Origin of the sequence: Caulobacter sp. CCUG 60055 (assembly GCF_022750545.1) — a bacterium.
Lineage (GTDB): Bacteria > Pseudomonadota > Alphaproteobacteria > Caulobacterales > Caulobacteraceae > PUIC01.
In genome coordinates this window covers 115,344-332,061 of the sequence record NZ_PUIC01000002.1, presented here as the reverse complement: position 1 = coordinate 332,061, position 216,718 = coordinate 115,344, and the positions used below count along the sequence as shown (strand labels likewise).

138 protein-coding genes and 3 pseudogenes (1 of these 141 running past the window's edge) are annotated in these 216,718 nt (G+C 69.7%); 51 read left to right on the top strand and 90 right to left on the bottom strand.

Annotated features, from left to right (window positions below):
- Positions 1-111 precede the first annotated feature (111 nt).
- The 3 genes from C5708_RS05045 to C5708_RS05035 all read right to left on the bottom strand — a co-directional run bounded on the left by C5708_RS05045 (position 112) and on the right by C5708_RS05035 (position 2,421).
- Positions 112-663 (bottom strand): GNAT family N-acetyltransferase, encoded by a 552-nt coding sequence (locus C5708_RS05045; protein WP_242918510.1) that lies wholly within the window; start codon positions 661-663, stop codon positions 112-114.
- Between the two features lie 69 nt (positions 664-732).
- Positions 733-1,533, bottom strand: a complete 801-nt coding sequence (locus C5708_RS05040; protein ID WP_242918508.1) for an AraC family transcriptional regulator — start codon at positions 1,531-1,533, stop codon at positions 733-735.
- A 90-nt stretch (positions 1,534-1,623) separates the two neighbouring features.
- A complete protein-coding gene (locus C5708_RS05035; protein ID WP_242918506.1) occupies positions 1,624-2,421 on the bottom strand; it encodes an alpha/beta fold hydrolase in 798 nt (265 codons plus the stop codon).
- A gap of 77 nt (positions 2,422-2,498) precedes the next feature.
- Between C5708_RS05035 and C5708_RS05030 the strand changes: the two genes are divergently transcribed.
- Together C5708_RS05030 and C5708_RS05025 are read left to right on the top strand one after the other, a co-directional pair.
- Positions 2,499-3,446, top strand: coding sequence for a LysR family transcriptional regulator (locus tag C5708_RS05030; RefSeq protein ID WP_242918504.1), 948 nt, complete (start codon positions 2,499-2,501; stop codon positions 3,444-3,446).
- Between the two features lie 231 nt (positions 3,447-3,677).
- Positions 3,678-4,172: a hypothetical protein gene (locus C5708_RS05025; protein WP_242918502.1), complete on the top strand. Its 495-nt coding sequence runs from the start codon at positions 3,678-3,680 to the stop codon at positions 4,170-4,172.
- On the opposite strand, the gene C5708_RS05020 is transcribed toward C5708_RS05025, so the two are convergent.
- The 4 genes from C5708_RS05020 to C5708_RS05005 all read right to left on the bottom strand — a co-directional run bounded on the left by C5708_RS05020 (position 4,158) and on the right by C5708_RS05005 (position 6,964).
- Positions 4,158-5,162 (bottom strand): helix-turn-helix domain-containing protein, encoded by a 1,005-nt coding sequence (locus C5708_RS05020; RefSeq protein WP_242918500.1) that lies wholly within the window; start codon positions 5,160-5,162, stop codon positions 4,158-4,160. The genes C5708_RS05025 and C5708_RS05020 overlap by 15 nt on opposite strands.
- A gap of 213 nt (positions 5,163-5,375) precedes the next feature.
- Positions 5,376-5,822 carry a DUF4442 domain-containing protein gene (locus C5708_RS05015; protein WP_242918498.1) on the bottom strand — a complete coding sequence of 149 codons (447 nt, stop codon included), beginning with the start codon at positions 5,820-5,822 and terminating at the stop codon, positions 5,376-5,378.
- 2 nt (positions 5,823-5,824) lie between these two features.
- The gene (locus C5708_RS05010) at positions 5,825-6,202 is read right to left on the bottom strand and encodes a nuclear transport factor 2 family protein (RefSeq protein ID WP_242918496.1); all 378 of its coding nucleotides are present in this window, start codon (positions 6,200-6,202) and stop codon (positions 5,825-5,827) included.
- A gap of 183 nt (positions 6,203-6,385) precedes the next feature.
- Positions 6,386-6,964 (bottom strand): LysE family transporter, encoded by a 579-nt coding sequence (locus C5708_RS05005; RefSeq protein WP_242918530.1) that lies wholly within the window; start codon positions 6,962-6,964, stop codon positions 6,386-6,388.
- 296 nt (positions 6,965-7,260) lie between these two features.
- On the opposite strand from C5708_RS05005, the gene C5708_RS05000 reads away from it, so the two are divergent.
- From C5708_RS05000 to C5708_RS04980, 5 genes are all read left to right on the top strand, one after another.
- A complete protein-coding gene (locus C5708_RS05000) occupies positions 7,261-10,839 on the top strand; it encodes a hypothetical protein (RefSeq protein ID WP_242918494.1) in 3,579 nt (1,192 codons plus the stop codon).
- Positions 10,840-11,018: 179 nt separating this feature from the next.
- Positions 11,019-11,582, top strand: coding sequence for an RNA polymerase sigma factor (locus tag C5708_RS04995; RefSeq protein WP_242918492.1), 564 nt, complete (start codon positions 11,019-11,021; stop codon positions 11,580-11,582).
- The gene (locus C5708_RS04990) at positions 11,488-12,516 is read left to right on the top strand and encodes a FecR domain-containing protein (RefSeq protein ID WP_347566995.1); all 1,029 of its coding nucleotides are present in this window, start codon (positions 11,488-11,490) and stop codon (positions 12,514-12,516) included. The genes C5708_RS04995 and C5708_RS04990 overlap by 95 nt, the downstream gene beginning before the upstream one ends.
- Positions 12,517-12,628: 112 nt before the next feature.
- Positions 12,629-15,013 (top strand): TonB-dependent receptor, encoded by a 2,385-nt coding sequence (locus C5708_RS04985; RefSeq protein WP_242918528.1) that lies wholly within the window; start codon positions 12,629-12,631, stop codon positions 15,011-15,013.
- Positions 15,013-16,269, top strand: a complete 1,257-nt coding sequence (locus tag C5708_RS04980) for an MBL fold metallo-hydrolase (RefSeq protein WP_242918488.1) — start codon at positions 15,013-15,015, stop codon at positions 16,267-16,269. Before C5708_RS04985 ends, C5708_RS04980 begins: the two co-directional genes overlap by 1 nt.
- A 329-nt stretch (positions 16,270-16,598) precedes the next feature.
- On the opposite strand, the gene C5708_RS04975 is transcribed toward C5708_RS04980, so the two are convergent.
- Positions 16,599-17,990, bottom strand: a complete 1,392-nt coding sequence (locus C5708_RS04975) for an amidase family protein (RefSeq protein WP_242918486.1) — start codon at positions 17,988-17,990, stop codon at positions 16,599-16,601.
- Positions 17,991-18,074: 84 nt separating this feature from the next.
- Between C5708_RS04975 and C5708_RS04970 the strand changes: the two genes are divergently transcribed.
- Positions 18,075-18,620 carry an amino acid synthesis family protein gene (locus C5708_RS04970; protein ID WP_242918484.1) on the top strand — a complete coding sequence of 182 codons (546 nt, stop codon included), beginning with the start codon at positions 18,075-18,077 and terminating at the stop codon, positions 18,618-18,620.
- 32 nt (positions 18,621-18,652) lie between these two features.
- On the opposite strand, the gene C5708_RS04965 is transcribed toward C5708_RS04970, so the two are convergent.
- Together C5708_RS04965 and C5708_RS04960 are read right to left on the bottom strand one after the other, a co-directional pair.
- A complete protein-coding gene (locus C5708_RS04965; protein WP_242918482.1) occupies positions 18,653-20,695 on the bottom strand; it encodes a prolyl oligopeptidase family serine peptidase in 2,043 nt (680 codons plus the stop codon).
- An 83-nt stretch (positions 20,696-20,778) separates the two neighbouring features.
- Positions 20,779-22,986 (bottom strand): TonB-dependent receptor, encoded by a 2,208-nt coding sequence (locus C5708_RS04960; RefSeq protein ID WP_242918480.1) that lies wholly within the window; start codon positions 22,984-22,986, stop codon positions 20,779-20,781.
- Between the two features lie 256 nt (positions 22,987-23,242).
- On the opposite strand from C5708_RS04960, the gene C5708_RS04955 reads away from it, so the two are divergent.
- The gene (locus C5708_RS04955) at positions 23,243-24,109 is read left to right on the top strand and encodes an FCD domain-containing protein (RefSeq protein ID WP_242918478.1); all 867 of its coding nucleotides are present in this window, start codon (positions 23,243-23,245) and stop codon (positions 24,107-24,109) included.
- Positions 24,110-24,307: 198 nt separating this feature from the next.
- Complete coding sequence (locus tag C5708_RS04950) at positions 24,308-25,816, top strand: nitrilase-related carbon-nitrogen hydrolase (protein ID WP_242918476.1); 1,509 nt, start codon at positions 24,308-24,310, stop codon at positions 25,814-25,816.
- A 146-nt stretch (positions 25,817-25,962) separates the two neighbouring features.
- Here the strand turns inward: C5708_RS04950 and C5708_RS04945 are convergent.
- Positions 25,963-26,274 (bottom strand): annotated as a pseudogene (locus C5708_RS04945) (DDE-type integrase/transposase/recombinase); the annotation flags it as partial.
- Between the two features lie 822 nt (positions 26,275-27,096).
- On the opposite strand from C5708_RS04945, the gene C5708_RS04940 reads away from it, so the two are divergent.
- Entirely contained in the window at positions 27,097-27,660 is a 564-nt protein-coding gene (locus C5708_RS04940) for a GNAT family N-acetyltransferase (protein WP_242918526.1), read from the top strand.
- A gap of 160 nt (positions 27,661-27,820) precedes the next feature.
- On the top strand, positions 27,821-29,206 hold the full coding sequence (locus tag C5708_RS04935; protein WP_242918474.1) for an amidohydrolase family protein: 1,386 nt from the start codon (positions 27,821-27,823) through the stop codon (positions 29,204-29,206).
- Positions 29,207-29,340: 134 nt separating this feature from the next.
- Here the strand turns inward: C5708_RS04935 and C5708_RS04930 are convergent, their stop codons facing one another.
- The 9 genes from C5708_RS04930 to C5708_RS04890 form a co-directional block, all read right to left on the bottom strand.
- Positions 29,341-30,984 carry a CehA/McbA family metallohydrolase gene (locus C5708_RS04930; protein WP_242918472.1) on the bottom strand — a complete coding sequence of 548 codons (1,644 nt, stop codon included), beginning with the start codon at positions 30,982-30,984 and terminating at the stop codon, positions 29,341-29,343.
- A 180-nt stretch (positions 30,985-31,164) separates the two neighbouring features.
- Complete coding sequence (locus C5708_RS04925) at positions 31,165-34,068, bottom strand: TonB-dependent receptor (RefSeq protein WP_242918471.1); 2,904 nt, start codon at positions 34,066-34,068, stop codon at positions 31,165-31,167.
- 138 nt (positions 34,069-34,206) lie between these two features.
- Positions 34,207-35,157, bottom strand: coding sequence for a FecR domain-containing protein (locus tag C5708_RS04920; protein WP_242918468.1), 951 nt, complete (start codon positions 35,155-35,157; stop codon positions 34,207-34,209).
- Positions 35,147-35,716, bottom strand: a complete 570-nt coding sequence (locus C5708_RS04915) for a sigma-70 family RNA polymerase sigma factor (RefSeq protein ID WP_242918467.1) — start codon at positions 35,714-35,716, stop codon at positions 35,147-35,149. Before C5708_RS04915 ends, C5708_RS04920 begins: the two co-directional genes overlap by 11 nt.
- Positions 35,713-38,610: a TonB-dependent receptor gene (locus C5708_RS04910; RefSeq protein WP_242918465.1), complete on the bottom strand. Its 2,898-nt coding sequence runs from the start codon at positions 38,608-38,610 to the stop codon at positions 35,713-35,715. The genes C5708_RS04915 and C5708_RS04910 overlap by 4 nt, the downstream gene beginning before the upstream one ends.
- A 150-nt stretch (positions 38,611-38,760) precedes the next feature.
- Positions 38,761-39,255 carry a hypothetical protein gene (locus C5708_RS04905; RefSeq protein ID WP_242918463.1) on the bottom strand — a complete coding sequence of 165 codons (495 nt, stop codon included), beginning with the start codon at positions 39,253-39,255 and terminating at the stop codon, positions 38,761-38,763.
- 14 nt (positions 39,256-39,269) lie between these two features.
- On the bottom strand, positions 39,270-39,881 hold the full coding sequence (locus tag C5708_RS04900) for a hydrolase (protein ID WP_242918461.1): 612 nt from the start codon (positions 39,879-39,881) through the stop codon (positions 39,270-39,272).
- Between the two features lie 40 nt (positions 39,882-39,921).
- Positions 39,922-40,422: a cupin domain-containing protein gene (locus tag C5708_RS04895; RefSeq protein WP_242918459.1), complete on the bottom strand. Its 501-nt coding sequence runs from the start codon at positions 40,420-40,422 to the stop codon at positions 39,922-39,924.
- Positions 40,419-41,333 carry an alpha/beta hydrolase gene (locus C5708_RS04890; RefSeq protein ID WP_242918457.1) on the bottom strand — a complete coding sequence of 305 codons (915 nt, stop codon included), beginning with the start codon at positions 41,331-41,333 and terminating at the stop codon, positions 40,419-40,421. Before C5708_RS04890 ends, C5708_RS04895 begins: the two co-directional genes overlap by 4 nt.
- Before the next feature lie 306 nt (positions 41,334-41,639).
- Between C5708_RS04890 and C5708_RS04885 the strand changes: the two genes are divergently transcribed.
- From C5708_RS04885 to C5708_RS04875, 3 genes are all read left to right on the top strand, one after another.
- Positions 41,640-43,268: a histidine kinase gene (locus C5708_RS04885; protein ID WP_347566996.1), complete on the top strand. Its 1,629-nt coding sequence runs from the start codon at positions 41,640-41,642 to the stop codon at positions 43,266-43,268.
- Positions 43,268-43,924, top strand: a complete 657-nt coding sequence (locus tag C5708_RS04880; protein WP_242918455.1) for a response regulator transcription factor — start codon at positions 43,268-43,270, stop codon at positions 43,922-43,924. Before C5708_RS04885 ends, C5708_RS04880 begins: the two co-directional genes overlap by 1 nt.
- 142 nt (positions 43,925-44,066) lie before the next feature.
- Positions 44,067-44,669 (top strand): AraC family transcriptional regulator, encoded by a 603-nt coding sequence (locus C5708_RS04875; protein WP_242918453.1) that lies wholly within the window; start codon positions 44,067-44,069, stop codon positions 44,667-44,669.
- Between the two features lie 224 nt (positions 44,670-44,893).
- On the opposite strand, the gene C5708_RS04870 is transcribed toward C5708_RS04875, so the two are convergent.
- Positions 44,894-47,200, bottom strand: coding sequence for a TonB-dependent receptor (locus C5708_RS04870; protein WP_242918451.1), 2,307 nt, complete (start codon positions 47,198-47,200; stop codon positions 44,894-44,896).
- A gap of 790 nt (positions 47,201-47,990) precedes the next feature.
- Positions 47,991-49,646 (bottom strand): winged helix-turn-helix domain-containing protein, encoded by a 1,656-nt coding sequence (locus C5708_RS04865; protein ID WP_242918449.1) that lies wholly within the window; start codon positions 49,644-49,646, stop codon positions 47,991-47,993.
- 334 nt (positions 49,647-49,980) lie between these two features.
- Between C5708_RS04865 and C5708_RS04860 the strand changes: the two genes are divergently transcribed.
- Both C5708_RS04860 and C5708_RS04855 read left to right on the top strand, forming a co-directional pair.
- Complete coding sequence (locus C5708_RS04860; RefSeq protein ID WP_242918447.1) at positions 49,981-58,188, top strand: autotransporter-associated beta strand repeat-containing protein; 8,208 nt, start codon at positions 49,981-49,983, stop codon at positions 58,186-58,188.
- Positions 58,189-58,502: 314 nt separating this feature from the next.
- A complete protein-coding gene (locus C5708_RS04855) occupies positions 58,503-60,947 on the top strand; it encodes a M20/M25/M40 family metallo-hydrolase (protein ID WP_242918445.1) in 2,445 nt (814 codons plus the stop codon).
- Positions 60,948-61,017: 70 nt separating this feature from the next.
- On the opposite strand, the gene C5708_RS04850 is transcribed toward C5708_RS04855, so the two are convergent.
- The 3 genes from C5708_RS04850 to C5708_RS04840 are packed head-to-tail and all read right to left on the bottom strand — an operon-like array spanning position 61,018 to position 65,147.
- Positions 61,018-62,361, bottom strand: a complete 1,344-nt coding sequence (locus C5708_RS04850; RefSeq protein ID WP_242918443.1) for a peptide MFS transporter — start codon at positions 62,359-62,361, stop codon at positions 61,018-61,020.
- Positions 62,328-63,332: a dipeptide epimerase gene (locus C5708_RS04845; RefSeq protein ID WP_242918441.1), complete on the bottom strand. Its 1,005-nt coding sequence runs from the start codon at positions 63,330-63,332 to the stop codon at positions 62,328-62,330. The genes C5708_RS04850 and C5708_RS04845 overlap by 34 nt, the downstream gene beginning before the upstream one ends.
- A gap of 33 nt (positions 63,333-63,365) precedes the next feature.
- The gene (locus tag C5708_RS04840) at positions 63,366-65,147 is read right to left on the bottom strand and encodes a serine hydrolase domain-containing protein (protein ID WP_278253789.1); all 1,782 of its coding nucleotides are present in this window, start codon (positions 65,145-65,147) and stop codon (positions 63,366-63,368) included.
- Between the two features lie 293 nt (positions 65,148-65,440).
- On the opposite strand from C5708_RS04840, the gene C5708_RS04835 reads away from it, so the two are divergent.
- The 3 genes from C5708_RS04835 to C5708_RS04825 are packed head-to-tail and all read left to right on the top strand — an operon-like array spanning position 65,441 to position 68,357.
- Entirely contained in the window at positions 65,441-66,082 is a 642-nt protein-coding gene (locus tag C5708_RS04835) for a hypothetical protein (RefSeq protein ID WP_242918437.1), read from the top strand.
- Positions 66,072-67,214 (top strand): MFS transporter, encoded by a 1,143-nt coding sequence (locus tag C5708_RS04830; RefSeq protein WP_242918435.1) that lies wholly within the window; start codon positions 66,072-66,074, stop codon positions 67,212-67,214. Before C5708_RS04835 ends, C5708_RS04830 begins: the two co-directional genes overlap by 11 nt.
- Positions 67,215-67,217: 3 nt before the next feature.
- Positions 67,218-68,357, top strand: a complete 1,140-nt coding sequence (locus C5708_RS04825; RefSeq protein WP_242918433.1) for an aromatic ring-hydroxylating dioxygenase subunit alpha — start codon at positions 67,218-67,220, stop codon at positions 68,355-68,357.
- 6 nt (positions 68,358-68,363) lie between these two features.
- Here the strand turns inward: C5708_RS04825 and C5708_RS04820 are convergent, their stop codons facing one another.
- The 4 genes from C5708_RS04820 to C5708_RS04805 all read right to left on the bottom strand — a co-directional run bounded on the left by C5708_RS04820 (position 68,364) and on the right by C5708_RS04805 (position 73,250).
- On the bottom strand, positions 68,364-69,011 hold the full coding sequence (locus tag C5708_RS04820; RefSeq protein ID WP_242918431.1) for a TetR/AcrR family transcriptional regulator: 648 nt from the start codon (positions 69,009-69,011) through the stop codon (positions 68,364-68,366).
- Between the two features lie 58 nt (positions 69,012-69,069).
- Entirely contained in the window at positions 69,070-70,029 is a 960-nt protein-coding gene (locus C5708_RS04815) for an alpha/beta hydrolase-fold protein (protein WP_242918429.1), read from the bottom strand.
- A gap of 17 nt (positions 70,030-70,046) precedes the next feature.
- Positions 70,047-72,236, bottom strand: a complete 2,190-nt coding sequence (locus C5708_RS04810; protein WP_242918427.1) for a TonB-dependent receptor — start codon at positions 72,234-72,236, stop codon at positions 70,047-70,049.
- Positions 72,237-72,761: 525 nt separating this feature from the next.
- Positions 72,762-73,250: a hypothetical protein gene (locus tag C5708_RS04805; protein WP_242918425.1), complete on the bottom strand. Its 489-nt coding sequence runs from the start codon at positions 73,248-73,250 to the stop codon at positions 72,762-72,764.
- Positions 73,251-73,424: 174 nt separating this feature from the next.
- Here C5708_RS04805 and C5708_RS04800 point away from each other — a divergent pair, with 174 nt between their 5' ends.
- From C5708_RS04800 to C5708_RS04785, 4 genes are all read left to right on the top strand, one after another.
- Complete coding sequence (locus tag C5708_RS04800; RefSeq protein ID WP_242918423.1) at positions 73,425-73,973, top strand: sigma-70 family RNA polymerase sigma factor; 549 nt, start codon at positions 73,425-73,427, stop codon at positions 73,971-73,973.
- The gene (locus C5708_RS04795) at positions 73,970-75,013 is read left to right on the top strand and encodes a FecR domain-containing protein (protein WP_242918421.1); all 1,044 of its coding nucleotides are present in this window, start codon (positions 73,970-73,972) and stop codon (positions 75,011-75,013) included. The genes C5708_RS04800 and C5708_RS04795 overlap by 4 nt, the downstream gene beginning before the upstream one ends.
- Positions 75,014-75,206: 193 nt before the next feature.
- On the top strand, positions 75,207-78,428 hold the full coding sequence (locus tag C5708_RS04790) for a TonB-dependent receptor (protein WP_242918419.1): 3,222 nt from the start codon (positions 75,207-75,209) through the stop codon (positions 78,426-78,428).
- 410 nt (positions 78,429-78,838) lie between these two features.
- The gene (locus tag C5708_RS04785; protein WP_242918417.1) at positions 78,839-81,823 is read left to right on the top strand and encodes an autotransporter domain-containing protein; all 2,985 of its coding nucleotides are present in this window, start codon (positions 78,839-78,841) and stop codon (positions 81,821-81,823) included.
- Positions 81,824-81,912: 89 nt separating this feature from the next.
- Here the strand turns inward: C5708_RS04785 and C5708_RS04780 are convergent, their stop codons facing one another.
- The 4 genes from C5708_RS04780 to C5708_RS04765 form a co-directional block, all read right to left on the bottom strand.
- Positions 81,913-83,112 carry a phosphatidylinositol-specific phospholipase C1-like protein gene (locus C5708_RS04780; protein ID WP_242918415.1) on the bottom strand — a complete coding sequence of 400 codons (1,200 nt, stop codon included), beginning with the start codon at positions 83,110-83,112 and terminating at the stop codon, positions 81,913-81,915.
- Positions 83,113-83,181: 69 nt separating this feature from the next.
- Positions 83,182-85,326, bottom strand: coding sequence for a TonB-dependent receptor (locus tag C5708_RS04775; protein WP_242918414.1), 2,145 nt, complete (start codon positions 85,324-85,326; stop codon positions 83,182-83,184).
- Between the two features lie 312 nt (positions 85,327-85,638).
- Positions 85,639-86,829 (bottom strand): TetR family transcriptional regulator, encoded by a 1,191-nt coding sequence (locus C5708_RS04770; RefSeq protein WP_242918412.1) that lies wholly within the window; start codon positions 86,827-86,829, stop codon positions 85,639-85,641.
- Positions 86,830-86,920: 91 nt separating this feature from the next.
- Entirely contained in the window at positions 86,921-87,094 is a 174-nt protein-coding gene (locus C5708_RS04765) for a hypothetical protein (protein WP_242918410.1), read from the bottom strand.
- 337 nt (positions 87,095-87,431) lie between these two features.
- Between C5708_RS04765 and C5708_RS04760 the strand changes: the two genes are divergently transcribed.
- Positions 87,432-89,753 carry a TonB-dependent receptor gene (locus C5708_RS04760; RefSeq protein ID WP_242918408.1) on the top strand — a complete coding sequence of 774 codons (2,322 nt, stop codon included), beginning with the start codon at positions 87,432-87,434 and terminating at the stop codon, positions 89,751-89,753.
- A gap of 99 nt (positions 89,754-89,852) precedes the next feature.
- Here C5708_RS04760 and C5708_RS04755 read toward each other — a convergent pair whose 3' ends face one another.
- From C5708_RS04755 to C5708_RS04730, 6 genes are all read right to left on the bottom strand, one after another.
- Positions 89,853-91,193, bottom strand: a complete 1,341-nt coding sequence (locus C5708_RS04755) for a HAMP domain-containing sensor histidine kinase (protein ID WP_242918406.1) — start codon at positions 91,191-91,193, stop codon at positions 89,853-89,855.
- Positions 91,194-91,197: 4 nt separating this feature from the next.
- Positions 91,198-91,872 (bottom strand): response regulator transcription factor, encoded by a 675-nt coding sequence (locus C5708_RS04750; protein WP_242918404.1) that lies wholly within the window; start codon positions 91,870-91,872, stop codon positions 91,198-91,200.
- 123 nt (positions 91,873-91,995) lie between these two features.
- Positions 91,996-93,342, bottom strand: a complete 1,347-nt coding sequence (locus C5708_RS04745; RefSeq protein ID WP_242918396.1) for a 2-hydroxycarboxylate transporter family protein — start codon at positions 93,340-93,342, stop codon at positions 91,996-91,998.
- Positions 93,343-93,373: 31 nt separating this feature from the next.
- Positions 93,374-95,332, bottom strand: coding sequence for a CocE/NonD family hydrolase (locus tag C5708_RS04740; protein WP_242918394.1), 1,959 nt, complete (start codon positions 95,330-95,332; stop codon positions 93,374-93,376).
- Positions 95,333-95,350: 18 nt separating this feature from the next.
- Positions 95,351-98,215, bottom strand: coding sequence for a TonB-dependent receptor (locus C5708_RS04735; protein ID WP_242918392.1), 2,865 nt, complete (start codon positions 98,213-98,215; stop codon positions 95,351-95,353).
- A 73-nt stretch (positions 98,216-98,288) separates the two neighbouring features.
- Positions 98,289-99,401, bottom strand: coding sequence for an ABC transporter substrate-binding protein (locus C5708_RS04730; RefSeq protein WP_242918390.1), 1,113 nt, complete (start codon positions 99,399-99,401; stop codon positions 98,289-98,291).
- An 82-nt stretch (positions 99,402-99,483) separates the two neighbouring features.
- On the opposite strand from C5708_RS04730, the gene C5708_RS04725 reads away from it, so the two are divergent.
- A complete protein-coding gene (locus C5708_RS04725) occupies positions 99,484-100,146 on the top strand; it encodes a response regulator transcription factor (RefSeq protein WP_242918388.1) in 663 nt (220 codons plus the stop codon).
- Complete coding sequence (locus C5708_RS04720) at positions 100,143-101,540, top strand: sensor histidine kinase (protein WP_242918386.1); 1,398 nt, start codon at positions 100,143-100,145, stop codon at positions 101,538-101,540. Before C5708_RS04725 ends, C5708_RS04720 begins: the two co-directional genes overlap by 4 nt.
- Here C5708_RS04720 and C5708_RS04715 read toward each other — a convergent pair.
- A complete protein-coding gene (locus tag C5708_RS04715) occupies positions 101,506-102,327 on the bottom strand; it encodes a TetR/AcrR family transcriptional regulator (RefSeq protein WP_242918384.1) in 822 nt (273 codons plus the stop codon). The two genes, C5708_RS04720 and C5708_RS04715, sit on opposite strands and share 35 nt — an antisense overlap.
- A 248-nt stretch (positions 102,328-102,575) precedes the next feature.
- Between C5708_RS04715 and C5708_RS04710 the strand changes: the two genes are divergently transcribed.
- The gene (locus C5708_RS04710; protein ID WP_242918382.1) at positions 102,576-103,331 is read left to right on the top strand and encodes an enoyl-CoA hydratase/isomerase family protein; all 756 of its coding nucleotides are present in this window, start codon (positions 102,576-102,578) and stop codon (positions 103,329-103,331) included.
- A 42-nt stretch (positions 103,332-103,373) separates the two neighbouring features.
- Here C5708_RS04710 and C5708_RS04705 read toward each other — a convergent pair whose 3' ends face one another.
- Both C5708_RS04705 and C5708_RS04700 read right to left on the bottom strand, forming a co-directional pair.
- Positions 103,374-105,758, bottom strand: a complete 2,385-nt coding sequence (locus C5708_RS04705; protein ID WP_242918380.1) for a DPP IV N-terminal domain-containing protein — start codon at positions 105,756-105,758, stop codon at positions 103,374-103,376.
- Positions 105,759-105,782: 24 nt separating this feature from the next.
- On the bottom strand, positions 105,783-107,960 hold the full coding sequence (locus C5708_RS04700; protein ID WP_242918378.1) for a TonB-dependent receptor: 2,178 nt from the start codon (positions 107,958-107,960) through the stop codon (positions 105,783-105,785).
- 222 nt (positions 107,961-108,182) lie between these two features.
- On the opposite strand from C5708_RS04700, the gene C5708_RS04695 reads away from it, so the two are divergent.
- Positions 108,183-109,304, top strand: coding sequence for a DUF2817 domain-containing protein (locus C5708_RS04695; RefSeq protein WP_242918377.1), 1,122 nt, complete (start codon positions 108,183-108,185; stop codon positions 109,302-109,304).
- A 23-nt stretch (positions 109,305-109,327) separates the two neighbouring features.
- On the opposite strand, the gene C5708_RS04690 is transcribed toward C5708_RS04695, so the two are convergent.
- The 5 genes from C5708_RS04690 to C5708_RS04670 all read right to left on the bottom strand — a co-directional run bounded on the left by C5708_RS04690 (position 109,328) and on the right by C5708_RS04670 (position 119,597).
- Positions 109,328-112,732, bottom strand: coding sequence for a glycosyl hydrolase (locus C5708_RS04690; protein WP_242918375.1), 3,405 nt, complete (start codon positions 112,730-112,732; stop codon positions 109,328-109,330).
- Between the two features lie 34 nt (positions 112,733-112,766).
- On the bottom strand, positions 112,767-114,041 hold the full coding sequence (locus C5708_RS04685; RefSeq protein ID WP_242918373.1) for a sugar MFS transporter: 1,275 nt from the start codon (positions 114,039-114,041) through the stop codon (positions 112,767-112,769).
- A 184-nt stretch (positions 114,042-114,225) separates the two neighbouring features.
- Positions 114,226-116,856 (bottom strand): TonB-dependent receptor, encoded by a 2,631-nt coding sequence (locus tag C5708_RS04680; RefSeq protein WP_242918371.1) that lies wholly within the window; start codon positions 116,854-116,856, stop codon positions 114,226-114,228.
- 187 nt (positions 116,857-117,043) lie between these two features.
- Positions 117,044-118,189 carry an FMN-dependent L-lactate dehydrogenase LldD gene (gene lldD, locus C5708_RS04675; RefSeq protein WP_242918369.1) on the bottom strand — a complete coding sequence of 382 codons (1,146 nt, stop codon included), beginning with the start codon at positions 118,187-118,189 and terminating at the stop codon, positions 117,044-117,046.
- Positions 118,190-118,193: 4 nt separating this feature from the next.
- Positions 118,194-119,597: a carbohydrate kinase gene (locus C5708_RS04670; RefSeq protein ID WP_242918367.1), complete on the bottom strand. Its 1,404-nt coding sequence runs from the start codon at positions 119,595-119,597 to the stop codon at positions 118,194-118,196.
- A 113-nt stretch (positions 119,598-119,710) separates the two neighbouring features.
- Between C5708_RS04670 and C5708_RS04665 the strand changes: the two genes are divergently transcribed.
- From C5708_RS04665 to aac(3), 4 genes and pseudogenes are all read left to right on the top strand, one after another.
- Complete coding sequence (locus C5708_RS04665) at positions 119,711-121,801, top strand: bifunctional rhamnulose-1-phosphate aldolase/short-chain dehydrogenase (RefSeq protein WP_242918365.1); 2,091 nt, start codon at positions 119,711-119,713, stop codon at positions 121,799-121,801.
- Between the two features lie 26 nt (positions 121,802-121,827).
- A complete protein-coding gene (locus C5708_RS04660) occupies positions 121,828-123,120 on the top strand; it encodes a TIM barrel protein (protein ID WP_242918363.1) in 1,293 nt (430 codons plus the stop codon).
- A gap of 98 nt (positions 123,121-123,218) precedes the next feature.
- Positions 123,219-124,001: a DeoR/GlpR family DNA-binding transcription regulator gene (locus tag C5708_RS04655; RefSeq protein ID WP_242918361.1), complete on the top strand. Its 783-nt coding sequence runs from the start codon at positions 123,219-123,221 to the stop codon at positions 123,999-124,001.
- A 77-nt stretch (positions 124,002-124,078) separates the two neighbouring features.
- A pseudogene (gene aac(3) / locus C5708_RS04650) lies at positions 124,079-124,915 on the top strand (aminoglycoside 3-N-acetyltransferase).
- Positions 124,916-124,953: 38 nt separating this feature from the next.
- Here aac(3) and C5708_RS04645 read toward each other — a convergent pair.
- The 10 genes and pseudogenes from C5708_RS04645 to C5708_RS04600 all read right to left on the bottom strand — a co-directional run bounded on the left by C5708_RS04645 (position 124,954) and on the right by C5708_RS04600 (position 147,623).
- A pseudogene (locus tag C5708_RS04645) lies at positions 124,954-126,406 on the bottom strand (FAD-dependent monooxygenase).
- A 336-nt stretch (positions 126,407-126,742) separates the two neighbouring features.
- On the bottom strand, positions 126,743-127,522 hold the full coding sequence (locus tag C5708_RS04640; RefSeq protein ID WP_242918359.1) for a SapC family protein: 780 nt from the start codon (positions 127,520-127,522) through the stop codon (positions 126,743-126,745).
- Positions 127,523-127,550: 28 nt separating this feature from the next.
- Positions 127,551-139,613, bottom strand: a complete 12,063-nt coding sequence (locus tag C5708_RS04635) for a filamentous haemagglutinin family protein (protein ID WP_242918357.1) — start codon at positions 139,611-139,613, stop codon at positions 127,551-127,553.
- An 88-nt stretch (positions 139,614-139,701) separates the two neighbouring features.
- Entirely contained in the window at positions 139,702-140,121 is a 420-nt protein-coding gene (locus C5708_RS04630) for a hypothetical protein (protein WP_242918355.1), read from the bottom strand.
- Positions 140,122-140,123: 2 nt separating this feature from the next.
- Complete coding sequence (locus C5708_RS04625) at positions 140,124-141,863, bottom strand: putative porin (protein ID WP_242918353.1); 1,740 nt, start codon at positions 141,861-141,863, stop codon at positions 140,124-140,126.
- Positions 141,864-141,895: 32 nt separating this feature from the next.
- Positions 141,896-142,576 carry a TonB C-terminal domain-containing protein gene (locus tag C5708_RS04620; protein ID WP_242918351.1) on the bottom strand — a complete coding sequence of 227 codons (681 nt, stop codon included), beginning with the start codon at positions 142,574-142,576 and terminating at the stop codon, positions 141,896-141,898.
- A 9-nt stretch (positions 142,577-142,585) separates the two neighbouring features.
- Positions 142,586-142,996, bottom strand: a complete 411-nt coding sequence (locus C5708_RS04615) for a biopolymer transporter ExbD (RefSeq protein ID WP_242918349.1) — start codon at positions 142,994-142,996, stop codon at positions 142,586-142,588.
- Between the two features lie 12 nt (positions 142,997-143,008).
- Positions 143,009-144,787 (bottom strand): DUF2341 domain-containing protein, encoded by a 1,779-nt coding sequence (locus C5708_RS04610; protein WP_242918347.1) that lies wholly within the window; start codon positions 144,785-144,787, stop codon positions 143,009-143,011.
- A gap of 3 nt (positions 144,788-144,790) precedes the next feature.
- Positions 144,791-146,401, bottom strand: a complete 1,611-nt coding sequence (locus tag C5708_RS04605) for a ShlB/FhaC/HecB family hemolysin secretion/activation protein (RefSeq protein ID WP_242918344.1) — start codon at positions 146,399-146,401, stop codon at positions 144,791-144,793.
- A 334-nt stretch (positions 146,402-146,735) separates the two neighbouring features.
- Positions 146,736-147,623 (bottom strand): AraC family transcriptional regulator, encoded by an 888-nt coding sequence (locus C5708_RS04600; protein ID WP_242918342.1) that lies wholly within the window; start codon positions 147,621-147,623, stop codon positions 146,736-146,738.
- Between the two features lie 158 nt (positions 147,624-147,781).
- Between C5708_RS04600 and C5708_RS04595 the strand changes: the two genes are divergently transcribed.
- From C5708_RS04595 to C5708_RS04580, 4 genes are read left to right on the top strand one after another with little or no spacing between them, the layout of a single operon-like run.
- Entirely contained in the window at positions 147,782-148,438 is a 657-nt protein-coding gene (locus C5708_RS04595) for an energy transducer TonB (protein WP_242918340.1), read from the top strand.
- Positions 148,438-149,178, top strand: coding sequence for a TonB C-terminal domain-containing protein (locus tag C5708_RS04590; protein ID WP_242918338.1), 741 nt, complete (start codon positions 148,438-148,440; stop codon positions 149,176-149,178). Before C5708_RS04595 ends, C5708_RS04590 begins: the two co-directional genes overlap by 1 nt.
- A gap of 3 nt (positions 149,179-149,181) precedes the next feature.
- Positions 149,182-149,724 carry a sigma-70 family RNA polymerase sigma factor gene (locus C5708_RS04585; protein ID WP_242918336.1) on the top strand — a complete coding sequence of 181 codons (543 nt, stop codon included), beginning with the start codon at positions 149,182-149,184 and terminating at the stop codon, positions 149,722-149,724.
- Positions 149,725-149,773: 49 nt separating this feature from the next.
- The gene (locus C5708_RS04580) at positions 149,774-150,721 is read left to right on the top strand and encodes a DUF4880 domain-containing protein (RefSeq protein WP_242918334.1); all 948 of its coding nucleotides are present in this window, start codon (positions 149,774-149,776) and stop codon (positions 150,719-150,721) included.
- A 6-nt stretch (positions 150,722-150,727) separates the two neighbouring features.
- On the opposite strand, the gene C5708_RS04575 is transcribed toward C5708_RS04580, so the two are convergent.
- The 8 genes from C5708_RS04575 to C5708_RS04540 all read right to left on the bottom strand — a co-directional run bounded on the left by C5708_RS04575 (position 150,728) and on the right by C5708_RS04540 (position 165,979).
- Positions 150,728-152,086, bottom strand: coding sequence for a peptide MFS transporter (locus C5708_RS04575; protein ID WP_242918333.1), 1,359 nt, complete (start codon positions 152,084-152,086; stop codon positions 150,728-150,730).
- Between the two features lie 106 nt (positions 152,087-152,192).
- Positions 152,193-153,710, bottom strand: coding sequence for an alpha/beta fold hydrolase (locus C5708_RS04570; protein WP_242918331.1), 1,518 nt, complete (start codon positions 153,708-153,710; stop codon positions 152,193-152,195).
- Positions 153,711-153,756: 46 nt separating this feature from the next.
- Positions 153,757-156,198, bottom strand: coding sequence for a M20/M25/M40 family metallo-hydrolase (locus C5708_RS04565; RefSeq protein ID WP_242918330.1), 2,442 nt, complete (start codon positions 156,196-156,198; stop codon positions 153,757-153,759).
- A 224-nt stretch (positions 156,199-156,422) separates the two neighbouring features.
- Positions 156,423-158,021 (bottom strand): serine hydrolase, encoded by a 1,599-nt coding sequence (locus C5708_RS04560; RefSeq protein ID WP_242918328.1) that lies wholly within the window; start codon positions 158,019-158,021, stop codon positions 156,423-156,425.
- Between the two features lie 34 nt (positions 158,022-158,055).
- Positions 158,056-159,483, bottom strand: a complete 1,428-nt coding sequence (locus C5708_RS04555) for a serine hydrolase domain-containing protein (RefSeq protein ID WP_242918326.1) — start codon at positions 159,481-159,483, stop codon at positions 158,056-158,058.
- Positions 159,484-159,535: 52 nt separating this feature from the next.
- The gene (locus C5708_RS04550) at positions 159,536-161,188 is read right to left on the bottom strand and encodes a S41 family peptidase (protein ID WP_278253780.1); all 1,653 of its coding nucleotides are present in this window, start codon (positions 161,186-161,188) and stop codon (positions 159,536-159,538) included.
- Positions 161,189-161,555: 367 nt separating this feature from the next.
- A complete protein-coding gene (locus tag C5708_RS04545; RefSeq protein ID WP_242918520.1) occupies positions 161,556-162,869 on the bottom strand; it encodes a serine hydrolase domain-containing protein in 1,314 nt (437 codons plus the stop codon).
- A gap of 5 nt (positions 162,870-162,874) precedes the next feature.
- Positions 162,875-165,979: a TonB-dependent receptor gene (locus C5708_RS04540; RefSeq protein WP_242918324.1), complete on the bottom strand. Its 3,105-nt coding sequence runs from the start codon at positions 165,977-165,979 to the stop codon at positions 162,875-162,877.
- A gap of 239 nt (positions 165,980-166,218) precedes the next feature.
- On the opposite strand from C5708_RS04540, the gene C5708_RS04535 reads away from it, so the two are divergent.
- Positions 166,219-167,112 carry an alpha/beta hydrolase gene (locus C5708_RS04535; RefSeq protein ID WP_242918322.1) on the top strand — a complete coding sequence of 298 codons (894 nt, stop codon included), beginning with the start codon at positions 166,219-166,221 and terminating at the stop codon, positions 167,110-167,112.
- Here the strand turns inward: C5708_RS04535 and C5708_RS04530 are convergent.
- Positions 167,109-167,978, bottom strand: coding sequence for a DMT family transporter (locus tag C5708_RS04530; RefSeq protein WP_242918320.1), 870 nt, complete (start codon positions 167,976-167,978; stop codon positions 167,109-167,111). The genes C5708_RS04535 and C5708_RS04530 overlap by 4 nt on opposite strands.
- A gap of 105 nt (positions 167,979-168,083) precedes the next feature.
- Between C5708_RS04530 and C5708_RS04525 the strand changes: the two genes are divergently transcribed.
- Entirely contained in the window at positions 168,084-169,511 is a 1,428-nt protein-coding gene (locus tag C5708_RS04525) for a PLP-dependent aminotransferase family protein (RefSeq protein ID WP_242918318.1), read from the top strand.
- Positions 169,512-169,532: 21 nt separating this feature from the next.
- Here C5708_RS04525 and C5708_RS04520 read toward each other — a convergent pair whose 3' ends face one another.
- The 9 genes from C5708_RS04520 to C5708_RS04480 form a co-directional block, all read right to left on the bottom strand.
- Positions 169,533-170,984 carry a serine hydrolase domain-containing protein gene (locus C5708_RS04520; protein ID WP_242918316.1) on the bottom strand — a complete coding sequence of 484 codons (1,452 nt, stop codon included), beginning with the start codon at positions 170,982-170,984 and terminating at the stop codon, positions 169,533-169,535.
- A 57-nt stretch (positions 170,985-171,041) separates the two neighbouring features.
- Positions 171,042-172,376 carry an amidohydrolase family protein gene (locus C5708_RS04515; RefSeq protein ID WP_242918314.1) on the bottom strand — a complete coding sequence of 445 codons (1,335 nt, stop codon included), beginning with the start codon at positions 172,374-172,376 and terminating at the stop codon, positions 171,042-171,044.
- Positions 172,376-175,570 carry a PDZ domain-containing protein gene (locus C5708_RS04510; protein ID WP_242918312.1) on the bottom strand — a complete coding sequence of 1,065 codons (3,195 nt, stop codon included), beginning with the start codon at positions 175,568-175,570 and terminating at the stop codon, positions 172,376-172,378. Before C5708_RS04510 ends, C5708_RS04515 begins: the two co-directional genes overlap by 1 nt.
- 41 nt (positions 175,571-175,611) lie before the next feature.
- Positions 175,612-176,940 carry a peptide MFS transporter gene (locus tag C5708_RS04505; RefSeq protein ID WP_242918310.1) on the bottom strand — a complete coding sequence of 443 codons (1,329 nt, stop codon included), beginning with the start codon at positions 176,938-176,940 and terminating at the stop codon, positions 175,612-175,614.
- Between the two features lie 30 nt (positions 176,941-176,970).
- Positions 176,971-178,500: an alpha/beta hydrolase gene (locus tag C5708_RS04500; RefSeq protein WP_242918308.1), complete on the bottom strand. Its 1,530-nt coding sequence runs from the start codon at positions 178,498-178,500 to the stop codon at positions 176,971-176,973.
- 3 nt (positions 178,501-178,503) lie between these two features.
- Positions 178,504-181,437 carry a TonB-dependent receptor gene (locus C5708_RS04495; RefSeq protein ID WP_242918306.1) on the bottom strand — a complete coding sequence of 978 codons (2,934 nt, stop codon included), beginning with the start codon at positions 181,435-181,437 and terminating at the stop codon, positions 178,504-178,506.
- A 69-nt stretch (positions 181,438-181,506) separates the two neighbouring features.
- Complete coding sequence (locus C5708_RS04490; RefSeq protein ID WP_242918304.1) at positions 181,507-183,750, bottom strand: TonB-dependent receptor plug domain-containing protein; 2,244 nt, start codon at positions 183,748-183,750, stop codon at positions 181,507-181,509.
- 231 nt (positions 183,751-183,981) lie between these two features.
- Complete coding sequence (locus tag C5708_RS04485) at positions 183,982-184,545, bottom strand: phosphonate degradation HD-domain oxygenase (RefSeq protein WP_242918302.1); 564 nt, start codon at positions 184,543-184,545, stop codon at positions 183,982-183,984.
- A gap of 41 nt (positions 184,546-184,586) precedes the next feature.
- A complete protein-coding gene (locus tag C5708_RS04480; RefSeq protein ID WP_242918300.1) occupies positions 184,587-186,722 on the bottom strand; it encodes a phospholipase C, phosphocholine-specific in 2,136 nt (711 codons plus the stop codon).
- 186 nt (positions 186,723-186,908) lie between these two features.
- Here C5708_RS04480 and C5708_RS04475 point away from each other — a divergent pair, with 186 nt between their 5' ends.
- Positions 186,909-187,649: a UTRA domain-containing protein gene (locus tag C5708_RS04475; protein ID WP_242918298.1), complete on the top strand. Its 741-nt coding sequence runs from the start codon at positions 186,909-186,911 to the stop codon at positions 187,647-187,649.
- 82 nt (positions 187,650-187,731) lie between these two features.
- Here the strand turns inward: C5708_RS04475 and C5708_RS04470 are convergent, their stop codons facing one another.
- From C5708_RS04470 to C5708_RS04450, 5 genes are all read right to left on the bottom strand, one after another.
- On the bottom strand, positions 187,732-188,076 hold the full coding sequence (locus C5708_RS04470; protein ID WP_242918296.1) for a RidA family protein: 345 nt from the start codon (positions 188,074-188,076) through the stop codon (positions 187,732-187,734).
- Between the two features lie 79 nt (positions 188,077-188,155).
- Positions 188,156-188,755 carry a hypothetical protein gene (locus C5708_RS04465; protein WP_242918295.1) on the bottom strand — a complete coding sequence of 200 codons (600 nt, stop codon included), beginning with the start codon at positions 188,753-188,755 and terminating at the stop codon, positions 188,156-188,158.
- Between the two features lie 12 nt (positions 188,756-188,767).
- Positions 188,768-189,760 carry a dipeptide epimerase gene (locus C5708_RS04460; RefSeq protein ID WP_242918293.1) on the bottom strand — a complete coding sequence of 331 codons (993 nt, stop codon included), beginning with the start codon at positions 189,758-189,760 and terminating at the stop codon, positions 188,768-188,770.
- On the bottom strand, positions 189,760-190,761 hold the full coding sequence (locus C5708_RS04455; RefSeq protein WP_242918291.1) for a DUF1611 domain-containing protein: 1,002 nt from the start codon (positions 190,759-190,761) through the stop codon (positions 189,760-189,762). The genes C5708_RS04460 and C5708_RS04455 overlap by 1 nt, the downstream gene beginning before the upstream one ends.
- Before the next feature lie 71 nt (positions 190,762-190,832).
- Entirely contained in the window at positions 190,833-191,567 is a 735-nt protein-coding gene (locus tag C5708_RS04450; RefSeq protein ID WP_242918289.1) for an XRE family transcriptional regulator, read from the bottom strand.
- A 334-nt stretch (positions 191,568-191,901) separates the two neighbouring features.
- Between C5708_RS04450 and C5708_RS04445 the strand changes: the two genes are divergently transcribed.
- The 3 genes from C5708_RS04445 (at position 191,902) to C5708_RS04435 (ending at position 195,942) form a co-directional block, all read left to right on the top strand.
- The gene (locus C5708_RS04445; protein WP_242918287.1) at positions 191,902-193,053 is read left to right on the top strand and encodes an FAD-binding oxidoreductase; all 1,152 of its coding nucleotides are present in this window, start codon (positions 191,902-191,904) and stop codon (positions 193,051-193,053) included.
- A gap of 172 nt (positions 193,054-193,225) precedes the next feature.
- Positions 193,226-194,365 carry a purine nucleoside permease gene (locus tag C5708_RS04440; protein ID WP_242918286.1) on the top strand — a complete coding sequence of 380 codons (1,140 nt, stop codon included), beginning with the start codon at positions 193,226-193,228 and terminating at the stop codon, positions 194,363-194,365.
- Positions 194,362-195,942, top strand: a complete 1,581-nt coding sequence (locus tag C5708_RS04435) for an adenosine deaminase (protein ID WP_242918284.1) — start codon at positions 194,362-194,364, stop codon at positions 195,940-195,942. Before C5708_RS04440 ends, C5708_RS04435 begins: the two co-directional genes overlap by 4 nt.
- 86 nt (positions 195,943-196,028) lie before the next feature.
- Here the strand turns inward: C5708_RS04435 and C5708_RS04430 are convergent, their stop codons facing one another.
- Positions 196,029-198,113 carry a prolyl oligopeptidase family serine peptidase gene (locus C5708_RS04430; protein WP_242918282.1) on the bottom strand — a complete coding sequence of 695 codons (2,085 nt, stop codon included), beginning with the start codon at positions 198,111-198,113 and terminating at the stop codon, positions 196,029-196,031.
- A 430-nt stretch (positions 198,114-198,543) separates the two neighbouring features.
- On the opposite strand from C5708_RS04430, the gene C5708_RS04425 reads away from it, so the two are divergent.
- Complete coding sequence (locus tag C5708_RS04425) at positions 198,544-201,348, top strand: TonB-dependent receptor (RefSeq protein WP_242918280.1); 2,805 nt, start codon at positions 198,544-198,546, stop codon at positions 201,346-201,348.
- An 84-nt stretch (positions 201,349-201,432) separates the two neighbouring features.
- Here C5708_RS04425 and C5708_RS04420 read toward each other — a convergent pair whose 3' ends face one another.
- From C5708_RS04420 to C5708_RS04395, 6 genes are all read right to left on the bottom strand, one after another.
- Positions 201,433-202,011 (bottom strand): hypothetical protein, encoded by a 579-nt coding sequence (locus C5708_RS04420; RefSeq protein WP_242918278.1) that lies wholly within the window; start codon positions 202,009-202,011, stop codon positions 201,433-201,435.
- 14 nt (positions 202,012-202,025) lie between these two features.
- Positions 202,026-203,219, bottom strand: coding sequence for a lysozyme inhibitor LprI family protein (locus tag C5708_RS04415; protein WP_242918276.1), 1,194 nt, complete (start codon positions 203,217-203,219; stop codon positions 202,026-202,028).
- The gene (locus C5708_RS04410) at positions 203,216-203,764 is read right to left on the bottom strand and encodes a hypothetical protein (protein ID WP_242918274.1); all 549 of its coding nucleotides are present in this window, start codon (positions 203,762-203,764) and stop codon (positions 203,216-203,218) included. The genes C5708_RS04415 and C5708_RS04410 overlap by 4 nt, the downstream gene beginning before the upstream one ends.
- 31 nt (positions 203,765-203,795) lie before the next feature.
- Entirely contained in the window at positions 203,796-204,113 is a 318-nt protein-coding gene (locus C5708_RS04405) for a hypothetical protein (protein ID WP_242918272.1), read from the bottom strand.
- Positions 204,114-204,154: 41 nt separating this feature from the next.
- The gene (locus C5708_RS04400) at positions 204,155-205,924 is read right to left on the bottom strand and encodes a YadA-like family protein (protein WP_242918270.1); all 1,770 of its coding nucleotides are present in this window, start codon (positions 205,922-205,924) and stop codon (positions 204,155-204,157) included.
- A 95-nt stretch (positions 205,925-206,019) separates the two neighbouring features.
- The gene (locus C5708_RS04395; RefSeq protein WP_242918268.1) at positions 206,020-207,138 is read right to left on the bottom strand and encodes a hypothetical protein; all 1,119 of its coding nucleotides are present in this window, start codon (positions 207,136-207,138) and stop codon (positions 206,020-206,022) included.
- A gap of 264 nt (positions 207,139-207,402) precedes the next feature.
- Between C5708_RS04395 and C5708_RS04390 the strand changes: the two genes are divergently transcribed.
- The 4 genes from C5708_RS04390 (at position 207,403) to C5708_RS04375 (ending at position 210,294) form a co-directional block, all read left to right on the top strand.
- Positions 207,403-207,873 carry a DcrB-related protein gene (locus C5708_RS04390; protein WP_242918267.1) on the top strand — a complete coding sequence of 157 codons (471 nt, stop codon included), beginning with the start codon at positions 207,403-207,405 and terminating at the stop codon, positions 207,871-207,873.
- Positions 207,874-207,900: 27 nt separating this feature from the next.
- Entirely contained in the window at positions 207,901-209,100 is a 1,200-nt protein-coding gene (locus C5708_RS04385; RefSeq protein WP_242918265.1) for a hypothetical protein, read from the top strand.
- Between the two features lie 2 nt (positions 209,101-209,102).
- Entirely contained in the window at positions 209,103-209,528 is a 426-nt protein-coding gene (locus C5708_RS04380) for a hypothetical protein (RefSeq protein ID WP_242918263.1), read from the top strand.
- A 91-nt stretch (positions 209,529-209,619) separates the two neighbouring features.
- Positions 209,620-210,294, top strand: coding sequence for a hypothetical protein (locus tag C5708_RS04375; RefSeq protein ID WP_242918261.1), 675 nt, complete (start codon positions 209,620-209,622; stop codon positions 210,292-210,294).
- Between the two features lie 45 nt (positions 210,295-210,339).
- Here C5708_RS04375 and C5708_RS04370 read toward each other — a convergent pair whose 3' ends face one another.
- The 3 genes from C5708_RS04370 to C5708_RS04360 form a co-directional block, all read right to left on the bottom strand.
- Positions 210,340-210,852, bottom strand: coding sequence for a hypothetical protein (locus C5708_RS04370; RefSeq protein WP_242918259.1), 513 nt, complete (start codon positions 210,850-210,852; stop codon positions 210,340-210,342).
- Between the two features lie 56 nt (positions 210,853-210,908).
- A complete protein-coding gene (locus C5708_RS04365) occupies positions 210,909-211,529 on the bottom strand; it encodes a thioesterase domain-containing protein (RefSeq protein WP_242918257.1) in 621 nt (206 codons plus the stop codon).
- 198 nt (positions 211,530-211,727) lie between these two features.
- Positions 211,728-213,059: a peptidoglycan DD-metalloendopeptidase family protein gene (locus C5708_RS04360; RefSeq protein WP_242918255.1), complete on the bottom strand. Its 1,332-nt coding sequence runs from the start codon at positions 213,057-213,059 to the stop codon at positions 211,728-211,730.
- Positions 213,060-213,198: 139 nt separating this feature from the next.
- Between C5708_RS04360 and tssK the strand changes: the two genes are divergently transcribed.
- The 3 genes in view from tssK to tssM are tightly spaced (at most 7 nt apart) and all read left to right on the top strand, a layout consistent with a single transcriptional unit that may run on beyond the window.
- Positions 213,199-214,542 (top strand): type VI secretion system baseplate subunit TssK, encoded by a 1,344-nt coding sequence (tssK, locus tag C5708_RS04355; RefSeq protein ID WP_242918253.1) that lies wholly within the window; start codon positions 213,199-213,201, stop codon positions 214,540-214,542.
- The gene (gene icmH / locus C5708_RS04350; RefSeq protein WP_242918246.1) at positions 214,539-215,951 is read left to right on the top strand and encodes a type IVB secretion system protein IcmH/DotU; all 1,413 of its coding nucleotides are present in this window, start codon (positions 214,539-214,541) and stop codon (positions 215,949-215,951) included. Before tssK ends, icmH begins: the two co-directional genes overlap by 4 nt.
- 7 nt (positions 215,952-215,958) lie before the next feature.
- Positions 215,959-216,718, top strand: partial view of a type VI secretion system membrane subunit TssM gene (gene tssM / locus C5708_RS04345; RefSeq protein ID WP_242918244.1) — the 5' portion only. Its footprint extends 2,681 nt past the window's final position; only the first 760 of its 3,441 coding nucleotides appear in the window; the start codon lies at positions 215,959-215,961; its stop codon lies beyond the right edge, outside the window.

The following is a 216,718-nucleotide window of genomic DNA, read 5'->3' as shown; positions in this document are numbered from 1 at the left end:
TTTTCCACGCCGATTCACACTTCACCCGCCCCAATCCCCGTCCTCACAGCTCAGACTGGGACAAGTCAGCGTTAGACCGCCGGCACGCCCTCCAGGACCCCATGGCGAGCCTCAGGCTGAGACAACGTCGGCCGCCGTCTCCGGCCGACCCGAGCCTTCGATGGGCGGCAGGTCCCGTGTCAGCACGACCGAAGTCTCGATCTGGCGCTCGGACACCGTCCAGTAGCGCCGCAGCAGCGCCTGCGCCTCCGCGGGCGAAGCCAGCGCGAAACCGTGCTTGCGGTAGAAGCCGATCGCCCAGGCCGCCGCCGCCCAGGTTCCCACCAAGATCGGTTCCTCGCTCTTGGCGACCAAGTGGCGGATCAGCGCTCCGCCCACGCCGCGTCCCTGAGCCGGGGTCGATACATAGGCATGGCGGATCAAGTGAACGTCGTCGACTCGCTGCAGGCCCATGACGCCAATAAGCGCGCCGCGCTCATCTTCGCACGCCCAGAACCGCACGCCCGCGTCGACCTCATGCTCCAGCTCATGGTCGGGCATGTACGGCTCGCCCAGACAGTCGTCCGGAACCGCGCCGCGATATCGGCGCGCCGCGTCGTTGATGATGTCCAGCATCGCGGGAAAATCTTCGTCGCGGCAGATGCGGATCGACAGGTCGCTCATGGGTGTTCCTCGGGTTGCGGCCAATGACATGCCGCCTCGCCCCAGGCGCGGATTGAACGATGTTGCGCCTCAGGCCGCGCGGGCCAGGGCCCCGGGCGTGTAGCCATAGCGACGGACGAAGAGCCGATGCATATGACTCTGGTCGGCGAACCCCGCCTCCAGCGCCGCGCTGGCCAGGGGCTCGCCCGAGACGATCAATCGGCGGGCGTTCAGCAGGCGGCGCTCGACGACATAGGCATAGGGCGTCACGCCGAAGACCTTGGCGAAGGCCCTCACGGTCTCGAAGCGCGAGAGGCCCGCCTCGGTCGCCAGCTCAGCCAGGCTGATCGGCTGGGCGGGATCGGCGTCGATCAGGGCCTTAGAGCGGCTTATTCTGGAAGCGGTCGCGCGGGCCGAAACACTCCGGGCCACGCCAAGGCGCGCCAGAAGGCCTGGAATCAGTTCCTCAATGGCCAGCGGATCCTCTCCATCGGCGATCGTGCGGGCCAAGAGGCGTCTCACGCTGCGCACGCTCCCCGGATCTGCGCAAACGGGGCGAAGGAATTCGAACGACGCGGCGGCCGGGCTGATCTCACTCCAGGCTCGCGCCAGAAGGTCCGTGTCGAGATAGACCATGGACCAACGCCTGAGCGTCTCGCCTAGGGGTCTTCCGTCGTGCACCTCGCCGGGGTTGACGGTGATGACCTGCCCGGCGCTGGCCTCCACCTCGCCGCGACCGCTCGCCGACAGGTGCGCGCCCGCTTCCATCAAGCCCAGGCCATGCTCTGCGTGATAGTGGCGCGCCAGGGTGCGAGCCGTCGACAGACGCACCAGCAACACACCCTGTCTGGGCCTGGACAGCAAAACCGCCGCGCCGCGGGTCTCGGTCATGGGATAGGAGGCTCGATGAAGATCCCTGATGCGTCCAACATAGGCGCTGGGACGCAGATCGCGAGGCCTACGGCGCGGCGCGCCCCCTTCTCAGGGCTGCGTCAGGAAGCCTGTCACCGCCGCCAGGAAGGCGTCCTGTTGTTCGACATTCAGAATGTGGACGCCGGGCATCAGCAAAAGCTCCGAACCAGGAATGGCCTCGGCGATCTCGCGGCTGTGGCTGGCCAGGGTGACGGTGTCGTCCTCGCCGCCGATCACCAAGGTCGGGACGTTGATCACGGGCAGCGAACGGCGGAAGTCGAGATCGCGGACCGCCGCGAAGCTGCCCGCCAGACCCGTCCGAGACGTCGCCAGCACCATCTCGCGGAAGGAGACGACGGTTTCGCCGCCCCCGGCGACCATCGCGGCCGGGAACCAGTTGCCGATGAACATGTCGGCGAACGCCTCCATGTTCGGGCTCGTCAGGGCCTGGGTGATCATTCGGTCGAAATAGTCGGCCGGCCCCAGGTGGGCGGCCGTGTTCGACAGCACCAGCCGCCTCAGGCGCTCGGGCGCGCGGATCCCCAGCCATTGGCCCACCATCCCGCCCAGCGACAGACCGCAGAAGTCGACGGCCCCTATGCCCAAACCGTCCAAGAGTTCCAGGACGTCGCGGCCCAGTCGATCCGCCGAATAGGCGCCGACGGGCGCATCCGAGCCGCCGTGGCCGCGCGTATCATAGCGCAGGACCCGGAACGAGCGGCTAAGGGCCTCGATCTGGCCGTCCCACATCCGGTGGTCGGTGGCGATGGAATTGGAAAGCACCAGGACCGGCAGATGCTCCGCGCCATCCACGCGGTAGGCGATCTTGACGCCGTCTCCGGTGATGAAGTGTTGGATCGACGTCATCTTGCATCCTCGCTTGAGCGGGCGACCTCGCCCGACACCCCTTGTCCTAAAGGGCGCGACACCGCATAAAAATTACTATGATCGAGCAATCTCTGTCGAAAATTCCGACAATCAGCGATCTCAAGCTGCACGACCTGCAATGCTTCGACGCGGTGGCCACAGCCGGCAGCTTCCAGGCCGCCGGCTTGGCGTTGAACCGGACACACCCCTCCGTATTCGCCGCGGTCGCCCGGCTAGAGGCGCGGCTTGGCCTAGCGCTGCTGGATCGCGGCGGATATCGCGTGAGCCTTACCGAGGCGGGCCGCCTGTTCCACGCTCGCGTCCGACTGACCCTGCGGGAGGTTGACAACCTCGCGACCTATGCGCGGCAACTGGCCAACGGCGAGGAAACCGTCCTGCGCGTGGTGCTCGGCGATCTCTGTCCACGGCCGCGGATGCTGGCCCTGTTGGGCGCCTTCTTCGCGGAGCGCCGAGCCACGCGGCTGCACCTGGACTACGACGCGATTGGCGGCCCGGTCGAGCGGCTGCTGGAGGGCGAGGCCGACCTGATCTTCCATCGCACCTCAGCGTCGGATCCTCGGCTGGAGGTCTTGCCCCTGGACGAGATCACCCTCGTGCCTGTCGCCGCGCCCGGCTTCCTGCCCTTCACGGTGTCACCGGAACTGACGCCCGATCAGCTGCGTGGTTTCACCCAATGCGTGATCCGCGATACGGCCCGGCGAACTCCGCCCGAGGAGTTCTTCCTCGTCGAGGGGGCGCAGCAATGCTCGGTCCCCGACCATGGCATGAAAAAGGAGCTGATCCTCCACGCCATGGCTTGGGGCCACCTGCCGCTCTTCCTGATCGAGGACGAACTCCGCAGCGGGGCGCTGATGGCTCTGACCGGCCCGCACATGCCGGGTCGTCGGGAGCTCCTGTCGGCCGCGCGTCGCCGCGACAGGCCCCACGGCCCCGTCGCCAACGCCCTCTGGGCCTGGCTGCGAGACGGCCCGGCGGACCCGATCGTCTCAACGCGTCCCCGCTGACCGCCCGTCGCCGCCAAGCCTGCCGTCATCGTTCCGCGATCACATCGTTGGGCGTGCGGGGCTACGAAGAGGTCCTGGCGCCTCGGATTCCAGGCACGACGCGGTCGCCTGGGCCGATTTGTCGGGACTGGCGAGGTATTTGTCGGTTTTGCCCAGTCTCCTCCGCACCTTTTGCGGCTCCCATGGAGAGGTTGAAGGCCATCCGGCCGAGCCTCTTTCGGGGAGAAGCACGTGAAGCCAGCCGCCCAATCGATCGAGGCCCGCCTGAAAGCCGCGCTGACCGCCGGCGTCGTGGCGGGCCTGGTCGACATCGTCGCCGCATCGATGATCAACCACGCTCCGCCCGCGCGAATCCTGCAGTCGATCGCCAGCGGCGTGCTGGGCATGGCGGCCTATTCGGGGGGCGGCGGCGCCATCGCGCTGGGTCTATTGCTGCAGATCCTCATGTCGATCGTGATCGCAAGCGTCTACGCCCTGCCGACCCGGCGTTTGCCATGGCTGGTGTCACGGCCCCTGGCGGCGGGTCTGGCGTTCGGCGTCGGGGTGTTCGTGGTGATGAACCTGGTTGTCGTGCCCCTGTCGGCGTTCGCCCCCAAGCCCAAGCATGTCACGCTGGCCTTCTTGAGCCTGAACCTTGCCGCCATGCTGGTGTTTGGCGTGCTGGTGGCCACTCTGGCGCGCTGGAGCTTGCGGCGAGCTGGCGACGCCGACCTAGTCGGCGGTTGATCCTGCCCCCAGGCGCCATGCCCGGCCTGGCGCGAAATCGCGCCGATAGGCCGCTGGCGTGATCGAGACTTGGCGCACGAACAGGCGATGGAAGCTGGGAGCATCGCCATAGCCGACCCGTGCGGCGATTTCCGCCACACTGAGGCTGGTCGTCTCCAAGAGGCGCTTGGCCTGTTCCAGCCGAATGGCCTGGAGCATTTCCAGCGGGCTCTTGTCGGTGTCCTGTTTGACCCGACGCAGGAAGGTGCGGGTGGAGAAACCAAACGCGGCCGCGGCGGCTTCGAGGCTATAGCGCTCGGCGACATGCTCGCTGAGCCAACGTTCGACATCGCGCGCAAATCCGCGAGGTCGACCGCGCGCGGCCCGCAAGTCGGCATAGGGCGCCTGGCTGGCGCGCGTCTTACCGATCAAGCTGAACCGGGCCACGGCGCGGGCGATCGACGGGCCGGCCTGCTCGGCGACGATCCATAGCGCCAAGTCCGCATAAGCGGTGAAGGCGCCGGAGGTGGTGATCTGTTCATCGCTTACGAGCATGGCTTCGGGCTCGAGGCGCGTATTGGGATAGCGGCGCATGAAGGTCTCCGCCATGGCCCAGGCGGTCGTGGCCCGCCGCCCGGCCAGGACGCCCGCCTCGGCCAGAAGAAAGGCCCCGCCGCAGATCGATGCGACCCGCCGTCTGCCCGCCAGGCGCCGGATCAGGGCAAGCTCCGGATCCAGCCGTGAGACGATCCGGTCGATATCGCCCGCGCGGGAGAAATCGAAGGCTGGCACGACCAGAAGATCAGGATCCTGCGCCAGGCTAGGCTGCAGGGTCGCCCCGCCCGCCAGAGTGACATGCGCGCGACCCGCGCTGATGATCGAACAGCTGAAGGGCGCCGGCTCGGCTGGCCGCCGCAGCGACCAGATCCGATTGGCGACCAGCATGATGTCGGCGAAGCCGAAGACCTCGGCCCCCATGCATCCGTCATAGGCCAGGATGGAGATGCGCAAAGAAGGCGGTCTTCCTTTAAGGGGCGGGCGCTGATCCCGACGCCTCGCAGGATCACCGGTCGCGCCGGAGCGCCTGTCAAGACCCGAGACGCGGCCGGCTGATGCGCTGGGTCATAAGGTCCGCCTCAGGGTTGCGATGGCCCATGTCGCAAGAAATCTCGACATTGCGTTACTGGATCGCGCTTGCAGTCGCCAAGGTCGACATGCGGCTCTTCAGTTCTGGGCGCGATCGGCGGTCCGCGCCTGAGCGTTCCAGGTGACGACCATGGTCGCGACAGTCTGTTCCGCCCCATCCCGCAGCGTCACGTCCAGGTCGAACTGAACCCGCCCGTCGCGGGCGAGCGCGGTTCGAATGTCCACCGCCGGCATGCGAAATACGGCCTCGGCTTCAAGGTCGCCGTGGGCGATTCTTTCATAGGCGATCGACGCCGAGCGCGTCACCACGCGGCTCCCGCCCAGCAGGTCGCCCAAATGCCCGACCAGCGCGGCGCCGCTAGCGGTCTCCCCGAGGGTGAAGAGGGCGCCGGCATGGATCGAGCCCAGGTGATTTCGCAGGTGCTCGGCGTCCGCCAGATGCGCGCTCGCGCCCCCGGTCGTCGCACGCGAGGCGATGTGGAGGTGGCCCACGAACGGAACGAACTGACCAAGGTCGATGTCCATCCTTACGCCTCCAGGCCGCGCGGGCGCATTTGCGCCGGGTCATAATAGAAGCGTTCGGCCACGATCTTTTCGCCAGACCAGGTCTGCAGGGCCATCTCCTCGAGGGTCATGACGATCCCGGCGCCCATATCGAATTCGAAGACCCAGTTGATGGCCACCTGGTCGTGGGCCGCCAGCACGGCCTCGGCGCGACCCCGCACAGCCTTGAACCTGGCCAGCACGCCTCGCTCGTGGGCGATGAGCGTCTCCAGGCCCACGCGGGGCGGCTCCAGATTTTCGCGCACCGTGGCGGAGGGCGCGTAGAAGCACTCGTAGGCTTCGACAAACTGGCCGGCGTGAACCAGGTCGACGAAGGCGGCGAGGACCGATGGGCTAGGCAATGTTCATCTCCGATGGGCGTGGCCGCCAGACGCGGCTTTTCACGCCGCCACGTGCGATCCGCCGTGGAGATCGAAGCTAGGACGCCAGTCCCCTCTCCGCGCTTGGCGCGAGCGACAAAAGCTTGCGCGATTTCGCCAAGCGACTTCAGACGCGCGCGACCTGTCCGCCGCGAAACCCCGCGCCTATCGGGCTAGCGATAGGCCCGCCGCCAGCAGGATCGCAGCGCCCATGGCGAGGTTCATCGCACGCTCTCCCCGAGCGCCCAGTCGCACCCGGCCCAGGAGGACTCCGAGAGCCAGCCAGGCCAGGTCGACCACGACCATCACCAGCACGCACAGCCCCCATTTGGCGAACGCGTCCGTCCGCGCGCCCGCCGAGGTCACCGTGAAGGCGCCATAAAGCGAGACGAAGGCCAGATAGGCCTTGGGATTGGCCGCTCCCAGCAGAAAGCCTCCGGCGAAGGTCAGGCGCGCGCCACTCTCGCCGCCAATCGTCCCCTCGCCCACCGGCGCGCTGGATACGCGCCAGGCCAGCCAAACCAGATAGATCACCGCCGCCGCGGTGAGCAGCGAGCCCAGCGCTGGTCGGGCGGCCAGAAGCGACGCTAGGCCCGCCGCGCTCAGCCCGGCCGCCAGGGCCAGCCCCGCCTGCAAGCCGACGTATAGCCGCAAGCCCTGGGCTAGCCCGAGGCTTCGCCCGGCCACGAGCAAGGCCGCAATCCCAGGCCCCGGCGATCCCAGCAACGCCGTCGCCGCCAACACGAACAGCACAACGCTCACGACCGTCCCACTATATAAAGATATGTTTATATATTTATATGGCGGAGCTCGTGCTGCCGAGCAAGGGGCCGGACCCACGGTGCGGTGTTGACAACTTAAGTCGCGGCGAGCGCAGAGCGCCCCTTCCCGCCCCTTGGCTCAAGCGGCGATCGTTGCCTCCGCCAGCCGGACCGCATAGCGGATGATGTCCGCCGGAAAGTGTTGGCGCTTGAAGGACGGCTGCTGGTCTTGTCAGCCCAAACGGCTTGCCCGTTGATCGGGCGCGTTAGCTTTGTCGTATGGCCAAATCCAACGACCCGCTCCGGTGGTTTGACAGTTCGCCGCCCGAAGCCGCATCGGCGGGCCGCTCCGCGCTCACTGGAGCAAGTTCTCGTTGGACTGACGGCGCCGAGACGAGTCCTCCTTGGTCTGACCACGCCCTTTCAGATGGCGGAACCGCCCGTGCCGCGCCTCCAGGGAATGGGGTCGATACACGGCCTCCTGGTTCGACCCATCAGAAAGGCGCCGCCATGAAGGCTGGAACGTCCGATCATCTAACGTCTTGCGCATCCGCGGAGACTGCGCATTCACCATTGGGAGCCGGCGAGGCCTCGGAAAGCGGCCTCTATACCGCGCTTTGCACCGACCTTAGCGAAACCCAGAAACTCAAGCTCGAATTGAACGAGCAGCTCGAAATCGAGCTGGGCGTCAATCTCGAGCACCACTGCCTCGACATCGCCCGGCGGATGGCGGAGGTGATCGGCGGCTTCCAGGACTATGCCGGCGCGATGGACTACATCCGGCATAATCTGGAGACCAAGATCGTCGACTGGGACCAATACCAGCGCGACTGCAAGGAGCGAATCCAGCTGGGCCTCGAGGGCCCGCCGGCGATGGAGGTCGTCGGCGACGAACGCGACCTGCTGTTGATGCTCCAGGCCGCCTACGGCGACCGCTACAAGACCCTCTACGACTACGTCTACGGCGTGCCCGCGAGCGTCGAGGCCTGCCGCGCCAAGCTGAGCGTCCTGAAGACGCTCAAACCGCTTTTCGACGGCCACAATCCGGTGCGGAACGGCCCGGGCGCGCCGGAGGCGACGGCGCGCGAGCACAAGAAAAACCGAAAACTCTTCCGGAAGGTGTACTACTCCCTGAAGCTCTGGGAGATGCTTGAGAGCCAGATGGGCTACTTCGACGGCTCGCTGGCCTTCAAGGGCGGCGTCAAGACCGACCTGGAGTACTGGGTCTACCTGATCTCGACCAAGACCCGGTCCCCCAAGCACCAGCTGTTGACCAACGCGCCCAAGTCGATGAAGCGCTATCGGACCAGCGAGAAGACGCTGCTGCCGATCTACAACCAGCCGAGCCTGTCGAAAGGCCACGCCGAGTTCATCTCGGCGCGCGATTTCCCTCTGCTGGTGAAGGCCGAGATTCAGGGCCGCCTGACCCAGGCGGTCGCAACCGCGGGCGGCAAGGACCAGATCAAGGCGCTAGCGCCGGGGCTGACGGACGAGCAGGTCGGCGACCTCGACCTCGTGGTCGGCAAGATCGTCGACGAGAACAAGCGCAAGACCTTCTACACCGACATCCTCAAGCTCTCATGGTCGGACGTGAAGTACGACGCCGGCGAAAACCCCTTCAAGATGAGCGACTATCTCGCCGCCCACCTGAAGCCCACCGACATCAAGGACGAGCGGCTCTTCCTGGAAGCCGCTCAGAGCAACCTCGACGTGCTCGAACGCCTGCGCGACACCGAAACCCGCGTCAACGTCGTCGGCCGAAAGGCCAACATCATGATCACGCCGCTGTCGGCGATCATGGAGTTCGCCGCCAAGCTCAACAGTCTGACGGTCGATGAACTCGAAGTGCTGTACGCAACCTCGCTGGGCGAGCGCAGCGACAAGGCCGCGCTTATCGACAGCGCGCTGCAGGATGGTTTCGAGGCGATGCAGCGCTGGTATCTCTCAGCCATGCGTTGGGCCAAGCCGATCTATTCCGGCCCCAGCGGCCATGCCTTGGGCTATCTCAATCTCTACGCCAAGGCCTATGACCGCGACGAGGCGATCAAGGCGGCGGTCGCCATGGACCTCGGCGACGCCAGCGGTCGTATCGGCCCCCGGGAAAAGCCCTCGCTCGAGCAGGCCCGGCTGGTGATGCTGTGCGCGTTGATCGGCAAGAAGCAGCACCACAGCTATGACGAGGTGATGATCGCGTCTCACGGTCTGACGACCCAGAGCGATCAGCGCCATGAGAACACGCTCAGCTATCGCCACCCCTACAGCTACGCCGACATCGCCCAGTCGGGCGATCCGGCGGCGATCGAAGCCCTCAACCAGGCGATCGCCACCGTCCTCGATCGGGCGGCCAAGACGCCGAAATACGCCGCCGTCCTGCCGGAATGGCTTGACGAGGTCGTCGCCGACAACTGCTTTCCGGTCATCAAGGACGTTCCGGCCCTCCAGGGCGACATCCGGATCGGCGCGCCCGTCGATCTCAATCGGGCCCGCGCCAACCTGACCTGGAAGGCGGTCGAGGTCCTGCCCAGGACCGACCGGCTTCTCGCCGAGGACGAGGATCAGGGCCAGCCGATCACCACCCGCGGACGACTGCGTGTCCGATGCATCGATTCCGATCAGGCGCTGCATGACCAACTGGTCGAGGAGATGCGCGATCCTCTGGCCCGCGGCGACGGCGGGCATCTGGAGGTCGGCAGCTATCTCGACCACATCAGCTGCAACAAGGACCTCGCCTCGGTGATCTTTCTCTATGATCGCCACCAGATCACCGCGACGGCCGTCAACGATTTCGCGCTGACCACCGAGGCCAAGGCGATGCTCTCGACCAGCCCGGCGCGGTTTCGCGAGCAGTATGGCGACTACTTCGTCGCCGGGACGCGAAACGCCGGCCGCCTGGCCATCGTCGTCAACATCCGCCGCAGCGACCTTGGCCGCTACCGCGCGAGCGACTGGACGGCGCCCTCCTCGACCTTCGCCGACTACGCCAAGCGTATTCGCGCCTTTGTCGAGGCCTGCGGCGATGCGACGATCAACGTCCGGGAGTGGGGCTTCGTGGCCAAGGGCCACCGCTGGTACACGGTCACCAAGCCTGATTTCTACACCGCGCTGCAGAAGTTCGCCGAAATGCATGATCGGGGCGAGGTCGAGCTCGACGAATGCGCGTTCGTCGACCTGGTTCACTACTCGCAAATCGCGCCAGGCTTCCCAGCTCCGGAAGCGGTCGATCTTCCTCTGGCGCTCGGTGTCCGTCGCATTTCGATGTGGGCGCCGCTGGTCCAGGGGATGATCAATCCAGCCCAATCAACCTGGCAACCGACCTTCACCGACAAGGACCACTTCCTCCGCGACGCCTATGAGATGCTGGACGGCCACCTCAAGTTCATGAACGGACATGCTCTAGTTCAAGAGAATGTCGACTTCATCGAACAGTATCTGCTCGAGATCATGCCGGAACTCATGCGCCGCCGCTCCCTGCGACGTATCGGAAAATGGACGCTGGATCGTTCCTCCGCGACCGGAGGCCCAAACGACAGGGCCAATCAGAACGGCTTCTGCGCCGCCGTGGACAGCGGGATCCTCATCGAGGTCGCCGAACATCAGCGCGCCATTTCGCTGGACGGCCCGCAAGCCTCGCGCATGTTGGTCACCGATACGGTCACGGTTGCGCCAGGCGAGACCATTATCGGCTGCAAGGCCGCGCCTGACATGCCCGGCCAAGCCTACTTCACTCCCGATCCCGACATGATCGGACGCTCGACCGGAAACCTGCGGCTGGATGGAAAGGCGGGCGTGCCTCCGCAGAATACGCGGTGGCTCATTCGTTACTGGTCCATCGTCGCCGAGAACTTCAAGCGCCTCTAGGTCGACCGACGCGCCGGCCGACCTGCATTGTCGGTCGGCGCACTTCCTTCAGCATGAGATGGCGACCCGCCATCCCAGCGCGACGCCCGATCAGGTCTCGCAGGATCGTCACAGAGCCGCGGTAAGGCTTCGTCATGCGGGTGGCGTCTCAAGATCGTGCGGCATGGTTGGCTCGGTGCGTGTTGCCGTACGAGCCGGAGCTGCGCGGCTGGCTTGCGCGTCGCGCCCTGCCCGATCTCGACGTTGACGACATCGTGCAGGAGACCTACGCGATCCTGGCCAGCCTCGATCAGGTCGATCACATCCGCAATCCGCGGACCTATGCCTTTGAGATCGCCAAGTCCGTCATTCTTCAGGCCGTGCGTCGGGCCCGCATCGTCACGTTCGAGGCCCTGATCGAGGCGGGCGGCCTCCAGATCCCGCCTGCCGAGGAGGCCTCGCCCGAGACCATCGCCGCCGATCGTCAGGAATTGACCCGCGTCGCCGACCTGATCGCCGGCCTGCCCCACAAGTGCCGCGAGGCCTTCACGCTCCGCAAGGTGCATGGCCTGTCGCAACGCGAGGTCGCCCAGCGCATGGGCGTCTCGGAAAACACCATCGAAAAGCATGTCGGCAAGGGACTGCGCATCCTGACTGCAGCGATTGGCCGTGGCGGAAACCAGCGCGTCGAGGCATCTAGGCGAGGTGACGAGGAAACCCGGACAGACGTCGCCCAGCGGTCGCGAGAGCGCCGCGGCCATTGAGGAGGCTGCGGCGGCCTGGGCTGCGCGCGCCGACCGCGGCCCCCTTACGGATCGGGAACAGGCCGAGTTGGACGCCTGGGCCGCGCAGGACCCGCGTCGCGCCGGCGCCTATGCCCGGGCGCTGGCGGTCAACGCCTATCTCGATCGCGCGCGGGCGCTCGGCCCGGGCTTCCGGCCCAATGCTCTTCCCGTCGCCCGCGCCCTTCAGCGGCGCCGGTTGCTGATCGGCGGCGGGGCGACGGCCGCCGCCACGCTGTTTGGCGCGATCGGCTACGGGGTCGTCGCGCAAAGCGGCCGCATCGCCACTCGAAAGGGCGACATCCGGCGCGCTCCGCTGTCGGACGGCTCGGCGGTGACGTTGAACACCGACACCGTGCTGCGCGCGACCTACGACCGCAGGATCCGCAAGGTCGTCCTGCTTCGCGGCGAGGCGCTGTTCGACGTCGCGAAGGATGCGTCCCGGCCGTTCATCGTGACGGCCGGTGCGATGCGTGTCCGGGCGATCGGCACGAGCTTCCTCGTTCGGACGCTGAGCGCCGGGCAGGTCGAGGTCGTCGTGCGCGAGGGGGTCGTCGAGGTGTGGCGCACCGGCCAGGAGGGGCGGAGCGTGCGCCTTTCGGCCCAGACCAAGGTCGAGGCCGGCGAAGCGGGACGGTTGAGCGTCCGACCGGTCACGCTCGCCAGCCTGGACCGCGCGCTCGCCTGGCGCGAGGGCTTCATCGATCTCGACGGCATGACGCTCGGCGCGGCCGTCGCGGAATTCGCCCGCTACTCCGGTCGTCGCATCGACCTCGACAATCCGGCCCTCGCCGACATGAAGGTCACGGGCCGCTTCTCGGCGACCGACCCGGACGGCTTCGCCAACGCCGCCGCGCTGAGCCTTGGCTTGAAGGCGACCGCCACCGCCGACGGCATGCGTCTTACGCCGCCGTAGGCTTCTTACGAAGCCGGCGCCGCCGGATGGCGGGAACGCCTCGCTCCTGCATCCAAGGCCAAGAACCCGGTCGCCGACCGGAGCGGCCCTGGGGGAGCACGAGCGCGTGAACATGATGCTGAAACTGATGGGCGGTGCGGCCGCTGTGACGATGCTCTCCGCCGCCTCCCCGGCCGGAGCGGCGGAGATCCGGGTTTTCGACATTCCGGCCCAGCCAGCCGCCCAGGCCATTTCGACCTTTGCGCGCCAGGCCGGACTGCAGGTCGTAGCGCCCGCCGAAGGTCTGGAGCCCCTGCGCACCGCGCCTCTGAGGGGGGCCTACGAGACCCGCGCAGCCCTTCGCCTTCTGATTGCGGGCACGGGGCTGGAGATCGCCTCCGACAGCAACGGAATCATCGTGCTGCGTCGAGCCGCGCCCAAGGCCGCCAGCAGCCTCGAAGCCGGCGACGTCGAGCCGAGCATGGTCGAGAAGATCATCGTTACGGCCCAGAAGCGCGAGGAAGCGGCCCAGGATGTGCCGATCACCCTGACCGCCTTCTCCGGACGGGCGGCGGAAACCTATCGCCTGGAGAGTCTTCGCGACATATCGCGACTGACGCCAGGCCTGCTCGTCTCGTCGTTCAGCTACAGCAGCCCGACCATCGCCATTCGCGGCGCGACCAACACCTTCACCCAGATCGGCGCGAACAAGCCGGTGGCGGTCGTCCTCGACGACCTGTTCATCCCGCGCAACAGCGCCGCGACGTTCGATCTCTATGGCCTGAATTCGGTGCAGGTGCTCAAGGGCCCGCAGGGTACGCTGTTCGGGCGCAACGTGACCGGCGGCGCCATCATCCTAGACACCGGCAAGCCCAGCTTCTCCACCCCCGCCGCGATCGTCCGCGCAGGCGTCGGCGACTACGACCTGCGGCAACTGGACGGCCGCGTCGACCTCCCCTTGGAGGAAGCCGCCGTCTTGCGCTTGGCCGGATCGCTCAAGAGCCACAGCGGCTACGGACGCGACCGTCTGACCGGCCGCGAGCAGGACGATCTCGACAGCCGCAGCCTCCGCGGCCAGTTGCGCCTGCGCCCGCATGAGACGCTCGAAGTTTTGCTCGGCGCCGACTATAGCGACGATCAGAACGGCGGGCGCACGCTGTCATCCAAGGGCGCCGGCGCGGACGGCGATCGCCGCACCTCGGAACTGGGCTATGTTCAGGACTTCGCCCGTAATCAATGGGGCGCCTCGGCGCGCGTCTACTGGTCGGCGCCGGTCGGCCAGGTGACCTCGATCACCGGCTATCGGCGCTCGCAGTCCGGCGAGGACTATTCCGGGACCGGCGCCAGCTACGAGTTTCTCACTGGAACGGCGAGCCAGGCCGTCAACCGCGATGTCGATCAGGTCGGCCTGTTGTCCCAGGAGCTGCGCTACGCCAGCCCCAAATGGGAACACGGCGACTTCGTGGCCGGCGCCTATCTCTCCGATGAGGACGCCAAGCGTCAGCTGCGCGCGCGCAGTCTGGCCGCGCGCACTGGCGCCGTCAGCGCCGACGTCCTCACCGATCAGTCGGTGAAGACCCGTAGCTACGCCGTCTTCGTCGATGGCGTCGTTCATCTGCCGGCCGAGTTCGACCTCACCCTGGGCGCCCGCTACACGCACGACGAGAAGATCGCCTCGCTGCTGCGCACCGATTTCATCCGGCCTGCGACCGGCAGCTTCTCGGCGCGGGACCTCAAGGCGAGCTGGAGCGAACTGACGCCGCGAGCGGTCCTGAGCTGGAGCCCGCAACCGGACCTGCGCGTCTACGCCAGCGTCACGCGGGGCTATACAGCCGGCGGTTTCAACACCGACGCCGCCACGCTGGCGGCGCTGACCCTCCCCTTCGCTCCCGAAACGGTCACCAACTACGAGCTCGGGGTGAAATCGCAGTGGCTGGAGAACCGCCTGCAGATCAACGCCGCGGTGTTCCACATGGACTACGAGGACAAGCAGGAGCTGTTCTTCAACAACCTCACCCGGGTGCTCACCATCACCAACGCCGCCCAGGCGACCGCGAAGGGCGGCGAAATCGAGATCCGCTACAAGCCGACGTCCTGGCTCAACCTGATGGCCAACTACGGCTATCTCGACACGCGTTACGACAATTTCGTCATTCCTGGCGGCGTGGTGAACACCGGCAACCCCTTGGGCTCCTCGCCCGTCAACCGCGGCGCCCTGGCCGCCGATGTCGATCTGCCGCTCGGCTCGGCCGGCTATCTGATCGGTTCGGCGAGCTGGGCCTATACCGACGGCTACTACACCGGCGCGACGAAGGACCCCAACCTCTATGTCGGCGCCTACGCCCTGACCAATCTGACGCTCGGCTACGAGGCGCCGAGCCGCGCCTGGCGGATCAGCGCCTGGGTCAAGAACCTCACGGATGTCGAGTATCTGCTGACGCCCTCCACCCAGGGCGTCCTGGCCGAATATCTCGGCGAGCCCCGCACCTGGGGCGTGATGCTTTCGGCGCGGTTCTGATGGGCGGCTGGACACGTCGCGGCCTGATACGGGCGGCCCCCGCCGCCCTCGCCCTGCCCGCCTACGCCGGCGAGCGGGCCGACGCGGCCGGCGCGCCGCTGCGGCCCTGGCGAGCGGGCGGGCTCGACATCCACCACATCGCCACCGGCCGCGGCGACGCCACCCTCGTCATCGGCCCCGACGGTACGAGCCTGATGATCGACGCCGGCGCTTCGGCCACACCGGCGCCGCCAGCGCTCGACATTCGCCCCGGCGCCGAGCGGCGCCCGGGCGAATGGATCGGCCGCTACGCCCTGCGCCGGCTGGCCGAGGCCGGCGCGGGGCGGCTGGACATGCTGCTGGTCACCCACCTGCATCCCGACCATGTCGGTGATGTCCAGGAGATCTCGCCTCCAGCGCCCGACGGCCGCTATCGCCTCACCGGCGTCAGCGACGTGGCCGCCATCGTTCCGATCGGCCTCGTCGTCGACCGCGGCTATCCCGACTACGCTTTTCCGCGGCCCTGGACCGCCCCGTTTGCGCTCAACTATCAGGCCTTCATCGCCGCGCGCGTCGGCCGCGGCGAGGCGGTGGAGCGCTTTCGGGCGGGGGCCGACGATCAGTTGCGCCTGCGGCGAGATCCGACGGCCTTTCCATCTTTCGAGATCCGCAACCTCGCCGCCAACGGCGAGGTCTGGACCGGCGACCGCGACACGACCCGCCGCCTGTTCCCCCCGCTCGAGAGCTTGCCGGCCGACGACCTGCCCGACGAGAACGCCTGTTCGACCGCGATCCGACTTCGCTACGGCGCGTTCGACTATTTTGCGGCCGGCGACCTGACCAGCAGCACCTATGACGGCGCCCTGCCCTGGCGCGACGTGGAAAGCGCCGCGGCGCGCGCAAGCGGGCGCGTCGCGGTCGCCGTGGCGCCGCATCACGGCATGTTCGACGCCACCGGCGCCGAGACGGTTCGCGCCCTGCGGCCGCGAACCTGGATCATTCAGGCCTGGCACGCGGCCCATCCGAGCAGCACAAGCCTGGAAAGAATGTTGAGCCGCCGCCTCTATCCCGGCCCCCGCGAGATCTTCGCGACGGGCCTGTCAGACGCCAACGCCGCGACCCATCCGTGGCTTACCGACAGGCTGGCCAGCCGCGGGGGCCACGTGATCCTGCGTGTGGCGCCGGGCGGCGCCAGCTACCAGGTGATCGTGACCGACAATCGCGACGAGCGCGACCAAGTGCTTACGGTGCATGGCCCCTTCGCCTGCGATCCATAGGCGCGGCGCCGATCGTCGCCGCGCCTATGAATCGTGGAAGGTGTCAGTTCGCGGTATTGACAGGTCAAAGCCGCAACTCGCTTCGCGCGAGAATTGCTCACGTGCGCGACGAGTTTGCGACTCTGACGCCGCATTGATTTTACTAACATTTCCCGCATGGACGGGTTGCTCCACACGGTCACAACCAGCAATCGGGACTTAACCTGTCAGCACCAGCTAGACCGCATAGCGGATCGGTCCGGCGGAAAGCGGTGACGCTTGAATGAAATCGGCCGAACCGCGCGCGTCGACAAGCCAGCCCCTCAGCCCCAAACTGGGGACGCCGCAGCTTAGACCGCCAGCACCGACGGCGGACTCTGCATCGGGCCGCGAGCGTGCTCGTAGGCGAAGGCGGCCTTCAGCACGGCGAGATCGGCGCGCGGGCCGCCGACGATCTGCAGTCCGATCGGCAGACCGTTCCGGGCCAGGCCGCACGGAACGCTGATCGCAGGAAGCCCCACCAGGTTGCACCACGACGTCGTCAGCACCCGGAAGGGCTGGGCCTCATCGAGGTCGGCGATGGCCGGCGCGGTGCATGGGGCCGTCGGGGCCAGGACCAGATCGTAGTCCTCGAAGAACCGCCAGAAAACGGACCCGAGGTCGCCGCGCCGCACGAAGAGGTCCGTCACCTCCGTCGGCCTCAGGCTGGCGCCGAGGGCCGCCGCACGCCGAAGCCCGACATCCAACTCGCTCGCAGCATGCCCGAACCGCTGCGAAAGCAAGGCGCAGAAGGAAACCCACATGTAGCCGTGAAGGTCGACCGCCTCGCGGACCGCTGGAGGATCCATAAGGCGCACGTCGCAACCGAGTTGCTCGAACACCCGCGCCGCCGCTTCCACCGCGGTCCTGATCTCGCTGCCGACGACCTCGACGCCCAGGCCGAGCGTGGGACTCAACGCGATGCGCATTGGTTGCGCCTGCGCCGAAAGCGGGGTCTCAAAATCGTCGCCGCGATCGCCGGACGCGTACCAGTCGCGCGAATCCGGCTTTGCGATGATCGACATCAATCGTGCGACGTCGCGTACGTTCCGGGCCAGGGGCCCCACATGGCTCAGCGGCCCGAACGTCCCACGAGGATGATGCGGGACGCGCGCAAGGCTGGGCTTGAAACCCACGACGCCCGTCCAGGCGGCCGGCACGCGGATGGATCCGCCGCCATCCGTCCCCAGAGCCAGCCCCCCGAAGCCGCCCACCGCCGCCGCCGCGCCGCCGCTGGAGCCTCCTGGCGTATGGGCCGGATTCCACGGATTGCGGGTGACGCCCGTCAGGGGACTTTCAGTCGTGACCTTGAAGGCGTGGTCCGGAAGCGTGGTCTTGCCGATGATCGCCATGCCGGCTTCGCGCATGCGCGCCACGCTGGGGCTGTCAGGGCCCCACCGTTTCTCCTCCGTCGTCGCCAGCGATCCATATGACGTCGGCAGGCCTTCGACGTGAATATTGTCCTTCACGGATACCGGCGCGCCGTCGAGCGGACTGAGCGGCGAGCCCGCCCGCCACCGCATCTCAGATTCGGCCGCGGCGCGAAGCGCGCCTTCCCGATCGATGAAGACGAAGGCGTTGAGGGTGTCCTGGGTCGCTTCCGCCGCGTCCAAGGCGGCTTCTACGGCTTCGACGGGAGAGATTTCCCGCGCGCGGTAGGCGCGCTCCATGCCCGACGTGTCCTGAGGCCCGATGATCGGCATGTCTCCCGCCACAATCGCCGCGACAAATCTAATTTATAATAATAAATATAACTAATAACCTCGATGCAATGCAAGGATGCGGCTGTGACGGAACGTTTGGGAGCAGCGGGCGCGATTCTCCGCATCGCCACCCACTTCGAAGCGGCTTCGCTCGATGCCCGCCCCTCGCTCGGCTGGGCGGCCGCCGTCATCGAGAATCCCGCGTTGGAGGCGATCGGCCATCAGGAGGCGATGGCGCTCGGGGCGTTCCTGGGGAACGAACTGGCTCAGCGAATCCTGGCCGGACTTCCCGATCTCGCCGACCAGAAGCTGGCCTATGGGAAGGGCGCGATCGTCGGCGCCGCCGGCAGGGCGACCGACGCCGGGTGGATACTGCACCCTCGGATGGGCGGCTCGATCCGTCGCACGATAGGGTTCGGCAAGACCATCCTCCCATCCACGGTGAAGGTCGGCGCGCCTGGCGCGAGGCTCGACGTCCCGCTGCATGGCGCCAGCGACGAATGGGATTTCGCAAGGCTCGACGCGATCGAGATCGGGCTTTCGGACGCGCCCCGACCGCATGAGATCGTCGTGGCGCTGGCCCTGTCGACGCGACTGAACCCCTTGATCACGCTGGCTGAGAAGGCCTAGAGGCGCCCGCACGGGCGCCTCTGTGCGCAAGCTCAGCGCGCCGAATTCACGGCGTCCGACAGTCCCGGAACGAGATCGCCCCCTGCCGAGACCTGCAAGCTGGAGCCGACAAGATCCCGCCCGATCTTTTCCACCCTCCCGCCGAGACAGACGCCCAGAAAACTTTCGGCGACCGCCGCCATGGCGAGCATGTTCTCCCGCCGGATGAACCCATGACCTTCGTCGGGGAAGTTCACATAGGTGACCGAACGCCCCCTCGCTCGGAGGGTGTTCACGAGCAGATCCGACTGCGCCATGTGGATTCGGGGATCGTTGCGCCCCTGGGCGACCAGAAGCGGCCGCGTCACGGCGTCGACGTGGGTGATCGGAGAGGCGTCCACGAGATAGGCGCGGCCGTCTGGCGTGCGCGGGTCGCCCCAGCGGCGGACGAGTTGGGCGTAGTTGGGCCGCCAATCGGCCGGAAGGGAGTCGATCTGCATGAGATCGATCAGGTTCGACGGCCCGAAAAGGTCGACGCCGCAAGCATAGCCGTCGGCCGGCCGGGTCAGGCCGGCGAGCACCGCATAGCCGCCATAGGAACCGCCATAGATCGCCACCGCCCCCGGCTTGGCGATCCCGTTCGCCTGCGCCCAATGAACGGCGTCGATCAGGTCGTCGCTCATCGCCCCGCGCCAGGCGAGGTTGCCCGCATTGACGAACGCCTTGCCGAACCCGGTGGAGGCCCGGAAGTTGACGGACAGTACGGCGTAACCCCGGTTGGCCAGCCATTGATGCGTGGGGTTGAAGCCGTAAACATCGCGCTCGTCGGGGCCTCCATGCACATAGAGTACGAGGGGAAGCGGCCGGACAGGCCGGCCGGCGGCGTCGGTCAACGTCCCCGGCGGCAAGGTCAGGTAGGACACCAAGGTGAAACCGTCGCGGCTGCGCAAGGCCAAGGGGCGCATCGGCGCCAGCCGTGCGCCATCCAGTTCGGGCCGGGTCGAGAAGAGCTTGGTCACGGTCCGCGTTTGACGATCGTAGAGGTAGTCGGACGGCGGCTCCGTCACCCGGTCCACCAACACCGTCCAGAACCGATTGTCTGCGGACTGACTTTCCACCGACCAGGTTCCCTTGGCCGCTTCGTCGAGCGTCGCGATGTCGGCGCGGGTCGCCTTGTCCAAGCCCTTCCACGTCAAGGTAAGGTGGTTCACGCCATAGCCGACGACCGCGTCCGTGCGCGGGTCTAGAATGAGCGTTCCGTCGCCGCCGACGCCGCCGTCGGAGTTCGACGCGACGTCCACCCGCTCGTCCGCCCCCAGCACGCGGATCGCGCCGGTGCGGGTGTCGAGCGTTTCCAGCACCGTCGAATTCCGCCCCCGGCTGTCGAGCAGGTAGAGCGTCCGCCCATCCGGCGCCATCGACACCAGAGCCGTGGTCTGGCTGGCTTCGAAGGGAACGTCGAAAAGCTTGACCGCACCGCCGCCGGCCCCGATGCGGTCGACGATGTTCCCCCCGTCGGGCGCGGGGCGCACGCCCATTACGACATTGAACTCGCGATCGACGAGCACGTCGCTATAGCGGTCTGGATTGCGCCAGATCAGCGTCAAGGCGCCGCTCGACAGCGACAGCCGATAGACGTCATGCCAGAGACCGTTGCGATTATTGAGCCCCACGACCACGGCGTCGCCGCCGTTGGTCGAGAGCTTGAGGAGACGGGCGCTGATGTTCTCGAAGGGCGTGTAGTCGACGACCCGCGAGGTCGTGACATCGGCGCCGATAAGGTGGAAGTCCTCGGCGCCGCCCTGGTCGCGCAGAAACAACACCTGGGCGGAATTGGGGGCCCAATAGAGCCGCTGGATCGGCCGCGCTTTCTCGTGCGTCACCGCCCTCGCCTCGCCGAGATCGCCTCGCGGCGCCACCCAGATGTTCGACACGCCGTCGAGCGGGGCCAGGAACGCGATGAGGCGTCCGTCGGGACTGATCTGGGCCCCTGACCGACCCTCGCCGGCGAAGAACGCCTGCCTTGGAATGAGGGGAGACGGCGCGGCGGCGGCCTCGGCGAGGCTGGCCGTCAGGGCGACGACCAGCACCGCCACGCCCCGAGCCAGGTTGGCGACGACATGCGAGTTCATCCTCTTTGATCCTTTGCGGCGATGGGGCGCTGTGTCGACGCGCCGGACTAGAACGCGGCGTCCAGGCTGAGGCCGAACGTCCGTGGCTGAAGGATGCTGACCGCCAGGGCCGCGGCGCCACGAGCGCTGTTGGTGCTGAGCAACGCCCGCTCGTCGGTCAGGTTCTTCAGGAACAGGCGGGCCGTGTACCGCCCGTTGGTCAGTTCGGCGGTCAGGCCGAACACGCCGTAGGAGGGCAGCCGCACGCTGTCGGGGTTGCTCGCGACCAGGGACGTGCGGGCGCCCGCGTACCGATAGTCGGCGCCGATCGCGCCCGTCCAGTCGCCCCGGATCGCGTGGCGGTAGTCGGCGGTAAGGGAGCCGCTCCACTCGGGGGTCAGGGGCAGGCGATCCCCGGAGCGCCCGCCGATCGAGGGCGCGTTGTCGGTGAGCTTGGCGTCTGTGAAGGCGAGAGTTCCGCCGAGGGTGAGGCCCGGCGCGGCCACGAGCGTGGACTGCAACTCGAACCCCTGGCTTTTGGCCTTGCCGCCGTTGGTGATGTAGTTGAAGCCGCCAGCCGTGACGGCGTTGATCTGGATGTCCTTCCAGTCGATGTAGAAGACGGCGGCGTCCACGAGCAGCTTGCGGTCCAGGAACTCCGATTTCAGGCCGGCCTCGTAGTTCACGAGGCGGTCCGCGCCGATCGTGGGCGGAACGCCGGGGAACGGAAGGTTCGGCCCGCCGGGACGGTAGCCGCTGGCGATCCGCAGATACGCCATGGCGTCCTTGGAAAAGTGATAACGGGTGCTGGCCATGTAGGTGACGACCTGCTGCGAGGAGCGCGCGCCCCCGCTGGACGGCGTGACCAGGGGGCCGAAGCTGTCCTGCCGGTTGGTCTGCCAGTTGCGGGCCCATCTCAAGCCGCCCGTGACGTCCCAAGCGTCGTTGAGCCTGTAGGTGGCGTCGCCGAACACCGCGAACTCCCGATACCGGGAATACTCGTTGAACACCGCGAAAGGCTCCAGTCCGGGAATGGCCGCACCCTGCAGGTCGAGACCGTGCAGGGTTTCCAGGTCGCGGCCGACCTCGTCGGTGTAGAAAAGCCCGGCGAGCCACTCGAACGTCCGATGGCTCGGAGAGGTCAGGCGGATCTCCTGGGTCACCTTCTCGATCGACAGCCTCGTGCTCACCGGGGTCTGCCCCGCCGCAACGGCGCCCGCGGTGAAGACGGGGATGAGCGGCCCAAAAATCTGGGTGAGATCGTCGACGAACTTCGAATTCTTCCCCAGATAGCTGGTCGTCGACGACAACGTCGCCCAATCCATCTGGTGCGAGATCGTGGCGTCGTAGAAGTCGAGGGTTTGCCGGAAGGGCTGGGCGGCGATGTGCGAGTTCGTCAAGTCGCCGAAGAGCGGCTTCAGGGTCTGACCGTCGACCGCCTCCGCGGCGACGCCCTTGCTGTTCTGATCCTGAAGCATCGCGGACAACTTGACCGTCGTGCCGTCCGCCGGGGCCCAAAGCAGCGAAACGCGCCCGCCTTTCTGATCAAGGCCGTTCTCGTCCTTCCGCCCCGTAAGGGCGTTGTCGATGTAGCCCGGCGTGGATTCGTCGTAGAGGCTGAACCGGACGGACAACTTGCCCTCGACGAGAGGGATGTTGGCGGCGAGCCGCGCCCCCGCTTCGATCCGGCCCGCGCCCTCGATGCCGGCGACGTCGCCGCCGATCTGCACTTGAAACTGGTCCAGGCTCGGGGATTTCAGGACGTATTTCAACAAGCCGCCCATCGTGCTTGCGCCGTACAGGGTTCCCTGCGGACCGCGCAGGATTTCCACCCTGTCGACGTCGTACGGCATGAGATCGAGGGCGAAACTGTTGCCCTGAACAAACGGGGAGCTCGACCCCACGGGAGCGTCATCGACATAGACGCCGACGGCGGCGCTCCCGCCCGATCCGGTTGAGACGCCCCGCAACGTCAACTGCGTGCGTCCAGGCGCGCCGCCCGAATCGACCTGAAAGCCCGGCGCCAGAGTCGCGTAGTCGGTAAGCTGGATCGCGTGGATCGCTGCGATCCGAGCGCCGCCCAAGACGCTGATCGAAGCCGGCACGTCCTGCACGTTCTCGGCCCGCTTCTGGGCGGTGACCACCAGTTCCTCGATCGTCCCCTGCGGAGCTCCCCCGCCCGCCTTTTCGGCCGCGCTCGCTATTCCAGGCGCGACGATCGCGCAAAGCAAGACGCTTCCGATACCGCCAGCATGACGTCCTCGACGCTGTTTCATTCGCTTCCCCCTCTGCCGCGCGTCTCCCAGGACGGCGCGCATGGGGCTCGAAACGATTTCGCCATCCACGCGTCCATCCGGGCGACCGGACTGTTCTCTCGCCCGGCTGAAATCGAATAATTATCATAATAAATATGATTGTCGAGACAGGCCCGCGACCGCACTCGCCCAGATCGCCCAGCGGCTGCGTGGCCGGTATTTATGATAATAGTATCCGTGAGCGGCCGATTTGCCGGGGACGATGGGACTCAAGGGTATGCGTGAAACGACCTCCAGATCGCGCAAGGTCGGCGACCAGATGGTCGAGCAGATCAAGCGATGGATCATCGCCGGACACGTGAAACCCGGCGACCGGCTGCCGAAGGAGGCAGAGCTCCTCGACATCTTCGGATTGAGCAAGGGCACCGTGCGCGAGGCGTTGAAATCTCTCGAGGTGCAAGGGCTGGTGACGATGCGCACCGGCCCGGACGGCGGCGCGACGATCGCCGCGGTGCCGTTCGACCGCACGTTCCAGCTCCTGCAAAACTTCTTCTTCTTCCGCGAGGTCGATCTGGCGCAGATCTACGAACTGCGGCGGCTGCTCGAACCCGAACTGGTTGCGGGCGCCGTGCCGCATATCACCGAGGAGACCCTGCGGCTGCTGGAGGCGAGCATAGATTTCTGCGCGCCGGCCGCCCAGGGCCCGGCGCATGCGCTAGACCAGCGGGCCGAAGACCTGCACTTCCACGACATTCTGGCGGAGGCCAATCCCAACGAGGTTTTGCGGTTCATGTGCCAGGCGCTGAACGAAATGCTCGTCCGCTCCGTGCGCCTGGCCCGCGGCGTTCAACACGACGCCGCATTTGGGCGGGCCAATGTCGTCGCCCACAGGAAGATTCTGGAGGCCCTGCGCGAACGCGACGCGACGCGCGCGCGCGCCTTGATGCTTGAACACATCATCGAGGCAGAGGACTACGTGAAGCGTCTGCGCGGCGAATATCTGCGCTCGCTCGTGCTGGAGTCCGACGGGCCGCCGACGATCGCCCTGACCCCCGCCGGCCGCCAGAAGGCGAAGACCGCAACCGAAGCCGACGATGCGCCCCCCGCCCCCAGCGGGACGCGTCGCAAACCCAGGCCGACCTAGCCGCCAGCTCCAGAAAACCGCGCCGGCTGAGACGGGCGGCGAGGCCGCTTTGCACGGGTCGCCGTCGCCGGTCGCGACCGGATCCGTCGCGACTGGTATTTATAATGATAAATAGTATAAATGCCCGTGCGAGGTCATGACGACGGCGAACGGCGCGCCGACCTCGCGCGCTCAGCAGCCTATCGGGAGGACCACGACATGAGCAGAACGGCAGACGATGCGGGGCGAGACCGCCTCGCCATTTTGGAACACCGTCGCTGGCGCCTGGCCGCAGCCGTCATCTCGGGCGGGCTCCTCGCCGTCTCGCATAGTCTCCATCCCGTATGGTGGCTCGCCTGGATCGCGCCGCTTTTCCTGCTCGTGGCCGCCGCGCGCGCGCCGATCTGGGAGGCGGCGGCTCTTGGCGCCGTCGCGGGGGGCGTCCTGGGCGCTTCGCTGTTCAGTTACATCGCCAGCGTGGGCGGACCGGCGGCGGCGGCGATCTACGGCGCCTTGTCCGCGATCACCTGGGCCGTGGTGATCCTGGTCACCCGCGTCGTGGCCGCGAGGCTCCCCGCATGGCTGGCGGCCTTCGTCTATCCGACGACGTGGGCGGCCATGGACACCGTGCTCGGCGCGACTTCGCCGCACGGGACGCTGGGCAGCCTCGCCTATAGCCAGATGGACGCGTTGCCGGTGATCCAGGTGGCGGCTTTCGCGGGAATGGCCGGCGTCGTCTTTTTGATCTGCCTTCCGGCGGCCGCCGCGGCCCTGGCCCTGGATCCGCGCCGGAGCGGCAAGCTGGCCTATGCGCCCGCGTTCGTTTTGGCCGTCGCGATCGTCGCCGGCGGCCTGATCCGGCTCTCCATCCCCTTGCAGACCGTCCCGGTGAAGGTTGGCTTGGTCTCGATCGATCAGCCGGACAGCAAGCCCCTGGACGCTACGCATGAGGATCCCATCTGGGACGCCTACTTCGCCGGCGCGGACCGCGCATCGGCTCAGGGCGCGCGCGTGATCGTCTTCACGGAAGCCATCGCTCTGGCGGATTCCACTCGTCAGGGCCTGCTGGCTACGCGCCTGAGCGATGCGGCGCGCCGCCACGCCGCCTACATTCTCGCCGGCGTCGCCACGCAGGAGGGCAAGCTGACCCGCAACCGCGCCTGGGTCTTCGGGCCGGACGGTCAACAGGTCGCCAGCTACGCGAAACACCATCTGGTGCCGGGGTTCGAAGCTTCGCTGGTCACGCCCTGGAACGGCTATTCGACATTTCAGATGGACAACAAGTCCATCGGGGTCGCGATCTGCAAGGATCTCGATTTCCCTCCGCTCGCACGTCGTTATGGCCAGCTGGGAGTGGACGCTCTGCTGATCCCCGCCGGCGATTACGACACGGACGGCTGGAGCCACTCCCGCCCAGCGGTTCTGCGAGGCGTCGAAAACGGCTTCTCGATCATCCGCGCCGCGGCTCACGGCAGGGTCACCGTGGCCGATCCCTACGGCCGCATCCTGGCCGAGGCGGAAAGCCGGCCGGCGCCAGGCACGGTGCTCGTCGCCACCGCGAATATCGGCAAGCCGATTCCGACGCTCTATGTGAAGATTGGGGACCTGTTCGGCCGTCTGTGCATCGGCGCGATCGCCCTGGCCCTGCTTGCGAGCCTGACGGTTCGTCGCCGGCTCCCCGCCGCGCCGGCCGCCGGCCCTTCCAGCAGCGCCCCCGCAAAGGGCTGACGGGTTTCGTCAGCCCAAACGGCTTGCGCCGTCGATCTGGCCGTTGGTTTGACAGCTCGCTGGAGGTGATCCGGGCCGTCGTGATGGTGTGGGTGCTGACAACCTAAGTCCCAGCGAACGCAGAGCGCCCTCCCCCATTATGACCCTCAGGCGGCGAACGTCGCCTCCGCCCACGCCTGATGAGCCGCGGCCCGGAATTGGCGGAGCGTCGATCGACGGATCAGATGGGGCTGCAGGTTGAAGGTGTTGTGGACGACGGCGTAAGTGGCGAGGAAGCGCTGGTCTGAGCCCTGGCTTTTGAACTTCTGCATCTTCCGCTCCCGTCGTCGGATCGGCAGATGCGAGTTTTCAGCCCGATTGTTTTCGCGCATGCCGCCCGGCCGGTGACGCTCCAGCAGGTTCAACGCCTTGGCCGCCGCCCGGTACAGGGCCAGCTTGTCCGTCGTGATGATCTCCGGTCGAACACGTCCAGCGGGATAATTCTCAGTTTGGATTTCAGAGGCCGCCGCTCGGCCCACTCAACAGCCGTGCCATACCCAGCCACAGCCCGAGCAGGATGATCACTCCAATCGGGATCCCGAGAAGCCCTTTCGCTCCCCACGCCCGATAGGCCGACGCGGTCGCACCTATCCAAACGATCACGAGACCACCTAATATCAGATTGAACACTTGCTGGTACCTCGCTTCTTATGGGCCCCGCGCGGTCCGGCTTCGGCCACCGCGCTTTGATCCGCTCCGCAATGTCTTCCATCGTCCAGGATTGTCGCGCCGACGCGGGTGTCGACAACTTAACTCGCGACGGACGCAGCGCGCCCTTCCCCGCGTCCTCGGTTCAAGCGGCGATCGTTGCTTCCATCCACGCCTGATCAGTCGCAGCCCGGAATTGGCGGAGCCTCGATTGGCGGATCAAATGGGGCTGGAGACCGAAGGTGTTGTAGATGGTGGCGCTCGCCGCCGACACAGGCTCACTACGATCACCGGGCCGAACTTGTTTACCTAGCACCGGATCGCCTCGCGGCTGACCTCGATCCCGCGCTGAGCCAGCAGCTCCATCAACATCGCGGATGCTGAGCGTGAACCTGAAATGGAGCCAGACCGCGTAGCGGATGACGCCCGGCGGAAGGCGGTGATGCTCGAATGAAATCGGTCGGACTGCGCGTATCATCAAGCCAAACCAGTCCCTCAGCGCGGCGCGAGATAGCCGGCTTCGGCCGGTCGGTCATTTGGTCGGAAGAGCGATCCTCTGGTCCCTCCCAGGCGGCCCCGGTATCTTGGACGCCATGCAAATCATTCGTGTAGACGCGCTCCCAAGATCGGCTGAGGAAGTCGATTTCTCCTTCGAGATCGATAGCGTCCTCGTAGGGCCCTTCGATGCCGCGCCATCGCGCATCGAGCCACGCGCGCAAAGGCGCAAAGCCTATGAAACGGACGATGCGCTGTTTGAACGGTGCGACGGCCCGGACAGCGTTCTGTTCTTGGCGAGCGAAGGCGGAGACATCGCCGGATACATCGCCGCCAGCCGGGGATGGAACGGCTGCGTCATGGTCGACGATATCGCGGTGGCCCGATCGTTTCGCCGGCGCGGACTGGCGACCGCATTGATGGACAGGGTTGTCGACTGGACGCTTGACCAAGGGCTGGGAGCGATCCGGCTGGAGACCCAATCCAACAACGTCGCAGCCTGCAGATTCTATATGCGCTATGGCTTTGTCCTCGGCGGTTACGATCGCCTTCTTTATCGCGAGCTCGGTCCCGACGTAGCCGACGAGGTGGCGCTCTTCTGGTATTTGAACGCCGCCGCCCGCAAGCGGCCGGCCGGCGCAGACGTCCAAACGGCCTCGTAGAACCCTAAGAAGGCGGGGCGGGGATCGCTAAGACGCCTGTGACCGGCGCCCCCCCACGCGCGGGGCGACGACGCCGCTGCGGTGGATTGTGAGGCGGCCGGAAATCGATCACCCTCGGCTGGCGGAGCGTCGTCGCCCTGTCCTCGAAGATCGTTGAGCCATGAACATCGACACGACGAAACTCTTTGCGGCGGCCGCCATCCTTCTGGCGGCCGGCCTGGTCTGCGGCGGCGTGCGCGCCGCCGAAACGCCCCCCGCCCCGCCCGCCACGCTCTTCCGGCATGTGACGGTCGTGCCGATGGATCGCGAGCGGACCGTCCCGGATCAGTCGGTGCTCGTCGTCGACGGCAAGATCGCGGCGATCGGCGCGCACCTGCCAGCTCCGAACGCCGTCCGGGAGATCGACGGACGCGGCGGCTATCTCGTTCCTGGACTGGCCGACATGCACGTCCATTCCTCGAACAGCCGCGACCTGGCCGTCTTCCTCGCCAATGGCGTGACGACCGTGCTGAACATGGGCGGCGCCTCAGCCGAGTTCGTCGATCAGGTCGCGCCGGCGGTCAATTCCGGCAAGCGCCCCGGCCCGCACGTCTATCTGGCGCTGCGCATCGACGGCACGCCCGAATATGGCCAGCTCGTCGTCGCGAGCCCGGCCGAGGCGGTCGCGGTCGTCGCCCTCGCCAAGTCGAACCGCTACGACTTCATCAAGGTCTACAACAACCTCGCGCCCGACGTCTTCGCCGTGCTCGCGCAGGAAGCCTCGCGCCAGGGCGTCCCGCTTGTCGGCCACGGCGTGACCAGGGTCGGCGTCGAACGCCAGCTGGCGGCGGGGCAAGTGATGGTCGCCCACCTCGAGGAATATCTCTACACCGCCTTCTTCCCGCCCGACGCCAAGGTGGGCGCCGCGGCGCCGCCCGACAGCGCGATCCCGGCGGCGGTCGCCTTCACCAAGCGGTCGGGCGCCTATATCACCGCCGATCTCTTCACCTACGCGACGATCGCCGAGCAGTTCGGGCGGCCTGACGTCGTGGAAGCCTATATGCGCCGCCCCGACTGGGCCTGGCTCGATCCCGAGATGCGCATCGCCTGGCGCGGCGCGGGCTATGACAAGCGGACCGGCAGCCTGAGCAATCGTGCGGCCTTCCTCGGCCGCTTCGCACGCGCATTGAGCGACGCCGGCGTGCCGCTGATCGCCGGCACCGACGCCCCGGCGATCCCTGGCTCCTATCCCGGCGCATCGCTGCGGGCCGACCTTTATGCGCTGCACGCCGCCGGGCTGAGCAACTTCGCGGCGCTCTCCACCGCCACCCGCACCCCCGGCGAGATGATGGCCAGGACGCGCCAGGAACCCTGCTTCGGCGTCATCGCGGTGGGCTGCCGCGCCGATCTGCTGTTGCTGCGCGACAACCCCCTGACCGACCTCCGCGCGCTGGAGGCGCGCGACGGCGTCATGGCCGCCGGCGTCTGGCGCGACCGGCAGGAGACCGACGCGCTGCTCGACAAGGTCGCGAACACCTACCGGTCGATCTTGTCGGAACGGCCCTGAGGGTCTTGTCAGGCCGAGCCGCCCGCCGGAGACGATCCGGATCGTCGTGACGATGTATGCACGGCTTCCGACCTCGTCGCGATGTCGACAGATACCCGGCTCGACGCTCGGTTTTCAGGCGATGATTCCGCTCGTTATTTCCGGGGCTTGCCTGACGCCGGAGACGCGCCCGCGATCTCCGGCGGCCGATTTCCGCCCGTCGTTCGGCCGGCGGCGTCCTGACCGTGGTCCAGGAAGATCGGGTTGCCGACCATGGCCAGGCGGCCGTCCGGATCGCGGACGTTGACGCGGAACCATCTGACGCCGCGCGGGTCGGCCAGGCGGAAGGACGTTGTCCAGTCGTCGAGGTCGATCCGGTCCGAGGCCAGCGCGCGAGGCGCGCCGTCGACGATCAGTTCGACCTTGCCCCCCTTGGCGCCCATGACATGGATGTCGCCCGTCAGCGGACCGCCTCCCCTGGCCGGCGCGGCGAGGGTTCCGCCCATCACCGCCGAGGCCCCTCCGAGGCGGGCCGAAAGGTCGAGGACGCGGCCGCGGCCGGAACGCAGGTCGACGAACACCCGGCCCGAGCGCAGGCCGTCCAGGATCGCGACCTGGGAAAGCTCCCGCGCGTAGACCACCGTCGCCGGATAGCCGAGGGGCGACTGCGGGCCGATCGGCGAGCCCCGGCCGAGCGCCTGACGGGGGTCGTGATTGTCGCTGCCGCCGACGCCGATCAGCCGGTGGCCGGCGTTGAGGCGCTCCTGCCAGAACGGGATATGGAAGCCGGGCGCCGCGTCCTGCGCCCCGGGCGGCGCCTCGGCGATGGTGCCGCCATTGACCGCCTCGACGCCCTGAACCAGGCCGTAGTCGATATCGGCCGTCCAGCCGCAGCCCAGGCAGTCCTCGCCCGACGCCAGGGCGGGGTGGTTGATGGACAGGAAGCCGCCGCTCGCCTTGGCGGCCTTGAGCAGCGCGGTCATGTCCTCGGCGCCCGGCCGGCCCAGACCGATCTCGAGGTCGCCCATCGGTCCGATCAGGTTGGCGTGGCCGAAACGGGTGGTGATCTCGCGGCCCGGCAGAACGAGAAGCGTGTCGAAATAGGCCTGGAGCCCGCCGAGCATGCCGAAGTGCGAGGTGACGTTGTGGTCGGTGACGGCCACGAAATCGAGGCCGCGATCCACCGCCGACTGCAGGGTGAAGAAGGCTGGGCACGGCGCCGGGCGGCCGCCGAGGCTGAGGCAGGCGCCGTCGCTGTCGCCGGTGTGGGCGTGCAGGTCGCCGCGATACCAGCCCGCCTCGGTTCGCAGGGGCGCATTGGCGAAGGCCACGTGCTCCATGTCCGTCGCCCGACTGAAATAGATCTTCACCTGATAGGGCGTGGCCGGGCCCCGCCCGGCGAAAGCGACGCCCATCGCCAGCCGCCAGCCCCCCGGCGGGATGGGACCGAGGTTGAACGACGGCGAGGCGAAGGCCTCGGCCACGGTGAAATCGGTCTTGATGCCGCCGCCCCAGCCCCGGAACCGCTGCGGATCGTAAAGGCCCGTGTAGAGGATCGCGCCGTGGGGAGTATGCGGATAGTCGACCACCACCCGCACCGCGGCCGTGCCGGCGGGCACGGTGAAGGGCAGGTCCAGGTCCGCTCCGCTCTGTCCGCCGCGCACCTCGCCTTCCAGGACGACATCCGGCGTCCGGTCTGCGGCGCGGGCGGGCGTGGTTGCGATCCAGGGCGCGACGACCGCCAGCAAGGCCAGCGACAACCAGGTTCGGACGAATTTGAGGGCGGCGACAGGCGACATGAGACGCTCCAGGGCTGAAGGTTCCGAGACCGGAGAAAACGACCGCCCAGCCGCGCGAGGGGGGAGTTCGCGGCTGGGCGGCCGGCGCGGGACCGAGGGCCCCGCAGGCTCAGAGCGCGTCAGGCTAAGGTTTCGGCGATTTCGCCCGCCAGACGCGCTCTGTCCTTTTGCAGGCGCGGCCTACCAGGCGTAGCTGGCGGTCAGGCTGAACACCCGGCCGGTTTCGACATAAGAGCCGTTGCCGCCGCCGTCCTGAGTGCCGAGGTAGCGCGTGGACTTGCCTAGCGTCTTCCAGAACACCGGCTCGTTGGTGAGGTTCTTGGCGGCGAGGGTGAAGTTCACGCCGTTGAGCACGTAGCCGACGCTGAGATTGAGGAATTTCGTCGGCTGGAGGTAGTTGTCGAGATTGTTGCTCGTCAGGTTGACCAGCTGCAGGCCCGTGTACTGATAGGTCAGGTCCGCGCTGAAATTCCCGTAGTTGTAGAACGCCTCGATATTGAAGATCTGCTCGGGCGCGCGCGGGAGCCAGGTCTTGCGGCCGAAGTGGTCGGCCCGCTTGCTGTCGGCTTCGCTGTGCTGAAACGTGGCGTTGACGCCGACCCCGAGGCCGCTCCACGGGCCCGGCAGGAATTTGAGCTGCTGGCGGGCGTTGAGCTCGACGCCCATCAGCTTGGCCGAGCCGCCGTTCTCCGGCTGGCTGATGGTCACGCCGGCGTTGGCCAGCGAGGCCGTCTGGGAGCTGGGCGCGGCCCCGGTGACGCTGGCCGCGTAGATGAAGTTATTGATGTCCTTGTAGTAGGCCGCCGCCTCGAACAGGCCGCCGCTCTGATTGTAGTACTCCACCGAGGCGTCGTAGTTGATCGACTCGGTCGGCTTCAGGTTCGGATTGCCCTGGCTGATCGCCAGGATGATGTTGGAGTTGGTCGGGTCGCGGCTGATGCTGGCCGGCTGGGCCAGCAGCCCGAACGCCGGTCGCGAGAAGCCGCGCCGGATCGAGCCGCGATAGACCAGGCCGTTGTCGGTCCGATAGACGAGGTTCACGCTCGGCAGCACCTCGCCGTAGTCCGAGCCGAAGCTCTTGAAGCCGCCGCTGGCGCCGTCCACCGCCCAATAGGTGGCCGAGTAGTCGGTGTATTCGTAGCGCAGGCCCGGATAGACCGACAGCGGGCCGAAGTTCAGTTCGGCCGAGACATAGGCGGCCAGGATCTTCTCGTCGCCGCTGACCGACCGGCGGTTATAGTCGTTGATGGAATAGGCGCCGGGATTGCCCCAGGTCGCCAGACCCGTCTTGGGGTCGATGGCGAAGTTGTCCTGATAGGCGTGCGGCGTGATCAGGCCGGGATAATAGCTGCGGTCCAGCGCCCGGAAGACGCCGGGATAGCTGCCCAGCACCGCGCCGCTGAGGTTGGTTCCCGGCAGCGCGCCGATGGTCGGGCCGGCCGGATTGAAATAGGGCGAGGCGTAGCCCTGGGGCGTCAGCAGGGCGAGGTTGTCGCCGTCCGAGCCGGTGAACTCATGCTCGTACTGGCTGCGCTCGGACGCCGAATAGGCCAGGCCCGCGCGGAGCTGGCGCAGCGTCTTGCCGCCCGCGTCATAGGTCACGTTGAACTTGCCGGCCCAGACGCCGTTGTCGGAGGCGCTGTCGGAGCCCTGCGTCTTCCACAGCCGGTTGGAGTCCTGGCTGAAGATCGCGTCGCGCGCGGCGGCGCTGTTGAACACGATGCGCGGGGTGTGCGGATCGCTCCACTGGATGTTGTAGCGGGCGCCCTCGATCGGCAGGCCGTAGAAGCTGGCCTCGACATAGTTCGGCCGGGCCTGCTTGGCGTAGCCGTAGGACAGGTCGTAGTCGAAGGTCAGCCGGTCGCGCTTGGTCGAGCCGCCGATCTTGACGGTGATCAGCTCGCTCTCCTGGTCGCGAAGCTGGAAGTAGTGGCCGGCGAAGCTTCCGGGGATGCTGTAGAAGCCGCTGGCGTCATAGGCGCCGCCGCCGGGATTGCTGTTGACCTGCTGCGGCGCGTAGTTGGCGTCGCCCGGCAGCCCCGGCCCGACCGGGCGGCCCCAGTAGTCGAGCGGGTGGCCGGCCGCGTCCTTGCCGGTGTTGGCCAGGCCGGGCCGGACGTTCATCTGGTTGTCGTCGCCACGGTCCTTGTACTTGCCATAGGTGACCTGGGCGTAGAGCGTTTGCGCGTCGGTGCGGTAGTCGACCGAGACGTTGCCGCCGAAACGTTCGATGCGGTTGGTGTAGAAATCCCACTTGAACGAGTTCGCCGAAAGCGAGTCGACCTTGGTGAAGTCCTTGACGTCGCTTTGGAAGGCTTCGGTGGGGACCCAGCCGGCGACTTCGCCCGCCTCGCCGGTCGAGTTCTTCTGCTCGTAATAGGCGGTGGCGTAGACGCCGAACCGGCCGTCGGCGAACTTGCGGGCGAACTCACCCTGCACCGCCCCGCCCTTGCCGTTCAGGCCGCGCCGCTCGGCCAGGTCGGCCAGGTCGCCGCGGAGGGTGATCCGCGTCAGCGCCCCGCCGAAGTCGTAGGCCGTCGGCGTGCGGATATCGACCACGCCGCCGATGGAGTCGCCGTCATATTCCGCCGTCGGCGACTTGACGACCTTGATCGACTGCAGGCCGAAGGGCGGCACCAGCTTCAGCGACAGGGCGCGGCTGCCGGGATCGGACTGCGGCGCGCGCACGCCGTTCAGCGAATAGGCGTTGTAGCTGGAATCGATGCCCCGGATGGTGACGAACTCCGGTTCGCCGGTCGCCGCCTGGCCCAGGCCCATGTCGGCGTAGGCCGACACCCCGGGCAGGATCGACAGGGCTTCGACGACGTTGCTCACCGGCCGGCGGGTCATCTCTTCGGCCGAGATCACGCTGGAGACGGCGACGTCGTTGCGCTTCTCCAGCAACGAGCCCTTCTCCTTGGCGCCGGTCACCACCAGTTCGTCGACGGCGGAACCGGACGACGAGGCTCCGACATCGGCCGCGTGCGCGACGCCGGCGGCGGACACGGCCATGAGGAAGGGCGCAAGGGCGGCGCCGGCCAGAAACCCATGGCGGCGCGCGCGGGCGAAAATTGCGGTGGTCATGACTATCCCCAGACGCGGCGTCGGGGGCCCTCCCCACGCTTATCGGCGTCGGAAGGCAGAACGGACCGCTTCAGCGGGTCCGTAGGATCTTCAAGAAAAGTTCACGCGCGCCCCGCCCCGCGCCATCGGGACAAGCGTTCAGCGGCGCGCGGAGACCAGGTAGCCGCCCTGGGTCTCGGACAGTTCGACCGGCAGCACCGCCTCGATGGCCGGCTTCCAGGCCGCAAGGTCGTCGAGGCGCAGGACGCCCGAGAAGCGCAGGCCGCTCAGCCTGGAGTCGGCGAAGACCAGCCTGCGGCCGGAATGGCGCGCCATACTGGCGGCGACCTGTCCCAGGCTCTCGTCGTCGAACACCAGCCGTCCCTCGGTCCAGGCCCTGGCCGCGTCGACGTCGGCCGCGACCGCCCGAAGCCCGTCCTCGGCCCGGAAGCGCTCGCCGGCGTTCAGCAGGATCGCCGCGGCCCCGCCCGGCGGCTCGATCCGCAGCCGGCCTTCGACGAGGTCGACGTGCAGGCCGCCCGGCGCCGGGTCGACGTTGAAGGCGGTGCCCAGGGCGGTCAGGCGATAGCCGCCGGCCTCGACCTGGAACGGCCGGGCGGGATCCTTGGCCACCTTGTAGAACGCCTCGCCCGCCAGTTGGCGAATGCTTCGGCGCCCGCCGCCAAAGCGCGCCTCCAGGCGCCCGCCGCGGCTCAGCACCACCTCGGTGCCGTCGGCCAGGGCCGCGGTCAAGGAGCGGTCGGCGGGGGCGGCGTAGGTCCGCGCCCGCTCGCGCAGGCCCAGCCACGCGGCGGCCGGTATCGCCGCCGCCGCCGCGATACCGGCGGCGACGGCCCACCGGCGCGTCGCCGTGGCCCCAAGCTTCTCGTTCACCGCGCCGTCACTGGCCGCGGCCTCGTGCGGGTCGATCAGGCCCGACATCGCCCAGGCGCGCGTCCAGCCGTCGATCATGGCCATCCGCGCCGGCGATTCCGCCGCCCAGGCGTCCAGCCAGGCGGCGTCGGCGGCGTCCAGCGGCGCCCGCAGTCCCTGCAGCACCAGCCGCTCGGCCCTGGCGCCCTCGTGATCGGTGGAAAGGTCAGACATCATCACGACGGTCGACGGCGCCCCTCAACCTCTCCAGAGCCGCCATGACGTACTTCTCGACCGTGCTGACCGAGACGCCAAGCTTGGCGGCCACCTCGGCGTGGCTGAGCTGTTCAAATCTATGCAGGACGAAAGCCCTTCGCAGCTTCGCGTTCAATTGAAAGAGCGCAGTATGCATAACGCGCAGCGCTTCGCGATCCTCCAGGATTTTATCGGCGCCGGGAGAGTTGTCGGCCAGATCCTGGTCCAGTTCGGCGCTCGCCCCCCTGGTCGCGCGCCGGCGATGGTGGTCGATAAGCACGCTGGAGGCGGCCGAGAACACATAGCCGTCGGAGATTTCGACCGCCTCGTCCCGCTGCCTGCGCATCAGGCGCAGGAACACCTCCTGCATGAGGTCCTCGGCGTCCGAATGGACGAGCCCGCGCTTGCGGAAATACTGCACCAGCGGCCCGCGATAGCGCCGCACGAAGTCGGCGAACCGCCGCGCCTGCTCGACGCGGCTGGAGGCGCTCGCGACGCCGGTCGGGGCGTCGGCGGGGGAAGGCGGTTCAGAATCGGTCATCCGCCGCCGCGACGCCACTTGAGGGAAAAGGTGAAGGTCCGCCCGAAGGCGTTGATCTCCTTAGGCTGAATCTCCGAAACGCCGAACACGTACTTGCGCGCGTCGGTCAGGTTGGCGACGCCGATCTCGACCGTCAGGTTCGGCGACAGGTTGACGGCGATCTGGCCGTCCAGCGTGCCCAGGGGCGCCACGTACTCCTCGCCGATCGCCGAGCTGCCGTAGCTGTTGAGGTACCGGTCGCGCCAGAAATAGCCGAGGCTCGCCGAGAGCGGCCCCCGCTCGTAGACGCCCGTGAGGCTGTAGCTGGTCTGCGACAACCCCGTCAGCCGATCGCGGATCGGACGGTCGCCCGCCAGGAAGCGGGACTGGCTGGAGGCGGCGGCGGCCGAGCCGCCCAGGGTGACCCGCCCGCCCACGCCGGGCAGCATGAAGCTGTCGCGGAACACCAGTTCGAGGCCGTCCAGCGTGGCGCGCCCGCCGTTGACGCTGGTGGTCATCAGCAGGACGCCGTGGCCGGGAACCTCGAGCGGCGCGTTCTGCGAGGTGATGTAGTTGTCCATGTCCTTGCGGAACGCCGACAGCGACAGCGTCGCCGATCGGCCCGGATACCATTCCAGAGCCAGGTCGAGATTGGTCGCGCTGAACGCCCTCAGGTCCGGATTGCCGCCCGAGGCGGTCTCGTTGTCGAGCGAGGTGGTGATGCGCGGAGCCACGTCGATGAGGTTGGGGCGGGTCAGGGTCCGGGCGACCGAGGCGCGCAGGACGAGGTCGGGCCGCAGTTCCGCCCTCAGGCTGAGACTGGGAAGCCAGTTCGCATAGGACCGCTCGTAGGAGACCGGCGTCGCGGCGCGCCCGTCGCTGACGTAGCCGCTCGACACCTGTCGGGTCGAGGCGCGGCGCAGACCCGCCTCCCCGCTGATCGGCGCGCCGAAAAGCCGGAACGCGAAGCTGGCCTGGAGGTATCCGGCCAGGACGTCCTCGTCGACGTCGTAGCTGGCCGCCAGATCGTCGGGCGTGAGGGGCAGGGCCGCGACCTGGGGCGTGAACAGCGCCGCGCGGAACGCGCTGGCCGACGGCGCCACCCAGACCCGCGGACTGTCGCCGGGCAGGCCGGACATGAAGTTCCCGAACGGCAAGGCCCCGTAATAGGCTGGCCCCAGGGCGGAGAGCGGCGTTCCCGTCAGGCCGTCCAGGAACCAGTCGCGCCGCCGGTAGGCCCGCGCCCGATGCTGCCGCAGGACGCCCGCCTTGACCGCCGTCAGCACGCCGTCGAAGGCCCGCTCGGCGTCGATCCTGTAGGCCTCGTCGATATCGACCGAGTCCTTGGGCGCGTAGTTGTAGGTCCAGGCCGCGTAGCTGTTCGGGTCCGCGTAGTCGACGTCGGTCTTGAGCGAGGCCAAGCTGCGGTAGCCGCCCGAAAAATCGAAGCTCAACGGGGCGAAGAAGGCGATGCGGTCGCGCGAGGTGCCCTGCCCGTCGGGATGGAAGCTGTGCGCGCGCGAATAGGCGGCGTCGGCCGTGACCTTCCAGCGCGAGAAGGCGAAGGTCTGCCGGAGCCCCGCCGCCAGCAGGTCGTGACGGTTCAGGCTGGTCTCGCGCGAGGCCATCCACCGCACGTTGTCGATGCGCCCCGCCACGATGGTGTCGCCGACGCGCCGCTCGCTTCCGGGGACGAAGACCGGCCGCCGGATGCTGGCGTCGTCGGGATAGATGTCCAGCCCGTACTCGTCGTAGTGCACGTCAAGCCGCTCGGCGAGCACGTCGAGTTCGGCGAGATAGGCGGGCGTCGGCCGCCACTGCACGGCCAGGGCGGCGGCCTGCTGGGTCCGCTCCTCCAGCTCGATGGTCGGGCGGACGCGGCTGGGCGCATAGTCGGTCTCGCGCAGGGTCGGGACGAAGGCGCCCCTCGCCCACTGGAATTCAAAGAACCGGTCGTTGCGGATGAAGCGGTTGCGCGACAGGCCGCTGACCGCGACCCCCAAGGTGCGGTCCCGGTCGACCCAGCTGACCAGGCCCGATACGCCGCCGCCGGGAACGCCGCGCAGGTCGTTGTCGATGACCTGAACGGTCAGGTCCTGCCGCTCGCCGATGTCCAGCGGTTTGCGGGTCTGGATGTCGACCGTGACGCCGACGGCGCCGTCCTGATCGGCCGCGCTCGGCGTCTTGACCACCTCAAGCTGCGAGACCAGCTCGGCGGGCACGACCTCGAACCGAAAGCTGCGCCCGCGCGGGCCGCCGTTTTCGATCAGTTCGTTGAGCGCGATGCTGCGACCGTCGAGCTGCACGAGGTGAAAGTTCGAATCCAGCCCGCGCGCATAGATGTACTCGCCCAGCCCCCGCTGGTTGTCGAACTGCACGCCCGGCGTCAGCCGGACGGCTTCGGCGGACGAGGCGGCCGGCAGGCGGGCGATCTCGTCGGCGGACGTGCGGTCGATCTGCTGGGTGGCGAACCGTTTGATCCAGATGTCCGACACCTGGTCGCCGGGACGGGCGGCCACGACCACCACCTCGTCGACCGAGGGGCTCGCCTCGTCGCGCTCCGCGCCGGGCGCCGCTTGCTGAACTTGAGCGCGCTTCGGACGCGCGGGAACCAACGCGAACAGCCCCGGCTTGAGCGTGACGACCTCGAAGCCGGCGAGGCCGGCCAGCCGTCGCAGGTCGGCCTGGGCGTCGCCCGTGCTGACAAACCCGTCCACCCGGCGCCCGGCCATCCGTCCGGGCTCGAACACGATCTGCATGCCCGACTTGCGCCCCAGGGCGAGCAGGGCCTGACCCAGCGCCAGCCCCTCGGCCGCGGCCGACGAAGACGCGGCCGCAAAGGCCGACACCCCCAGGATGCAGGCCAGGGCGCTCCGCGCTTCACGGCGGGCGAAACGGGTCATCTCGCGGTGCAACAAGCTCTTCGAAACCGGCCCGCCGCCGCCGGCGTCAGGGCTGGCGGGCGGGGCTGGGCAGGTTCGGTAGTGGCTTTGAGTTACATTTTTTTGGCGGTCGGGGATTTCGCCGCCGCGCGGCGGGCGCGGCGGCGGCGGGAAAGCGCCGGCCTAGCCGGGGCTCACGTTCCGAAAACGGCGCAGGGCGTAGGCGCCGAGGACCACGAAGGCGACCAAGGTCAGCAGTTGGGCGGCGAGGAACGGAGGCTCCGAGCCGGCGGGGGCGAGCGCGTGCAGGGGCCCGATCTTCTGAAAGGCCTGGACGACGCCCACGAAGACGTTGAGGTAAAGCGCCAGGATCGCGGAGACGACGTAGACGGGCCGCCACGCTCCGACGAGCCTGCGGCCGTAGAGCGCCCAGACCGCCAGTCCCAGAATGACCAGAGACAGGACGCCGACGATGTGGGGCGGACCGATGGCTTTCGAGTGGAAGAAGAAGCCGGTCGCGCTGGTGGCGATGGTGGTCGCCAGGAAGATCGCGGTCCAAGGGCCTGGCCGTCGGTCGCGCACCAGTCCGGCCGCCGCCGCCAGGCCGCTGACGATCGCCAGCAGGCTGATGGCGACATGGAGCGCTGTGAAGGCGCCGGTTGAAAGTCCCAGGATCATCATTCCCCCCGCGCTCAATGGCCTTCGATGGCGAAAAGTATATCCGCGAAGCCGGGCACGGTAGCCTCGCGATTCCAGTCGCGCTGCAGTTCGCAGATGAGCTGCACCCAGCTCGTCGGCTTGGCGCCGGCCTGCACGAGGCGGTCAAGCGCGGCGTCGTGAGCTTCGAGCGAAGTGCCTGCGCAGGCGTCGACGACGGGATAGACCTCGAAGCCTTCGGCGAGGGCGTCCAATGCGGGATGGACGAGGCACACCTCGGTCCAGAGCGCCGCCATGATCAGCTTCTTCCGGCCCGTCGCCTTCACGGCCGCCACGAAGTCCTGATCCTCCCAGGCGTTGATCGAGGTGCGGTCGATGATGGGCGCGTCGCCCAGCACCTCGATGATCTGGCGGATGGTCGGCTGGTTGCGTCCGGTGGACACGTTCACCGTCGCCAGCACGACCGGGAGGCCGTAGAGCTTCGCGATGCGGGCGAGCGCGGTGATATTAGCGACCAGCTGGCGCTTGTCGCGCGAGGCGATGGAGTTCACCTGCACGGGCTGGAAGTCGATGATCAGGACGGCGGCGTTCTGCGGCGTCAGCAGGTGGTCGGCCATCGGATCTCGGATGGCGGCGTAGGATGTCATGCGAGACCCCTTCGGGCGGAGTTGACGGAACGAGGCTGGGCTAGGGCCGCCTTGGATCGGCGGAGGCCTCGACGTAGCGGGTGTCCGTCGGGCCGACGCCGGTGATGTAGACGACCGCGGCCTGGTCGCCGGTCCTGGCGAAGTGGGCCTGGCCGCCGGGTTCGGTGTAGAAGCTGCCTGGAGCCAGCGGCTTGAGCTTGTCCTGGGTGTTGCTCGGGCCGTAGCCGAACCACCAGGTCCCGGAGACCACGACGGCGGAACGGTCGTCGCGATGCGTATGGGCGGCGATGGTCGTGTGGGGCGGCACCCGGAGCGCGATGGCGTAGGGCCCGGGGGCGGCGGGGTCGCCAAGCAGCACGGTGGTCTGAATGCCGGCCACGCCCGAGGTCCCGGCGCCCGCGCCGCCCTTGGCGAGGGCCGCGATGTCGTTCGGATCGAGGCGAAGCTGGCCCGACGAGGGCGCGGCGGCGGTCGACGTCGCGGCCAGCGCCAGCAGAACGAGGCCGGCTCCGCAGGACCCCGCCCTCCTCAAGGCGTTCACCGGATGAACTCCTGGATGACGGCGACCGTGGCCTTGGGGTTTTCCTCCATCACCCAGTGGCCTGCATTGGGGATCACGGCGCCCTGGACGTTGGTGAAGGCGGCCTTGGCCACCACGGCCATCTCCGGGCCGAAGGATTTTTCGCCGCCGACGGCCAGGACCGGGGTCGACAGCGGTCCGGCGGCGAGGAATTTCCGGTTGTCGACGGCGTCCTGGTCGAAGGCGTGGAACTGCTCGAAGCCGTCGTGCATGGCGCGCGGCAGGGCGTAGAGCTTGGCGTAGTGGACGCGGCTCTCCTCGTCGAAGTTCTTCGGGTCGGCGGAGAACTCGTTCCAGAAGCGATCGAGGTAGATACGCTCGCGCCCCTTCACCAGCCGCTCCATGTCCGGCCCGCCGAAGCGGAAGTGCCAGAGCAGCGGGTTCTTCAGGATCTCTTCCCAGGGGCCGACGCCGGGGATCGGGGCGTCCATCAGCACCAGACGCCCCACCCGCTGGGGCTGTTCGGCCACGAAGGCGTAGGCGACCATGTTGCCGATGTCGTGGGCGACCACGTCGACCTTGCCCACGTGCAGCGCGTCCAGCACGCCGGAGACGTCGCGGCCCTGGGTCTTCTTGTCGTAGCCGCCGTCCGGATGACCGGAAAGGCCCATGCCGCGAAGGTCGGGGACGATCACGGTGTGGGTCTTGGCGAGAGCGACGGCGAGCGGCTGCCACATGTCGCCGCTCTCGCCATAGCCGTGCAGCATGACGACGGCCGGGCCATGACCGCCGACGCGGACATATATCCGCGTTCCGTTGGCGGTGATCGTCTCGGTCTTGAAGCTGGCGGGATAGGGTTTGACCTTCGCCGCGCATGGAAAGGCCGCGAGGATGACGCCGCATGCGATCAACGACGTTAGCGTTCGGATCATGACGAGCCCTTTGACGCTGTCTGACGCCGCAACCCTAAGCGTTGGGCGGGTGCGCGCCTTGATCAGGGGCGCCGGACTTGTCGATCAGTGCCGCGCCGCGCCCCTTGCAACGCATATTGCGTGGCCACGCCCCGACGGTTGGCTTTCACTGGCGGGCGGCCCGCCAGCCGGCGCGGCGCCGCGCCTGGAGCAAGAGGGCCGAATGCGACGGCGATCGAAAACGCGGACCGCTGGACTCGCCGCCGCCGCTCCCGCCAAGATCGCGGCGATCAGACCGTCGACGGACGCGCGCAGCGGAAGGTTCGCATGGTGACGGAAGCCCCTCCCCGACACCGCGCGGAATACGGGACCGCGATGCTCCCCGGCGACCTTCGGGCCTGGGAAAGGAGCTTCCACGCGGCGATCGACATCATACCGGGCCTGGCCTGGTTCTGCCACACGGACGGGGCCGCCGAATTCCTCAACAGCCAGTGGTGCGAGTATACGGGGCTTTCGATGGACGACGCCCTGGGATGGGGCTGGACGAGCACGATCCATCCCGACGACCTGCCCCCGCTCGAGACGCATTGGCGCGATACGCTGGCCCGGGGCGCGCCGGACGAACACGAGGCGCGCATCCGCCGGTTCGACGGCGAGTATCGATGGTTCCTCTTCCGCTGCGCTCCGCTTCTGGACGACGCCGGCCGGGTCGTCAGGTGGTACGGCTCGAACATCGACATCGAGGCGCGCAAGCGGGCGGAGAAGGCGCTGGTGGCGTCCGAGCAACTGGCCCGCGGGCAGCTCGACGCGCTCAAGAGCGCCCTGGACACCCTGGCGATAGAGCCTGACTCCAACCAGATGGTCGCGCACGTCCTGCGGACGCTGACCGAACAGTTCGAGGCGCACAGCGCCAGCGTATGGCGCGGCGGCGGACCGGAGGGAACCGTCGAGTTGGCGTTCGCTTTCGAGGACGGCCGCGTGGTGCCGAAGTCCGACCCCAGGTTCGCCGGGCTCGACCTGTCGCTTCCGATGGAGGACATCTGGCCGTGGCCCGAAGTCTTTCGCTCGGGAGCGCCGAGCGCCATCGAGGACATTCGAACCGTCCCGCCGTTCGCCTTGCGCGACCGGCTGCTGCCGTTGGGCGTCATCACCGTTCTTCTGGTCCCCATGACGGTGGCCGGACGGCTGGAAGGCGCGATCGGACTTCGCTTCAAACAGAAGCGCACCTTCCAGACCGAACAGATTGAACTGGCTCAGGCCCTGGCCAACCAGGCCATGCTGATGATCCGGTTGGCCGAGCTGTCCGAACAGGGTCGCGAAGCCGCTGTCGCCGAAGAGCGCAACCGGATCGCGCGCGACATCCACGACACGCTGGCGCAGGGCTTCACCGGCGTCATCGTGCAGTTGGAAGCGGCCGAGGACGCCAGTCGGCGGGGCCTCGGGCGCGAGGCGGAGCAGCACGTCGTCACCGCCCGAAACCTGGCGCGCGAAAGCCTGAGCGAGGCGCGCCGCTCCGTGCAGGCCCTGCGGCCCCGCCCCCTGGAAGAGGGGGGCCTTGCGGACGCCCTGCGGACGCTGTTCGGGAAGCTGACCGAGGGCGTGGCGCTCCGCGCCGATTTCAAGGTCCTGGGCGCGCCCCGGGCGCTGCCGCCCGAATGGGAGGAGAACCTGTTCCGCATCGCCCAGGAGGTCCTGACCAACGCGCTCCGCCACGCCCAGGCGTCCCGCATCTCCGCCGCCATCGTCTTCGGACCGGACGGCGTTCGGCTCGAGTTCGCCGACGACGGCCGCGGCTTCGATCCGGCCGCGAGAAGCGAAGGCTACGGCCTGTTGGGCATGCGCGAACGGGTCGATGCGATGGGCGGCCGGATGGAGGTGCGCAGCGCGAACGGTCGCGGCGCGCAGGTCTTGATCCAGCTGCCGGCGTCTTCGCCCGAAGCATTGGGGTCAAAGTGATGGAAACGCCGATCTCCAAGACGGATCAGCAATCGCCGCCGCCGATACGGGTGCTGATCGCCGACGACCACGTCACCGTCCGCGAAGGCCTGGCCTCGATCATCGGAAGACAGCCGGACATGGTCGTGGTCGCCGAAGCCGCCAACGGCCGGGACTGCGTCGACCGTTGGCTGGAATGCCGTCCCGACGTGGCCCTGCTCGATCTGCGCATGCCGATCCTCGACGGCGTCGGCGCCATCGAAGCGATCCGTCGCGAGGATTCCTCGGCGCGGCTCATGGTGCTGACGACCTTCGACACCGACCACGACATCTCCAGGGCCATCATGGCCGGCGCGAAGGGATACATGCTCAAGGACGCCCAGCGAGAGGAGCTGCTGGACTGCATCCGCGGCGTCCACGCCGGCGAGACCCGCATTCCGCCGTCCCTGGTGGCGAAGCTCGCCGCCGGCGTCAGCGGCGAAGCGCTCACCACCCGCGAGCTGGAGGTCCTCACCCTGCTGGCGCGAGGACACAGCAACAGGGACATGAGCACGCGGCTGAACATCAGCGAGACCACCGTCAAATCGCATCTGCGCAGCATCTTCAGCAAACTGCGGGTCTTGAGCCGCACCGAAGCCATCACGGTGGCGAGCCGTCGCGGCCTCATCCGTTTGTAGGCGCGGTCTCCCGCGGGCGCATCCTCCGAAGGAACGAACCGCGCATCGTCCCTTCGCCTTGCTAAGACTTCCCCCGGCCGAACGATGGATCGCGGACGCGGCCGGCGCGAAGATTTCCATATGTAAAGGGAGGTGAAATCCGATGTCGGGGACGCTGCGTGACTTCGACATCGTGCGCGAGCCGGCGGAAATCGGAGAGATCGTCCCGATCGTCGCCCTGCTTCTCCGGCGCGCATCGCGGGTCCTCGACCACGACGCTCCCGCGGCGAGGCGCGAGATTCAGAGGGCACTGGACATGCTCTGGAGCGCCGGGGCCGAGACCACCGACGCCCAGCCGAGCGCTCCCCGCCGCCCGCGCAGCGCGCTCGCGCCCTGGCAGGCGCAACGAGTGGTCGATCACATTCACGCGCACCTCGAAACGCCGATGCGGGTCGAGGACATGGCTGGCGTCACGCGGCTGAGCGCGAGCTATTTCTTCCGGGCCTTCAGGCGCAGTTTCGGCAGGTCGCCGCACGCCTACGTCGTCGCGCTGCGGCTCGCACGCGCACGCGCGCTGCTGATGGAAAGCGACGAGCCGCTCAGCCGGATCGCGGCGACCTGCGGGTTCGCCGACCAGGCGCACTTCTCGCGGGTCTTTCGTCGCGAAGTGGGCAGCGCCCCCGGAGTTTGGCGGCGCGAACAATACGGTCTTCGGGTCACGGACCGGGCCGCCGCCAGCGGGAATGGCGCGAATTGCGAAGCCTAACCCAGGCCACCCGATACCGCGCCGCCGACTTGCGCGGATCACGTATAGCGACAGGCGGCGGCTTTGAATGAAAGCGGCCGGGCCGCGCAGTCGCTGTCGGGCGATGCGCGGCCACCAGCGCCGAGGCGATCCTGGACCATGTTCGTGATCCAGGATCGCTCCCGGCGCGCTGCGCCCCGGTTTCCCGTCCAGCCCGGATGTTCCGGCCCGGACGCTGGCGACCGTCAGTACTTCGCGGAGACGGTGAACAGGAACTGCCTGGGCGCCGACCTCATGAACGTCTGATAGTCCCCCGAAACGGAATATCCTCCGATGCCGACCGACCCGATGTTCTTGCGGTCCAGGAGATTGTTCACGTCCAGCCGGAAAACCAGATCGGGCAGGTGTTCGCTCCTCGGCAGGTGATAGGAGATCCGGCCGTTCACCTGCCAGTAGTCCGGCACGTAGAGGTCGTTGGTGTAGGTGAAGGGCTGGTCGAGATAGACCGTGCTGGTCAGCCCCGCCTCGAAGCGGTCGTGCTTGTACGTCGCCTGGGTGATCAGGGAGACGCTGGGATAGCCGGGCTGGTAGTGCCCCTTCAGGGGCACCACCTCGCCGGACACGACGAGATTGTCGCCGTAGCGCAGCTTGCTGACGGAGACCGACTGCGAGATGTCGATCCCGAACGGCAGCTTGGCGCTGGCGATCGCGTCGGCGCCGAAGAGGTCGGACTGCGGCACGATGCCCACGGAGCGCACGGGCGCGTATTGCGGCCCGCTCGTGCCGTTGAGCAACCGGTTGAGAATGATCCCGTAATAGGCGTCGACATTGAGGCTCAGCCAGCCGAAATCGTGATAGCCGCCGACGGTGAAGTTCCAGTCCTTCTCCGGCTTCAGCGTGGGCGCCGTAGCCTCGAAAATGGCCTGGCTGTCCGCGGCCCAGGCGGACGACACCGGGCCGATGTTGCCGCGGGACGAAACCCGGTAGCCGATCATCGTTTCGGCGACGTCGAGATAGAGGAAGTCCCGGTCGGTCGGACGCCATTCGACGGACAGCTTCGGCAGGAACGGGTCCCTGGCCGCCAGCCTGCCGTTCGGCGCCTGGTCGGGACCGACGCCGCCGCCGCTGGTCACGAAGTCGACCGCCTTGAAACCGACGGTCAGGGTCAGGGCTTCGGTAGGCTTGAAGACGTCTTGCAGGTAAAGCTGAAGCGATCGGGTCGTCCAGGCGGACTGGTTCTGAACTTGGAACGCAGGGCCGTAGACGTCGTAGGGCCCGATCGCCCGCAGCGGCGGGCCCTGGCCGGGAAGCGGCTCGTTGAAGGACTCGAACCTGGACGTCGAGGTGACGCGCTCGAGCCACGCCCCCGCCGACAGGGTGTTGCGCCCGACGGCGTAACTGATGTTGGCCGCGCCGCCGAACCGTTCCGGCCGCGTGCGCCAGACCTGCGCCGAGAACGGCGCGCCGGTCTGGGACGGGGTCGAAACGTCCGAGATCTCGACGTCCGAGGCGCTGACGGCCCCATAGGCCATGACCTCGCCCGACAGCTCGTTCGAAAGGCGGAAGCGGTGGGCCAGGCTGCCGATGAAATCGTTCGTCGCCTGACCGGTGTCGTAGGGGACGAGCTTGGCCAGCTCGCCGCAGGTGTAGGCGCCGCAGGAAACGCCCGCATTGGCCGGCGTATTTATGAACACGGCCCGATCATAGTCCTTGTAGAGGATGTCGGTGCCGTTCCAGCCCAGCTTCGAGAGCATGTCGAAGGAGGTGTTGTTATACCCCCAGATTTCGAAGTTGGAGTACGAAAGGAAGGCCGTGACATCGCCCCAGGGGACGTCCTGGACGATTTTCGCGTTCGCGTGCAGGGAATACTGCGTGCCCCTGCCGGTGTACTTGTCTTTTGAAATGCGCTCGACGCCGAAAAGCGCGCGCGGCCCGTTGTCGCCGATCTGGCCCGTCTGAGCGGTCGCGCTGAGGACGAGCGCATTGTTGCTTCCATATCCCACGACCGCGCCGAACTCCGGTTTGGATTTCGGGTTGATCAGCGAATAGCGGATCTCGCCGCCGTCCCCGGAATTGGAGAAGGTGCTCACCTGGGCCGAACCCGGCGAGATCTGCACGGAACCGATGTTCGAAGTCACGCCGACGTTCAGCGGCGCGGTTCCCGTGACGCTGCCATAGCTGCCGTCGTTGAGGGGAACGCCTTCAAAGGTGATCGCCAGCTCATTCTGGCGGAAGCCCCGGACCAGCAGGAAGCCGTCCGAAAGATCGAGCCCGTAGGCGTCGGTCGAGGTGAAGGTGACCCCGGGCAGATTCTTCACGAGCGCCAGGGCGCTCGTCCCGGTCATCACGTCGGCCCAGTTCTCCTTGGTCAGGGCGTATTGGGCCGCCCCGGCCGGCTGATCCACGGCGCCCGCCCGGCGCGCCGCCGTCACCACGATCTCCTGCACCTCAGCGCCCTGGAACGAGCGCGTACCGCCGTCGCCCTCGTTGTTCGCAGCGCCGGTCGTGGCTTGAGCATGGGCCAGGCCGAAGCTCAGCCCGTTCAAGATCATGACGAGAGCCGGCCCCTTCCAACCGATCCCCCGGCGATACGAATGTTTCTGTTGTTGAAGACGTAGATGCGATTTGAGTTTTACAGTCATGACTATTCTACAGTTGAGACGCGAGTGATCAGGCCGCGTCGCAGGAGGCGGCGCGGTTCGGCGGCGTGGATTGAATGAGGGGCGCTGGTTTCCGAGCGACCGTCGGCCCGGCGCCTAGGGGCGCCCGCCAGGGTCCGGCGGCCAGCCGAGAGCCGGAACGCTCAGGACGAGCGCCCGGACTTTAGGCGTATGCGACCGGTTCGCTGCGGAGGCCAAGCTCCACAGCGGCGAAATAAGGGGCAGGTGGCAGGCCAAGACGCCTCTCCTTGCTCAAGGTTCAAACCTGAGCCCGAGAAGCTGTGCGCCCGCGGATCACCGCGGGCGGCGATCCTACAGGTGAACGGCGTTCCGGGCTTCGGAGCGACCGGCGAAGGTGTTCGAAGACGGCGCTATGCGCCGACTGTCGCCCTCGCTGGTTGCGCTGCTAGATCGCGGGTTCATCAGATCCGTTGTTCCGTTGGGTGGGCGCCGGCGCTTGGCGCGCCGACGATCCCCGGCGCGGGAAAGGCCCGCGCCGAAGACTGGGCTGAGGTATACCCCCCTATAGGTTAGGTCAAGCCACACCGCTCGCGATGGCGCACATGTCCCCGCATGCGACGAAACGAGGCGCGGCGCGGAACTGGCGAGGCGTCGATCGGCCGATCGGATGGGGCTGCCTTCCGGGCGGCGGGGGGCGGGTCGGCGGCCGCCGTTCAGGGGGTCAGCTCGCGGGCAGCCCGGCGGCGACCATGAGGCTCATCACCCGCTCGGTAGCCTTGAGATAGACCGGGCTGGTGTTCTTGTCGGGCGGCGGCACGGTGCGCGCCGTCGCGCCCGGTCTCAGCTCCAGCGCCTTGGCCATGGCGGCCCTGGCTTCGGCGCCCCGGCCCAGTTGCTGGTAGGCCGCCGCCAGCAGCAGGTGCGTGCGCCCGCTGGCCGGGGTGATCGCGATCGACCGCTTCAGCCAGGGCAGCGCGTCCTCGGGGCGGCCCATGAGCAGATAGGTCCAGCCCGCCCCGATCGCCCAGGTCCAGCGCGCGACCTGCGGCGTGTCGAACCGGTCCGCCTGCCGGAAGGTGGCGAGGCCCTCGTCGAAGCGGCCGAGGAAAACCTGGGCGAGCCCGATGAGATACAGCGTGATTCCATCCCACGGATCGAGGGCGAGCACCCTCTCGCACGCCACCAGGCATTCGACGAAACGGTTGGTCGTCGACAGGAACCGGCAATAGGTCTGAAGCACCGGGATATAGTCGGGCCGCGCGCGCAACGTGCGCTCCACGATCGCGCCGACGCGCCCTTCGACGGAGGCGCGCTCGGCGACCGGGAACCAGGCCATCTGGATTCCGCGCAATTGGAACGCCGCGAGCGCGACTTGCAGATCGACGTCGTCGGCGTCGTCGGCGAGCGCTTTCTCCAGCATCGCCCGGGCGGCGTGAAAACGCTCGAAGGTCGTCTGGTTGATCGAGGCCGTCGCCTGCTCGATGGCGGCCTTGGCGCCGCCCGTCGGCATGCCGTCGACGGAGCGGTTGCCCGATTTCAGGAGCGCGTTGATGCTCAAAGCCAGCGCGTCGCCCAGGCCGGCGGTCAGGCGCGTCTGCTGGAGCGGCGCATCCGCGCCGTTCCGGTCCACCGACAGCGCCCTCGTCCACTTGACCGTGCCGGTCGACGGTTCGGTCATGCGCGCGCTCAGGTTCCACGCCGCCTCGGTCTGTTCGAGCACGCTGGTCACCACGAAGTCGGCGGCCTGGACGGCGCCGTGCGGCGTCACCACGCGGATCGTCTCGATTTTCGCCAGGCCGTCGATCAGATCGCGGGTCACGCCGGCGGCCATCCGGGCGCTCATCGGCGCATCGCCCCCGGCGGCCATCGGGATTACGGCGACGGTCGCGGGCGAGCTCACGAAGAAACGAGGCAGCACCGCCGCGGCCGCCGCCAGGGCCGTCGCACCGCCCCCCGCCATGACCGCCAGGACCGCGCGGCGCCGCATCTTGAGATCGAGCCAGGCTCCCGCCGGCCTCGCTTCCGTCGCAGATCCCGTCTGCGCATGCGTCATTTCCGGAGGGCCCGCATCCGGCGGCCCCGACACGTCGGCCTCCAGCAGATAGCCCCGACCCGAGACCGCCCGGATCAGCTGGCGCTTGTCGTCGCCAAGGGCGGCGCGAAGCTCGCGGATGCACTGGAAAAGGCTGTCGTCGCTGACATGGACGCCCGGCCAGACGGCGGCCATCAGTTCGTGCTTGCTGAGGATTCGCCTCGGATTGATCGCCAGCAGCCATAGGAGGTCGAAAGTCTTCGGCCGCAGCTTGATCGCTTCGCCGTCGGCCCGCCGCAGTTCGGACCGCCGCTGATCGATTTCAAACCCCGCGAATCTCAGCACCCTCCCCCCTTCCCCCGGACAACGCCGCGGTTCTGCAGCGTGACGTCAGAAGCACCCAGAATCCCCGGAAGTCATTTGAATCTCGCTCAAAAACGGAAAATTTCAGCAAAATTTCAGAAATCCTCCGGCGCCGCTTCAGGACCCTGCGGAGCCTCGCTGACATAAGGCGGGAAGACACGACGCGGGAATGGCGGTCACTAAAAGCGCGAGATTAGGCGGGACGCCTTAATGCGCCGCGGAAACGTAAGCCCCCGCTTTCGAGCTGGGGGGAATTATGTCTTCACGGGTGCTTTCGACTTCGGCGCGCGGCGCCGCGGGCGGCTGGCTGCGCGCCATGTTGCTGGCTTCGACGGCGCTGATCGCCGTGACCGGGCCTGCGCTGGCCGACAGCGTCGGCCAGAACGGCGGAACCGGCGGCAATGCGCCCAACTCCTCGACCCCCGGCGGCGGCGGCGGGGCGGGCGCGGCGGGGGACGGCTCGACGACCGGAACGGGCGGCGGCGGCGGCGCGACCGGCGGCGGCGGCAATGTGGGCGGCGGCGGCGGCGCGTCGGACAGCGGCGGCGGCGGCGGCAGAGGCTATGGCGTGGCCGCCGGCGGCGGCGGCGGCGGCGCGGGCGGCGCGGGTCTCACCCTGACGACGACCGTCACCAACAACGCCACGATCAAGGGCGGCGCCGGCGGCAACGGCGGCTATGGCGCCTCGAGCTATGCCCAGTCGTACTACTACGCGGGCGGCGGCGGCGGCGGCGGCGGCGGATCCGGCGTCATCGTCACGACCGGGACCAGCCTGACCAATACGGGCACGATATCGGGCGGCAATGGCGGCGGCGGCGCGGACGTCATCGGGCCGGGCATCCCTAACTCGTTCGCAAATCCGTCCGGCAACGGCGCCGGCGGCGCCGGCGGCAACGGCGTCACCGCCACCGCCGCCAGCGGCCTGACGATCACCAATTCCGGCACGATCCAGGGCGGCGGCGGCGGAACGGACTACCAGAACCTCCAGCCCTATCGCCCGCAGGCGGGCGGCTACGGCGTCATCGGCCAGAACCTGACCATCATCAACAGCGGAACCATCCAGGGCGGCGCACGCGGCGGCGCCGGCGGCCTGTCGGGAAACCTCTCGACCGCGATCGTCATCACCGGCGGCGTGAACAGCATCGCGGCGCTGACCGGCAGCAACATCGGCGTGATCGAGTTGGCCGGCGGCGCCACCACCATGTCGGGCGCCTACAACAACGCTGTCGTCGTCGATGGCCCCGCCACGCTCAACTTGGGCGCGGCGGGCGACGCCACCGGTTTCACCAGCGTGAACAACGCCGGCGGCACGATCAACATCGGCGGCGGCGACACCCTCTCCGCCGCGGCGATCGCCAACAACAGCGGCGGCAAGATCAATCTGAGCGCCGGGGCCATACTCCTAGGGACTGGCGGCGCGTTCAACAACGACGCCACCATCAATGTCGGCGTCGGCGGCGTCGTCACGAACGGCGGCGACATCAACAACAACGCCAGCGGCGTCATCAACTTCAACGGTCCCGGCGGCATGGCGAAGCTCGTCGCGTACAACGTCAACAACAGCGGTCAGATCAACGTCGGCGGCGGCGACGTCGATGCGCAGATGAGCAACATCAGTAACCAGGGCAGTGGTTCGATATCGCTCACGGGCGGCAATATGCTGAACGTCTCCACCTTCACGAACCAGGCCACTGCGACCCTCAACATCGGCGCGGGCCGCAAGCTCAGCGTGCAGGTCCTGGCCTTCAACGGCGGCGTCGTCAGCGGCGCGGGCTCGATCGAAGCCGCCAACGCCTTCAATCTGTGGGGCCCCGGCACGATCGGCGTGACGCTTACGGGCGCGGCGCTTCTGACCAGAGGCGGCCCCGGCACGACCGTCCTGACCGGCGCCCAGACCTATACCGGCGGCACCACGATCAACGCCGGCGAACTGCAACTCGGCGCGGCAGGCGCCGCCGGCTCGCTCTTGGGTCAGGTCAGAGTGAACGGCGCGGGCGCATTCACCGTCGCCAACGCCAACACCACGGGCGTCACCACCATCACCAACGCCGGAACGACGAAGTTCCAGAACGGAAGCACCGCCGGCGCCACTGTGCTCACCAACAACGGCTATCTGTACTTCTACGGCGCCAGCAATTCCGGCTCCGGCGTCACCACCAACAACAACAGGCTCGAATTCCACGACACCAGCTCGGGCGGCGCCGCGACCATAAACAATGTCGGCACCCTGGAGTTCCACGACAACAGCCAGGCCGGCGCGGCTGCGATCACCAACGCCAGCGGCGCCCTGCTGAACTTCAGCGACGCCAGCTCCGCCAAGAACGCCAACCTCACCAACAACGCCGCCCTGTACTTCAACGACAGCAGCACGGCTGGCGCGGCGACCATAACCAACAATCGCGACCTGACGTTCTTCCAGACCAGCGGGGCTGGCGGCGCGACGATCACGAACAACGGCGCCCTGACATTCCAGGCCGCCGCCACGGCCGGCAGCGCCAGCATCACCAACAGCTCCAGCCTGGTGTTCCTCAACAACAGCAACGCCGGCTCCGCCGCTATCGCCAACACCACCGGCGGCGTGGTCGATTTCTCGAATACGGCCGGGACGAACGGCGACCACAGGATCAGCGCCGGCTCGATCGCCGGCGTCGGCTCCTTCCTCCTGGGCGCCAACCAGCTGACAGTCGGCTCGAACAATCTCTCGACCGAGGTGAGCGGCGTGATCGCGGGCGTCGGCGGCTCGCTGGTCAAGACCGGCGCGGGCACGCTGACGCTGACGGGCGCAAACACCTATACCGGCGGCTCCACGGTCAGCGGCGGCACGTTGCAGCTTGGCAAGTTCGGCGCAGCCGGCGCCATCGGGGGCGCGGTCGACGTCGGCAACGGAGCCAACCTCGACGTGGTCAACGCCGACATCAGCGGCGTCACCCGCATCTCGAACAGCGGCGACATCTTTTTCCGCGACGGCACGAGCGCTGGCGGCCTCACCATCACCAACAACAACTCGGGCGTTCTGAATTTCTACAGCGCCGGCACGGCCGGACACGCCGCCATCACCAACAATAATATCCAAAACTTCTACAACGACAGTACGGCCGGAAGCGCCAACATCATCAACAACTACACCCTGAATTTCTACCAGAACAGCACGGCGGGCGGCGCGAATATCGCCAATAACTCCACCGTGAATTTCTACCAGAGCAGCACGGCGGGCGGCGCGACTATCGCCAATAACTCCACCGTGAACTTCCTTAACGACACCTCCGCCGGCAACACCGCCATCACCAACAACAGCACGGTTTTTTTTAAAGACAGCAGCACCGCGGCGGGCGCCGTCATCACCAACGTCGCCAGCAACAGCGTCGTCTATTTCACAAATTCCAGCACGGCCGGAAGCGCCGCCATCACCAACAACGGCGCCGTCGCCTTCCAGAATTCCAGCACGGCCGGCTCCGCCGCCATCATCAACAATGCGGGCGGTTCGGTTGATTTCAGCGGCACGACCGGGCCCAACGGCGACGGACAGGTCAGCGCCGGCTCGATCGCAGGCGCGGGTTCCTACCTCCTGGGCGCCAACCAGCTGACGGTCGGCTCAAGCAATCTTTCGACCGAGGTGAGCGGCGTCATTTCGGGCGTCGGCGGATCGCTGGTCAAGACCGGCGCCGGGACGCTGACGCTATCGGGCGCCGACACCTATACGGGCGGCACCACGATCGCCGGCGGCGTCCTGCAACTCGGCAATGGCGGCGCGACGGGCTCGATCGTCGGCGATGTCGTCAACAATGGCGTGCTCGCCTTCAATCGCAGCAATACGACAACCCTCTCCGGCGTCATCTCGGGCGGCGGCACGGTGCAGCAGATCGGCGGGGGCACGACGATCCTGACCGGCGCCAACACCTATGGCGGGGGCTCACTGCTGCAAAGCGGCGTGCTGTCGGTGTCGAGCGACGCCAATCTCGGGGCGGCCTCCGGTGCGCTGACCTTCAACGGCGGGGTGCTTCAGGTCACCGGCTCCAGCTTCTCCTCCACCTCGCGGACGATCAACTGGGGCGGCGGCGGCTTCGACATCGCCGACCCGTCGAACGCCTTCACCGTCAACCAGGCCCTCAGCGGCGGCGGCTTGCTCACCAAGCTCGGCGCCGGCACGCTGATCCTGACTGGCGCCAACACCTATAGCGGCGACACCACCGTCGCCGCCGGCCGGTTGCAGTTCGGCGGCGGCGGCGCGGGCGGCGCCAACACGCTCGGCGGCGCGCTGACGGTGGCCGGCGGCGCGGCGCTGGCCATCCAGACGCCGGCGACCCTGAACGTCGCGGGCGCCGTGACGTTAACCGACAACGCCACGCTGTCGATCGGCGCCGGCGGCCCCGCCCTGTCCGCCGATCACGTCGCGATCGGCGCCGGCGTCGCCTTCAATATCGGCGGCATCAACACCGCCAGCCAGCTCGACAAGGTGCTGATCAACACCCGCTCGGGCATCAGCGGCGACTTCGCCGGCGTCACCGTGGGCGGCTTCAGCGGCGCCGTGGACTATCTCACCCTATCCACCAGAAAATCGGCCGACAGCCTGCAATATCTGGCCAGCTACGGCCTGAGCTGGACCGCCGGCAACAACCTCGCCCAAGGCGGCTTCACGCTGGCCAATGCGACCGACACCTTCGCGGTCGGCGCCGCGCTCGCCAACCAGGCGGCCAATTCGGCGACCGGCTGGAACGGCGCCTCCCTGACCAAGGCCGGAGCCGGAACGCTGATCCTGTCGGGGACCAACAGCTATACCGGCGGCTCCACGGTCAGCGGCGGCACGCTCCAGCTCGGCGACGGCGGCGCGACCGGCTCGATCGTCGGCGACGTCGTCGACAACGGCGTGCTCGCCTTCAACCGCAACAACACCATGGTCTTCTCCGGCGTCATCTCGGGCGCCGGCGCGGTGCAGCAGATCGGCGCGGGCACGACCATCCTTTCGAACGCCAACACCTTCAGCGGAGGCGCCCTGTTGCGCAGCGGCGTGCTGGCGGTGGCGAGCGACGCCAATCTCGGGGCGGCCTCCGGTGCGCTGACCTTCAACGGCGGGGTGCTTCAGGTCGCGGGCTCCAGCTTCTCCTCCACCTCGCGGACGATCCACTGGGGCGCGGGCGGCGGCGGCTTCGACATCACCGGCCCGTCGAACGCCTTCACCGTGAACCAAGCCCTCAGCGGCGGCTCGCTCACCAAGCTCGGAGTCGGCGCGCTCATCCTGACCGGAAGCAACAGCTTCTCCGGCGGCGTCACAGTCAGCGGCGGCGTGCTCCAGGTGGGGGCCGGCGGGACGACCGGCTCGATCGCCGGCGACATCGTCAACAACGGCGTGCTCGCCTTCAACCGGGCGGATACGGCGCGGTTCTCAGGCGCCATCTCCGGCGCCGGCGCGGTGCGGCAGAACGGCTCCGGCACGCTGATCCTGACCGGGAGCAACACCTACACCGGCGGGACCACGATCAATGGCGGCGTCCTGCAACTCGGCGACGGGGGCGCGAGCGGCTCGCTCACCGGCAGCATCGTCAACAACGGGACGCTCGCCTTCAACCGCAACGACGTAACGACCTTCTCCGGTTCCATTTCGGGCGGCGGCGCGGTGCGCCAGATCGGCTCCGGAACGCTTATCCTGACCGGGAGCAACAACTATGCGGGCGACACCACCGTCTCCGGCGGCCGCCTGCAGTTCGGCGGCGGCGGCGCAGGCGGCGCCAACAATCTCGGCGGCAGCCTGACGGTGGCCAGCGGCGCGCTGGCGATCCAGACGCCGGGAACCGTGAACGTCGCTCACAATGTGACCTTCGCCGACAACACCGCGTTGTCCATCGTCGCCGGCCTCGACAGCGCGGCGCTGTCGGCCGACCACGTCGCGATCGGCGCCGGCGTCGCCTTCAACATCAGCGGCATCAACACCGCCAGCCAGCTCGACAAGGTGCTGATCAACACCCGCTCGGGCATCAGCGGCGACTTCGCCGGCGTCACCGTGGGCGGCTTCAGCGGCGCCGTGGACTATCTCACCGTCTCCACCCACAAATCGGCGGACAACCTGCAATATCTGGCCAGCTACGGCCTGAGCTGGACGACCGGCAACAACCTCGCCCAAGGCGGCTTCACGCTGGCCAATGCGACCGACACCTTCACGGTCAGCGCCGCGCTGGCCAACCAGGCGGCCAATTCGGCGACCGGCTGGAACGGCGCCTCCCTGACCAAGGCCGGGGCCGGAACGCTGATCCTGTCGGGGACCAACAGCTATACCGGCGGCTCCACGATCAGCGGCGGCGTGCTGTCGGTGTCGCGCGACGCCAACCTCGGCGCGGCTGCGGGCGGCCTGACCTTCACCGGCGGCGCCCTCTCGACCACCGGAAGCTTCGACACCGCCCGTTCAGTCGCGCTGACCCAGGCCGGGCGCTTCGACGTCGCCGCCGGAACCCAGCTCGGCCTGACCGGCGTGGTGTCGGGCGGCGGCGATCTGATCAAGCAGGGTGACGGCGCGCTGCGGCTCGACAACAGCGCCAACGCCTACCGCAACACCCTGGTGGCGGCGGGCGCGCTGATCGGCGCCGCCGGTTCGATCTCGGGCGACATCGGCAACGCCGGCACGGTGATCTTCAACCAGACGACCGACGCCAGCTTCGCCGGCGCCATCGGCGCGCTCAACGGCGCGGGCGGCGCCATGGTCAAGCGCGGCGCGGGGGTGCTGACCCTGACCGGCGCCTCCTCGCTCAACTGGACGGTCCAGACCGGCGGCCTTGTCTCCTCGGCCGAACGCTTCGGCGGGGCCGTCGCCATCGCCGAGAGCGCGTCCTTCGCCCTCAACCAGACCGCCGACGCGGCCTTCGCCGGCGTGATTTCCGGCGCCGGACAGTTCAGAAAATCCGGCGCCGGCAAGCTCGCCCTGACCGGCGACTCCAGCGGCTTCGCCGGGGCGACCACCGTCGAGGCCGGAACGCTGGCGGTGAACGGCGTGCTCGGCGGGACGCTCAACGTGCTCGGCGCCGGCCGCCTCCAGGGCTCCGGCAAGGTCGGCGCCGCCACCATCAACGGCACGATCGCGCCGGGCAATTCGATCGGCACGCTCAACGTCGCCGGCGACATCGCCTTCAACACGGGCTCGATCTACGAGGTCGAGGTCAATGCGGCTGGGCAATCCGACAAGATCCTCGCCTCGGGCGCGGCGACGATCAAGGGCGGCACGGTGAAGGTGCTGGCGGGCGCGGGCGACTACGCGCCGCAGACCCGCTACGCCATCCTCACCGCCGGCGGCGGACTTGCGGCCAACAGCGCGTTCTCCGGCGTAACCTCGAACCTCGCCTTCCTCGACTCTTCGCTCAGCTACGACGCCAACAACGTCTGGCTGACCATGACCCGCAACAACATCGATTTCAAAGCTGTCGGCGTGGCTCCGAACCAGGTCGCCGCCGGCAGCGGGGTCGAAAGCCTCGGCTTCGGCAATCCGATCTATCACGCCGCGCTGAACCTCTCGGCCCCACAGGCGCGCGACGCGTTCGACCAGCTCTCGGGCGATATCCACGCCTCGGCGAAGACGACGATGATCGAGGACGGCCGTTTCGTCCGCAGCGCCGTCAACGACCGCCTCCGCGCCGCCTTCGACGGCGTCGGCGCCTCGCAGGGCGCTGTCGCGACCTATGTCGGCGGCCAGCCGGTCGCGGTCGCCGCGAACACGGAACGCCTCGCGGTCTGGGGCCAAGGCTTCGGCTCCTGGGGCCACGCCGACGGCGACGGCAACGCCGCGCGCCTCGGCCGCTCGACCGCCGGCTTCTTCATCGGCGCGGATGCGTCGGTGTTCGCCGGCTGGCGCCTCGGCGCGACGGCCGGTTACAGCCGCACCGATTTCGACGTGAAGGATCGTCGCGCGTCAGGCTGGAGCGACAACTACCATGTCGGCCTCTACGGCGGCGCGACATGGGGCGACCTCGCCCTCCGCTCCGGCGCGGCCTATGCTTGGCACGACGTCGCGGCCAACCGCAGCGTCGCGTTTCCCGGCCTTGGCGACAGGCTGAGGGGCGATTACGACGCCAGCACGGCGCAGGTCTTCGGCGAACTCGGCTACCGCATCCGCGCGCGCAACCTGGCCTTCGAACCCTTCGCCAACCTCGCCTATGTAAGCCTGCACGCCGACGGCTTCGCCGAGGCGGGAGGCGCTGCGGCGCTGACCAGCGCGGCCTCCACGACGGATACGACCTTCGCCACGGTGGGCTTGCGCAACTCGACCACCTTCGAACTCAACGGAACGACCCTGACGGCGAAGGGCGCGCTAGGCTGGCGACATGCGTTCGGCGACGTGACGCCGCTCTCGACGATGCGCTTCGCCAGCGGCGGCGACGCCTTCGCGGTCGGCGGGGTTCCGCTCGCGCGCAACGCGGCGACGGTCGAGGCCGGCCTCGACTACGCGCTGTCGCCCAACGCGGCGCTCGGCGTCACCTACGGCGGCCAGTTCGGCTCAGGCCTCTCCGACCAATCCGCTCGCTTCAGCTTCAACGTCCAGTTCTGAGCCGGAAAGCGAGTCGACGATGACCGACCTCGTCCGAACGCCGTCGGCACGCCGGCGTCCCGCCGCCGCCGACGTGCTCGTATGATCACTGTCTCGGGACGGGCTCCCCGTCCTGAGACTGGCCAGGGCGACAGCCGACGCCGCTGAAGTTCGCTGCGGTAAAGCGGCCCGGACTTGATCCTCCCTTTCGCCCGCCCCCGCCAGCGTCGCGCCGAGCGCAGTCTTCGGTAGCCACCCTGCGAAACACCCCTATAAGCTAATCTAATTAGCATTTATTCGGAGGGCGATCGCGTCCTCCCGAGAGGGGTGAAAGCGTGGCGTTTACGAAGCGACCGAACATCGCTGGCCAGAGACCGGCCTTCCAATTGGCGGGCTTCGCGCTGGCCTGGATCGCGGGGATCGCGCTGGCGGCGATGAGCGGGTCGCCGCCGCAGCCCTCGCCGGCCTCGGCCCTTGCGCACAGCTTCTCTGCGGAACGGGCCATGGCCGACGTCGAGGCGATCGCGGCACGGCCCCATCCGACCGGCTCGCCGGAGATCGAGCTGGTTCGACGCCGCCTCGTCGCCCGGATGCAGGCCCTGGGCCTGTCGCCGCAACGGCGGGCGTCCGTGGGCGTGACCGAGAACAAACATTTTCCCGACCTGGCGATCGCCGGCCGCGTTCAGAACATCGTCGGCGAACTGCCCGGGACGGACCCGACCCTGCCAGCGGTGCTGGTGATGGCCCACTACGACAGCGCGCCCCATTCGCCCGGAGCGGGCGACGACGCGGCCGGAATCGCCGCGGCCTTGGAGATCGCGCGCGCGCTCAAGGCGGACGAACCGCATCGCCGCACCGTCATCTTCCTGTTTACCGACGGCGAGGAGCCGGGGCTTCTGGGCTCATCGGCCTTCTTCCAGGTCGATCCGTCGCGCAAGCGCGTCGGCGTCGTCGTGAACCTTGAAGCGCGGGGCGACAGCGGCCGAACCGCGATGTTCCAAACCAGCGCCCAGGGCGGCGGCCTCGTCGCCATGCTGCAGAAGCATGCGCGCGCGCCAAGCGCCGACTCCTTCGCATCCTGGCTCTACGAACGGATGCCCAACGACACCGACCTGACCAGCGCGTTCAAAAGCGGCCTTCCGGGAATGAACTTCGCCTTCGCCGGCCACCAGATCGCCTACCACACGCCGATCTCCACACCGGAACGGCTCAACCGCGGCAGCCTCCAGCACATGGGCGACCAAGTCCTCCCCGTGGTGAGGGCCATGGCGGACGCCCCCGCCCTGCCCGTCTCGGCGCCGGATCGCGTCTACTCCGATGTCTTCGGTCTCAAGCTCGTGAGCTACCCGCCGTGGGGCGGATGGATGCTGGCCATCGGCCTGGCCGCCGCCGCATTGATACTGGCGGCGTTGGCGGTGCGGCGCGACCTGGCGACGCCGGGCCAACTCGCAAGCGGCGCCGGCGTCCTGCTGGCGTTGCTGTTCGCCGCGGCCCTGGCCCTGCGTCTGGATGGCCGGCTGCTGACGGCTCTGCTCGGCGCGGGCGCCTCGCCTCACGCCCTGATCGGCCAGTTTGAACTGCTGCTGGGCGGGGGCGTGCTGCTGCTCTCAGGGATCGGCCTCCTGGTGCTCCCGGCCGCGGCCAACGGCTGGTGGCGCGCGGCGGCGTACGCCTTTTTGGCCGTCGGCCTGATCTGCAGTCTGTTGGGCGGGATCGATCCGCCCGGCGCCGGAATGGCGATCTCGGGCGCCCTGCTCTGCGCGGCCGTCCTGCGTCGCCCCAACACGCTCTGGGGCCTATGGACCGGCGGATTGCTGCTGGCTGCGGCTCTGGCTTTGTGTTTACAGTTCGCGGTCCCCAAGGGCGCGCATCTTCTGACCTGGCCCCTTCTGGCGATGGTCGCCGCGTGCGCCATAGCCATGACGAAACCCCCGGCCGGACGCCCCGCGCTCGAGCTTCTGGCGATAGGCGCGCTGGGCGCTCTCGCCTTTGGCCTGCTCGCCAGTCAGGCCTATGGCTTCTTCACGGCGACCGGGCCTGTGGCCCCCCTCGTCCTGACGCCTTTCGCCACGCTCGCCGCTCTCGCCCTGCTGCCGCTTGTCTGGCGTTGGGACGGCGCGCCTGTCGGCGGTTCGATCCTCCTCGTCGCAGGCATGGGATTGCTCGCCGTCGCCGGCGTGCGGGGCTCGCGTCCCTCGCCGCAGGCGCCGCACATGGTCGAAGCGTTCTACGTCGCCGATCTCGACAAGGGGCGCGCCTGGCGCGCCAGCGCATCCCCCGACCTCGGCGCCTGGACGAGCGCCGCCCTGTCTCTCGACGGAGACTTCCCCAGGCGCGGCCGCCTGGAGCCGTTCCTGTCCGAGCCGCTCTGGCTCGCGGCGGCCCGGCCCGTCGCCTTCGCCGCCCCGCCGATCACGCTCGAAACCTCGGGCGAGGCGTTGCTGCTGCGCACGCGCGCGGTCAACCAGGGCCGCTTCATGCGGCTGATGCTGAAGCCCTCGGCCGAAATGAAGGGCTTGAGCATCGGGGGGCTGCCGGTCAGGGCCGCCCTGCCCGCCGGCGTCTGGTCGCAGGTCACCTTCCACGCCCCCGCCGAGGGCGACGTCGTGCTGGAGCTTCCGAAGCCCGCGGGCGCGGGCGTGCTGGAGATCTGGGTGGCGGAGGTGCGCGACGGCTGGCCCAAGGGCCGCGAGCCCGCCCCTCGCCCCAGCGGCGTCGAGCCCTTCAGGCGGGCCGACACCACCTGGATCGTGACGCGCCGCAAGTTCGACTGGAAGTGAGGCGCCCTAGCCGCGACCAGCGTCTCCGCGCGATGAGCGCAAGCCCCCGCCTAGGCGAGGGCCGGACGTTTCAAATCGAGGCCTCGCATCTGTCTTCCGAGGGGCTGGAGCCGGGGGCGGCGAGGCCTTCCAGCCGACGGATCGGTCGGTCCAGGCAGAGCAACGCCATGCCGGCCGCCGCCGCGGTCGCGGCCATGAGCGTGAAGAACAGCGTCGGCCCGATCTGCGCCCAGGCCATCCCGGCGAGACCTGCAAACAGGTTTCCCGCGAAGGCCGCGAAGAACCATGCCGCGATGGTCGTCGCCGCCAGCCCGGCCGGCGCCAGCCGTCCGAAGAGCCCGAGCCCGACAGGCAGGATGAGGAGTTCGCCCGCCGTGAGCAGGACGAAGAAGATCACCAGCCAAATCCAGCTGACTTGCCCGGCGCCAGCGGCGCTGACGGTCGCCAGCAGCGCGAACGCGCAAGCCGCGACCCCGGCCCCCAGCGCCATTTTCACCATCGACGACGGCTCCGCGCCGCGAGCGGCGCGGCGTGTCCAGTAGGCGACCAGCGGCGGCGTCAACAGGAAGACCAGGAGCGGGTTGAGCGACTGGAACCACGTCATCGGGATGCTCCACCCGCCGACCAGGCTCCGGTCGACATTCGCGTCGGCCCAAAGCGCCAGGGTGTTGCCGGTCTGCTCGTAGGCGATCCGGAAGACGACCACCGCCAGGGCCACGCCGCCGAGCAGCAGGAAAGTCTGCGACGACGCCGGCTTTCCGTCGGCTGGCTCCACCGTTTCAAGCAGACGCGGAGGGTCGGGCGGCAGATATCGCCGCCCCGCGACATAGAGGCAAAGCCCCGCCATCATGCCGAGGCCTGCCGCCCCGAAACCCCAGTGCCAGCCGTAGAGCTCGCCGAGCGTCCCGCACGCCAACGGCGCGAGGAAGGCGCCGAGGTTTATCCCGACGTAGTAAACGTTGTAGGCCGAAGTCCGGCGCGGGTCCTCCGGCGCATAGAGGCGGCTGATCTGACTGGGCAGGCTGGGCAAGAAGAGACCGTTGCCGATGGCGATGACGGCCAAGGCCGAGAAGAACAACGTCTCGGAGGCCATCATGAAGTGGCCCAGCGCCATGATCGACCCGCCGGCGATCACCGCCCTGCGCCGCCCCAGCCAACGGTCGGAGACGGCGCCGCCGATGATCGGCGTGAAGTACACGACGGCGGTATAGAGCCCGTAGACCAGCGAGGCGCGCGCCTGATCGAACATCAGCGCCTTGGTCATGTAATAGACAAGCAACGCCCGCATGCCGTAGAAGGAAAACTTCTCCCACATCTCCGTCAGGAAGAGGACGGTCAGCCCTCGGGGCTGCCCAAACCAGGTCTTGTCCGCCACGCCGTTCACGCGCCGCCGCCCCAGATCGCCGGCGGACACGACACCAGCCCGTGCTCATGGACGATCCCTGGCTCCCGGTCGGCGGCCAGCACTATCGGGCCGTCCAGATCGACGACCTCGCAGAGCTGGGCCAGCAGATGGGCCGGGGCCATGGCCAAAGCCGTGCCCATCATGTTGCCGACCATGACCTGCAGGCCCAGCCGATGCGCCTCGCGGGCCATTCGCAGGCCCTCGGTCAGCCCCCCGCATTTGTCGAGCTTGATGTTGATCGCCTGGACTCGACCGGCCAGCGGCGCGATGTCCTCGAAGATCTGGACGCTTTCGTCGGCGGCGATGGGAACGGCGCTGGCGAGCCCGTCCATCAGCGCCTCGGCTCCGCGCGGAAAGGGCTGCTCCAGCAGCCGCACGTCGGCCTGCGCCAGGACCGGCGCCAAGGCCGCATAGCTGTCACGATCAAGCCCCTGGTTGGCGTCCACCCCCATCCAGACATCCGGACGGGCCGCCCGGACGGCCAGGACCCGTTCAAGGTCGACGGGCTCGCCCGTCAGTTTCAGCTTCAGGGCCCTGGCCGCCGGGAAGGCGCGAGCGGCGTCGGCCATGACCTGCGGCGCGTCTGCGCCAAGCGTGTAGGTCGTGACCAGCGGTCGCGGCTCCGACAGGCCCGCCAGCCGCCAGGCCGGCGTTCGGCGTTGTCTGGCCTCCAGGTCCCACAGCGCGCAATCGACCGCGTTGCGAGCGCCGCCGGCCGGAAGAAGGCGTTGCAGTTCCTCCCGGCTGATCCCGGCTTCGATCGCTCCCCGGACGGCCTCGACCTGCGCCTTCATCCCTTGGGGACGGTCGCCCAGATAGTAGACCCCCGCAGCCTCGCCCTGTCCTTGATGCTCGCCGTCCCCTAAGCGCGCGACCAGGACCTCAAGGACGGTGAAGGTGTAGCCGGTGATGCGAAAGGGCGCGCGAAGCGGCCAATGCTCGATGTCCAGGCGCAGGTCGAGGCGCGCAGGTCTGTTCACTTGCGAAAATCCTTACGATAGGTGGAGAAGAGGTCAGTAGTTCGGGCCGGCGCCGACGAGCCGGAATACGAGGACGACCCACGCCGCCGGGACCGCCGCGAGCACCAGCAGCATCGCCCAGGCTCGCCTGCGCCAGCCCGATCGCCAGGTCGCAAACAAGGCCCAGAGCGCGATCAGGGGACCGGCGACCACGACCGCCCCGCCGATCTCGAGCACGGCCAGCCAGGGGTCGAGCGGCGTCGAGAATTCCGCGAGGTCTCTGACCGCGCCGTCGAGCACCAAGGCCCAGCCGATCGCGACCGCCAGGGTCGCGGCCGCCCAGCAGCGAACGGCGAGACGGGCGGCGACCGCGTTTCGCGGCCTCGCCGTCGCCACGCCTCGTCCGCGGCCGAGCACGGCCGCCGTCGGCCAGGCCAGAACCGTCGCAGCCATGACGGCCAGGCCAGCGATCAATGCCGGAACAAGCCAGGCCGCCGACCGCCACCACGGCGCCGGCTGATAAACCATGAACGGTGAGATCGGATCGGTGCTGACCGCGACCACCTTGCGGCCTTCGACCTTGGCGGCTAGCCGCTCCTGTCCGCCGACTTCACGCCAGACGAACGGGGCGACTTCGCGCCAGACCTTCGGTTGATCGTTGGGACCGCGAAATCCGTCGGCGACGAGCGAGCCGTCAGGCGTGACGCTTATCCGCAGCTGGCTGAACAAAGTCCCGATCGAGAGAAGCGTCGTCTCCGCCCGCCGGGAGTTTTCGTAAGTTCCGGCGAGCATCGCCGCATGGGCCCGCGCGGTCGGCAGCACAGGCTCGCGCAGCGGCGGGCCGGGGAAGTATCGATCGGCGAACTGCTCGAACAGCGCATTGCGGATTGTGCGCGCGGCGCCGGGACGGCCGGCGCTGTTCAAGGCGACGTAGAGGCCGACGCCGTCGTCAAGGAAGAGCTTGAGGTCGCTGTGGAACGCCTGGCTGTCGCCGCCATGGCCAATGATGCGCCGGCCGTTGCGCTGGGTTTCATAGAAGCCGAGCAGCATGCCGTTGAGCGGCGCCATCAGACGCCTCGCCTCGCCATGCATCCTCTGAGCGGTCTGCGCCTGCAAGATACGCGCGCCGCCGTACCGTCCGTCCTGAAGATGGGCGATCATGAAATGCGCCATGTCCCGCCCGCTGGCCGACATGCCGCCCGCAGGAGCCGGAGCCAGGCGCTCGAACCTCCACGCCCGGCCGGACGCGAGCATGTAGCCTTGCGAAACGCCCGGCGGCGGCGACTGGACGAAGGTCGCCGTGGTCATCTCAAGCGGCCGGAAGATCTCCGCCCGGACATAGTCTTCGAAGGGGCGTCCAGAGACGCGCTCGACGATGTAGCCGGCCAGGGCGGCGCCATAGTTCGAGTAGGCCGGCGTTTCGCCGGATGGGTAGATCCGCTTTGGAACCCAGACCTTCAGCCAGGCCTCGTTGCTTTGCAGGCCGGCGGCGTCGCGGCTCCACATGTTGCGCACGCCTTCCTCGAACCCCGCCGAGTGGGTCATCAGGTCACGGAGCGTCACGGGCCTTCCGGCTCGCGGCGGGATGCGAAAATCGAGATAGGCGTTGATGTCCCGATCCAGATCGAGCCGCCCGGCTTCGACGAGCTGCATGACAGCCGTCCAGGTGACCAGCTTCGACACCGAGCCTGGCCTGAAGAGGGTCCGCGACGGATCGACGGGCGTCTGCTTGGCCACGTCGGCGTAGCCGTAGCCCTTGGCGAGCAGCACCTCGCCGTCCTTGACCACCACCACGACCGCGCCGGCCACGTCGCCCCGCTTCAGGGCGTAGGGCATGAGGCCGTCCACGAACGCCTCGGCGTCGACGGCGGTCAGTTCGCGCCCACCGGCGGCCGGTGTCGCCCCGGCCTGCGAAGCGGCGGCGATCAACACCGCCACCCCGATCGCGATCCATGCGCCGCACCTCATAACGCCCCTCCGCCCAACCGTTTCCCAACCCAATTACAGAATTGCTAATTGTATTAGCTTATTTTCGCAACACCCCCGCTCGACCGCGACGATACCCATTGACACGTGGTCGATTTGCCTTCATCCGAATGCTACTTAAATTAGTCTAAGTCGATAGAGCCGTGGCCGACACCGCCGAAACGCCTTCAACGCTCGGAACGCTCGCGGGGCTTTGGCGGCGAAAGTCGCTAGCCGTGGGCGGCCGCGCGCCGTTCGAAGACAGCGACGCCCTCTGGATTCAGCTGGGCGCGTTCTTTGTGGACCTGCGCACGCCCCTGGGGGCGGGCGCGCTAAGCCCTCCGGCCGCATTTTCCGGCCGCGCGCAGTGGCGCGCGCCACGCATCACGTTTTGTCGCGACCTGGACCTCGAGCGCCAGAAGGCCAGCGACGAGGCCGAGCTACGCCTGAACGGCGACACCCTGATCGAGCGTGGAATCTATCGAGCCGGCGACCAGCCCCTTCCCTATGCCGAGGTCTGGCTCCGCGAGCGGCGCGGCCCGGCTAAGGGACGCGTCCTTGAAGGCCGCGCCGCGCCACAGTCGCGCGCGAGCGGACGACTGATCGAACTGGGAGCGACCGCCATTGCGATCATCGACGCGGGGCCGGCCGGCTTCAGCGCCGTCGAATTCTGCAGGACGAAGGACGAATGGCGCCCGACGCGCCGCCTGGGACGGCCGCCGCCCGACCTGCCACGGGGCGACGGACTGCGCGACGGGACGAACTGGGCGGGTCTGTACTGGGCCGTGGTCGACCATGCGGCCTAAGCCGGCCAGCAGCCTGGGAGCGGGCGTGTTCGGGGCCAGCCTGCCCGGCATGGCGGTGCTCAACACCTTTCCATTCCTGGCCGGCGCGTTGATCGACGATCGAAAGATGACGGCCGCCGCGGCCGGCGCCCTGCTCAGCCTTGAGCTCCTGGCCAGCGCCGTGGCGGCGCTGACCGCCTCGGCGCTGGCCCGACGCCTGCCGCCACGTCCCTCCGGCCTGTCCGGGTGCCTGCTGTTTGCGATGGGCAATCTGGCGGCCGTCCAGGCCGAAGGCTGGCTGCTGGCCGCGGCGCGGCTGCTGGCCGGCGCCGGCGGGGGCCTGGCCCTGGCGGCGGCGGGCCGGGCGATGGCGATGTCCACGGCCCCGACCAAGCTGGGGGCCGACATCGCCATCCTGCTCGCCGCCCTCGGCGGCGCGGTCGCCCTCGGCGCCGGCCTGACGATCGACCGCTTCGGCTTCGCCGGCGGCTGCCTCTTCCTGGCCGCCGCGGCCCTCAGCGCGACGCCGTTCGTCGCCCGGCTTCCCGACCCGGGCGTCGCCATCCAATCTGGCGCGGCGGGGCGGCTGGATTGGCGCGTGGCCGTCCCGCTGCTCGGCGCCACGGGAATAGCCTTCCTGACCGGTGGAGCGGTCTGGAGCTATTGCGAGCGCATCGGTCTGGCGGCCGGCCTTTCGGCGAAAGCGGTCACGATGGCCGTAGGATCGACCGCCGCCCTGGGCGTCGCCGGCGCCGCCGCCGCCCGCGTGCTGGCGAGCGTGCGCCCCCTGGCCGTCGGCGGCGCCGGCCTGCTCGTCTTTGGCGCCTCGGCCGCGGCCCTGTCCGCCTCACGGGAACCGCTTCACTACATCCTCGCGCTTTCGGCCCTGTCCTTCGCCTTCATCTTCGTTTGGCCCTTCATCCTGGGCGCGGCCGTCGAGGCCGACAAAAGCGGGCGGCTGGCGAGCGCCGCCTACGGCGTCCAGATGCTCGCTGGCGCGCTGGCGCCCCTGGCGGGCGGCGTCCTCATCGGCGCCGGCGCGCTCGACCGCCTCGCCGCGGCGGCGCTCGTCTCAGGCGCCGCCGCGGCGGGAGGGCTCGTAGTCGCCGGGCGCCGAAATCGGCAGGCCCGACTCCGAGATCATTCAAGTTAGAAAGTGAAACAGTCGATGCGCACATCAACCTTGTCGCCGCTCGCCGAAGAGGTGCTGGCGATCGCCGGCGCGCCACTGGAGCGGGCGTTCGCCCTGCCCCCCGCCTGCTACGTCGACCCCGGCTTCCTGGCGCTTGAACACGAGGTCCTGTTCGCCCGCGAGTGGCTGTGCGTCGGCCGCGCCGCCGATATCCCGCAGCCCGGCGACTACGCCGCCTATGACAGCCCTGTGGGCCCGGTCATGGCCGTGCGGCAGAAGGATGGGTCCATCGCCACCCTGAGCCGTGTCTGCCGCCACCGCGGCGCCCTCGTCGGCGAAGACGGGAGCGGGTCCGCCCGGCTCTTCACCTGCCCCTACCACAAATGGGTATATGAGCTGGACGGCCGCCTGCGCGGCGCGCCGGCCATGGGCGGCAACCCGGCCTTCGCGCCAGCAGATCGCGCCCTGCCGCGCTTCGCGACCGAGGTCTGGCAGGGCTTCGTCTTCTTCAACGCCGACGCCGGCGCCGCCCCGCTGGCGGGCAGGCTGGCGAGCATCGCCGAACTCTGCGGCCGCCATGACCTGCTCAACCTCAAGACCGGCTTCCTGATCGAGGAGGATTGGCCCTCGAACTGGAAGGTCGCGTTCGAGAACAGCTGCGAGACCTACCACCACATGGGCGTTCACCGGCAAACCCTGGAGCCGGCCTTCCCGACGCTGGGCGTGCGCTGCGAGGCGGGCGGAGCGCAGCACAACCTGCACATCGTTCCGTCAGCGGACGGATTCAGCTTCGAGCCCGGCGCCAACTCCCGGCTAACCGGCGATGACCTCGCCCAATTGCAGATCGTCGGCGTCTATCCGAACCTGGTCATCGCGCTGTCAGGCGCCACGGCCACCTGGTTCTCCTTCACTCCGACTTCGGCGACGACCACGCGCCTGCGTGTCGGCTGGCTCGTCCCGTCCGATGCGGACCCCGCCGCGCTGCCGCGCGAGCGCGCAACGCTGGAAGCCATCCTGGCCGAGGACCGCGTGTCCTGCACGGGCGTTCAGCGGGGACTGGAGAGCCGCGATGCGCGGTCCGGCCCCCTGTCGCCCATCGAACAGACGATCGCCGAGTTCGCGCGCTACCTTGCCCGCCGCATAGCGACCGCCGGCGGGGCGTAGGCCCGCTCAGGCCGTGACCAGCGCCAGCGCGATGGTCACGGCCTGGGACTGCAGGCGCTCCAGCTCGCTCACCCCTACCGACGCGGCTACGCCCGCATAGGGCCAGGCCAGAGAGACGAGGATGGCGCCGAACATCAGCGAAAAGAAGCTGGGGTGGATGCCAGGCTTGAACACCCCCTCGGCCACGCCACGCATATAGGCGACCCTCAGGTTCTCGTTGATGCGCCCCACCGCGTCGATCTTGGTCGCATCCTCGACGGGGCCAAAGGCCGTGGTCAGGGGACCGAAGCCGCCGGGCGTCGCCAGGTCGCGCAGCAACATCCGCACATAGGCGGGCTTGGCGGCGAAGAACCACACGAGCCCCCTGGCCCAGCTCTCCATCCAGGCGATCGGCGGCAGTTCCGGGTCGGGGCTCAAGAACTGCGCCAGTTCGTCGAGCATGGTCCGCGCCAGGACCGCGATGATCTCCTCGCGGCTCTCGAAATGGCGGTAGATGGACGGCGTCTGGATTCCGACGGCGTCGGCGATGTCCTTCAGCTTCAGCTCCTCGACGCCGTCGCGGGCGATCAGGCGCATGGCCTCCTCGAGGATCAGGTCGCGTGTGCCGATCGGCTCGTTCTGCCGCAGCCGCCGGCGCGAGGCTCGTTCCGCCATGATTCATGTCTCCCGCTAGGTCGATTAGCACAGGCCGGGCGACCTGCGGGAGATGTGCTTAGGGACGGGGCGGAAGCGCAAAGCGCAGCGACCGCGCGATGCTGGCGCTCACCACGCTGACGTGGGTCTCGCCCCCGAAATCGACGAACTCGGCCTTGTATCCGTCCGCGCCCTTGACGGCGGCGAGCCGCCCGCTCAGTTCCCGTGCGTTGTCGATGGTTCGTATGCGCCGGATGTAGTCATCGAATTGCGCCTGGCTCATGCCTGGCGGCGGGGCGACCGCGGTGGCGGACTGTTCGAGGCCGCCCACCGTCACCAATACGCGTGGAGCCGCCCGCCCGGCCGCCACCGCGGACTTGAAGGCCGCTTCGTTGTTCAGGACCACGGCCCCGCCCCACCAGATCGACGGGCTGGCCGAGACGACGCTGCGATAGGCTCCGGGGTGTTTGAACAGCGTGTCGAGCGCGAAGAGCCCTCCGAGCGAATGCCCGACAAGCACCTCCTCGGCGGGATTGATCCGGTACGCGCCGGCGAGCCGCGGCTGCAGATCCTCCTTCAGGAAGCGATAGAAGTCGTCGGCCCCGCCCACCGGCAGGCCGCCCATCTCCGCCACGACCCCCCCCGCGGGCGGCCTGGGCGTATAGTCGAACACCCTGCGCGCCGCGATCTGCCGCATCGAGCCGGTCGGGTCATCCAGCTTGAACGGATAGCCCACGCCCACGATGATCGCTGGCCGCATTTCTCCCGCCAGTTCGAGCATGCGGGCGATCTCCACCGCGGTGCCGAAGTAGCCGTTGCCATCCAGCAGATAGACCACCGGATAGCCGCCCGGCGGGGGCGGGGTCAGCGGCTCGGCCACGAAGATCCGGTAGGCCAGGCCGCCGGCCTTGGAGGTCATGTCCCATTGGTTGGCGTAGAGCACCTGGACTGGCTCGACAGCCGCGGGCGCCTGCGCGGCGACAGGCCCCGCCAGCGCGAAGGCGGCGCAGGCGGCGGCGACAAGGTTCGACGTCTTCATCCAGAATTTCCCACCCATCAGAATCGCGCCCGAACGGTCAGGCCGACGGTCAGCGGCCGCACGCGGATCGCGCCGCGCTCGCCCAGCGGAACGCCAGAAACGAAGGTCGCATCCACCGCGCTGGTCTTGCCGTCGGAGTTGAACAGGTTGTTGGCGAAGGCGATCAGCTCGACGCGCTCGAGATTCACCCCGGCCCGCAGATTGGCGACCATGTAGTCGCCGAACCGGACGCCCTGGCGCCCAAAGTCGGTGAACTGTTCGCCGACATACTGGATGTCGGCCCGCACATAACCGCGGCGCTCCAGGACGTCGAAGCCGGCCTGCGCGTAGGCGGACGCCTTCACCGCCGGACTGGCCGGCAGCTGGTCGCCCGACTTGGCGCCGATCACGCCGCTCACCCGGGAAATCTGGGCGACGTCCTTGGTGAGTTCGCCGTGGCTGAGGGACAGGGCCGAGCCCACTTCGAGCCAACGGGTCGCCAGGGCGGTCAGTTCGGCCTCCAGACCATAGACGCGCGCGTCGCCCGCATTGCCGGTGTAGGCGACGCCTTTGTAGAGCGAGGCCTGAATGTTGGACCAGTCGATGTAGTAGAGCGTGGTGTTGAGCCGCACCGCCCCGCCCGCCAGGCGCGATCGCTGGCCGACCTCGAAGTTCCAGAGGCTGTCGGAATCGTAGGTCGCCGGCGGCGGGGTCGGACTGAGGCCGGCCGTCAGGTTCGGTCCGCCGGTCCGGAAGCCGCGCGAGGCCTGGGCGTAGAGGGTGAGACTGTCGCTCGGACGATAGGTCACCGCAAAGCGCGGGTTGGTGGTCACTTCGCTTTGCTTGCCGGTCGTGTCGATCACGGTCGCCGGCGACAGGTCGCCGGTCATCAGGACGCCGGAAGAATGGGTGGTGAAGGCCACGCTCGAGCGACCGACCCGCACCCCGGCCGTCAGGTCGACCTTCTCGTTGAGGGCGTAGGTCGCCTCGCCGAAGATCGCCTTCTCGCTTTCGTCCGAAGCGGTGCGGACGTCCTGGATGCGCTTGACGCCGACCAGGGCCGCGATGGCCGGGGAGTCGATGGTCTGGCCGCCGGTCCCGTCGATGGTCTGGTAGTAGGCGCCGACCGTCCAGCGCAAGGGCCCCTCCCCGGTCGAGGACAGCCGCAGTTCCTGCGTGAAGGTCTTAGCCTTCGAAGGGGTCAGGCTGGGGGTGGCCGCGACCAGGCCGGGAACGCCAAGCGCATAGCCCAGCAGGGTCACATAGGCGCTGGCGTCGCTGACGGCGAACAGCTGCTTCGTCGAGTAGCTCGTGGACGAAACCAGGTCAAAGCCGTCGAAGGCGTATCGGCCGACCAGATTGTAGATCCTGTTCTCCAGATCGACCGAGGGCTCGACCAGACTGGCCCTGGTGCGGCCGTCGGACCCGTTGAGGTCGTAGGAGCTGTGGCCGGTCGAACCGGACCTGCTCTTCTGATAGAGCGCCGTCGCCAGGAGCGAGAGACGCTCGGTCGGTTCCGCGGCGACCATCAGGCGCCCGCCGGACTGCCTCCCCCAGTTGACGTCGCGTCCTCCGGTCAGGCGATTGTCGATGTCGCCTCCGACATAGCTGGCGTAGCCCACGGCGCGGACGCCCAGCTTTCCTGCGACGATCGGCGCGTTGAGCATGGCGTTGAAGTCGCCCGAACCATCTCCGCCGTCCGTGGCGCTAGCACCGGCCTCGAGGGTGCCCGACATCGCATTCAGGTCGGGCTTGTTGGTGATCACCCGGACCGCGCCGCTCAGCGAGCCGGATCCGAAGAGCGTGCCCTGTGGGCCGCGCAGGACCTCCACGCGCTTGATGTCGAACAAGCGCAGGTCGGTCGTGCTGAGCCCGCCCGCGCCAGGATCGGCGGGCAGGTCGTCGATGAAGAGCCCGACCGTCGATTGCTGCAACCCGGCCGAAACGCCGGTCGTGACGCCCCGCACCACAAGGTTGGCCTGGTTGGCGCCTCCGCCGGCGTTCGACAGGCCCGGGGCGTTGGCGACGATGTCGTCGATCTGGGCAGCGCCGCGCCGGGCGAGCGCGGCTTCCGTTTCCGCCGAGATGCTGACGGGAACGTTGCGAAGGGCCTCCTCGCGCTTGGTCGCCGTGACGATCACTTCCTCGATTTCGAGCGGCTCACGCGCCTGCGCCCCAGCGCCGCCGGCCGCCCCGAAACAGATCAGCGCCGCGCTGGCCGTCAACATTGCGCGCGACTTCGTAACTGTACGCATCTTCCCTCCCAGTCCGGTCCTTATCGTGGCGTTCCGCCTACCGGTTGGGACGCGCTCTAGGCCGCGACGGGATCGGCGTCAAGTTTATGCTAATTTAAATAGCATTTAAGAGAGACGTCGCCGGACGACGGATATCGCCGAAAATTCGCTTTCAAATTGAAATTCTGAGACGCCTCAGCGTCGCACAGACAGGCGTGTCGCGCCGACGGCAAAAAGAAAGGGAGTACAATTAGCCTAATCCAGCGCTCTAGTCGTTTCACGACATCCGACCTGACGGACGCGGACGAGGAGGCGACCGGCGCGTTTTCGCAGACCCGCCCCGCAGCCATCGCAGCGATCGCAGAACGGCTTGGGGCGGGGGTATTTTATCAGCTCAGCCATCTTGGAGCCCGAAGGCTCCGTTTCCGGTTGGCGGTCGCGCCGCGACGGTCGCCTCCCCTACGCCTGATGAGCCTCGGCCCGAAAATGGCGGAACGTCGAACGGCGGATCAGACGGGGCTAGAGCTTCTTTGCGACGGCGCTCGCCAGGGCGCGCAGCGCGTCCTTGCGTTGGGCCGGCTGACCGACGCCGCCTGCGGCCACCGCGACCACCCGCGCGCCCTTCAGGAAGGTGTAGCTGGCGCCCTGCGCCGACAGCGCCCAGAAGGTGCGTTCGCCGACGCCCTTTTCCTCGACGACCTTGGCCCCGTCAGAATGGGCCTCGACAAGATGGACGGTGGCTTGCTTGCGCGCTTCGGCGGCGGACGAGAACTCCACCACCGAGATAATCAGTCCGGCCTTAGCGGCGCGATAGGTGCAATAGGAAAGCCGCCCCGGGGAATCCTCGTCCTGCTGCGGCCCGGCGGGGATCGCCGCGGCGACCGGCTGCCCCACGACGGCGGCGGCCTCGGCGCGGCTGGCCAGCCCGCAGACGTCGATCGCATAAGCGGGACTGGCGGCGAGCAGAACCGCGACAACGCCGCCGAACTTCAAAACCTGCATGGACATGGGCGTTCCTTGAGCGAACCTGGGAGCGGACCTGGGGCCTTCACCGATCCTAGCCGCCGGGCGGGCGGCCGACCTCATTGGAACCTATGAGCGCCGCCGCCGTCCTTCCCGCGCCGGCCTTGACATTCCTGTCAATAAGAAGGGAGCCTGCCGGCGAGATCGGAAGGGAACGTCATGGGGGGAAGAGCCTCGGTCGGCGACGACGAAGACGTCGCGCCGAGCCGCTATGTCAGCCTGCTTGAGGAATGGTCCCGGCGCTACCGGCCGCCCCTGATCCGCTTCTTCCAGCGGCGCATGCCGCCGGCCGACCACGAGGATCTGGTGCAGGAGGTGTTCCTGCGACTGGCCAAGCACGGCGACCTCGACACCATCGGCCACGTCGAGGGGTACCTGTTCCGGGCGGCCGGCAACGTGCTCAAGGACTGGCGCCGGCGCGAGGCGCGCCACGCGGCCGCGGCCCACGACCTCATCGGCGACGACCTGGCCGACGAGGTGGGTTTTTCGCCGGAACGCGTCCTTCTAGGCAGGGACACCGTCAACGCGCTGGTCGCGGCGCTGGAGACGCTGCCGGAGAGGACCCGCGCCGTGTTCGTGCTATATCATTTCGACAATCTGCCCCATGTCGAGATCGCGCGCCGGCTCGGCATCGCCGTGCGCACCGTCGAGAACAACATGGCCAAAGCCCACGCCCACATCGCCGCCGTCATGCTGGATCGTAAATGACCTTTCCCGACCGGCAGCTCGAAGGCCGGCCCTCCACCCTCGCCGAAGACGCGGCCGAATGGGACAGGCGGCTGCGGTCGGCCCAGTGCGCCGAGGACGACCGCAAGGCGTTCGAGGCCTGGTGCGAGGCCGATCCGGCGCGGGCCGCCGCCTTCGACGACCTGCAGTCGGGCATCCGCGGCCTGAAGGAGGCCTACGCCGTCAATCCCCGCCTGCGCGCGATGCGCGACCAGGCGCAGGCGCTCAGGCCGGCCGGCCGGCCATGGCGGATCGCCGCCGGCGTGAGCGCCCTCGCCGTCGCCGGGGCCGCCGCCGGGGCCTGGCTGATCTTCAGGCCCGCGCCCGTCGCGCCGGTCCCGGCAGAGGCTCCGCGCGACGCCATTTCGGTGTTCCAGACGGCGGTGGGCGAGCGGACGACGGTCGTCCTGTCCGACGGCTCCAAGGTGACGCTGAACACCCGCAGCAAGATGGTCGTCGACTACACGCCCGACCGTCGCGACATCGCCCTGACCGCCGGCCAGGCGCTGTTCGAGGTGGCCAAGAACGCCAACCGCCCATTCGTGGTCACCGCCGGCTCGCGCAGGGTCACCGCCGTCGGCACCACCTTCGACATCCGCATCGATCCGCGCCGCGTCGACGTGACCCTGATCGAAGGCCGGGTGCGGGTCGACCCGGTCCGGCCCGGCCTGCTCGCGGTGATCCGCCCGGACGTCCGCCAACTGAAGGCGGGCGAACAGCTGACGGCCACCGACGCCGGAGCCGGGGTGGCCGTCGCGCCCGCCAACATCTCCGCCGTGACCAGCTGGCGCCAGGGCGCGGTCGTCTTCAACGACACGCCGCTGCCCGACGCCGTCGCCGAGATCAACCGCTACGCCGCCGAGCCCATCGTGGTCGGCGACCCGGCCCTAGCCCAGTACCGGGTGAACGGCCGCTTCCGGACCAGCGAACCGGCCACGTTCGTCAACGCCCTGGCCGCCTATTTCCCGCTGGAGGCCCGCAGGGCCCCCGACGGCCAGACGGTGCTGACCGCCAGGCGCTGAGCCGTTCGCCGGGCGCGACGGACGGCGCATAGTCTTGATTTTTCAATAGAAAGCTTCTCAGGCCGTCGCATCGCGTCCCCGGCCCGTAAAAAACTGGCCCGCGGAAAGGTGGGCGGGGACTCCAGCCGGCGTCTTCCTGCATGACAGCCGCTCAAGCGGCGTCGAGACCGGAACGGTCGACGGGGAAACGCCGATGACAGACAAGACCAAGACCTCGCCCAGAACGCTGGCCATGAGCGGATGCGCGCTCGTCGCCCTGCTCGCCGCCGCCGGCGGCGCCCAGGCCCAGACCAAGCCGCCGGCCCATTTCCAGATCGCCGGCCAGGACCTGCGGGCCGCCTTGCAGCAGTTCGCCAAACAGGGAGACCAGCAGGTGCTGTTCTCCTCCGACATCGTGGCCGGCAAGCACAGCCCCGGCGTGGCCGGCGACCTGCCGCCGGAGGGCGCGCTGAAGGTCCTGCTGTCGGGGACCCGGCTCACCTACGCCAAGACGCAGAACGGGGCCCTGCTGATCGTCGCCGACCCCGCGGAGGCCCAGACGCCCCGCCCCCAGCTCGCAAGCGCCGGCGCTAACGCGGCGCCGGCGGTCGAGGAGGTGGTGGTCACCGCCCAGAAGAAGGCCGAGAACATCCAAAATGTGCCGATCGCGATATCGGCCTTCACCGGCGAGGACCTGACCAACCGCCACATCGAGACCGGCGGCGACCTGGTCACGGCGACCCCGAACGCCGCCTTCACCAAGACCAACTTCGCCAGCTACAACTTCCAGATCCGCGGCATCGGCACCCAGGCCCTGTCGGTGACCACCGACCCGGCCGTGGCGGTCAGCTTCAACGCCTCGCCGATGATCCGCAACCGCCTGTTCGAACAGGAATATTTCGACGTCAACAACGTCGAGGTGCTGCGCGGCCCGCAAGGAACCCTCTACGGCCGCAACGCCACCGCCGGCGTGATCAACATGATCCCCAACCTGCCGAAGCTCGGCGGGTTCGAAGCCTGGATCAAGGCCGAGACCGGCAACTATTCGAGCAAGCGCCTGAGCGGCATGGTCAACATCCCGCTCTCCGACACCCTGGCTTTCCGCGCCGCCGGCGCCTGGACGGATCGGTCCGGCTACGTGACGAACAGCGTCACCGACAAGGACGTCGACGGCCGCAACCTGTGGTCCGGCCGCCTGTCGCTGGCCTGGAAGCCGACCAGCCGCTTCAACGCCAACCTGATCTGGGAGCATTTCGACGAAAACGACGACCGGGCGCGCACGGGCAAGCAGTTGTGCCACACCGACCCGGGCCAGCCCGCCGTGAACGGCGTCGCCACACGCCCCGTGGACGCGGCGCACTTGAATCAAGGCTGCCTGGACGGCTCGCTCTACGGTCCCGGAGCGTTTGGCGTGCCGAACGGCAGCGGCATGCCATGGATCATGGCGGCGTCGACCGCGCCTGGCCAGATCGGCGCCACCCCCGGCGGCAACAATGTCGCCGCCATCCCTCCCGCCACCGACCCTTTCCATGGGCTGATCCAGTCAAGAGATCTGCGCACGATCGGGACGACCTACGACCCGCGCTTCCGCGCGCATAACGATGTCTTTCAGTTCAATGTCGACTTCGACGTGACCGATAGTCTGAAGTTTGTTTCCCAGACCCTCTTCACTCGGGATGTATATCGATCCACCCAGGATTATTCCCGATTTCAGTCGAACCCGATATTCAATGCGACGGACAACCTACTGAGAAACCCCACCCTTCCGACCCCCGCCTACAATATCCTGCCGAACGGCTTCTTCTGCGATCCTCAGCTGGGCTGCTCCAACCGCCAGCTCATGGTCGACATGGTCACCTCGAACAGCAAGCAGTGGTCCCAGGAATTCCGCCTGCAATCAGCTTATTCAGGACCGTTCAATTTCAGCGTCGGCGCCAACTACCTCTATTATCAGATCGATGAGAGCTACTACGTCTTCAACAACGTGCTCACCTTTCTCTCAGAGAATTACTACAATACCGAGAACATCGCGGCCGGCCCACTGCCGTGCGCGCCGGGCCAGCCCGCCAACCCATCGACCGGGAAGGGCTGCGTCTATATCGACCCGAACCCTCTCGGCCGGATCAACGGTCAGGGCCACAACTACTTCCGCAGCTGGAACCTGGCCGATACGCGTTCGATGGCGATCTTCGGCGAAGCCTACTGGCAGCTTTCCGACAGCTTGAAGCTGACGGCCGGCCTGCGCTTCACCAACGACCGCAAGATCACCACGCCGATACCCAGCCAGGCTTTGCTGACCACCACGTTCGTCGGGGGCGGCTTCGTCAACAGCGGCTATCCGGCCCAGCCGGACATTCGCCAGACCTGGAGCGAACCGACCGGCCGGCTGGTGCTGAACTGGACGCCGCGCACAGCGTTCACCGACAGCACGATGGTCTACGCCTCGTATTCTCACGGCTACAAGGCCGGAGGCACCAATTCGCCGGGCATCGGAGCCGATCCGCAGTATCTGTACTTCACGCAACGGGACCCGCGATACAAGGCCGAGTACGTCGACGCCTTCGAAATCGGCGCCAAGAACGTGCTCGCCGGGGGCCGGCTGGTCGTCAATGCGGCGGCCTTCTACAACGACTATCAGAACTATCAGATTTCGCAGATCGAAGACCGCGCCACGCTCAACGAGAACTTCGACGCCAAGACCTGGGGCGCGGAACTCGAGACGATCTGGCGGCCGACGCGGGAATTCCAGGTCAGCGCCGCCCTAGGCCTGCTCGACACGCGCATCGGCTCCGGGCAGTCCTCGATCGACCCGATGAACCGCACCCAGGGCGACCCGAACTGGGTGCTCGTGCGCCCCTGGATGCAACAGGCCTCGAACTGCATCGCGCCGGCGGCGATCGTGTCCAAGCTCCTGCAGTTCACCGCGACCCGCCCCAGCCTGCTGTTCGGCCTCTGCGGCAGGAACCCGTTCAGTCCCGGCTACGGCCCAGGCAGCCCGAACCTCCGCTTCATCGGCGGCGTTCCCTACGACCCCCTGGTCAACGCGCCGAACGGCGGCCAGGGCTTCGCCGCCGATGTCGGCGGGCACAACCTGCCGAACGCCCCGCATTTCACCGTCAGCGTCAGCCCGCAGTACACGGTCTATTTCGGCCGCAGCGACCTGACCCTGCGCGCCGACCTCTATTACCAGGGCGACAGCTGGGCGCGCATCTATCAGGACCAGATCGACCGCCTGCGCGGCTGGGGCAACATCAACCTGTCGGCGACGTGGCGCATGCCGGAAACGGACTGGACGGTGCAGGTCTACGTCAAGAACGCCCTCGACGGGAAAGCCATCACCGGCACCTTCCTGAACAGCGACGACACCGGCCTGACCTCGAACGTGTTCGTCCAGGACCCCCGCATCATCGGCCTCAGCGTCCGCAAGGGGTTCTAGGGGCGACGGCGCGTCGAGCGCCCGCCCCACGGCCCGGTCGTCGCCCTGGCGCAGGGCGACGACTTCCCCCGCCTGCCTCCCGCCCCTCCCCTGAAACGCGGCGGCGCCATGCAGCCGCCCCGGCGCGGAAGATCGCAAATCCATCAGCCTCAAGAAGAAAAATGGGGAGCAGGTTGGTTGATTCATGGCCAAAATTAGGTCATGAGCCCCCGACCCTTGATGCATACTCAGGCATAGATTCAGCCTGGGGAGCGTTTTTTGACGCGCGCATAGTTCAGTATGGCCAGGTGACAGTGCACAGTACTCGTTCGAAAACCGTAACCATTCGTCAATCTTTTAACGCGTCCGGAACTCGATCCTTACGCACGCGGCTGCAGATCAATTCGGCCTTGGTCGGGGCGGCCCTGACCTTGGCCGCTCCCAGCCTGGCCCTGGCCTCCAACGAATGCGGGGCCGCGGCCGGCGGCGTCGTCACCTGCGCGGCGACGGGAAGCCCCTATGCGGGGGGCATCAGCTATTCCGCCTCCGGACAGGGCCTGACGGTCAACCTTGAAAGCGGCGCGCTCGTCCATTCGACCGCGAGCGTCAGCGCGGGCGTCGATCTGCAATCGAACGACGAGAACATCACCTTGAATCACGGCGGCGGCGTCATCGCCGACCGCGGTTACGGCGTCTCCCTGCAAACGAGCACCGGGTTCATCACCGCCAACCTGGGCGAGGTGGTCTCGACCACCAGCGCCGGCGTCTACGCCTTCCATGACGACGGCGGAGGGCTCATCAACGTACGCAAGGTCACCTCTGGCGCCGAAGGCGTCGTAGCCAACAGCTACAATGGCGGCTTCACCATCAATGCCGGCTCCATCTTGGCCGTGGGCGTTGGGATCGACGCCTTCAGCGTCGGTTCCGGAAATCTCGTCGTCACCAGCACCGACCGCATCGAGACGACGGGCGTGGGCTCGTCCGGCCTCACGGCCGCCACCAGCGGCGACATCCTCATCGACGTCAACGCGGTGCGGACCGCCGGCCGAAACAGCATCGGAATCCAGTCCTCGACCGATCTCGGCCGCCTCGACGTTTCGGCCAAGTCGATCGTCACGGTCGGCGCGAACAGCTTCGGCCTGCAGGCCATCGGCCAAGGCGGCCTGGTCAAGGTCGACGCGGGATCGATCTCGACCCAGGGGAACGGCAGCGTCGGGCTGCAGGCGCGCAACAACAGCGGCGATGCGTTCGTCCATGCCGGCGCCGTCGACACGCGAGGCGACAACGCCGCCGCGGTCGATGCGCAAAACATCTTTGGCGGCATCGTCGTCAAGATCGACGGCGCCATCTCGACCGCCGGGACCGGCAGCAACGGCGTCAACGGCGTCAACGCCAACGGCGACATCGCGCTGACCAGCGCCGGAACCGTTTCGACCCTCGGCGCCAACAGCATCGGGGTGAACCTGTCCAACGGCCGCGGCGCGGTGACGGCGGATGTCGCCACGGTCTCGACGCGCGGCGCGGCGACCGCCGCCGTCATGGCCGTCGCCGACGCCGGCCGCGTCACGGTCAGGGCGCTGGACGTCGTCGCCTCGGGCGCGCTCAGCGAAGGCGTCCTGGCGCGCAGCAACAGCGGCCCGGTCAGCGTCGCCGTGCGCAACAGCGCTGCGGACGCCGCCGCCATCCACGCGATCGGCGTCGCGGGCCCGGCTGACGTCGCCATTTCGGGAACGGTGCGTTCGGCCAATAGCGACGCCGTCGTGGTCCAGAGCGGCGCGGCCGCCAGCATCACGATCGCCGCCGCCGGCTCGGTGACCGGCGCGGGCGGCGCCATCGTCGTCAACGCCCTCAACGCGACCATCAACAACGCCGGCTCGCTCAGCGGCGGCGCGTCGCCGACGATCGTCGCGACGCAGGGGCCCGTCACCCTGACCAACAGCGGCAAGTTCGTCGGCGGCGTGAGCTTCGGCGCGGGAGCCAATCTGGTCGCGAACAGCGGCGATTTCGCGCTCTCGGGCGTCAGCGATTTCGGCGGCGGCGCGAGCCGCCTCGTCAATACGGGCGTGGTCCGCATGCTGGCGCCCTCCGCCCTGTCGGGCCTCAGGCGGTTCGAGAACGCCGGGCTCGTCACCCTGGCCGACAACCACGCAGGCGACGTCCTGAGGATATCCGGCGACTATGTCGGGGTGAACGGCCGACTGGCCCTCGACGTCAACGCCCTCGCCGGCGGGGGCGCGACCCACGACCAACTGGTCATCGGCGGCGCGGCCTCCGGCGTGACCTCGATCAGCCTCAACCATGTGGGCGGCGTCGCGCTGACGCCCGGCACCACGCTGAAGCTGGTCGATGCGGGCGGCGGCTCGCAGGCGGGCGCCTTCACGCTGGCGCCCGGCTCCAGCGAGGTCGGCTTCGCGCACTACGGCCTGCGCTATGAGGCGGCGGGCGACGACTTCTATCTGGTCGCCACCGAAGGCGCGGCGGTGTTCCAGGCGCTCAAGATCAACGAAGGCGCCCAGACGCTGTGGCGCCAGTCCGCCGACGCCTGGTCGGCGCACGCCGCGTCCCTGCGCGATCCGGCTGCGGGCGGATCGCCCGCCCGACGGGTCTGGGGACAGGTCTACGGCTCGACCGACAAGCGCGACCAGACCTTGGTCCGCGCCGCCGGCGGCATGGCCCAGACCGTCGACCTCTCCTATCGCCAGGAACATGTCGGCGGGCAGATCGGCGTCGACCTGGGCTCGGCGGCCGCCGCCCCCGGGGTGACCTTCGGCCTGACCGGCGGCTATCTCGACTCGGCGCTGAAGTTCGCCGGGACCGCCGACCGCGCCGACTACAAGAGCGTCAACCTGGGCGCCTACGCCCTCGGGCGGCAGGGGCGCTATTTCGTCGACGCCCTGGCCAAGTACGACCTGTTCCAAGTCAAGACGCGCAGCGCCACGGCGGGCTACGCCGAGACCCTCGACGGCTCGACGTTCGGCGTGCAGGCCGAGGCCGGCGCGCGGATCGGATCGGCCGGTTTCTTCGTCGAACCGGTGGCCAGCCTGGCCTACAGCCGCACCGATCTCGACACCCTGCGGGCCCTGGGCGCGACCCTGGACTTCGAGGTCCTGAACGGCCTGCGCGGCAAGCTCGGCGCGCGCGTCGGCGGCAGCCGGCCGCTGGCCGGCGGCGTGGCCGCCTACTATCTCGGGGCCCACGTGGTGAAGGAGTTCGACGGCGAAGGCGGCGTGCGCTTCATCCAGGGCCAGGCCGCCAGCGTCCTCGCCAACGATCCGCTCAAGAGCTACGGCCAGTTCCAGGCCGGCGCCAGCTTCGCCTCGACGGCCGGCCTGACCGGTTTCGTCGAAGGCGCCGCCGGCTCCAGCGACCGCTATGAGAACTACAGCGGCCGCATCGGCCTGCGCATGGTGTTCTAGGCTAAACGAGCCGACCGGCCTTCGCCGCCCATGCGGCGAAGGCCTTCCGCGCCGTCGGGCGCGGATGCGGAAAGACCGCCCGCCGGCCCTCAGCGGCAGGTCTTCGCCGCGACCGGATTGCACCGCGCCGCGCCGCCGCCGGGCAGGCGCACCAGATAGGGCGTGCCGTAGGCGTTGCCGGGAACTTCGAAGTCGGTCGACACCACCTGGGCGCCGCTGGCGAAGGCGGCGTCGGCGCGGGTCGTGTCGTTGACCTTGGCCTCGTAGGTCTCGATGTCCGAGCGCGTGCGCACCAGATAGCCCTGTTTGACATAGGCGCGGATGTCGTCGGCGCGCACCAGGGCGTTGTCGTACATCAGGAAGGCGGCATGGTCCTCGCCCGGCGAGGCGCGCAGGAAGGCCAGACGCCCCTTCAGCGAGGGGTGCCCCTCCAGGTAGCCCTTGGCCCCGGCCTCGCCGTTGGCGGTGATCATCAGGAACACGATCTTGCCGCGCGCGGCCGCCAGCGTCGGCCACGCCCCGGCCCGGACGGCCGCGTTCAAGGTCGCGTGCGAGCCGCGCACGTCGTCGGGCGTGATCAGCCGGTCGCGGCTGAACACCGACGAGATCTCCTGGTCGAGGTCGTCGAACAGCTTGGGCGTGAACGGCGTGGTGTGGGTCGGATCGGGCAGGATCGGCACGTCCGAGACCTTGGCCTCCAGCACGATGAACAACGGCACGTGCCGGGGGTGGGCGTCGGACCACTCCCGGACCTGGGTCAGGCACAGCTTCAGCGTGGCGCAATGGCTGCGGAAGTCGATGTCCGGCATGTGGAACACCTTGTAGCCGGGCGTCTTCAGGGCGGCGGCGTCGAACGGCGCCAGGTCGCTCGCCCCCTGCCCGCGCAACAGCCGATAGCCGGCGGGGTCGGCGAAGCGTCCGCCCTCGGGGTCGGGATTGACGTCGAGCTCCAGGCTGCGCACGCCGATGTCGAGCTGGGTCTTCAGGTCGGGATGGGTGTAGGCCAGCGCCTCGGTGATGGTGACGTTGTTGGGGTGCTCCTCGCGGAACAGCGCCGCCTCGGCCGCCGGCTTCTTGCCCATCGCCCCCTGCAGGCGGCCGATGATCGGCTCGACCACCGCGATGAGCCGCTTGTCCGCCGGCATCGAATAGCTGTTGTGGGTGCCGAGCACCTGGAGCTGGTTGAGCTTGAGGCTGGGATCGAGGCCGGCGGCCTCCTCGGCCAGGGCCGGGACGTACGCCGCCAGAAGGGCGGCCATGGACACGCCGGCGAGAGCGAACCTGGACATGGGCTGGTTTCCTGATGATGCGTCGCCCGCGGGGTCGGGCCCCGCGAGCGCCGAGGGGCTTTTGGGGGATCAGAAGGCGAAGCGGGCGAAGACGCCGACGGTCCGGCGGGCGTTCAGCGAGGTGTAGTGCAGAAGGCCGAGCGCGCCGTACTGCTGGTAGCCGGTGGAGTAATAGGTGTTCAGCAGGTTGCGGCCATAGAGGCCGAACTCGATGTCGCGCCCCGGCGGCGTCAGGCTGAGCCGGCCGTTGAGCAGGCCGTAGCCGGGCACTTCGGAATAGGCCGGCTGGCCGACCACCGTCCAGGTCGTGCTGCGGTAGGCGTAGTCGAGGCTGCCGCGCACGCGCACGCCGCGCCACAGGGTGTCGTCATAGGCCAGGCCCGCCTGGGCCGACCAGCGCGGCGCGTTAGTCAGCCGCGTGCCGGTGTAGTTGGTGGTGGCGTTGTAGACATAGTCGGTGAAATGAGAGTCGGCGTAGGTGACCGCCCCGGTCAGGGTGATCGCGTCGGTCGCCTTCCAGGCCAGGCTGGTCTCCGCCCCGCGCGTCCTGAGGCCGCCGGCGTTGCCGATCACCAGCTGGGCGATGACGCTGCCGGGGATGTAGGTCAGGATCGTCGTCTGGAAGTCGGTGAAGTCGGAATTGAAGACGTCGAAGTTCAAGCGCAGGCGGCGGCCGAACAGCTCGGACTTCACCCCGGCCTCGTAGCTTTCGACGGTTTCGGCCTTGTAGGGGTCGTACTTGTTGCCGACGAAGGCGACCCCGGCCGGCTTGTAGCCGGTGGAATAAGTCGCATAGAGCATGGCGTCCGGCGTCAGCTTGTACTGGGCGGCGATCCGGTAGGAGACGTTGTCGCCCTTGACCTGGCCGTACGACAGGAAGGGCGGCGGGCTGGTGGCGGTGAAGGTGGCGTTCACGCCGGTGATCGGCAGTGGATCGATGGTGATGAAGTCCTGCGACTGCCCGTTGCGGTCGGCGGTGTAGCGGGCGCTGACCGCGAGGCTGAGCTTGGACGTCAGGTTGAACTTCAACTGGCCGAAGGCGGCGGTGGTGGTGTTGCGGGCCCGGAACAGGGTGGCGTTGCCCGGCACGCCGACGGCGCCGGTCAGGGCGTAGAAATTCGTCAGCCGTGCGCCCGTGGGCGAGACCAGCGGCGCGCCGAGCGTGGCCCATTGCAGCTGGGTCTGGTCGGCCGCCAGGCGGTTGTAGAACAGCCCGCCCAGATATTCGAAGGTCCCGCCGCTGGGCGAGGCCCAGCGCAGCTCCTGGCTGAACTTCGAGGTCTCCAGCCGGCCGCTGTTGTAGGGGATGTAGGCGAACTGCGTCGTCGGCACGAGGTCGGCGGGGGTGTCGTTGTCGTACGACGTCTCGCGGTAGGCGGTGATCGAGGTCAGCGTCCCGTAAGGCGCGCTCCACTGCACGCGCAGCGAATGACCCAGGGAGGTGGTCTCAATCATCCCCCTGGAGGAATCGGCGTTGTCGGCGTTTTTCGGTCCGGGGGTGACGCCGTTGGCGATCTGCAGCGCGGTCACCGCCGGCGGCGCGCCGGACACCGCCGTGCGGATGGTGTTGTCCCAATGGTGCTCGCGGTCGAAGGCGTAGACGGCCTCCAGCCCGTCGAACGGCTTGAACAGCAGCTTGGCGCGGTAGCCGTCCTCGCGGAAGGTGCCGAGGTTCTGGCGCAGGGTGGTGTAGCGCCCGTAACCCTCCTGCCCCTGCTGGAAGGCGGAGACGCGCAGCGCCGCCTTGTCGCCCAGCGGGATGTTGGCCAGGGCGTTGAGGTTGTGGTCCTCGCGCTCGCCGTAGCTGACGGCGACCTTGCCCGACCATTCGTCCAGCACCGGCTTGGCGGTGGTGATGGCGATGACCCCCGAGGTGGCGTTCTTGCCGAACAGCGTGCCCTGGGGCCCCATCAGCACGTCGACCTGCTGGATGTCGGAAAGGCCGGTCAGGCCGTTCTCGCGCTGGCCGTCCATGACCACGTCGTCGACGACCAGGCTGACCGACTTGGCGTTGGAGAAGTCGAACGAGGTGCTGCCCACCCCGCGGATCTGGAAGGCCGAGCCGTTGGTCGGGTCGTACTGCACCCCCGGCACGAGATACTGCAGGTCGGTGACCGACTGGAAGTTCGAGCTTTCCAGCGCCTTGCCGCTGACCGAGCTGATCGAGATCGGCACGGCCTGGGCGCTCTCGACCCGGCGCTGGGCGGTGACCACGATCGTCTCCAGCGTGCTGGCGTCAGACGCCGAAGCGGCCGCGCCGTCAGCGGCGTACGCCTGTGCGAACGACGCCAGACAGGCGCCGGCGGAAAGGAGCAGGCTCAGACGGGCTCGCTTGACTGAAAACATGGCCGAATTCCCCCAGTCACAAGTTGACTGGCGGCGCACTAGCACCCAGCCGTGACGGTCAGGTGACACTTGTACGAAATCAGATGGTCATATTTCAGATGAAGCCAGCGCCTCGCGGGACACTTGTACGAATCCCGGAGCAATGCACGGCCAGGAAGAGCGCGCCGGGCCGCCGCCCGTTCAGGCCCTGGCCGCGCGGGCGGCCTGGCCTTGAAGGCGGGCGATCAGCTCTGCCCCGGCCTGGGCGCCGCGGACGCCCAACTCGCCGTCGAGCATGACCTGGCCGATGGCGACGATGGACAGGATCTGGGCCGCCAGCCGGTCCAGCGGCGGCGCGCCGCCGGCCTCGCGGGCCAGGTAGGCGTAGTAGTTCTCGCCCCGCCGCCGCCGCATGTCGGCGGCGAAGCCCCGCAGATTGGCGATGCGCGTCGCCGCCAGGGCGACGGCGAAGGTGCCGCGCGCGATCTCCACCTTGGTCGCGTCCGCCGTCGGCGATCCGCCCGCCGGCAGGTCGTCGACCCGCCCCTGCAGCCGCGAGATGATGTGCTCCAGCCCGGCCTTGAGCAGGTCTTCCTGGCGCGGGAAGCGGTAGGCCAGCGTCGAGGGCGGCGCCCCCGCCGCCTCGGCCACCGCACGATGGGTGACCGCCTCGGCGCCCGCGGAGATGATCAGCGCGGCGGCGTGCGCGGCGACGGCGGCCTGCCATTCGCCCATCGGCGGGGTCTTGTAACGTTCGCGGGCGCCGAGCAGCAGGTCGCCCAGCCCCGCCTGGAGGACGGCGAACATCTCCTCCTCCGCCCCCGGCTCGGCCGGCGCCAGGCCCAGGCACAGGCGGCGCAGGCTCAGGCGGCGCAGCCAGCGATAGGCGGCGTCGTCGCCAAGGACCAGACCGTGCGCGGCCTCGTCGGCGCTGTAGGCGTGCAGCGCCTCGGCCAGTTCGGGCCCGCCCAGGGGCGCCGTCGCCACGCGCCAGAACTCAAGGCGTCGGGCCTTCCAGGTTTGCAGCGGCGCATGGATCTCCGGTCTTGAGGCCGCGCCCTGCAGCAGCTCGCAGAAAAAGAGGCAGAGCGTTCGGCGGCGCCCCGCCCATTCATCGAGCACGGCGTCGGCGAAATCGGCCAGGACGCCGCCGTCGAGCCGGCCCATCGCGGCCAGCCGCGACAGCCACAGCTCCGACCGCCGCGCCTCTTCGTGCGTCGCAGCCGAGACCAGCGCCGCGACGAGGTCGTCCTTGCGGCCGAACCGATAGGACAGCGCCGACACGGTGACGCCCAGGCGCTCGGCTAGCGGCCGCAGCGTCAGCGCCTTGAGGCCGTCCTCCTCGACCAGCGCCAGGGCGGCCTGCAGGACCCGATCGATGCCGTCTTCCAAGTGCGAGTCGCCTCAAGACCAAGTCCGAAGGCCAGGGTTTAGGGTCGAGGCCCGCCCGGTCGCAAGCCCGGGCGGCGGCGGTGGCCGCCGCCTACCTGCCCCGCAGCGCCGCCTGTTGAGCCAGGCGGCCGCTCCACGCGGTCGGCATCTGCTTCAGCATGGCGCTCCCGTCCTGCCCGCCCTCTGCCGCCCGCCAGGCCTCGATCGACTCGGAATTGCGCAGCAGGACCCCCTTGGCGATCGGGACCAACTCCCAGACGTGCACCGCGCCGTTTCAGACCAGCCTTCGGCCAGGCTCGACCGCCGAAGGCGACGCCGCGAGGACGGCGGCGACGTCGACAGTAACGCCGTCGCGCGTCCACCCGGCCGGGCCGCGTAAAGCCGGCGCGCATTCAGTCGATAAAAGAATAGATCAAGAATATTTTCGAAGCGAATGCCAATCATGACGCAATCATATTTCCAAATATTGAGAAATCGGCGAAAATGAACGTCAGATTAAAGCAATATAACGAAACCTATATTTTATTTGTTACCTTATTGTCGCAAGAAATAACTATTGGAGCCCTCGATCAGGCGAACAGCCGATCCAGAGGGGAACCATAATGCTGAACCGTGCAAACTTCCGTTTGCGGATGTTGGCGAGCGCCGCCGCGGCGGCGGGCGCGATCGCCTCGCCGGCCTGGTCGCAGACCCAGGCCGCGGCGTCGAGCGACGCCATGGCCGCCACGGGCCTTTCGGAGATCGTCGTCACCGCGATGAAGCGTGAGACCGACCTCCAGAAGACGCCCATCGCGATCTCGGTGGTGAGCTCCCAGGCGCTGGCCGAACGGCACGTCCAGAGCCTGCTCGACCTCGGCGACGGTTCCGTTCCCGGCCTGCGCATCGCCACCTTCGAGGCCCGGCAGTCGGCGCTGACCATCGGCGTGCGCGGCATCGTGCCCCTCGACGCCAACCAGCCCGCCCGTGAACAGGGCGTCGGCGTCTATATCGACGGCGTCTATCTGGGCCGCCAGCACGGCCTCAACGCCGCCCTGCTCGACATCGATCGCATCGAGGTCCTGAAGGGCCCGCAAGGCACGCTGTTCGGCCGCAACACCGAAGGCGGCGCGCTCAGCATGGTCAGCCGCGCGCCCACGGGCGAGTTCGGCCTGCGCACCACCGTCGGCGTCGGCAACTACGGCGCCTATAACGGCTCCTTCCACCTCGACCTGCCGGCCATCGCCAACTTCAGCGTCAAGCTCGACGGCGCGGTCCAGTACCGCGACCCGACCGTGAAGAACCCGCTGCCGGGCGCGACGGGCTGGAACTATTTCGACCGGCGCGGCCTGCGGGCGGCCGTGCGCTGGCAGCCCCTGCCGAACTTCACGGCTGACTACGCCTACGACACCGGGCAGGATTCCAACTCGCCCTTCTACAGCCAGCTGCTGAACTACAACCCGCAGGGCAAGCCGATCGGCACGGGCTCGGGCAAGATCGCGCCGCTGCCGCCGATCGTGAAGGTCTCGTCCGACCGCATGTCGTCCGCCGACATCGGCGTGCCGCAACAGCCCAGCGTCGACAAGACGAGCGGCCATTCGCTGCACCTGAAGTGGAAGGTCTCGCCGGACCTCGAACTGCGCTCGATCACCGCCTATCGCGAAGTCAGCGTCGAGCAGTGGGACAACAGCGGCGGCGCCCACCGTCCGCCCGTGTTCACGCCGAACGGCAACTTCAGCCGCTACAGCCTGGCGGGCCTGTGGCAGCACCAGTTCAGCCAGGAATTCCAGGCGGTGGGCAGCTTCAACCGCGTGGATTACGTGGCCGGCCTCTATTACTTCGACGAAAAGGCCAGCGACGACGCCGCCACGCCCAACACCAACAAGTGGAACGCCGACGGCACCGGCTACACCATCCTCGACCCGACGCCGACCATCCGCGGCTCGCGCATCGTCGACCGCGCCAGCGTGGCCTACGCCACCAGCTACGCCGTCTACGGCCAGGCGACCTACACCCCGGCGATCCTCGACGACCGCCTGCACGTCACCGTCGGCGGGCGCTACACCAACGACGACAAGAACGGCCGCCTGCTCGTCGTCAACAACATCCCGCGCCCGTACAGCTACGCGGAAGAGACCAGCCGCTTCAACCCGATGGCCACCGTCGCCTTCGACGCCGCGCCGGGGATCAACGTCTACGCCAAGTACGCCACCGGCTACCGCTCGGGCGGCGCCAGCTCGCGCTCGATCACCTACCGCTCGTTCGGGCCGGAAGACGTGAAGTCCTATGAGATCGGCGCCAAGACCGAGTTCTGGGACCACCGCGCGCGCCTCAACGTCGCAGCCTACAAGATGGACCGCAAGAACAGCCAGATCGACTTCAGCTCGATCCAGTTCGACGCCATCACCGGCACCAACCGCAACACCATCGAGACCGTCAACGCCGACGGCGTGACCGAGATCAAGGGCCTCGAGGTCGACCTGACGGTCAACCCGATCCAGGGCCTGTCGCTCACGCTCGGCTACGCCTACACCGACACCAGCGTGCCGCCGGCGATGAACTACACCGTCACGCCCGCCGTCCTGCAGCCGGTCTACATTGTCTTCACGCCGCGCAACGCCGTCAGCGGCGCGATCGACTACTCGCACCCGGTGGGCCCGGTCACCGCCAAGCTGCACCTGGACGCGGCCTACGCCGACGCCACCCAGACCTTCGACCAGTTCGCGACCAAGGCGGACTCGTCGTTCATCGTCAACGGCCGGCTCTCCATCGCCGACATCGACCTCGGCTCCTCGTCGGGCAAGCTGACGGTGTCGGTCTGGGCCCGCAACCTGTTCGACGAACAGCACGTCTATCGCCGCGACCCGTCGAACCAGGCGACCCTGGGCGACTACGGCAACTTCAATGAACCGCGCACCTTCGGGATCGAAGGCTCCATGCGCTTCTGACGGACCCTCGGTTCGAAGCCGCCCAACAGCGGCATTGGACCCACTCAAGCCCGACGCGAGCAGGCTCCGCTCGCGTCGGGCTATTTTTTTGCGCCCGGGTCAGGGCGCGGGAACGACGAGCACCACCTTCAGGCCCGGCCCCGCGTCCTCCAGCGCCAGGCTCCCGCGATGCAGGCGCATGATCGCCTCGACCAGCGGCAGGCCCAGCCCGTGCCCCGCCTGGTTGCGGCTCTTGTCGAGCCGGCCGAAGCGCCGCATGGCCTCCTCGCGCTGATCCGGCGCGATGCCCGGTCCGTCGTCGGCGATCGTCACGGCGGCGCCCGCGGGCGACCGCGCCGCCCCGACCACGACGCGCGAGCCCGGCGGCGTGTGGCGCAGGCCGTTCTCGATGACGTTGATCAGCGCCTGGGTCAGAAGCTGGCGGTCGCCGAGGACCGGCAGGCTGTCGCAGGGGCCGACGACCAGTTCGCGCGCCTCCTCGGCGGCCGCGGCCTGCATCATGGCGCCGACGTCGCGGGCCAGGGCGCCCAGGTCCAGCGGCTCGAAACGGGCGCGACGGTCGCCGCCCTCGACCTCGGCGATGCGCAGGACCGCCCCGAACATCGCCAGCAGGTGGTCGGCCTGGGCGATGGCCTCCTCCAGCCCGGCCCGCAGCGGCGGCGTGTCGGCCTGGGCGGCCAGCCGTTCGAGCTGGCCGCGCAACCGCGCCAGCGGCGTCCGCAGGTCGTGGGCGATGTCGTTCGACACGTTGCTGATCCCGCTCATCAGCTCGGTGATGCGGTCGAGCATGCGGTTGAAGGCCTGGGCCTGCTGGGCGAACTCGCCGCGCGACGGCTCGACCGGCAACCGCCGCTGCATGTCGCCGTCGATGATGGCGTCGACCGTCCGCCGGATGGCGGCGATGCGGCGCTTGATCAGCAGGCCGAAGGCGATCAGCCCGGCGATCACGATGAGGACGATCGACCCGAAACCGACCAGATAGATGCGCGTGCGCGCTTCGTCGTAGTCGTCGAAGGGCTCGATCTCCGCGACCGTGGTCAGCCGCAGGCCGCCGCCGAGGTCGCGCACCAGCGCCCGCCCGACGCCGAGCCCCTCCCTGTAGTCCTCGCGCCGGACCGTCGAGAAGCCGACCGGCAGGCGGCGGCGGATGTGGATGTTGCCGCCGAGCAGGCGCCCCTCCCCGTCGACGAGCATGAAGCCGATGTCGGCGGTGTCGAGCCGTCCCTCGAAGGCCGCGATCCGCCGCAGGATGTCCGCCGGCCTGGAGCCGGCGGCCGGGGGGCCGGCGACCGCCTTGCTGGCCGCGGCGACGCGCTGGTCGACGAGGCCGGTGATCGTCGCCTGGGTGACCCAGTGGATGGCCAGGCCGGTGCCGATGGTGGCGGCCAGGAACGCCAGCAGGAAGGCGATCGTCAGCGACCGCAGGGATCGCAGGGCCATGGGCTCAGCCGCGCAGCATGTAGCCGACCCCGCGCAGGGTGGCGATCGGGTCGTCGCCGCCGGCCGCCGTCAACTTGACCCGCAGGCGGCGGATGAACACGTCGACGATGTTGGTCGAAGGCTCGAAATCATACGCCCAGACCCGCTCCAGCAGCATGGCGCGGGTCAGGACGGTGTCGACGTTGCGGGCGAGCTCGGCCAGCAGGTTCAGCTCCAGGTGGCTGAGGTCGATGGCCTTGCCGTTGCGCCAGGCCCGGAACTTCTCGGGGCTGACCAGGATGTCGCCGGCCCGCAGCATGCCCGAGCCGCCGCGCGCCCATTTGCGCGCCCGCAGCACCGCGCCGAGGCGGGCGTGCAGTTCGCTGGCGGCCACCGGCTTGACCACGTAGTCGTCAGCGCCGGCCTCCAGCCCCCTGACCTTCTCGGCCGATTGGCCGAGGGCGCTCAGCATGATGATCGGCGTGGTGACGTCGCGCGCCCGCAGCGTGGTGAGGACGGAGACCCCGTCGAGCCGGGGCAGCATCCAGTCGAGGATCACCGCGTCGAAATGATCGTCGTCGAGGGCGCGCAGCCCCTGGCGGCCGTCGACGACGTGGACGACCTGATGCTCGAAGGCCTGCAGCTGCTCGACGAGGCCGGCGGCCAGGACCTGATCGTCCTCGACCAGAAGGAGCTTCATCCCCATAGACCTGCCCCCTTTCCGTCCGGCCGGCGTTCAGAGGGCTTGGTAGCCGATCTGCGCCGCCGGCGGTAGCGGCCCGCCGGGGAAGCCGGGCGGGCGGAGGGCGCCGAGCGACGCAGGCTAGGCCTTGCCGGCGACCTTCGCGAAGGCGAGGAGCGCCAGGGTGACGGTGATCGCCCCGCCGATACGGGTGGCGATCTGGGCGAACGGCATCAGCTGCATGCGGTTGGCGGCGGTCAGGATGGCGATGTCGCCGGTGCCGCCCTGGCCGGAATGGGTGGCGTTGACAACCGCCGTCTCGATCGGATGCATGCCCAGCAAGCGGGCGACGGCGAAGCCGGTTCCGACCAGGGTGGCGACGGTGGCCACGATGGTGGCGACGGTCGGCAGGTTGAAGGCGGCGACCAGCTTCTCCCACGGCGTCTTGGCCACGCCGATGGCGAACAGCAGCGGATAGGTCACGCAGGCCGAGAAGAACTGGTAGTTGGCGTAGGCCCCGCGCTCGATCGACGGCGGAACGAGACGGCCCAGCTTGATCAGCACCGCCAGGGCCAGCATCACCACCGGCCCCGGCCAGCGCCACAGCTCGTGCGTCAGGGCGCCGACCATGTAGAGCGCCGCCACCGTCACCACCGCCGCCCCGACGGTCTGGGGCGTCGGATGGAACAGCACGGCCTTGGCCCCGGCCAGCGGCGCGTCGACCTCGCCGACCTGCAGCCGCCCCTCGCCGGAGAAACGCGGCCAACGCTTGCCGAACTGGTTGAGCAGGCCGGCGAACAGGATCGCCGTCAGGCTGCCCAGCATCACCGCCGGCAGCACCTCGGCGAACACCTCGCCCTGCGGCTGGCCGGAGAACTGGGCGTAGCCGACCGACAGCGGGATGGCCCCCTCGCCGACGCCGCCGGCCATGATCGGCACGACGATCTTGAACAGGGTGTGCTCGAAGCCGAGCCCCAGCGCCGTCCCGACCGAACAGCCAACCACGAAGGCCGCGACCGAGCCCAGCGCCAGCGGGACGAAGATCTTGAAGAAGCCCGAGACCAGCGCCCGCCGGTCCATGCCCAGGATCGAGCCGACCACGATCGAGGCGATGAACAGGTAGAGGAAATTCGAGTTCTCGGTGAAGTCCGAGATCGACTTGACCAGCACCGGCGGCAACAGGCCCGCGTATTCCAGATAGGAGGGCGTGAAGGTGGCCAGGATCGCCGCGAAGCCGAAGCGGCGCAGGATCGGCGTGCGCTTGCCCAGCTCGGCGCACAGGAAGCCGCCGACGCCGAGGAAGACGATGGCGGCCATGATGTCCGACGGCGCCTTGCCCAGCCTGACATAGACGCCGGCCAGGGCGACGACGAGGACCACGACCGGGGCCGGCACCACGCCGATGCGCAGATCCATCAGGCCCCACCAGCGACGCAGCCAGGGCGACGGCGCCTCGGCCGCGTCGGTTTCGACTTCGGGAGCGGTCACGGGCGTCTCCTCCAAGCGGTCCGGATGCGGGTCAGCCGCGCTTCGGGATGATCGGCAGCACGACATGCGACGGCCGGCCAGCGTCGGCGAAGACCGTATTGCGCGCCACCCGGCGGGTCAGCCCCTTGCCCTCCGGCGCGCCGGTGTTGGGGTTGACGTCGAAGTGCGGGAAGTTGCTGGACGACACGTCCAGCCGGATGCGGTGGCCGGCCTTGAACAGGTTGCCGGTCGGGAAGGCCTCGACCTTGATCCGATAGGCCTGGCCCGGCGTCATCAGCGACGGCTTCTCCCAGGAGTCGCGATAGCGGCAGCGCAGGACGCCGTCGGTCAGGTTCAGCGCGAAGCCCTCGGGGTAGTCGGCGCTGGGCGGATAGACGTCGATCAGCTTGATGGTGAAGTCGGTGTCGGGACAGTCCGACGCGATCCACAGCTCGGCCTCGACGGCGCCCGTCACCTCGACGTCCTGCGCCAGCGGCTCGGTCTGGAACACCAGCACGTCGGGCCGCGCCTCGACCGGCAAGTAAGGCTCGCGCGAGGCGTAGAAGTTCGGCCCCTCGCGCTGGTCGTAGCCGCCGCCGCGCATCAGCGGCTCGCCGGACGTCACCGTCCCGCCCATGGTCGGCACCGGATGCGCGGGATCGAAGTCGTAGGTCAGCGCCTCGCCGTCGGCCGCCTGCCGCTCGGTCGACAGCGCGCCGGACGCATGCAGATAGAACGGCGTCAGCTTCTGGTCGGCGATCGGCCAGGCCTGCTCGCTGCGCCAGCGACCGCCATGCTCCAGGCGCCCCTCGGCGGTCTTGCGCCCGCTGCCGCCGCCCATGATGAACAGCCGCACCGGCGCGTCGTGCGCCAGGCCCGGCCCCTTGCCCTTCAGGCTGCGGTCGAACCAGCGCAGGCGCTGGGCGAAGAAGTCTTCGCCGCCGTCGGCGTCGATGGTCGCCTGCGGCCCGAACTCGACGTCGCCGGCGTAGGTGGTCGAGCGGCCGCCGTGGGTCCACGGCCCCATGATCAGGCGCACCGGCCCCTTCTTGCGCTTGGCCAGGCCGACATAGTTCTCGGTCGCGGTGCGCGAATAGGGATCGTACCAGCCCGACATGTGCACCATGGCCGCATCGGAGAACTGGTCGTAGTAGCCGGCGGCGTAGATGCCCGGCTGCTTCCAGTAGTCGTCGAAGGCGCCGTGCTCCCACTGCTCGTAGACATAGTCCTCGTAGTCGGGGATCAGGCTGATCGGCGTGTGGCCGCGCTTCCACGGCATGCTGGCGAACCAGGCCTTGAGGTCGATCTTCTTAAGCGCCGCCAGCCGGCGCGGATCGGCGCGCACCTCCTGGCTTTCGAGGCCGAGGTTGTAGGCCCAGGTGACCTGCTTCAGCTCGAAGGCGCCGCCCTGGCGGATGCCGCCCTGGTAGGCGTTGGAGAAGCCGCCGCAATCGACGAACATCGCCTTCAGGCCCGGCGCGCCCAGGGAGGCCATGGCCACCTGGGTATGGGCCGCATAGGACAGGCCGATGGCGCCGATGCCGCCGTCGCACCATGGCTGGGCGACGATCCAGCGGCAGGTGTCGTAGCCGTCCGCGCCCTCCCTCAGGTACTTGATGAACTCGCCGCCGGAATCGCCCCGGCCGCGGCAGTCCTGGAACACCACCACATAGCCCTGGCGTACATAGGTCTCGGCGACCTGGGCGCGGGTCCTGGGCTTGCGGTCAGCGGCGGTGATGTCGCGGAAGCTGGTGACATTCCGGCCATACGGCGTCCGCTCGAGAATGACCGGGAAGCGGCCGGGAACCGGAACGCCCTTGCGGGCGGGGCGGTAGACGTCGGTCGCCAGCCGGACGCCGTCGCGGGTGACGACGCCGACATTGCTTTCCAGCACCATCTCGAAGGGGCCGTCCGCCGCCGTGGCGGCGAAGGCCCGCGTCGGTCCGAACAGGCCCAGCAGGACCGCCGCACGGGCGACGGCGCGACGGTCCGGTTGATACGCGCGCGACATGTTTCGTCCGGCCGCCGATCAGAACTTCTTGCCGACGCGGACGTAGAAGTAACGCCCCATCACGTCGTAGGTGTAGATGTCGAAGTTGATCGGCGCGTTGGCGTAGGACAAAGGCGGGGCCTGGTCGAAAACGTTGTTGACGCCGACGGTGACGGTGGCCTGGGCCTGCTCGAAGCGCTTCTCCAGCTGCAGGTCGTTGTAGAACACCGCGTCGACGCGATCGCCCTTGACCGGGACCACGGGCCTGGCCGGCGGCGGGCCGTCGAGGGTCGAGCCGATATAGCGGCCGCGCCACATCACCCCCCAGTCGCCGGCCGACCAGCGCAGCGAGGCCAGGCCCTTCCAGTGCGGATAGGTGGCTCGCGCCGTGGCGGGAAGGGTGCCGCCGGTCAACGTGCCGGCCGCTTGGGTGACGATCGGCGCGCCGCCGGTCGGGTTCGGCGAGGTGACGTCGAACTTGTCGAGATAGGAGCCCGACAGCATGCCGTCCCACACCCCGAAATCGGTCGAGACCCGGTAGCGCGCGGTCAGGTCGACGCCCGACGTCTTGATCTGGTTGAGGTTCATGAACGACGAGCTGAAGTTCAGCACCTGGCCGGTGGCGGCGTCGCGCGTCAGCGCGCCGCAATAGGCGCCGGCGAGCGAGGCGCAGAGCTGCAGCGCGTTGGCCACCGACGGCGTCGAAATCGCGTCGTTGATGGTGATCTGGTACCAGTCGGCGGTGAAGGTCAGGCCTGGAACCTGATGCGGGGCGTAGGTGATCCCGGCGCTGTAGGTCTCGGCGGTCTCGGGGTTGAGCTTGGGATTGCCCGACACCGTCAGCGGCAGCAGGCCGCCGTTGTAGGAGCCCTGGTTGTACGAGGCCGGGACCCCGGCGCAGCCGGGCAGGTTCGGGTGGGCGGCCGCGCCGCCGTTGCACGGGTCGGTGTTGCTGCCCGCCAGGTTCGACTGGCGCTGGCCGGTGTAGAGTTCGATCAGCGACGGCGCGCGGAAGCCCTGGGACCAGGTGCCGCGGATCAGCACGTCCTCGACCGGGCGATAGCCGATCCCGACCTTGGAGGTGAACTTGGAGCCGACCGAGCTGTAGTCGGAATAGCGGGTGGCGACGTCCAGTTCGAGCTTCTTGGCCAACGGCATGTCGGCCAGCAGCGGGATGTCGAACTCCAGGAAGGCTTCCTTGACGTCGTAGTCGCCGTTGGCCGTCGGCGTGCGCATGACGCCGGTGGTCGTCGGCGTCGTGGCCGGCAGCGGCAAGGCGCCGGAGCCGGTCGAGACGGTGTTCACGTACGGATCGGGATTGTCCCTGCCGACGTTCTTGCGCCACTCCAGGCCGAAGGCCGTGGTCACCGACCCGGCCGGCAGGTCGAACAGGGCGCCGTTGACGTCGAAGGTCAGGTCGTAGAGCTGGGTCTCGTTGGTCTCGCGGGCGGTCGAGTTGATGTAGGCCGCCTGGGCCGGGGTCATCTGGCCGAAGATGTTGACCGGCACGCAGCCGGCCTGGGCGGCGCAGACGCTCGGGCTCGACAGGCCCAGCGCCAGGTGCTCCAGGTCGATGCCGCCGGGGCTGTCGAACTGCATGTGGTTCTTGGCGGCCGAACCGTACAGCGACCAGTTCCACGGATGCGACAGGGCGGTGAAGTCGCCGGCCAGGGTCGCCGACACGCGGTAGGTGTCGACTTCCTGGTTGCTGACGCGGTTGCCGACCTGGGGCGTGAAGATCTGGATGTTCCAGGCCTGGTTGGCGCCGAAGCCGACGCCGAAGGGGTTGTATTGCTGGTTGGCGGCGATGGCGAAGCCGCGATAGGTGCCGGACGTGCCGCCGATCGACAGGTTGGTCGGCGAGAACACCTGCGACGAGGTCCGCCGGTTGAACATGGCGTCGGCCGTGAACCGCAGGTGCGAGGTCAGGTCTCGCTCGAACTTGCCGTAGACGCCCCAGCGCTCGCTGGGCCCGACGGCGTAAAGCCCCTGGGCCATGGTGTTGTAGTAGTCGTCCGGCAGGACGGCGCGGTGATAGCTGCCAAGGCCGGTGGCCTCGACCACCCCGACGTTCTGCGTCAGCGGCGAGGCTGCGGTCGAAAAGCCCGGCAGGATATAGAGGCCGCGCGGGCTGGCCGGCGGCGCCGTCAGGTTGTTCAGCCCGCCGGTCAGCGAGATCTGGGTCAGGCCGCGGTCCGAGGTCCTGACCGGCTCGTCCTTGACGTAGGTGGCCGACAGCAGGATCGAGCCGCCGTCGAAGCGATGGCCCCAGTTGACCATGCCGTTGTACTGCTGGCCGTCGCCCCGGCTGGAGACGCCGAGCTTGGCCTCGACGCTCAGGCCCTCGAGCTTGCTGCGGGTCTTGAGGTTGACCACCCCGGCGATGGCGTCGGCGCCGTAGATGGCCGAGGCGCCGTCCTGCAGCACCTCCATGCTTTCGATCATGCCGATCGGGATGGTGTTGAGGTCCGCGAAATCGCGGATGCCGCGCGAACCGACGCCGTCGACCCAGCGGTGGCCGTCGACCAGAACCAGGGTGCGGTCGGCCGCGCCGTCGGAATTGGCCAGATAGCGCAGGCTGATCGAGCTGCCGCCGTAGGAGGTGCCCTGGGTGCCGTTGGAATTGTAGCTGACGCCGGCGCTGGGCAGCTTCTGCAGCAGCTCGCCCACCGAGGCCACGGCCGAGCGTTGCAGGTCCTCGCGGGTGATGGTGGTCAGCTCGCCGACCGTGTCGGCGTCCTTGCGCCGGGTCTTCGAGCCGGTGACGATGACCTCTTCGACCGTAGCGGCCGTCGTCGTCCCGGCCGGCGCGGGCTGGGCCTGCTCGGCGAACGCCGCCGGCGCCGCGATCATCATGGCGAGCATGGACGCGCCGGCATAGGCGGCCTTCATCTTGTTCGGCACTTCTGGACTCTCCCCTCTCGCGACCGACCCCCCGGTCGTCGCCTGCTCGGCCTTCGCCGTTGTTGCGCGCAGGCTAAGGGGCGTTACCTGTCATCCGCCTGTCACGGACCCGTCTAAAATCGTCGGTGCGGTTCGGGCCGATGGCGCGGCGCCAGTCCTCGAGCAGGCGGGCGCGCCGCATCTGGTCGAGATTGGCCAGCAGGCCCGGCCCGACCTCGATCGGGCGGGCCGCCTCGGGCGAGGGGCCCGGCGGCTGCGGCCTGGCCACGTCGGCCCGCACCGGCCGCAGGCTGCCGGCGGCGAGCAGGGCCTGGCCCTCCTTCGACAACATGAAGCCAAGCAGGGCCTTGGCCGCGTTGGGATGGCGGGCGTTCTTCGAGACGAACGCTATGCGCGACATCACCAGGGTGTAGTCGGACGGGAAGACCACGCCGATCTCCGGCGCCTCGGCGGCGCGCTCGGCGGCGTAGGAGCCGATGACGTTGTAGCCCAGCACGATCTCCCCCGCCGTGACGGCGGTGAGCAGGGTGGCGGTCGATTCGTAGAGCTTGGGCCGCCCCGCCCCCATGGCGTCGCTCAAGGCCAGGGACTGCGGCCAGGCCAGGCGGTCCTGGGAATAGTAGAGGAAGCCGACGCCCGACCGCTGCGGGTCGAAGGTGCCGATCGACCCCGGGATCGCCCCCGCCCGCAGCATGGCCAGCAGCTCGGCGTGGCTGGCCGGCGGACGGGCCAGCCGGCGCTTGTCGTAGACGAACACGATCGGCTCGGCGGTCACGCCGTAGCCCTGGTCCTTCCATACGGCCCAGGTCGGCAGGGCGTTCTTGTCCGCCGGCGCATAGGTCTGGGCGTAGCCGTCGTTGACCAGCTTGATCTGCAGGTCCATCGCCGAGCTCCAGACCAGGTCGGCGCTCGGGCGCCCGGCGGCGATGTCGGCGACATAGCGCTGGTAGAGCTCGGCCGAGTTCTGGCGCTGGAAGCTGACCTTGATCGCCGGGTGGGCCCGGCGGAACGCCCCCAGCAGCGCGGCGCTCTCCTGGTCGCCGGTGTTGGCGTAGATGACCAGCGCGCCTTCCTCGTCGGCGGCCCGGTCGATCCGCGCCTTGCTTCCCCAGGGCGCGGCCGCGCCGCACGCCGCCACGCCCGCGACGACGATCAGCACCAGGATTATCCGCAGCGCTCGCCTCACGGCCCGCCCCATCTTGTTCCCCCGGCCGCCGACGTTGCATGGTGCGCGCCCTCAGTCCAGCCAGCCAACGGAGTTCCCCGGCATGCGTGTGCTCATCGTCGAGGACGACAAGGCGCTCGGGCGGGGCATCGTCGGCTATCTGCGCGCCGAGGCCTTCACCATCGACTGGGTGCTCGACGGCGAGACGGCCGTACAGCAGGCGGCCGAGCCCTACGCCGTCATCGTCCTCGACCTCGGCCTGCCCGACATCAGCGGCCTGGAGGTCCTGCAACGGCTGCGCCGGGCGGGCAACCGCACGCCGCTGATCATCCTGACAGCGCGCGACGCCCTCAAGGACCGCGTCGCCGGCCTCGACCTCGGCGCCGACGACTACATGCTCAAGCCCTTCGAGGTCGAGGAGCTGGCCGCGCGCATCCGCGCCCTCGCCCGCCGGCGCGGGGGCGACCCCTCGCCCACCCTGTCGGTGGGCAATCTGACGCTCGACCGCAACGGCGCCCACGCCGACGTCGCCGGACGCCCCCTGGAGCTGCGGCGGCGCGAGCACGCCGTGCTGCTGGTGCTGGCCGCCAACGCCGGCAAGGTGGTGTCGCGCCAGCGCCTGATCGGCGAGATCTTCGGCCACGACGACGAGGCCGGCCCCAACGCGCTCGACCTCTATGTCGGGCGGGTGCGCCGCAAGCTGGAGCCCGACGGCCCCAGGATCGTCACCCTGCGCGGCCAGGGCTACCTGCTGCAGCCGGCATGATCCGCCCCCGGTCGCTGACCGTCAGGCTGCTGCTGGGCCTGATCGTGCCGCTGGTGCTGTCGGCGGCGCTGATCGGCGTCGGCGGCGCCCTGGTGACCAAGCGCGTGGTCGACTACACCTCGGACCGCCTGCTGGCCGGATCGCTGCGCGCCATCGCCGAGTCCACGACCGTCAAGGACGGCCAGGTGTGGGTCGACCTGCCGCCCTGGGCGCTCGGCCTGCTCGACAGCCCGCAACGCGACAGCGTCTTCTACAACGTGCGCCAGTCCGGCCGGACCCTGACCGGCTACGAGGACCTGCCCGATTTCGACGCGGCGGCGGGCGCCGGCGGGCCGGTGTTCCGCACCCTGACCTATAACGGCCGGCCGATCCGGCAGTCGGCCCAGGCGATCCGCGTGCCGGGCGTCGCCGCGCCGGTGGTGATCTCCGTCGCCCAGACGCTGGAGTCGCGGCAGGCGATCCGCAGCACGCTGCTGACCAGCGTCAGCCTGATGGAGGCCGGCCTCGTCGCCCTGGTCGCCCTGCTGATCTGGCCGGCCGCCCTGTGGAGCCTGCGCCCGCTGGAGGGGCTGCGCCGCCGGCTCACCGCCCGCTCGCAGTCGGGCGATCTCGACTTCACCCCGGTCGCCGTCGACGAGGTGCCCCGCGAGCTTCAGCCGGTGGTCGTGGCCTTCAACACCCTGCTGGGCCAGCTCGAACGTTCCGTCGAAGGGGTGCGGCGCTTCACCGGCGACGCCTCGCACCAGATGCGGACGCCCCTGGCCATCCTGAAGACCCACCTTGCGGTGATGCGCCGTCATCGCCGCTCCGCCGTCGACCAGCAGTCGCTGAGCGATTCCCTGGAGGCGGTCGACCGCCTCCAGCGCCTGATCGAACAGCTGCTCGCCCTCGCCCGCGCCGACGCGGTCGAGGATCGGGACGAACGTTCAGGCGATCTGGCGCGGGCCGTGGGAGCCAGCGTCTCGCTATGGGCCGGCCGCGCCGCGGCGGCCGGCGCCGATCTGGTCTACAGCCCCGACCGGTCGGGGGTGGCGGTGGCCCTGGCCGACCCCCTGATCGAGCAGATCGCCGAGAACCTCATCGACAACGCCCTGCGCTACGGCGGCCCGCGCATCCGCGTCGCGGTCGGCGCACAGGACGGCTACGGCGTGCTCGAGGTGCGCGACAGCGGCAGACAGCCGCCGCCGACCGATCCCGGTCGCCTGTTCGAGCGGTTCGTGCGCGGCCCGGACAGCGACGGCCCCGGAAGCGGCCTGGGCCTGTCCATCGTCAAGGCGCTGGCCGAACGCTGCGGCGGCGACGTCGCCGCGGGCGCCGCGCCGGACGGACAAGGCTTTCGCGTGATCGTGCGGCTGCCGCTCAGGCCGGCCGACCCCGGCGGACGCCGGCCCTAGGACCGGCGCTCCGCATCCGCCGAACCGGTTCCGGCTCCGCCTGGCCGGGCTTGGCGGTCTTGCCCGGCCCCTTGTGGTTCATCCAGGACGCCAGGTCCGCCGCCGCGGGAGGAAGGTCGTCGAGCCGCGGCGGGACCTCGTAGAGGATCTTGAGCCACATCAGGCTGGCGCCGTCGGCGACGGCGAGGTCGTCGGCCTTGATGTCGGCCAGCACCGCCAGGAATTCCGGGTCGGGATAGGCGATCAGCTTGCGCACGATCTCGTCCATCATCGACCCGAGCAGATAGGCCGCGAACAGGGCCGTGCCGCCGCCGACGCCTTCCTCGTGCTGGCGGGCGAAACTTTGGGCGATGCGGCCGTACCACTGGCGATTGGAGTGATGCAGCAGGTGGGCGAACCTCGGCTCCTCGTCCGCTAGCTGGAACACGCAGCGCATGAGGCCGGCGTTCTGGCGGCACAGGCCGATCCATTGCCGGTTGGCGTTGCGGACGGCCTCGGCCGGGGTCGGCGCGCCGGTGTTGGCCATGTGCATGGCGAAGAAATCGTCGAGCATCCCGGTCAGCACCCCCAGGGTGATGTCGGTCTTGTCCTTGAAATACAGATAGAAGGAGCCCTCGGCGGTCTCGGCGGCCCGGGTGACGTCGGTGATGCGCAGGCCGTGATAGCCCTTTTCCCTGAGCACCTTGGCGGCGGCGATCCTGAGCAGGGCGCGCGTGCGCAGCCCCTTACGGCTCGGGGGGTGCTCGGCGAACCTGTGTTCCAGATAGTCGATGTAGCAGAGGGTCATAGGCGCGACTCGATCAACCGCCCGCACGGTAGCAGAACATTGACGAAGGCAAAAAATGAGCTCAATCTCATTTTTATTCCATAACCGAATCCGAGTCCGCTGTTGTCCGACCTCCCCTCCCCGCCCCCTCTCGCCCCGCCCCCTCTCGCCCCGCCCGTTCTCGCCGGCGGCCTCGCACGGCGCCACGCTTCCCATCCCGCGCGCCCTCTTCCGGCGCGAAGCCCCGCGCAGACGGCGGAGATCGCGGCATGACGCCGGTCCTCTACCGCTCGGCCGCCAAGACGGCGCGCATCACCCTCAACCGGCCCGACCGGCTGAACGCGATCAACGCGGAGCTGGCCCGCGCCTTCGCCGACGCGCTGTCGAAGGCGGCCAAGGACCCCGACGTCGAGGTCGTCCTGATCGAGGCGGCGGGCCGGGCCTTCTGCGCGGGCGACGATCTGGTCGAACTGACGGCCGGCGCCCTGGACGACGGGGTCATGACCCGTTTCGTCGAGGATCTTCAATCAGCCACGCGCACGATCATGCTCGGCGACAAGCCCGTGGTCTGCGCCGCCCAGGGGTGGATCGTGGGCGGCGGCGCGGCCTGGCTGCTGAACGCCGATTTCGCGATCGTCTCCGACGACGCCGTGATGTTCTGCCCTGAGGCGAAGCACGGGCTCTTCCCGACCGGCGGCGTCAGCCTGCTGCTGGCCGAACGCTGCGGCCACGCCGTGGCGAACGACGTGCTCTGGCTCGGCGAGAAACTGGACGCGCCCCGCATGGTCGAGCGCCAGATCGCCTCGCGGGTCACGCCTCGCGACGGCCTCGCCGACGCGGCCGAGGACCTTGTCCGTCGCCTCCTCGACCTGCCGGCGGCGTCGCGGACGCGGCTCAAGCGTTCGCGCGGCGGCCAGCTGGCGCAGCGTCTGGAGGCGGCGATGGCGTTCGAGGCCGCGCGTTGCCTCGAGGCCGGCGCCGATCCCGGCCTCCAGGCCCGGATCGCTTCCGGCGGATGGCGCTAGGCGGCCCCGCCACGCGACGCTAGGGGCCGCCCGGCGCGGTCCCTAGCGGGCGACCGGCCCGCCGAGCTTCTCCATGAAGAAGCGCATGGTCTCGCGGACGCCATAGGTCTCGCGGCCGGCGGTGTGGCCGGAATCCGGCACGATGGTCAGGTTGAACGGCTTGTCGGCGGCGATGAAGGCGTTGCTCAGCTTCATCGCCTCCTTGAGGGGCACGACCTCGTCGACGCCGCCGTAGATCAGCAAAAGATCGCCCTTCAGCCTCCCGGCCAGCCGGGCGTTGCTGGTGGTCGTGTAATAGGCGCGCGCCTGGGGCGACGACGACGGGTCGCCGAAGTACCGCTCGGTGCTCACCGGATCGGGGAACTCGGTCCAGTCGGCCGGCCCCACGCCGGCGACGCCGGCCTTGTAGGCGTCGGGGAACAGCAACATCGACCGCAGCGAGCCGTAGCCGCCGTAGGAATGCCCTGTCACCCCCACGCGGGCGGCGTCGAAATAGGGCTTCTGCGCCGCGATCTGCGGCAGCGCCGCCACATGGTCCGCCGCCCCGAACGGGTCCTCGCCGCCGAAGAACGCCTCGCGGAAGGCCTTGGAGCGATAGGCCGAGCCCCGGCCGTCGAGGACCAGCACGATGAAGCCCAGCTCGCTGACGGCGAAGGGCTCGCCGATGTCGGACGAGCCGAAGAACTGCGACACGGTCAGCGGCGCCGAGCGCCCCTGCGGTCCGGGATAGGTCATCTCGACGACCGGATAACGCTTGGACGGGTCGAAATCGGTCGGCCGGTAGAGCACGCCGTAGAGATCGGTCGCGCCGTCGGCCGCCTTGACCTTGATGATCTCCGGGGCGGCGACGCCGACCCGGGCGAAGACGCCGGGGTCGGGCTTGATCAGCTCCTTTATCAGACGGCCGGCGCTGTCACGCACGACCAAACCCGGCGAGGCCTTGGCCGTGACGTAGCTGTCCACGATGTAGCGGCCGCTGGGCGAAAGGCTGGAGCCCGGCTGCGCCGCGCCTTCCCAGAACTCGTAGCCGCCGTTGAACTCGTGATCGCCGCTCTCGGGCGTCAGCAGCACGGGCTCCCCGCCGTCCAGCGAGACCTTGTAGAGCCGGCGGTAGACCGGGATGTCGGCGGCGTCGCGACCGACCGCGGTGAAGTAGGCGGTTCGCGCGCGTTCGTCGATGCGGACGAGGTCGGCGACGTTCCAGGCCCCCTGGGTCAGTTGCCGCCGCACCTTCCCGGTCGTCAGGTTGTAGAGATAAAGGTGGCCGTAGCCGTCGCGCTCGGAATACCACACCGCCTCGCGGCCCGAGGACAGCACCTGGACGTTGGGCAAGGCGTAGTCATAGGTGTTGAGCCTGACGCTGAAGCGGTTGGTCTCGGTGATGACCGGGCGCACCTCGCCGCTGGCCAGATCGATCCTGAGCAGTTGGAAACGCCGCCCGCCCCGGTCGGCGCCGATGAGGAAGGCCGCGGCCTTGCGCTCGTCCCACCAGACCTTTTGCGCGTAGGCGTAATAGGGCAGCGCCCAATCGTTCAGGGCCTGGGGATCGAGCGCGACACGCCGCGCCGCGCCCGAGCGGGTGTCGACCAGCGTCAGGATGCTGTCGGGCCGCTTGGCGTCGCCCGACAGCGGCGCGCGGCGCCGGTAGGTCACCGGATCGCCGCCTTCCGGCGGGAGGTATTCGGTCGTCAGCAGGCGCTCGGGCGTTTGGCGAAGGTCCTGGCGCAGGCCGAGGACGAAGCGGCTGTCAGGCGACCAGACCACGCCGACCAGCGGTTCGGAAAGGCGTTGGCGGCGACGCTGGACCTTCTCGACATCGCCGTAGCTGTCGTAGTCCCCATAGGCGAAATCGGCCTCGCCGTCGCGGGTCAGGCACCGCTCCTCCCCCGTCGCCACGGTCCGCAGCCAGAGGTCATGGCCGCGTTTGAAGACCCCCTGCGAACCGTCCGGGGCGAGGATCAGGTCGGACGGGGCCGAACGCGGCGCCGGCTCGCAACGGCGGGCGGCCATGCGGCAGGCGAAGGCGCCGGCCGGCGTCGTCACGTCGATCGCGTCGCCATGGGCGAGATCGACATCCGTCACCGGCAGGCTGTCGGGCGTCAGGGACGCGCCCATGGCCGCCCCGAGCGCGGCGGCCATGGCCTGATGGTCGAAGGCCGGCCGCTCGCCGCCGCCGGCGGCGTCGACCACGACGTATCGCCAGCCGCCCGCCTCGCGCCGCTTCATCCAGAAGCGGTCGCTCTCGCCGATCCAATGGACCGTCACCGGCGAAGCCGAACCGAGCCTGGCCCGCAGGGCCTTGGCCAGGAACGGCTGGACCTTGGCCAGGCGCGCCTCGATCGAGGGCGCGGTCTCGGAACGGGCCTGGGCCGCGAGTCCGGCGGACAGGCCCAGGGCGATCAACAGTCGAAGGGCGGGGCGTTTCATGGGCGGGTCCGACCGTGACAGGCGTTAGAAGCGGGCGCTGAGTTCGAGGCCGACCGTCCGGGGACGGCTGACGGCGATGCGCGGACGCCCAGGCAGTTCGGCGCCGAGGGGCGGAGCGTCGCCGTAATTGGCCGCCTCGTCGAACGCGTTCTTGACGAACAGGGCGTAGCGGACCGGTCCGAGCTCGACGCCTGCGCGGGCGTTGACCATGCTGTAGCTCGGCCGCAATCGCGGATGGGCGATGTCGTTGAGGGCGCTGACGCTGCTGTCGACGAAGGCGTAGTCGAGGTGGACGAAGGCCGGACGGCCGGCGATCTCCCGCTCGTAGTCGAGCGCCGCGCTGACGTTCCACTTGGGCGTCTGCTGGATGCGGTCGCCGGGACGGGCGACGCCCAGGGCGCCGCCGTCGGTGATGCGCGCGTCGGTGTAGCCGACGCCCAGCGACAGGTTGAGCCCCCTGGCGGGGTTCAGCTGCGCCTCCAGCTCCAGCCCCCGGCTTCTCGCCTTGCCGGCGTTGGCCTGGACCGAGAAGCCGCAGGCCAGCGGGACGGTCTGCTGCACGTCGCTCCATTCGATCCAGAACGCGGTCGCGTTCACCTTCAGCCGCCGCTGGAGCCAGCTCGACTTCACGCCCGCGTCGTAGCTCCAGAGGGAATCGGACTTGTAGGCCCCGGCCTTCGCCGGGGTGAGCCCCAGCGCCGCCAGGTCGGCGGCGCAGAGCGTCGGCGAGAAGCCGTTGACGCCGCCGATCCGGAACCCGCGCGCGGCGCTGGCGAACAGGTTGACGTCCTCGTTCACCTTGTACTTCACGCCGATCTTGGGATTGACGCCCTTGTCGCCCTGGCGGCCGGTGAAGGTCGCCGGGACCGTGAAGGCCCCGTCCTGGCTGTTGGCGTAGTCGACGGTGTTGTCGAAGTATCGGGCCCCGAGCGTCACTTCGAGCCGCTTGCCGAGCGCGAGGGTTCCCTCGCCGAAGACCGCCTTTTCGGTGACGTCGTTGGTGATGGTCTGCTGGTAGGCGTTGGCGAGCTTGCCGGCCACGACCGTGGGCGGGATGGCCTGGGTCTCCGAGGTCTTCTGATAGAACAGCCCCGCCGTCATCTGGAAGGGCCCGGCGAAGTCGGAGGCGAACCGGAACTCCTGCGAGAACGCCTTGAAGTCGCCGTCGACGCGGATGACCGCCTGGGCCGGCGCGCCGCCCAGCAGCAGCTGCACATATTCCGAGAAGTCCTCGGCGTCGGAATAGTCGCGCACGAAGCGCGACGTCGTCGAGATGAACTCGCCGAACCTGGCGTGATAGCGCGCGGCGAGGCTGTAGAGGGTCCAGTCGTCGGTTCCCGGCTCGTCGGCGTCGAACTGGCGCGCCTGGACGAAGTCGCCGGCCCGATAGTCGGCGTAGGGTCGGCCCTGCCGCGTCGCGCGCTGGGCGACGATGCGCGGGGTGAGCGTCAGGTTCCCGTCGAGGAGGTCGGCGCGGAGGGTCAGCGAGCCCCCGAACCGGCGGGAGCCGCCGATCCCGTCATGGGGCGCGAACGCGGTCGGCGCGTCGGGGGCGGCCACGCGCTCGAACAGGCCCGACTCGTAGCCGGCGAAGGCGAAAGCGCGCAAACCAACCACGCCCTCGACCAGCGGAACGTTCACCGTGGCGTCGACGCGCCCGTCGCGGCCGCCGTGATCGACCGTGGAGCCGCTGGCCGTTCCCTGGCCCGAAAAGGTCGAGAGATCCGGCGTCTTGGTGATGAGGCGCACCGTTCCGCCCATCGAGCGCGCGCCGTAGAGCGTGCCTTGGGGACCGCGCAGGGCCTCGATCCGATCCAGGTCGACGACCTCGGGATCGACGCTGGCCGGCAAGGGAACCTCGTCGAGATAGAGCCCCGTCGTGCCGGCGCCGTAGACGCCGCGCAAGGTGATGGTCTGGGCGATGGGCCCCGCGGACGAAGCGTAGGCGAAGGACAGGTTCGGGACCATGACGGCGTAGTCCTGGAACCCCGCCACGCCGGCGTTCTTCAGCTGCCTTTCCGACAGGGCGGTGATGCTGAGCGGCGCGGCCTGCAGCGTTTCCGACCGCTTGCGCGCGGTGACGACGATCTCCTCGATCGCGCTGGGCTCCGCGCCTTGCGCGGCCGCGGCCGCAGCCGAACCAAAAGCGCAGGCGCAGGCGAACGCCGATCCGAGCATCATGGACTTGAACGAAACCCGCATCCTGGTCCCCTCACACTGGTTCTTCGCCGTAGGTCGGCTTTAAACTGAATATGGATTCAGTTTCAGTGAATCGTCAATCGCGAGTCTGGACGCCGCGAAGACCGTATTTCGATCCTCAGAAAAATGAAATTTGACTCAGGTATTTTGCGGCGTCAGTCTTGGAACGCTCGCGCCATCCTCCGCCGCGGAGGCGGCGCCGAACGCCGATCAAGGACGCCCGTCGTGTTGAAATCGCCTGCCCGCCACGCCTGGATGGTCGAGTCCAGCGACATCGCCTTCGCCTTCGCGGACGACTATTTCTCGTCGCGGGACCGCTTCCTGCGCGCCGCGGACGAGGCCGGCGCGACCGTGACCACGCTGGCCTGCCCGGCCGTCGGTCCTGGAGACGCGCTGCTCTACATGGACGCCGCATGGACCGGCGATCCGGACGCGGAGTCCTTGATGATCGTCACCTCCGGCGTGCACGGGATCGAGGGCTTCGCGGGGACGGCGATCCAGATCGACACCCTCGGACGGCGTCCCCCGCCCCCCGGCGTGGCGATCCTCAGCATCCACGCCGTGAATCCGTACGGCATGGCCTGGACCTGCCTGGAGAACGAGACCGGCGTCGACCTGAACCGCAACTTCGTCGACTACGACGCCCCCCTGCCGCAGAACGACCTCTATGACGAACTGGACGAGGTCTTCATGTGCCCGGATCTGGCCGGGCCGAGGCGCGACGCCGCCGACGCCCGCAGGGCCGCCTACATCGCCGAACACGGCCTGGAACGCTATCTGAGGGCCGCCGCCGACGGCCAGCGCCACCGGCCTGGACGGTTCAATTTCGCCGGCGACGCGCCGGCCTGGTCGAACCTCTGCCTGAACAACCTCGTCGGCGGTCTGGCCCGCCGCGCCCGGCGCATCGGCTGGGTCGACGTCCATACCGGCCTCGGCGACAGGGGCGCCGGCGTCATGCTGGTGATCGAGGCCGACGAAGCGGCCGCGCGGGCGGCCCAGGCCATGTGGGGCGACCTGATCCGCATCCCCTCAGAGGATTTTCCCTTCTCGCCCAAGGGGGCGCTGGTCGCGGCGGCGCAAGCGATGACGCCCTGGGCCGAGGTCGTCGCCGGAGCCCTGGAGTTCGGCACCGAGCCGGTCGAGCGCGTGGCGCAGTCGATGATCGACCGCTTCAGGCTGACCGCGTTCTCCAGCGTCGACGCCCCCGAGGCGGCCCAGGCCATGGCCGAGATCAGGGCCTGCCTGGCGCCCAGCGACGAGGCCTGGCGGCGCGACGTGCTGGGACGCGGACGCGAGATCGTCGACGCCACCCTGGCGAGCCTCGCCCGGCGACCTGCGATCGCCTGACCGCCGGACGCCGGGCCCTCAGGCTACGGCGTCACCGCCGTGAGGGTGACCGGCCCCAGAAGGCCCGATGGGCGGAGCGGCGCGCCGGGGACATAGGTCGGGACGACGGTGAACGTCACCTTCTTGGCCCCCGGCTGGGTGTCGCCGATCAAGCGGTTGACCCACGGATTGGCCACCTTGATCTCCAGCGCGTTGCGGCCCGCCTTCAGCACGTCGGTGACGTCGAGGCGATAGGGCGCGTGCCAGACCTGGCCCACGCGCGCGCCGTTGACGAAGACCTCGGCCAGGTCGCGCACCTCGCCCAGATCGAGCACGATCCTGCCGCCCTTGAGATCCGAGGCCTTGACCGTCAGGTCGCGGCTGTAGGTCCCGACGCCGGAGAAGTACTTCACCCCGGGGTCGGCCGCGTCGGACCAGGACGACAGGGCGTCCAGCGTCACCCCGGCCGGCGCGCCGCGCCCCTGCTCGAAGGTCAGCTTCCACGGGCCGGAAAGCTCGGAAAGCCGCGTCTCCTTCGGCGCGGGAACGACGAGCGAAGCCGCGGCCGCTGTCTTGCGGAACACCACGTGCACGGCGTCGTCGGCCAGCAGCGCCAGCGGCACCACCGTCACGCCGTTCTCGATGCGGTAGGACAACGGCTCGGTCTTGCCGGTTTCCGGCCGCCATAGCTCGGGGACCTTGCCGGCGACGCGGAAGCGGGCCTCCAGCGTCTCCGGTCGGGCGAGACGGTTGTTGACGAAATAGGAGTCGCCGTCGTCCAGGCGGCGGTGGACGAAGCGGACGTCGGCGTCGGGTTTGGCCGCGCCGGCGTCGAAGTCGCGGGCCAGCCCCATGGCCGCCAGGGCCTTGTCCGGATGGTCGACGGCGAAGACGCGGCCCTTGCCGAAAGCGGCTTCCGTCTTGCCCGCCGGCCAGAGGTCGTCGGCCAGCCGCTTGTACTCGACGGGGTCGTCGGCCAGGGCGGGCGAGCCCTCGGGCCGGACGCCGGCGACGCTCAGCCCCGCCTCGACCAGGCCGTGGACGCGCCTGAGCACCGCCAGCGACATCCGCCGGCTGGAGCCGCCCAGATACAGCAGCTGATAGCTGGCGCCGCTCTTGGCGACCAGCGCGCCCTCCTTCACCTCCAGGCTGTTCAGCAGCAGCTCGGAATTGACGAAGTCGAAGGCGTAGCCGTGCGGGGCGTCGGTCATTTCGGCGTCGACATAGAGGCCGGTGAGCGGGGCCTCCTCGCCGCTGAAATAGGCGACGTCGGCGAAGAAGCGCCCCTGCTGGAGCATGAAGGCGTTGCGGGACATGTAGTCGACCCACGGCCCCGCCATCTCGGCCCAGGTCTCGTTCCGGTTGAAGTACTGGCCGAAGATCGACAGCGACAGGCCCGGCTTCTTGTCGGTCAGCGGCTGGTGGACCGAGGTGTGGATCACCGGCCGGTTGACCCCGAGCACGAACTCCAGGTCGATGGTCGACTTCAGGTCGCGGGGCGTGAAGGCCCAGGGCGACATGGCGGCGGTCATGGATTCGGCGGCCACCAGGTTCTGGCCATAGAGGTGAGCCACCGACGCCGCGCCCCGGATGTCGGCCAGATAAGACGGCTTGGGCCCGACCTTGCGGTCGTAGGTCCACATCGCCGCCATCGGGATCGAGGTGTAGCGGCGCATCTCCAGGTCGTCGCCGAGCGACGGACGGCCGTCCTCCAGCGCCTCGCCGTAGTTGAAGAGGCCCCGCTCGCGGGCGACGGCGGCCACGGTCCCGTAGTGATGCTCGGCGTGCAGTTCGGCCAGGGTCTTGCGGAAATCGTACAGGAAGGCGTCCGACCGCGCCCCGTCGCCGATCACCGCCCCGGTCAGCGACGGCAGCCACGGCGTCGCGTCATAGCCGCGCCGGGCCTTGAACGCCGCGAGAATGTCGCCGGTCCAGTTCTGGGGGCCGACCTCGGTGGAATCGTTAAGCAAGGCGACGACGCCGCGCTTGCCCATCAGGTCGGGCCCGAGGAAGCTCTTGTAGGTGTCGAGATAGGTCTCCAGGTACGAGCGCACCGCCGTCTTGTCGAGTTTGTCGACCTCCAGGCCGGTCGCCTCCAGCGTGGCCGGATGGTTCTCGGTGCCGGTCAGCGAATAGCCGAGCCGCAGGACGCGCCAGCGCCCCTTGGGCGGCGTCCAGTCGAGCTTGCCGTCCGGCTTCATCTTGGCGGTCAGGTCGACCACCGTCTCGGGCGCCGGCCCCCGCGACGACGCCCGGTCGGCGCGTTCGAGGGCGTAGTAGTCGGTCGCCACGGCGAAGCCGGCCTTCACCTCGCCGTCCTGCACCCTCTCCTCGTCGGAAAGGACGAACTTCGAGATCGAGAAGGCGGGCTTGGCGGGCGGCGCCTTGACGCCGTTGGCGTTCAACAGGGCGAAGACGGCCGCCAGGTCGGCGCCCGGCGCGGCCGCCGCAGCGATGTTGAACGACTTGCCGCGCGCGTGCGAGAGGACCAGGCGATAGTAGCGCGCCGTCGTCGGCTTGAAGCTGGTGGTCTGCTGGTGCGACGCGCCGGTCGCCAGGTCGGCGACCTTGCGGAACGAGACGCCGTCGTCGCTGGCCTGGAGCTCGGCCTTGGTCAGATCGCCGACGAAGCGGTCGGCGGGGGCGGTCCCCAGCACGGCCGAGCGTACGGTGCGCGGGGCGTGGAAATCGTACTGCACCCAGCCCGTGCGGTCGGCGCTCTCGGTCACCGCGACCTTGGTGGTCAGGCTGTCGTCGAGCAGCGCCTCGACCGCGATCGGGCCGGCGCTGGAGGTCGCGACGGGGGCCGCCGCCGGCTTTTCCTCGGCGATGCGGTAGGCGACCACCGCGCTGTCGGCGAAATAGGTCGGCAGGGGCTCCGGTCCCTGGTGGCCGAACACGCCGCCGACCTCGGCGGGAATGTCCTGGAACGGCCCGGTGACCGAAGGCGGGGCCTTGAGGACGCCCTTGAACGGCTTGCCGCCGTCGATGTCCGTCGCGCTCCAGACCAGCTTCTTCATCGCGTCCTTGGGCTTGACCCAGGGACCGCCGGTCTCGCTCCAGCCGGGCGACGAGGCGATGGCCAGTTCGAGCCCGAGCTGATCGGCCAGTTCGGCGGTGTGCCGGAACGCCGCCTTCCACTCGGGCGTCATATAGGCCAGCCGCTTGTCGACCACCTGCGGCGTGGCGAGGTTGGCGTCGAAGTTCTGCAGGCCGCCGATGCCCACCCGCTTCATCCAGCGCAGGTCGAGGTCGATCCCCTCCTGGGCGACGTTGCCGTTCATCCAGTGCCACCAGACGCGCGGGCGCGCCGAGTTCGGCGGATCGGCGAAGCCGTCGGACAGGCTGTCGGCCCTGGTCGCCAGGGGCGCGCACAGCGCCGTCCCGGCCAGGAGCGCGACGGTGAGCAGCGACAGGGCGCGGCCTCGGATCTCGGTCTTGCGGGTCATGGTTTCCTCCGGATGGGTTTCGCGGCGGCGGCGATCAGGTGGACGGGTCGGCCGGCGGCGCGGCGCGCGCGCCCTTCCAGCCGTAGAGCGCGACCACGGCGAAGCAGGCGGCCGGCAGCAGGAAGGCGGCGGGCGTGCCGTAGAGTTCGGCGATCTTGCCCATCGGCCAGGGCAGCAGCACGCCGCCGCCGATGGCCATGACCATCATCGAGGCGCCGCGCTTGGTGGCCCCTCCGAGGTCGGCGACGCCCAGGGTGAAGATGGTCGCGAACATGGTGGACATGAAGAAGAACACCGCCACCAACGCGACGGCGGCGATCTTGGGCGCCCCGGTCGCCACCACCAGGCACAGAGCGAGATTGGCTAGGCCGTAGACGGTGAGGATCGCCCGCGGGGTGAAGCGCAGCAGCAGCGCCGTCGTCACGAAGCGGCCGATCAGATAGGCCAGCGTCGCCGCCGACAGCAGGAAGGCGCCGTGGCGGGAGGTGAGTCCCGACCAGCTCTCGGTGACGAGGTTGATGAAGAAGGCGCCGATCCCGACCTGGGCGCCGATATAGAGCGCCTGGGTGACCACGCCGAACACAAAGTGGGGCCGGGCGAGGAGCGAGCCCCCGCCCTTCGCCCCCGCCTCGCCCAGGACGGTGTCGGGGCCGTGGTGCGCGTCGTGGATCTCCGGCAGGCGGGCGCGAGAGACGACGGCGGCGAAGATGAGGACGGCGACGCCGATGACCAGATAGGTGGCCTGCACCGCGCCCTGGTCGCCGCCGGTCGAGGCGGCCGGACCCTTGAAGAACAGCGTCCCGCCGATCAGCGGCCCGAGGAACACGCCGAGGGCGTTGAACGACTGGGCCAGATTCAGGCGCCGCGAGGCGTGCTCGGGCGGGCCCAGCACGTTGACATAGGTGTCGGCCGCCGTCTCCAGACAGCACAGGCCGCAGGCCAGCATGAACATCGAGCCGACGAACGCGGGAAAGCTGGCGGCGTTCGCCGAAGGGATGAACAGGAACGCCCCAACGGCGGTCAGCATCAGCCCGAAGACGATGCCGAACTTGTAGCCCCGCTTCTGCAGCAGCCAGCCCGCCGGCAGGCTGCAGACCAGATAGGCGCCGAAATAGGCCATCTGCAGCCAGGTCGACTGGGCCTTGCCGACATGAAGGGTTTCCTGGAAGTGCTTGTTGAGGACGTCGAGCAGGCCGTAGGCCAGCCCCCAGACCACGAAGCAGGCGATGGCGAAGGCGAGCGGGCCCTTCAGGTTTGCGCGCCCCGCGACCCCGGTCGCGCCAGGCGCGGCGTCTGTTTCGATGACCATGGAATCCTCCCCGGGATGTCCGCGCCTCTCGGCGTTCGCCTTCTGTGGGTCCGACGCCCGCCTTCTCCGAGCGGGTCGAGGGCTTGGAACTGGATACGTCGCGCCGCCTGGATTTGCGCCCCCTCGGGGAAAAAGTGGCGTGGACGCCGAAGCGCCCACGCCGACGCCCGAGGGAGGCGAAGCCTTAGAAAGTCGCCGTCAGGGTGACGAAGAACGACCGGGGTTGGATCGGCACGACGGGAAGCAACTGGTTGGGATTGGCCTGGTAAGCCGCCTTGGTTAGGCCCTGCCGGTCCAGCGCGTTCAGGAAGCCGCCGCCCCGGGCCCAGGACATCACCCCGAACTCGTCGAACAGGTTGTTGATGTTGGCCTGGAGCTTGAGGGTGTCGTTGAACCGCCAGCTCGCGCCGACGTCCACCGTCGTATAGGCTGGCAGGTAGAAGGCGTTGTAGTTGTTGGCCGCCCGCTCGCCCATGTAGTTGACCGTGCCGAACACCGAGGCCTGGGTGACCGGCCGCCAGGTCAGGCCGCCGCGGAACATGATCTTCGGATTGTTGTCGGCGTCGCCCGACGGGATCTTGGTCAGGACGTCGTCGGAGCCGTCGCCCTTGGCCCCCTGGGTCCAAACCGAATAGCCGCTCTGCTTGGGGTTTTGCAGCGTCAGGACGGCGTTGCCCTTCAGGGTGTCGGTTAGGGTGGCGTTGGCCGAGACCTCGACCCCGTAGGTCTTGATCTCGCCATAGGCCGGCGGCGGCGAATAGCTCTGCCCCAGCGACGGGCCGCTCAGATAGGTGAAGGTCTGCGCCGTCGCGATGTTCGACAGGTGGCTGTAGAACGGGAAGACCTGAACATCGAGCCCGCTGCGGTGATACTTGAGGCCGATTTCGACCTGCTCGATCTCCTGCGGCTTGGGGAAGACGGTGGCGATCTGGCCGGGCGTATTCAGGCCGGCCATGATGCTGAAGTCCGGCGCCTTCTTGCCGCTGGTGTAGCGGATATAGGCGTCGAACTGGTCGGTGAACTTGTAGGCCGCCGATCCCGAATAGCCGATGAAATCGAAGGACCGCTTCAGCGAATAGGGCGCGGTGGGGACGTTGATCCCGTTGTCGTAGAGCGTCAGCGGGTCGCCGTCCGCCCCGCCCGTGGACAGTATGCTGCCCGGAGGATTGGTGAAATTCTGGAAGTCGAGCTTGTAGGTGATGGTCTCGTAGCGGGCGCCGATGTCCAGCGACAGCCGGTCGTTGACGCGCCAGGTGTCGCCCACGAACAGTGAATACTGGTCCTGATCGCCGGAATACATCGGCGACGTCAGGCGGCCGAAGCGCGTGAAGCCATGTGGGTCGGTGACCTGATAGGTGCGCCCGCCCGGCGTGGTGTAGGTCACGTTCATCATGACCGGATTGGCCTCCAGGGTCGCCCAGCCGAGGCCGGCCCCGTAGGCGGTGGAGCTGAGCCGGGCGATCGAGGCGTAGCCGCCCACGGCCAGATGGTGGCCGCCGACCTCCTTGGTCAGGGTGATCTGGTCGACGAAGTTGCGGGCGTGGAAGGTCTGGTCGAACGCCGCCTCGGTCAGGCCGCCGTTCTTGAGCACGTCGGAGCCGGGCAGGTTGCTCGAAACCACCTGGCGGTCGAGGCCGGTGACCGAGCGGACGGTGGCCAGCACCGCCCCCGTGCGGGAATTGGTGTAGGTGAAGGTGCCCGGCAGGCCGACGGTGCCGTCCAGGGCGGTGACCACGAAGTCGGTGATGGCCAGCGGGAAGATCACCGCGCCGGTGTTCCAGTCGGCGCTCTTCTGCGAAACCCGCAGGCGGTTCTCCAGGGCGAAGCCGGCGCCCAGGTCCTGGTTCCAGTTGGCGCCGAAGGACAGCTCGCGGGAATGGACGAGGTTGCTGGGGTCCCAGCACCGGCGGCCGCCGGTGATGGCGCTGTAGCAATGCGCGGCGTCCTTCGGCGCCAGCACCGAACTGGTCTTGGAGAAGCCGGGCGCGATGTGCGGATCGTCGCCGCCGAACGACGGCGTGAACTCGAACCAGCCGTTGTGGTCGTCGAGATACTTGGCGGTCAGCAGCAGTTGGCCGCCGTCGTACTTCCACAGCAGGTTGCCGCGGATCTGCCCCCCGTCGTTCATCGGATAGCCGGGGTTGCGGGCGCCGTCGCTGCGCCGATAGAAGCCGCCGACCGCGTAATAGAGGTCGCTGTCGCCGATGCGGCCGCCAGCGTAGCCGTCGATGCGGTAGTAGGGGTTCTTGCCGTCGCCCTCCAGGCCGTACTTGGCCTGCACCTGCATCCCGGGGTCCGATTTCCCGGTCTTGGAGATGTAGTTGAAGATGCCGCCCGGCGCGTTCGGCCCGGTGACGACCGCCGTCCCGCCCCGCAGCCCTTCGAGATGGTTGAGCATGATGTCGGGGCGCGAGAAGTAGTCCGGCCCGAAGTTGGTCGAGGTGATCAGCTCGACCGGCAGCCCGTCCTCCTGCATGGACACGTAATAATAGCCGCCGGCCCCGTCGAGCGAGTTGGCCGAGACGCCGCGCGAGAACACGACGTTGCGGACCTCGCCGAGCGCCGAGTTCACGAACACGCCGGGCACGTTCTTCAGAAGGTCGGCCGACGAGATCGGCGGCTGCTGCTGGATCTGCTCGTTGGTGATGGCCGCGATGGAGATCGGCGCGCGCTCGACCTTGGTGGCGCCGAACACGCCGGTGACGACCACGACCGACAGCTCGGTCACGTCCTGGTTCGCCGCGCCCTTCTGGGCGGGAGCCTCTTCAGCGGCGGCGACCGCATGCGCGCCCAGTCCCAGCGCCAGAGCGATCACGGACGCGCGAAATCGGAGATTCCTCGACATTTCTTCCCTCCCAGCTTGTTTTTCGGCGGTCGTTTTCCACGCCGCTTTCGCTAACTATTTTTCGATAATGACGGACAGTCAACATCAAATCGAACAAAATACGTCAAAGATTGCGAACGACACACACATATCGATCATTATCAATCACAATGGCCGGCTAGGCGATGTCCAGGGCTTCCGGCCCGAGGGCGTCAATATGGCGGACGCCGGTCAGGGCCATGGCGACGCCCATCTCCGCGCGGATCAGGTCCAGCACATGCGTCACGCCGCGCCCGCCCCTCCCGGCCAGGGCGTAGGCCCAGGCGCGGCCGAGAACGACCCCCTTGGCCCCCAGGGCCAGCATCCGCACGACGTCGAGGCCGGACCGCACGCCGCCGTCGGCCAGTACGGCGAGGTCGCCGCCGACGGCGTCGGCCATGGCCGGCAGGGCGCGGACCGAGGACTTGACGCCGTCGAGCTGGCGGCCGCCGTGATTGGAGACGATCAGGCCGTCGCAACCGAGCCTGACCGCATCGCGGCCGTCCTCCGGATCGAGCACGCCCTTGAGGATGAGCGGGCCGTCCCAGTTGGCGCGCACCCATTCGAGGTCGCGCCAGGTGACCGACGGATCGAAGTTGTTCCGCATCCAGGCGAAGAAGTCCTCCAGCCCGGTGCGCCCCTTGAGCACTGGCGCGACGTTGCCGAGCGTATGCGGCCGGCCGAGAAGGCCGACATCGAGGGCCCATCCCGGATGCAGCAGGGCCTGCATGGCGCGGCGCGCGTCGCCGGCCAGGCCCGAGGCGCCGGCCAGGCCCGAGCGATGGTCGCGATAGCGCGTTCCCGGCACCGGCATGTCCACGGTGAACACCAGGGCCGAGCAGCCCGCCGCCTTGGCCTTGCGCAGCAGGTCGGCCATGAAGGCGCGGTCGCGGATCATGTAGAGCTGGAACCAGAACGGCCGCGCGGTCCCCGCCCGCACCTCCTCGATCGAGCAGGCCGAAACGGTGGAAAGGCAGAAGGGAACCCCCGCCCCCTCGGCGGCGCGGGCGGCCTGGACCTCGCCCCGGCGAGCGTTCATGCCGGCGAGCCCCACCGGCCCGAGGACGACCGGCAAGGCCAGGTCCTGGCCGAACAGCCGGGTCGAAAGATCGATGTCGGAAACGTCGCGCAGCACACGCTGGCGAAGGGCGACGGCCGCCAGGTCCTCGCGGTTCCGCTTCAGGGTGATCTCGTCGTAGGAGCCGCCGTCGATGTACTCGAACAGGAACTTCGGCAAGCGGCGGCGGGCGAGTTCGCGATAGTCGCCGATGGAGGCGGGCTTCATGGCGTCAGGCCTCCCCGGCGATCCGGGCGCGCCAAAGCGCGCGATAGGGTTCGAGCGGCAGGTCGAGCGGCGCGATCCGCCGCAGGGCGGACCTCGGCGCCAGGTCGGGAAAGACCAGCCGCAGCGCCCCGAACGGCACGTCGTCGTGGGCGTTGGAGACATAGACCGCCGTCTCCGGCCGCAGGGCGGCCAGCGCGCCGACGAACACCTCGGCCTCGGCGAAACGCCCCTCGACCAGGACCCGCTCCCGGGCCCCGATCAGGTCGAGACAGGCGTCGCTCATCAGGGCGAGGTACAGACCAAGCACGGCCCGCTTTTCCTCAAGGGTTTCAGGCGGATTGAGGAATATCCCGTCGCGGTCGGGGAAGGGACCGAAGCCTGGCGCGAAGGTCGGCAGCACCATCGCGCCGGCCGCCATCAGCCCGGGCAAGGCCCGGATCAGGGCCTGCGGATCGTAGTTGTCGGTGATGTGGAAGCTGTCGAGACCGGCGATCGTCTCGGCCTCCCGCCCGCCCATGAAGCGGGCCGACGGGGCGGGCCGCCCGCGCGCGTCGACATTGACGAGGCAGTCGCGGCCGGCGTCCAGCCGGGGCGGCTCGCCCGGGGCCGGGCCCAGCGAGCGCATGGCCACGAACCATGTCCCGGTCGAGAGGATGGCCGCGTCGTTCTCGGCGATCTCGGCGTGGCCCCGCGCCGCGAGCAGGGCGGAATTGGAATCGTGCAGGCCGCACAGCACCTCGCAGTCGGCGGGCAGGCCCAGGGCCGTCCATTCGCCGGTGACCCGCCCGAGCACGTCCGCCGCCTTGCGGATCGGCGGCAGGCGCCGCGCCCAGCCGCGGCGGACGGCGAGATCGGACGGCGCCGCCTCGACCGGGCGCCACAGGTCGGTGTGGCAGCCCAGGCTGGTCACCTCGCTCGCCAGCACGCCGCAGAAACGATGGGCCCAGTATTGCGGCCACAACACGATCTTCACGTCGTCGGGCCAGGGGCCTGTCAGGCGCTCCAGATGAAACAGCTGAAGGCCGAGATTGAGCCCCTGCGGCAGCAGGGGCGACCCCGTCGCGGCGAAGGGGTCCCGCTCGGCCGCATAGGCCCGGCGCGTCTCCGGCGGGACCTCGAGCTCATAGTCCATCGGCGGGGCGTAGAGGTCGTCTCCGCGCATCAGGACGGCGGCGGCGGCGTGCGTCACCGGCGCGATGCGCTCGACGCGGCCGAGCCGCGCCATCTCGCGCACGGTGTCCGCGACGAAAACCTCCAATCCGTCGAGATCGAGCGAGGGATAGTCGCCGCCCGCCTGCGGAACGTTGGCGCGGGCCCGCCGGGCCACGCAGGCGCCGGCGCGGTTCCACAGCGACATCTTGGCGTTGGTCTTGCCCACGTCGAGGACAAGGGTCAGGCCGCCCTCCATCCGCTTTCCCCCATCAGATCGTGACGATAACTTATCGATTATGATTGCTTCGCACCATACGGCGATATAAGTTTTTCGAAATTGACGCTCAAATGCAAATCGTAGGTAGGAACGTGCCCCAATCCGCCACTCCGTTCCGGATTCCCGCCAATCGCTGGTCGGCCGAGGAGGCCGCGTCGCTAACCCCTGAAGGCCTCCTGCTCTATCGCTCGAATCTGCTCGGTTCGGACCTGACGGTCACCAATTTCGGCGGCGGCAACACCTCGGCCAAGCTCGACGCCAAGGACCCTCTGACCGGCGAGACCGTCACGGCGCTGTGGGTCAAGGGCTCGGGCGGCGACATCGGCTCGATGAAGCTGGACGGCTTCTCCACCCTTTATCTCGACAAACTGCTCGGCCTCGAAAAACTCTATCGCGGCGTGGCGTTCGAAGACGAGATGGTGGCCTACCTTCCCCATTGCACGTTCGGCCTCAATCCGCGCGCGGCCTCGATCGACACCCCGCTGCACGCCTACCTCCCCTTCGCCCATGTCGACCACGTCCATCCCGACGCCATCATCGCCCTGGCCGCCTCCACCGGCGGCGAGGCGGCGACGCGGGAGATCTTCGGCGGAAGCGTCGGCTGGCTGCCCTGGAAACGCCCCGGCTTCGATCTCGGCCTGACGCTCCGCGACTATGTGGCGGCCAATCCCGGCCTGCGCGGGGTGATGCTGGCCGGGCACGGCGTCATCTGCTGGGGCGACGACGCCAGGGCCTGCTACGACAACACCATCGACCTGATCGCCAAGGCCGCCGCCCATCTGAACGCACGGCTGGTCAAGGGGCCGGCGTTCGGCGGCGAGGCCGTCCCGGCCCTCGCCCCGGAAAGCCGCGCCAAGATCGCCGCGCGCCTGGCCCCGCGGCTTCGCGGCCTGATGGTCGGCGAGCGGTCCAAGGTCGGCCATTTCAGCGACACGCCGGAAACCCTGGAATTCGTCGGCTCGAAGGCGTTCGCCCGGCTGGCGGCGGTCGGCACCTCCTGCCCCGACCACTTCCTGCGCACCAAGATCGCGCCCCTGGCGCTCGATCCGGCCAGGATCGACGACGACGCCTATCTGGCCGCCGCCCTCGTCGAATACCGCAACGGCTATCTCGCCTATTACGGGCGCAACGCCGGCCCGAACGATCCCAAGGTCCGCGACCCCAACCCGGTGGTCGTGCTGCTGCCGGGCGTCGGCCAGCTCACCTTCGCCGCCGACAAGACCACCGCCCGGCTCGCCGGAGAATTCTACGCCAACGCCATCAACGTCATGCGCGGGGCCGAGGCGGTCGGCGACTATGTCGGCCTGCCGGAATCGGAAGCCTTCGCCATCGAATACTGGGCGCTGGAGGAGGCCAAGCTCCAGCGCATGCCCAGGCCGAAACCCCTGGTCGGCAAGATCGCCCTCGTCACCGGCGGCGCCGGCGGCATCGGCGCGGCGACCGCGGCGCGACTGCTTTCGGAAGGCGCCTGCGTGATGCTGGCCGATATCGACGCCGCCAGCCTGGAGGCCAAGCGCGCGGAGCTGGCCAAGGTCTTCGGCGGCGACGTGACGCGCGCCGTCCCCTGCGACGTCACCGACGAAGCCTCGGTCCAGGCGGCCTTCGACCTGACCGCGCGGGAGTTCGGCGGCCTCGACATCCTGGTGGCCAACGCCGGCATCGCCTCGTCCGCCCCGGTCGAGGAGACCTCGGTCGCCCTCTGGCGCAAGAACTACGACGTGCTGGCCGAAGGCTATTTCCTCGCCAGCCGTTCGGCCTTCCCGCTGATGAAGCTGCAGAAGACCGGATCGATCGTGTTCATCGGCTCGAAGAACGCCCTGGCGGCGACGCCCAACGCCTCGGCCTACGCCTCGGCCAAGGCCGCCTCGCTGCATCTGGCCCGCTGCCTGGCCCTGGAAGGCGCGCCCCACGGCATCCGCGTCAACGTCGTCAATCCCGACGCGGTCATCCGCGGCTCCAAGATCTGGGACGGCGACTGGCGCAAGGAGCGCGCCGACGCCTATGGCGTCGATCCGGGCGACGAGCTGGAGGCCTTCTACCGCGACCGCTCGATGCTCAAGCGCAACGTCCTGCCGGAGGACATCGCCGAGGCGGTGTATTTCCTGGCCTCCGACGCCTCGGCCAAGTCGACCGGCAACGTCGTCAACGTGGACGCGGGCAACGCCCAGGCGTTCACCCGATAAGAACACGCGTACAGGGAAGAACGACCATGAACGGCCTGCCCCTTTCCACCGACCAGATCGCCGCCCACAACGCCCGGCACGCCGAGGCCCTGGCCGACGACTATGACGGCCTCGGCCGCGCCCTGGCGCGGCGCGGCCTCGACATCGGCGCGATCACCGACAAGGCGGCCGGGTTCTCGGTCGCGATCCCCAGCTGGGGCGCGGGGCGCGGCGGCACCCGCTTCGCCAAGTTCCCCATCCCCGGGGAGCCGACCAGCATCCACGAGAAGCTGGAGGACTGCGCCGTGGTCAACCAGCTCTGCCGCGCCACGCCGCGCGTCTCGCCGCACTTCCCGTGGGACCGCGTGTCGGACTACGGCGCCCTGCGCCAGGAGGCGGCGAGCCTCGGCCTGGCCTTCGACGCGATCAACTCCAACACCTTCCAGGACCAGCCGGGGCAGAAGCATTCGTACAGCGCCGGCAGCCTGGCCTCGACCGACAAGGCCGCGCGCGACCAGGCGGTGGCCCACAATGTCGACTGCATCGAGATCGGCGAGAAGCTGGGCGCCCGGGCCCTGACGGTGTGGATCGGAGACGGCTCCAACCTGCCCGGCCAGCAGCATCTCGGCGCCGCGCTCGACCGCTACCTCGACAGCGCCGCCCAGATCTACGCCCGCCTGCCCGGCGACTGGCGCATGCTGCTGGAGCACAAGATGTTCGAGCCGGCCTTCTATTCCACGGTGATCGCCGACTGGGGCTCCAGCATCCTGGCGGCCAAGGAGCTCGGCCCCAAGGCCCAGTGCCTGGTCGACCTCGGCCACCATGCGCCCAACACCAATATCGAGCAGATCGTCGCGCGCCTGCACCGCTTCGGAAAGCTGGGCGGCTTCCATTTCAACGATTCGAAATACGGCGACGACGACCTCGATTCCGGCGCCATCAACCCGCACCAGCTGTTCCTGGTGTTCAACGAACTGGTCGAGGCCGAGCTCAATCCCCTGGAGGGCTTCGACCCGGCCTACATGATCGACCAGTCGCACAACGTGACCGACCCGATCGAGAGCATGCTGTCCTCGGCCGAGGCCATCCTGACCGCCTACGTCAAGGCGACGCTGGTCGACCGCGAGGCGCTGCACGCCGCCCAGGAAGCCAACGACGCGATGCTGGCCTTCCAGGCGCTGCGCACGGCCTACCGCACCGACGTCTCGCCGATCATCGCCAGGGCGCGCACCCAGGCGGGCGGCGCCTACGACGTCCTCGCCCTCTACCGCGAAAGCGGCTGGCGCGAGCGCAAGGCCCAGGAGCGCAAGCCCGTCGGCCTCGGCGCTGGCATCGTCTGACCGGTTCCTTAGGCGAAAATGCGCGAAGTTGACGGCTTGCTGTTGCCGACGCTCGCCGATGCATCAACAATGAGGGCGAGAACCACGAAAGCGCCTCCATGCACGTCGCCGAACGCGAACAGCTGATCCTGAAGCTCCTCGAACAGAGGGGCTTCATCGGCTTTCAGGAGCTGGACCAGAAACTCGACGCCTCGGCGGCGACCATCCGTCGCGATCTTGAGCGGATGGCGGCCCAGGGCCTCATCGAGCGGGTGCGCGGCGGCGCCAAGCTGCCGGCGCTGGAAGGCGGCCTGGGAGAAAAGCAGAACCTCACCGGCATCTCGTTCCACGAGAACCTCAGCCTCAACCGCTCGCAGAAGGAGGCCATAGGCCGGGCGGCGGCGGCGCTCTGCGCGCCGGGCGAGGCGGTGATCATCGACGGCGGCTCGACCACCCTGCAGATGTGCCCGCACCTCGAACCGCTGGGCCTGCAGGTGCTGACCAACTCGCTGCATATCGTCAGCGCCCTGCTGCAACAGCCGTCGACCCGCGTCTCGGTGCCGGCCGGCGGCCTGTTCCGCGAACAGAACATCATCCTGTCGCCCTTCGAGGACGACGGCATGGGCCGTTTCCACGCGACCCGGCTGTTCATGGGCGCCGCCTCCGTCGGCCGGCACGGCCTGATGCAGGCCGACACCCTGCTCGTCCAGGCCGAGCGCCGGCTGCTCGACCGCGCCGAGGAGATCGTCGTGCTGGTCGATTCCTCCAAGTTCCGCGGTCCGGCCGGCCATCTGGTCTGCACGCTGGAGGATATCGACGTGGTGGTGACCGACCGCGGCGTCGACGCCGCCGACAGGGCCATGCTGGAAAACGCCGGCTGCCGGGTGATCATCAGCGACTGACCCGCGCCGCCTGGAAGCCATCGAAGGGGCCCCGGCGGCGTTGACGCCGGCGCCGCCCTGGTCGAGCATTCGCCCGCATGTCCGACAACGTCCCGCCCTTCAAGACCCGCGCTTCTCTGCGCGCCGACCTCGCCCGGCTGGGCGTGCGTCCCGGCGACGTGGTGATGGTCCACGCCGCCATGAGCAAGGTCGGGCCCCTTCTCAACGGGCCGGACGCGCTGGTCGGCGCCCTGCTCGACGCCGTCGGCCCGGACGGCTCGCTGATGGTTTATACCGACTGGGACAGCGTCCACGACGACCTGCTGGACGAGGACGGCCGCGTCCTTCCCGAATGGCGCGATCATGTCCCCGGCTTCGACGCCTCGACCTCGCGCGCCACGCGGATGAACGGCGTCATCGCCGAGTTCGTCCGCACGACCCCCGGCGCGCGCCGCAGCGGCAATCCGGGCGCTTCGATGGCGGCGCTGGGCCGGCTCGCCGACTAGCTGACCGCCGACCACCCGCAGGACTACGGCTACGGCCGAGGCTCGCCGCTGGCCAAGTTGGTCGAGGCCGGCGGCCGCGTGCTGATGGTCGGCGCGCCCTGGGACACCATGACGCTGATCCACCACGCCGATCATCTGGCGCGGGCGCCGGGCAAGCGCGTGCTGCGCTACGAGGTTCCCTTCGCGCAGGCCGGCGGCAAGACCTGGCGGTTCATCGAGGAGTTCGACACCACCGAGCCGGTGCTCGACGGCATGCCCGAGGACTATATCGAACAGATCGTCCGGGCGATGGTCGCCGAGGGCGGCGGAACCCAAGGGCCGGTCGGCGACGCCCCCTCGCTGCTGGTCGACGCCGCGCCGACGCTGGCCTTCGCCGTTCGTTGGCTCGAACGATGGGCCGAAGAGAACGGCGCGGCCGGCGCCGCCTAGGGCGCGCGGGCGGTCATCCCCCCGCGCCGCCCGGCGGCCTACGACAAGGCCGGCGGCCCGAACCAACGGCCCAGCGCCTCGGTCAGCCCGGACCAGCCGGCGTCGCCCGCCCAGGCCACATGCCCGTCGGGCCGGACCAGCACGGCCCCGGGGGCGGGCGCCGCGTCGAGCCCCGGAAGCTCCCACACGCCTTCGCAGCGGGCGTCGACCCGCCGGACGCGATCCGCCCAAGGCGTGAGATCGAAGGCGCCCAGTTCGCCGAAGTTCAGCAGCACCGGCCGCGCGTCATGCAGCAGCGTGAAGACCCGCAGCGGGCCGTCCTCTGCGATCAGGTCGAGATCGGGCATGCGACGCCCGAGCAGCGGATGCCCCTCTCCGAGGTCGTAGCGGATGTCCAGGCCGGACATCATCGCGGCGAACCGCCGGCGCGGCTCGTCCATGCCGAGAAGCTCGCCGATGGCGTCGCGCAGGGCCGTCGTCCGGTCGTCGTCGCGGCGAAGGGCGGCGCACGCCATCGCATTGCGCAACACCCGGGCGCCGACCGGGCGCCGCTCGGCGTGGTAGGTGTCGAGGAGGCCTTCGGGCGAGATCCCCTTGACCACCTGCGCCAGCTTCCACCCCAGGTTCACCGCGTCCTGCACGCCGGTCTGGAGGCCCTGCCCGCCGTCGGGGGGATGCACGTGGGCGGCGTCGCCCGCCACCAGCACCCGCCCCTTTCGATAGGCGGCCGCCTGCCGCGCCGCGTCGGTGAACCGGGAGATCGAGACGGCGGACCGCACGCCGTAGTCGGTCCCGTAGGCGTCGATCAGCGCCGCGCTGAGATCGCCGAGAGTGGGCTCGGCGTTGGGCCCGGGGCTCCGCTCGGTCACCAGCACGCCGATCGGCCCGTGATCGGCGTAGACGATCTCGCCGTCGCGGATTTCATACTCCACCGGGGCGAGGGCGTGGGTCCCGACGGCGTCGCGGCGGACGCCCCATTCCGGCGGCTTCTCGGCCAGTTCCGCCACGGCGATCAGGTTGCTGATTGTAGGCTCCGATCCCGGGAACGCGATGCCGGCGGCCTTGCGGACCAGGCTGCGCCCGCCATCGCACCCCACCAGATACTGCGCCCGCATCGAGCGGCCGTCGCTCAGTTCGACGTCCACGCCGGCCTCGTCCTGCACGAAGCCGGTCACCTCCAGGCCGCGATAGATCCTCGCTTCGAGCTCGTCGACCCATCCGGCCAGGATGCGTTCGATATGCACCTGCCGCAGTCCGAGCCCGTAAGGGTGGCGGGTGGGGAAATCGCCGATGTCCAGCCGGGTCCCCGCGAAGTAGGCGACCTGCGCCTTCTGCCCCTCGGCCAGGAAGCGGTCGGCGAGGCCGCGCTGGTCGAGGATTTCGAGGGTGCGCGTGCAGCCCGCCGGCGCGCGAACCGACGAGGTCCTGGCTGGGGCGTCGCTCGACGATGGCGACGTCGACGCCCGCCAGCGCCAGTTCGCCCGCCAGCATCAGCCCCGTCGGGCCGCCGCCCGCGATGATCACCGCATGCTCGTCGCGGGCATGGACGCCCCCGTTCGATCCGTCGAGATTGGCCATACCCCGTCCCCTGCGTCCGCGGGACCGGGTTCAAGACCGCGGTCCCTGCCGTTGAGGGGCCTGTAATCTGCGCACAAACGGCCGGTCGGCAATTCTTGATCTGAACTCGTTTGTCCCCAGATATGAACCGAGCGAGGCGATGGTCGACAGATCACGCCACGGCCGAAAGAGCCGGCTCTCTCCCTCATGCATGGACCCCCGCGGGGCCGACGCCCGATTGAGCTCCCCTAGGGGCGCGCGAGCCGCAGGTCAGGACCTGGCCTTCTTCGGGCGCCGGGCGTCGCTGTCGCCGGCGGGCGGCGCGGCCTCGATGCCTGCCGCCCGCCGCGCCAGCAGCGCCTCGAAGCGCGTGAGCGAGGCGAAATGCAGGTGGACGAGGCCGAGAAGGCCGTCGCGGTGCCAGGCCAGCACGGTCTCCTCGTCGAGGGCGGCGAACTTCTCGCGGTCGACGACCTGGAAGCCGGTCACGCCGAGGGTGCTCCCGTCGGGAAGGGCGACGTCGGCGCGCTGGTCGATCAGCAGCGCCTTGGCCCGGAGCGCCTCGGCGAACCGCACCGTCTCCCGGGCGTCGCGGTCGAATGCGGCGCAGAACTCCATGGCCTGCCGCGTCAGGGCGCTGGGGGCCTCGCCCTCGAACAGCGCGCTTCCCGCCTCGCCTTCGCGGACGATCCGGCCGGCCGCCGCGTCGATGGCCAGGAGGAGGCCCTCGGGCTCCTCGACGGCCATGAACGCAAACGGATAGCGCCGCACATAGGCCGGCACGTAGGCCGCCGCGTCCCACCGCCCCGCCACGTCGACGAACAGGTTGCGCCGGTCGAGGCCGAGCACGGCGATCGGCGATCCGCCGTCCCCGGCGAACACCACCGGATAGTCGCGCGCCGCCACGGCGATTTCAGTGGCCGCCAGCGGAACGAACGGGGTCTCCGCCGCGAAGGCGAAGTCCCCTTCCAGCAGACGCCAGTCGCCGTGGCGCTGGGCCGAGAGGGGTTCCGGCGCGCTGTAGAACAAGGGCAGGTCTGGATTGCTCATGCGGGTCTCATAGGGTCTGGAGGCCGGCCTACTCGGCGGGACCGAAGCCGAGGAAGCGGACGTTGAGGATGGTCGGCGCCTCGCGCATCGGCTCGGGCCGGGCCCGCTCGGCGATGCGGGCCGCCTCCCCCGCCACGGCGCCGGCCGCCGCCGAGGCCGCTGTCAACGCCCCGGTGTTGACCGCCGCGACGACGGGCAGCCCCTTGGCCTCGCCCTGGACCTGGATGTTGGCGGCGTTGACCACGTGCAGGGCGGCCAGGTTGACGTTGCCCGACACCCGGATGCCCGCCTCGCCCGCGTCGATCGTGCCCAGCGGCGCGATCAGGTTGACGTTGCCAGGCGGCACTTCGGGAATGGGGTTGAGCGTGGCGATGCCCGCCCCCGACGACGGCGCCAGCGGCGACAGGGACACGTCGCCCATATCGTCATAAGCCCGCCGCGGCGGCGTGAAGATCACCGTGGTCTTGGCCCCGCGGCCGGCGTTGATGTCGCCCTCCGCCGACCAGGCCAGGATGTCGCCGCCGAAGGTGGTCATCACCCGCGACAGGCCGAGCAGCAGGCTCCTGCGGCTGTAGATGGCGATGTCGCCGCTGCCCTGCGTCACCACCCCGGCCGAGGCCGGCGGCGCGACGCCCTGCACGCCGATCAGCACCTGGCCGGCCGGGGCCAGGATCTGGACGTCGCCGCCGAAGTTGGAGCGCACGCCCGAACCGCCGAACAGGGTGATGTCGCCGCCGCGGACGATGGCCGCGCCCTTGGCGTCCTTTTCAGGGAACAGCGTGGCGATCATCTCGCGACCGCGCAGATAGCTGCCGAACCGCTTGCTGGAGACGTCGTTGTATTCGCGGCCGCCGGCGTCCAGTTCGGCGAAATAGACCTTGCGCAGGAAGACGTTGCGCTGCTCTGGCGGCAGGGCGGTGAAATAGGCCCGGGCCTCGGCGACGCCGCCGGCGAAGCCGTAGCGGGCCTTGAGCCAGTCGACCAGTTCGCGCTCGTAGGTCTTGGCCGCCCTGCCCGCTTGGTCGGCCAGCGGATGGGTCGGGTCGGCCAGGTTGGCGGGATCGAGGTAGCGCGCGGCCAGGGCGGCGTAGTCGGGACCGGCCGCGCCCGCGCCGGCCGTGACCGTCACCGAGGCGCCCAGCCGCTTGTCGCCGGCGGCGATCGCGCCAAGCGAGGTGATCGAGCCCTTGTCGGCCTGATAGAGGTTGCGGCCCGCCGTGACCTCCAGCGTCCCGGGACCGGCCACCATGAAGTTGGAGACCAGGATGTCGCGGCCGGCGCGCACCACCGAAACGTCGTCGGCGTTGGCGTTGACGATCAGGTCGCCGAGCGAAGCCGAACTGTAGCGGCCGGTGGAATATCGCGGGGTGTCGCCAGTATAGTAGGCCACCGGCTCGCCGGAGCCGATGATGTCGCGGCCGGCGATGATGCGGACCGACTTGGCCCCGACGTACCAGCGGTCCAGCACGTAGCGCGAGACCTCGGAGCCGCCGTTGGTGTGATCGAGCAGTTCGCCCGTCCGCAGGCCGACGATGTCGCCCTCGGCGGCGTAGAACAGCATCGGCTGGCGATCTCCGGCGTGCAGGGCGCCCAGCGCCGAGTTCGGCCCGAAGGCGTACATCATCGATCCGCTGAAGAGGCCTCCCCCGTCGGCGGTCAGGTTGGTGACCGGCGCGCCGGCGGCGTTGAAGGCCGCCCGGAACGGCGTCGGCACGACAGAGGGATCGGCGCCGGACATGTCCATCACCGAGCGCAGGGCGAAGATCGACTTGCGGGCCAGGATCTCCAGCTGGCCGCGGGGCGACGGCGCCAGGGTGACCGAGGTCACCAACGGGACGATCGTGTCACGGTCGACGCCGTAGAAGATGTTCCCCTGGGCCGCCACGGCGCGCAGGGTGGCGGGGTAGTCGCGCGATTGCCCCCGGTCCAGCCGGACCGGCGACAGGTTGCCGCCCGCCGCGAACAGGTCCACCGAGGTGTTGTCCGTCCACAGCGAGAACCAGGTGCTTCCCCCACCTGCGTAGGGCGTCGATCCGCCGTTCTGGACGTAGGTGAACGGCGTGGTGTTGTACTGGTCGCCCATGCCGGCGTTGTCAGCCGCCGCCAGCGCCAGGTCGCCGCGCGACCGCAGCCAGGCGTTGGCGTCGCCGAGGTTCAGGAAGAGGCCGCCCGACACCGCGCCCCAGTTCAGGGCGTTGGGATCGGTTGCGCGCGGGTCGCCGGGCAGCACGCCGAAGGCGATGCCGTAGCCCTGGTCGATGCGGCCGATCGAGCCGGCCCGCACGTCGACCGCGCCGCGCAGGTCGGTGACGCCGCCCTCCATCCCGATGAAGGCGCTGCTGATGTTGCCGGTCTTCAGCGGATTGAGCGCGCCGCCGACGCGCACCGTCACGTCGCCGCCGCCGGTCTGGACCAGGCGGCCGTCGGCGGTCACGCGGCCGCTGCCGCCGACGGCGATGTTGAGCCCCTGGCCGACCTTGTTGCCCGAGCCAGCGCCGATGTCGGTGACCAGGCCGGCGTCGCGGCCGGCGTTGACGACGACGTTGCCGCCGCCGAGCGCGCCGAAGCCGGAGAAGCCGACCAGTTGGGCGACGCCGTAGCCGCTCGTCGGCAGACCGTAGGTGCCGAAGTTCACCCACCAGGCCGCCGGCAGGCCGGACGGCGAACCGCCCTGGCGCCAGAGCCAGTTCGGCGTAACGCCGGTGAGCAGCTGTGAGCTGCCATAGTCGCCGGCGGTGATGTAGCCGGTGACGTCGGCCTGGGCGCTGACGAACAGGTCGCCGCCCCCTTCCGGATACCAGGCCTGATAGATGCTCGACGGGCCGCGAACGAGGGGTTCATAGGCCGCGCCCGTCGATCCGAGCACGTCGCCTGTCCGCGCCAGGCCGCGCGGCTGTTGGTAGGGGTTGGAGCCGTCCGCCGCCAGGATCGGCGCCGCCGCCGTTCCGGCGGTGTAGACCCCGTACAGCGTCTTCATGTTGACGCTGCCGCCCGCCACCAGGTCCAGGTTGCCCGTCCCGGTGCGCACGACGCTGAACGCCTTCATCGAGAAGTCGGCGCCGGTGAAATGCTCGTCGTCGAGAACCAGGTCGCCGGCCCGCGCCTGTCCGGTGCGGCGGCTGTCGGCCGCGGCGAGGTCGGCGCCTGCGGCCAGCCGCATCGACCAGGACAGCGAACCGCTGGCCAGCATCGGCGACACCGCCCAGACCTTGCCCGGCGGCTGGCGCGGCCCGGTCGAGCTGTAGGCGAACGGGCTGGGCATGCCCGCCTCGAGCTCCAGGTAACTGGATGTCGTGCCGGCCGGCACCGTGTCCCCGTTGAAATAGGCGCCGCCGTCGATGGCGAACACCATGCAGTTCCAGCAGTCGGCCGGGAGATGGTAGTCGGTGGTGAAGGTGACCGGGTCGGTGGAGGTTAGCGCCTTGGTCAGCGGATCGCCGATATTGACCGTCACCGTGACCCGCCAGCCGTTGTCGTCGGGCGTGGCTGGCGGCGGGGCGAAGCCGTCGTTGACGCTGCCCTTGACCGCCAGGTCGCCGCCGGCGCGGATGACCAGGGCGCCGGGCTCGCCCGAGCCGTAGACGGCGGTCTTCTGGAAGCGCGGATTGAGGCTGGCGTAGCGGAAGCCGGACAGGTCGAGGTCGCCGGCGACAGTCAGCACGCCGTTGGGCGTGGCGCTGTCGATCTCGACGCCGGGGCGCAGGTGGAAGGCGTCCTTGTAGGCGCTCAGCCCGCCCAGGCGGCCCAGCAGGTCGCCGTTGGCCAGGGCGGCGGTCATGAACTGCGCGCTGCGGCCGTTGATCTGGTTGAGGCCGACCTGGCCGCTGGCCGAGACCGGCGAGCCGCCGGCGTCGCCGTTGTCCTGGACGATCGTGCCATTGGCGTCGGTCGGGGAATAGGTCCAGAAGCCGTTCACCGCGATCGAGCCGGCGCCCTTGATGGTCAGGGGCCCGGAGGCGGCGATCAGGATGTCGCCGCTGGTCTCGCCCGTGCGCGGCGCGTTGAGGCCGACCTGGCCCCGGGCCACGCCGTCGGGCGCGCTGAGATCGATGGTCGCCCCCGGCGACAGCCGCAGCGTCCCCCGCGACGCCGTCAGCTCGACCGTGGCGCGGTTGCTGGCGTCGATCGGCTGGCCGTAGCTGTCGGTGCGCAGCACCGCACCGTGGGCGTCCAGCACCGCCGTCGAGGCCAGGGTCAGCCCGTCGCGGGCGCTGAGGCGGATGGAGCCGACCTGGGGGCCGCTGGCGTCGATGCGGCCGGCCACCGTCAGGGCGCCGCCGTCGAGCGACAGGGCGATGTCGCGCCCCTTCAGCTCGTCGCCGACGGTCAGGTCGCCGCGCTTGATCTGGAAGCTGCGCCCGCCGAGGACGCCGCCCTGGGTCAGCCGCTGGTTCAGGCCGGCGAAGTCCGCCACCGTCTGGGCGCGCACGTCGATGGTCGCGCCCAGATAGGGGATGGACACCCCGTCCAGGGCGCGCTGGCCGCTCGCCCCGCCGCGGATGTCGCCGGCCAGCGTCACGACGCCGGCCCCGGCGTCCAGGGCGGTGGCCGACAGCGAACCCGCCGCGTTGTTGCTGGCCGAAAGATCGATGACCGACCCCGCGTCCTGGCGCACGCCGCCGTGGGCGCTGCTGAGCACCACGTCGCCGCCCCAGCTGTACTTGACGGCGTCGACCAGGGTGACCGTGCGGCCCGAGACGTCGATGCGCGAGGCGGAGGTCAGGCGCAGGTCCTGGTCGGCCTCCAGGGTCAGCTTGCCGGTGGGCAGCACGATCGAGCCGGCGACGGTGACGACGGCGCCCTTGAGGCCGATCTCGGCCCCGGTGACGTCGACCGCCGCCGCCGTCGCGCCGGCCGGCGCGGTCAGGGTCAGGGCCCCGCCGGCGGTCAGGCGGTTGATCGAGGCGCCGGCCCCGGTCAGCAGCGGCGTCGTCAGGTTCAGGTCGCCGCCGACATAGGAGCCGTTCGCCGCCTTGGCGCGATAGACCGACAGGCTGTTGCGGTTGTTGGCGGTGATCCGCTCGCCCGCCGTCAGGTTGACGGTGGAGAAGCCCAGGATGGTGCGGTCGAGGGTCAGCTGGGTGTCGGGCTTGCCGAACTTGTCGTAGCCGAACTCGATGCGGTCGGCGACGATGTTCAGCGTCCCCAGGCCGGTCCCCGGCCCGCCGGGCCGCACGGCCGGCGGCGACGCGCTGGTCGGCTTCTGCGCCGTGCCGGCGGCGACGCCGTTCCAGATCAGCGTTCCCGTGGTCAGGGTCGCGACGTCGCCCGCCGCGCCCAGCCCGTAGATGGCCGGGGTGTTGAGCACCAGCTGGGCCAGGCTCGACTTGCCGGTGGCGGGGTCGATGGTGTTGAGCGTGCTGGGCCCGAAGAAGTTCACCGCCTGGCCGGCCGACAGGATCAGGGTCTCGAGCTTGGGCGCGCCGACCGCCTTGTTCCCTTGCAGCAGGGTGTTGAGCGAATCCTGGGTGAAGCTCAGCCCGGCCGGCAGCACGCCGGCCGCCGCCGCCGCGTCGAGCGCGGGCGCCTCGCCGATGTTGATGTTGGACAGGGCCAGGGTCAGGTACCTGGCGCCGTAGCGGGCGTTGCGGCTGAGCGAGAGCGCCCCTTTGACGCTGGTCGCCAACGTCAGCGAGCCGTTGGCGTAGAGCTCCGCCGCGCCGATGTTGATCCCGAGCCCGGTGCCGTCGCCGGCCGTGGCGGTGATGTTGAGCAGGCCGTTCGAGATCGCCACCAGGTTGGTCTGGAAATTGACGCCGCCCTGCACCCCGTAGCGGTAGCCCTCGCTGGCCGAATAGGGCGTCGCATCGCCGAAGCCGAGCGTCGACACGCGCGCGCCGTCCTCGATCTTCACGCCGCCGCGCTCGCTGATCAGCAGGATTTCGGGCGCGGCGAGGCTGGCGCCGCCGCGCACCGCCATGCTCCGCGAACCGGACACGACGGTCATGACGCCGTTGACGCCGTCCCAGCGGGCGTAGCCGCCCAGCGCGATGCGCGAGGCCCCGACGCTGTTGAGGACGTCGTCGACCAGCGTCACATAGCCGGACGTCGCCGCCGCGCCGCTGTGGATGACCTCCATGTTGCCGACGGAGACGCTGCCGAACTGGACGTTGAGGATCGCCCCCTCGCCGCCCTTGCCGGGCGCGACCAGCGCCTGGCCGGCGAAGCTGAACGCCGGTCCCTGGCCCAGCGTCGTCGGAAAGCGCAGCTCCAGCGTCTTGGCGTCTTGCGGCAGGTACGGCGCCGCCGTCCCGGCGCGCACCGCGTCGGCGGCCAGGAAGGCGGCGACGCCGGTCTCGTTGTACTGCGACTGGGCGCGCACCGCCGCGCCCGAGGAGATCAGCAGCTGGGTCGGCAGGACGTCGCGCTGGCTCGTCCCGGCGTAGCCGAGATAGCCCTGCAACGACCAGACGCCGTTGCCGACGTCTATGGCCGTGTCGGTCGCCATCCCGGCGCGGCCGGCCAGCTCGACCCGATAGGCGCCGGGGACCAGGGCGTAGCGCGCCGGCATCAGCGTGTAGGTCCCGGCCTTCAGGCCCGGAACCCCGTCCGGGATGGTCACCTGGCGGCCGACCTCGGGCAGGTCGCCGGCGCCGGCGCCGACCGGGGCCGCGCCCGGCTGGGCGCCGGGGACCAGGGCGTAGACCGCGTCGCCGGGGTTGCTGTAGCGATAGCCCGGCCCGGCGTTGGCCAGGGCGGTGGAGAGGACGTCGACCGAGCCGCCCCGGCCGGTGACGAACCCGCTGCCGAGCACGTCGCCGCCGCCGGACAGGTCGATGATCGCCCCGGCCCGCACGTCGTTGGACTTGCCGGCCAGCACCACGGACGGGGCGCCGCCCAGCCGCCGGTCGATGGTGTTGCCGGCGTTGAGATAGGTCAGCCCGTCGATCGTGCCGCCATAGGGAATGGCCAGGCCGTTGGCGCTCACCGAGGTGACGCCGCCGGGCAGCAGGGTCACCTTCTCGGCGACGATGGAGGTGTCGTAGTAACGCGAGGCGCCGCTGGCCTCGCCCAGCTGGATCAGGCCCAGGGGCGCGCGCAGGATCCCGCCCTGCTCGATCTCCTTCGACCAGATCCGCACGCCGCCGTACAACGAATAGGGCATGGCCGGGACGTCCGTCGTCGTGCGGCCGATGCGGACCTTCTCCAGCGCCTTGATGACGGTGATGTCGTTGTAGTTCGGGACGCGGCCGATGGCGCTGATGAACGGATAGAGCTGCGCCGCGTTGAGGTCGAGCAGGCGCGAGCCCGTCACCCCGCCGCCCAGCCGGATGTCGCCGGAGCTGGTCAGGACGGCGGTGTCGAAGCCGGCCTCGTCATAGACCCGGTCGACGCTGGTGGTGGGGATCTTGGCGGTCACCCCGTGCAGGGTCAGCTGACCGAGGTCGATCAGGCCGGCCTCGACGACGAAGCTCGCCTTGGTCGCCAGCTTGGAGATGGTGGTCTGCGGGCCGACGGCCTTGGGATAGAGCGGCGCGCCTTCCAGCGAGCGGTACGGCGCGGCGTTGAGCTCGACATAGGGCGCGGCCAGCCGCACGCGCATGGCCGAGCCGTCGCTGGTCAGGGCGCCGTGATAGAGCGAGATCGACCGCCCGAGCGACAGGTCGACGCTCCCGTCGAAATGCATCAGGTCCGCCAACGCCGTGAAGCTGTCGAAGCCGCCGGCCTTGATCTGCTCGACGCTGATCCGCCCCGCGCCCACCAGCAACGGGCCCGAGGAGAAGCCGCTGTCCTTGTAGGTCTGGCCGATGACCAGCTCGTGCACCCGGTGCAGGTCGTCCGGCACGGTCAGGTTGGCGTAGCGCGGCGTCTCCTGGGTGAGGATCAGCGTCCCGCCCAGCCCGCCGGGACCGCCCGCCGCCGCCCGCAGCGTCCCGTCGACATAGAGGCCCATCAGGGTGTTGAGGGCGATGGAGCCGCCGTTGCTGGCCACGGTCGTCGCGGTCGCCGCCGCGCCCTTGCGCGGCAGGTCGACGGTCGCGCTGGTCCCGCTGGCGTCGAGCACCGCGCCCGGCCTGACCACGACGAAGGCTTCCGCGCCCTGGGCGACGCCGCCGGGATTGTTGAGCAGGGTCGGGGCGCCGATGGTGATCGCGCCGCCGTTGGGAACGACGCCGTAACGCAGCCCCTGGCGGTCGACGGCGGTCGCCGCGCGCGCGGCGGCGTCGAGCACGGCGTGGTCGCCGATGACGATCGACCGTTGCCGCACGTCGGGGTCGGCCGGCGCGCCGCCGTTGGACTTGGTGTTGAGCTGCAAGACGTCGATCACGCCGCCGGGGGCGGTCAGCCGGCCGTCGACGACGATCGGCCCGACCGCCTGCACCGAAATGGTCGCGCCCGGATCGACGGAGATCGTCGAGCCGGTCCCGATCGAGACGCCGCCCCCGACGCCCAAGCGCGCCGCGTTCGAGGCCAGCACGAGGTTCGCGCCGGCCCGCTGGGTCAGCCGTCCGGCCGTCGGGTCCTCGTTGTAGACGGGCGGGGTCCACAGTTGCAGGGCGGTCCGCGGATCGACGCCGCCCGGCGTGTTCAGCGCGTCGCCCGTGGCGCGGTAGACCGGCGTCGTGACCTCGATCCGCGCGCCCGGCGCCACGGCCAGGCCCTGGTGGCCGTCGATCACATAGTTGGAGAAGCCGGTGCTGAACAGCCGCGCGTCCAACGACTGGAGGGGCTGGACCTTGACCGGCCGGGCCACCGCCTGCCCCGCCGCCAGGCGTGAGCCGGCCGCGAACACCACGTCGGTCGGCGCGAGGTCGCCCGCCTTGAGCGAGGTCGGGGTCGGCGTGATCGGGATGCCGTTCGGGAAGACGTTGGCCGGAACCACGTAGTCGAGCGGGAAGTAGAAGGCGCCGCTGACGCCGCTGATCACCGCGCCGGCGCGCAGGGTCGGCCGGGCTAGCGCGGTCACCTGGACGGGAACGCCGTCGACGATCAGGGTGTAGGGGAAGCGGACCGCCAGCGGCGGGCTCCAGTCCTGGGCCAGCGTCACCGGTTTGTCCGCCGAGAAGCTGGGCTGGCCGCCGATGATCGTGCCCGGCGCGCCGACCGTCCGGATGTAGTCGTAGTCGAACGGCAAGGGCTCGCCGGCCGCCACGCGATAGGGCTCGGCGGTGACCAGGTCGACGCCCGGCCGCTCGCTGGGGGACAGCACGCCGTCCAGCTTCAACACCGACCCGCCCACGGTCATGGCCGGACCGCCCTCGACCGTCAGCGTCCCGCCGCCGAGCACGCCGTAGGCGCGGATGTCGCCGCCCAGCGTCACCCGCCCGGTCCCGTCCCCGACATTGGCGGAATAGTCCGCCTTGAGGATCACGTCGCCGCCGCGCCCGCCGCGCAGCGATCCGTCCGGCGCCACGGCCGCGCCCGACGAGGCGTCGATCCGCGAGCCCTTGGCCAGGGTCACGTCCTGGGTGGCGCGCAGGGTCACCGAGCCGCCGTCGACATAGGCGAGCCCCGCCGCGTCGCCCGGGGTGACGAGGGCGTTGCTCCACTTGCCGCGCACGTCCAGCGCGCCCCCGGCGCCCAGGACGATCGAACCCTTGGCCGCGACGAGGTTGCCGATCGCGTCGTTGTAGACGTTGGAGACCCAGATGTCGCCGCTGCGGGCGGTGACGCCGGCGTCGATCCGCGTATTGGTCGCGACCAGGCTGAAGCGGCCGCCGTCGGCCAGGGTCAGGTCCGCGCCGACGCGGGCGTCGCTCCCGGTGCTGACGTCGATGCGGCCCAGGCCGAAGCCGCTGAGGCGGGCGGCGTCGAACCAGGCCGTGCCGACCCGCGCGTCCGGCGTCGCGGCGGCCAGGTCGGCGGCGCCGACGAAGCGCACGTCGGTCGCGAAGGCGCCCTGCAGGCCGAGCGCGCCGTAGCGGCCATAGACCAGGCCGCCGGCCAGGGCGGCCTGGTTCTGGCCCAGCTTGTAGCCGTCCGCCACCGTGGCGTGGGGCCGGGCCTTGACCTGCCGCGCGCCGGCCAGGACGTCGGCGACGATCTCGCCGTCGAACAGGGCCGTCGGCGTCGACAGCACCAGCGCGCCGCCGTCGCGGCCGACCGAATAGGCCGCCTCGTCGCGGACATAGACGCCGCGGTTGAACACGCCGCCGGCGTAGGTCTCGTCGTAGCGGCCGCCCCAGCGGTCGTGCTTGACGGTCTGCGAGCGCCCGACGCTGACGAAGGTCATGGCCGCGGGGGCGTCATTGATGTCGTACAGCCGGCCGTCGGCGCCCTGCAGGCGCGTCGACAGGACCCCGCCGCCGGAATAGTCGACGCTGCCGCCGGCGACGTTGAACACCGCGCCGCGATCCGCCGCCACCGTGGCGGCCGACAGGGTGATGGTCCCGCCGACCGCGGCCCATTCGCCGATCTTGTGGGACGCCGCGCCGAGATAGCCGCCCACCTCCAGCAGGCCGCCGGCCGTGTAGTAGCGGTCCCCCTGGTAGCCGCCGGCGCCGGACGGCAGCAGGACCAGGCTGCGCGCGTCGACCCAGACGTCCTGGTTCTTCAGCGCGCCGCCGTCGCGGTTGGCCGCCGAATCCCGCAGTTCGTTGCCCTGGATGTTGACCTTGATCGCGTTGGAGCCGACGTCGAGGGCCACGCCCCGCACGCCGGAGACGTCGAGCATGGCGCCGTCGCGGACCTGGGCGCGGCCAGCCGAAGCGGCCACGGCGATCTGGCCGCCCTGGGCCAGGGTGGTCGAGCCGGAATCGAAGACGACGCCGCCGCCGGACACGATCTCGACGCGGGACTGGTCGCGCCGGTCCTGCAGCTTGGCGAGGTTGTCGAACTGGCCGAAGGACGCCTGGCTCCGGGCGTTGTCCTGGGTCTTGGAGTCGGCGATCAGGCTGTCGCGCTGGGCGTTCAGCGCGGTGTCGGCGCTGTCCAGCTCCGGCAGGATGGCGGTCAGGCTGTCCTTGGCCAGCGTCACCTGGCCGGCGGCGTCGCCGGCCGAGGTCGACAGGTGGATGCTGCCGCGCGCGTTGACCGAGGTGGTGGCCAGCAGCACGCCCTGCTGCCGCACGTCGCGGCCGGTCAGGGTGATGTCGCCCTGCGCCGCCTCGATGCGGCCGCTGTTGACCACGAGGCCGGACACGCCGGCGGCGTTGATCAGGGCGCGGACTTCCGAGCCGCGGGTGGTCGAATAGGCGTTGGCGTCGGTGCCCTGGCCCTTGCGGATCAGGAAGTCGTCGCCGGCCGCCAGCAGCGCCTGCCCCTTCGGCGTGACGATGGCGCCGGCGTTGGTCGCGCTGGCGCCCAGCAGCATGACGTAGCCGCCGCCGTCGAGCACCGAGACGGGCGCCTTGGTGGTGAGCACGGCGCCGGCCTCGACCCGCACCGGGCCGCCCGCGCCGGTGAAGGCCGGCGCGTAGCCGCCGCCGACCAGGGCGCTGTAGATTCCCCGGTTGAGGAACTGCTCGTTGCTCAGCCCGGCCGCCGCGGCGACGATGTTGCGCGCGTTGACCTGCGAGGTGCCGCCGAAGATCACCCCGTTGCGGTTGAGGACCAGCACCGTTCCATCGGCCTTGATCGTGCCCAGGATGCGCGACGGGTCGGCGGCGGCGTCGGTCACCCGGTTCAGCACCGCCCAGGTGGAATCGCCGTGCTGGTTGAAGACGAGGTCGGTCTCGCGGCCGACGTTGAAGCTGTCCCAGTTGAGAATGGCCTTGGCCTGGTTCTGGTCGACCACGACCTTGACCCGGCCGTCGCCGCCCTGGGACTGGACGGGCGCCGCCGCGCCGATCCACAGGGCGGGGTCGGTCGCGCCGCCGGCCGCCTGGAGGCCGCCGATCCCGAGGCCGTTGGGCGTCAGGGACTGCGCCGCCAGGGCCGCGGCCCGAGCCGCCGCCTGCGCCGCGTCCATCCGGCTGCGCGCCAGGGCCGCGCGCTGGAACGCCTCGATGGTCCGCTGGGTGGCGCTGGACGCCGCCGCGTCCTGCGTGGCGCGGGAGGCCGCCGCCTGGGCCGCCGCCGCGGCCGGGTCCGGAACGCCCTTGCGGAACATGTCGTCCGCGCTGGCCTGGGCTCCGATGGACACCAGCGCCGCCGCCGAAACGCCGAGCAGCAGCCGGCTGCGCGAGGACATGGAAAGGGTGCGGGTCATCGGGCGGTCTCCTGCGGCCCGGCGGCCGCGAGCGATTGGGGACGGTGCGGAAGGGCGAAGGGGCGAAGCCCGGCGGGCGCGGCGACGCTCATGGCGTCTTGCCCAGGGGCGGCGTGTAGACGGGCGGCGCGGGCCGCTGGGGCCGCACGCCATGGCCATAGGCCGAGCCCAGCCGCTGCCGCGTGGCGGCGGGAAGGGCCGCGCCGACCACGGCGGCCGACGAACGGGCGGAAGGGGCGTCGAGGCCGCCGCCATCGGCGGCGCGATCCTGGGCGGCCTTGTCCTGTGCGGCTTGGGCGGCGGCGCGCAGCCGCGCGGCGGCGCAGTCCAGGGTCCCGCTCCGCGCCCCGGCCACCTCGACCGTGACGCAGACGGAAGCGTCCGGCGGGCCGCCGATAGTGGCGGGCGCCGGCGACGCCGCCGCCAGGGCGACGCCCGCCGCCGCGACGCACAGGCGCGCCGCGACGGGGACGAGGACCGGCGGATGCGGAAGCGGCGCCCGGCTCATGGTCAGAAGCGCGTCTGCAGGTCGATCTGGACGACGTCGTTCGAATAGGGAACGCCGCTGACCGCGTCCGCCGACAGCCAGCGGGCCCCGATCGAGGTGTTCTTGCCGAACGCGTAGCCGCCGCCGAGCATCCAGCCCTTGGCGTTGGTCCCGCCGAGATGGAAGTCGCTGTCGACGAAGGCGTCGAGCGTGGCGTCGCTCTCGACGTGGCGATAGCCGCCGAACAGCCGCCAGTCGCCCCGCGCGGTCAGGCTCGGCTTGCCGACGCTGACCATCGCCTGCCAGCCGATGTCGCCGCCGTCCCAGACGCCCGGGATGCGGACGGTCTTGGTCGAGTCCTTGGGATCGGGGATCAACCGGTCCGGCCCGAGGTTGTTGACGGCGCGGGCGGCCGTGCGGGCGCGGTCGAAGGCCAGGTTCTTGATGAAGTCGCCTTCCACGCGGACGCCGAAGTCGCGGAAGCCGGTGTAGTCGACCTGGCCGTGCAGGTTCAGCACCTCGAACTTCGAGGCCAGGCCGAAATACTGCACCTCGGGGCTGTCGAGCGGGTTGGGCAGGGCCGGGTTCGGCGTGACGTTGCGGATCGGGAACAGCGTGTTGCCGAACTGCACGAACTGCGGCCGCGTCGCGTCGGTGTCGCAGCTGGTCTCGTAGTAAGGGCACGGGCTCGACGTGCGGCCCTGCGTCTTGTCGAAGACGAAGTAGCCCGCCGCCAGCTTCACCCCCAGGGTGTCGTCGGGCTTGAACTCGCCGCCGATCTGGCCGGCGAACAGGTACCTGTCGTGGGACGAATAGGCGCCGGTGTTGTTGGAGCCCAGGTTGAAGTCGGTGTTGAAGATCGGGAAGGCGCCGGCGGCGCCGAACAGCGCGATCTGGTCGGTCAGGGCGTAGCGGCCCGACGCGGCGACGCCGTCGAAGTTCAGGTCCTCGTCGAACAGCAGTTCGGTGGTCCAGAACGGATTGGCGAAGCGGCCGAAGACCAGTTCGACGCCTTCGACCGGCTTCAGGCGGATGTCGGCGCGGTCGATCCAGATGGCGTACTTGTTGAACGGCCCCGAGCCGCCGAGGGTCTGGTTGGTCGAGACCGGGCTGCTGTCGGAGCCGGTGGCGACGCGCAGCTCGCCGGTGATCCAGTCGTCGATCTGGGCGGTCAGGCCGATGCGGGCGCGGATGCGGGCGCGGTAGCGGTCCTCGGTGGAGTTGAGGAAGGGGGCGCTGTTGCGGTTGCTGCGGCTGATGTCGTAGCCGGCGCCGGCGTTGATCGCCTGATAGTTCGGGAAGGCCAGGCCGAAATTGCCGTCGCCCATCGTCACGCCTTCGCCGCGGACGCGGATGTCGCCCGACAGGGTGATGCGCTTGGTCCACTCGGAGACCTCGCCCGGCCGCGCCCAGCCTTCGGCGGCCGCCTGGCTGGTCAGTTCGGCGCGCAGCTCCTCCTTGATCTGGTTACGGACGGTCTTGGGAATGTAGGGCACGGTCAGGGTGTCGCCCGCCAGGCCGCCGGCCGGGATGGCCGCCGCCGGGGCCGGCGCGATCGTGGCCTTGGCGATCAGCCCGTCGGCCTCGGCGCGGCTGACCAGGCCCTTGGCGACCATCAGCTCCAGCAGCGCGCGGGAGTCGACCTGGCCGCCGGGGGGCGCCGATTGGGCGTGGGCCAGGCCCGGCCCGGCGAGGGACAGGCCGGCGGCGCAGGCCAGGAGCATGGCCTTGAGCCGGCCGCGACGGACGATGGAGCGGTACATGACAGTCCTCTTGAAGATGGTCGGGCGGGCGTTCACGCGCCGGTCCTGGCGATTTCGAGCCGAAGCGAAGGCAGTTTGGGCGGCGGGCGCTGGGAGAGCTGGAGACCGACCAACAGGCGTTCCAGCGCCGCGTCGCGGCGGCGGTCGCCCGACCCGTCGGCGATCTCGGCGCGGCTGATCCGGCCGTCGTCGTCGATCCAGACCCGCACCTCGACGCGGTACTTGCCCTGCAACGCCCGCTCGCCGCTGGCGGCCCGGTGGATCTCGGCGCGGACGCGCTCGGCGTAGGCGGCGAAGCCCTCGCCGCCCGGCTTTCCGCCGATGCGCGATCCCGATCCGTCGCCGGCGGCGAGGCCGAAGTTCCCGGCGGCGGCGCCCTGCCTGGCGGTGAGGGCGTCGTTGCTCTGGGCCTGCTGCGGCTGGGGCGTGGGCGGCGGCGGGGTGGGTTTGGGATCCGGCTGGTCGACGACCTTGGGCGGCTCCGGCTCGGGCGGCTTCTCCTTGGGCGGCGGCGGCGGGGGCGGCGGGGGCGGAGGCGGCAAGACCACGTTGATGATCTTCCGCTCGGCCGTCCGCTCGCCGATGGTCGGGCCGCGCAGCCACAGCCCGAGCCCGACCAGCGCCGCGACCAGGGCGAGCACGCCGAGGGCCGTCCACCCGCGGGCGCGGCGGCGGCGGCGGCGCGGGCCGCCCTCTAGGTCCTGGCTCGTCATCGCCCGCCCTCAGGCTCCGCCCGGCGGGCGGGTGGAGGCCAGGCCCAGCGAGCCGACGCCGACCTTCGAGCACAGGTCCAGCACCTGCATGATGCGGTCGTACTGCACCACGCGGTCGCCGCGCAGGATCACCGGGACCTGCGGATCGGCGGCCACCGCCTGACCCAGCTGGGCCTGCAGCTCGGCCATGGACACGGGCGTCGCGTCCAGGCTGACCGTGCCGTCGTTCTGCACCGAGATCACCCGCGTCTTGGGCTGGCTCAGCGACTGGGCCGCCGAGGCGGTCGGCAGGGCGACCTTGACCCCCTGCACCGCCGCCGTGGTCATGATGATGAAGATGACGAGCAGGACGTAGGCGAGATCGAGCATCGGGGTGATGTTGATCTCGTCATAGGCCTTGCGCTTGGCGCTGACTTTCACGGCCCCCTCCCCCTATTCGGCCGCGACGGCGGCGGCCGAACCGGTCCGCCCGGGGGTCTTGGGCGCGGGCGCCTCGACGTCCTGCCAGGTTTCGGCGATGCGCTTTTCGAGCTCGTCGACGAAGATCTGCTCGTCGGCGCTGATCTCTTCGATGCGGGAGAGCAGGTAGTTGTAGCCGAACAGGGCTGGGATCGCGACGCCGAGCCCGGCGACGGTGGCCAGCAGGGCGGCGGCGATGCCGGGGGCGATGGCGTTGATGTTGACGTCGCCGGCGGCGGCCACGGCGGCGAAGGTGATCATCACCCCGACCACGGTGCCCAGCAGGCCCAGGAACGGCCCGCCCGAGATGGCGATGGTCAGCAGCACCATCCACTTGTTCAGCTTCTGGCTCTCGCGCACCTGGCCGGCGTCGAGGGCCGAGCGGATGGCGGCGATCGACTGGGCGCGGATGGCGTAGCGCCCGCCGCCGGCCCGGCCTTCGGCGAGGCGGCGGTTCAGCTGGCGCTGGCCGATGCGGTAGAGGCGGGCCAGCGACGACGGCCCCTGGACCACGGCGGCCGGCAGTTCGGCCAGGCCGTCATGGTCGGAGCGCCCGGCGGCGGCGGCCTCGTAGGCCTCCAGGAAGTCTTCGTTGGCCGAGGCCGTCCGTCCCAGCATCAGGCCCTTGCCGATCATCACCAGCCAGCTGATCGCCGCCATCACCGCCAGCAGGACGATCACCACCCAGGCGTCGGGGGTCAGGGCCTTGACCAGGATGCCGAAATAGCCGTGGCCGTCCTTGTCGACCTGCTCGGCCTTGTCGAAGCTGGCCAGCTTGGCCCCCACGCCCTGGCTGGCCGCCGCCAGCTGGATCGCGCCCGGCGTCAGCGCGCTGCGGGCGATCTCGAACTCGTCGATCTCGCCGGCGAAGCCCTGGCCCAGGGCGACCTGGCCCGTCGACGGCCCCAGCGTCCCGGCGATCTCGCCGGCCGGCTTGCCGTCGATATAGAGCGTCGTGCGCCCCGCGTCCGAACTGACCGCCACGTGCGTCCAGCTGTCGGCCGCCAGCGGCTGGCCGGCCGCGACCCTGCGCCCGCCGGCCTCGACGAACACCGTCCCGCCGTCCAGCCCCACCGTCAGCGATCCCGGGGCCGAGAACAGCGTCCCGCCGCTCCCAGCCGCCGCCGGCTTGACCCACATCGACACCGTCGCCGGCGCGCTGAGCGCCAGCGCCGCCGGCAGGCCGATCCCCGCCCCGCCCTCGAGCTTCAGCGACTGGCCGATCAGCCCCGCGCCGTTGCGCGCGCCGCCGACGCTGCCCGTCACCCCCGAGCCGCTGGCGTCCTGCGGCGCTCCCGCCTCGGCGAAGTGCCACACCACCGCCCGGCCGCCGAACACGCCCTTGGCGTCGCCGCCCGGGCCGGCCTTGGCGTTGCCGTAATAGGCCAGGATCGGCGTCGGGCCGCCCGCCTTCAGGTCGGGAACCAGCACCCAGACCAGCCCGACCTCTTCGCTCGGGCTCCACTTCTCGATCTGGAACTTCAGCGGGGTCTTGTCGTCGCCCGCGTAGAACCGCAGGTCCGAGCCGTCCGGCTTGGCGTCCGTGAAGGTGAAGTTCCCGGAATGCAGCCGGATCAGCACCGGCGTCGTCCCGATCTCACCCGTCGCCCCGGCCTGGCCCGGCGTCAGAACGATCCGCGTCCGGTACGACCAACCGTCCTGCCAAGCCAGGGCCGGCGTGCAGATCCCAGTGAACGCGGCGGCGGCGATCAAGCCGGCCGCGGCCTTTTTCAAGCGGGCAGATAGCGTCATGGTCTAGAATTCCCCCCACATGCGGAAGCGAGTGAAGACATCGCCGGAGGCCGTGTCGGGCCCCGAGCGCAGCGGCACGCCGACATCGACGGCGCCGTTCAGGTAGTCGAAGAGCCGGACCCGCAGGCCGCCGCCCGCCGAGCCGAGGTTGTATTCGCTGCGCTGGCCGGCGAGCGGCCGGTGGATGCCGGCGACGCCCCAGTCGGCGAAGGCGTGGAGGCGCAGGTCGTTCAGCAGCGAGCCGCCCAGCGGAGCCAGCGGCGGCGACCGCAGCTCGACCTGGAGCGCCGCGCCGTAATCGCCTAGCGCCTCGGATTCGTAATAGCCGCGCACGGTCTCCATGCCGCCGAGGCTGAAGCCCTCGTTCGAGATCAGGGGGTCGGGCGCCCATTGGCCGACGCCGTGGAGACGCAGCTGGAAGTCCCGCCAAAGGTCGGCCGTCGCCGCGCCGTCGAGCTTGAGCGCGAAGAAGTTCGGGCTGGCGCCGAAGCGCTTGTAGTCGAACCGCGCCAGACCGTCGCCGAGGCCGCGCAGGCCGAACACGCCGGTGACCGTCAGGTTCGACTTCAGCCGCCCCGCCGACCAGTCGCCGCGCCAGCCTAGCGTCAGGGGCGCGTAGCGGATCGCCGCCCGGTCGCGGTCGGCGCCGAGGGCGACGTCCTCGCCGAAATTCTTGTAGTCGAGGCCGACGGTCAGGCTCTGATAGAAGCCCTCGCTGCGGCTGAGCGGGGCGATGAGGCGCACGCCGCCGAGATCGCCCTTGCCGACCACGCTGGCGCCGCCGATGACGCTGATGTCGCTGTCGGAATGGACGTAGTAGCCCAGCAGCTGCGCCGACCCCACGCGGGCCAGATAGTTGACCGACAGCACCGTGCCGTCCTTGGGCCGGCGCGGCGCGGTCTGGGTCGAGACCGACACGCTGTCGCCCCGTCCCCACAGGTTGTCGTAGCGCACCGACGCGGCGGCGCGCAGGTCCGTCGTCGAGGCCGAGCTGAAGTTGTTGAGCTCGGCGGTGGCGTGGAAGGGCGTGCGGTCCTCGACGTTGAGCACCACGTCGATGGTGCCGGGCGCGGCGCCCGCCTTGACCTCCGGGGTGATCCTGCGGTCGGCCGACACGTTGAGGGCGACGATGTCGCGCTGGACGTCGGAGAAGTTCGGCGCGCCGCCGGGACGCAGCGACGGAGCCCGCGACAGCACCCAGTCGCGGCTGGTGCGGGTTCCCCCGGCCACCTCGACCCGGCCGATGGTCTGCGACTGCGCCTCCAGGCGGATGATCCCGCCCTCGACCGACTGCTCGGGAATGGACACCGTCACGGCGCCGTAGCCGTGCTGCTCGAACGCCTTCTGCAGGGCGGCGCGGGCCTTCTCGATGTCGTCGGCGGTCCGGTCTGGCCCGGTGAACGGATAGACGGCGTCCTCGATCACCTCGGCCGGCAGCAGGGTCGCGCCCTTGACCTGGATGGCGCGCACTTCGAACCGGGCCGCCGCCTGCGCGCCGCCCTGGGCCTCGCCGGCCTCTACGGGCTGAGCTGCGACCGGGGCCGCCGCGGCGGTTCCCGCCAGAAGCGCCGTCGCGCAGGCCGACGCCCGCAACCAACTTCCAGTGTTCAACATCGAGCCCCCGGCAAACATCGCTCGACGCCCCCGCCGGCCCTGGCGGCGCGCCTAAGATGACGAGGCGGCTCTTGCCCTCGCGGGAAATTCCCAACAAGTCAAAATATCGGAAATGGATTTCGATTTTGGCTTTCGTGCGGTGAAAGCTTGCTTATATGTAATTTAAATGACAACTCACGTCGCACATATACGAGACAATATCGAACGAATGCGGCCAATAAGGCCGATAACAACTTCAATGAATCAACTATGTATAGAAACAACGAGACGACACGCCTTGACTTTACATCAAGGCGGCGGACGCCGTCGAATTTTCAACCGCCTTGGCGGCGGATCAGCGCCCCCTGGGCGCGAAGGCTCGCGCCCGGGTCTGGGTCGGCGTCTCGCCGAACAGCCGCTGATAGTTGCGGGCGAGCGTGGTGGCGGTGCGATAGCCCACGGCCTCGGCCAGCCGGGCGATCGACCGGCATTCCTCCGCGCTCCTCAGGCGGTCGCGAACCCAGCCCAGGCGCTCCCGCTCGACAAAGCGGGCGAGCGACATATCCAGGCAGGTCCTGACGTTGCGCTGCAGGGTCGGGAGGGTGACGCCGGCGATCCCGGCCAGCGCCTCCGCCGAACAGCGGCTTTCGGGATGGGCGCGCAGGTGGTCGACCGCCCGCATGAGCGAACGGGACACCGGGAAGCAGTCGTCGGGCGCCTCGCCCTTGAGGGCGCGAACCACGGCTTCGCCGAGCCTCAGGTCCAGCCCGGCCGGCTCGGGCGCGCCCTCGGCCGCGGCCAGGTCGCGAAGCTCGGCCAGCGCGGCGCCCAGGCGGGCGCCCTCGCCGTCCAGGCGGACCACGTGATCGACAGGCGCGAGCCGGCGCGGTTCGGCGAAGACGGCCGGGACCGCCCGCTGCACCAGACCGACGGGAACCCGCAGCAGGACCCCCGACGCGCCGGCGCTCCAAAGGCATTCGACCGCCTGCGGCCGGTTGAGGATCAGGGCCGCCCCGGCGGCGATGTGGCGCACGCCGCCGTCGACCACCACGACCGCCGCGCCGGACAACGGCGCGATCAGCCGCAAGGTCCGGGCGTTCGCCGCCAGCTCCAGGCGCCGGCGGCGGCCAAAGCGGCGCACGTCGCCGACGACCTGGCCGGCCTGCACGAACCGGGTCCAGTCCTCGGCCACGCCGAAGTCGGCGGCAGCAAGCTGCGGTTTGACGGTCTGAGAAGCACGCATCGGAGTCCCCCTTATTGCTACAGACGGAGGCCCCGCCGGTTTGCGAAGGACTTTTTTCGGGGAGCGTCCGGGCGGCGTGACAACGGCCGCGCCCGACCTCCGCTGTCATCAAGCCGCGACAAACTGCCCCTAGGTTCGCGGCCGAGAATGACAACCCGATGACCAAGGACGGCGGAACGCGCTGGATCGCCCTGCTCGGGGCGACCTCCCTGCATGTCGCGGTGGGGCTCGCCCTGCTGTCGGCGGCGGCGAACGGCGTTCCCTATCGCGGCCGCGCCGTCGAGGATTCCGGCCGGGCCATCCTGGTCGACCTGACGCCGGTCGTCCGCGCCGGCGACCACGCCGGCGAGGCTCCGGCCGCCAGCGAGGGCGGGCGGGCCACGCGGCAGGAGGCGTCGCGTCCCGCGAGCGGCGAGCGGCTCGCCAGCCCGGCCCCGGCCCGGAGCGCCGCCGGCCCCGCCGACCGATCGGATAGCCCTTCCGAGGCCCGCGCCGAAGCGACCCGCTCGACCGCCGACCTGCCCAGCGCCGAAATGCTGGCCTACCGCGCCCGGCTGCAGACCCACCTCGCCCGCTTCCGCATCTATCCCCCGGCCGCCCGCGGCGCCGGCGAACAGGGCGTCGCCGTCCTGCACTTCATCATGGACCGGCAGGGGCGCGTCATCGACGTCTGGATCGAATCCAGCTCCGGCGTGGCGGCGATCGACAACGAGACGGTGGCCGCCGTGATGCGGGCCCAGCCCCTGCCGGTGTTCCCGGCCGACTGGCCCGAGCGCCTGAGCATCAGCCTGCCGGTCGCCTTCAGGCTGGGCTGATGGACCAGATGCGAAGGCCGGCCCGCCCCGCCCAGGAATTCAAGGCGATCTGCGCGGCGGCGTGCCTGGCCGCGACCGCCGGCTGGACGCCCGCCCTCGCCCAGACGCCCGCGCGCCCGGGGCCGGAGCAGGACTACGACATCCCCGCTCAGCCGTTGAACGCCGCGCTCGCGGGCTTCGCCCGGACCAGCGGCGTCGATATCCTCTACGAGAACGCCCTGGGCGAGGGCCGCTTCTCCGCCCCGCTCAAGGGGCGGATGGCGCCGCAGGTCGCCCTGCGGGCCCTGCTGGCCGGCACCGGCCTGACCGCGCGCTTCACCGATCCCAGGGCGGTGATCGTGCACGCCGCCGGCGCGACCGCGCCTCGCGCGAGCGTCGACACCGCCGGCATGCCCGCCCTGCGCCTGGACATGGCCGAGGTCCGCGCCTCGGTGGTGATCGGCGCGCCGGACCGCGCCGCCTTCCAGCGCTACGCCCAGGCGGCCCAGGCCGACATCCAGTCGATCCTCGGCGAAGACCCGGCCCTGCGCGGAAAGGTCTTCCGGTTGAAGCTGGCGCTGACCGTCAGCCCGGCCGGCCGCATCGACCGCGTGACCTTGCTGCAGGGCAGCGGCGACGCCGGCCGCGACGACCGGGTCAGGCGCGGCCTGACCGGGCGGATGCTGCCGCCGCCCCCGTCCGGCCTGGCCGACGCGCTCTATTTCGAGGTCGCGACCGACCGCTTCGGGGCGCGGGGCTGAACGGTGAGCAACACCCGCATCCGCCTGCGCGCCACCCTGGTCGACCAATACGAGCGGCTGCGCGCCGGCCTGGCTTCGCGGCTGGGCTCACGCGACCTGGCCAGCGAAGCCCTGCACGAGATGTGGATCAAGCTCGCCGAGGGCGCCGACCTGGCCCCTGTCGCCGATCCGCCGTCCTATCTGTTCCGGGGCGCGCTGAACGCCGCCCGCGACCTGGAGGCGGCCCGGCGGCGAGTGCTCGGCCATGTCGAGATCCAGGCCATACTCGGCCTGGCCGACGACGCTCCCGGTCCCGACCGCGCCGTCGAGGCCAGGAGCGAGCTGGCGGCCCTGCAACGAGCGCTGAAGACGCTGAAACCCCGGCAGCGCGAGATCTTCCTGGCGGCGATCTACGAGGAGGTCGATCACGAGACGCTCGCCGCCCGTTACGGCGTCAGCGTCCGGATGATCCAGATGGAGCTGCGCAGCGCCATTCTTCATTGCGCGCGCCGCACGGCGCGAAAAAACCTTTTCGCGCGCGGGGCTCTGCGCGTGTCCAGAAAATAGGGAATGCTCCACGGAATGGATTTCGGACTGACGCGATGGGCGCTGAGCGATGGATAGCACGATAACGGCGCCGCCGGACGACGAGGCCGACCGGCTGCTCGGCCAGGCGGCCGACTGGCTGGTGACGCTCACCTCCGGCCGGGCGACGGACGACGACGCCCGCGAACTGGCCGCCTGGCGCGGCCGGAGCCCCGAACACGAGGCGGCGTTCCGCCATGTCGCCGGCCTGACCGGCCTGACGCGCGCGCTGGTCGACAACCCGCCGGCGCCGGCCGTCGGGCGACGGGCCGTGCTGGCCGCCGGCTCAGGGCTGTTCGCCGCCGCCGGCCTCTATGGACTGGTCCGCCCGCCGCTGGGCCTGTGGCCCTCCTACGCCGAGCTGACGGCCGACCGCCGCACCGGAGCGGGCCAGCGCACGACGTTCGCGCCCGCGCCCGGCGTCTCGGTGGAGATGAACTCGCGCACCAGCCTCTCCCTGGCCGATGGCGGCCGCGGCATGACCCTGGTCGGCGGCGAGGCGCTGGTCAGCGTCGGACCGGCCGCCGCGGGCGGCTTCGAAGTGCGCGCCGGCGGCGTGCGCGCGGCGGCGCAGGCGGCGGTGTTCAACGTCCAGGCCATCGGCGGCGAGATCGGCGTGGCCTGCGTCTCGGGCCAGGTGCGGTGCCGCCGCGCGGAGACCGGCTTCGCCCTGGGGCCCGACGAAGGGGTGACGGTGCGGGCGAACGGCGCGGTCGAGCGCGCCAGGATCAGGGCGGGCGTGGCGACCGCCTGGCGCGACGGGATGCTGGTGTTCGAGAACACGCCGCTGTCGGAAGTGGTCCGCCAGATCAACCGCTACCGCACCGGCGACATCGTGCTCGCCGACGCCGCCATCGGACGCCGGCCGGTCAACGCCGTGCTGCACACCGCCCAGATCGACAACGCCGTCAGCCAGATCCAGCAGTTGCTCGACCTCAAGGTCCGGCGCCTGCCCGGCGGCGTCATCCTGATGGGCTAGACGCGGTCAGGACCGCGGGGGCTTGGTGGGAAACCGGTCGTCGATCCGCGCCACGGCCCGCTCGAACCGCAGCAGGACGACGCCGGCGGCGGCGGCCGTCGCGGCGAGGATCATGAAGAACCAGCCGTGGTCGATGACCTGCCAGAGCGAGCCCAGCGCCCCGGCCAGCAGGTTCCCGAAGAACGCCGCCAGGAACCAGAGCGCGATGGTGGTCGCCGCCATGCCCGCCGGCGCGGCGCTGCCGAACAGGCCGAGGCCCACCGGCAGGATGAACAGCTCCCCGGCGGTGAGCAGGGCGAAGAAGGCGGCGAGCCAGATCCAGCTGACGCGGTCCCCGTGGGCGGCGAAGCTCGCGCCGGCGAGCACCAGATAGGACACCGCGACGATCGCCGCGCCGGTCGCCATCTTGCGCATGGTCGACGGCTCGCGGCCCCGACCGGCGGCGCGGGCCCAGGCCGCGATCAGCGGCGGGGTCAGAAGGAAGACCAGCATGGGGTTCAGCGACTGGAACCAGGTCATCGGCACCGACCAGCCGGCCGTCAGCCGCCGGTCGACGGCCTCGTCGGCCCACAGGGCGATGGTGTTGCCGGTCTGCTCGTAGGCGATGCGGAACAGCACCACGGTGGCGGCCACGCCGGCCAGCAGCAGGAGGCGTGCGACGGCCCCCTCCCCTTGCGCGCCGTCGCCGGCCTGCGCCTCGCGCGCCGCGCGGCCGCGCGGCGGGTCCGCCGGCAGATAGGGCTTGCCCGCCGCGTAGATCACCAGCCCGGCGAGCATGCCGATCCCGGCCGCGCCGAAACCCCAGTGCCAGCCCAGGAACTCGCCCAGCGTGCCGCAGACCAGCGGGGCCAGGAAACTGCCGAGATTGATGCCGACATAATAGACGTTGTAGGCGACCCCGGCGCGGGGGTCGCCGGGGCGGTACAGGCCCTTGACCTGGCTGGGCAGGCTGGGAAGGAACAGGCCGTTGCCGAGCGCGATCACCGCCAGGGCGGGATAGAGCAGCGCCTCGGAGGCCATCATGAAATGGCCGAGCGCCATGACCGCGCTGCCGATCAGCACCGCCCGCCGGCGGCCGAGCCAGCGGTCGGAGATCACGCCGCCGACGATGGGCGTGAAGAAGACCGACGCCGTATAGAGGCCGTAGACCAGCGAGGCGTGGCGCTGGTCGATCATCAGCTGCTTGGTCATGTAGTAGACCAGCAGGGCCCGCATCCCGAAGAACGAGAAGTTCTCCCACATCTCGGTGAGGAACAGCACGGTCAGGCCGCGCGGATGGCCGAACCAGGACTGCTCCGGGGCGACGGTCGTCGGGCTGACCGCCGACGCCGCCACATCCTCGCCCGTGCGTGACGCGGCTTCCATCGCGCTTGCCTCCCTGCGACCGCGAGGGACCGTCCCCGGGCATGCCCCTATGACGCGCGACCCGCCGCTGTCCCTACCTCTCGGGACGCGCGAACCTTGGCGCCGTTCAGCGGCCGGGCGGCGGGAACGACGGCGTCTGGAAGGTCGGGGCGGGGAGCGCGGTCTCGTCGGGCAGGCCCGCGAGGGCGCCGGTTCGCGCGAAGTCGAGGATCGGGCCGACGATCGGCGCGTCCTGGTCGAACAGCGCCGCCCTGGCCGTATGGCCGCCGCGATGCACCCGCAGCAGATGGCTGTTGGGGAAGTAGGGCACGAGCCCGAGGGGGTTCTCCATCGGCGTCGAGATGTCCCAGTCGCCATGGACGAAGAGGACCGGAATCTCGCTGCGGACCGGCGTGCGCAGTTCGTCGCCCATGTCAGGGGTCGGGATGAACGGCTTGGCCGCGAGATACCCGTCGAAGTTCCAGGCTCCCATGAAGGCCAGCCCGGGGTCCGAGCGCAGCAGGTGCTGGCGTTCGGGCGTGACGCCGAGGCTGATGTCGATCAGGGGGCCGATCAGGGCCTCGGGCTTGCTGCTGACCGCCCGCTCGCGGATCGCCTGGGCGGCGAGGCCCTCGTAATGGCCGTGATAGAGCGACAGGACCATGGCCGGCCAGACCTCCGGCGGCGACAGCAGCGCCTGCTGGAAGTCGCCCAGGCCCAGCACCACCGTCCGGGGCGGGCCGCCCGTCCCGTCCGTCGCCTCGACCGTGACCGGGGCCTGGGCCAGGCGGTCGCGGACGGCCCAGACCGCCGCCATCAGCCCGCCCGGCGGCAGCCAGGGGGCCAGGCGCGGGTCCTTGTCGGCCTCCCAGGCCAGGTGCTGGAGGGAGGCGAAGATGTGCGACGGCATGTCGTAGTGGTTGTTCAGGGGCTCGACGCCGGACAGGATGGCCCGGGTGACGATCTGCGGATGCCGGCGCATGACCGCCAGGCTCCATTGCGACCCGAAGCTCTGCCCCACCAGCACGATGCGCGGATAGCCCAGGGCCTGGCGCAGGGCGTCCACGTCGTCGGCGCAGGCGGCGATGGTGTAGCCGGAAAGGTCCTTGCCCGGATAGGCCGCGAGCCCCAGGCGGATGGCCGACAGCCACGCCTTGGTGTCCTCATGGATCGTCGATGGCCGGTCCAGCGGCGCGGCCGCCGGCCGCTCCCGATAGGTCAGCTGGTCGCCCCGTGTCGAAAAGCCCCGCTGGTCGATCAGCACCACGTCGCCGACGGCGCGGAACGGCAGCAGCATCTTGGTCACCCGCCGGCGCGACAGGGCCGAGCCGTCGTTTAGCCAGGCCACGTAGGAGCTGCCGGGTCCGCCCGGCAGGTGGAAGGTCGGCGCGCCTGCGGCGGGACCGGTCGCGCGGAAGCGGACGAACCCGACGCCGATGATCCGGCTGCGCGGATCGGCGCGGTTCTCGGGGACGTAGAGCGTGCCCAGTTCGTAGGGAACCGCCGCGCCGTCGCTGGTCGTGAACGTCCGCTGTTCGCTGACGATCGCGCCGGCCCTGGGCGTCTCGGCCGCCGCCGCCCGCGCCTGAGGCGCCCAAACCAGGGCCAGCAGCAAAGCCGCCGCCATCCAGACCCGCCCGATCATGTCCAACCCCTTCTTCCCGATTTCGCGACGCCGCCCGCGGCCAGGTTCACCAAGCATAGTTCAGGACGCGCTGGACGACGGTGGCGTCCGAAAGCCCCCAGGTCAGGAACGAGGCCGGCCTCGGCGGCAACGGCTTGTCGGCCGCGGGCGGCCCGTCGCGGAAATCCAGGGCGGTGACCTGCACCTCGCCGTGCGGCGGGGCGTCGAAACCGATGGTCACCCCGTCGGCCGGCGGGGCCGAATAGACCACCGCCACCCGGTTGAGCGAATATTCGGCGACCTCGCTCAGGGTATTGAGCGGCCTTCCGTTCAGGACGAGGTTGCGCAGCGCCTTGGTGGGCTGGATCAGGATCTTCAGCTGGCCGCCGCCGGGGCCGGGACGGACGCGGAGGACGACCTTGCTGGCCTGGCCCGCGGGCGTGGCGGCGCCGACGATCTCCGGGCCTGAGACCGCGACCGGCGCGGACGGGCCCAGCCAGATTTGGCCCGAGGCGACCAGCGGCATCTTGGCCTTGAAGGGATGCTCGCCCAGGGCGGAACGCGACCACGGGTCGAGCGAGCGCGTCGCGCTGGCCCGCCTATAGGCCCGGGCGTCGGCGTCGACCATGTAGAACAGCTGGGTCAGCCGGCGCGGCGAGGCCCCCGGCCAGTCCTGCAGCCCGGTCAGCGCCAGGAGCCCCGCCCCGAGGACGAGCAGGCCGAGCGCGCCGCGCCGTCCGGCCTGGCGGGCGCAGGCGGCGTAGAGGGCCGGACCGAGAACCAGCGCCGCCAGCGGCGCGAACAACGCCAGGATCTCCGGGACCACCGGCCCCATGAACAGGAAGAAGCCGCCGGCCCAGCAGCCGATCTGGGCGATCCCGGCGACGCCGGCGGCGGCGAGCACAGCCGCGCCCCGCGGCGAGGCCGGCTCCAGCCTGAAGGCGAGGACGATCACCGCCGCGCCCGCGGCGAGCAGCAGGGGCCAGTGGGCCAGGAAGGCGGCGGCGGGAACAAGGGCCTGAAGCACGACGCCGACCACGAGGGCGAAGACCAGGCCGCCGGCCCACAGCCCCGCCGCGCTGGTCGGCCGGCCGAGGCAGGCGACGGCGAGGCCGGCGGTCGCCAGGCCCACGACGGCGCCCGCCACGTCGAAGCCGACCAGGCTGCACGCCGCGCCGGCCAGCACGACGGCGACGGCCAGCGGCCATCGTCGGGCGCCGGCGGCCATCAGGCCCAGCACCCCGGCGACGATGGCCGCCGCGACCGCCGCCGCTCCAGCCAGCAGCAACGGATAGCGGGCCACCAGGACGTAGACCCGCTCGGGGCTCTCGCCGCCCAGGAAGCGGCCGCAAAGATGCAGGCCGAGCGCCGTCGCCAGCAGGATCAGCGCGGGCGCGCCGAAGCCGCGGGCCAGGTCGCCCCAGGCCAGTCGGCGGTCCCGCCGCATGAGAAAGACCGCCACGCAGGTCAGCCCGGCCGCGGCTGCGGTCAGCAGCCAGCCGACCCAGCCGGGATAGGCGACCAGCAGGCGCCCCATCAGGTCGGAATAGGTCAGGTCCGGCGCCTTGGCCGGCAGGGCGTCCGCGCGCGCCAGGGCCTGGACGACGGGCAGGACCTGGTCGCCCATGTCCTGCAGGCTGCCGGGGTCGAGGTGATCGGGCGTCGACAGCGAGGTGTGATAGGCGAGCTGGTCTCCGGCGAAGGCGAAGTTCAACCCGGCCATCCCCTGCTCCAGCACGGTGGTGAGGTCGGTGTCGTTGGGCATCACCCGGTAGAGGGCGGCCATCAGGGAGTTGGCGTTCGGCCTCGGCGACCGGGCCTGGAAGAGCCGGACCAGGGCGCCGGAGTCCCGGCTGGTCTCGAACATGGCCGTGCGGCCGGCGTCGCCGCGCACCTCCATGTTGATCACCACGCCCAGGCGTCGCGCGGCCGGATGGCCGGCCAGGAACGCCTGGACGCCGAGCAGCCCCGGCTCCTCGCCGTCGGTGAACAGGAAGATCACGTCCCGCTTGCGGTCCGGATCGGCCTCGAGGATGCGGGCGATCTCAAGCGAGGCGGCCACGCCGGCCGCGTCGTCCCCCGCCCCCGGCGTATTGGGCAGGGAGTCGTAGTGGCTCATGACCAGCACCGCCGGCGCGGCGCGATCCGCGCCCGGCAGCACCCCGACGACGTTGGTCACCGAGCCGGCCACCACGAAGCCCGGCTTGTGCTTGGCCGACGCCTGGATTCCCTCGGCCGACTGCGTCTCGGCGGGGATCCCCATCGCCCGCAGGCGCGAGAGGATGTGATCGCGCGCCCTGGCGATCTCGGCCGATCCGGTCGGGTGCGGGCTGGCCGCCACGGCGCGCACGTCGACCATAGCCCGCGCCGCCGAAAAGGCGGAAGGCGGCGCGTCGGCCCCCGCCGGCCGGGGCGTGGCCGAAGCCAGCCATGTCGCGACGACGCCGACCGCCACGGTCAGCAGGACGATCCAGGGGCGATGGGCCGCGGCGGGCGGGTTCTCGGTCATGGGCTTGGAAACTCCTTGTCACGGCGCTCGAGCGATCGGCCCGCCGCACACGCTCGCGCGTCGCCGCGCCAAGCGGCTCCCTGGGTTCGGCCCGGCGGAGGCGTTCGGAATCCGAGACCGCCCGGCGGGCGCCCCCAGGGCCCCTCTCCGGGCATGACGATCTGGCCGGCGAAGTCCCTACCCGTCCGCGGAAGGATGAATGACGGGCCCCTTGGCCGACGCCGTCAGGGACGCGGGCGGACCGGCCGGAAGTCCAGGTCCTGGTAGTCGTAGCTGAAGTCCGCCTGAGGCGAGACGGCCTTCATGGCCACCCGCTCGACCTCGCCGTCCGCCCCCCGGAAGAAGGTCACGAAGGCCGGCTCGATCGACTTGTCCCGCCAGCGGGCGATGAAGGTCTCGTATCGCCACGGCTCCAGGTCGCCGACCATGCCCGGCGTCGACTTGAAGTCGATGGTCAGTCCGCCGCCCGCCTTTCCGACGACCATCCGCCCGTACCACGGGTCGACGTAGTCGCCGGCGTAGCGGGCGGGCGGCAGGCCCGGCCCGGCGTCCGCCCGACGGGCGACCTCGGGCGGCGTGGCGGCGACGGCCGCGACCGCCGCCGCGGTCTGGCCCGCCTTGATCCTGCCGAGGATCGCCGGCCAGTCCGCCGCCGGAAAGCCGAGATAGTGGTCGAGCAGCTCGTACATCAGGCCGCGCGTAACCACGCCTTCCTCGGCGTTGAGCATCAGCGCGAAGCCGACGTCCTTTTCGGGGATCAGCACCACCACGGCGCGATAGCCGTCGACGCCGCCGTCGTGCCAGACGATCTTGTGTCCCCGCCAGTCGCGGACCTCCCAACCCAGGGCGTAGGTCAGGAACTGCGGCTCGGCCGCCGCCGCGGCCGCCGGCGGCCGATGGATCGGGATCAGGGTCTGCGGGGTCCACATCTCCCGCGACGCGGCGTCGCTGAACAGGCGCCCGCCCTCCGGCAACCGGCCATGGCCGAGCTGGATCTGGATCCAGCGGCCCAGGTCCGACGCGCTGACGGAGACCCCGCCCGCCGGCGCGGAGCTTTCGGCGGAGCCCTGGCGCTCGTCCAGCACCTCCTGGTCGCCCTGGCCGCGCACGGCGCCGTTCAGGCGGGCGTGCGGCTGGGCCCGGTTGGCGGTGCGGAAACGGTCGGCGTCGTCGGCCGTCGAGACCGTCATCCCGGCCGGCCTAAGCAGGCGCTCCTGGGTGAACCGCTCCCAGGTCTGGCCCGTGACCGCCTCGATGAGCTGACCGGCGGCCATGTAGAGCACGTTGTCGTAGGCGTAGCCCGAGCGGAAACTCGTGGCCGGCTTGATCCAGCGCAGCCGGCTCACCGCCTCGGCCCGGCTGAGCGAGCTGCGCGGGAAGAACAGCAGGTCTCCCGCCCCCAGGCCAAGGCCGCTGCGATGCACCAGCAGGTCGCGCACGGTCATCTCGCGCGTGACCCAGGGGTCGTACATCTGGAAGCCCGGCAGGCGGTCGACGACCTTGTCGTCCCAGCCCAGCCGCCCCTCGTCCACCAGCAGGGCGAGGTCGGCCGTGGTGAACGCCTTGCCGGCCGAGGCGATGGGGAAGATGGTGTCGGCGTCCACCCGCTCCGGCGCTCCAAGGCGGCGGACGCCGTAGCCCCGCGCGAGCGCCACCTTGCCGCCCTCGACGATCACCGCGCCCATCCCCGGCGCGCCGCTGGCCCTGAGCAGGGCCTCGACGCGATCGTCGAACCCCGCCGGCGGCGCGGCCGCCGCCAACCCCGCCAGCGCCCCGGCCAGGATCAGGACCAGAAGCGGCAGGAAAACGAGGGCCTTCGCCATCGGCGATGTCGGGATGCTGCGCATGTCGGCGGGCCTACAGCTTGCGGAACTCGAAGCCCTCGAACGTCAGGCCGACGATCCGGCCCGCACCGTCGCGGCGCAGCTGCAGGCGCGTGCGGCCGGCGCCGAGAACCTCGTCGCCGAAGGACTCCAGCGGCCCCAGGCGCTGCCGGTGCGGTCCCATCCGCAGCACCAGCCCGCCGCCCTCGGCGGCGATCACGTAGCGGCCGTCGATCTCGTCGTTGTAATAGACGCCAGGCGCCTGGCTGAGGATGGCGGCCGGGATCGGCTCGCCCTTGGCGGCGGCCGCCGGCTTGCCCGGCTCCTCGGGCTTGGGCTCGGGCTCGACGTACTTGTCGGCCAGCATCAGGTCGGCCAGGGCGTCGGCGACCGCGGTGATCCGGAACATGTGGTTGCACAGCAGCGCGATGCTGATCTGCTGGTCGGGGTAGCGGGTCAGGTCGGCCATGAAGCCCAGCTCCTTGCCCGGATGGCCCATATAGGTCAGGCCCCGCCGCTTGCCGAGATTGAGCCCGCCCACATAGTAGACGCCCGGCTCGGCGGTCACCGGCTGACCGTTCTCGAACTTGCCCACCCGCAGCATCTCGGCCTTGACCGCCGGACGCCAGACCTTGCCCCGATAGAAGTCGGCGTCCCACAGCGCCAGGTCGCGGACGGTGGTGTAGACGGCGCCGTCGCCGGTGCCCTCGAACTGGCTGACCGCCATGCGGAAGCCGCCCCTGGGGTCGCGGAGATAGCCGGAGGCGCGGTCGGGGACCACCTCGCCGAGGTCCTCGTGGACATGGGTGCGGGTCATGCCCAGCGGGCCGAAGATGTTCTCCTGCTCGAACCGTCCCAGGCTCTGGCCCGACACCCGCTCGACGATGCGCCCGAGCAGGAAGTAGCCGGAATTGCTGTACTTCTCCTGGGTTCCCGGGGGAAATTCCAGCGCCTTCAGACCGGTGATGACCGAGTAGATCTCGTCGCGGCTCACCGGGTCGCGCTGGGACAGTCCCCTGATGAACAGAACGTCGAAATAGTTCCTGATCCCGCTGGTGTGGTTGATCAGCTGGCGGATGGTGATCGGCGTCCCGTAGTCGGGCATCTCCGGCAGGGTCTTGCGGATGTCGTCGTCCAGGCTGAGCTTGCCCTGTTCGGCCAGGATGATGGCCGACATCGCCGTGAACTGCTTGGAGACCGAGCCGATGTCGAACACCGTGTCCGGGCTGATCGGGACCCGGTGCTCGACGCTGGCGTAGCCGTAGCCCTTCAGCGCCACCGGCTCGCCGTGGCTGTAGATGCCCAGCGCGCAGCCCGGCCCGTCCTTCGGCAGGGCCGCGAACGCCGCGTCGACGCGGCCCATGTCGGGGGCGGCGCCGGCGGCCTGGGCGGACGCGGTCAGCGCGGCGGCGAGGACCGCGCCCAGCGCGGTGGAAATCAGATGCCTGGTCACGGTCTTCACGACGCTCTCCAATGGTGGACCCTGGCCGAGGCCGGGCCGGCTTTCGACCCGGTCAGGGCCGCTGATAAACGGGATAGGACGGCGGCGCGGGCTGGGCCGTCCGGCGCCCGCGCAGGGCTTCGAGCGTGACCTCGACCGCCTTCTGGAGCTGGGGATCGCCGCCCGCCGCCACCGAGGCGGGATCGTTCTCCACCTCGTAGTCGGGGGTGACGCCGTGGTTCTCGACCTCCCACTGGCCGTTCAGGCCGTAATGGGCGTGGTAGGGGGTGGCCAGGCCCATGCCGTCCAGCAGACTGGGGCCCGAGCCGCCGACCAGGCCGCCCCAGGTGCGGGCCCCGACCAGGGCGCCGACATGGCCGGTCTTGAACATCCACGGCAAGGCGTCGCCGCCCGAGCCGGACATCTCGTTGGTGATCATGGTCTTGGGGCCGTAGATCTGGGCCGCCGGCACGCAGTAGCCGCCGGACGCCCGCGTGATCGCGCAGTTGCGCAGCGGCCGCTCCATCATGTCGACGATGTAGTCGGCGAACCGCCCGCCGGTGTTGAAGCGCGCGTCGACGATGGCCCCCGCCTTGCCGACCTGGGAGAAATAGAAGCGGTTGAAGTCGGCGAAGCCCTCGTCGGCGGTGTCGGGCACGCGGACATAGGCGATCTGGCCGTTGCTCAGCGCATCGACCTTGCGGCGATTGTCCTCGGCCCAGGCCCGGGCGCGCAGTTCATATTCGTCGTTGATCGGGACGACGGTCACCTCCCGCGCGGCCGCGCCCTCGGGATCGGCGGCGATCTTCAGCCGCGTCGGCCGGCCGGCCGTCCCCTCGAACAGGGCGTAGAGGTCCATGCCGGCGCGCAGGTCCTTGCCGTCGACAGCGAGCAGATAGTCCCCCGCCTTCACATTCAGGCCGACGCCCGCCAGCGGCGCGTAGTTGTCGGGGTTCCATTCCTCGCCGTCATAGATCCGGTCGATGCGGAACCGGCCGTTCTCGACCTTGTAGTCCGCGCCGAGCAAGCCGCCGCGCCGCCCGTTCGGCGGATGGAAGTTGAAGCTCTCCACCGCCATGTGGCCGATGGTAAGGTCGCCCAACATTTCGCGGAACAGGTAGATGAGGTCGTCGCGGCTGCCCGCCGCCTCGACGAACGGCGCGTACTTCTTCTGGGTCGCGGCGAGGTCGAGGCCGTGCAGGCCGGGATCGTAGAAGAAGTCCCGCTCGTAGCGCCAAGCCTCGCGGAACATCTCGCGCCATTCCTGGCGGGGATCGACCTGGATCTCCAGGCCGGTCAGCTTCAGCGCCGTCGGCTGGGCGCCGGCCGGCGCGCCGGCGTCGACCAGGAACCAGCGGCGGCCGGCGCGATAGAGCCCCTTGGCGCCGTCAGGCGTCAGCGTGATCCCGGCCGTCCGCTCGGCGATCAGTTCGAGCTTGCCGGAGGCAAGCTCGAACCGCTTGATCTTGAGGCCGTTGCGGCCGCCGGAGCGGGGCTGGATGATCGGTCCCTCCTCCAGGACCAGCACGCCGGCCTTGCCGGCCTGCAGGCCGGCGTAGTTGGCCGCGGCGATCGGCAGCTGGGTGATCCGCCGGTCGAGGCCGTCGAGGTCGATGCGGAACGGCCCTGCCGGCCGTAGGGCCTCGGCCGCCCGCTCGCCCAGCGGCGACGGCGCGTCCTTTCGCAGGACGGCGGCCCAGATCGTGCGGGTGATCGGGTGGTTCATGCCCGACATGTCCTGGATGGTCAGGGACAGTCCGAGGTCGGTGCTGACGGCGAAGGCCAGCAGGCCGCCGCCTGCCTCGAAGACCGGCCAGCGGGCGTCGGCCAGGCCGTCGGTGACCTGGACGCTGCGGCCCGTCTCCAGCGAATGCAGCCAGACGGCGTGCATGCCGCTGGCCAGCGGCTTGGAATAGGCCAGCCAGCGGCTGTCCGGCGACCAGACCGGCGAGGCCGTGTGGACGTCGACCTTGGTCGAGGCGCCCGTCAGCAGGTCCACGCACCACAGGTTCTCCCAGGCGTCGCCGACGATGCCGTCGACCTCGCCGCGATAGGCGATCCACTCGCCGTCGGGCGAAAAGACCGGATGGGCCTCATGGCCGGCGCTGGTGATCTGCCTGGCCGTCCCGCCCGCGCGGGGCACGCTCCACAGGTGGTCGGCCCAGGCGAAGACGATCTGGTCGCGGTTCAGGGTCGGCGACTGGGCCAGCGGCGTGATCGGGCCGGCGAACGCGGCGCCGGCCGCCAGGGCGACGGCGGCGGCCAGCCATGACGCGCGTTTCAGACCCATCTTCTTTCCCTTTGTCGTTCCGATTGAAAGCTGTTGAAGCCGTGTCGTGGTCAGGCCCATGGCGCCAGGCCGCCCCAGGCCCCGAGCAGGACCGCGAAAACGAGGAAGACGCACGCCGCCGCCCCGCGCCCCAGCCGTTGACGCCCTCGGGCGCGTGCATGATCGGCGTGCGGAAGGCGGCGGCCGTCTGCGGCCCGAAGACGCGGACGCCGTCCAGCGTCCCGCCGGCCAGCAGCATCTGCATGTAGCGCGCCATGTCCGGCGCGGTGGTCGAGGCCGAGCCCGCCGGAGCGTTCTGGCTGATGTATTCGAACCCCATCGGCTTGTAGCCGCCGTCCTTCCAGAGGAAGCCCGTGGCGCCCCGCACCGCCAGCGCCGCCGGCATGGGGGCCGGCAGCCCGGCGCGCGTCGGATAGGGCTCGCGGAAGGTGGTGCTGGTCATGCCGAGCGGCCCGGTGAGGTCGCGCTCGATCAGGTTCTCGAAGCCCACGCCCTCCAGGCGGGCGACCATCAGGCCGGCCAGCGAGGCGGCGTAGTTGGAATAGCTGGAGAATAGGCCGGGCTCGCGCACGCGGTCGGGCCGGTGGCTCCGGATCTCCTCGGCCAGGGGGAGGATGCGCGCGGGGTCCGGGGCGCCGATGTGGCTGCGCTCGGCGACCGCGAACCCGGTCGAATGGCCCATCAGGTCGAGGACGCGGATCGGATGCTTGAAGCCCTGGTCGGGGATCTTCATGTCCGGCGGCAGGTAATCGTTGACCGGCGCGTCGAGCCGGACGCGGCCCTTCTCGACCTCGCGCATCAGGGCGATCCAGGTGAAGGTCTTCGAGATCGAGCCGATGCGGAACAGGTCGCGCTGGGCGTCCACCGGCCGCCCTGGGCTGGACTGGCCGTAGCCCTTCACCAGCACCACCCGGCCGCCCTGGACGATCGACACGGTGACGCCGGCGACGTGGTCGGTCGCCATCCCGTCGGCGACGACGCCATCGACGAACCGCTCCAGTTCCAGCGGCGGCGCCGGGCCCGCGAGGGTCGGCGCCGCCGCCGCGGGAACAGCGAGCAAGGTCAGGCAGGCTGAAAGCCCCGCCAGCAGCCCGGTGAGGCCGGCCGTCGCCCGCATCGCGCTCACCACGACTTGCGCAGCGTCAGGCCGAAGACCCGCCCGCGCGGGCTGGCCATCTCGGGGTCGTAGCCCGTCGAGGCGTCGTGGTTGTTGACGAACGGCGGGTCCTCGTCGAACAGGTTCTCGACGTCCAGCGTCACCAGCAGGCCGTCGAGCGACTTGCGCTCGCTGCGGACCCTATAGGCGAAATGGGCGTCGACGGTGTTCCAGGCCGACACCTTCTGGTTCTTGTAGGGATTGACGTAGCCGCCGACGTGGTTGAGGGCGAACTGCGCCGCCAGGGGGCCCTTGCTCCAGCCGATGGTGCTGCGCGAGCGCAGGCTGACCGGGTTGCTCATGGTGTCGAGCAGGTCGAGCGCCTCCCCGCCGCCCCGGCTGATCTTGTAGGTGGTGATCAGGGTCAGGGCCTCGGCGAAATCGAGGTCGCCGAAGCCGGTCTGGAGACGATAGGACCCGCTCAGGTCCCAGCCGTCGGTCTGCACCGTTCCATAGTTGGACAGGCCGACGTGCATGATGGCGTAGACGTTGGCGGCCGGCAGCTGGTTGTTGGGAAAGCCGGGCAGGAAGGCGCCGACCGCGCCGGCGTCCTTGAACAGGCCGTTCGGCAGCCCGACCGAACCGGCCTTGTTCGCATAGATGGCGTCGAGCACCGCCTGGCTGGGATGCAGGCCGAGCACGATGCCCGGCGTTCCCGAACCTGCCAGGGCGCTCTGAATCTCAGGCGTGCTCGGCGCAAGGATGCGGTTCTTGTAGTCGATGTTGAAATAGGTGGCGCTGAACTTCAGCCCTGGCACGGCCTCGGGCTGGAAATCCACGCCCGCGCTCCAGGTGTCGGCCGTCTCGGGCTTCAGCGCGCTGTTGCCCGCGTCAGCCAGATAGACGACCCAGGAATAGCCCGGTGCAAGAGTGAAGGTGCTCGGATCGCCCGGGACCGCGCCGGCGTTGGGCACAGGCCGCAGGTAGTAGGCGTTGGCGGTCGTGTCGAGTTCGACAAGGCGCGGCGCGCGGAACGAGGTTCCCCAGCTGCCCCTCACCGTCAGGCCCTTGGCCGGCTGCCATTGCAGGGCGACCTTGGGGTCCGAGGTCGAGCCGAAGTCGCTGTAGTCCTCGAAACGCTCGGCCAGGGACAGGTCCAGCTTCTGAACCAGCGGCAGAGCGTTGTCGGCCCCGACCAGGGGAACGGTCAGTTCGGCATAGGCCGCCTTCACGGTGCGCTTGAACGCCCCCACGCCGAAGCCGTTGTCGGAAAACGCCGTCACGGTCTCAGGCAGCAGGCTTGTGGTGTCGTCCACCCGCGCACTTTCGTACCGCTCCTTGCGCCAGTCGGCGCCGACGGCCATGCGCACGGTTCCGCCGGGAAGGTCGAACAGCGGACCGCTGGCCGAGACCGACAGCGAGCTGACGTCGTAGACTTGGCGGTTCCGGGTGCTCCCTTGGACATAGGCCAGGGTCTGCGGATCGGTGAACGAGCCGTCGCCGAACGGGTTGAAATAGGGCAGGCCAGCGGGGTGCGGCCCGGCGGCGGGGTCGCCCGACGCGACGCCGAGGCGAGCCGTGTTGACCAGGCCGAGGCCGCGATTGACGAGGTGGTCCTGTCCCGTCGTCCCGGATAACTCGCCGCTCCACTTGAACGGCAGGTCGAAGTCGAAGCCCGCGGTGACCGTATAGTTCTGCGAAACCCCTTCGGTGCGGTTGTTGAAGTCCTTGACGAACGAGTAGTTGACCGTCTCGGAAGCCGCCGAGCCTGGGACGCCCGCAATGAAGTAGGGATTGGCCGTCCCGACGATGATCGCCTTGGCGTCGGCCCGGTTGCGGATGTCGAAGGTGCGCCGCGAATAGAGGCCGTCGGCGAAGAAGCGGATCGTCGGCGTCAGCGACTGCTCGAATGACGCGACGAAGCTGTTGCGCTCCTGGCTCGGCAGGAGATCGGACGAAAGCTGCGGGTCGAACTGGTTGACCTGACCGACCAGCAGCTGCGACGCGGTGAGGTTGCGGCCGTTCTGGCCGTGCGGAATGGCGGCGTAGGGCGCGCCGCCGACCATCACCGTGCCCGGATTGCCGGCGTAGAGGGACCCTGCCGAGATGGGCAGGAAGTTGTCACCGCCCAGGCTGGTCAGGTCGGTGCGGGCGTAGTCTCGCTTGCTGGCCGCCAGATGGGTGCGGCTATAGTATTCGTAGGACAGCATGGCGCTGCCGCCTTCCCACGCCTTGCCGATGGTCTGGCTGGCCTGGTATTCGTGAAAGCCGTCGCCCATTCCGTAGTGAAGGGTCGTGTCGGCGCCGTCGAAGCGCTTGCGCAGCACGAAGTTGACCACGCCGCCGACCGCGTCGGAACCATAGAGCGCCGAGGCGCCGTCGGGCAGCACCTCGACCCTGTCGACCGCCGACACCGGGATCTGCGAGACGTCGACGAAGGCTCCGCCCGAGGCCGGGGCGACCCGGCGGCCGTTGACCAGCACCAGGGTCGATTCCGCGCCCAGGCCGCGGATGTTCACCGCCGAACCCGCGCCATTGTTCTCGACCTGGCCCTGGCCGCGATTGCTGCGGACGCCGTCCGACGTGCCGATGGTCTGGACCGCCGGGACGATCTTCAGCAGGTCCGCCATGTTGGCGCGGCCGGCCGCGACGATCTCGTCCCGCCCCATCGCCAGCAGTTCGGAGCCGATCGGCGCCTGGCCCTTGATATGGGTGCCGGTGATCAGCACCTCGGACAACTGGGTCACCTCGTCCGGCTTCTCACCGGCGGCGTCGAGCTCGGCGGCGACGTTGTCGCCCGCCGGCGTCACCTTGACGGCGCTGGCGCTGACGAACTCGCTCTTCAGGCCGGTGCCGGCCAGCATCGTCGCCAGCGCGGCCCGCACCGTGAAATCGCCCTGCACCGCCTTGCCGACCTTGCCGGCCACCAGCCCAGACGGCGCGGCGATCGAGATGCGGGCCTGACGGCCCAGCTCCAGCAGGCCGGTCGAAAGCGGCTGCGCCGCTATCGAATAGTGAGCCGTCGCCTCCTGAGCGTGCGCGACGGCCGAGCCGGCCAGTCCGATCAACAGCGCCGAAACCCCCGCCGCACCGGCCAGACCGCCACGTGCGGTTCGAAACGTCCTGGGCATGCCCCTCTCCCTTTATCGTTTGTGCATGCTTGGACGTCTTGAGGTGCGTTTCGCCCTACCCCCGGATCGACAAATTTCTGACACATCGGATCAATCGGGCCTGCGCCGCCGCGTTTCGGGACCGGCCGCCGCCGCAGCTAAACCTGGGCGGGTGCGAAAGCCTATATTACCCGGCTGATATTGATCATATTTGATCCGGGTGTTAATTCGCCCCTATCAGCCGGACCAACGGAACGACCATGAACATCCTGACCGCCCACGGCGTCGACCTGGCCTATGACAGCTTCGGCGAGGACGGCGACGAGACCATCCTGCTGATCGCGGGCCTGGGAACCCAGATGATCCGCTGGACGACCCCGTTCTGCCGGGCGCTGTCGGCGCGAGGCTACCGCGTCGTCCGCTTCGACAACCGCGACGCCGGCCGCTCGACCCATTTCGCCGACCGCCCCACGCCCGATTTCGCCGCGCTGGCCGCGACGCTCATGGCCGGAGGACGGCCGGATGTCCCCTACCACCTGGAGGACATGGCCGCCGACGCCGTCGGCCTGCTCGACGCCCTGTCGATCGATCGGGCGCACCTCGTCGGCCGCTCCATGGGCGGCATGATCGCGCAGGTCGTCGCCAGCGCGCGTCCGGAGCGGACGCTGTCGCTCACGTCCATCATGTCCAGCACGGGCGATCCCGCCCTTCCGCCGGCCGCGCCGGAGGTCATGGCGATGATGACGCGCCCCGCGCCCGATCCCTTCGAGGACGAGGCCGGCTTCCTGGAGCACAGCCTGGCCTTCGCGCGGCGCATCGCCGGCTCCGGCTTTCCGTTCGATCCGGAGGCCCACCGCGCCCTCGTGCTGGAGGAACTCCGCCGCGGCTACGATCGCGGCGGGTTCGGGCGCCAGCTCGCCGCCATCGCCGTCGCCGGCGACCGACGGGCCAAGCTGGCGGCGGTCGCCGCGCCGACCCTGGTCATCCATGGCGCCGACGATCCGCTGATCCTGCCGGCCTGCGGCGAGGACACGGCGGCCTCGATCCCAGGAGCCGAATTCATGCTGGTCCCCGGCATGGGGCACGACCTGCCGCCGGCGCTCTATTCCGCGGTCATCGACGCCGTCGACCGCACCGCGCGGCGCGCGGCCTAGGCGAACCGCCGGGCCAGGGCGACGCAGAGCACGACGAGGCCGGTCGCCACGATCATGGTCCAGGCCACCGGCTCGTGCAGCAGCAGGCCGGCCAGCGCCAGGCCAAGGAACGGCTGGAGCAATTGCAGCTGGCCGACGCTGGCGATGCCGCCGAGCGCCAGCCCCCGGTACCAGAACACGAAGCCGACCAGCATGCTGAACACCGAGACGTACATCAGGCCGAGCCAGGCCGGAACGCCGACGCCCGTCCACGAGGACGGCAGGGTCATGGCCGCGAGCGCCAGCATCAGGGGCGCGGCGAGAACCAGCGCCCAGGAGATGACCTGCCAGCCGCCGAGCCGGCGCGAGAGCTTCGCGCCCTCGGCGTAGCCGAGCCCGCACAGGACGACGGCGGCCACCATCAGCAGGTCGCCGGCCGGAGAGGCCGCCCCGCCGTTGGACAGGGCGAAGGCGACGATGATGGCGCCGCCCAGGCCAGAGCACAGCCAGAACAGCGGCCTTGGCCGCTCGCCGCCCCGCAGCACCCCGAAGATCGCGGTGGCCAGGGGCAATAGACCGATGAAGACGATCGAGCGCGCCGAGTTGATGTGCTGCAACGCCAGCGCCGTTAGCAGCGGAAATCCGATCACCACGCCCACGGCGACCACCGCCAGCGAGGCGAGGTCCTCGCGCCCCGGGCGCGCCTGGCGCCACAGGGCGAGCAACGCCGCCGCCAGCGCCGCGGCGATCACCGCCCGCGCCGAGGTCAGGAACAGCGGCGAGAACCCCGCCACGGCGACGCGCGTCGCCGGCAGAGAGCCGCTGAAGATCACCACGCCCAGGAGGCCCGCGCCCCACCCTTCGGCCGATTGCTTGACGTCGCTCATCGTTCCTCGCTTTCCGGGCGCGAGGATAGGCGGCGCCGGCTGGCCACGGCAGCTACAGACCCATACAATATCGCCAAACTGTACTGGTAAGGATGCGCATACACCTTGAGCACGACGCCACCGCCGGGCGGCCGCACGCGAACCCGCACCGCCGATGTGATGACGGCGATCCGGGCCAGGGTGGCCAGCCGCGCCCTGATCGCCGGCGACCGCCTGCCTTCGATCCGCGGCCTCGCCGCCACGATGGGGGTTTCCCCCTCGACGGTGGTCGAGGCCTACGACCGGCTGGCGGCCGAGGGGCTGATCCGGGCCAGGCGCGGCTCGGGCTTCTATGTGGCGGCCTCGGTCCTGCCGCATCTGGCCCTGACCGAGGACCGCCCGGCCCAGGACCGGCTGGTCGACCCGTTCTGGGTTTCGCGGCAGTCCCTCGACGCCGGCGCGTCGGCGCTGAAGCCCGGCTGCGGCTGGCTGCCGGCCGACTGGATGCCCACCGAAGCCTTGCGGCGTGCCGTCCGCGCCCTCGCCCGCGCCGAGGATGCGCTGCTGACCGACTACGGCGGCGTGCGCGGCTCGCCGGCGCTTCGCCGCCTGCTGCTGGCGCGCTTCGCCGAGGACAGCGTCGAGGCGTCCCCCGACCAGCTGCTGCTGACGGCCTCGGGAACCCAGGCCATCGACCTCGTCTGCCGCTTCCTGCTGCGGCCCGGCGACACGGTGCTGGTCGACGATCCCTGCTACTTCAACTTCCGCGCCCTGCTGCGCGCGCATCAGGTGAGGATCGTCGGCGCGCCCTACACGCCGTCCGGACCGGACCTCGCCAGTTTCGAGGCCGTCCTCGCCGCCGAACGGCCGCGCCTCTACGTGACCAATTCGGCGCTGCACAACCCCACGGGCGCGACGCTCTCGGCGCAGACCGCCCATCGGCTGCTCAACGCCGCCGCCGCCCATGACCTGACCATCGTCGAGGACGACATCTTCGCCGATTTCGAGCCGGAGCCCTCGCCGCGCCTGGCGGCGCTCGACGGGCTGAATCGCGTCATCCGCATCGGCAGCTTCTCGAAGACGCTCTCGGCCTCGGTGCGCTGCGGCTATGTCGCCGCCCGACCGGACTGGATCGAGGAGCTCGCCAACCTCCAGGTCGCGGCCAATTTCGGCGGCCCGAGCCCGATCGCCGCCGAACTGATCGCCAGCGTCCTGGCCGGCGGCGCCTACCGCAAGCACATGGAGACGCTGCGTCGCCGGCTGACCCAGGCGCGGCGCGAGACGGTGGAGAAGCTGCGCGGCCTCGGCGTCGAGCCGTGGATCATGCCGCGTGGCGGCTTCAACCTCTGGTGCCGCCTGCCCGGCGACGCCGATTCCGCCACGGCGGCCCGCGCGGCCCTGGCCGACGACGTCGTCCTCGCCCCCGGCAACGTCTACAGCGCCTCGCAGAGCGCCGCCGGCTTCATGCGCTTCAACGCCGCGCAATGCGGCGACCCAAGGGTCATGCCCGCCCTCCGGCGCGCCATCGAGACGGCGCGGCGAAGCGCGGGCTGAGCCCCGGTCCCCGACGCCTCCCTACAGCGCCCGCGCGCGGAAGATGTGGCCGTCGGGGGCGTGGCCGAACGTGACGTGCTCGGTCTGGCCGTCATAGACGGCGCGGTAGCGGCGCACCGTGCAGCCGCCTTCGTCGAAGGTCTCGACCAGCTGGAAGTCCTTCATCGCGCCCAGGCGGGCGAGGTTGGGCGGCGCGGCGCGGCGGCCGGCGGGGCGGCCGATGATCGGGGCGATCTCCGAGGCGAAACGGGCCGGGTCCAGGGGCGCCTTGCCGCGCGTCAACATGGCGCGGGCCTCGGCGGTGCGGGCCGGGTCGGGGTCGGACACGGGCGCCAGCGACAGCCACGTCGAGCCCGGGAGGAGATGCTCGACCAGCTCCTGGGCGATCTGCTGCACGCCGCGCCCCCCGGCGTCGCTGCCGACATTGGTCATCGCCACCACGCCGATCCCCTCGGACGGGACCCGCACATAGAAGGTCAGGAATCCCGGCACCGATCCGCCGTGATAGTGGACGACCCGGCCATGGACCCGGTCGAGGAACCAGCCGAAGCCGTAGGCCGCGCTGCGCCCCGTGACCATGCGCTCCGGGGTGGTCATCAACCGCAGGGCCTCGGCCGAGATCACCGCGTTCGATTGCAGCCCCGCCTCCCAGCGTGCGGCGTCGCGGGCCGACATCAGCGCCCCGCCGTCCGGCCAGGCCGAGAACTCGCCGTCCATCATCATGGCGTGGCGCAGGACGCCGCCTTCCAGATCATAGGGCTCGGCGCGGCCGGCGATCACGGCGGGCGCGTCGTCCATCCGTCCTTCGGCCAGGCGGGCCGGCTTGAGCAGCTCCCGGGTCACGGCGTCGCGATAGGACTCGCCGTAGAGGTCGGCGGCCAGATAGCCCAGCAGCACATAGCCGGTGTTGGAATAGCTCCAGGCCTCGCCCGGCTTGAAGTCGGGCTGCAGCCCGCCCGCCTTGGCCAGGAAGGTGGCGCGATCGATGTGGCGGTCCGGCGCCAGGTCGGGCTGGCCGCCCAGCAGCGCATAGTCCGGCGCCCCGCTGGTGTGGCTGAGCAGGGTGTGGATCGGCAGGCCGGCGAACTGTTCGGGCAGACCCTGGACATAGCGGCCGAGCGGCTGGTCGAGACCGACCTTGCCCGCCAGGGCCAGGCGCACCACCAGGGCGGCGGTCAGCTGCTTCGAGGCCGAGCCCCAGTGGAACAGGGTGCGCTCGGTGGCCGGCGCCGCGAACGGCAGCGAGGCCACGCCCAGGGCGTCGACGATCGCCGGCCGGCCGCGCTTCACCGCCGCGACGGCCACCGCCGGCATCTGGTTGCGCTTGAGCAGGGCGGCGATCCGCGTCCGCAGCGTCCCCGGCAGGGGCTGGCGGTCACGGGCGGCGCCGGCGGCCAGGGCCGGCTCGGCGCAGGCGCCCGCCAGACCCGCCGCCGCAAGGCCCATCATCCGGCGTCGCGATAGGTCGTCCATCCTGTTTCTCCCAATACCTGGCCCGGAGGCGTCTCAGATGCGTCTCCGGGGGGCGTTTCAACGCAGCTCGTCGACCGAAAGGGGCTGGAACTCCGACCGGGGATAGGCCCGTCCCCGCTTCACCGTCAGCGTCACGGTGCGCAGGTTGCGGATGTCCTCCAGCGGGTTCTTCTCGACGATCATCAGGTCGGCCAGACGGCCGGGCGCGATCTGGCCCAGCGCCTCGGGCTGGCCGGTCGCCCGTGCGCCGACCACCGTCGCCGAGTGGATCACTTGGGCCGGCGTCATGCCGACCTTGTCGGCCAGGAACTCCAGCTCGTCGTACAACGGCGGGAACAGATCGTCGGGCGGGGCGAACCCGTCCGTCCCGGTCGAGACCGCCACGCCCTGGCGCAAGGCCTGGGCGGTCAGCCGCGCCGACACCTCGGCGGTGCAGATCGGCGCCTGGCCCGGCCGCTGATGCTTGTCGGATTCGACATAGGTGCGGTTGGTGGCGTCGAGGATCGTCCCGCGGCGGCGCATGGCCTCGAACACGGCGGTGATCTGCGGGTCGTCGCCGTGCGAGAGCTTGTCGAAGGGAACCGGCGTGCGCTCGAAGATGATCCGGGGCGGACGGTCGGCCGCCTGATAGGCCAGGTCGCAGACGTGGGACAGGCTGTCGGCCCCCGCCTCCACCGCGTCGAGCGGCAGGGCCGGCAGGATGGCGGCGTGGGTCCAGACCTTCAGGCCCTGGCGATGGGCCTCGGCCGCCAGCGCGCGCACCAGCGGCGCGGGGATGTCGGTGTAGAGCTTGACCGCCGTCGCCCCGGTGCCGCGCGCCACGGCCACCGCCAGGCGCACGTCGGTCTTGGGCGTCACCGCCTGGGCCCACGGCGCCGTTCCAGGCGTCCAGCCCTCGGACAGATAGGCGATGCGCGGATTGGCGAACAGGCCGGGCCCGCCCATCAGAGCCGCGTAGTAGATGTCCGGCGCGGGGATCTCGCCGGCGCGGCTGGCCCGCGCCAGGTCGGCGACGCCCCGCAGGTCGTCGGCCATGTCGCGGATGGCGGTGACGCCGGCGTAGACGTCGCGGCGCAGCAGGGCCTGGCCCGCCCTGCGGTTGGGCGCCAGCAGGTGCTCGTGGCTGTCGATCAGGCCGGGCAGGACGTACTGGCCGTGCAGGTCGACGGCCTGCGCCCCGGCCAGGTCGGCCTGCGACAGGCCCGCGTCGGGCGCGACCGCCTTGATGGTCTCGCCCTCGATCAGGATCGACATGCCCGGCCGCGACGTCCCCGACACGCTGTCGATCAGGTTGGCGTTGCGATAGACGACCCGCGCGGGGGCCGCGCCCGCGCTCCAGGCGCAGGCGAGCGCGGCCAAGCCGGCGGTCAGGCCGAGGAGAGGACGGCGCATCAGGGTTTTCCCGGTTGGGTCGCGGCCCAGGGCCGCATATAGGTCGGATAGGCCGGCCGCGCCGGACCGGCCGAGGTCGAGGCGGCGGCCAGGGACTGCAGCGTCGCCTCGACGGCGCGTTCGAGCTGGCGGTCGTGGCCGGCGGCCATGGAGGCCGGGTCGTTCTCGACCTCGATGTCCGGCGTCAGGCCGCGGTTCTCGATCTCCCAGCCGCCGGCGCCGTAGTGGCCGTGCGAGGGCGCGGCGACGCCGTCGCCGTCCATCAGCTGCGGCGCGCCGCCGGCGGTCAGACCGCCCCAGGTGCGCACGCCGACCAGCGGCCCCAGCCCCGCCTCGCGGAACATCCAGGGCATGGCCTCGCCGCCGGAGCCGGCCTGGTCGTTGATCAGCATGGTCTTGGGGCCGAAGATCTGGGCCAGGGGCAGGCACCAGTCGCGCCCCTCGCGGGTGGCGCCGCAGTTGCGCAGCGGCCGGCCCAGATGGTCGATCACATAGTCCGCAAAACTGCCGCCCAGATTGAAGCGGCCGTCGACAATGGCGCCCGCCTTGCCGACCTGGGCGAAATAGAAGCGGTTGAAGTTGGCGTAGCCGGCGTCGGAGGTGTCGGGCAGGTGGACATAGGCCAGCCGCCCGCCGCTGAGGGCGTCGACCTTGTGGCGGTTGTCCTCCTCCCAGGCGCGCTGGCGAAGCTCGATCTCGTCGAAGGTCGGCGTCACGGTCAGCTCGCGCGCGCCCCGCCCCTTGGGGTCGGGGCCGACCAGGATGCGGGTCGGCCGCATCACGGTGTCCTGGAAGGCGGCGTAGAGATCGGCGTCGGCCGTCAGCGGCTTGCCGTTGACCGCCAGCAGGTAGTCGCCGGCCTTGACGCCCTGCCCGGCCAGCGGCGCCTTGAGGTCGGGCGCCCAGACGTCGCCGTCATAGATCCGCGCGAACCGATAGCGTCCCGCCTCGACGGCGTAGTCGGCGCCCAGCAGGCCGACGCCGAAAGAGTTCATTTCCGGACGACCGTCGGTGCTGACGAACATGTGGCCGACCGTCAGCTCGCCCAGCATCTCGCGGAACAGGTAGTTGAGATCCTCGCGGCCGCCGACCGCCTCGACGAAGGGCCGGTAGCGCCGCTCGGCGGCGGCCAGATCCAGGCCGTGGAAGCCGGGCTCGTAGAAGAAGTCGCGCTCGAAGCGCCAGACCTCGTGGAACATCTGCCGCCATTCCGCGCGCGGGTCGACGTCGATCTCGACCTTGGCGATGTCGAGCTTGCCCTGGCCGGCCGCCGCCGGCGCGCCGGTCGGCGCGATCAGCCAGTCCCGCCCCAGACGCAGCAGCGCCTTCTCCCCATCCTCCGACAGGGCGAAGGCGCGGACGCGGTCGGCGAACGGCTCCAGCTTGCCGCTGGCGAGGTCGAGCCGGCTGACGGTCAGGCCGCCGGCGCGGCCGCCGGTGCGCGGCGCGACGATCGGCAGCTCCTGCACGAACAGCGTCCCGGCCTTGCCGGTCTTCAGCCCGACATAGTTGCCCGCCTGGGTCGGCAGGGCGGCGATCCGCCGGCCGAGGCCCTCCAGGTCCACCGCCCCGCCGGGTCCGTGCAGCGTCGTCGCATAGAGGCTGCGGGTCACCGGCCGGTTGAAGGCCGACATCTCCTGCCAGCTCAAGGCCGGGCCGAGGTCGGTGCTGGCGGCGAACACCAGCCTGTCCCCCGCCCGGTCGAAGGCCGGATAGCGGGCGTCGCTCATGCCGTCGGTGACCTGGACGCTGCGCCCCTGATCCAGGGAATAGAGGCGGACGGCGTGCATGTAGCTGGGCAGCATCACCGTGTAGGCGACGAAGCGCCCGTCCGGCGACCAGGCCGGCGCGAAGTCCTGGCTCGGCACGTCGAACAGGGCGGTGTCGATCCGGGTCATCTTCTTGGAGGCCAGATCGACCCACCACAGGTTCAGGCGCTTGTCGTGCAGCAGGATCTTGCCGCCGTCCGGCGACCACATCGGCTCGCTAAAGAACGACGGCGGATCGCCGAGGGCGATCTTGGTCGCGGGGGCGTCGCCGGCCACGTCGCGGACGTGCAGGGCGTATTCGCCGGATTCGTCGGAAAGATAGGCGATGCGCCGTCCGTCCGGCGACCAGGCCGGATCGCGCTCGGCCACGCCGGGGGTGCGGGTCAGGTTGCGCGCCTCGCCGCCAGCGGCCGGGACGATCACCACATCGCCATGCGCGCCGAACACCGCCGCGTCGCCGTGCGGCGACAGGCCGGCGCTCATGATCTCGCCGGCCAGCCTGACCTTGCCCGCCTTCGTCGCCGCCAGGTCCTTCGGCAGGTCGATCTCGACCTTGGTCGAGGTCCCGGTCTCGGGCGAGAACAGCCGCACCTCGCCGAACTGTTCGTAGACCAGGGCGTCCGGACCGGCCGACAGGCTCTTGAAATCGAAGCCGTCGGGATTGTCGACCAGCCGGCGCACGCTCTTGGCCCGGGTGTCGTAGGCGTAAAGGGTGACCGGCCCGTCGCGATCGGACAGGAAGTAGACCGTGTCGCCGACCCAGACCGGCTCGCTGTCGTTGGAATCCGTCCTGGGCAATTTCTCGACGCGCAGGCTCTTCAGGTCGGCCAGCCAGATCGGCGTCGCCTGGCCGCCGCGATAACGCTTCCATTCCTTCTGCCATTTGAGGTTGGGCACATAGGCGACCCGGCCGCCGTCCGGCGAATAGGAGCCGCTCTCGCCCCGCCACATCGGCAGGACCGCCTGCGGGCCGCCCTCGACCGGCACGGTGTAGAGGCGGTGGAAGGTGGCGTAGGAGTCGCGGCCCGAGCGGAACAGCACCTTCTTGCTGTCGGGCGTCCAGCCGACCGGAACGTCGGCGCCCGGATGCCAGGTCAGGCGGCGCGCCTCGCCGCCGCCGGCGGGCATGACATAGACGTCGCGGTTGCCGTCCTTCTCGCTGGAATAGGCGATCCAGCGGCCGTCGGGCGAGAAGAAGGCGCGCCCCTCGCTTCCGCCGGCGGTGAGCTGGCGCGCCGCGCCGCCCTGGCGCGGCACGCTCCAGAGATAGCCGCCATAGGTGAACACGATCTCGGTGCGGCCAAGCGTCGGCGACTGGGCCAGCACCGGCCCGGCGGCGTGGGCCGCGCCGGTCCCGAACAGCGCCGCCGCGCAGGCTGCGGCCGAGGCGACGAGGCGCAGCCTCGTCTTCAAGGTGGTCGTCATCGCTTCCGTCTCTCTGGATTGGTCGGGGCGGACTGGTCGGCTCACGAAACCGCCCCTTCCGCCACGGGAACCGTTCCGGGCGTCGCGGCGCCCGCCTCGACGCGCTGAGCCGGGCGGTCGAACAGCAGCAGGATCAGGCTGGAGGCTCCGGCGAACGCGGCCATCAATAGGAAATACTGGCCGTGCGGCATGCGCCCCCACAGCACGCCGACCACCCCCGCCGCCAGATTCCCGGCGAACAACGCAAGGCACCACACGGCGATGGTGGTGGCCGCGATCCTCGGCGGCGCGAGCCGGCCGAACAGGCCCATCCCCACCGGCAGGATGTAGAGCTCGCCCACGGTCAGGACGGCGAAGAACACGGCCAGCCACACCCAGCTCGCCCGGGCCCCGCCCGTCCACAGATCGACCGCCCCCAACAACAGGAAGGAAGCTCCGACCACGGCCGCGCCGATGGCCATCTTGACGATCGAGGACGGCTCGCGGCCGCGCCGCGCGGCGTCGGTCCACCGCGCCACCAGCACCGGCGTCAGGGCGAAGACCAGCAGCGGGTTGAGCGACTGGAACCAGGTCATCGGGATGGTCCAGCCGCCGACGTGGCGGTCGACGCCCTGGTCCGCCCACAGCGCCACGGTGTTGCCGAGCTGCTCATAGGCCACCCGGAAGATCACCACCGTCGCCGCCACCCCGGCCAGCAGCCACAGCCGGCGGGCCAGGTCGCCAGGCGGGGGCTCGTCCGCCCGGCCCCGGTCGGCCGCGCGGAGCGGCTCGGGCGGCAGGTAGCGCGCGCCGGCGACATAGATGGCCAGCCCCCCGGCCATGCCGACCCCGGCCGCGGCGAAACCCCAGTGCCAGCCGAAGGTCTCGCCCAGCGTGCCGCAGACCAGCGGCGCCAGCAGCGCCCCCAGGTTGATGCCGACGTAATAGAGGTTGAAGGCCGAGCCCCGCCTCGGATCGTCCGGCCGATAGAGGCCGACCACCTGGCTGGGCAGGCTGGGCATGAACAGGCCGTTGCCCAGGGCGATCACCGCCAGGGCGGGATAGAACAGGCTCTCCGAGGCCATCATGAAGTGGCCGAGCGCCATGATCGACCCGCCGAGGATCACCGACCTGCGCCGGCCCAGCCAGCGGTCGGAGATCACCCCGCCGACGATCGGCGTCAGATAGACCGTGGCCGTGTAGAGGCCGTAGACCATCGAGGCCTGGGCCTGGCCGAGCAGCAGCTGCTTGGTCATGTAATAGACCAGCAGCGCGCGCATGCCGTAGTAGGAGAAGATCTCCCACATCTCGGTCAGGAACAGGATGGTCAGGCCGCGCGGATGGCCGAACCAGGTCGGCTCGCGGCTGCTGGGGAGCGAGACTTCAGACATGCGTCACCAGGCGTTGGGGAAAGGACGTGGTCACCGGGCCGCCCCGTCGGACGGCGGGGCGAAGGCCGGAACCTTGAAGGCGGGCGCCGCCAGCTCGACCCGGACGGGCAGGCTCCGCACGTCGCCGGTCTTCAGGAAGCCGGCCAGGGCGTCGATGACGGCGGGGCGCTCCTCGACCAGCCGCATGCGGGCGTCGTGGCCGCCGCGATGGACGAGGACGACGCGGCCGTTGGGGAAATAAGGGGCCATGCCGAGGGCGTTCTCGACCGGGGTCGAGACGTCCCAGTCGCCGGCGACGAAGACCACGGGGATGTCGCTGGGCGCTGGTTCGCGCAAGGGGTCGCCGACGTCGGCGGTCGGCCAGGCGCGAGCCTTGGCGGCGGCGACATAGGAGGCCCAGTTCCAGTCGCCGAGGTAGCGGACCGCCGGATCGGTGAGCAGCATCCGCATCCGGGCCGGCGTCACGCCCAGGCTGGTGTCGATCAGGGGGCCGATCAGCGGCAGGGTGTCGTCGCGCCGCAGACGGCCCCTGGCGACCGACCGCCCCCAGTCGCCATAGCGGCGGTGATAGAGGGCGAGCATCAGGCCGGGCCAGTCCGCCGCCTCGGTGAGCATGGCCTGCTGGAGATCCTCGACGCCGAGCCTGACGTCGCGGCCGCCGTCGGCGGCGCCGCGCACGACCACGGGCCGGGCCGCCAGACGGGCGCGCACAGCCTCGACCGCCGCCATCACCCCGCCCGGCGGAAGATAGGGCGCAAGCCCGCGATCGTGGTCTGCGTCCCAGGCGATGCGCTGCAGGGCGGCGAAGACGTGGGAGGGCATGTCGTAGCCGCCGTCCAGCGGCTCGACCCCCGACAGCACGGCGCGGGCGACGATCTGCGGGCGCAACCGCATGACGGCGAAGGCCCACTGCGAGCCGAAGCTCTGGCCGACCAGCGAGACGCGGTCGTAGCCGAGGGCCCGGCGCAGGTCGTCGACGTCGTCGACCAGGGCCTGGACCGTATAGCCCGACAGGTCCCGGCCCGGCTGGGCGGCGACCGCCGCGCGGGCCTCGACAAGATCCGCCGCCGCCTCGCGCGCCGACGAGGCCGGGCGGTCCAGCAGGCGCCCGGCCTCGGCGTGGCGATAGGTCAGCATCTCGCCCCGGCCGGAATAGCCGCGCTGGTCGACCACCACCACGTCGCCGACCGCGCGGTAGAGCAAAAGCTCCTTGAGCTTGGCCCGCGCCCAGTCCGACTTCTCGGTGAAGATGTCGAAATAGCTGGAGCCCGGGCCGCCCGGCAGATGGAAGGTCGGCGGCCCGGCCGCGCCGGGGGCTCCCTTGAAGCGGAAGAAGCCGACGCCGATCAGGCGGCTGTCAGGCCGCGCGCGGTTCTCGCGCACGAACAGCGTGCCGACCTCGTAGGCGACGGTCTCGCCCTGGGGCGTGACCAGCGTCCGCGGCTCCTCGACCACCTCTCCCGCGCGCGGCGCGGCCGCCGCCGGCTGGGACGCGCCCAGCCAGCAGGCCGCGATCAGCGCCAGGGCGAAGCCGCGCGACGAGAAGCTCCGGAACGCCACGGCTCACCAGGTCTTGCGCAGGGTGAGCGAGACGGTCCGGCCGCGCGGATCGCCCTGTTCGGGGTCGTAGCCGATCTTGGAGTCCTCGTTGTCGACGAAGGGCGGATCGCTGTCGAACAGGTTCTCGACGTCGAGGATCAGCGACACCCCGCGCCGCAGCCCTCCGGCGTCCGGGAAGGTGTAGCCGAGGTGGGCGTCCACCGTGGTCCAGGACGACACCTTGGAGGTCACCGGCAGCAGGTTGTTGTCGTAGCCGCCGAGATAGTTGACGCCCAGGGCGGCCTGCACCGGACCGCGCCGCCACGCCGCCCCGACGTGGCCGTGCAGCCGGTTCGGGTTGCTGAAGGTGTTGAGCTGGTCGACGAACGGATCGCCCGGAACCCGCTGCACCGAATACTTGGTCAGGTAGGTCAGGCCGCCGTCCAGCGTGACCTGCCCGCGCCCCAAGCCGAACTGATAGGAGGCGTTGACGTCCAGCCCCTCCTCCTCGACCGCGCCGAAATTGGCTACGGCCAGGTTCAGGATGGCCTCGATCTGGTTGGCCGGCAGGGGCAAGCCGATGAAGTTCGGCTGGCTGTAGATCGCGTCCACCTGGGCCTGGGTCGGATGGCGGACCAGCACCAGATCGTTGACGACGCTCCCCTGGGCCAGCAGCGCGCTCACCTGCTCGACGGTCGGGGCGCTGATCCGGTCCTTGTAGCGGACGGAGAAGTAGGTCAGCCCCGCCTTGAAGCCCGGCCACGCGGCGGCGTGGAAATCGGCGCCCACGCTCCAGGTCTCGGCCGTCTCGGGCTTCAGGTTCTTGTTGGACGGACCGAACAGCAGAAGGGTGTTGGAATAGCCGGGCACCGGCGTCGTCGGCCCGGGCTGGGCGTTGGCGTTCGGGAAGGGGCGATAGAGCCAGGCGTTCTGTCCCTCGTTCAGCTGCACCAGGCGCGGCGCCTTGAACGAGGTTCCCCAGCTGCCGCGCAGGGACAGGCTGTCGAACGGCTTCCAGACCAGGCCGAACTTGGGATTGGTGGTCGATCCGAAGTCGCTGTAGCGCTCGCTGCGGATCGCGAACGACAGGTCCAGCCGTTGCAGGCCCGGACGGGCGTTGGGCGCGCCGAACACGGGCACCAGCACTTCGGCGTAGCCGGCGACGATGTCGCGGTGGGTGGCGCCGTCGCTGGGCAGGCTGTAGGGCGTCGGCTGGTCGTAGTCGAGCAGGCTGAAGGCGTCCAGGCGCTCGTAGCGGTAGTCGGTCCCGACCGCGGCCCGCACGTCGCCGCCCGGCAGGCTGAACAGCGGCCCGGAGGCCCCCAGGCTGGCGACGCGCACATCGTAGGTGTTGCGGTAGCGGATGGAGCCGGCGATCTTGGCCAGCGTCGCCGCCGAGGTGTGCGAGCCGTCGCCGAACGGGTTGAACGCCGTGGCGGGATTGGGGTCGGCCAGGGCCTGGGCCAGCCGGAAGTTGTTGGCGCCGCCGGTGTCGAGGTTCGAAGCGCGGTCCTGGCCGAGGGAGCCGTAGGCCTCGAGCGTCCACTCGCGCGGCAGGTCGAACCGCGCGCCCGCCGTGACGGTGTAGTTTTTCGAGCTCCCCGTCACCCGCTGCGGCAGGTCGTCGACCAGCGAATAGTAGATGGTCGTCGAGGTCGCCCCCGGGATCGGGCTGACGAAGAACGGGTTGGTGTTGGGCACCGTCAGGGCCGTATTGGCCCCCCCGGGCGCGCCCAGGCGTTTTTCGAAGTCGCGGGTGGCGTAGAGCGCGTCGAGATAGAGGTGGACGCTCGGCGTCAGGTCCTGGGAGATCGAGGCGACGAAGCTGTTGCGGCTCTGGCTGGGCAGGATGTCGGCGTCGCGCTGGGCGTTCATCAGGTTCGGCGCGCCAGGAATGAGGGCGGCGGGCGTCAGGTGCGTGCCGTCCTGTCCCTTGGGGATGGCGTAGAGCACCCCGCCGGCCAGGATGTTGCCGGGATTGCTGGTGTAGGGGTCGCGATAGTCGGTCCCGCCGAAGGCTCGCAGGTCCGACTGGAAGTAGTCGCGCTTTGAGGCGGCCAGACGGGTGCGGCTGTAATACTCGTAGGCCAGCAAGGCCGACCCGGAGCCCCAGTCGAAGCCCAGGGACTGGCCGACGTCGTATTCATGGAAGCCCGAGCCGAGACCGTAGCGCAGGCTGCTCTCGGCCCCTTCGCGGCCCTTGCGCAGCACGAAGTTGACCACGCCGCCGACGGCGTCCGAACCATAGATCGCCGAGGCGCCGTCCGGCAGCAGCTCCATCCGCTGCACGGCCGAGAGCGGAATCTGCGAGACGTCGACGAAGGCGCCCGAGGCCGTGGGCGCCACCCGCCGGCCGTTGACCAGCACCAGGGTGGCGTCCGCGCCCAGGCCGCGCAGGTTGACGCTGGTCGCGGCGGTCTGGTTGTCGACGCCGCCCTGGCCGCGATGGCCGTTCAGGCCGTCGGTCGCGCCCAGGCTCTGGACCTGCGGGATGGTCTTGACCAGCTCGGTGACGGTGGCGCGGCCGAGCTGTTCGATGTCGTCGCGCGACAGGTTGACCAGCTCCGAGCCCACCGGCGCCTGGCCGCGGATGCGCGTGCCGGCCACCACCAGTTCGGACAGCTGCGCCACCTCGGCGGCGGCCTGGGCCGGGGACGTCTCGCCGGCGTCGCCCGCCTTGGAGCGGGGCCCCTCGACGATGCGGACGGCGTTGGGCCCGACGAACTCGTAGCCGAGCCCGGTGCCGTCGAGCATCCGGGTCAGCGCCGCCCGGACCGTGAACTCGCCCTCGACCGCGCGCCCGGTCTTGCCGGCGACCAGCAGGGTCGGGGCGGCGATCGACAGATGGGCCTCGCGGCCCAGCGACAGCAGCCCCGCCGCCAGCGGCTGGGCCGGCACCGTGAAGCGGACCGCGGCCTCCTGGGCGAAGGCGGCGTGGCTGGTGGAAAGCGCCGCCATCAGGGCGGCTGTGCTTACTGCGGCCGCTCTGCGGCGGTTGCGTCCGAACATGGTCTCCCCCTCTCGTCGTTATGACTTGTCGTTGTGGTTTCTATGCTTAGGACGACGTCCGACGACGGACGGCCCCTTACCCGTCATGACGCTTTTTCGACGCCGGCCGCGCGCGCCGGCTCCAGCGAGGCCAGAAGGTCGGCGAACTCGCGGTTCATGTCGAAGGCGTCGTCGTCGAGGGTCCAGCCCAGCCGCACGATCACCGCCCGTCGCGCGGGGAAGACGGCGACGACCTGCAGGCCGAAGCCGCGCGCGAAATACATGTCCGCCGGCAGGTCGGGAAAGGCGCGCGCCGGCGATCCCGGCGCGGCGCGGCCGTTGAGGCGGAAGTGGCCGCCGTACTCCCCCAGCGGGGCGGCGGGGGCCGGCGCACGGACGTGGTCGATCCAGGCCCGCGAGAGGACCCGCCGCCCCTCGGACACGCCGTCGTCGAGGTGGAGCTGGCCGAACCGCGCCCAGTCGCGGGCCGTGGCGTAGAAGTACGAGCTGCCGACCATCGGCGTTGCCCTGGCGGATGGCGACGACCTCGCGCGTCACCGGGTCGCGGGTGCGCTCGACATGGCGCTCCACGAGACCCGACTGGGCGAGGTTCTTGCCGTCCAGCGACGTGCCCGCGAACGAGCCCGACCACACCGGCGTGCTGTCATAGTCGCGGCTCGATCGGGTGATCTTGACCCCGGCCTTGACGAAGTCGACCAGGCCGCCGGTCTGGTACTTGGCGTCCAGGCGCGCGGCGACGCGCTGGTCGGTCTGCTTGTTGCGGCTGAGGCTGGCCCCGCTGAACGGCAGCAGCGAGTCGTCGCGGTCGGCGTTCTGGGCGAAGGCCGGCAGTTGCGGCATCGGGAAGCGCGGATCGAACGACGACCACAGGAGGCCGGTCTGGTTAAACGGCGCCGAGCAGGCGTCGCAGTCGTAGCCCACCGAATAGTTGTCCGGCTCCTCGCGGTCGCCCCAGCTGTAGCTGAGGTCATAGTCGAGGCTGAGGCGGCCCAGGCGGCTGGCCCCGCCGAAGTTGACCGTGGCCAGGGTCTGGTTCTGGTCCTGCACCTGGAAGGTGCGCGCCATCTGGAAGGCCTGGGGGCTCCACACCCCCGAGCGGCCGTAGAGCGACCAGTAGGACTTGCTCTTGCGGTCGGCGTCGGTGATCACGCCGTCGCCGTCCTGATCGACGATCTGGCTGGTGGTGTAGCCGTAGATGCGCCCCTTGGCGCCGACGCCGACCACGTTGTTCTCGGGCTGGACCAGATTGGCGTCGTCGGCGTTGGCCTGGACCAGGCGCAAGGTCGGCCGGCTGCGGAAGTCGGTGTAGTCGTTGTTCGACACCCGCTCGAAGCGGTTGTACTGGCCGCGCAGATAGAAGTCGTGCGCGCCGCCGCGATAGTCGAGCGAGAAGTTGCCGCCGTAGCGCGTCTGCTCCACCCGCCGATAGTCGAGGTCGATGCCCGGTAGGTACATCGAGCGGTCGTCGATGGTCTCGGTGGAGTTCTTGCGCCAGCGATAGGGCTCCCACTCGCCGTCGTTCTCGGTCTCCTCGTTGAGGCCGTGGCTCTTGCCGTAATTGACCGAGGCGAAGAAGCCGAACTGGCCCGCGTCGCCGAACCGGGTGGCGAAATCGGCCTGGATCTGGCCGGAGCCGTCCCGCTCGCCCTGGTCGCGGGCGCGGTCGTTGATCCCGTAGGCGCCGAACAGCCGCACGGTCGGCTTGCGGAAATCGAACGCGGTGGGCGTGCGGAAATCGACCGAGCCGCCGATGGCGTCGCCGTCCATGTCGGGCGTCAGGGTCTTGGCCACCGTGATCGCCTGCAGGCCGTTGGGCGGCAGCATGGTCATCGACATCCGCCGGCTGGCCGGGTCGGTCAGCGCTACGCGCACGCCGTTGATCGAATAGGCGTTGTAGGTGCCGGCGAAGCCCCGGACGGTGACGTACTCGCCCTCGCCGGTCTCCTGGTTGACCACGACATTGACCCCGGGGACGCGGGCCAGGGCGTCGGCGACGTTGGCGTCGGGCAGCTTGCCCAGGTCGTCGGCCGAGATCACCGACACCACGGCCTTGGCGTTCTTCTGGGCCTCGATGGCCTTGGCCGATCCCAGCCGTTGGCCGACGATGGTCAGACCGTCGACGGCGGCGGCCTCGTCGGGCCCCTCGGCGTGGGCGAGGTCGGCGAACAGGCCGGCGGGGGCGGCGACCAGCAGGGCGGCGAGGCTGGCGCCCCGCAGGTTGCGGCGGCGGTGGCCCCTCTCGGGGGCGGCTTGGCGGTGCATGGGGCTCTCCATGATGGCGTTGCGGCGGGCGCCGGGCGGGACGCGCGGAGGCCAGCCGACAGCGACCGCGGCCGCGCCATGGCGACCCCGCTCGTACAGACCGAATTGCGAAAACCCCCGGCGCGCCCGAAGGCGCTTTTCACGTAGTCGGCGGCCGGCCGGCGCGGGCCGGCGGGCCAGGTTTCAGTGGTTGGTCGGACGGTTCAGGTCGATGCGGTTATCGGCTGTCGCTCAATGGCCTCGCTCCCGGATGAGATTGCAGAGGAGTTGTTCGTAGGCGGCCAGGTCGGCGATCTCCGCGCCCGGGTCCTTGCCTTGTTCGTCGTAGCGCCGCAGGCGGACGGCGGCCTGGGCGTAGGGAGCGGCGAGGAAGGCCTCGGCCTCGGCCTCGCTCATCGGACCGCCCTGCAGGGCCAGGCTCTGCAGCGAGGCGGCGCTCAACCGCTCCAGATAGCCCGGCTCGCGCGCCGCCAGATACCGCTTGGCGGCGACGTGCAGGCGCACCGGCTCGGTGACTTCGGGCCCGAACGCCCGGGCCAGGAAGCCGGCGCCGATCTGCTCGTGCCGGGCGTCGATCCCGCGGTCGGCGGCGTCCTCGCCGGCCTTCTGCATCATGTGGCCGACGTCGTGCAGCAGGGCGGCGGCGACGAGGTCGTCGGGCGCGCCGTCCAGGCGGGCGTGGTGGGCCGTCTGCAGCGCATGTTCGAGCTGGCTCACATCCTCGCCGTAGCGCAGGCCGCCGATCCGCCCGTAGAGGTCGAAGAGCGCCGCCACGAAGGCCTCTGGCGAAGTCATGCCGTCTCCATAAGCATTTGATTTTTCTTTCCTGAGCGGCGTCATAGGCGCATGGGGCCGATCGCCGGGTCGGTGCGGCTGGCGCGTCCCGTCTCGATGTGGCCGGCCAGGCGCAGCCGGTAGGAAGGATCGCCGGCCAAGGCGACCGTCAGGTCGTACCAATGGTCGCCGCCGCGCAGGTCCCAGACCTCGCGCGTCTCGCCGGAGCCCACCGACACCCGACGCCGGGCCTCGCCCTCGACCAGGGGATAGGCGTCGCCCATCTCGATGTGCAGGACCACCCGGCGCGGAAGCGCGCCCCGGATGGACAGCACCAGCCGGCGCTCGGCGTCGGTCGTGACGGTCAGCCTGGGCTGCGGCCGGCGGGCGTCGCCGGCGAAGCGACGATGGAAGCCGTTCGGTCCCGTCACCGTCAGGTCGTAGACGCCACGCCCCATGGCCTCGTTCCAATGGCCGGCGGCGTAGCGCGCCTTGGGCCCCAGGGTGAACCGCCACGGCCCGGCCCGATCGGTGTTGTCGAACACCTGGAACACCGCGCCGGCGGTCCCCGCATTGGCCAGATCGATCCAGACCGCGCCCCCTTCGACGCGGACGTCCGCGCCCAGGGCGTAGGGAACCGGCCGGGCCGGCCGGGACGGCCCGTCCTGGGCGGCGGGGGACTGGACCTCGGGGATGCGCAGGCTGGGCGCGGCCTTCGAGCGACGGACCCGCGCCATGTAGTCGGCGGTGGCCGGAAGGGCGAGGCTGGCCCAGTCGCGGTTCGGCTCGGCGAAATCGAAGGCCGAGGTCAGGTCGCCGCACACCGCGCGCCGCCAGTCGCTGATGTTGTCCTCGCGCACGCCGAAACGCTTTTCGAGGAAGCGCAGGGTCGAGGTGTGGTCGAACACCTCCGAGCAGACATAGCCGCCGCGGCTCCAGGGCGAGACGACGATGGCCGGCACCCGCACCCCCAGGCCGAGGGGATGGACGCCCGGATTGGCGACCTTGGCGTCGCCGTAGTCCTTGGCCTCGCCGGCGGTCGACACCGTCGAATGCCCCTCCTCCGGCCGCAGCGGCGGCATGGGCGGCGGCATGTGGTCGTAGAAGCCGCCGGCCTCGTCGTAGTTGACGATGAACACCGTCTTGGCGAACACCTCGGGATGGTCGACCAGCGCCTCGATCAGCCCGGCGCAGACATGCTCGCCCTTGGCCGGCTCGGCCGAGGGATGCTCGGACAGGTCCGCGGCGGTGACGATCCACGACACCTGCGGCAGCGCGTCGGCGGCGACGTCGGCCCGGAAGGCCGCGACCAGCTGCTCGCCGTCGGAACGCTTGCGGTCGGGATCGGGGCGGTGCTCGGACACCCACGAGCGGCCGCGCTCGTACAGCGGCGAGCCCTTGTCGCAGGGGCGGAAATTCTTGAACACCGACAAGATGTTGTCGCCGAAATTGTCGTACTCCTGATAGACCTTCCAGCTGATCCCCGCCTCCTGGAGGCGCTCGGCGTAGGTCTTCCAGTCGTGGGGATCGCGGGCCATCGGACGGTCCTCGGCCATGTCGGCGCTGGGGGTTTCGTCCTCGCCGTAATTGCTCATCTCCGGATCGCCGCCGACCTTCCCGCCGCCGTTGCAGCCGGTCCACAGGTGCAGCCGGTTCGGATAGGTCTGGGTCAGGGTCGAGCAGTGGTAGGCGTCGCAGATGGTGAACGCCGAGGCCAGGGCGTGATAGAAGGGCAGGTCCGAGCCCTTGTAGTAGGCCATCCGCTTGTGCAGCTCGCCGGAATGGCCCCAGCGGTCGTAGCGGCCGCCGTTGACGATGGTGATGTTGCCCTGGTGGCTCTGGTCCGAGCCGTCGACCGTGTAGGCGTTGGTGGTCCGCGAGTCGGCGTAGAACGGCGCGACGAAGCCGTCGGGGTGCTGGCGGCTGGGTTGGCGCCAGACCGAGGCCCCGCCCGGCAGGCGCTGCGGACGAGGATCGCCGAACCCGCGCACGCCGTTGAACGTCCCGAAATAGTGATCGAACGAGCGGTTCTCCTGCATGAAGATCACCACATGCTCGACGTCCATGATCGAGCCTGCAAGGCTGCGGGCGGGAATGGCCATGGCCTTGCGCAGCGCCGGCGGCAGCATGTTGATCGCCGCCCCGGCCGCCAGACCGCCGGCCGCGCCCCGCAGGAATCCTCGCCTGTTCGCCGTCATGCCCCGTCTCCCTTCGTCAAAATTGGTATAGACCAAAACGGCGAGCCGCTTGGACGAAACTTTCGTGAAGTTTGTGCGCGGGTTTTCGCGCGGCGCGGCCTTCGCCAGATCGCGGTTCGCTTGACCGCCTCCCGGCGGGTTCGCATGTTCGCGAACGGCGGATTCGCCCGCCGGGCCGAGACTCCCATGCCCTCAACCCCAAACCGGACCGACCTGGTCGAAGGCCTGCACTATCTGAGCATGCGCGACCACGTCGCCGGCCGGATCGCGTCGGGCGAGCTGAAGCCGGGCGAGCGCCTGCCGTCGGAGCGGCGGCTGCAGACCGATGTGGGCATGGCGCGCGGCACCATCCGCGAGGGCCTGTTCCAGCTGGAGGCCGAGGGCGTCATCTACCGCAAGGACCGCAGCGGCTGGTACGTCTCGCCGCCGCCGGTGGTCTACGACCCGACCCGCTGGGAGGGGTTCATGTCCTATGTCGAGGCGCAGGGCCGCCGCCCGGCCACCGAGACGCTGAGCAAGACGGAGATTCCGTGCGACGCGGCCCTGGCCCAGATCTTCAGGCGGCCGGTCGGCGCGCCGATGTACCTGATCCGCCGCCGCCGCTATGTCGACGACCGGGCGGTGCTGGTCGAGAGCATCGTCGTGGACGCCGTCACCGCGCCGGGGCTGCTTGAGCACTCCCTGGACCGGTCGCTGACCAGCGTCCTGAAGTCGCACTACAATATCTCGGTGGCGCGCAACCAGGTGGATATGCAGCCGTGCGCGCTGACGCGGGAGGAGGCCGAGGCCCTGCGGGTGAAATCCGGCCTGCCCGGACTCAGCGTGGTCCGGACCAGCTATGACGCCCAGGGCCGCGTCGTCGAGCACGACCGCGAGTTCTGGCGCCACGACGCCCTGAAGATCAGCGTCGACATCCGCGTGCGCTGAACCGCCGCCGGCGGGACAGCGGTCCGCGAAGGCGTCCCGAAGCGCCGGCGGCGCCTCGGGTTCGCCGAAGGGAAGGCCGCGCCTAGCGCGCGGCGACCACGATGATCTCGACCTTGTAGTCCGGGGTGGCCAGCTTCGCCTCGCCGGTGGCGCGGGCCGGCGCGTCCTTGCCCCCGACCCAGGCGTCCCACACCGCGTTCATCTCGGCGAAGTCGGCCATGTCGGCCAGCCAGATGGTGGCGCTGAGGATCTTGGACTTGTCGCTGCCGGCGCGGGCCAGCAGGCTCTCGATCGAGGCCAGCACCGCCTTGGTCTGCTCGGCGACGCTCGCGCCCGGCGCGCCGACCTGGCCGGCCAGGTAGACGGTGTCGCCGTGGATCACGGCCTGGCTCATGCGCGGGCCGGCGTCGAGGCGTTCGATGGTCATGGTGTCGTTCCTTGAGGATGGGCGCGGCCAGGCCGCGCCCTGGAGAGGGCCCATGCGATACCACATGGGCGCTATGGATTCAGGCGACGGTGACGCCGCCGGAATCGCCGCGCTTCGACGCCGGGCGGGACTTGCGGGCGGCCCGCCGGCCGGGGCCGGACATCAGGGGCAGCCCCTTCAGCTCGTGGCCGAACACCACCTCCGCGAAGCGTTGGTCCACCAGGGCGATCTCCGGCCGCCGCCGCAGCTCCTCGGCCCAGGCCAGGGCCAGCTCGGTCGAGGGATGATGGCTGGTGAGCTGGTAGTCGTAGCGGCCGCTGACGAAGACGGCGTTGGTGATCGCCGGCTCCGACCCGCAGTAGCGCTCGAAGACCACGCCGGCGTCCGGCCGTTCGCGCCGCAACGCCACCAGGCAGACGACGCGGACCGGCTCGCCGCAGCGGGCGGGATCATAGAGCCCGACCGTCCGCGCCCAGCCCTGCGCCTTCATCAGTGAGATCCGCTGGCGGAAATTGCCGATGTCGATCTGGAGATGCTGCAGCATCAGGTCGACGGCGCCGCGGGTCTTGCGGGCCGCCTCGTAGAGGCTGCGGATACGCAGCTGCGCCTCGCGGACGCGTTTGTATCCCCGGCGCGCCGGGCCGGGCTCGCGATCGGCGAAGGGCTCAACCCGCGGCATGGCCGAAGTCGCTCATCGAACGCCTCCCCAGAAGCTCGGGCGGGGCGGTTGCGCCATCCCGCCGACATAGTCCAGCCCGTCGGGCCAATCCACCGACTGCAGCAGCGGCCCGTCCAGGTCGACGAAGGCGCACTGCTGGGCCAGCACCATGGCGGGGGCCATCGACAGGGACGAACCGGCCATGCAGCCGACCATCAGCTCGAAGCCCATGGCCCTGGCCGCCGCCGCCAAGTCCAGGCCCGAGGTCAGGCCGCCGGCCTTGTCGAGCTTGATGTTGATCACGTCGAACCGGCCACGGGCCTTGTCGAGGTCGTCCGTCCCGTTGATCAGCTCGTCGGCGCACAGCTTGACCGGGCAACGATAGCCGTCGAGGCCCGCCTCGGCGCCGACCTTGATCGGCTGCTCCAGCAACACGACGCCCAGTTCGGCCAGCGCCGGCGCATAGGCCTTCAGGTCGTCCGGCGACCAGGCCTGGTTGGGATCGACGATCAGCGCCGATCCGGGCGCGCCGCGCCGCACCGCCGAGATGGCCGCGACGGGATCGCCCGCGCCGACCTTGACCTTGAGCAGGGCGTGCTCGGCCCTGGCGGCGGCGGCGGCCTCATAGCCTTCGAGATCGCGGATGCCGATGGTGTAGGCCGTGTTCACCGCGCCGGGGGCCGCAACCCCCGCCGCCTCGAACGCCGACCGCCCTTCGCGCCAGGCCTCGAGGTCCCACAGGGCCGCGTCGATGGCGCAGCGGGCGCCGCCGGCCGGAAGGACGTCCAGCAACGCCCGGCGCGAAGGCCCCGCCTCGACGGCCGCCCGCGCGGCCTCGATCTGAGCGGTCATCGTCTGCGGCGTCTCGCCGGCGTAGGGCACGCCGCACCCCTCGCCCCGGCCGATCCGGCCGTCGGCGTCGGTCAGGGTGACGACGATGGTCGGCTGGTCGGTCTGCACCCCGCGCGAAATGCCGAACGGCTCGTGCATCGGCCAGATGCGCGTCTCGACGGTCAGGCTCAGCATCACAGCGCCCTCACCCGCTCGACCAGCGCGCCGAGGTCCGAGCGCAGGGGGTCGAAACAGGGCAGGCCGTGCTCGGCCTCGACCTGGGCCATCAGATCCGCCGCCGCCTGCGGCTGCATCCGCGAGGTGTTGAAGCTGACGCCGACGAACCGCGCGGCGGGATTGGTCAGCCGGGCGGCCTCGACATAGCGCTCCATCGCCGTCGCCAGCGACGGCAGCGGATAGTCCGGATAGGCGCTGACGGTCGTGCGCAGCGGGTCGTGGCACAGGACCAGGGCGTCGGGCTGCGAGCCGTGCAGCAGCCCCAGCGTCACCCCGGCGTAGGCCGGATGGAACAGGGCGCCCTGCCCCTCGATGACGTCCCAGTGGTCGTCGGCCGCGTCCGGCGACAGGGTCTCGGCGGCGCCGGCGATGAAGTCGGCCACTACGGCGTCGATGGCCACCCCCTGGCCGGCGATCATGATCCCCGTCTGGCCGGTGGCGCGGAAATCGGCGGCGATGCCGGCCGCGCGCAGGGCGCGGGCGATGGCCAGGGCGGCGTACTTCTTGCCGAGGGCGCAATCGGTTCCCACCGTCAGCAGACGCTTGCCCGAACGCTTGCGGCCGCTGGCGACGGGAAACTCGCGGTCCGGCCGGCGCACGTCGTGCAGGCGCCGGTCCAGCCGGGCGGCGGCGGCGGCCAGTTCGGGAATGTCGGCCAGGCGGGTGTGCAGGCCGCTGACCAGATCGAGCCCGGCTTCGAGCGCCGCCAGCAGGCTGGGAACCCACGCCGGCGGCAGTTGGCCGCCCACCGGCGCCACGCCGATCAGCATCGACCGCGCGCCGCGGGCGACGGCTTCGGCCGGCGTCAGCTCGTCGAGGCCCAGGTCGACCCCGCATCCAGGCAGCCGCGCTTGCCCGACAGCCTCGTCCGGGAGCCAGTCGCGAATGCCGAAGGCGGTCTTGGCGTGCGGCTCGTCGGCCACGTCGCCCAGGAACAAATGGTACGGCCTCGGAATCATCGCATGCCTCGGTTTCCGGAATTTTCTTTTTATAAAATTCCATCCACTAAGCGCAATACGTTTCCTAAGCTTCAGGCGCCCCCTTGGTCGCCGCGCGCCACGCGCAGGCCCGGCGTCGCGGCGTCGCCATGGCCGACCAGCACCGTCCTCATCTCGTGTTCGGACGATGTGCAGACCGACAGCACGCGGCACGGGCCGTCGCCGGCCGCCAGATAGGCGTGGGCCATGGTGCTGTCGATATAGATCGCGTCGCCCTTTTCGAGCACGACCGGAGCGTAGAATTCGGTGTGGACCTCGACGCGCCCCTCGATGACGGCGGTGAACTCCTCGCCCGGATGGCGCATCAACGGCCCGAATTCCTCCAGGGTGCGCGCCTTCAGGTCGGCGAAGATCGGGGCCATCAGCTTGTGCGACAGTTCCGAGGCCGGATAGACGTGGTCATAGACCGGGGTGGAGATATGCGCGCCGTCGCCGAGGCGGTGGACGCTGCGCCGACCGGTGACCACGGCGGCGTTGGGCGCCCCGGCCATCGCGGCGGCGCCGGCGTCTGGGGCGAAGAAATAGGTGACGTCGACGCCCAGGCCGCTGCTGAGGCCGACCAGTTTGTCGTAGGTCAGCGACATCTGGCCGTTCTGCACCTTGGACAAGGCCGAGATCGACAGGCCCGACCGGCGGGACACCTCGGCGAGGGTCCAGCCCTTGCGCTTGCGAAGCTGCTTCAGCGCCTCGCCCAGACGCCTCAGGTGCGGCGGGGCCGACGCCCGCTCGCTCCGCGCCGCGGTCGGGTCCTCGATCTTGTCAGGCATGCAGCTTCCATTTCCGGCGCCGCCCGCCGTGGGCGACCGTTTCAGTATATGACAGATACGATCATACGAAATATCGGCGGCGGCCGCATGAGCGTCGAATCCCCTCGTCCACGGCCCGACCGGGGCGAAAGGCTCCAGGTCATAGACGCGCGAAGCCCCATCTTCCGGACGCGGCGAGCGCCTCACCGCCTGGACAGGCCGTCTCCCAGCGCTTGAAACTCCGGAAGGGCGGTTTCAATAAAATTTCTTATTGGAAAAAATGATTGACCATCATAACAGAACCTCTCTAACGCCTTTCGTCGCCGCGCGCCCAGCGCGGCCAGGAGCTTGATGCATGACGCAATCCTCGTCGCTCGACGTCATCGTGGTGGGAGCCGGCGTCGCGGGCGCGGGCGTCGCCGCCGAGCTGTCGCGGACGCACCGGGTCGCGCTGCTGGAGCGCGAGTCCCGTCCCGGCTATCACGCCACCGGCCGCTCGGCCGCGCTCTACTCGGCCATCTACGGCGGCGACCTCATTCGCGCCCTCAGCCGCGCCAGCCGCCCGTTCTTCCTGTCGCCGCCGCAGGGCTTCGCGGAAAGCGCCCTGCTGCGCCCGCGCGGAAGCCTATTCGTCGCCAGCGCGGCGCAGGCGGCGGCCCTGGAGGCCTTCGCCAATCTGGACGACGTCGCGCCCCTGACCCGCCGCGTCGACGCGGCGCAGGCCCTGGCCATGTGTCCCCTGCTCCGCCAGGACTATATCGCCCAGGGCGTCTACGAGCCCGAGGCCAGCGACATCGAGGTCGATCTCCTGCATGGCGGTTATCTGCGCTGGTTCCGCGCCAACGGCGGGACGCTGGCCTGCGACGTCAGCATCGAAGCCTGCGAACGGGTCGGCGACCACTGGCGGCTGCGCACCGGCGGCGGCGTGTTCGAGGCCCCCGTCCTGATCAACGCGGCGGGCGCCTGGGCCGACGAGGTCGCGGCGCTGGCCGGGGTCGCGCCGATCGGCGTCGAGCCCAAGCGGCGCACGGCGGTCCTGGTCGATCCTCCCGCCGGCGTGGCGGTGGACTCATGGCCGCTGGTCATCGACGTCGAGGAACAGTTCTATTTCAAGCCCGACGCCGGCCTGCTGCTGCTCTCGCCCGCCGACGAGACGCCGAGCGCGCCCTGCGACGCCCAGCCCGACGAGATGGACGTGGCCATCGCCGTCGACCGCGTCGAACAGGCGACGACCCTGCAGGTCCGCCGCGTCCGTCACCGCTGGGCGGGCCTGCGCACCTTCACGGCCGACCGCAAGCCGGTGGCCGGCTTCGACGAGACCGCCGAAGGCTTCTTCTGGCTGGTCGGCCAGGGCGGATACGGCATCCAGACCGCCCCCGCCCTCAGCCGCGTCGCCGCCGCCCTGGCGAGCGGCCTGGCGCCGCCGGACGACGTCGCGGCCCTCGGCGTCGCCGCCGCCGACCTCGCCCCCGCCCGGGCGCGGGCCGCGCGGCGGGTCGACGCCTAGCGGTCGGCGTCGCCCGCCGACGCCCAGGCCTTCGCAATATCTTCGCACGCCGGAACTAGGCTGGACCGGAGGTTGACTGTCGGGCGCTCCTCGCCGAACAGGCGACGCCCCCTCGCTCGCCACCGCCTTCCGGGGCTGGCGGGAATTCCGGAGCGGAGCAACGGAGGCTTTCATGACCGTCGCCTTGTCGCGCAGGGCCCTGTCCGGCGCGATCCTGGGGTTGGGGCTGGCTGGGCTTCTCGCCCCCGCGTCGCAGGCCGCGCCCGCGACGACGGACCCGGCCAAGGCGGCGGAAGCCCGGCGGACCGGCGACGTCCGGCCCTGGCCCGTCAAGGTGGTCGTCGTCACGACCTACGAGAACGGTGCCGACACCGGCGACAAGCCCGGCGAACTGCAGCTGTGGGCCGAACGCGAGGATCTGACCGAACGGCTCGACTTTCCCGGCGGCGTGCATCCGTTGCTGACCAACAAGGATCACTCGGTGGTGGCGATGGTCACCGGCATGGGGCTGGTCAATTCCGGCGCCTCGGTGATGGCGCTGGCGTTCGACCGGCGGTTCGACCTCAAGAAGGCCTATTGGCTGGTCGCCGGCGTCGGCGGCGTCGATCCCAAGGTCGGCGCGATCGGAGACGCGGCCTGGGCGGACTACGTCGTCAACGATCTCGCCAAGTCGATGGACATGCGCGAGGCGCCTGCGGGATGGCCGTACGGAATCTATCCCATGCGGTCCAGCAAGGCCGGCGAGATGCCGTCCCAGAAAATGGAATACGGCCCGTTCGACCGATACGCGCAGGTGTTCCCCCTGAACATCGGGCTGACGCGATGGGCGTATGAACTCACCAAGTCCGTTCCGCTGGACTACGCCCCGGAGCTCGCGGCGCAGGCCAAGGTCTGGACCGGCTTTCCCAACGCGCAGCAGCCGCCCAGGGTCCGCATCGGCTCCAGCTTCGCCTCCAATCACTTCTGGCACGGCGAAGCGGGCACCCAGTGGGCGCGCGACTGGGTCAGGATGTTCACCGACGGCAAGGCCACGTTCACGATGAGCGACATGGAGGACTCGTCGATCGCCGAGGCCATGGCCCGCCTGGAGCGCATGGGGCTCGTAAACGCCGGACGGCTGATGGTGCTCAGGGCGGCCTCGAACTACACGCTGGCGCATCCTGGCCAGACCACGTTCGAATCGGCGATGTCCCCCCACCCCGGCGACGGCCTGCCCGCCTATGAGGCGGCCTATCGGGTGGGCAGCAAGGTGGTGCACGAACTGGCCAGCGGCTGGACGCGCTATGCGGACCAGACCCCGAGCGCGCCATGACCGCCGCCCCGACCGATCGGCGTCGACGGCCAGGCGCCGGAAGCGCCCTGGCCGCGCTCCTCGCCGCCTCGCCGTTGGCCGGCCCGTCCGTCGCCGTCGCCGCGGACGCCAAGCCCGGCCCACGGACGGCGGAAGCACGGACGGCCGCCTATCTGGATCGCATCGCCGCCGACGGGCCCCAACTGAGGATGTTCCTTCAGGCCATGCCGAAGGGCGCGGACCTGCACAGCCACGTCGGCGGATCGGTCTATGCGGAGGACTTCCTACGATGGGCCGGGAACGACGGCCTATGCATCGCGACGGACACCAATCGCATAGCCGCCCCGCCGTGCGACGCGCCCGGCCGCGTCGCCGCGCGCGAACTCATGGACCGCGAGCACAGCCGCTATGGTCGGGCGGTCGACGCGCTCTCCACCCGGGGGCTCGAAAGCGGCGTCGGCGACCCGGAAACGCCGGGCCACGATCGCTTCTTCTCGGCGTTCGAGGGGTTCAGCGCCGCCATGCGCGGCAATATCGGCAAGGAGATCGCCGCGGTGCGCGAAGCCGCCGCCTACAACAACGTCTCCTATGTCGAGGTGATGGTGATGCCGCCGGCCGTGCGGGATATCCTCGACCCCTTCGCGGCCACGACCGAGGACAGCTCCGATTTCCTCGCCCTGTCCGCCGCGCTCGCCCCGCTGCTGCCCAGGGCCGTCGCCGAGGCCCGCCGGACCCTGGACGGCTACGAGGCCGAGGCGGCGGCGATCGAGAAGTGCGACATCCTCCCCGCGAACCCAGCCTGCGCGGTGACGGTCCGCTACCAGATTCCCGCACGCCGCAATCCGTGGCCCAAGACGGCCTTCGCCGAACTCGCGTTCGGCTTCGCCCTGGCCAAGGCCGATCCCCGGATCGCCGGCGTGAACCTCACCGGCCCCGAACACGATCCGGTCTCGATACGCGACTATGGGCTGCACATGCGGATGGTGGCCTTCCTCAAGGCCCGCAATCCCGATGTGCGGATATCGCTCCATGCCGGAGAACTGACGCTCGGCCTCGTCGCCCCGCGCGACCTGCGTTTCCATATCCAGGACGCGGTCTCGGTCGCGGGGGCGAACCGGATCGGCCACGGCGTATCGATCGCCTATGAACCAGAAGCCCGCGACCTGATGCGGCGCATGGCCCGGGACGGGATCGCCGTCGAGATCAATCTGACCAGCAACGCCGCCATCCTCGGCGTGAAGGGCCGGGACCATCCGCTGGCGCTCTATCGCTCCGAAGGCGTTCCCGTCGTTCTGTCCACCGACGATCAGGGCGTTTCTCGCAGCGACATGACCAACGAATACATGCGCGCGGTTCGGGAACAGGGCCTGCGCTACCCCGCCCTCAAGGAGATCATCCGCAACAGCTTGCAGTACGCCTTCATTCCAGGCCCCAGCCTATGGCGATCCCGCGTCGGCGGAGCCGCCGTTGCGGCGTGCCCCGCCCCCGCAAAGTCGCCGGACGCCGCCTGCTCGCGGTTTCTGGACACCAGTCCCAAGGCCCGGCTGCAATGGCGGCTGGAACAGGACCTCGCGAAGTTCGAGCGCGAACATGACTGACCGCGAGCTCGGGCCGGCGCGCTGAACGCCTCGTCAAGGCTCCCGGCCGAAACCGGGAGCTATCGGGAAGCCGTCCCGGCGACGCCCTAGTGCGATGGGAAACCGCAGGACTTGGTCAGGAACGAATCGACGCCCTTGAGGACGTCGCGGGTGTTGTCCGGGCTCCAGAGGTCGGCGGTGTGGCCCATGTCTTTCATGACCTGGAACTCAACCGGTTTTCCGGCCGCACGCAGCTTGTCGTACATCCCCTGCCCCTCCCGGATGGGCACCCGCTGATCGCGGTCGCCGTGGTAGATCATCATCGGGATGGAGGTCTCGGCCGCATGATCCCATGGGTTCATGCCCGCGACCGTGCCGCCCTGATAGTCGCGTCCGAAGCGGGTGTCGCCGATGAAGTTGCGCCACCGGGTCAGGTCCGCGACGCCGGCGCCGGCGATCGCGCACCGGAACTCCCCGATCGAACCGCGGACCCCCGCGGCGAAGGCCGCAAAGCCCCCGTATGAGTAGCCGTGCAAGGCGATCTGCCCCTTCTTGGCGATTCCTTGCGCGATCATCCAGCGGGCGGCGTCGTCGTTGTCGTCCGACATCTTCAGCCCCCACTGCTGGTCGCCGGCCTTCCAGAGCTTGGCCCCCCAACCCGTGCTGCCACGGAACTGCGGCTGGATGACCGCATAGCCGCGCGCGGCGAAATACTGGGTCCAGCCGCTGAAGTCCCAGCCCCAGTAGTCGCGCGCCCAGGGGCCGCCGTGCGGCACGACGATGGCCGGATAGGGCCCCGCGCCCCACAGCTTGGCGTTCGGCGTCGTCAGGAAGGCGGGAATCTCAAGCCCGTCGCGGGCCGCGTACTGGATGAGCCGGGTGTCGCCGAGCGCATCGGCCTGAATCTGCGGGCGCGAGCGGCCGATCAGCGTCACCCCCTTGCCCTCGATGTAGATGTAGTACTCTGGCGGGGTCTTCGGCCCTTCCCGCTCGACGATGAGGGTCCGGCCGTCGTTGCTGGTCTGCTCGATGGCGACCTGAAAATTCTCAGGGACCATCATCTTGATCTGCTTGCCGCCTACGGGATCGGTCCAGACGAAGGGCGCATCCTTCTCGCCGAGCGCCTTCTTGAGCTCCCCTTCCACGGCGGCCATGCGCTCGTCGACCCAATAGATCTCGTTGCCGGTCACGCCCTCGTAGCCGAACCCGAGCACCCGTCCCTTGTAGGGGCCGTCGCCTTGGGCCGGATCATGCGAACGGATCACCGACGTGGCGCTGAACACGCCATGGGCGAAGAGCGGCTCGCCGAATTTCCGCTCGGAGATCGAATAGGGATAGACCGCCGACCGCTCGCCGCCCTTGTCGGCCGCGATCAGGACCACGTTCGGGTCTTCGGTGAAGCTGAGCACCTCCAAGGCGCCGCGGCCCGCCACCTGGTTCTGGAAATGCGCCTCCCACGCGCCCGTCGTCGGGTTCTTGATCTGGGTCACCTGTGTCGGCTTGCCGTCGATGTATTCGCCCGACGTCCTGGCGCGAACCTCCTTCATCCCCCATCCCCAGATCGGGGCCGTGTAGCGGTCGGAGCCGTTATAAACGCGCTCGTAGGAAAGATTGGCGGTCGAGGAGTGCACGTTGACCTTGTAGAGGTCGCCCGTCTCGGCGTCGCTGGCCAGGACATAGTCCGGGTCGGCGGGCAGCGCGCTGACCAGCGACATGCCGCCAAAGCCGCGCATGCTGCTCTGCACCTCGTAGCTGACGCCGGAATAATCCTTGCCGGCGCCGGGCTTGGGTATGGCCAGGGTGGTGAAGAACGTTCCCCCAGGATCGGTCAACAATGACCGGTAGGCGTGGGTCCGACCGCCGTCCGCCTCGAAGTTCTGAACCGTGCCGACCCAAAGCCGGTCTTCCTTCAGGAAGCGCACCGAGCGGAATTCAAGATCGGGATTGCCCGGAATGATCTTGGGCGGGCGCGTCATGTCCGACGTGTCCCACACCGCGATCCGAGGCGTAGTGTTGTTCACCGCGATGATGGCGGCCACATGCGTGCCGCCGGGCGACAGACTGACGCTGGATATGCGCGTACGCGCGCCGAAATCCTCGGCGCTGGGCGGCGCGGCCAGCGCGGCCGATGAAACTCCCGCAGCCAGCAGCCCGCCGGCCAGGGCCCTGGTCAGGTGATTTTTCGCAAGCAACAACCGCCCCTCCACTGTTCGCGGTGACCCTTGAGCGTGGCGGCGCCCCTAGGCCGGCCACGCCATGACGACCGCAGCTTCAGAGGCGCCGACTTGCGCGTCAACGACTAGTTGCAAAATAATTTCACCTGGGTAACAGTTACTTACAGGCAATGTAACAGTACGCCTCGCACCGAGTGTTTGTGTCGCTTAACGAGCGATCGGCCCTGTGTAAGAGCCGGGCCGAGGACGCATGTCTTTGGGGGCTATCAACAACATGTTTCGTGCACGACAGCTTTTGCTGAGCTCGACCGCAATTTTAGGTTGCATTTTCACCTTCACCGAGGGGGCGCAAGCGCAAACGGCGAGTTCAAGCCCGCCTCAAACCCAGGCGTCGCAGGCCGAAAAGCCAAAGGCGAAGGCCGACACGGCCGGCGCCGTCGAGGAACTGGTGGTCACCGGTTCGCGGATTCGCCGCTCCGACTACACCAGCGCGTCGCCGGTGACCGTGATCACCAGCGAAACCGCCAACCTTCAGGGCCTGGCCTCGGCGGCCGACCTGCTGCAGACCCTGCCCATCGCCGCGACGTCGCAGCAGATCAACGGCCTGCTCGGCAACTATGTCGTCACCGGCGGCCCCGGGGTGCAGACCCTGGGCCTGCGCGGCCTCGGCGCCCAGCGCACGCTGGTGCTGCTCAATGGACGGCGCCTCGGCCCGGCCGGCGTGGGCGGCACTGTCGGTCCGGTGGACCTGAACGTCCTGCCGGACATGCTGTTCGACCACATCGAGATCCTGAAGGATGGGGCCTCGTCTATCTATGGGTCGGACGCCGTCGCCGGGGTGGTGAACTATTTCACCAAGAGAAACGCCGACGGCCTGCGGCTGATGGCCTATGCCGACGTGCCGTTCAAATCCGGAGGCGATGAGTACAAGCTCGCCGCCACCTATGGAAAAACCTTCGACAAGGGCTACATATCCGCAGCCTTGAGCTTCGATGACCAGAAAGGACTTAACAAAGGCCAGAGAAAATTCACCGCTTGCGATGCGGACTATATATTCAACAAACAAACGGGCGACAGGCTAGATTTCAAGGATGCGAACGGAAATTATCAGTGCATCAACGAATATAATAATGCTGTAGCATCGAAGTATGTCTTCGGGGGGTTCTTTCAATACGACCCCACCCTCTCTAAATACCCTAACTATCCCGCCGGCGCTCTTGGACTCCGCCAAGATCTTCCGGATTGGGTACGAGCGGCGCGGTATGGAACCCCGAGCACGCGCCCTTACGCCAACACCACCTCGCCGCTCGACGGTCGCGGGACGATTATATCGCCCCGCACCCTGTTCACCGGCATGTTCTCGGCTGGGTACGATCTCAAACCCGATCTTCAAGTCTACACCGAGATTCTGCTCAATGATCGGAAAACCAGCAACGCTCGAGTTTTCCAACTATTCCCGGATCTCGACCCCAACAATCCCACCAACACCATGGCTGCGGGTCTAATAAAGGCGGCCACGAAGGTTGGCGGTCTAACAGATGGCACCGTCACCCCGATCATCGCGCAACTGGGCAAGAGTTCGACCGACGTCGCCTACGCCCATGCCGTGTTCGGCTTGAAGGGCGACGTCCGCGGCCTGGGCTTCCTCGACGGCTTCAAGTGGGACGGCTACTATCAGCTGTCGGCCAGCCGAGGGACCTATGACGGCGACTTCGTCTACAAGGATCGGGTGACGGCGGCGACCGGGATCGACGACGCCGGCAACCAGGTTTCCAACGGCCTAGCCTGCAACCCGGCCCTGCTGACCAGCTCGCCTGCATCCTGCGTCGCCATTCCCTGGCTCGACCCGCGCGTGTTGAGCGGGCAGTTCACCGCCCAGGAACGGGCCTTCCTGTTCGGTCGCGAGCAGGGCGAGACCACCTATCTGCAACACGCCGTCGAGTTCAACATCACCGGCGACGCCTTCAAGCTGCCGGCCGGCCCGCTGGGCGTCGCCGCCGGCGTCTATTTCAAGCACGACAGCATCGACGACAAGCCAGGCTTCAACGCCCGCAACCGCAACTACTGGGGCCTGACGACCTCGGGCATCACCAAGGGGTCGGAATCGGTCTGGGAAGGCTATGCGGAGATCCTGGCCCCGCTGATCCGGAACCGCTTCCTCGCCAAGTCGATTGACCTGTCCTTGTCGGGCCGCTTGTCCAACTATGACACCTACGGCACCAACGGCACCTACAAGGTCGGTCTGGACTGGGCGATCAACTCCGAGTTCCGGCTGCGGGGCACCTATGGCACCTCGTTCCGGGCCCCGGCCCTATTCGAGCACTATCTCGCCGACCAGACCGGCTTTTTCAACGGCGTCGACCCCTGCGCCCGTTGGGGCAATTCGGCCAACGCAACACTGCGCGCGCGCTGCGCCGCCGCCGGCATTCCCGACGACTACGGCGGCTACACCGCGACGCCCACCGTCACCACCGGCGGCGGCTCCAAACTCGATCCAGAGACCTCAAAGGCCTATTCGGTCGGCGTGGTCTGGACGCCCAGCTATGTCGATCTGAAGGTCGCGCTCGACTATTTCAACTTCGACGTCCGCGACGAAGTCAGCCGGTTCGGCGCCCAGAACATCCTCAACTCCTGCTACGCCGCCGTGAACGCCGGTCCGTTCTGCGTCCTGTTCACGCGCGATCCGAACTCGCATGACCTTCTGACGATCAACGACAGCTACCTGAACATCGCCCGCCAGAAGATCCGCGGCATCGACGTCCAGGCCGACTATCGCCATCAACTGCGCTTCGGCACGCTCGCCATCTCGTCGCAGTTCACCTGGCAGCTCGAGGCGTCCCAATCCCTCAACGGCGAGCCGTTGTCGGACTATGCGGGCACGGCTTCCAACCCGCAGTTCTCGAACGCCACGAACGTCAGCCTGAAGAAGGGCGACTATACTTTCTTCTGGAGCTTCAACTTCATCGGCAGGACGTCTGACGGCCGCTACAGCGAAACCGGCGAGTTCTCGCCGCCGGACGCGGATCATCCCAACGGCTATTATAGGAAGCTGCATACGGAACCGGTGATGTACCACACGGTGTCCATGAAAAAGGACTTCGGCAACACCACCCTTTATGTCGGCGTCCAGAACCTGTTCGACGAGTCGCCGCCAGCCGTATCCACCGGCAACTTCCGCGTCGGCGTCTCGGCCCTGAACAGCTACGACCTGCTTGGGCGTCGCGCCTTCATCCAGATCGAGAAGAAGTTCTAGCCGTCGCGCAGACCGACGGCGGTCGGCGGGCCGGGTGCTCGCCAGCCGTCCGTCGGTCTCGCGCTTCAGTCCGCCCCGCCGCCTTCACGGCTCCTCGTTGGGGCGGAGGAGGGCGAACTTTCCTGCATTCCAGTAGAGCGCCATGTCGATGCCGGCTTCCGTGCCGACGGCGAGGACGTCGTGGCGGATCGCCCTGTCCTGGCGCTGGAACCGGGCGAAGGCCTTGGAGCCGCGCTTGACCAGGGATATGGGGGCCGGCCGGCTGCTCCAGATCGGCGTGGCGAAGACGTCCTCGTCGTCCCCCGCGCCCACGCGTCCCGTCAGGATGGTCTTCACCGCGCCGTTTCGCTGCACGACGGCGAGGGCCAGTTTTTCGCCGTGGGAGCCCAGGGGGACCTGGCCGAACACGGTCCCGACCACGCTCACGCCCGGTGCGAATACCGCATGGGCGGACGCCGGGCGGATGGTCACCAGATAGATCTGGTCGGGAATCCCGTCGCCATCCAGGTCGCCCGTCGCCGCCGGAGCCGCGAAACCGGCGGCGGGCTGCACGCGCGAGCCGAACAGGGCCGGCAGATCCGCCGGCGGCGCTCCCATGGCGGCGGATGACGCCAGCGTCGCCAGCATCGCTCCGCAGATCGAACCCATCGCGGCGAACCTCATTGGTCGGCTCCTATCTATCGCAGGACGAGGAAGCAGTTATGGGCCACGCCCGCGCCGCCCGCGCCGAGCCGGCAGGCGTCTGCGGCATAGGCGATCACCCGGCCGTCCGGCGTGATGGCGTCGAGCCCGCCCAGGATGCTGGCGGGGATCACCGTCCGCTGCGTGGTCTTCAGGTCGTAGACCACCACGCCGGACACCGCCTGCCGCTGATCGGCCGTCGCACTCTCGTGGCCGGAATAATAGAGCAGCGACCGCAGCGGGTCGAAGGCGAAGTACAGCACGGTCGAATCGAAGGCGCTGCGCACCAGCGTACCCTTGCGCTCCCCCTTGCGACGCATGGTCAGTTCGAAGGCGTCGCCCGCTTGCCTGGCGGCGACGACGTACTGGGCGTTGGCCTCGACGCGCCCGGCCGCATAGTCCTCGGGCGGCAGCGGCTTGAGCACGCCCTGGGGAACGGTCGCGACCGATCGACCGCCGGCCAGGGTGGCGGCGATGCGAAAACCGCCGTCGCGCGCTGCGAGCGTCCGCTCGCCTTCGACGTACAGCACGTCGTCGGCCTCGAAGCCCATGCGTCGGATCCTGGCGGTTTCGGGGGGCGTCGCGGCGACCAGGCGTCGCGCGCCCATTTCGTAGAGCCAGACCTGGGCGCCGGCGTAGCCGTCCTGCGGCCAGCCCGCCACGAAGGCGTAGAAGCGGCCGTCGGGGGAAAAGCGCCCGCCGTAGAAGCTCAGCTCGCGGCGGTGCGCGGCCAGGGCCTTGTCCAACACCCCCTCGTCCATCGCCAGAATGGTCACGCCGGGCGCGGTCTCCAGCGGCGGTATGGTCTCGCCCCGCTCCACGGCCGAGCGGCGATCCGCGTAGGCCCTGGCGAGGCATGTCCTGGCGAGGCCGGCGTCGACGGCCCGGCCGGGATCGGCCGCTCCCACGCATCGCCGGTCGCGGTCGGCCAGCCAGGCGCGCTGGGCGTCGCGCATCCGGGTCTGGGTGGGATAGTCGGGCGCCATGTCGAGCGCGGCCTGGAACGCCGCGGCCAGGGAACGGTCGGCGGCGGCGAGGCCGGGGTCGGCGCAGATCAACCGGTCGGTCGCGTGGACGGCCCTGGCGCAGTCGAAGCTGGGACCGGCCGGGTTCGACGGCGCGCCCCCGGCGCGCGACGCAAGCCCGGGCAAGACGAGCGCGCAGATCAGGCCGACGGTCAGCCTCCTCATGGCCCTCTCCTTCCGTCGTCGGCGCCGGCGGCTCGACGCCCGAGCATCCGTCCGGCGGCCCGGGCCAGGCCAGGCGGAGCCAGGAACCCGGCGAAGACGGCCGCCGCCCCCCCGCCCAGTCCGAACAGGACGACGAACAGTCCGGAGCACAACAGCCGCTCGACGCCGTCGAAGGCCGTGACGACACGTCCCATCTGGCGCGCCAGGTCGAAGCCCGCCCAGACGCCCATCGCGACGAAGCCGGCGGCGGCGGACAGCCGCAGAACGAAGAGGACCGTCGGCCATATCGGGCCCGCCGCCCTGGCCGGGACGACGACGCCCCAGGCCGCGCCGCACAGCCACCCCAGTCCCAGGGCCTGGACATAGAGGAACAGTCCGTAGAGCCCCGGCGTCGCCGCGCGCGCCGCCGCGCCGAAGCTCGCGCCCGCTACGCCCCAGCGCCCCTCGAAAACCATCAGGATGGCCAGCGGGACGGCGAGGCCGACCAGGACGGCGGCCATCGCCAGCCGCGAGATCAGCGTCTGGGGCGTCGCCGTCCGTCGCATGAGGTACGCCTTTCGGATGACATGGCCGGCTTCAGCTCGGCGCCGCGGCGCAATGATAGGTCAGGGTCCGCCCGTTGACCCGAAAATCGAAAGCCTGCAGCCCTGGCGCGCACAGCGGCTGGGCCGCCCGGGAGCAGACATAGCCGGTCTGGTTGTTCGAGAACCGGGCCGGATCGGCTGCGAAGCCCGCCGCGCAGATCGACGGCTGGGCGCCCGGAAGCGGCCTCTGGACCGGTCCGTAGGTGCGCCCGGAACTCGGCTGGGGCTGGGCCGCCGCCGCGCCGCCGGCGGCGGCCAACGTCAGGACGGCCAAGACTCGCAGGCCGCCGGATTTCAGGAAATCGCTCATGTCTTCCACTCCCTCGATGTCTTGTCGCCAACCGGCCGCGCCTACCAGGCGAAACCGAAACTCATGCCGCCCATCGCCTCGTGACCCGAGGTCGCCGCGCTGAGGCTGAACGCCCGCCGGTCGTCGAAGCTGTGGCTGTATCCCACCGCGAGCGCGCCACCGGACCGGTAGGCCCCGAGGCCGACCAGCAGCCGGTCGTGCAGGTTCGCCCCCTGTCCGGCGGCGTTCATCGCCATCGCCGCCTGGGCCGCGCTCATGGCCCCGACGCCGTCCAGCCGGTCGCGGATCGAGCCGATCTGGTGCTCGAAGTCGTCGCTGAGCGCCCCGATCCGGCTATCGGTGTAGGCGTTGGCCTGGCTCAGGGTCTGGGCGGCCTGGGCCTGGGCCTGCCGCAGCGTGACGGCGTCCGTGGCGTTGACCCCGTCGGCGAGGTTGGCCAGGCGTCTCTGGGCCGTGCTGGAGCCCACGGAGACCGTATTCGCCTCGGAGGCGACGGAGCCCTGGCCGAGGGCGACGCTGTTGGCGGCGTTCGTCTGCACGCTGGCGCCCATGCCCAAGGCCACCCCGTTCGCCGCCTGGGCGGCGGCCCCGGACCCGAGAGCGACGCCGCCGGCCTGGTTGACGCTGGCGCTGTAACCGACGGCGGTGGCGTCGGCCGCCGTCGCCGCGCCCAGCACGCCGATCGCCACGCCCCGGTCGGCGTTGACCACGCTCCCCGCGCCATAGGCCGCGCCGACCGCTCCCTGGACACTGCTGCCGACGCCGACCGCCGTGGCGCTCTGGCCGGCGGCGTAGGCGTTGGCGCCGAGGGCGGTGCTGTAGGCGGCGGCGGCCTTGCTGTTGACGCCAAGGGCCACGGCGCTGTTGGCCGAGGCCGAGGCTGCGGAACCGAGCGCGGTGCTCGAGGCTCCCGTAGCGGCGCTGTTCATGCCCACCGCCACGCCGTAGGCCCCCGTCGCCGTGCTCTGGAAGCCGATGGCGGCGCTGCCGAACCCGGAGGCGTTGGCGCTGGCCCCTATCGCCGAGGACGCCGCGCTGCTGGCCGCGCTCAGCGAGCCCAGGGCGACGCTGGAATTGCCCGAGGCGCTGCTGTTGAAGCCGATCGCCGCCGCGTAGTCGGCGCTCGCCTGGGCGTAGCCGCCCAACGCTGCGCTGTATTGTCCGTTCGACGCGGAGCCGACGCCGAACGCCGAACCGCTGGGACCGGCGGCGGTGTTGGCGCCGACCGCGACGCCGCTGTCGCCATTGACCGTGCTGTTGGCGCCCACGGCCACCGTGTTGTCGGCGGCCGCCTTGGCGTTGAAGCCATAGGCCGCGGCGTTGAGGCCCGAGGCGTAGGCGCCGCCGCCCGTCGCGGTGGAACCCTGCTGGGTCGCGACGGCGCTCACGCCGGTCGCGGTGCTGGACGAGCCCAGGGCGCGGCTGCTGACGCCGGTGGCGGTGCTGGCCTGGCCGGTGGCGCGCGCGTCGGCTCCGGTGGCCGTCCCCGCCCCGCCGGCTATGCTGCTCTCGCCGGTGGCCGTGCCGTTCTGGGCGTTGGCCGAGCTGTTGTAGCCGGTGGCCGTGCCGTTGGCGCCCGCCGCGGCGGCTCCCGCGCCGAGCGCCGTGCTGTTGGGGCCCGACGCCGTGGCCGGGTTGGCGCCGGGGCCAGCCCCGACGGCCAGCGCGCCCGCGCCGGAAGCGACGCCGTTCGATCCGGCCGGAGCATACTGCGCCCACGCCTGCCCCGCGCACGACAGCGCCGTGATCGCCAGGCCCATGGACAGGCCCTGGCCGAGGCGTCGCGACGACGCCCGTGTTCTGAAAGCCATCTTGATCCCCAAAGTCACCAAGTCTGGGGACGGAGGCTAACGGCCGCTTCCGCGGCCCCGCATTATAGGAATCTATGACGTCGGCCCCGGCGGCGTCAGGCGCGGCGCGGCGGCAGCGTGGTCTGGAAGAACAGCCGAACCAGCTCGGTCTGTCTTTGGGTCTCGGTCTTCAGGAAGATGCGCGTCAGGTGGACCCGGGCCGTCACCTCCTTGACGCCCAGCGCCTCGGCCGCCGCCGGCACGCCGTCGCCGCGGATGATTTCGAGCAGCATGCGCTGCTCGCCGCGCGTCAGGCCGTAGCGGCGGGCGAACACCTCGCCGCGGTCGGCGAAGTCGGCGTCGGGCTCGATCAGGAAGATCGCGGCGACGGCGCGGCCGACCTCGTGCAGTCCGGCGCCGCCCGTCGCTCCCAGCGGCACCACGTGGCCGACAAGCGGGCCAATCCCCTCGCCGCGGGAGATGCGCAGCATGCCTCCCCTCGCCAGGCCGCCCTCGCCTTCGTCGAGAGCGAGATCGAGGCGCGTATTCTCGGCGTCCGAACACACGCGCAGCCGCCCGCTCACCAGCTTGAGCCCCGCCTCCTCGCGCAGGATGCGTTCGGCGCAGGGATTGGCGAAGACCAGCTTGCGGCCGGCGTCGAGCAGCGCCAGCCCGAACCCGGCGCGGTGCACAGCCTGGCTGAGGCTTTCGTGGAGCCCGCGCTCGCGCTCGAGCAACGCCCGGATCTTCAAGGCCCTGGCCAGGTGCGGCGTCGCCTCGCGGATCAGGCCGATATCCGCCGCCGTCGGCTCCAGCGCGCAGCGCGGCCGCCAGAGGTTGAGCAGGCCGATCCCGTCCTCGGTGCGCGACAGGCCCACCGCCACCACGTCGTGCCAGTCCTGAGGCTTGGCCCATTCGTTGAAATAGGCCGAGGCCTGGTAGGCCGCGGTGCGGGTGATGAAGGCGCCGGTGCGGACCTGTCCCGGCATGTGGGCCGCCGCGGCGCGGGCCAGCGGACAGGTCCTGGCGTAGCGGGTGAAATAGAGGCTGTCGTAGTGCGGATCGACATTGTGCACGGCGGCGACGTACGCGGTCCCGCTCGGCGAGCGGAAATAGAGGCCGCCGGCCACCGACCCCGTGGCCTCGACCAACCGCCGGGTGACGCCGTTCCAGGCGGCGACGTCGGTCATGCCGTCATAGATCGCCGAGATCATCGAGTCTTCGTAGACGGACACGACCGACCTCCAAGGCCGCTGACGGAAACCGCGCCGCACACCATAACCCCGAACCCCGCCCTTGGCACGACGCCGCGAATTCCTTTCGCTCCGGCGAAACGATCCGCCCCTTCAGGCGTTTCGACCGAGGCTGGGGGCTGCTTTCCGAGACGGAATGTATAGGTTGAGCGCACGAGCAGAACACGCGTCCGTCAGGGCGGCGGCGGCTTGTCGCCGCCGGGCGCGCCCCATACACTTCGCGCATCGGAAGGCGAGCACCCGCAGATGACGGCAGCCCGAGACACTCAGCCCTTGGTCAAGGTGGCGGCGGAGCCGCCTCAGGGCTGGTTCGACAAGACCATGATCGTCTACAGCGCCCCGCCCGAGCCGGGCCGGGCCATGTCGCCCAACATGGTGATCTCGCGCGACGCCCTGCTGGAGGCCGAGACCTTCCGCGAATATTGCAACCGCCAGATCGAGACCTTCCGCTCCAACCTGCCGAATTTCCAGCGGGAGAGCGAAGGCTACGGCCGCAGCCATGAGCGCGACGCTTTCCAGATCCAGTTCACCTGGCGGTCGGCGGCCGGCCTGCTGCGGCAGCGGGTCTTCTTCATCAGCGCCGGGCCCGAAGTGGTGGTGACCTACGCCGTCACCGCCGCCGCCGACGACTTCGCCGACCACGAGCAGGCCTTCGAGCGGGGCCTGGCGTCCTTGCGGATCGATGCGCCGCCGTCGCCGGGACAAAGGGCGCACTGATGCGCCGCCGCCGGATCGGGTGAGCGCATGAGCGAGATGCCCGCAGCGCGGCTCGGCGACGACATCGCCCACAGCCAGGCCGGACTGGGCATGTTGCTCGGCGTGCTGGGCGGCGTGGTGGCCGGCGCTGTCCTGATCGGCGCGACGGTGGCCACCGGCGGGGCCGCCCTGGCCGTGGTGGCGGCCGTCGGCGGCGCGGCGGGGCTGACCTCGTTCGGCGGCCTGGCCGGCATGAACATCGGCGGGGCGATGATGGGCCCGCCGACCGGCAAGTTCATCCTCGGCTCGCCCAACGTGCTGATCAACAGCCGGCCGGCGACCCTGACCTTCGTGTCGATGGCCGTCTGCCTCAAGGAGGCCGGGGTTCCCATCCCCCTGGCCACCGGCGCCTCGACGGTGATGATCAACATCGGCATGGCCGGCCGCGAGGGCGAGAAGCTGGGCTGCAGCGCCGTGTCGGTGAAGTCGACCTCGCCCGACGTGATGATCGGCGGCGAGAGCGCCCAGGACCCCCGCGTCGACATCAAGCCCGAGGTGCCGGGCTGGGCCGTCACCGCGCTGGAGGTGCTGGGGGTGGCAGGGGCCATCTTGGCCCTGCCCTACGCCATCGCCACCGTGGGGGTGGCCGCCACCATCGGCGGCGCGGTCCTGGGTTATTTCGGCGGCAAGTACGGCGGCATGGCCGGCCGGGCCTTGGGCGAATCCCTAGGCATGTCTGAAGCCGGGGTCCGCGCCATGGAGGCGGGCGGCCAGTTCCTGGGCGCGATGGTCGGCGGCGCGGCCGGCGTCAAGGGCGTCAAGGCCTTCAACAGCCGCTACCAGATCGTCACCGAGCCCGGCACGCTGGGCGCGAACGGCGGCAACATCAGGATTATTAAAAAGCCGCCAGCCGCGAAATTTGGAACATCCACCTCGACGGACTACAAGGGTACATTCTTCGAAGCCAATCCAGAATTAAAGGGTAAAGTTGTTGTACACCATGCGGTAGAACAACAGACCCTCAGACGGTACCCGGGAGTAGTCAGCGAATCAGAAATGCATTCTCTTGAAAATCTTCGGGGAATTCCGAACGAAGTTAATTCCGATGTTCATTTGAGCCAAATTCGACGAGAATGGAATCAATTTTACCGGGAAAATCCGACCGCCACGAAAGAGCAGCTTTTACAAAAAGCCACCGAGATTGACGGCAAGTACGGAAAACAATTCAATCCATCACTTGGGAATTAAACATGGGCGAGTATTTTTTTGTAGAGCCAGAAGTAGCGGGCGAACTCGGCGAAAAAACAATAATGGACACCAGCATACACCCACCCATCATAGAGAAGCTGAATTATCAGTTCGACGGCTGGCTTGGGGACGTTCTTATAGAAAGCTTCCCCTGCTTCATCATCACCTTAGACGCGGGCAAAAAGCTACAAGAGGCGAGACTGTCCGGCCTTAAGTTCGACTCCGTCGAAGTAACGAAGTCAGATCAATTCGAAGATATGTATCCTGGTCGTGAACTCCCGGACTTCGTTTGGCTAAAGCCGCAAGGAACCGCAGGAATCGACGACGTCGCGGTGGGCTCTGACAAACGGCTCGTTCTTTCAAAACGCGCCCTGGATCTGCTCAGGCCGATGGGACTGAGCAACGCCATTGTCGAATCATTCGGCTAACAGAGGGATCGGCGGAGCAATTCCTATTCGTGGGCCCCGCTCCATGTTGACGCTTGAACGCCTGCAAAGCCAATTTCATCCCGTCGAGGCCTTGAGCGACGATATTGTTCGCGCCGACGACGAGCTGCCCAAGACGACGTTCCACAACTATTTCAAGCTCGGCGACGGAACCTCGCCGTTCGTCGTGTCCGAGAACCTGGTCGATGACGCCTTCGCGGCGCTGGTGCTGAACCAGGCGGGACACAAGAGCGTCGAGGTGCTGACCAAGGCCGAATTGAAGGCGAACCCGCGCGGCTTCACCCACGTGCTCTACGCCCCGCATCAGTATCACTCCGAGCTGAAGGGCCGGCTCGACGCCGAACGGCCGAACACCACCCTGTGCATCCCGATCTTCAACTGCGAGTTCTCGGGGCTGGAGACGCCGGAGGAGTTCTACGCCCTGCGCCGGAGCGTCGTGCCGACGGCGCAGTGGGACCGGCGCCCCGCGCCGAAGCTGTCGCTGCGCTTCGACAACCCTAGGACCCGGGGCGGGACCGGCGACGGCTACGTCTTCGCCCGCCTCGAGCAAGCGCTGCAGGAGGTCGACAACCTGGTCGGCGTCGGCCAGGGCTTCGTCGAGGTGCTGAACTATCGCGAAGAAGTGGTCGAACTGGTCTTCGCCGCCGACGACGACTTCACCTGGATCGCCAATCGCGACGACGCGACCAGCCGACGGATCGCCCGCGACGCGGTCCGCGAGGCGCTGTGGACCTTCCTGACGCGCTGATCCAGCCGGCCTCGTCAGGACCGCCGCGAACCTTGGCGGCGGAGCCTAGATGAAGCGGTCCGGGGCGGTGGCCACCTTGTCGGTGGCGGTGGGTCCGCTGATCAGCGACACCAGGAAGTCGTTCTTGCGCCGGTCGGTGTCGGTGACCGGGATGATCAGCTGGATCGAGCCGCCGGCGTAGGAGCGCCGCGTCTGCCGCCCGCCCCGGTCCTGCTCGGCGCCCGAAACCTTGGGCTGGAACTTGGTCGCGCCCCAGCAGGCCGGCACCGAATGGCCGCGCGGCACGTCCATCCGCCAGACCAGGCCCTTGTCGCCCCAGTCGTCGCAGACGGCCCAACGCTGGCTGACCTCCTTGACCAGATGCTTGCCGGACGGCCCCGCGGACAGGATCTCGGCGACCTCGCTGCCGTAGAGCCAGAAGCGCCCGAGCTTGCCGAACTCGCCGCGCCCGGAATCGCTGAACCGCACCAGCCGGATCGGGCCGGCGATCTCCGTGAAACGGAAGAAGCCGCCCTCGAAGGACTGCGCTTCCTGCACGCTGATGTCGAACGGGCCCATCGGATCGCTCCGCGTCGAATTGCGAGACTGTGTTTCAGGGAGACGGCGCCCCGGCTTCAGGCCTTCAGCGTCGCCGCCACGCCCTGCGCCTTGAGTTGGCCGTTCATCCATTCGGCCACGGCCAGCGAGCAGGCGCGGTCGCCCGCCACGTCGCTCCACGGCACGCCGCCGGCCGCCCCGTGGGTGCCGACGAACTTCTTCTCCACAAGCACGCCGTCGCCGTCCAGCCAGCGCCCGGTGTTGTAGAAATAGAACCGCGACTTCACCGGGTTGCGGATCCAGAAGCCCAGGCTGCGCGCCGTGCGGGCGTGCGCCACGAAGGCGACGTTGTCGGGAATGGTCTGCGAGAGGCCGAGCTCGCTGGTCTGCATGTCCACCGCGTCGAACAGGAACATCGCGCTGACCCGCTTGCCCTGGGCCTTGAGCCGCTTGGCGGCGATGATCGCCGTACAGCCGCCCCGGCTGTAGCCGACCAGCATGATCGAACCCGATCCGCCCTGGGCCGCGCCGACGGCGCGGTCGGCGATGCTGGAGACTTCCTTGCCGGTAAGCGACGGCCCGCGGAAATAGGTGCTGCCGATCACCTGGCTGGCGATCTGGCTGCAGAAGGAGTTCCCCATCTCCTTCGCGTACTCCCGGTCGTTCTCAGGTCCGGTCCCGTCGATGATGACGATCATAACTCTCTCGCTGGCCTGAATTCGCCGAAGCCTAGCGTCGGACAACCCCTTGCTCAATACAGTATTGCGCGCCATCAAGGAATTTCACGAAATATTCTCTAAACTCAATCACGTAAGCTTCCGATCGTCGCTATAGAAACGCAGAGCCCCAGCAACACGCCAAGCATGACGTCGATTTACCTGGAACCTTTTCGCCGCTCAGCCGTTTTGGGCCGCTCGCAACGCATCTATCCGGTCGCGCTCCTTGCGGAACGCCGCCAGGGCGTCGCCCTGGAGGGTGCGGCCGTTGCTGGTCTGGAAGGTCATGGGATCGACCTGCTCGCCGTTGACGATGACCTCGTAGTGCAGGTGCGGGCCGGACGAGAGGCCGGTGTTGCCCGAAAGGCCGATCTCCTGCCCCTGGCGCACCGCCGCCCCGACCACGATCCCCGGCAGGTAGGACGACAGGTGGGCGTAGGCCGTCTCCAGGTCGGCCTTATGGCGTATACGGATGAAATTGCCATGGCCGCCATGCAGGCCGACGAAATCGACCACGCCGTCGCCCGAGGCGTAGACCGCCGTGCCGACCGGGACGGCGAAGTCGGTGCCCTTGTGCATGCGGGTGTAGCCGAGCACCGGATGCATGCGCGGGCCGAAGCTGGAGGTGATGCGCGCGCCCTCGACCGGCGTGCGCATCAGCCCGCGGACCACGCTGGCGCCGTTGCCGTCGAACCAGCTCGGCTTGGCGTCGCCCGGCGGCTGGTAGAGATAGAGCGCCCGCGACTTGGTCTGGGTCTGCAGCGAGGCGTAGACCAGCCGCTCGGCCCCGACTACGTCGCCGTGGCTGTCGACCTGTTGCTCGAAGGCCGCCTCGAAGATGTCGCCAGGGCGGATTTCGCGCTGGAAGTCGAAGTCGAAGGTGAAGGCGGCCGCGAACTCCGAGACCAGCGAGTCCACCACCCCGGCCGCCACCGCCGAGGAGTAGAAACTGTTGGCGTCCATCTCGCCGCGCACCACCTTGACCCGGACCTGCAGGTCGGTGGCCAGCGCCTCGGCCACGTAGCCGGCGGCGCCGTTCGGGCGGATGAGCAGGCCCGACCCGTCGGCGCGCCGCAGTTCGACCTTGTCGACGACGCCGGCCTGGCCCGGCAGGAAGCTGAACGACGCCCGCAGCTCGCCCGGGGCCCCGGCCATCTTCTCGTTGGCCAGGAGGCCGATGCGGATGGCGCGGTCGGCGGCCACGCCCTCGGCCGTCAACGCCGCGGCGACATCCTGGACGCGGGCGATGGTCAGGGCCCGCCGAAAGACCCCGGCCTGTCCGTTCGCCGGGGCGGGCGCCGGGACGGCGGGCCGCGCCGGACCAGGCGACGCCCGCAGGTAGAACCAGCCCCCGACCGCCGCCAGGACGGCCAGCGCGCCGACCCCGCCGGCGGCGAGGAGCGCCCCCCGCCCGCCCGCACGAGCCGTCGGCGCCGCCCCCTCGGATACGACGGGCTTTCGCTTCCAGCTGCGAGGATCGAACGATGGCTCGTCGTCTCCGATGCCGTGCATTCCGCCCCCCGCTTTCCGCGTCCGGCCGAGCATAGCGGCAAGACGCGCGATGATCAGCCCGCGACGACGGCAAGGCGCCTTCCGTCTCTCAGGCGAGTAGTGTTTAACTGAAAACTCTAGGGCTCGTTGAGGGAAGCGTATGCAAAGCGACAGCAGAGTCGCCTGGCGCGAAGGCCTCTTCCTTCGGCAGCAGCATTTTCAACAGCAAGATCGCTATCTCGAAGCGTTGGTGTCGGCGCGCGCCAACACCTTGCGGCCCTATCCCTGGGGCGTCTCCGAGCTCAAGCTAAACGCCGACCTCGCGGCCCTGGGCAAGTTCGGCGTCGAGCAGATGGTCGGGGTCCTGCCTGACGGCCTGCCGTTCTCGATCCCCGGCGACCTGCCGCCGCCGCCGCCGCTCGACGTGCCGGCCGACGCCCGCGACGTGGTCATCTATCTGACCCTGCCCGCCCGGCAGGCGGGGGCGGTGGAGTTCAAGAGCCGCGCCGAGCGCGGCGCGGGGACCGTGCGCTATCTCGTCGACGAGGAGGACGTCGCCGACGCCTTCTCCGACGAGCGCGGCCAGGAGCCCATCGAGGTCGCCCGCCCCAACCTCAGCTTCGGCGTCACCCAGGACCAGACCTACGGCCGGGTGCTGCTGGGCCTCGCGCGCATCCGCGAGGTCCACAACGGCGCCCTGGTCTTCGACGAACGCTACATCCCGCCGTGCCTGGACATCCGGGCCAGCCGCCGCCTGACCGGCTTTCTCACCGACATCATCGGCCGCGCCGCCCAGCGGGTGGACGAACTGGCGTTGCGGGCGGTCGAGGCCACCGACGGCGGGGCTGAGACCTTCGCCAGCTTCCTGCTTCTCCAGGCGCTGAACCGCTGGGTCAGCCAGCTGCGCCACCTGGCGGCGCTGCCGGCGGTGCATCCCGAGCGCCTGTACGAGACCTTCGTCGGCATGGCCGGCGAGCTCTGCACCCTCACCCGGCCCGACCGCCGGCCGCCGCCGTTCCCGGACTATGTGCACGAGCGCCTGCAACCGACCTTCGAGCCGGTGTTCGAGGTCCTGCAAGCCTCGCTGTCGGCGGTGTTCGACCGGTCGGCCATGCAGATGCCGCTGCAGATGGCCGGGCCGGGCGCCTACACCTCGCGGATCACCGACCACAATCTCTACAAGACCGGCTACTTCTATCTGGCGGTCAACGCCCGCGCCTCGCTGGACGACATCCGCGGACGCTTCCCCGCCGTCGCCAAGATCGGCGCGGTGCAGAAGATGCGCGAGATCGTCGATTCCGCCCTGCCAGGCGTGCCGCTGCGCCACACGCCGACCCCGCCGCCGCAGCTGCGGGTGATCCCGGGCTACGTCTATTTCGAGCTCGACCGCTCGGCTCCCGACTGGCGGGACTTCGCCAACGCCGCCGCCCTCGGCCTGCATGTCGCGGGCGAGTGGCCTGAACTGAAACTCGAGCTCTGGTGCGTCAAAGGGAACGGCCGATGACCGACAGCGAGGACGAGAAGAACCCGAACAAGACGGTTTTTCGACCGTCTCCGCTGCAAGGCCTCCGCAGCCCGCCCCCGCCGCAGTCGCCGCCGGCCAGCCCGGCCTTCATTCCCGCCGAATCGACGCACTTCACGCCGTCGCCCTCCTCGTCTCCCGCCCCGGCCTTCGCGCCGCCGCCCCCGCACCGCGCCGTCGCCACCGACGACGACATCCCCCTGCCGCCGACCGCCCCGCGCTCGCGCAACCCGATGATGATGGCCGCGGCCCCGGTGCTGTCGCTCATCGTCGGCGTCCGGTCCGGCCGCGTGCAGATCACCCTGCCCGAACTGCACCAGAAGGCCTCGGCCGCGACGGCCGCCTTCGACCAGGCCCTCTCGGCCGCCGGCTACGACCAGGAAAGCCGGCAGCGGGCCCGCTACGCCGTCTGCGCCACCATCGACGACATCGCCCAGAATCTGCCCGGCCAGGCCGCCGACGGCGCCGAATGGGCCCGGCGCAGCCTGGTGGTCCAGGCCTTCAACGAAAACATTGGCGGCGACCGCTTCTGGCGGCTGCTGGAGGAGATGCTGGCGCGGCCGGCCGAGTACGCCAACCTCATCGAGCTCTACCACGCCTGCCTGGCCGCCGGTTTCGAGGGCCGCTACCGCGTCGCGCCCGACGGCAAGCGGCGTCTGCACGAGATCATGACCAGCGTCTACGCGGCGCTGGACCATACCCGGTCGCTGTCGCAGACCGAGCTGTCGCCGCGTTGGCGGGGCCAGCCGACGCCGGCCTGGCGGGTCAGCTTCTGGGCCACCCTGGCCCTGGCCGGGGCGATCGCCCTGGCCGTGCTGCTGGCGGTGTTCATCCTGTTCCGGGTGGTGCTGATGCAGACGGGCCAGCCCTCGATCGCCGCCTTGCGGGCGATCAATCCCGGCCAGCCGCTGCGCATGTCCCGCGCCGCCGCGCCGCCGCCGGCGCCGACCAGCACCCAGCTCCAGCGCATCCAGACCTTCCTGGCCCCCGAGATCGCCCAGCATCTGGTCGCGGTGGAGCAGGACAGCAAGTCGATCCGGGTGCGCACCACCGTCGGCCAGTTGTTCAAGTCCGGCTCGGACAAGCTCGAACCCGGCCGCGAGACGCTGTTCCAGCGCATCGGCGCCGCCATCCAGGCCGAGCGCGGCGCGGTGCGGGTCGAGGGCCACGCCGACGCCGACCGCCTGGCCAGCATCACCTTCCCGGACAATTTCGCGCTGTCCAAGGCGCGGGCCGAGACGGCCGCCGCCATCGTGCGCAGCCAGCTGACCGACCAGAGCCGCGTCAGCATCGAGGGCTTCGGCGACAGCCAGCCGATCGCTCCCAACACCGACGCGACCGGCAAGGCGCTCAATCGCCGGGTCGAAATCGTCATTCCGCGCGGCGAATAGGCGAACAATGAAGCGCTTCTTCCTGAACTGGTGGCTGCTTACCGGCCTCGCGGCGATCCTCGTCGCGGTGCTGCTGGTCTTCGTCCTGCCGCTCGTCGCGCCCTTCATGCGGCCGTGGTGGGTGCGGGTCCTGGTCGTGGCGCTGATCGCCGCGACCTGGGGCGTCTTCGCGATCCTGCGGGCGATCAAGGCCCGGCGGGCCGCCGCCGAGATCGCCAGGGAGCTGGCCGCCGCCAATCCCGGCGACGCCGAGGCCGAGGCCCTGTCCGGCCGGATGCGCTCGGCCCTGGCCGGCCTGAAGACCGCGACCGGCGACAAGCGCGACTATCTCTACGCCCGTCCCTGGTACGTCATCATCGGCCCGCCGGGGGCCGGCAAGACCACGGCCCTGCTCAAGTCGGGCGTGCAGTTCCCGTTCTCCGACGCCGCGCTCAAGGGCGTCGGCGGCACGCGCAATCTCGATTTCTGGTTCGCCGACGAGGCCGTGCTGGTCGACACCGCCGGCCGCTACACCACCCAGACCTCGGACGCGTCGGTCGACCAGCAGGGCTGGGACAGCTTCCTGAAGCTGTTGCGCCGCACCCGGCCGCTGCAGCCGATCAACGGCGTGCTGGTCGCCATCGGCCTCGACGAGATCCTCAATTCCGACCGCGCCCGGCTCGACGACCACGCCGCCGCCGTCCGCCGCCGCCTGGCCGAACTGCGCCGCACGCTGGAAGTCTCCGCTCCGGTCTATCTGCTGTTCACCAAGGCCGACCTGCTGGCCG

Bases quoted from the DNA above. Each gene is read 5' to 3' on its own strand.
- C5708_RS05045 (WP_242918510.1), bottom strand. From the start codon at position 663: ATGAGCGACCTGTCGATCCGCATCTGCCGCGACGAAGATTTTCCCGCG.
- C5708_RS05040 (WP_242918508.1), bottom strand. From the start codon at position 1,533: ATGACCGAGACCCGCGGCGCGGCGGTTTTGCTGTCCAGGCCCAGACAG.
- C5708_RS05035 (WP_242918506.1), bottom strand. From the start codon at position 2,421: ATGACGTCGATCCAACACTTCATCACCGGAGACGGCGTCAAGATCGCC.
- C5708_RS05030 (WP_242918504.1), top strand. From the start codon at position 2,499: ATGATCGAGCAATCTCTGTCGAAAATTCCGACAATCAGCGATCTCAAG.
- C5708_RS05015 (WP_242918498.1), bottom strand. From the start codon at position 5,822: ATGGACATCGACCTTGGTCAGTTCGTTCCGTTCGTGGGCCACCTCCAC.
- C5708_RS05000 (WP_242918494.1), top strand. From the start codon at position 7,261: ATGGCCAAATCCAACGACCCGCTCCGGTGGTTTGACAGTTCGCCGCCC.
- C5708_RS04985 (WP_242918528.1), top strand. From the start codon at position 12,629: ATGATGCTGAAACTGATGGGCGGTGCGGCCGCTGTGACGATGCTCTCC.
- C5708_RS04980 (WP_242918488.1), top strand. From the start codon at position 15,013: ATGGGCGGCTGGACACGTCGCGGCCTGATACGGGCGGCCCCCGCCGCC.
- C5708_RS04975 (WP_242918486.1), bottom strand. From the start codon at position 17,990: ATGCCGATCATCGGGCCTCAGGACACGTCGGGCATGGAGCGCGCCTAC.
- C5708_RS04960 (WP_242918480.1), bottom strand. From the start codon at position 22,986: ATGAAACAGCGTCGAGGACGTCATGCTGGCGGTATCGGAAGCGTCTTG.
- C5708_RS04955 (WP_242918478.1), top strand. From the start codon at position 23,243: ATGCGTGAAACGACCTCCAGATCGCGCAAGGTCGGCGACCAGATGGTC.
- C5708_RS04950 (WP_242918476.1), top strand. From the start codon at position 24,308: ATGAGCAGAACGGCAGACGATGCGGGGCGAGACCGCCTCGCCATTTTG.
- C5708_RS04940 (WP_242918526.1), top strand. From the start codon at position 27,097: ATGCAAATCATTCGTGTAGACGCGCTCCCAAGATCGGCTGAGGAAGTC.
- C5708_RS04935 (WP_242918474.1), top strand. From the start codon at position 27,821: ATGAACATCGACACGACGAAACTCTTTGCGGCGGCCGCCATCCTTCTG.
- C5708_RS04930 (WP_242918472.1), bottom strand. From the start codon at position 30,984: ATGTCGCCTGTCGCCGCCCTCAAATTCGTCCGAACCTGGTTGTCGCTG.
- C5708_RS04925 (WP_242918471.1), bottom strand. From the start codon at position 34,068: ATGACCACCGCAATTTTCGCCCGCGCGCGCCGCCATGGGTTTCTGGCC.
- C5708_RS04920 (WP_242918468.1), bottom strand. From the start codon at position 35,157: ATGATGTCTGACCTTTCCACCGATCACGAGGGCGCCAGGGCCGAGCGG.
- C5708_RS04915 (WP_242918467.1), bottom strand. From the start codon at position 35,716: ATGACCGATTCTGAACCGCCTTCCCCCGCCGACGCCCCGACCGGCGTC.
- C5708_RS04905 (WP_242918463.1), bottom strand. From the start codon at position 39,255: ATGATCCTGGGACTTTCAACCGGCGCCTTCACAGCGCTCCATGTCGCC.
- C5708_RS04900 (WP_242918461.1), bottom strand. From the start codon at position 39,881: ATGACATCCTACGCCGCCATCCGAGATCCGATGGCCGACCACCTGCTG.
- C5708_RS04890 (WP_242918457.1), bottom strand. From the start codon at position 41,333: ATGATCCGAACGCTAACGTCGTTGATCGCATGCGGCGTCATCCTCGCG.
- C5708_RS04885 (WP_347566996.1), top strand. From the start codon at position 41,640: ATGGTGACGGAAGCCCCTCCCCGACACCGCGCGGAATACGGGACCGCG.
- C5708_RS04880 (WP_242918455.1), top strand. From the start codon at position 43,268: ATGGAAACGCCGATCTCCAAGACGGATCAGCAATCGCCGCCGCCGATA.
- C5708_RS04875 (WP_242918453.1), top strand. From the start codon at position 44,067: ATGTCGGGGACGCTGCGTGACTTCGACATCGTGCGCGAGCCGGCGGAA.
- C5708_RS04870 (WP_242918451.1), bottom strand. From the start codon at position 47,200: ATGATCTTGAACGGGCTGAGCTTCGGCCTGGCCCATGCTCAAGCCACG.
- C5708_RS04860 (WP_242918447.1), top strand. From the start codon at position 49,981: ATGTTGCTGGCTTCGACGGCGCTGATCGCCGTGACCGGGCCTGCGCTG.
- C5708_RS04840 (WP_278253789.1), bottom strand. From the start codon at position 65,147: ATGCCCTACGCCCTGAAGCGGGGCGACGTGGCCGGCGCGGTCGTGGTG.
- C5708_RS04830 (WP_242918435.1), top strand. From the start codon at position 66,072: ATGCGGCCTAAGCCGGCCAGCAGCCTGGGAGCGGGCGTGTTCGGGGCC.
- C5708_RS04820 (WP_242918431.1), bottom strand. From the start codon at position 69,011: ATGGCGGAACGAGCCTCGCGCCGGCGGCTGCGGCAGAACGAGCCGATC.
- C5708_RS04815 (WP_242918429.1), bottom strand. From the start codon at position 70,029: ATGAAGACGTCGAACCTTGTCGCCGCCGCCTGCGCCGCCTTCGCGCTG.
- C5708_RS04810 (WP_242918427.1), bottom strand. From the start codon at position 72,236: ATGTTGACGGCCAGCGCGGCGCTGATCTGTTTCGGGGCGGCCGGCGGC.
- C5708_RS04805 (WP_242918425.1), bottom strand. From the start codon at position 73,250: ATGTCCATGCAGGTTTTGAAGTTCGGCGGCGTTGTCGCGGTTCTGCTC.
- C5708_RS04800 (WP_242918423.1), top strand. From the start codon at position 73,425: ATGGGGGGAAGAGCCTCGGTCGGCGACGACGAAGACGTCGCGCCGAGC.
- C5708_RS04795 (WP_242918421.1), top strand. From the start codon at position 73,970: ATGACCTTTCCCGACCGGCAGCTCGAAGGCCGGCCCTCCACCCTCGCC.
- C5708_RS04790 (WP_242918419.1), top strand. From the start codon at position 75,207: ATGACAGACAAGACCAAGACCTCGCCCAGAACGCTGGCCATGAGCGGA.
- C5708_RS04780 (WP_242918415.1), bottom strand. From the start codon at position 83,112: ATGTCCAGGTTCGCTCTCGCCGGCGTGTCCATGGCCGCCCTTCTGGCG.
- C5708_RS04760 (WP_242918408.1), top strand. From the start codon at position 87,432: ATGCTGAACCGTGCAAACTTCCGTTTGCGGATGTTGGCGAGCGCCGCC.
- C5708_RS04755 (WP_242918406.1), bottom strand. From the start codon at position 91,193: ATGGCCCTGCGATCCCTGCGGTCGCTGACGATCGCCTTCCTGCTGGCG.
- C5708_RS04750 (WP_242918404.1), bottom strand. From the start codon at position 91,872: ATGAAGCTCCTTCTGGTCGAGGACGATCAGGTCCTGGCCGCCGGCCTC.
- C5708_RS04740 (WP_242918394.1), bottom strand. From the start codon at position 95,332: ATGTCGCGCGCGTATCAACCGGACCGTCGCGCCGTCGCCCGTGCGGCG.
- C5708_RS04725 (WP_242918388.1), top strand. From the start codon at position 99,484: ATGCGTGTGCTCATCGTCGAGGACGACAAGGCGCTCGGGCGGGGCATC.
- C5708_RS04720 (WP_242918386.1), top strand. From the start codon at position 100,143: ATGATCCGCCCCCGGTCGCTGACCGTCAGGCTGCTGCTGGGCCTGATC.
- C5708_RS04715 (WP_242918384.1), bottom strand. From the start codon at position 102,327: ATGACCCTCTGCTACATCGACTATCTGGAACACAGGTTCGCCGAGCAC.
- C5708_RS04710 (WP_242918382.1), top strand. From the start codon at position 102,576: ATGACGCCGGTCCTCTACCGCTCGGCCGCCAAGACGGCGCGCATCACC.
- C5708_RS04705 (WP_242918380.1), bottom strand. From the start codon at position 105,758: ATGAAACGCCCCGCCCTTCGACTGTTGATCGCCCTGGGCCTGTCCGCC.
- C5708_RS04700 (WP_242918378.1), bottom strand. From the start codon at position 107,960: ATGCGGGTTTCGTTCAAGTCCATGATGCTCGGATCGGCGTTCGCCTGC.
- C5708_RS04690 (WP_242918375.1), bottom strand. From the start codon at position 112,732: ATGACCCGCAAGACCGAGATCCGAGGCCGCGCCCTGTCGCTGCTCACC.
- C5708_RS04685 (WP_242918373.1), bottom strand. From the start codon at position 114,041: ATGGTCATCGAAACAGACGCCGCGCCTGGCGCGACCGGGGTCGCGGGG.
- lldD (WP_242918369.1), bottom strand. From the start codon at position 118,189: ATGAAGCCCGCCTCCATCGGCGACTATCGCGAACTCGCCCGCCGCCGC.
- C5708_RS04670 (WP_242918367.1), bottom strand. From the start codon at position 119,597: ATGGAGGGCGGCCTGACCCTTGTCCTCGACGTGGGCAAGACCAACGCC.
- C5708_RS04660 (WP_242918363.1), top strand. From the start codon at position 121,828: ATGAACGGCCTGCCCCTTTCCACCGACCAGATCGCCGCCCACAACGCC.
- C5708_RS04655 (WP_242918361.1), top strand. From the start codon at position 123,219: ATGCACGTCGCCGAACGCGAACAGCTGATCCTGAAGCTCCTCGAACAG.
- C5708_RS04640 (WP_242918359.1), bottom strand. From the start codon at position 127,522: ATGAGCAATCCAGACCTGCCCTTGTTCTACAGCGCGCCGGAACCCCTC.
- C5708_RS04635 (WP_242918357.1), bottom strand. From the start codon at position 139,613: ATGACCCGCACCCTTTCCATGTCCTCGCGCAGCCGGCTGCTGCTCGGC.
- C5708_RS04630 (WP_242918355.1), bottom strand. From the start codon at position 140,121: ATGAGCCGGGCGCCGCTTCCGCATCCGCCGGTCCTCGTCCCCGTCGCG.
- C5708_RS04625 (WP_242918353.1), bottom strand. From the start codon at position 141,863: ATGTACCGCTCCATCGTCCGTCGCGGCCGGCTCAAGGCCATGCTCCTG.
- C5708_RS04620 (WP_242918351.1), bottom strand. From the start codon at position 142,576: ATGACGAGCCAGGACCTAGAGGGCGGCCCGCGCCGCCGCCGCCGCCGC.
- C5708_RS04610 (WP_242918347.1), bottom strand. From the start codon at position 144,787: ATGACGCTATCTGCCCGCTTGAAAAAGGCCGCGGCCGGCTTGATCGCC.
- C5708_RS04605 (WP_242918344.1), bottom strand. From the start codon at position 146,401: ATGTTGAACACTGGAAGTTGGTTGCGGGCGTCGGCCTGCGCGACGGCG.
- C5708_RS04600 (WP_242918342.1), bottom strand. From the start codon at position 147,623: ATGCGTGCTTCTCAGACCGTCAAACCGCAGCTTGCTGCCGCCGACTTC.
- C5708_RS04595 (WP_242918340.1), top strand. From the start codon at position 147,782: ATGACCAAGGACGGCGGAACGCGCTGGATCGCCCTGCTCGGGGCGACC.
- C5708_RS04590 (WP_242918338.1), top strand. From the start codon at position 148,438: ATGGACCAGATGCGAAGGCCGGCCCGCCCCGCCCAGGAATTCAAGGCG.
- C5708_RS04580 (WP_242918334.1), top strand. From the start codon at position 149,774: ATGGATAGCACGATAACGGCGCCGCCGGACGACGAGGCCGACCGGCTG.
- C5708_RS04575 (WP_242918333.1), bottom strand. From the start codon at position 152,086: ATGGAAGCCGCGTCACGCACGGGCGAGGATGTGGCGGCGTCGGCGGTC.
- C5708_RS04570 (WP_242918331.1), bottom strand. From the start codon at position 153,710: ATGATCGGGCGGGTCTGGATGGCGGCGGCTTTGCTGCTGGCCCTGGTT.
- C5708_RS04565 (WP_242918330.1), bottom strand. From the start codon at position 156,198: ATGACCGAGAACCCGCCCGCCGCGGCCCATCGCCCCTGGATCGTCCTG.
- C5708_RS04560 (WP_242918328.1), bottom strand. From the start codon at position 158,021: ATGGCGAAGGCCCTCGTTTTCCTGCCGCTTCTGGTCCTGATCCTGGCC.
- C5708_RS04550 (WP_278253780.1), bottom strand. From the start codon at position 161,188: ATGAACCACCCGATCACCCGCACGATCTGGGCCGCCGTCCTGCGAAAG.
- C5708_RS04545 (WP_242918520.1), bottom strand. From the start codon at position 162,869: ATGCGGGCGACGGCCGGCCTCACCGGGCTGCTGGCGGGGCTTTCAGCC.
- C5708_RS04540 (WP_242918324.1), bottom strand. From the start codon at position 165,979: ATGCCCAGGACGTTTCGAACCGCACGTGGCGGTCTGGCCGGTGCGGCG.
- C5708_RS04535 (WP_242918322.1), top strand. From the start codon at position 166,219: ATGAACATCCTGACCGCCCACGGCGTCGACCTGGCCTATGACAGCTTC.
- C5708_RS04530 (WP_242918320.1), bottom strand. From the start codon at position 167,978: ATGAGCGACGTCAAGCAATCGGCCGAAGGGTGGGGCGCGGGCCTCCTG.
- C5708_RS04520 (WP_242918316.1), bottom strand. From the start codon at position 170,984: ATGGACGACCTATCGCGACGCCGGATGATGGGCCTTGCGGCGGCGGGT.
- C5708_RS04515 (WP_242918314.1), bottom strand. From the start codon at position 172,376: ATGCGCCGTCCTCTCCTCGGCCTGACCGCCGGCTTGGCCGCGCTCGCC.
- C5708_RS04510 (WP_242918312.1), bottom strand. From the start codon at position 175,570: ATGACGACCACCTTGAAGACGAGGCTGCGCCTCGTCGCCTCGGCCGCA.
- C5708_RS04505 (WP_242918310.1), bottom strand. From the start codon at position 176,940: ATGTCTGAAGTCTCGCTCCCCAGCAGCCGCGAGCCGACCTGGTTCGGC.
- C5708_RS04495 (WP_242918306.1), bottom strand. From the start codon at position 181,437: ATGGCGGCGCTTTCCACCAGCCACGCCGCCTTCGCCCAGGAGGCCGCG.
- C5708_RS04490 (WP_242918304.1), bottom strand. From the start codon at position 183,750: ATGCACCGCCAAGCCGCCCCCGAGAGGGGCCACCGCCGCCGCAACCTG.
- C5708_RS04485 (WP_242918302.1), bottom strand. From the start codon at position 184,545: ATGACTTCGCCAGAGGCCTTCGTGGCGGCGCTCTTCGACCTCTACGGG.
- C5708_RS04480 (WP_242918300.1), bottom strand. From the start codon at position 186,722: ATGACGGCGAACAGGCGAGGATTCCTGCGGGGCGCGGCCGGCGGTCTG.
- C5708_RS04475 (WP_242918298.1), top strand. From the start codon at position 186,909: ATGCCCTCAACCCCAAACCGGACCGACCTGGTCGAAGGCCTGCACTAT.
- C5708_RS04470 (WP_242918296.1), bottom strand. From the start codon at position 188,076: ATGACCATCGAACGCCTCGACGCCGGCCCGCGCATGAGCCAGGCCGTG.
- C5708_RS04465 (WP_242918295.1), bottom strand. From the start codon at position 188,755: ATGCCGCGGGTTGAGCCCTTCGCCGATCGCGAGCCCGGCCCGGCGCGC.
- C5708_RS04460 (WP_242918293.1), bottom strand. From the start codon at position 189,760: ATGCTGAGCCTGACCGTCGAGACGCGCATCTGGCCGATGCACGAGCCG.
- C5708_RS04455 (WP_242918291.1), bottom strand. From the start codon at position 190,761: ATGATTCCGAGGCCGTACCATTTGTTCCTGGGCGACGTGGCCGACGAG.
- C5708_RS04450 (WP_242918289.1), bottom strand. From the start codon at position 191,567: ATGCCTGACAAGATCGAGGACCCGACCGCGGCGCGGAGCGAGCGGGCG.
- C5708_RS04445 (WP_242918287.1), top strand. From the start codon at position 191,902: ATGACGCAATCCTCGTCGCTCGACGTCATCGTGGTGGGAGCCGGCGTC.
- C5708_RS04440 (WP_242918286.1), top strand. From the start codon at position 193,226: ATGACCGTCGCCTTGTCGCGCAGGGCCCTGTCCGGCGCGATCCTGGGG.
- C5708_RS04435 (WP_242918284.1), top strand. From the start codon at position 194,362: ATGACCGCCGCCCCGACCGATCGGCGTCGACGGCCAGGCGCCGGAAGC.
- C5708_RS04420 (WP_242918278.1), bottom strand. From the start codon at position 202,011: ATGAGGTTCGCCGCGATGGGTTCGATCTGCGGAGCGATGCTGGCGACG.
- C5708_RS04415 (WP_242918276.1), bottom strand. From the start codon at position 203,219: ATGAGGAGGCTGACCGTCGGCCTGATCTGCGCGCTCGTCTTGCCCGGG.
- C5708_RS04410 (WP_242918274.1), bottom strand. From the start codon at position 203,764: ATGCGACGGACGGCGACGCCCCAGACGCTGATCTCGCGGCTGGCGATG.
- C5708_RS04405 (WP_242918272.1), bottom strand. From the start codon at position 204,113: ATGAGCGATTTCCTGAAATCCGGCGGCCTGCGAGTCTTGGCCGTCCTG.
- C5708_RS04400 (WP_242918270.1), bottom strand. From the start codon at position 205,924: ATGGCTTTCAGAACACGGGCGTCGTCGCGACGCCTCGGCCAGGGCCTG.
- C5708_RS04390 (WP_242918267.1), top strand. From the start codon at position 207,403: ATGACGGCAGCCCGAGACACTCAGCCCTTGGTCAAGGTGGCGGCGGAG.
- C5708_RS04385 (WP_242918265.1), top strand. From the start codon at position 207,901: ATGAGCGAGATGCCCGCAGCGCGGCTCGGCGACGACATCGCCCACAGC.
- C5708_RS04380 (WP_242918263.1), top strand. From the start codon at position 209,103: ATGGGCGAGTATTTTTTTGTAGAGCCAGAAGTAGCGGGCGAACTCGGC.
- C5708_RS04370 (WP_242918259.1), bottom strand. From the start codon at position 210,852: ATGGGCCCGTTCGACATCAGCGTGCAGGAAGCGCAGTCCTTCGAGGGC.
- C5708_RS04365 (WP_242918257.1), bottom strand. From the start codon at position 211,529: ATGATCGTCATCATCGACGGGACCGGACCTGAGAACGACCGGGAGTAC.
- C5708_RS04360 (WP_242918255.1), bottom strand. From the start codon at position 213,059: ATGCACGGCATCGGAGACGACGAGCCATCGTTCGATCCTCGCAGCTGG.
- tssK (WP_242918253.1), top strand. From the start codon at position 213,199: ATGCAAAGCGACAGCAGAGTCGCCTGGCGCGAAGGCCTCTTCCTTCGG.
- icmH (WP_242918246.1), top strand. From the start codon at position 214,539: ATGACCGACAGCGAGGACGAGAAGAACCCGAACAAGACGGTTTTTCGA.